The following is a 230,686-nucleotide window of genomic DNA, read 5'->3' as shown; positions in this document are numbered from 1 at the left end:
AGATACACACCGATTTCGGGAAGCCGTGATAACCAAGGCTGGCAGAAATGGCCTGCTGCTTATTGGTGATATGGTCGTGGCAGATGCGATCCAGCTCGCCAGTGCTGACACCGGGAACCACAAACGGTTCGATGATTTCCAGCACTTCCGCCGCCAGGCGGCCAGCGACGCGCATTTTTTCGATGTCTTCAGGGGTTTTTATTGATATAGCCATGCAAAATTGTCCGCAGGTGTCGAAGCAGTCGACGAATTTAAGGTTACTCACTAACCACTTATGTTATCAGCCCTGACCGATGGTGCCAAATCCCCATTTGGATTCAATGGCGGTGTGTCAGGAGAAAATCGGGTAAAGGGTGCAACAAAAGTTGGTGTCTGTAGCGACTTTATGGTATAAAGCGCGCCGGTGATCTGACTGGGTCTGGCTAACAGGTTCAGCGGAATTCACTAAACTCATATGTGTAAATAACACACACATGTCGACACGTTCACCGGGGTGCTCGAAGGTTACTGTCTTATGACGTGGCTGGAGGGTCGGTGTAATGGGACATGTGGAGGCTTAACCCCATACTCAATTTATAGAGGTAATCATGGCAACTGTTTCCATGCGCGATATGCTCAAGGCTGGCGTACACTTCGGTCACCAGACCCGTTACTGGAACCCGAAAATGAAACCCTTCATTTTTGGTGCACGTAACAAAGTTCACATCATCAACCTTGAAAAAACCGTTCCGATGTTCAACGATGCACTGGCTGAGCTGAGCAAAATCTCTTCTCGCAAAGGCAAAATCCTGTTCGTTGGTACGAAACGCGCTGCAAGCGAAGCGGTAAAAGATGCTGCAAACAACTGCGACCAGTTCTTCGTGAACCATCGCTGGTTGGGTGGTATGCTGACCAACTGGAAAACCGTTCGTCAGTCCATTAAGCGTTTGAAAGATCTGGAAATCCAATCTCAAGACGGCACCTTCGACAAGCTGACCAAAAAAGAAGCTCTGATGCGTACCCGTGAACTGGACAAGCTGGAAAACAGCCTGGGTGGTATCAAGGATATGGGCGGCCTGCCAGATGCGCTGTTCGTGGTCGATGCAGATCATGAACACATCGCCATCAAAGAAGCAAACAATCTGGGTATCCCGGTATTTTCCATCGTTGATACCAACTCCGATCCGGATGGCGTTGACTTCATCATCCCTGGCAACGACGACGCCATCCGTGCAGTAACCCTGTACCTGAGCGCTGTTGCTACCGCTGTCCGTGAAGGCCGTTCTCAAGATCTGGCCGTTCAAGCGGAAGAAGGCTTGGTAGAAGCTGAATAATAAGACTGGCTCCGTCGAGCCCTTATTAACCAGGTATTGAATATGTTGGTTAGGGGGCCTTAATAGGCCCCCTTTTACTTATCTCCCACGAGATAACCGAGGAAAAGATAATGGCTGAAATTACCGCTGCCCTGGTAAAAGAACTGCGCGAGCGTACTGGCGCTGGCATGATGGAATGCAAAAAAGCGCTGGTTGAAGCTAACGGTGATATCGAACTTGCTATCGATAACATGCGTAAGTCTGGCCAGGCTAAAGCTGCGAAAAAAGCAGGCCGTGTTGCTGCTGAAGGTGTGATTCTGACCAAGATCGCGGCTGACGGCAAATATGGCGTTATCGTTGAGCTGAACTGCGAAACTGACTTCGTTGCTAAAGATGCTGGCTTCAAAGCTTTCGGTGAAGAAGTTGCAACGGCTGCGCTGAACGAACGCATCACTGACGTTGACGTTCTGAAAGCGAAATTCGAAGAACAGCGTACTACGCTGGTTGCGAAAATTGGTGAAAACATCAATATTCGCCGTATCGCTATTCAGGAAGGTGACGTGCTGGGTGCTTACCTGCACGGCGCGCGTATTGGCGTACTGGTTGCCGCTACCGGCGCTGACGACGAGCTGGTTAAGCACGTTGCCATGCACATTGCTGCCAGCAAACCTGAATATGTGAAAGCAGAAGACGTTCCGGCGGATGTGGTTGCGCGTGAGCACCAGATCCAGTTGGACATTGCCATGCAATCTGGCAAACCGCGTGAAATCGCAGAAAAAATGGTCGAAGGCCGTATGCGTAAATTCACCGGCGAAATCTCTCTGACCGGTCAACACTTCGTGATGGATCCCAACAAAACCGTTGGCGATCTGCTGAAAGAGCACAAAGCTGACGTCATCAGCTTCATCCGTTTCGAAGTGGGTGAAGGCATTGAGAAAGCGGAAGTTGACTTCGCTGCTGAAGTCGCCGCGATGAGCAAGCAGTCTTAAGATGCAAAAAAAGGAGCCGCCAGTTGGCGGTTCCTTTTTATACCCGTCATACTTCACAAAATTTTCAACACGTTTTACTGCCACTGCGCATTTCTGCGTCGGTTTAATGACGCGCGCGGTATGAAGCACTAAGGCGTGACAGTAATCACATTCCCATTATGATGATAGCCCGTTAGGACAACAACACCATGGCAACCAACGCAAAACCCGTATATCAACGTATCCTGCTTAAGCTCAGTGGCGAAGCATTACAAGGAGCCGAAGGTTTTGGTATTGATGCGAGCATTCTGGATCGCATGGCTCAGGAAATTAAAGAACTGGTTGAGCTGGGCATTCAGGTCGGCGTCGTTATCGGTGGTGGCAACCTGTTCCGCGGTGCCGGTCTGGCACAGGCCGGTATGAATCGCGTGGTGGGCGATCACATGGGGATGTTGGCCACCGTCATGAACGGCCTGGCAATGCGCGATGCGCTGCACCGTGCCTATGTCAACGCGCGCTTGATGTCCGCCATTCCGCTCAACGGCGTGTGCGACAATTACAGCTGGGCCGAGGCTATCAGCCTGCTGCGTAATAACCGCGTGGTGATTTTCTCCGCCGGTACCGGCAACCCCTTCTTCACCACCGATTCTGCCGCTTGTCTGCGCGGTATCGAGATTGAAGCTGACGTGGTGCTGAAAGCCACCAAAGTGGATGGCGTTTTCTCAGCCGATCCGGTGAAAGATCCCACTGCGACGCTGCATGAGTCGCTAACCTATCAGGACGTTCTCGAACGGGAACTGAAAGTGATGGATTTGGCCGCCTTTACGCTGGCTCGCGATCATAATCTGCCGATCCGCGTGTTCAACATGAACAAACCCGGTGCATTGCGCCGTGTGGTCATGGGTGAAAAAGAAGGCACCTTGATCACGAAGTAATAACGGGTGTACTGAAAAATAAGGTACTATCCTGATCGTGGTAGTACTGCCTTATTTTCGTAATACCGATAGATAACGCGCTGCGTCGGCACCCCGGCGCAAGCATCAATGATTTACCGGGTTTGCTGTATGCATCCCTGTCTGCTTTTATCATGCGCGTTGGTTTCATGATAAAGCGCAGGGCAATAACCTGTCTGGCAACCAGTATTCAAGGGTCCGCAACGTGATTAATGACATCAGAAAAGATGCTGATACACGCATGGAAAAATGTGTAGAAGCGTTTAAGCACCAAATTAGCAGAGTTCGTACTGGCCGCGCTTCACCGAGCCTGCTGGACGGCATCCAGGTAGAATATTACGGTTCTGCCACGCCGCTGCGTCAGTTGGCGAACGTTGTGGTTGAAGACACGCGTACTCTGGCGATTACCGTGTTTGACCGCTCGTTGGGCCCGGCCGTTGAGAAAGCGATCATGGCCTCCGATCTGGGGTTAAACCCGTCCTCTGCGGGCGCGGTAATCCGTGTGCCGTTGCCTCCGCTGACGGAAGAGCGCCGCAAAGATTTGACCAAAGTGGTGCGCGGTGAAGCGGAACAAGGGCGTATCTCCGTGCGTAACGTGCGCCGCGATGCGAACGACAAGCTGAAAGCGCTGTTGAAAGATAAAGCGATCAGTGAAGATGAAGAGCGTCGTGCGCAAGATGACGTGCAAAAACTGACTGACGCCTATATCAAGAAAGTTGATGTCGCGCTGACAGAAAAAGAAAATGAGCTGATGGAGTTTTAATCGGCTTCCAATGTATACCCTAAATAATTCGCGTTGCAGGACAAAACGTTAACGTTTTGAACAGCGCTTGCGCTGGCCCTTTAGGGCGAGACTCATTGATGAGTCTCGTCATGCGGCAAGTGAGCGAATTCCGATGAGCTTACTCAGGTAAGTGATTCGGGTGAGTGAGCGCAGCCAACGCATCTGCAACGTGAAGTATGACGGGTATAAAAGCGCCAGCCAGCATCATTACTGGCGGCGCTTTATTTTTTAGAGCAATTTCATGAAGCAACTGACGATCCTCGGTTCAACCGGTTCGATTGGCGTTAGTACGCTGGCTGTAGTGAAAGCCAATCCGGATAAATTCGCCGTCACTGCCCTGGCAGCGGGGCGTAACGTTGATGTGATGCTGGCGCAATGCCTGCAATTCCAACCTGCCTATGCCTCCCTGTCCGATCCTCAGGCTGCAACACAGTTACGTGCACGGCTGATGGCCGCAGGCTGCCGTACCGAAGTGCTGGCGGGTGAGCAGGCTGCGTGTGAGTTGGCTGCGCTGGATGGCGTCGATCAGGTGATGGCGGCCATCGTCGGTGCAGCAGGATTACTGCCAACGCTCGCGGCCATCAAGGCCGGTAAGCAAGTGCTGTTGGCGAACAAAGAGTCTTTGGTCACCTGTGGCCGATTGTTTATGAACGCTGTTGCACAATATGGTGCGCAACTGCTGCCGATAGACAGTGAACACAACGCCATTTTTCAGAGTTTACCTGAGCACATTCAACGCCAATTGGGTTACGCTTCATTAACGGAACATGGGGTGGAACGTATTGTCCTGACCGGTTCGGGTGGCCCCTTTCGTGAAACACCGCTTGGTGCATTGGCGGCGATGACGCCCGATCAGGCCTGTGCTCATCCAAACTGGTCCATGGGTCGCAAGATTTCCGTTGATTCTGCCACCATGATGAACAAAGGGCTGGAGTATATCGAGGCGCGCTGGTTGTTTAACGCGTCAGCGGCACAGATGGAGATCATCATCCATCCGCAGTCGGTTATTCACTCCATGGTGCGCTATCGGGATGGCAGCGTCTTGGCTCAACTTGGTACACCGGATATGCGTACGCCGATTGCTCATGCAATGGCCTATCCGCAGCGGGTTGTATCTGACGTGGCACCGCTGGATTTTATGCGTCTTGGTCCACTCACGTTCAGCGAGCCGGACATGACGCGTTATCCCTGCTTGCAGTTGGCGATCGATGCCTGTAATCAGGGCCAGGCGGCAACAACCGCGCTTAATGGGGCCAATGAAATTGCCGTTGACGCCTTTTTGCACGGTGAGATTCGCTTTACCGATATCGCGTCGTTGAATCAGCGCGTGCTGGCACAGCTTTCCTGCGCCGAGCCAGAGTCCGTTGACGATGTCCTGGCCATTGACCGTTGGGCTCGCGAGAAAGGCCGGCAGGCGTTACGCGCTTTCCACTGACAATGTGCGCTTGCTGACGCGATCGTCACGGCACAATTTGTTCATGTGGGATCAAGGTGATATAGTCTGCGCCATTCGCGTCGAGGTCAGTGCGAAAACACTGGCGAAAGACGGACAGCCGTGCTCGTTCACGGCTTTTTTGTGCTAACGGGTCTGATGTTAGGGATGGATTGTTTTCTTACTTGAGGATATTAAGTTCGCGTTATGCCGTCGGATAATCAACAAACACCCACTACGCCACCCGAAAGCGGGCCAAGGCATGTCGCCATCATCATGGATGGTAATGGCCGTTGGGCGAAAAACCGTGGCAAGCTGCGCGTTTTTGGCCATCAGGCTGGTGTGAAAGCGGTGCGGCGTGCTGTGAGCTTTGCGGTAAGCCATCGGCTGGATGCCTTGACCTTATATGCCTTTAGTAGCGAAAACTGGAACCGTCCGGCGCAAGAAGTGAAAGCGCTGATGGAACTGTTTGTTCGGGCGCTGGACAGTGAGGTCAAAAGCCTGCATAAACACGGCGTTCAGTTGCGTATCATCGGTGATATCAGCCGTTTCAGTCCGCGTTTACAAGAGCGCATTCGCCGCTCCGAAGCACTGACAAAAAATAATCCAGGGTTAATACTGAATATTGCCGCGAATTATGGCGGACGTTGGGATATCATTCAGGGCGTCAGACAATTGGCTGAGCAGGTGCAGGAAGGCACGCTCCGCCCGGATACGATCGATGAAGATACCTTATCCCACACCCTGTGTTTGAGCGATCACACGCCGGTCGATTTGGTCATCAGGACGGGGGGAGAACACCGCATCAGTAATTTTTTGCTGTGGCAGATTGCTTACGCTGAGCTTTACTTTACCGATGTCCTTTGGCCTGATTTCGATGAACACGATTTTGAAGGTGCGATGAATGCATTTGCGCAACGTGAACGGCGCTTCGGTGGAACTGCACCTTCCGATGCTGACGCATCATAGGGGGAAGGTGTGCTGAAGTATCGATTGATAACTGCCTTGATTTTAATCCCATTGGTGATTGCGGCACTGTTTATGCTGCCACCGAAGGGATTTGCTCTGGTAACGCTTGGCGTTTGCATGTTGGCCGCCTGGGAGTGGGGTCAATTCGCCGGGTTAGGCTCCTCTGCCCAGCGCTTGTCTCTTGCCTTTATGTGCGGCGCACTGCTGGCATTGATGACGCTATCACTGCCCAATTATCACTATTCAGTCCATCTGCTGCCTATCCGCGTTTCGCTCTGGGTATCACTGGTGTGGTGGTGTGCCGCACTGCTGCTGGTGCTCTCCTACCCCGGTTCTGCGGGATTTTGGCGCAACTCGAAAACGCTGCGTCTGCTGTTTGGCGTATTGACCATCGTGCCTTTCTTCTGGGGCATGGTGGCGTTGCGCCAGCACCATTATGATAGCGATCCCTTCTTCGGTGCCTGGTGGTTGCTCTACGTGATGTTGCTGGTGTGGGGCGCAGACAGCGGTGCGTACATGTTTGGTAAACTGTTTGGCAAGCATAAACTGGCACCCAAAGTGTCTCCGGGTAAAACCTGGGAGGGCTTTATCGGTGGCTTAGCCACGTCCGCGATTATCTCCCTGCTGTTTAGCGTTTATGCGCCTTTGGGCGTTGCGCCTTTTACGCTGCTCATCTGTTCGGTGATTGCGGCGCTGGCATCCGTGCTGGGCGATTTGACAGAAAGCATGTTCAAACGGGAAGCCGGTATTAAAGACAGCAGCCACCTGATTCCCGGACATGGTGGCGTGCTTGACCGCATCGATAGCCTGACGGCGGCGATCCCGGTATTTGCCTGCCTGATGTTTTTAGTGTTTAAAACGGTTTAGGATGACCTGACAGATGATGAATGTCCTTTGGAGTTTGGCTGCATTTGTTGTTGCACTGGGTGTATTGATCACGGTGCATGAATTTGGCCACTTCTGGGTTGCTCGTCGCTGTGGGGTTAAGGTTGAGCGTTTTTCTGTCGGATTTGGCAAGGCGCTATGGCGTTGGCGCGATCGGCGGGGGACAGAGTTTGTCATTGCCTTAATCCCGCTGGGTGGCTATGTCAAAATGCTCGACGAGCGCGTAGATACCGTCTCGCCGGAACAGCATCATCTCTCTTTTAACCGTAAAACCGTGTGGCAGCGCGCTGCCATCGTCAGTGCGGGTCCGATTGCCAATTTCTTGTTTGCGATTGCCGCCTACTGGCTGGTGTTTATTATTGGCGTGCCGGGTGTACGGCCCGTGGTTGGCGAAATAGTGCCCAACTCGATTGCCGCTGTGGCGCAAATGTCGCCGGGTATGGAACTAAAAGCGGTAGATGGTATCGAAACGCCTGACTGGGACACGGCGCGTTTAACGCTGATCGGCAAGATTGGCGATAACGAGGTCACGCTTGATGTGGCTCCGCTTGGCTCTTCTTCCGTAGTGCGTAAGACGCTGGATTTGCGTGACTGGCAGTTCAATCCTGAAAAGCAGGATCCCGCTTCCTCATTGGGTATGGTGCCGCGCATGCCGCAAATCGATGCGGTGCTGACACAGGTGCAGGATGGGTCGGCGGCGCAAAAAGCCGGTTTGCAAGTCGGGGACAGGATCGTTAAAGTCGATGGGCAACCGCTGACGCGCTGGTCGCTGTTTGCCAGTACGGTGCGTGACAAGCCGGATGCAGATATTGCGCTGGACATTGAACGAAATGGTGAGACTCGCTCTCTAATCTTGACGCCGGACAGCAAAACGACCGGTGGCAGGGTGGAAGGGTTTGCCGGGGTGGTGCCAAAAGTCATCCCGCTGCCCGAGGAGTACCGGACGGTGCGGCAATACGGACCGTTTAGTGCGATTTATCAAGCTGCGGATAAAACCTGGCAACTGATGCGGTTAACCGTCAGTATGCTGGGAAAACTGATAACAGGCGATGTTAAGCTCAACAACCTGAGCGGGCCAATCTCTATCGCTCAGGGGGCCGGGATGTCGGCCGACTATGGGCTGATTTACTACCTGATGTTTTTGGCATTGATCAGTGTAAATCTGGGCATTATCAATTTGTTCCCGCTACCGGTTTTGGATGGTGGACACCTGCTCTTTCTGCTGGTTGAAAAACTGAAAGGCAGGCCGGTTTCTGAGCGTGTGCAGGACTTTTGTTATCGTATCGGCACGGTGGTGTTGATGCTGTTAATGGGGCTCGCACTTTTTAATGATTTCTCTCGCCTGTAGGCGGGGGAGTAGGTTAGGAAAAACGCATAACAACGATGGCGATGAAAAAGTTGCTCATAGCGTCGCTGCTGTTCAGCAGCGCCACCGTATACGGTGCAGACGGATTCGTGGTGAAGGATATTCATTTCGAGGGCTTGCAGCGTGTTGCTGTCGGTGCGGCACTACTCAGCATGCCTGTCCGTGTGGGTGATACCGTCAGTGATGACGATATCGGGAATACCATCCGTGCTCTGTTCACGACCGGAAACTTCGAGGATGTCCGGGTACTGCGTGACGGTGAAACCTTGATTGTGCAGGTGAAAGAACGGCCCACCATCGCCAGCATCACATTCTCCGGCAATAAAGCGGTCAAGGATGAGATGCTGAAAGAAAACATGGAAGCGTCCAGCGTGCGTGTCGGCGAAGCGTTAGACCGCACCACACTCTCTTCTATCGAGAAGGGGCTGGAGGATTTCTACTACAGCGTCGGTAAATACAGCGCCTCTGTAAAGGCGGTGGTGACACCGCTACCGCGCAATCGTGTTGACCTCAAACTGGTGTTTACCGAAGGGGTTTCCGCGCAGATCCAGCAGATCAACATTGTTGGTAACAAAGCCTTCACCTCTGATGAATTGATTGCCCAATTCCAACTGCGCGATGACGTGCCGTGGTGGAACGTCATGGGCGATCGTAAATATCAGAAACAGAAACTCTCCGGCGATCTGGAGACGTTGCGCAGCTTCTATCTCGATCGCGGCTACGCGCGTTTCACGATTGATTCCACTCAGGTGAGCCTGACGCCCGACAAAAAGGGCATCTACATTACCATCAACATCACGGAAGGCGATCAGTACAAGCTGTCCGGTGTGGCGGTGCGCGGTAATCTGGCGGGCCACTCAGCCGAGATTGAAGGGCTGACGAAAGTGAATCCGGGCGAGCTGTATAACGGCGCCAAAGTGACCCGCATGGAAGAGGATATCAAAAAGCTGCTGGGCCGTTATGGCTACGCTTATCCACGTGTGGTGACACAGCCTGAAATCAGCGACGGGGATAAAACCGTCAAGCTCAATATCAACGTCGATGCCGGTAACCGCTTCTCGGTGCGCCGTGTGCGCTTCGAGGGTAACGATACCTCCAAAGATTCCGTACTGCGCCGCGAAATGCGCCAGATGGAAGGGGCGTGGTTGGGCAACGACTTGGTTGAGCAGGGCAAAGAACGTCTCAACCGTCTCGGCTACTTTGAAAGCGTTGACGTAGAAACCCAGCGCGTGCCGGGCACCGCCGATCAGGTGGATGTCACCTACAAGGTGAAAGAGCGTAATACCGGTACCTTGAACTTCGGTGTCGGCTTCGGTACGGAAAGTGGTGTCAGCTTCCAGGCAGGGGTTCAGCAAGACAACTGGCTGGGCACCGGTAACTCGGTGGGCATCAGCGGGACCAAAAACAGCTACCAGACCTATGTCGAGCTGTCGATGACCAACCCCTACTTTACCGTGGATGGTGTCAGCCTCGGTGGTCGTATCTTCTATAACGACTTTAAAGCCTACGATGCTGAACTTTCTGACTATACCAACCGCAGCTATGGCGTAGGCACGACGTTAGGTTTCCCGATCAATGAGAACAACTCATTGCGTCTGGGTCTGGACTACGTGCATAACGATGTGTCAGATATGGCACCGCAGGTGGCGATGTGGCGTTATCTGAACTCGGTCGGAGTAAACCCTGGAACGGTAACGGGCAATGACCACTCCAGCGCTGATTTCAAAGCCAATGATTTCTTCCTTAACGCCGGATGGGTCTACAATAGTCTGGACCGTGGCTTCTTCCCGACGGAAGGGAGCCGTGCCAGCTTCAACGCCAAGGTGACGGTGCCGGGTTCCGACAACGAATACTACAAGCTGACCTTCGATTCAGCGACCTACTTGCCGTTGAGTGAAAACCACCACTGGGTGTTGATGGGCCGTGCGCGTGCCGGTTATGCGGACGGTATTGGCAGCAAAGATGTGCCGTTCTACGACAACTTCTATGCCGGCGGCTCCAGCACGGTACGCGGCTTCCAGTCGAATACCATTGGTCCTAAGGCTGCATACTATAATTGTAGCGGGCAAACGTCTTATTCAGATTGTGCCCTGAGGAAGTCTGATGATGCGGTGGGCGGTAACGCTATGGCGGTCGCCAGTGCGGAACTGATTCTGCCGACGCCGTTTGCCAGCGATAAGTATGCCAGTTCGCTGCGTACCTCGTTGTTTGTGGATGCCGGTACGGTATGGGATACCAACTGGAAAAACACCGCTCAAACAAGACAGTATAATATTCCAGACTACAGCGAGCCGGGCAATATCCGCGTATCGACCGGTCTTGCCGTGCAGTGGATGTCCCCGCTTGGGCCATTGGTGTTCTCCTACGCCCAGCCGGTCAAGAAAATTGACGGAGACAAGTCGGAGCAGTTCCAGTTTAACATTGGTAAGACATGGTAGTGTAACGACAAACACGTCGTCTCTATGTGAGGTATAGGGCTCTGGTAACGCGCCGCGTGCGTCGACCCAGAGCTTTATGCACGTTAATGTGTGATAAAAAAGATCAGGTTGAGGAGTAATAACGTGAAAAAGTGGTTGTGTGCCGCAGGTCTCGGTTTAGCTCTGGCTGCGTCTGCCAGCGTTCAAGCGGCCGACAAGATTGCCGTTGTCAACGTTGCCAGCATTTTCCAGCAGTTGCCACAGCGTGAAACCGTTGCCAAGCAGTTGGAAAACGAGTTCAAAGGCCGTGCTTCTGAATTGCAGAAAATGGAAAACGATCTGCAAACCAAAATGCAAAAATTGCAGCGTGATGGTTCTACCATGAAAGCCAGCGATCGCAGCAAGTCTGAAAACGATCTGATGGCGCAGCGTGAGCAGTTCTCCAACAAGGCTCAGGCGTTTGAACAAGACAATCGCCGTCGTCAGATGGAAGAACGTAACAAGATCCTGAGCCGTATTCAGGATGCCATCAAAAGCGTTGCCAGCAAAGATGGCTACGATATCGTGATTGATGCCAACGCGGTTGCCTATGTCGGCAACGCGAAAGACATCACGGCTGATGTGCTGAAACAGGTTAAATAACTCATGGTTTCAATTCGACTGGACGCCTTGGCAGCACAGTTGGATGCGCAATTACACGGTGATGGCGATATCGTCATCACCGGTGTTGCTTCTATGCATTCGGCACGCTCTGGACAAATCACCTTTCTTTCAGACAGCCGCTATCGTGAGCAACTGGACTCGACACAGGCGTCAGCCGTGGTGGTGACAGAGGCTGACCTGCCGTACTGCAAAGCAGCCGCATTGGTGGTGAAAAACCCGTATCTGACTTATGCGCGTATGGCGCAATTGATGGATACCACGCCGCAACCTGCGCAGGATATCGCACCCAGTGCGGTGATTGCCGATGATGCCGTGCTGGGGCGCAATGTCGCCATTGGTGCGAATGCGGTTATCGAGTCGGGCGTTGAGTTAGGCGATGGTGTGGTGATTGGTGCCGGTTGTTTTGTCGGGAAACACGCAAAGATTGGCGCGGGTTCTCGTCTGTGGGCCAATGTGACGATCTATCATCGGGTTGAGTTGGGGGCGCAATGCCTGATTCAATCTGGCGCGGTGATTGGTTCCGATGGTTTTGGCTATGCCAACGAGCGCGGTAACTGGATAAAGATCCCGCAGCTAGGGACAGTGCGCATTGGCGATCGCGTCGAAATTGGCGCTAGCACCACCATCGATCGTGGCGCGTTGGATGACACCATTATTGGTGACGGCGTTATCATTGATAACCAATGCCAGATTGCACACAACGTCGTGATTGGCGACAATACAGCAGTCGCGGGTGGCGTCATCATGGCAGGCAGCCTGAAAATTGGCCGTTACTGCATGATTGGCGGTGCCAGTGTGATTAATGGTCATATGGAAATTTGCGATAAGGTCACGGTTACCGGCATGGGGATGGTCATGAGACCTATCACCGAACCCGGCGTATACTCATCGGGAATTCCGTTACAGCCAAATAAAATGTGGCGTAAAACCGCAGCGCTGGTGATGAGTATTGATGATATGAGCAAACGGCTGAAAGCCGTTGAGCGTAAAGTCAACCAGGATTGATCCCCGTGCCAGCCTTGCCAAAACAGCGGCAGGCGGCGTGATGGATACGGGTTTATACGCGTTGGTTGTTGTGGATTGCCTGCTTAGGCCGGCGTAAAAATCCTTATTTGCGGCCTGCCAGATGATCCTCCTTTTGGGATCTCGCAGGCCGTGTTGTTGATGGCATCAGTTTTTACGGACAGGAAGAGTATTTTGACAACTAACACTCATACTCTGAATATTGAAGAGATATTAGAACTATTACCGCACCGCTTCCCCTTTTTGCTGGTGGACCGCGTATTGGATTTCGAAGAAGGGAAATTCCTGCGTGCGGTGAAAAACGTCTCGTTCAATGAACCCTTCTTTCAGGGACACTTCCCCGGTAAGCCGATTTTCCCCGGCGTGCTGATTCTGGAAGCCATGGCTCAGGCCACCGGCATTCTGGCGTTTAAAAGCGTGGGTAAACTGGAACCGGGTGAGCTTTACTACTTCGCGGCTGTGGACGAAGCACGTTTCAAACGTCCGGTGCAGCCAGGGGATCAGATGATTCTTGAAGTTGAATTCATTAAAGAGCGCCGTGGTGTTGCGCGCTTCAAAGGCGTCGCCAAAGTAGATGGCGAAGTGGCTTGTGAAGCGTCAATGATGTGTGCTCGTCGTCGGGAGGCCTGATAACGTGATTGATCAAACCGCCTTTATTCATCCCAGCGCCATTGTTGAAGACGGTGCCATTATTGGTGCGCGTGTACACATTGGCCCGTTCTGCTATGTCGGTTCTCACGTTGAGATCGGCGAAGGCACGGTATTAAAATCCCATGTTGTGGTAAACGGGATCACTAAAATCGGCCGTGATAATGAGATCTACCAATTTTCCTCCATTGGTGAGGTAAATCAGGATCTGAAATACGCCGGTGAACCTACCCGCGTAGAGATCGGCGATCGTAACCGTATTCGTGAAAGCGTCACGATTCATCGTGGTACGGAACAAGGTGGTGGATTGACTAAAGTCGGCAGCGATAATTTGCTGATGATCAACACGCATATCGCCCATGACTGCGTCATTGGCAACCGCTGCATTCTGGCGAACAATGCCACGCTGGGCGGACACGTTGAAGTCGATGATTTTGCGATTATCGGCGGCATGACGGCGGTGCACCAGTTCTGTGTCATCGGTGCACACGTCATGGTCGGCGGCTGTTCCGGTGTGGCACAAGATGTGCCGCCGTACGTTATTGCTCAAGGTAACCATGCGACGCCGTTCGGCCTCAATATTGAAGGGCTGAAACGCCGCGGGTTTGAAAAAGAGACCCAGCAGGCGATTCGTAACGCCTACAAGCTGCTGTATCGCAGTGGGAGAACGCTGGAAGAGGTGAAACCGGAAATCGAAGCGCTGGCGAAAGATCATGCTGCGGTTCAAGCTTTTATCGATTTCTTTGCCCGTTCTACCCGCGGCATTATCCGGTAATTCATGTCAACGCGTCCCCTTGTGATTGGTATCGTCGCCGGAGAAACCTCCGGCGACATTCTTGGTGCGGGCCTGATTCGGGCGCTGAAAAGTCAGATGCCTGACGCTCGCTTTGTCGGCGTTGCCGGGCCGCGCATGCAGGAAGCCGGGTGTGAAACCTGGTATGAGATGGAAGAGCTCGCGGTGATGGGCATCGTTGAGGTGCTGGGCCGTTTGCCGCGCCTGCTGTCGATCCGCCGTGACCTTACGCAGCGTTTTACCGAACTTGCGCCTGACGTTTTTGTTGGCATTGATGCGCCCGATTTTAATATCACGCTCGAAGGCCGTCTCAAGGCGCGCGGTATCCGTACTATTCATTACGTCAGCCCCTCTGTGTGGGCCTGGCGTCAGAAACGCGTTTTTAAAATTGGGCGCGCCACCGATTTGGTGTTGGCGTTTCTTCCCTTTGAAAAAGCGTTTTACGACAAATTCAACGTGCCTTGCCGCTTTATCGGTCACACCATGGCCGATGCCATGCCGTTACAGCCGGATAAACTGGCGGCGCGCGCGCATTTAGGCATCGCGCCTGAGCGCCATTGCCTGGCGCTGCTACCGGGCAGCCGCGGGGCCGAAGTGGAGATGCTGAGCGCTGATTTTCTACGCAGCGCACAGCTATTACGCCAGCGCTACCCTGATTTAGCCGTGTTAGTGCCGCTGGTGAATGCCAAACGGCGTGAACAGTTTGAACGCATCAAGCAAGAAACCGCTCCTGAGCTGGACGTGCATTTGCTGGATGGTCAGGCGCGTGAAGCGATGATCGCCAGCGATGCGGCGCTGCTGGCATCTGGCACCGCCGCGTTGGAATGTATGCTGGCGAAATGCCCGATGGTGGTGGGTTACCGCATGAAGCCCTTTACCTTCTGGCTGGCAAAGCGACTGGTCAAAACCCCCTGGGTGTCGTTGCCCAATTTGTTGGCCGGGCGCGAACTGGTAAAAGAGTTGCTGCAAGAGGATTGCACGCCGGACAAGCTGGCGGCGGCGTTGCTTCCCTGGCTGGACGGTGGGGAAGACGTGAAACAACTGCACGAGACCTTTTTGGCGCTGCACCAACAGATTCGTTGTGATGCGGATGCGCAGGCGGCACAGGCTGTGCTGGAATTGGCCCGAGGTGAAGTGAACCATGTATGATGTTTTTGTCTATCCGGATGCTGCGCGCATAGCCGGTGTAGATGAAGTGGGGCGCGGCCCGCTGGTTGGCGCGGTCGTCACCGCAGCGGTGATTCTCGACCCGCAGCGCCCGATTGTTGGATTGGCTGATTCAAAACAGCTCAGTGAAAAACGCCGCCTGGCGCTTTATGATGAGATCAAGGACAACGCGCTGTCATGGAGTCTAGGGCGCGCCGAGCCCGAAGAGATTGACCAATTGAATATCCTGCATGCCACGATGCTGGCAATGCAGCGCGCTGTGGCTGGGTTACACCTGGCACCCGATTACGTGCTGATAGACGGCAATCGCTGCCCGCTGTTGCCTATGCCCGCGCTGGCGGTGGTGAAAGGCGATAGCCGTGTTGCCGAGATCAGTGCCGCATCCATTCTCGCCAAAGTGACGCGAGACCGGGAAATGGTCGAACTGGATGCCCGTTTTCCTGAATATGGCTTTGCGCAGCATAAAGGTTACCCGACGGCTTATCACCTTGAGAAACTCGCGCTGTTAGGCGCTACCGAGTACCATCGGCGCAGTTTCGCCCCCGTAAAACGCGTATTGGGATTGGCATAGCCCGTCAACCGCGCGCAATCAGGTAATATCGGTACCCCGCGGGTAACGCGGGGCTGTTTTCGACAACGTCTAGGATCTGGATATGGCCGAACCACGTTTTGTCCATCTGCGTGTGCACAGTGACTATTCCATGATCGATGGGTTGGCAAAAGTCGGGCCGCTGGTAAAAAAGGCGGCCGCGCTGGGCATGCCAGCCCTGGCGATCACGGATTTCACCAACCTGTGCGGGCTGGTGAAATTTTATGGCGGTGCACACGGTGCGGGCCTTAAACCCATTGTCGGCGCGGATGTTCTGGTGAGTAGCGATGTGTTGGGCGATGAACTTGCGCAACTCACCCTGCTCGCCATGGACAACGAGGGCTATCAAAACCTCACCCTGCTGATCTCCCATGCTTATCAGCGCGGCTACGGTGCCGAAGGTCCCACCATCGAACGCGACTGGCTGATCGAATACGGTAAAGGCTTACTGCTGATTTCGGGCGCCCGGCACGGCGACGTGGGCAAGTTTATCCTGCGCGGTAATCAGGCATTGGTCGAGCAAAGCCTGGCCTTTTATCAAGAGCACTTTCCAGGCCGCTATTATCTGGAACTGATTCGCACCGGTCGCCCGGATGAAGAGAGCTATCTTCACGCGGCGATTGAATTAGCCATGAAACACCATTTGCCGGTGGTGGCGACTAACGATGTCCGATTCATCAACGCCGAGGAGTTCGATGCCCATGAGATTCGCGTCGCGATCCACGATGGGTATACGCTCGATGACGCAAAGCGCCCGCGTAACTACAGCGCGCAGCAGTATATGCGCAGTGAAGACGAGATGTGCGCGCTGTTCGCCGACATCCCGGAAGCGCTGGTTAACAGCGTCGAGATAGCCAAACGTTGTAACGTCACCATCCGTCTGGGGGAGTATTTCCTACCCCAATTCCCTACCGGTGAGATGTCCACTGCGGATTTTCTGGTTAAACGCGCCAGGGAAGGGCTGGAAGAGCGCCTCGCTTTCCTGTTTCCCGACGAAGAGGTGCGTAAGCAGCGTCGCCCGGAATATGACGAGCGTCTGGAGATCGAACTCAACGTTATCAACCAGATGGGGTTCCCTGGCTACTTCCTGATCGTAATGGAGTTTATCCAGTGGTCTAAAGACAACGATGTGCCAGTAGGACCGGGGCGCGGCTCGGGGGCGGGTTCACTGGTGGCCTACTCACTGAAAATCACCGATCTCGACCCGCTTGAATTTGACCTGCTGTTCGAACGCTTTCTTAACCCGGAACGCGTGTCAATGCCTGACTTTGACGTCGACTTCTGTATGGAGAAGCGCGATCTGGTCATCGATCACGTCGCGGAGATGTACGGGCGTGATGCGGTATCGCAGATCATCACCTTTGGTACCATGGCGGCCAAAGCGGTTATTCGCGACGTAGGACGTGTGCTCGGGCACCCTTACGGCTTTGTCGACCGAATTTCCAAGCTGGTGCCGCCCGATCCGGGCATGACGCTGGAAAAAGCGTTTGTGGCCGAGCCGCAACTACAAGAAATTTACGACGCCGACGAAGAAGTCAAAGCGCTTATCGACATGGCGCGCAAACTGGAAGGGGTGACGCGCAACGCGGGTAAACACGCCGGTGGGGTGGTGATATCACCGACCAAAATCACCGACTTTGCGCCGCTCTATTGCGATTCGGAAGGGAATCATCCAGTTACCCAGTTTGACAAAAACGACGTGGAATATGCCGGGCTGGTGAAGTTTGACTTCCTGGGTCTGCGCACGCTGACCATCATCGACTGGGCGCTGGAGATGATCAACGCCCGTCGTGCCAGACAAGGGCTGGAGCCGATTGATATCGCGGCCATCCCGCTTGACGATAAAAAAAGTTTCGACATGCTGCAACGTTCGGAAACCACGGCGGTGTTCCAGCTTGAATCGCGCGGCATGAAAGACCTGATCAAACGTTTGAAGCCGGACTGCTTTGAAGACATGATCGCACTGGTGGCGCTGTTCCGTCCGGGGCCTTTGCAGTCAGGGATGGTGGATAACTTTATCGACCGTAAACACGGACGTGAAGAAATCTCCTATCCTGATATTCAGTGGCAGCATGAATCGCTCAAGCCGGTGCTGGAGCCGACCTATGGTATCATCCTGTATCAGGAACAGGTGATGCAGATAGCCCAGGTGCTTTCCGGCTATACGCTGGGCGGCGCAGACATGCTGCGTCGCGCCATGGGTAAGAAAAAACCCGAAGAGATGGCCAAGCAGCGCTCCGTGTTTGAGGACGGGGCGAAGAGTATGGGCGTCGACGGCGAATTGTCGATGAAGATCTTCGACCTGGTGGAAAAATTTGCCGGGTATGGGTTTAACAAATCACACTCAGCCGCTTACGCACTGGTGTCGTATCAAACACTGTGGCTTAAGGCGCATTATCCTGCCGAATTCATGGCCGCCGTAATGACGGCGGACATGGATAACACCGATAAAGTGGTGGGGCTGGTGGATGAGTGCTGGCGTATGGGGTTAAAAATCCTGCCGCCGGATATCAACAGCGGGCTGTACCATTTTCACGTTAATAATGACGGCGAAATTGTCTATGGCATCGGCGCGATCAAGGGCGTCGGTGAAGGGCCGATAGAAGCGATCATCGACGCGCGAAATCAGGGCGGGTATTTCCGCGAGCTGTTCGATCTCTGTGCCCGCACTGATATCAAGAAACTGAATCGCCGCGTGCTGGAAAAGCTGATCATGTCCGGTGCGTTTGACCGGCTGGGGCCGCATCGCGCGGCGTTGATGAATTCGCTCAACGATGCGCTGAAGGCCGCCGATCAGCATGCCAAGGCCGAAGCAATCGGTCAGGCAGATATGTTTGGTGTTTTGGCGGAAGCGCCGGAGCAGGTAGAACAGTCCTACAGCACGGTGGCTCCCTGGCCGGAGCAGGTGGTGTTGGACGGTGAGCGGGAAACGTTAGGGCTTTATCTGACGGGCCACCCGATCACGCAGTATCTCAAGGAGATTGAACGCTATGCTGCTGGCTTGCGTTTGAAGGACATGCACCCGACGGATCGGGGCAAAGTGACAACGGCCGTCGGCCTGGTGCTGGCTGCCCGCGTAATGGTCACCAAGCGAGGCAATCGCATTGGCGTGTGTACATTGGACGATCGTTCCGGTCGATTGGAAGTGATGCTGTTTACGGAAGCGTTGGATAAGTATCAGCATCTGCTCGAAAAAGACCGAATTCTGATCGTCAGTGGACAGGTCAGCTTTGATGACTTTAGCGGGGGCCTTAAAATGATGGCCCGAGAGGTCATGGATATCAGTGAAGCGCGTGAAAAATATGCGCGCGGGCTTGCTATCTCGCTGACTGACAGGCAAATTGATGACCAGCTATTAAACCGTCTCCGCCAATCGTTGGAACCTCACCGATCGGGGACGATCCCGGTACACCTTTACTACCAGCGGGAGGATGCCTGCGCCCGGTTACGTTTTGGCGCGGCATGGCGTGTGACGCCAACCGATGTGCTGCTTAATGACCTGCGCACGCTGCTGGGGAACACCCAGGTGGAACTGGAATTTGACTAAAATAGGAATACTATGAGTCTGAATTTTCTTGATTTTGAGCAGCCGATTGCAGAGTTGGAAGCGAAAATTGACTCGCTGACCTCAGTCAGCCGTCAAGATGAAAAATTGGATATTAATCTGGACGAAGAGATCCAGCGACTGCGGGAAAAAAGCGTTGAGCTGACGCGCAAGATTTTTGCCGATCTGGGTGCCTGGCAGATTGCGCAATTGGCACGTCATCCGCAGCGTCCCTACACGCTGGACTATGTCAGCCATATTTTTACCGACTTTGATGAGTTGGCGGGCGATCGCGCCTATGCCGATGACAAAGCGATTGTGGGCGGCATCGCGCGTTTGGATGGGCGTCCGGTGATGATCATTGGTCATCAGAAAGGGCGCGAAACCAAAGAGAAAATTCGCCGCAACTTCGGTATGCCTGCGCCTGAAGGATACCGTAAAGCGCTGCGCCTGATGGAAATGGCAGAGCGTTTTAACCTGCCGATCATCACCTTTATCGACACGCCGGGCGCATACCCTGGCGTTGGCGCTGAAGAGCGCGGCCAGTCAGAAGCCATTGCGCGCAACTTGCGTGAGATGTCCGGTCTGAGCGTGCCGATTATCTGTACGGTGATCGGTGAGGGCGGTTCCGGTGGTGCATTGGCGATCGGCGTGGGTGACAAGGTCAACATGCTGCAATACAGCACCTATTCCGTGATTTCACCGGAAGGCTGTGCCTCTATCCTGTGGAAGAGCGCCGATAAAGCGCCGCTGGCGGCGGAAGCGATGGGCATAATCGCCCCGCGTCTGAAAGAGCTGAATCTGATTGATGCTATCATTCCTGAACCGCTGGGATCTGCGCACCGTGATGTAGAAACCATGGCGGCGTCGCTGAAGGCGCAACTGCTGTCAGACTTGCGTGAGCTGGATGAATTTGATAAAGACGCGCTGCTGGATCGCCGTTATCATCGTCTGATGAACTACGGTTACTGTTGATCCCAGACGTATCAGGCTGAACAAAGTCCGCTTTCCGCAAGGAGGCGGACTTTTTGCTATTATGCGGCTATTCCCATTACCCCCTTGCCACCACAAGGAGTACGCATGCTGGCGTTGACCGCTATTCACCACATTGCCATTATCGCTTCTGACTACCAGCGCAGTAAGGCATTTTATTGCGATGTCCTTGGGTTTGAGCTGTTGGCGGAAACCTATCGGGCAGAGCGTGACTCATGGAAGGGCGATCTGGCGTTAAAGGGGCGCTACGTTATCGAGCTGTTCTCGTTTCCCTCTCCACCGCCACGACCTACTCAGCCTGAATCCTGTGGCCTGCGCCATCTTGCTTTTGCGGTGGCCGATATTGACGAGGCGTGCGATGCACTGCAACGCGCAGGCGTCGCCTGTGAGCCTGTGCGCGTGGATGAATTTACCCAGCGTCGTTTCACCTTCTTACGCGATCCGGATGGATTACCGTTGGAGCTTTATGAGCAGTGAGCGAACAGATGTGGCAACGCTACTCAAAAACGTAGCGGTGCAGCTTGCTGGCTGTCAGCGTGTGCTGGTGGCTTATAGCGGTGGGCTGGATTCCAGCGTGCTGTTGCATATGCTGTATCAATTGATGCAGCAGCGCTCGGATCTTGTTGTACGTGCTGCCTATGTGCACCATGGGCTAAGTGCTCAGGCGGATCGTTGGGCGCAGCACTGCATGCATACCTGCCAGCAATGGGACATTCCCTGCGCGGTGCTGCCGGTCACGGTCGATGCGCGTGAGCGTGGCGTTGAAGCGGCAGCGCGCGAGGTGCGCTACCAGGCACTGCGCCAGCATCTGCTGCCTGACGAGGTGCTGCTCACCGCACAGCATCTCGACGATCAGAGTGAAACGTTCCTGTTGGCGCTCAAGCGCGGCAGCGGCCCCGCCGGGCTTTCCGCGATGGGGGCTACGGGGAAGTTGGGGGCGAATTCCTTACTGCGCCCATTGCTGGGTGTAGCGCGGGCGCGACTTGACGATTATGCCCATCATTACCGGCTCGCGTGGGTGGAAGACGAGAGCAATGGCGACGCGCGTTACGATCGCAACTTTCTCCGTTTGCAGGTACTACCGCAACTAAAACAGCGCTGGCCGTCATTTCCAGAGGCCGTAGCACGCAGCGCGCGGCTGTGCGCCGAGCAGGAACAACTGTTGGATGAGCTTTTGGCGGCATCGCTTCAGTTGGCCTGTGATACAGAAGGCGCGCTGGCGATTGATGCTTTGATCCCTCTGAGTGAACCGCACCGTTTTGCGCTGTTGCGGCGTTGGCTGAGAGCGCATGAGGTGACGATGCCTTCACGCGAACAACTGCTGCACCTGTGGCAGGATGTGGCACTCAGCCGTCAGGATGCAGAACCGCTGTTACAGTTGGGTAGCGTGCAGATTCGACGCTTTCGTCAGCGTTTGTACTGCGTTGCCCCATGCGCCAACGTCGCCAGCCTGGTGTTACCCTGGTACCCCGAGCAGGGCGCACTAACGCTTCCGCACCGGTTAGGTTTTCTGTCCTTGGCCGAACAAGGGATGCGTATCCGACGCCCGCATCCCGACGAGCAAGTGAGCGTGCGTTTTGGCCTGAAAGGGACACTGCATATTGTTGGGCGCAGCGGCGGACGATCTGCGAAAAAACTGTGGCAGGAATATGCGATCCCTCCGTGGAAGCGCGAACAAATTCCTATTGTGTATTATAACCAGCAGCCGATCGCCGCTGTTGGTGTCTTTGTGATGCGGGAAGGGGATACGTCAGCAAATGATACCGTATGGCAGATAGTGTGGCGGATGACGTAGCGCTGATTCAGAATCTATCAGCGCTACTCAGGCTACTGACTACCCATGCAGGGGCAAAGCGATAAAGGGTAAGTCTGTTTCGGTGTGAGCGGGTACTATTTGGGGCTGTATGTTGAGCTGCTGCCTCAATCTCTCTATTTCTGCTCGTAACGGCTGTATTGTCACTTCTAACTGTCGCGTGATTTCCTGCTGGATACTTTCTTGTTGTTCTGATGTATCACGCAGTAACGCGTTGCCCCCGTTGAGTAATTCCGCTTTTCTTGTGGCCAAACTGGTTATACCGATGAGTTTAATCTCATTCAAATAATCGTGTAATTTTGAAAATGCATCAGCGAATTCAATGGATTCCGTTTTCTTCGACTTTTGATAGCACTTATTTATTGCATCACGAATATTCAGTGACCCATCGGTGCAGGAAACCAACAACCCCAACCCGCGTAGCGCACCCAGTAATAGCGGGGCTGAAATAGCCAGTGCCGGAATAGCGATAGGCAGAACAAATGCGGTAGCTGCCAACGCCATACCGACGATTGTAAGGGCGATTCCCAACACCACCCGCCTGGAGAAAAAGCATTTTTGAGACGCTTCACTGTGGATGATTCTGTCGCTCTTCCTGATGTCTGACAAGGTATTGAAGAACAAATCCGCAGTGGCTTCAATTTCTTTTATTTTTTCTTTCAATTCAGGGGTGATGCGATGTGAAGCCGATTCGTCATGGTGCAGCGCTAAGATTTTTTCCACAACCTCAAGATCAATTTCGCGTAACTTTTTCTGGCACTGTAAGATCTTTTCATAGGTGGCAGAGTCACTGGCAAAATGTCGGGAATAATTCGTTTCCATCAGCGCAGCCTGTAATGCCGGGAATTTCTCCCATTTCTTTTTGGTGAATGTATTACTGATATTACTGACATGCAGTAATTTTTGTGGCCACACGGCTTTATCGGGGTTTGTCTGCGAAGATTTCCCCATGACGGTAGCATTTTGACCCTGGTTTAATGGCTGGTAGTCGTTCGTTGAATAGAGTTGGCGATCCAGACTTATTCCAGCGATACACATAAAACCCCCTTGAACAGATTGTCTGATTTATTTCATAGATAGATTTATCTGAGAGCGGTTTTTTGTCACTCGGGTTTTTACTGGGGGACATTTTTTTTCGCGTGATCTACAGCAAATATTAGCGATTTAGTCGTGGATGCAAAACGGACAACCAGGGTTGTCCGTTAGCGAAATGTTGTATTGAGCATTGGCGCTCTTAGGCGTCAGGATTCACTGACCACCACTTTGCCGATGCCTGGATTACTGAAGCTCACGATATGATCCAGACGCAGCTCTCGCAGTGCGCCATTTTCTTCCACTACCAGATATTCCACTTGCTTGCGCGAGACAATATCCTTGGCCTTGCCTGTGAGGGTTTCTCCGCTGCGCAACTCGAGCGTCAGCGTGAGATGTTGCTGGCACGTAGCCTCAAGGCTATCGTAATCATCACAATTGATGGGTTGATATTCGTTACTCATTGACATAATCGCTCACCAATAAGTTAGCTGCGGCGAAGGCCGCCTGTTCCCTGACGGTGGACGGCAAGTCGCCATTGGCTGCGATCCCATCCAGGGTTTGCAAAACACAACCTAATGCATCGGGTATGTAGCCCAGATTGCCGCTGGCGATCTCCGCGTATAAACGACGAACCAATTCAGAATGTTGCTGCACAATATCCTCCCTTGGAAGCCCACCGCCGTAGGCTTTTGTGCCTGTTGTCGCCGCGATGGCCTCGTTTTTTGCTGATAAGGGGAGATAATCCCACGAAAATAAGTATTCGTTATCAAAAGGACTATAGCATAGGCATCAGCAGGATATCAGCATTCCGCTGTTAAGCAATGCTTCAGTTAGCGCACAATTTTAACCTTTTGAGGTGTTATACGTGAGGCTGTGACCGGTCTGTTTTCCGAATTGCTGTCGGTATGCTGTGCGTCTCACCGGTTCTCAAGGTACACTTGTGGCAGACGGAGACGAGGTAGCGAATGGCATTAAAAGCAACGATTTATAAAGCAGCAGTGAATATTGCGGATTTGGACCGCTCTTTTTTTTACGATGCCAATTTGACCTTGGCGCAGCACCCCTCCGAAACCGAACAGCGCATGATGCTGCGGCTGCTGGCGTGGATCTGCCATGCGGATGAAAATTTGCGCTTCACCAAGGGGTTATGTGCCGATGATGAACCGGAAATCTGGTTGCGTGATGACACACTGGCGCTGAAACTGTGGATTGAATTAGGGCTGCCCGATGAGCGTCGGCTCAAAAAAGCCTGCAACCAGTCTCCCAACGTCGTGCTATATGTCTACGGTGAGCGAGCCGCCCATGTCTGGTGGCAATCGATGGAACAAAAGCTGCGGCCGTATCGCAATCTTGCCGTCCGTTTTTTAGACGATCGCCAATTGCAGGCGCTGGCCTCCATGGTACAGCGCACCATGACGCTACAGGCAACCCTTCAGGATCGTGCGGTATGGTTGTCTGATGATAAGAATAATCTGGAAATTACCTTTGCCGAGTGGCAACCGGCCCAATAGTCGTCATGATCCTGGGTGACAGGAGAGGATGGGGGAGGAGTATAGCGTGAAAAAAATGGCGCTTGGCTTACTACTGGTTTTAGTGGCAGCAGGGTTGATGGGGTGCCATACGCCCAAACCGGTGCGTGAGGAAGCATTGCAGCCCATGGCACAGAGTTATCGCGGCGTATTGCCTTGTGCAGATTGTGCCGGTATCGATACTTCATTATTCCTGGCTGAAAATGGTACGTTCATACTACAACATCATTATCAAACCGATCGCCCTGGCAATCGCGTGTTTGCGACCTATGGTAAATGGGCGCGCACGGCGGATAAGCTGGTGCTCACCGATGTGCAAGGCGAAAAAAGCTATTTCAGACCGCTGGAAAATGGTCTGGAAATGCTCGATCGAGACGGTGCGCCAATCGTATCGTCCAACACCTATCGCCTGACGGCGACCCAAGCGCCGTTGCCGACCACACCGATGGCGATGCGTGGTTTGTACCGCTATATGGCCGATGCGGCGGTATTTGCTGATTGTTTTACCGGTGTCACCTACCCGGTGGTAAACAATATCGTGATGGAAAAACGTTACTTACAGGTGCGTAAATCCTCGGAGGACGCGGTGCTGCTTACCTTCAGCGCGCATTTTGCCGTTGTGCCTTCGATGGAAGAGGCGATGACGGTAAAAAGCCTGGTGCCCAGCAGCGCGCCATTTCAGATGAAAGCGCAAAACCACTGTAACGAATAACAACACCAAAGCGACGGGATAAAAAGCGGCCCTCCAGAGAAAGGCCGCTGTGGTCGTGACGCTATACCATCGCTTTCAGTTTATACAGCCATTCCAGAGCCTGACGCGGCGTTAACGTATCGGGATCCAACGCTTCCAGTGCTTCGACCGCCGGAGCAGGCTCTTCACTGGTTAACAGTGCCAGTTGCGCACCATCCACGTGGCTGGCAGAAGCGTGATTGGAAAGTGACTCCAACTCTTTAAGCTTTTGCCGCGCACGTTTAATCACTTCCTTGGGCACGCCCGCCAGTGCCGCAACGGCGAGGCCGTAGCTCTTGCTGGCGGCCCCCTCCTGAACGCTGTGCATAAACGCTATGGTGTCGCCGTGCTCCAGTGCATCCAGATGCACATTCGCTACGCCTTCCATTTTTTCTGGCAAATGGGTTAATTCAAAGTAATGGGTTGCAAACAGTGTCATGGCTTTGATGCGTTGCGCCAGATTTTCCGCACAGGCCCAGGCCAGGGATAAACCATCGTAGGTTGATGTGCCACGCCCAATTTCATCCATCAATATCAGGCTGTTGGCGGTGGCATTGTGCAGAATGTTGGCCGTCTCCGTCATCTCTACCATGAAGGTGGAACGTCCAGAGGCAAGATCGTCTGCGGCACCAATACGGGTGAAGATGCGATCAACCGGCCCAATGGTGGCCTTATCGGCAGGCACAAAGCTGCCGATATGGGCCATCAGCACGATCAGCGCCGCCTGACGCATATAGGTACTCTTACCGCCCATGTTCGGGCCGGTAACGATCAGCATACGGCGCTGCGGTGTGAGCGACAGCGGGTTGGCAATAAACGGCTCGCTCAACACCTGCTCCACTACCGGATGGCGGCCACCTTCAATTTTTAACCCCGGCTGCTCGCTCAGCGTCGGGCAAACGTAATTCAGCGTATCAGCGCGTTCTGCCAGATTGCTTAGAACATCAAGTTCCGCTAACGCGGCGGCGCTTTGTTGCAGTGCTTCAAGGTGCGGCAGCAGTTGGTCAAACAGGTCGTCGTACAGGGCTTTTTCCAGCGCCAGCGCCTTGCCCTTAGAAGTGAGCACTTTATCTTCGTACTCTTTCAATTCAGGAATAATGTAGCGCTCGGCATTCTTTAGCGTTTGGCGGCGCACATAGTGAATGGGCACCAAATGGCTCTGCCCACGGCTCACCTGAATGTAATAACCGTGCACGCCGTTAAACCCGACTTTGAGGGTATCCAGCCCCAGTTTTTCGCGTTCGCGTATTTCCAAACGATCGAGATAATCGCTGGCACCGTCGGCCAGCGCACGCCATTCATCCAGCTCGGCGTTATAGCCGCTGGCGATCACTCCGCCATCGCGTACCAGTACGGGGGGGGCTTCCACCACGGCACGCTCCAGCAGTGCGCACAGTTCGTCAAACTGATGAACATGCTGAGAAAGCTGTTGGATATATGCTGCGCTGCTTTCTGCCAGCAGCGCATGGATGGCTGGATATTGATGAAATGCATGGCGCATGCGCGCCAGATCGCGCGGTCGGGCGGTACGCAGCGCCAGACGAGCCAAAATACGTTCCAGATCGCCAATCTGCCGCAAGGGGGGCTGAAGGGCTTCCGCCAGCGGCTGCAAAGCGAGAATGGTGCTCTGGCGTTGCGTCAGCGCGTGTCTGTCGCGAGTGGGCATGTGCAACCAGCGCTTAAGCATACGGCTACCCATTGGGGTGACGGTACAATCCAGAATGGCAGCCAGGGTATTTTCGACGCCGCCTGCCAGATTCTGTGTCAGTTCCAGATTGCGACGCGTAGCGGCATCCATAATGATGCCGTCTTGCAGGCGTTCCATGGTGATGCTGCGGATATGTGGCAGTGAGGTACGCTGCGTATCTTTGGCATACTGAAGCAGGCAGCCTGCGGCGCGCAGTGCCAGTTTCGCCTGTTCTACGCCGAAACCGATCAGATCGTGTGTGCCAAACTGCATATTGAGCTGCTGACGCGCCGTTTCCAACTCAAATTCCCACAGCGGACGGCGGCGCAGCCCATGGCGATGCTCAATCAAATGAGAGGCACCAAACGATTCCGGGTAAAGCAACTCCGCCGGGTTGGTTCGTTGCAGCTCTGCCGCCATGGTCTCTTCATCAGCCGGTTCCATAACGCGAAAACGCCCGGAGCTGATATCCAATGTGGCATAGCCAAAGCCACGCCCGTCCTGCCAAATGGCGGCTAAAAGATTGTCCTGTTTTTCCTGCAACAGCGCTTCATCGCTGATCGTTCCCGGGGTGACGATACGCACCACTTTGCGCTCTACCGGGCCTTTGCTGGTAGCAGGATCGCCAATTTGTTCGCAGATGGCGACGGATTCGCCTTGCTGCACCAGTTTTGCCAGGTAGTTTTCAACCGCATGGTGCGGGACGCCTGCCATGGGGATGGGCTCACCGGCCGAAGCACCGCGTTTGGTGAGCGAAATATCCAATAGCTGTGATGCACGTTTGGCATCATCGTAAAACAACTCATAAAAGTCGCCCATGCGGTAAAATAGCAGGATGTCAGGATGCTGCGCCTTTAGCCTGAAATACTGCTGCATCATGGGCGTATGGTCGGTGAAATCCTTCTCGATAGGTTCATTCATCTCTGTCTTACTCATTTTTAGCTATTGGGGATTCAATGGACAAGCCACTTATGCTGCAAGCACTTGCTTAAACCAAAAGACCCTGCCAGCAACATTTCCAATCCAGGGTACGGTATATCTTACCACTTCCCCCCGCACGGATTCACCCAAAGAGGTTTACCCTCCAGAACGTTATCAAAGCGCTAACGGAAAATGTATCTGATTCTGATGCTAGCTTCTTCATGCGCGAAGCGTATCGTATATTTATGCGGATAATTTGCAAACGGCGGGCATGGGTACCGAGTACCATGATAACAATGCGACGGATAGTTGCGTTGAACGAACGGCATTGTCTATTTTTTTCTTGGTATGGTTAATTTCCTGTGTCCTGAGCAAAAAGGGATTGTTATATTCCCCCCATCTTTATGACTTATCCACGCGTTATTATAGTGGGAAAATTTATTATCTATAACGATAAATGTATTAATCTCTCCGGAAATTGTCTTTGCTGTCTTGGTGGTGAACAAGGGATGCCGTAAATAGCGGCATCCCCCTTGTTATGCATTATTTATTTTCCCGGGTATTCTCGTCAGGCAAAACAATAACCGGTTCGATATCACTTTCTTTTTTTATCACCAGGGTATCATCGCCACGCAAACAAGCGCCGCCATAACTGCCGCCGATGGTAAAAGTACAAACCTGAAGGTATTTTCCGTCCACCTTCGGCAGGCACCAGAGTTGTTGATAGATGTTTTTCCGGTCAACAAACTGGCCGTGGGTCTGGTCCAGCACTTCCTCGTGCCGGTTGATCAAATCAATGTTGTTGCCACAGCGTCCCGATATCGGTTTTACCGCATATCCCGTTTGCGCCAATTCCTCATTCACCACGAAGTCGGTATCGAGTAAGTAGCGATGGTGGGGAAACAGTGACCACAATACCGGCAGTATTGCCTTGTTTCCGGGGATCATGGTCCACAGCGGCTCAAAGACTCGCACTTCAGGGCGCAGCAGCACGTCAATGAGGCGCACCTCATTTTGCGGATGGCCGGTACGGATAGGCAGCGCGGCATATTCGGTATCGCTTACTTCACGAAGCTGCTCAACCACGGTTTCCCATGCCCAGGTTTTCCACACGCAGTTAACCGGGCGACTTTCGCTATCAATCAGTTGCCCGGCACTATCCCAGCCCAATTCATCCAGTCCGTAGAGGATTTTGCTGTCAAAGCCCGCCTGTGTCAGTGCGCGTTGCATAAACTGCGCGTGATAACTTTCTTCCACATCTTTGTCCTGCATGATGTGAACGAAGGGGGCGGCGTGGCTGTGCTGCCAGGCACCCGCCAATTCGTCAAGCAACGCTTCCGAGGGGTTGTAGCCGTCGGTGATATTGCCCTGCTTCATCCACTGCTCAAGAATCAGTCCACCTTCTGTGTGGCATGATGCGGAATCTGCATTGTATTCATAGACTTTCAGGCCACGCTCATCCATACAAAAATCCAGCCGCCCGGTGATCATATGGTGACGCCGGCGTTGCCAGGAAAGCCGCAGACGTGGCCACAAGATCCTGGGGATATCAAACAGTGCCAACAGATCGTCATCTTTCAGGACCTTATCCGTTGCATGTAGATACATCAAATGCAGTTCATTAGTGGCCTTGATCAGTTCCTGCTCGGCGCGTTCCGTCATGGTGAAGTAACGGCAGGGATCGGCATTAATGCGGTGGCCGTTGGCCTGCGCATAGGCATTCTGCAACGGATCGGCTTCATTGAGCCATTTGCCGTCGAACTGCCCTTTATTTTCGAGCCGCGCGCTACCAAGCACCAATGCTGCCGGGGGAATGGTCGGCTGCGGCAGGCTGTGCTCCGTGTTGCTGGTCTGGATCATCCAACCCAGGATGGTGGTGTCGCTGAAGGTATCTTTGAGGGTGTAGTGGCCTTCACTGACTTCCAGCGTTAATTCTCGTGTCCACTGCTGACCGGGGGGCAGCGGTGTGTGGTGAACGTTCTGTTCGGCAATCCTGACCTTATTACCCAGCAGTTGGGTAATCACGGCGACGTGGCCCGTGTGTTTGAACTCACCGCCTTTCTGCCAGATCAACAAGGCCCCGGCGACAGGAGGACGCGGGGAGCCGTTGGCGAAGGCTTGAAGTGGCAGCAGATTGTCGTTAACGACTTGGCGCAGGAAGCGTAAGGAGAAGATTTCATAGGCCATCCCGACATCAGTAAAGACGGAGCCATAGTTCAGGAACAAAAAACGGCGGGCAAACTCAACGCACTGCCATTTATGCCCCATATATTCATTGCCAATATAGCTGCGGAAACTGGCATCACGGTGATCGTGTTCTGGGGGTAACGTGCTGTAATTCGAAGAATAAATGGCTACGCCGCCGGGCGCATATCCCAATAGCGTGCCAAAGGGGGCATCGCTACCTGTTGACGCTGTACTCATTAGTCAGACCTCAGATGTATGCCTCTCTGGCCGTAGCAATTGAAATCCCTCTTTGCCCTTCAGCCAAAGGAGCGTCTCAGACAGATGTGGCTCCATGATAGCACCAATCGTTCCCGTCAAAAGCACATGCTGTTTGCCCAGTGTGTAACCTGATAATGCTGCGATAGTCAGGAGGGAGAAGATAAATGCGCGAAATAAGATTGAAATGATATTCATTTTCTTTTTTCTTTTTTTTATTTGAGTCGATTTTTGGTTTGTGGGTTTGTTTTTTAAATTTTTTTAAAATGAGTGTATCGAAATTAGGAAGAGCGTTCATGAGGTTATATGTTCCAATATATTGTGTTGATGTGGCGTTAATTTCTTCGCCCTGATTTTGGGCGTATCCTGCCTTTTCGTATTCTGGTCGATGTTAATTGTTTTTTGAAATTTCCAGTGATGAATAAATAGGCTTTCATAGTAGATGGCCATGTTTTTATTTCTTGATTTTTGTAATTCGTTTTTCTTCTTTTTTTACGGTGAATAAATATGAACATGACTCCCCAGCGGGGAACGACATTCTGTCAAAAACTTTTTGTCTGGATAAATATAGGCATTCAGGTCTGCTTTCCGCTTCTCGGTACGTTTTCCGTGTCACGGGTTTTCGCCGAGCCAGCACCCACTGTCGACGCTGTCGGCGCTGAGGAACAGACCCTGGCGGAATGGGCTTCCCGGGCCGGAGGATGGTTAAGTGACCGCCATCGAGCCGATTCTTCTGACATGGCGCGTGGCGTTGCGGCAGAACGCGCCAGCCAGGCGATTACGCAATGGTTAAGCCCCTATGCTTCTGTTCGCGCACAGTTTGGCATAGATCGGGAGTTTTCGTTAAAACGGTCTCAATTCGATGTGCTGTATCCGTTGCAGGAACAGAAAGATCGGCTGATTTTTATGCAGGCAAGCTTACATAATAATGATGACCATCCTCAGACCAATCTGGGATTTGGCGTGCGTTATAGCTCAAACGATTATCTCATTGGGGGGAACGCTTTTCTTGATTATGACCTGTCTCAGTCCCATGCTCGCATCGGTTTTGGCCTGGAGTATTGGCGTGATTTTTTAAAGTTTGGTTTCAATAGTTATTTACGCATGAGCGGCTGGAAACCATCACCAGACATTGTTGATTATCAGGCGCGTCCCGCGCATGGCTGGGATATTCGCACCGAGGGATATTTGCCAGACTGGCCACAGCTTGGCGGCAAGTTGGTCTATGAACAATATTACGGTGATGAGGTGGCGCTGTTTGGCAAAGATGACCGCCAACGCAACCCTTATGCTCTCACGATAGGGTCCAGCTATACGCCGTTCCCGCTCTTGACCTTAAACGCCGAACAGCGTCAGGGGAAATCAGGGGCGAGTGAGACGCGATGGGGAATGGAACTCAATTACCGCTTGAATCAACCGTGGCATCAGCAGATCGACCCTGGGCAGGTGACCGCTCTGCGTCGCGTTGCTGGCAGCCGGTTTGATTTCGTCGATCGTAATAATCAGATTGTCCTGGAGTATCGTAAATCCCGCCTGCTTCATCTGTTTACCCCATCTTTACTGATGGGATATGGCGGTGAGCAGAAGGCGTTCCCCCTTTCCGTCAATAGCAAATATGCTCTGGCGCGCATTGACTGGTCTGCCTCTGCGTTACTGGCGCAAGGGGGAAAGATTATTAAAGAGAGCCACGATCGTTTCAGTGTTCAATTGCCGCAGTATCGCCCGCAAGGAGAGAATACCTACAGCATGAGTGCGGTTGCGGTGGATACGCAAGGCAATATGTCGCGCAGTGCGACAACGCAGGTGACGGTATTACCCGCAGAGGTCAGCGCACTCAACAGCAGCCTTGAGCCAGAAAATGTCTCGCTCCCCGCCAATGGTAAAGCGCAGCAGCGCTTAACGCTTAAGGTGAGAGATCTGCACGGAAATCCTGTCGATCTGGATCCCAATGAGATTCAGATTTCGGCAAAAAGGACGAAGCGCAGTGCGGATGCCTCGGTGATTTCTGCATTTCAGCGCCAGTCTGCGGGAGAATATGCCGCAACCTTAACGGCTGGCACGCAGCCCACCGTGTTCACCATCGCGCCTTCTGCGCGTGACATCACGCTGGCGACAACGCGTGTCACGTTGACTGCGGATGCGGCAAGCGCTGCCATTAGCGATTTGGCGGTGGAAACAAATAATGCCGTAGCCAACGGTAAAGCGGCCAATGCGGTTAGCGTTACCGTCACGGATGCCAGTGGACATCGGGTTCCCGATGTGCAGATACACTTGCAGGCTGACAATGGCGCCGTGATAAGTGCGACCGCGCTCACTGATGCTCAAGGCGAAGCTCGGGTATCACTGACCAGTACCCGGGCGGGCAACACCACGGTGACTGCGCATACTCAGGGTTCATCCGCGCATCAGGTTACGCTGGCATTCCAGCCTGAGCACCACACTGCACAGGTGGTCGAGCTATTGCCCTCCGCAGCACCTTACATCGCGGACGGCCAATCACCAGTGCACTATCGTGCGTTGATCAAGGATGCTCAGGGTAACCCCGTGCCGGGTGTCAGAGTGAACTGGTCTTCCGATCGTGATGCTCGTGTGGTCAGGTTTAGCAACGTGCAAAGCCTTTCCAACCAGGAGGGTGTTGCCGTAACCGCTATAACCAGTAGCCAGGCGTTTGGTGTTACTGTCACAGCGTCGAGCCCACTTTCAACGCGCGCGGCGGAGACGATAATCTTCACAACCGGTACGTTATCGGAAGCTCACTCCTCGTTACGGGTTCACCCCACCACGCTGGTGGCAGGCAAAGAAAAGGCGGTCTTGCTGCTGGTATTGCGCGACAACAAAGGCAATCCACTGACAGGGCAGCGCGTCGTTGCTGTCAGCGACAAATCCAACGTACTGTTTGGTGAAACCAAAGCGTTCGCGGAAGGACGCTATCGCATCGAGGTCAGCTCGACACATGCACAAGAGGTGTTGCTTTCCGTGCGCGTCAATGATGTTCCGCTCAGTCTTACGCAACCCTTGGTGGTGACCGGCGATGGCAGCCAAGGGGTTATTGACGCAGTAAGTGTCAACAGGATGCGATTGACCGCCGGAGATCCTGTTGGCATCACTTACAGCGCAACCATTGTCGATCCCAATGGCAATCCGCTACCGGGCATGATGGTATTTTGGCAGCCGGAGGGTGATGTCAGCACGGGAGAGCGGATTACGAGTACCGATGCCAATGGGATCGCTCATATCACTTTAAACACTCAAACGGCAGGCATTCTGCGCATGACGGCGTATCTGAACGATCGGAACCAAAAAAAGGCACCCGATGTCACGATTGATCCCGCTGCCGTTGACCAAGATGTTTCTCGATTCCACGCGGATAAAACGGAGATTGGTTCCGACGGTAAAGATGCCGCATTGTTGAACGTAATGTTGCGGGATGTCTACGGTAATGCGATTTCGGGTAAAACGGTGGTGTTTCATGGCGCAGCGTCGCTTCCCGGATTTTCTATTACGCCAACGCGCGATAACCAGGATGGCTCCTATCAGGCCAGGGCAACATCAGTAGAGAAGGGGCGCGTGTCTCTGAATGCAAGCGTTGAAGGAAAATCCATAGGCAGCACTGTGGTTATCTCGGTGGGCGCAGTGATGCCGGATTTGCAGTTCGACAATGCCCTACAAAAGGTGACGTATACGCATCAATTTCGCCACTCTCAGACGGTAAAAGGGGCGCCTGCGACGCTGCAACAAATGTGGTCAAGTTCCGATCCTGACATTGCATCGGTTGCCAGGGGAACGGGGCAAATAACGCTGCGTAAAGCGGGAACCGTAGCCATCACGGTGCAGACCGCGGGGAACGCGCAATATCATCCCGCCAGTGCGAGCTACCAGCTTCAGATTGCGAAAGCGTCGCCTGGGCTCAATGTCAAAACTCAACAGATTGCGGCTGTCTGGGGGGAGGGGAAGACGTATTCTGTGGAAGGCCATTTCACTAACCCAGATGTTGGCGCATCGTTACCGTTAACCTATCAGAGCGATCGGGAACGCGTGGTTCAGGTAACGGACAGCGGTGAGCTCCGTCCGATCGCGCCGGGCAATGCCCTGATCTCCCTTCATACGCAGGAAACCGCACAGTTTCTCTCTGAGACGGTGAACGTTTCATACCTGTTAAGTAAGGGAAGTGTACCGGTGCGTTTTGCATCAGAGGTCGTGACGACGACCGATCTCAGCGTATTCACGTTACAGAAACCGACGAACCTGCCTGCCGATGCCATCGTTGAGTGGAGTTCAAGCGATCAGGAAGTCATTGCCATCACGCCTCAAGGGCAGATCTCAGGGCCATTAAAAAAAGGCAAAACCCGACTTCGGCTGACGATTCAGGAAAATGCGTTTTATACCAGCAGCACGGGCGCTTACGATGTGCAGGTGTTCACTACGCCTATGCCCAGCGTATCGGGGGTAAAATATGGCAACAACGGCTTCCTGGTGGAGTCAGGGCAGATATGGGCCCCGGTTTTCACCGAGGATAAACTGCGCGTAATCTGGTCGGTTAACAGCAGCACCCCTTATGATGCTCCGCATTATGTCGAGGTGACGTTACTCGATGAATGGGGCCGCAAACTCGATTATCAACGTATTGATTCACCGACTGGCAGCGTCGAAACCGCTTTTAGCCCGCAGGAACGCTATATCGGTAAGCGTGTACACGTGGAGGTGGTTGCTTATGGCCATGGCATATTGCAAGGGAAAACATCCACTTCTGAGGCAAGTGTCAACCCGACCAAACCGACGCAAATATACGGCAGCCATTTGGCGACCTCGTATTATTCGCGCAGAATTGTCACCAGCACGGGAGAGTATGATGATGCGTGCCAAGGAAGCCATTTTGGCAAAATGCATCATGCACTGGTACAACCCAACACGCGTTTTGATTTAGCAGGGCAAAGGAGGCTGATGGCACCGTTGACCATTGTACACAAGGTTATCGATGGGCAAGGTGATACGCGTAACGTTAATTATCCCATTAATCCAGGCGTCTTTACGAGCGCTGATGTGGGCTATCAAGAGAAGTCACATGTTTATGCGATTAAGGAACAGTGTTGGGCCAGCCATTCCGGCTCGGGCATTTTGCAAACGCGTATAACCTTTACCGGTTTGTCGGAGGTCACCACACATCCTTTCCGGTGGCACGGATAAGCTCTGCTTGCGCCCTGAGGGATATAACCTGGGTGCATCCTTATTATTTACCGTGACGAGGGCAGGGAAGTTTTGCAAGAATCGTTTTTTGCAAGAGTAACCCTGCCCGGAAGATTATAGTGCCATATCATAAATGAATCATATCTTGAAAAAAGGGGGTTATATCAATGTCTAACCAATACCACAAAACCGCTTTCATAGTAAAATTATGTTTTATTATTTTTAATGGCTTGGTGAGACATTTTCAATGTGGCAACTGTTATGCACCGAGCCAAATAACCTATGCTAGCAGCCTGGCGTGATAGCCTGTCTTAAAAATTATTATTGTATATATATTTACTTTTTTTCTCTGATCACTTATCGCTAAAAGACCTGGCGTGGCCATCGCGAATCTGAAAATAGATTAGCTGGCATTGATCGTGGAGCCATTTTATTTGATGATTTCGAATGGAATGTGTGAAAGTGTTGTGGTGAGATTGTCTTTTAATTGGCTATCGGTTTTTTCTGTTTCAATGCATTGAAAATCATGCACTTATATGTTTTTCTTTTGATGGGAAACCACCAGTGAAATGACATTTTTATATCTGATTGTGGCGTATTTTTCTTTTTGTAGCTTAATTGAAAATAATAGTTACACTTGGTTATTAAATGCCATTTTTATCTTGGTATGATTTGTCTTATCGATTGGATGCAATGTTATTAATAGTTTTAAACAGTTTTTAATTCCGCGCATTTACAATGATCATGTATGCATTGCATTAAGAAAAAAACAATGTATTAGAAATCAAAACATCGTTTTTATTATTTCACTTCATGTTTTTATAAAATATTTTCGCTGCTGCATGAACCAATCAAGGTGCGTTTTTATGGTGGGTTATCATAAGGATGGATGATGAGTATCTTGGTGGCAGACATTTAAGGAGGAGAGGTAATCACTGCCACCATGGTTTGTAGTGAGAATTCCCTGATGGTGGATTCCTTTGTTAGATAAAATATCAGGCGGATATGCAAATGAACATTAGCTTAATGAATGATGGCAATATTTACTTTCTTGGCTTCATTTTTAGCCCCAAGCTCAGGACATTAAGCTGTGGTGACACCTTATATCAATTAAGGAAAAAGGAGTCCGATGTGTTGGCTCTGCTTTGCGAAAGATACCCTCATCCCGTGTCACAGGATGATTTCCTGTCCTGTGTGTGGGAAGGGGGATATGTAACATCGCAAAGCATTGCGCAGGTGATCCGCGCACTGCGGCGTAATTTGCAGGATAAAGATAAGCAAATCATCGTGACTATCCCTAAGTTGGGATACCGTTTTGGTGTGACCCCTTCTTTTGATGAGCCTCAGGCAGGTGTGGTGGAGGATGCTTTTAGCACTCACCCTGAAGTAGAAACCCTCTATACGGCGCAGTATGACACGTCGTGTGGGCAGTTTGTTTATGACAGAACCTCATTGATCAATCTGACATCCATTCCTGTCAATTCATTGGCGATTTCTCCTTGTGTCAGGCCAAAGAAAAAAAATATGCGTCTCAGGAATGCAGTGCTGGTTGTGGTGTTTATCATTACGGCTTACCTGTTATGGTATTTAACGAAAAATTCGATGACCTCGGGACATTCGGTTGTCATTGAGCAAGATGGTGAAGTTCACTCGTCGGAATGGACAAATCAACGCTAAACAGGCGCTCCTTGCCACCTTTTAAAGGTGGCGTTGGTCACTCTCTGCTAATGTCTAAAGCAATGCCATGATGGTGTTAAAATTTGTCCAGAACCGTATTCTCCTCATCCGTAGGGAAAAATATATCATTCATCATCGTCGTGTATAGGATATTAGTACCTGTAAGTTGCATGGCCCTTTTGTAGAGAATCGTATTCGCGTATTGCGCATGTGCGGGGTCCTTGCGCATCTTTGCGTTAGCGACATTTACTGCTCTACTCAGAGCCATTAACGTTAATGGTGAGTTGGGCGCAAGCGCTTTCAGTTTTTCCAGTATGCTTTGCAGATTGCCCTGCGGATGATTAACGCTAAGGTAGTGCAAAACCAGGGCGTCGAAGCCATCATTGTCTGGGCCAGGGACATGATTCGATACGGGATTAATTCCTTCGGGTTGGGTGCGTGATATCATCAATCTTCATCCTTGGCAGTGTATGTGAAAGTGGGTATAGCCTGTTGCAGCATGTCAATAATCTCTTGTAGCGTTGCTGGCGTTAATGCATCCAGTTGCTGTGTGAATTCCTGTGTTTCGCTATCAGCCTGTGTCATCCATTGCTGGCAAAGTGCTTGCGCAGGAAAGCGTAGTGCGTGCGAGCCACATTGCAGCGTAATGTGATTTTCATGAGTGGTTAAACACGTCAAATGTGGCGATAGGTCAGGTACCGCGACACCCTCGGGCAAGATAAGCGTCATCGCATCGCTATGGCTGCAATGCGCGTTTAACTGTGTAACCACGTATTCAACGATGATCGGATCGTGCAAGGTTTGGGTCAGCGCCTTCTGCAAATGTTGGCGCTGCTCTGTCCAGCGTTGATGCTGTAGCGTTTCATAGTCGTTCAGCATGGAAAGCATTGTGGTGAAGAACAGTTTGAAACCTGCGGAAAATCCTTCCTTTTCTTTCTGCTTTTTTATCTCCTCGGATGTCTGCTTTTGTTCATCATAAATCTCATGGCAGCGGCGTAAGGTATGCTCAATGGCATTTTGGGAACGGCATTGTTGTTTACGATTTTTAGACCTAATCAGTACTGAGTCGCGGCACTCTTCAGGCAGTTCTGCCAGGGAAATTGTTCGCATAATGCGTGGCCATATTGAATAAGTTGAGATGATCGGGTGTAGGTGGCGCGTCTATTTTTGGGAGTTCAATGCCGGTGGGGAACAACAACATAAATCGTTGTTGCAGGGCCTGTGGAATCGGATGGCATTGATTTAATATGAACCTTGCCCCACAAGCCAGCATCGTATACCGTCCTTGCTTAAGCGGGCCGGGATCGACATGGTGCATCAGTGGCAATGCAATAAAATTAAGCAATTGTGGATCTGAAAATAGCGCCAGGTTGAGATCTGACATTGATGATTTAAGAAGATACCCCCCTAATAAATGAGCAATGTCCGGCATGTTATGCCATTGCTTTATCATGACTGCCGCCAGCGTGCATGATGCATCCCAGTTTTTTGGGGGGGAGGCAAGTTGGTAGCGTCTATAAAGCCAGTAATTCAGTAAGGGTTCGCTGGCGCGCTCCTTTGCGCGCCAGGTATCCGGTAGATGAGAAGGGTGTGCGTAAGCGACTGGGTGGTACAGAATACGAAAGAGCTGCTCATGACAAATATTCATGCCGGTGGCTCCTTCTCATGCGTCATCGGTGTTACCGCATCATTGGGCGTTGAACGGCGCATCATCTTGGCGATGAAATAAATTCCTGTCATTAACACCATGAGTAGCGCAAGTATCAGCGCGCCTTGCCAAACCGTAAAGTCGACAGAACGCACTTTTGTAGGGGGAACGTATTGAATAGCGGGAACAGCAAAAAGCACTACAGAAATGTTTTCATAGCGAATATTACTAAGACTGTTTTTAATCAGTGACTTTACCTGCGAAATAAATACGCTTTCATCAATATTTCCCTTATGAGTAATGATCACACCGACATGATCGGAGGTGAAACGATTGGCGGCATCATTGCTAAATAATGGGTAACTGATGTGGACTTTCGCATTTACCACCTGGCTAATAATGCGTAATGACTGTTCAAGGCGTTGCTCTTGCAGTGATATGACCCTGGCCTGCTCTGCGTTGGGAGACGCTACCAATGCGCTCTCCGGGAATGCCTGCCCGATTTGTACATCACCTGACCAGGGCAACTGGTAGAGATTGATAATCGATAATGCAGCAGTGGCCTCAGCCCGGTTAATGGTGATCGTGTAGCCGCCTTTCCCACCGCCTTGCTTTTGGGCCGCAATATCGTATTGCTGTAAAACAGCCAACACCTGATTTGCTTGTTGCTGCGTCAAATTTTCAAGCAGGTGGCTCTCATTACACGCCATGAGTAACATGGCGAGTAGCGTGGCCAGCAGCTTTTTGGCGCATTTGCGAAACATCATTGTGCTTTTTCCAGCGTTTCTATCGTGCTAACGCCTTTACGAGCCAGCGTGCTGATTAATGAAACGTAATTACTGTATTCTCCAAGATAGTTTTGCAGTTGTAATAATGCTTCTGGGTTACTGGTAAACTGTGGTGAGTTGCTAAGGGCATTAATGGCTTGTTTAAATTGCTCATCTGTTTCACTCATTTGCTTAAAGGTAGTGGATACCAGCATGGAAAATGCTTGGTCGTGGACTCGCGTCGAGTCTGTCTCTTCCCAATCATTTTTTTCCGGCGTCAGTTGCGTTAACTCAACCAACGTTTTATTTGTCAGTTCCATAAACATTCCTCGAGTAAGAATAAGATGAAAGCAGTCAACACAGCATTAGCGGAAGTTCTGAATAATGGCTGCACCGATATCTTTATAGGCTTTTATCGTGCTTGTTTGTGCGTTTCTAAATAGCGTGTAAGCCTGCAACTTGGACTGATAGTCAGCCAGAACAGAGGGATTCGAGGGATCAGCAGTCAGTGCCGTTTTGGCTGTGTTCAAATGTTCCATTAAGGTTTTTGCACCCGCTTCAAATTCGCCCGACATCTTGTCGAGAAAAATAGTGTCAACGTGTTGCGGGGTGTATTTTGTATCAGCCATAATTTATATCCTTTTTGTTTAGTGGAAAATACCAATGCGTAGGGGATATGAAAAGATATCCCTCTTTTGCGTTAAGGTAAGACTTATCTTTGAGAATGTTTTCATTCATGTTGATCGAGAAACTAACGATCTGATCCCCCCATTGATTGTAAAAATCAGTAATAAAAATATTGAGTGCATTTATTGCACTGTCACTAAGGTCATCTCTGATGATCAGTGCAAAGCCATTATCTGTAGTGACACAGCGGTAGAGAATCTGAATACGCTCAAGTCCATGCTGGGCTTGCTTTACAAGGGATTCTTTATCTCTAAAAAAAACATCAATACGTTTTGCATAAGGGAGTGATTGATGTGCCTGTGTTTTTAATGAAGTTTCCTGTTCATTATCGAGTTTCCTGTAGGTATACAGTTGAGGAAATTCGGGCAGCGTCAAATCCAACTGTAAAATAGGAAACCCCTTGTTATGCAGTTTTTTTATCACTTCCTTTCGTGTTCTTGATGTCCATATCGGGGTAACTTTGGTGGTTTCATTGAGTTTGTAGAGAACGTCATGTAACCAGGCAATTTCTTGATATCCCTCTCCAAAAACATAAATCTGATTGTCAGATTTAATGATCTTCAGTGGTGCCGGCGATCCAGCAAGGACGGCATTGAGTGAGACTATTTGACTGGATTGCTGCGAATAGTTATACCAGGCAATGTAAGTGCAAATACAAAAAATTGTTAATATAAGCAAAGAATAGGAATACGTTTTTAGGTTATCCTTTTTGGCTCTTCTTAGAGAGGCATCCGAGAGTGAGAGCGTTTGGTTTGCTTTTACCCAATTAGACGTGGATATTTCATCTGACCATTTATCATGATTTTTTTTAAGTGCAAGTCGTATATTTCCTTGTTGAAAAAAAACATTCTCTTCGATGAGTACTGTTTGTGAGTTATCGGGTCCCAGTATGTCAACCTGATATCCGGATTTTCCATCAATTTCCAATTTTTCAGTCAAATAGAGCCGAAGATTGTCTGAATCGACTTCGCAAGGAATATATAAAGTTTTGCAAGCAAATGAGGCCATGTTCGCAACCCCTTCTTGCATATCACCACCTGTGCTACTCTGCTTTATTTCGGGATGAATGTTAAAGAAGTAGTTATCCACAGGCAGGTTTAGTTCGCAACCATACATGGGGCCAAAAAGGATTTTTAGGGTGAAAATTTCTCTGTTTGTCGTATTGTCATCAATGTGTTTTTCATCCATATGGCTACCCTAAATAGTTTGTTCCTTGAAATGAGTGGCAATTCTTGATGTCGCCCTACTCTTAATAATTAATAATGAAGCTATGTATGATCACAATGACGGTTTTCGACGAGTGAATACACTCGTGTATCAAACTTTACTGATACGGTTGGAGATATCCTTTAGCTAAATATGATTATGACGCTCTGTACAGGGCCGGATGAAAAAATGTAGGGACATGATAGCGACATAATTTGATATGGCAATGGCGTGGTGTTGAGTTTTTTTTGATTTTTTTATTTATTGTTATGTTTTGTGTTGTTGATTTGGTTATTTTATGCTTTTGATATTATCACGTTTGATGTGGTTTTTTTTGATTTCACATCAATAGGTTACGATGCAGCTCAGGGTGCTTGATAAAAAGATAATATTGCCACCTTCTAAAGGAAGCGTGTGTTCGTTGGTGATGCGTGCAAATATAATTATGATATTTCTGTGATATATATATTATCTTGATTAATTTATTTTTACATTTTTTGATGTGTATTGACCTCTTGTTTTTAAGTGAATATTCTGGCCCTACACACCGCACCGATAGCTATCGTGGGCTCGCTATTATTCTAGAGCGTATGAGCTGCGCAGTTCAGTATGGCTGACGCAATTTTCTTTAAATGTCATGCGAATTATACAGAGGTCACTATGTCTAGAGAGCTTCAGAATAACCAGAGTAAGAGTATTGCTATTAATACAAACCTCCAGAATTGTAAATACACCCCTGGTTATAATGCAATGGTTGAAGATTCAGTCATCACTGATGAAACATTTAGGGTTAATGACTCATTATTCTTTATCAGGCCATTGACCCCTGAGTCGACATTTACCTTTTCTATAATGAATAGCCGGGAACGCGTCACCTTTACGGGAGATCAATCTGCGGTATTGGTATCAAATAGTGCTATTGAGTTATCGCTTCATGGCAAATGGTTGGTGGGACGATCGTTGATTACCCAGTTGGCGACCTTTTTAGCCTTCACTGAATACCGCTTTAAAGAGTCCTCTCGACTATGGGGGGCGAATGCTGCTCCTTTACAACATAAAGTCCTGTTCGAGACCGAGAAAATTTTTTGTGCGGTCATTGACAACGCACAAATGAGTTTTATGGATTTGGTTTTTTGTCGTGACTTTATCAGCGATACGGATGTTATCAATAAATTATGTCATTTCATTCGCGGTATCGAGAGCTATTGGGTTGCACAGTTCTTGCTGGATCAAGTTCTTGATAACAGTAAAAGCATGAAGTCACACAAACTTTATAATTCTTGTAAAGAATATGGTGTTTCAGAATCCTATTTTAGGAAGCTTTGCTATAACGCTTTTACCTGTGGACCGAAAAAACAGCTCAGAATGTGGCGAGCTGCCTACAGTGCGCTGCAACTGATTGAGAATGATGAGTCGATTGCTACCGTGGCCTGGAATAACGGTTATGCATCATCATCTCATTTCTCCACGGAAATCAAAACACTTTTTGGTATAACCCCAAGGGAATTCAAAAATTTGGAAGGCTTTCTGAATGAATAGAATAGGTAAAATGGATTTTTATCTACTAGGGGTTGTTATAGGAATCAGCATGGTTTTTCCTGTATCGGGTGCGTTGCCGATAGAGAGCATGACACAGAATGATGAAATAAACAGCAGGGACGCTTTTTCAGCTGATAACACAACGACGTATGTTGCTAATAATAATAGCGTCCAGCAACTTTTTTATGTGCTCGGTGGGGTATTGAAAAAACCTGTTATTGTCAGCGTGGAAGCTGCTAAAAAACGTATTTCAGGTAATTTTGATTTGACGAACCCGCGCCAGTTATTAAATATGTTATCGGCCCGTATAGCCTTGATCTGGTATGACGATGGCAGTTCGATTTATGTCTACGATGTCAATGAGATGCAGAGCCGCGTAATCAAGCTGGCCTATGCTTCGTTTAATCGCCTGGAGGCCTACTTACAATCGACGGGATTATATGACGATCGTTTCCCACCGCGGTCTCACAGTGGTTCCGGTTCGTTTTATCTATCGGGACCGCCCGTTTATGTTGAACTCGTGGCAGCAGCGGCAAAGTATATTGATAGTACCTACTCTCAGCCAGGTGCTGGAGAGAACGTTATCAGGGTAATCAAGTTGAAAAATACCTTTGTTAACGATCGGGCATATTCACTGCGAGATACGCCAATCACTATTCCGGGGGTGGCGACGGTACTCAATCAATTGCTCAACAGCAGGAAGAGTCATAATAGTGCCAATATAACGCTATCTGGTGAGCCAGATGCCATTGAAAATGACATGCGCTACACCCAGGATGGTGGATATATTCGCCAAATGAGAAACCTACTTCCGTCAACAGGAGACAATTATAGCCAGCGACCCCGTCAAGATGAGGCATTCAACGGCGTGGAGGGTAATGCAATAAATATTGTTGCGTATACCGATACCAATAGTTTACTGATCCAGGGTAGTGAAAAACAGGTTGCCTTTGTGGACGATATTATTCGTGCGATAGATATTGCCAAACAGCAAATCCAACTTTCACTCTGGATTATCGACATCTCGAAAAATGATGTAGAAACCTTAGGGGTAGCGTGGCAAGGTCAGGCAAGTATAGGAAATGTTGGTATTAATTTTAATGGCGCTACAAGCGCATTGAATCCAACCAATAGTATGAATTTTCTAACAAAAGTCAGTGCGCTGGTTGAGAAGGGAAATGCACAAGTGGTTTCTCGGCCAGAGCTTCTTACCCAGGAAAATGTCCCAGCGTTGTTTGATAATAATAGCAGTTTCTATACCCGATTATTGGGAGAACGTTACTCATCATTAGAGAAAGTGACATTTGGCACGATGATCAGTGTTATTCCTCGTTTAGGGAAACAAAGCCAGGAAATTGAGATGATACTCAATATCCAGGATGGAAAAATACCGCAAGTTAATGGCGTCACGGAGAGTATTGATACGTTGCCCGTTGTGAACAATACGCAAATCAGTACCACAGCCCGTGTTCCGATGGGCTACAGCCTGTTGATTGGCGGTTACAGTCGCGAACAGGATGAGCTGCGTGGTGCTGGTATTCCATTGCTCAAAGATATCCCACTAGTGGGAAAGCTGTTTGATTACACCTATACCAGCCATAGAAACATGGTACGGCTTTTTCTTATTCAGCCACGCTTGTTGGCATATGGTGAAACCTGGCAAGGGCGTTGGGACAATAACCCGGTACTGGGTCGAAACCTTGTCGGCGCAGATACGGCAACACTGCAGTCAACGGTCACCATGTTGCGGCAATTTATGAACAAACGGCAAGGCATGTAGATGGCAATACCTCCTCTTGGGCGAGCAAGCCTCCTGCGCACGGATTTTAGGGAGGAGAACAACAGGTTAACGGTGTCAGCCACCAGTGAGGAGGGTGAGCACCAGCCAGTGGCGAACCTGCAAGAGCAGATCAGCAATGCTGCCGAAGAATTTGCCGATGTGCTGAGTACATTTGGTCGTTTTAGCCGAATGGGCCGCAGGAACGACAGTATTGAGCATGACTTTCTTTCTTCCATGTTGGAAGAGAAGGCTGACGAAAAGCACGATGCTTTGATTAAGCAAGTGTCCAGGCTGTCCTTGAACAGAGATGGACTGCTGAAATACGGCAGAAGTCTCTTCCCCAATGACAGCGACTTGATGCTGGCATTGCGTGAACTGATGCTTAATCGTCAACTTTCTGCGTTACAAAAGAAAAGAATAAAAGAGGCGATGGCCGATCTCGAAAAATTCTCGGATTGCCCGAAAATGCGTTCCGGCATCAATATCGGCCGTCTTGCAAAACGTTTTAGCAGCATGGAGGGCCAGCAAAGCCTCTCCGCTGGAGACTTGCGCGACTGTTACTTGCGCTTTTTAGAATTGGATCTGCCCGGCAGCTTTATCTACCAGGACTGGATAGAACAATACGGATGCCATAACCGGCAGCGTTTATTAGCTTTTACCATGAATGCGCTTATTGCCGATATGAAATCGAGTGAGCCGGGTATCCATTTTGATGAATTTGGTCCGTTAAGCGATCGGTTGTCTGATGCCAGAACTATTCACACCTTGGATTTACTATTGAATGAACAATTTTCTACGCTGCCGTTTCGTGAGAGTTTAAAAAATGAAATAAAAATAATGGATGAAAGTGATATAGTCATACTTTACCTCAATGGCATTGTCGCAAGCCATCAATTTGAAGGTTCGCTTTATCATTTTAACCATGATTTTATGCAGCGTTTACTGTTAACACAACGTGCAACGGTGATTCAGATATTAAGAGGTGTGTATAATAAAACGCCAGAAAGAATGTACATTGAACCCGAGTGTCGGAAATATCTATTAAATTTTATTTCTTCGCTGCTTGCTTCTTTTCATGATAAAGAGCGTCGACAAGGTCCGTGGTCTGATTACTACACCTAATCTAAAGCATAACCACTTTGATATAGACATGACGTTGAAATATGATGCTACAGAATTTTATTCTACAAATTAGAAACCGTCCTGAACTCATTATTTTATTGATAATGATTCTTGTCGTCGTGATGCTGATTATCCCTTTGCCTACATATGTGGTCGATTTTCTTATTGCTTTTAATTTGACAATGGCATTGATGATATTTTTAGGGTCATTTTACATTAACCGGATTCTCGATTTTTCATCGTTTCCTGCCATTTTATTGATCAGTACCATTTTTCGATTGGCGATATCCATCAGTACGAGTCGTTTAGTGTTGATGGATGCTGATGCTGGGGACATTATTGCCAGTTTCGGGGAGTTCGTGATTGCCGATAATCTGATTGTCGGTTTCGTTATTTTCTTTATCGTCACTATCGTCCAATTTATTGTTATTACGAAAGGTTCTGAGCGTATCGCTGAGGTGGCGGCGCGTTTTTCTCTCGATGCCATGCCTGGAAAACAAATGAGCATCGATGCCGATCTTAAAGCGGGAGTGATTGATGAAAATGAAGTAAGGCAGCGGCGAACGGTATTGGAGGCCGAAAGTCAACTTTATGGCGCACTGGATGGTGCGATGAAATTTATCAAAGGTGATGCAATTGCCGGGATCGTCATCATATTCGTTAATCTGCTAGGCGGCATTTCTGTTGGGATGATGCAACATGGGATGAGTATGTCGACAGCGCTTTCAGTCTATACGCTGTTGACGATAGGTGATGCGTTAGTTGCACAGATACCTGCACTCCTCATTTCTATCAGTGGTGGTTTGATTGTTACTCGGGTAAACAACAATGAAGATAATAATCTGGGATCCAAAATCATCCACGACATGTTTTCCAATAAATTTATATTGGTGGTTACCGGCATTCTTGCCATTGCGCTCGGTCTGCTGCCAGGTTTTCCATTGGCGGTATTTCTGTTATTGGCCGCACTGCTGTTTGGACTCTATTTCAAACACCGGCGGGAAGAAAAACAGCGGGGAGCAATGGCATCACGTTCAGATCAGAAAGAGAACGAGGGTGAAGATAAGGGAAAACCTGTGGTAATCGATGGTGAGTTTATCCCTGAAACCATTCCTTTAATCGTTACTGCATTTTCTGGGCATGAAAAAATAGTAAACCAATATGGTTTTTCATCGTATTTAAAACGCCACTTTTTTATCGAGTACGGTGTTCGTTTACCTGATGTGGTGATGAACTATAAATCGGATACACCACAAAATACCGTCGTCATTTTAATTAATGAGATTGAGGCGGCCAGCTTCCCGCTCTTTCCCGGTATGCATAAGATCTTGCTACGCGGTGATGAGTACCAGGTTCTGGACAGCAATGTACAGGTTAATGAAATTGATCAAGTAAAAACCTATTGGCTCCCGGAGGAACAGTGCAAAAAAGCACACAGTCTTGGATTTTATACGCGTAGTGCACAGGATGAATTTTACGTTTGCGCATCGACACTGCTGGCGAGAAACATTACCGAGTTTTTCGGTATCCAGGAGGCGAAAATGCTGCTTGACGATCTTGATAAAAAATATCCGGAATTACTTAAAGAGTGTTACAGAAATAATACCGTTCAGCGTATTACTGAGGTTTTTCAACGTTTGCTGCAAGAACGTATTTCTATCAGGAACATGAGGTTAATTCTTGAGGCATTAGTACAGTGGGCTCCGAAAGAAAAAGATCCCATTATGTTAGTGGAGCATGTGCGCGGTGTGTTATCGCGCTATATATCAAACCGATTTTCTACGGAAGGAAAAATTCGTGCGTTTGTTATGTCGCATGAGTTGGAAGCGGTAGTGCGTAATGGTATCAGACAAACGTCGGGGGGAACCTTTATCAACTTGCCTCCACCAGAAACTGAGCGAATTATGCAGTGTTTAGAAAAAAGTATTCATGGCAACGGAGTCAATGCCAGGGATATTATTTTAATGGTATCTCTTGATATTCGACGCTTTGTGAAAAAACTGGTCGAAGAGCATTATCCTGAAATGGATGTGCTCTCATTTGGTGAAATTTCACAAAGCGTGGACATTGATGTTATAGGTTTACTACAAAACTAACGGGTGAATTATGCAATATGATGTTGTTGCGTTGCTAACCGAGATTTTAGCTGAAGTGGGGATGTCAGAGGTTCTTGATAAAGACCTGAATAATCACTCTACGATATCGTTACATATGAAGGATGATATTCCCACTATCCATATCAAGAGTAATGATGAGGAAATTTGGGTTTGGGCGCAGTTGGGCGAATTCAATCTTTCTACCCTGAGTTATTGCAGTGCCAATCTGTTTCCATTGTTATTGGCGCATAACGAAGAGGTGTTTCATGCAGGGCAACCTTGTCTATATCAGATTGATAACAGTTTAGATCTTCGCGCTCAGGTAAAAGAAAAACATTGTGAGTCAGCCTCCGCATTCATGGAGATGCTGGATACCTTTTTAACGGTGTTGCAGCAGTATCGCACTGCATTAAATTAAAGACGGGAGTGCAACCATGGTCGCGCAAAACTTTGTCCATCTTGCTCACCCTGTAAGAATTCAGGGAAATGTAATAGAGGCCTATTTACCCGGTACCTATATTGGCGAGGTGTGCGAGGTGCAGCGTTCCCTTCAGGATTCAACACGAGTAGGGCTTGCGCAAGTCATTGGTTTTAATCACGAGTACACGCTATTAAGCCTGCTAAATGATAACCAGGGGTTTTCTCGTCGCAATGTGCTCTATCCGACGGGTAACCCGTTCAAGATTGCGCTGAATGACGATGTTGCTGGCACTGTTCTTGATGCGATGGGCAATGTCCGCGCTCGGCTCGATAGCAACGCGTCGCGCGATTCCGGCGTGAAGCATGTGCTGACGGTGCAAGGAGAAGCCAAAGATTTTACTCAGCGCAGGCCGATTGATACGCCACTGGTGACGGGAGTACGAGCGATCGACGGGCTGCTCACGTGCGGCTTGGGTCAGCGCATGGGTATTTTTGCCTCTGCTGGCTGTGGCAAAACATCGTTAATGAGCATGCTGATTGAGCATTCCGAAGCGGACATTTATGTTATTGGTCTGATTGGAGAACGCGGGCGTGAAGTTACCGAGTTTATCGAAACGCTAAAACAATCCCCGCGCAGTGCGCAAGTGGTGCTGGTTTACGCCACATCAGACCGGTCGTGTATTGAACGTTATAATGCCGCGCAGATAGCGACACGTGTGGCGGAATATTTTAGCGCTAAAGGGAAGCATGTCCTGCTGTTTATTGATTCAATAACCCGTTATGCGCGTGCGCTGCGTGATACCGCACTTAGCATGGGGGAAATGCCGGCCAGACGCGGTTATCCCGCCTCGGTGTTTGAAGCATTACCCAAGCTGTTGGAGCGGCCTGGACGTTTTCATCAGGGTTCAATAACGGCCTTCTATACGGTATTGATTGAGAATGAAGAAGAACCGGATGTTATTGGCGATGAAGTTCGTTCTATTCTCGATGGACATATTTATCTGAGTAAAAGGTTGGCTGCTCAAGCACATTATCCGGCGATTGATATTTTACAAAGTATTAGTCGTGTGTTTCTTCATATCACGCCATCAGAGCAACAGCGTGCCGCAGCACGTTTTCGAGAATTGCTGTTTCGGCAACGAGATATGCAACTGTATCTGGACCTGGGAGAATACCAGCCAGGAGAGAATGCAGAAAACGATACGGCGCTGAATAAAAAGGAGCAGATGGAGGATTTTCTCAAACAGGACATGACGCAGAAAATCGAGATAACCACGTGTTTGGATAAACTTTATGCATGCCTGGCGTAAAGGACATGCTTTTTTGGCTTTGCTGGAGCATAAACAACATCGTGCCGGGCATGATAAAAAAAAGAGTGAAGCGCTATTGGATGAGATGTTTTACGCCATTGCGCAATGCCGTAGGGAGTATGACGCAATAAGCACGAAGATTGCTCAGTTGATGTCGCCTGGGGTGCTTAGTCGCAGTGAAATGTACCAGCGTATTCGGCAGCAGGGTGTATTGATGAGTAACCAGCAAGATATTACTCAGCGCATTATTGATTTGCAGAATGATGCTGATATTGAAAAACAAAAAATAGAACAATGTCAGAGCGTGATAGTCGGGTGTGAAAAAAGACACCGCAATATTGCACGCAATCTTCAACGTATGCGACGTAACCAACTTCAACGTGCAGATACCACTACTGAAAATGATATTGAGGAGAGAGTAAGTTATGGAGATAAAACCGGGTGAGGCATCAATAAAATCCCAGATGTCATCGGAAACCGACTCTGAAAGTGAAATATCCCTCGAAAAAATAGCGGAGAAAAAGAAAAAGAAGGAAACACACAGTTCCGAAAAAATTACGTATTTGCATTATTACACTGCAATTCTGCATGACAAACCGTTGAGCCTGAAAAAGAACGGAGCGCCAGTGACAGAAAAGGGAAAAAAACATGAGTTACACGATCAGGAAATGCGTCGGCGTGATGTACCTGTTTCACCCACAATCGCGTATTGCGCTACAGCACAGGATGGGATGCCCGTCGTGGTAAATAGCACGACAGTACAAGCCAACGGTCAAGCGGGTTTCGTTCCCCTTCTTGAACAAGGAAACAGCAAGGTGCCTGATATGACTGACCCTGTCACAGTATCTGACGTGTCCAGCGCTGTCGATGTGCGGCCCGTGGCGGAATATGTGCCTGCTGTGGGTCCTGTGCATGACATCAGAGGGCAATACGGCACGTTCCGCTCGCCAGCGGATGTAACCCAGCCCCAGCGTAATGAGCCAATGACCACACCCTTTACCACGATTACACAGCGAGAGAGGTTGAATGCGTTGCGCCTTGGTGACTCTCGTGACGATCAAACGGTGCGGATCAGCTACCCGTTCCAACGTTGGTTTGGCGAACACTCCGTCAAGGTGTCGCTACGGCGTGACAGCCTGTTTGAAAGCGCAATGGTTCTGCAACCGTCCGATGTGCGCGCCTCCGATGCGTTAACCCGGCAACTTGATCACTGGCCAAAGCAGACTCCGCACATTTTGCTTCCCGATAGCGTGGGCGATGAACAGCAGCAAGGCCAGCAGCAACGAGAACAGGAAGAGGAACAATAATGAATGTGCGGGAGCGGTTGCGTCGCAGGCCTCAGCAGGTCAATGTCGCCTGGGAAGCAGCACTGCCTGTTCCGGGCAGTGAGATTGCGCAACCCAGTCCCTCGCGTCGTTACCTCAGCCTTGATTTAACGGATGAGGAGCAGAATTGTGCCCAGGCATGGGTTGATGCCGATGAGTGGGCTGCGGCGAGTGGGTGTGAACTGCCTGGTATTGCGTGGGAACAGGTGCCGCTTGGCTATCTTTCTCGTTGGCTGTGTCATCAACAGCCTGATTGGTGGGTGGCAAATAAACGGTGGGAAATTCAACAGGCCTCTATTCCTGCAAGATCGTTGCCGGTTTCACTTACGCTTATACCTGCCAGGCCCTGTTCGTTACTGTGTTGTGACTGGCCGGAGAACCAAGAACAGGCGCTACTGATTTCCCGTCCCTGGCTTGAACATCTTCCTTTTACCCTGCGCTATATGTTGGGCACTACCCGCTTGCTATTGGCGCAACTGGTGACGATAGCCAAAGGCGATTTGATTCGTATTGAACATTACGATCCCATGCTGCTTATTGAACGTTGTCCAATCGCACATTTTTGTTTAACTCAGGACCTGGAGGTTTTTGTGGAGGAGTTTTATATCGCTGACTCAGATGATGCGCTACGAGAAGAGGATGAAATAACATTTGAATGGATGAATTTGCCTGTCAATATCGAATTTGTATTAGATAAGGTGACGCTTACGGTCGGCGAATTGGATAGTTTGCAACCCGGCGCGCAGTTGCCGTTAAATAGCAATGCGGAAAAACAGATCAGAATTTATTTGAATCGCAAGCTATTTGCGCGTGGTGAGTTAGTTGTACTGGATGACGGCTCACTGGCGGTAGAGGTAAACAATATGAACGGCGCTGCAACGGGGCAAGTGGGCTCAATGTATGCTGAGTAATGACGTCTCATTAATTATACTGCTGTCGTTCTTTACGTTGTTACCTTTTATTATTGCCGGTGGCACCTGTTTTATAAAATTTTCTATCGTGCTTATCATGGTTCGTAACGCGTTGGGGATTCAGCAAGTGCCTTCAACGTTGACATTGAATGGCATAGCATTGATCATGACCGCCTTTGTTATGATGCCCGTCACCCAGAATATACTGAAATTTGTTGAGCGAAATAATATCAATTTTAATGATACGCAGTCGGTCAGCCTGTTTATGGATAAAGGGTTAGGAAGTTACAGAAACTATCTGGTGCACTATTCCGATCGCGATCTGATTTATTTTTTCTACAATGTCCAGCAGGGCAACAAAGACAGCGTGCTTCAACTGGAAGAGCATGAAATGCAATCTTTACCGTTGATGACGTTGATGCCAGCATATGCGTTGAGCGAAATACAAAGTGCCTTCAAGATTGCATTTTATCTCTACGTGCCATTTGTTGTTATTGATATGGTGGTTTCCAGCATTCTGTTAGCGCTTGGGATGATGATGATGAGTCCCGTCACGATCTCTATCCCGATAAAATTAATTCTATTTGTTGCGATGAATGGCTGGAGCCTGTTAACCAAGGGGTTAATCACCCAATATACAGAACTCATGACATCATGAATAATATCCTCTTTATTGGTAATAATGCATTGTTGTTAGTGCTTAAGTTAACGGCTGTTCCTATTGCTTTTGCAACTATAGTAGGGATTGTTGTTGGTCTATTTCAAACGGTAATGCAAATACAGGAGCAGACGTTGCCTTTCGGGGTGAAATTATTGGCGGTGTTTGCCAGTTTGTTCATGCTGACTGATTGGTTTTCGGCGGAGATGCTCTATTTCTCATATCAGGTGTTTTCAATGGCGTTTCAGTGAGTAATAACATCATGTTATTCGTTAGTCTCTATTTACATTTTCAACATAATGTCATGATTTTAATGCTTGCCTATGCTCGTCTGGCTATTGTTTTTTATATGTTGCCCATTTTAGGGGAGCGGGTATTGGCGAATCTTATCGTAAAGAACACCGCGATATTTCTTGTGATTATCGGCTTATGGCCCTGCGTTGAGGCGAGTCCCGCCACGGATTTAGGGGGCGGGATGGTACTGGTAACAGAACTGGTCGTGGGCCTGATTTTAGCCGTAACGCTTTGCTTGCCTTTTTGGATGGTGATAGCGCTGGGTGAACTTATCGATAACCAACGCGGCGCGACGATAAGCGATAGCATCGATCCGGTGCACGGTGTTCAAGGTTCCATTCTCTCTGGTTTTTTCAATTTTGCCTTTGGCGCGATCTTTTTTGCTCAAGGCGGTATGCGTTTGCTGGTTGAAGTATTGGCAGCAAGTTACCGGGTATTGCCCAAAGGGAGTGAGCTGAGTGAAATGAACATTAACGAGACCGGGCATTTACTCTTGATGTTAATGCAAGGCAGCATCATGTTGGCAGCACCGGTGCTCATTGTCATGATGTTGTCAGAAGTATTGTTAGGTGTCTTTTCGCGTTATTGCCCGCAGCTTAATCCATTTTCTCTCTCGTTGACCATCAAAAGCGTCATCGCTTTTGCTGTATTTTTGCTCTATGGATTCCAATCATTGACTGAAAAACCCTTACCTCTTTTTTCTTTACAGGCGTTTCAACGCTTTTTTATTTGACGTCATGGAGAAAGAGATATGGCTGAGAAAACAGAAAAACCGACAGAAAAGAAAAGACGTGATTCAGCAAAGAAGGGACAAACTTTTCGCAGTCGGGATCTTGTTGCAACGGTGGTATTAATTTCAGGTGTTTTTTTCCTGGGGAGCGGCATGGATTTTGGCCCGCTTATCGAACTATACAGTATTGCATTACTATATAACAACAAGATGACAGCTATCTCATACAGTATTCAATTGGTGGTGATTTTATTGCAGATGTGTCTGCCTTTTATCGCTCTGTGTATCGTTGTCGGGTTTGCCACAACATTGTTGCAAACTAAATTTTCAATAGCTACTGAAGCTTTACGTTTTAACATCAAAGCACTCAATCCAATCGAAGGATTTAAAAGGATATTTAGTCTTAGGACTGCTAAAGATTTTGTGAAATCATTTTTGTATCTGGGCGTATTGTTTGGTACGTGTTATACCATTATCGTCTACGAATTAAAAAACATACTTTTGGTTTATCATGGCACCCTTATACAGTTAATTGCCTATTGGGTGTCTGTCACTATAAAAAGTATATTGCTCTTTATTCTTTGGTCTGTGCTTATTTTGTTGGCGGAATTCATTGTTGAATACTTTCTCTACATCAGAGAGATGAAAATGGATAAGCATGAGGTAAAACAAGAGCGCAAAGAGTTGGATGGTAATCCTGAAATCAAGCGAGCCCGACGCCGGGCGCATCATGAAATTCTCTCAAGTGAAGAGCGAACCGCAATCCGAAACTCAGAAGTGATCATGGCCAATCCTACACATATTGCGGTTGCAATTTATTTTAATATGGAAGTGGCTTATTTACCGTTTATCTCTTTGCGATGTTCAAACATGAAAGCGCAGGCAGCAATTGCCTATGCGGAAAAAGAAGGAATACCGGTTGTTCGTGACGTAAAGTTGGCAAGAAAACTTTATAGCAGTTACACCGCATACAGTTTTATTTCAATAAACGATGACGCGCTTATGGCTGTTATGGATATATTGATATGGTTGCGCCGAGTCGAACTCGAAGAATTGGATGCGTTTAACGATAATAATGAAGTCAATGAGTATGAAGGCGAGGTTTCTCAAGAATCGCCATTGGCAGATTCTGGAACAAAATTATGTGATAAGAAACAATAGTACGTTTTTTTTGTACCCGGGTTTCATGGGTGAACAGTATGATAGTGCTTGTATTCATTACTATCTACACTCTCGATGAATTTATCGTTATATTAACATTTTTCCATTTTATCCATAATATGGAAGGTCTAAGATGAGCTTTAAAAAGGTAATGGATGCTAAAAATGAATTGCGTGATGAAGTTGAGGAAACATTGCTCAAAGATTATTCTGAGCAACTCATGGATGCCATTCATAATGGTGCAACGTTAAAAGATGTTCATGGCGTATCGAACGAAACAATGAGTGATGTTTATAAGCTTGCCTATGACTTTTATCATATGGGCAAGTTAGATGACGCTGAATCACTTTTTCGCTTTTTATGCATCTACGATTTTTATAATCCAGAATATGCAATGGGGTTGGCTGCTGTTTATCAATTGAAGAAGAATTACTCAAAAGCCATTGATTTTTATGCATTATCATATTCACTGTCAGAAAATGACTATCGGCCTATGCTCTATGCCGGACAGTGTAACCTGATGCTCTGTCGTTCGGTTCAGGCGAGTAAGTGTTTTGATATTGTAACCGAAAAATGCACTGACGTCAGCTTGACGGAGAAGGCACAGGCTTATTTGGCTGCCTTAAAAGATATGGATGCTAACGAAGAAAATGGATCGCAAAAAGAGGATGCTAATAGGGAGGCATAATGAACATAGCTATTGATGATTTTTCTTCGGCATTCGCATTCTCTGGTGGTGGAGACGTTGAAACACATCGAACTGAATTAATAAAGCAGAGCACCGCTATTAAACGTTTTGGTGAGGCAGGGCTGAGGGAGCATCCGCAACGAGATTCTGTTGCAGTGGCGATGACACTATTACGGCCAGAGCAACTGGCTGCCATTTTGCAAAATACTACTAACGCATTGCAGGGAAACGCTGCTCAGCCCCGGACACCACAAGATGCCAATATACCGCAATTGGCATCGGAGCCTTTCGCTTTATCTCCGTTGTCCCAAATCGCATCGGGTGCAGACAACCCTGCGACTTCGCTGACTGCCTCTGCTCGCATGACTAGCCTGCTAGGCAAAATAAATCAGCTGACTGGCGATGTGACACTACAGAAAATGGTCGATCAACTGAAGATATACAATGCGCAACTGGCGGGTCATTCTCAGACATATGGTGTACTCGCCGATCAATTAGAGCAGCATGCTCAGCAGTGGGCCAATGACAGTGATGCGTTGACGCAGGCACAGACGCTGGTCAATGGATTAAAACAGCAGGCTACCGCGGCAACGGACACCTATACCGATGCGCAAAAGCAGTTGCAGTTTTTGCAGAATCAAGCAGAGCGGGAATTACAAGAGAACGGCGTGCTATCCCCTGACCTGAGTAAGAAAATAGAGGAAGCGAAATGTGCTGTTACCGAGGCATATAACCACAAACAGCGCGCTGTGGCCCACTATGAGGATGCACTCAAAAACAGACTGGAGCCTGCACGCCTGGCAGAAATTGCCAGTAGAGCCATTCTGGAAAATACCAGGCAGCAAGCACAAGCCCTGCTGGGCTCGATGCCTAACCAGCAAATATCCGTTATTGAATCTAAACGGAAACAGCAAAATGAAAATGCAAAAAGTCTCAGTTATTTGCTGGCCATTGTCGCTGAACTCATCAATAAAAGTGCCAGTGAGGATTTACAGGCTGGCGCTGCATTGAAGCAGAAACTGGCAGAAGCAGCGGTTAAAGATGCTGAAAAAAAAGCGCGTGAATACGACATTGAGCAGCGTAAAGCGGAAGAGATGCAAAAAACCATGGGCTGTATTGGTAAAATTCTCGGTTGGGCTATCGCCATTGTCGGTTTCGCAGCGGCTATTTTTACTGGTGGGACATCATTAGCGCTGGCTGCCGTCGGGTTGGCATTGACGGCTGGCGATGCCATCTACCAGGCGGTCACGGGCGAGTCTTTTATACAACAGGCTATGCAACCGATTATGGAACACATTATTAAGCCATTAATAGATCTTCTGGCTAAATATTATTCGTTTATTTTGGAACAACTTGGGGTTGATAAAGAAACGGCTGCAATAATAAGTGAAACTTTGGGGGCAATTGCTGCCGTTGTACTATTAATTGCAGTAGCAATGGTGGCAGGAAGCCTGATGGGTAAGCTGGTCGATAAACTCTCTTCCACTGCGATAATACAATCCACCCGGGAGGCAATGAAAAAGATGTTGCAAACCATGATGGACAACACGATTGGACGAACCATTATGGCGTGGGGGTCAACGGCTACGCGTTCGTTCATCGTTCAAAGTATAAAAAGTGCCAGATGGGTTAATAGGGTTCAACAATCCCAAAATGTCGCGATGACCGTTAACGTTGCAATGCAAACCGGCATGGAAATCGTTGTGGCTGGAAATAAAGTGGAAGCAGAAAAAGTACGCGCCAAAATGCTAGAGGATCTTGCACTGCAAAATATATTGAATGCACTGATGGACCGAATGGTGGATAGCTTTACTCAACGCATTGCAGCTGCCAATGCCATTATCGAAAATATGGCTACTGTGGCCGAAAACCAGATGCAAGCGGGTAAATTCATTACCCGAAAAATGCAACACGTTGCGGGGTAACCCTATTTAGCGTAAGTGGATTTCAAAAATGATATATTTATTAACACGGAGTTGAAAAATATGATGACCACATTATCACCTGTTGCAACTCAAAACGAGCTGATTTTAAAAACGGATAATACCGCACACTCTACGCAGCCTTTCACCGAGCGTTTGCCGGATGTCCTTTCTTTGGCGCACCTGGTCTCTGTTTCCAGAAGTATCGGTGACGCGAATAACGCCTATGCCAATTCGCTTCCCGTTGAATTGATGGCTCCTGCATCAACCAATAAAGTCATACCTTCCGATACCAAAGCTGAACTGATGCAGAGGCTGTCTGATTCCCAGCAAGGAAGAGACATCGACAAGATAGAACAGGTCGTTGCGGGGGCTGCTACCCTGTGCAGCGCGCAACTTCTATCTGCAACAGATAATCCGTCAAGACGCAGTGAAAATGAAAAGGCAGGCAGGGCAGCGACGTCCCATACCGTGGAACACACCGCTGTGCGTTCGCACGCCGCCGTTGAAGGGGGAACAGACATTACACCGGTACATTCTGGCGGCTATCGTTATAGTAACGTGATGGGCAATATGGGTATTTTAGATGCGTTTACCGATATTTTGCAGTCGTTAAATCGGCAGGAAGCGCATTTTAATGCATCGGCGGCACAGTGGTCTCATTTTGCCATGACGTCAGCCAATGCGACTGGCCAGCATCTGGTTCGCGCTGCACGGGAAAATCAGACTGGCGCGATTGTTGCCGGGTCGTTAAGCATGGGGATGCAGGGCATCTCGGCATTCTCGACGGGCAAATCTTTGAAATCGGAATCAGCCTCAATAGAAAACAATTTGAAAAGGTCTCATCAACTTAACGAACAAGCGGATATGGCCAGAAACGGCCTACAGCACCATAAGGATAAATTGGTTAATGACGGTATCACGGTCGATAGTGATGTTTCCGCACGTCTGGTACAAGCACACGCAAAGTTGAATACGGAAAGTCAAATACTGCGCGATAGCCATCAACAAATATCGAATACATCGATGAAAAACCGCATTCAAGCCGATGCTTTGATGCAAGCTAGCCGATCGGTTCACGATATCACACAGGGGACATACGGTGTCACGGCGGCGGAGCAAAGCAAAGAAGCCGAAATAATGCGAGCGAATCAAACGGTGAGTGGTGAAGTGGACAGTGTTCATCAGCAAACGGCAAAAAAATCCAGTGAGGGCGAATCTGCCTTACGGCAAGCGTTACTGGCTATTCTTAATAACAACAATGATGCGGTCTCCGCAGTTGCCAGCAAGATGGCATAACGCATTCGCGGCTTCTGTTGCGACATCTTCTTGATAGTTGAGCCGCTATCTCTTTTATTTTGGGCGAAAAAATGACTATTTCTACTGTGCTATTACCGGCCTGCACGGCAAGGTTTCCCGGCGTGGACGCCGCTCCCTTTACCACAGCAGCGTCTTGGCAGGGGGCACCGGAGGTCTCCGAGGCTTATTCGCTGCATGATGTGAAAACCGTTTTGCTGTTTCTTATCACTGACAACCAAGAGGAAAATACGCTAACCCGATGGCCGATAGCATTCTGCGAAATGCATGACAAAATGCTCAGTCTTGAGCAGTTGCTTACCCGTTTTAACATGAATCCCAGTTTGCCATCCGGTGAGAAATTATTGCAGTACGTTGACGATATCCGTCTTGCGCAACAACAGAGTGCTTTGCCGGGAGAAAACGGCGATGACATAACAGCGCAGTTGACGGCATTGCAGCAGGCCATTCAGGCGCAACTTAACAAGATTCAGCATCAGATTCGTGACGACAAGTTGAATAATAAAGCATCGTTAGCCAGGTCGGAAAGCATGGCGCACCATGCGCAGGATGTTATTCCTGATGAGGAATCTCAGCCCACGTTGCATCGTGCCCGAAGAAGTGTGGATGCGCGAAGTGAGCCGTTTACTACGAGTACCAGTTACGCGGATCTGTGGGCGGAAATCGTTAACGTTATCGCAGGTGTTAAAACCAACTACGTGGATTTCTATGGCAATTTATTGCAGAAATACACTGAAATGTACGATGAATACAATAAAACGGTGCAAAAGGTTGCCGCCGACTCTACGCATTCAGGAAAAGAAGCAAATTCAGTCAACTTTGATGAGCCCAACCTGAGAAAATACGGGTATCAGGTTTTTAATAACTGGATTGGAAAAACTCCGCTTGGCAGTGTACCTGACTGGGATAAGATGAGCCCCAGTCAGCAAAAAGAAATGGTAGCGACGTTGGAGCCGGCTTTCAAAGTCAGTACTGATGGGAAAGTCAGTTTTAACAAGGATACCTTTGATAGCGTTTCTTTGGCGAAAGTAACGGATGATGGTTCGTATACTGATGTTTCGACCACCCGCTATCAGGCCTGGCTGGCGAGCTTCAATTCTGTAAGCAGCGCTTTCCAGAGTAACATGCAATCTTTCGCCCAGCGATATAGTCAGGCGAACAGCACATTCGATAATTTAAACAAAGTACTGAGTAGTGTCATCAGTACGCTGGGGGAGAGTGCCAGAGAGGTACTAAAAGCACTGTCATAATATTCAATCCACCTGTTTTTTAAAATATCTATGAATTTCAAACCCAGAAATAATAGTGACATTCTTTTGCCGTATTATAATTTGATGAGAAATTCGGCAATGACAACGTCAGAATTATGTAATCTAAAAGATTATGTTTATCGATATAATTATAGTATACCGGAGAAGGTTGAGGTGATAAAAAATCAGCCGATGACGGACAGGGAGCGAGAGCTTTATCAGAAAGAACGGCGTGTCCGCTATTTTAGAAAAGTACCAGTATATAACGCTCCGCCCGTTTATGGGGATAACCCATCAGTCAATGCACACATGGATGCGATGCGTCCCAGAATACCTGAACCCAGAGCCGAAATTACCTGCTCACGGTGTTGGCGTGTGGTGGTTAAACATATAGAACGAGTAAGAAATAGTATCGTAGTGAGTTTGAGAAAATTAGTTAATTACTGATTATCGTGGAGGCTTTATGACAATTGGAGCATCTGGAAATGTAAGTCCAGGGTTTGGCAGGTATATTCAGGCCGATGTTTATCATCGAATGAATCGAGAGCTCCCCCAGATTGAGACAGTGACTGATAATGTGGTTGGGTGCGCTAACGACGGTGTTTCGCTAGCCGTAAAAAACTTTATCCATGCACCCGACAAAGTAGGCTGTGTATACGGATTGATTCACACCCAGTCGCAAGCCGCGCTGCCTGAAGCGTTACGCAATGCCAATACAACGGTTGAATGCCGTGAGTTATTCAAAAGCGTTCTGGGTCTGCTTTCCACTAAGGAAGCTAATTTCACTTCAACCGAGAAAGCCTGTTATCAAAAATTATGCGACCGTTTTTGTTCCGAAATCATAAAAGAGCCTGAGGAGTTCAACGCGAATATTAGTCTGAATAAACATGTAAAAAATGTCACTAAAGACGATAAACAATTTTGGGTAGCAGCGGCACCGCTGCTTGAAACCTACAGTAAGGATATATTGGAGGATCTCACCGCGCATATGCTCAATCAGTCGATCAATGCGTGGTGTGAATATCATAATGTCACCGATCGTGAGTGGGCGCGCTCGAATATTGAACAGATTTTCTCTGGCAATATTCGTATGTGCTTCAACGTGATCGATGATGAGGTCATGGGGATTACCAAGGAGGCAAAAGCCGCAAACCAGGATCACGCGGATATCCACGGGGCGATTATCCGCTTTGGGTATATGAAAATTTTTGATGCTGTTGCGTCAATCCCATTAGCGCTTCAGCGTCAAACGCCCACTGGCGCTGCGAAGCCAAGCACCTCAGAAAAGGCGGTGGGAACGTCAGATGCAACGGACAACGTGAATGGGCATCACTTACCGACAGCACCGACAGCATCATCTTCCCCAGGTAATATCACCGTTTATGGCAGCAATGCGACGGCCACATCGTACGGTGGAAATACGCCAACGACGCCACCTGATCCCTGGAGTTCAATAACAGAAAAGCTATTGGCTTCAGATAAAATAGATAAAGATCAGCGCTTTGTGTTATTGAAAGATCTGATTGCCTCGATGGGTGAGCGGCGCGAGACACCGTCGGATTTTATCAACCGCTACCCGCTGCTCAGCCGATTGAATGGCATCAGTACGCAAGATTTACCTGTCTATTCGACGCTGCCGAATGGGAAGATCACCACGATGGCCGAGTCTTTCTCTATGGGGACTGACAGCGTGAAGCCCACCGCACCGGAGGTTGAACACGGACGGGAACCTCGCGTTCAGGTACAACGGCTTCCTTCCTCCAGTAGCTCCGTGGGTTCCGCTATATCGACGATGTCACCGCCACGATCGCCTCTGGATAATTTCCAAATTGGTACACTATCGCCCAAGCACAACATCAACCCCTTGGCATCACTGGCGGCACACCCTACCGCCGAAGCCTATCCCTCCGCCGTTGTCGCTGAAAAGGGGCCTGCGGCAAATGACGATTTTTCTGTGACAGAAGCGACTGGCCATTCGGAGGTAGCCTCTTCAGCAGGGGGGGGCTCATCCGGCATCAACAAGGATGATCTGGCCTTGCTGAAGCGCTGGCTTGGTGAGGAAGTCCCAGAGAATGAAAACGAAATGGCGAGCATCGATAAACTGATCCTGCGCGAGGACGGCGTGTATACCCAAACGCTGGAACACTTCCTGGAAAGAGCATTTCTCGCCGATGTAGGCACTGAAGAGCGCAGTGATATGCAGCAGGTCTATATCAACGAGGCATTTCGTAAAATGCAATTGCACGAAGATTTTTTCCAACTGAGCCGCAACGCTCAGAAGTTGGTAGAGAAATACAGCGAAAAACGCAATTCTCGGGTCTTGACCACCATGCCTGGCGTGAGGCGCACCCTCTCTTCACAGACATCACGAGGATGATGGTGTGATAATGGGGAGTGATAATGAGCGTCAGGTGAAAGCATTGATTCATCAGGTAAGCGGCATCCCTGTTGACAGCATTGGGTTGAACGATAGCGTGATCGTCACGTTAGGTCTGGATTCGGTCGAGATGATAGATTTACTGATGCAGCTTGAGGCATTCGGGGTGACGATCCCGTCAGCGCAGATAGACGCTGCGCTGACGGTACGCAATATTGTTGAACTTTTCGCCGGTGCATCTTATCCCGAAAGGGGTCAACCCACTTTGTAATCGGCAAGATGGATATTAAGCAGCTTGAGTTTACGCCACAAGGACGTGCGGCCAATGTTTAACGATAAAGCCATTTGTGAGGCTTTTCCCCGGCAGTGAATGGCTGCCTGGATGAGCGCATCCCGCTCCATCTCTTGTAACGACTGAGGATGGAGGCTCGCTTCTCGCGATGATGTCTCAAGAATGTTTTCACTCAATGGTGCCGGAATATCTTTGACTTTTATTCGGTTGCCGTTGCTATAGCTGTAAGCGCGCTCCAGCACATTGCGCAGTTCTCGGTTATTTCCCGGCCAGGCATAGCGCATGAGCAATTGTTGTGCATCTTCAGAGAGCGTCACGTTAGCGCCGATCTCGCGGCTCATGATCTTAAGGTAGCGCTTGATCAATGCAGGGATATCTTCGCTGCGTTCCCGCAGGGCAGGTACGTGGATGTCGAACGATTGTAATTCGTAAAGCAGGTGGCGGCGAAAGCGGTTTTCCTCAACAAACTGATTGATGTCTATATCTGTGGTGGTGATCAACCTGACATCCAGCGGCACCAACGTCTGGTTGGCCTTGTTGAGCAACCCGGTTTTCAGCAGTTGTAACAGCGCGGTTTGCACTTCTTGTGTCAGGTATTCGACATTCTCTAACAGCAATGTGCCACCTTTCGCCAACTCGAATTTGGAAATGACCGGTTTATCGGTATGCGCGTTGTTGCCCAAAAATTCGCTCGCCATCGCCTCGCGCGGTATTGCCTGGCAATTGATGGTAATAAAGGGCTTATCCCTGCGCTCGCTGGCGTTATGAATAGCCTGTGCCAGATAGGCCTTGCCAAGTCCCTCTTCACCGTGCAGCAGGACGGAGCCGCGCCCCTTTGCCGCCTGCTGTGCAAGGCGAACCACACGCCGAATAGCGCTGGAGGTGCCAACGTAATCAAGATCGTCAAATGTCAGCCGTGCATACGCTCCGCCGTGGCGATGCACCAATTCACGAATGTGATCGATAGGGTGCAACAGCGCGATGTAACGATCGGGCGTATTGGCGACGCCTTTGACAATTTTGAGCGACATCGCCAGTGCGATAAACGCACCTTGAAATTCGACGGCGGTTTCGAACAGGTAGACATCCCGGTTTTCCGCAATGGCATGCGCGATCCGCTGCGGTAAGGTCAACGTATCCTGAATATTTTTTCCTAACAGCTTCTCGCCCTTAACATTGAGCAGGTCGCTGCCGTTTTTGTTCAGATAGAGGATGGTGCCTTTATGATCCCAGGCGAGAACGCCTTCTTCCACGCCATCCAGCAGGGCGTGTACTTCACTTAAATGTTGGTTGGATTCAGCCAAAATCATATCCGTGTGCAATTTTGCGCTGATTTGCTGCGCAGTGGAATGCACTAGCGCCAGGGCGGAAACCGTGTCGCTGTCGTTTAGCAGAATCAGCCCGACCGCACCCATCACCGCGCTGTAACTGTCGAAAACCGGCGTGGCAAAGCAGGCAAATTGATGCAAGTGCTGATTGAAATGCTCATAGCCTTGCAGGCTGACCGGCTCGTGTAACAGCAGCGCCGTTGTGACGGCATTATTCCCCATCATGCTTTCGCGCCAGTAAATTCCCTCGCCAATGCCTAACGTCATTAGCCGTTGGCTCATGGCCGGGGAGGCGTGAAAACTCAGCGTACACCCGGTTTCATCGGTCAGTAGCAGGGCGCATTCCGTGGTGGTGAGATAGGCAAAGATATCCTCCAGTATGGGCGAAGAGATATTGATCATATCGGCACGGTTGCGACACAGAGACTTGAACGTAATGCCTTTGGCGTAGAGTGGCGTTGACCAATGATCGTGACGCTGTTGTCGACGGCAACGCAGCCACGATTCGGTGACATAGGGCTTTAGCGCGAGGTGTTCCATGCTGGCGGCATCGGGATACCTTATTGGGTCCGGCGTGATGAAATCGTGCCACAGGGTTTTCAATGCAGTCTGTTTCACCGGTTGCTCCTTTATCGTACCCCTTTGGGAAATAGGTAGCGCATTTATGTTCCATTTTGGAAATATTATGTCGAATTTGTGATGCATATCGCCAACCACGAATGGCGATGAGATAGAACCAATGATTATATTTAATTTATTGAATTTGAATGTCTTTATTCTTTCATTCAACAAAGTGTGAGTTGCTACACAACTTTTGTCACAGTTTGACGGGTATCAAATAACAGGGCGTGCTGGGTTATTTATGTTTCATATTGGGACTTTTTGGTGCGCCACGATGTTCCTGAATTGAACAAAAAAATATTTTTTACAGCATAGATTCGGCTTCCTACTCTCATCGTGTTCGTTACGTCATGTGGGTAACCCCTCAAGCTAAAACGAAGGAGATAGCGATGAACGTTTTTCTTGCAGAATTGATTGGCACCATGGTGCTGATACTGCTTGGCAACGGTGTAGTAGCCAACGTGGTGTTAGCGCGAACCAAAGGAGGCAATAGCGGCTGGATCGTTATTACCGCCGGGTGGGGATTTGCAGTAGCAATCGCGGTATATATCACGGGCTGGGTGAGCGGGGCGCATCTGAATCCGGCGGTTACTTTTGGCATGTGGCTGTATGGCAGCATCTCTGGCGCAATGGCATTGGTCTATGTCGTCGCTCAATGTATCGGCGCTTTCCTTGGCTCGATTCTGGTCTATCTTACCTACAAACGTCACTACGACGAGACTGAAGATGCAGGGCTGATACTGGCGACCTTTTCCACCGGGCCTGCGGTACGCGATTTTAAGTGGAACCTGGTCACAGAAATTATCGGTACGGCTGTTTTAGTCTTTGGCGTACTGGGTATTTTTAATTCGCATAACGGGATTGCGTCCGGCTTTGGCCCGTTCGCGGTGGGGATTCTGGTGTATAGCATCGGGTTGTCGTTGGGTGGGCCTACCGGCTATGCCATCAACCCGGCGCGTGATTTAGGGCCGAGAATTGCTCATGCCTTGCTGCCCATTAAAAATAAAGGCCATTCCGATTGGGAATACGCCTGGGTGCCGATTGTCGGCCCGCTGATCGGGGGTGGCATCGGTGCGCTGTGCTACAAATTTTTACCGGTTTTTGCCTAACGGGCGGTTCGCCGCTCAGCCATGGAAATCGTCCTTTCCCCAGAGAAAGGGCGGTCATCAAGAGGAAGGGTCATGAAAAAGCTCATCAACAAAGTCGATGATGTTGTCAGAGAACAGCTTGAAGGTTTCGCACTTGCCCACCCCGAATTGACGGTGAATACCGAGCCTTTCTATGTTTACCGTCGCTCGGATAAACCCAAAGTGGCGCTGATCTCCGGCGGAGGCTCCGGGCATGAGCCGATGCATGCCGGTTTTGTCGGTTTCGGCATGCTGGATGGCGCGTGCCCCGGCCATATCTTTACCTCGCCTACGCCCGATCAAATGTATGAATGTGCGCAGAACGTCAGTAACGAAAATGGCGTGTTGCTGCTGATCAAAAACTATACCGGGGATATCCTTAATTTTGAGACCGCCGCAGAGCTGCTGCACGGTGAAGGTATTGCCGTGCAGGTGGCCGTGATTGACGATGATGTCGCGGTAAAAGACAGCTTGTACACGGCGGGTCGTCGTGGGGTTGCCACCACGGTGCTGGCGGAGAAACTGTTGGGGGCGGCGGCAGAAGAGGGGTATAGCCTGGAGCAATGTTCAGCGCTGGCGACGCGTATTGCCGATCAGGGCCGTTCTATTGGCGTCGCACTCTCCTCGTGCACCGTACCCGCAGCCGGTAAGCCCAGTTTTTCATTGCCGGAAGATGAAATCGAATTCGGTATCGGTATCCACGGCGAGCCGGGCATCCGCCGGGAAAAGTATACTGATGGTGACACCATTGTCAGCGCCATGCTGGATGAAATTCTTGATAACACCCCATACGTACGAACGCTGCGTCAATGGGATCGGGAAAAAGGCGAATGGTTTGACGATACCCGTACCACCACGCCGCTCAACGCGGGCGACAATGTGATCGTGCTGGTTAACGGACTGGGGGCTACACCAGCCTCGGAGCTGTACGGTGTTTATCGCAAAGTGGCGGAGATTCTGGCGGCGAAGCACATCAACATTGCACGTAATCTGGTCGGCACCTATTGCAGTGCAATTGATATGCAGGGCGTCTCCATCACGGTGCTGAAAGCGGATGACGAAATGCTCTCGCTGTGGGATTTCCCGGTCAGTACACCGGCGCTGAGATGGAAAATGTAGTGTAGTCAGGCAAGCTGCCGCCGTTGGCGGCAGATCGCGCGCAGATGCAGGGGGAGCCTGCATCCGGCGCTGATGCGGTGAAAACTGAGGTGCGATGATGGTGGTAACCAAAAGCAAAGTGATCGCCTGGCTGGATGCGGCGGCCGATGTGTTTGAGCAACAACAAGAGTTTCTTACCGATTTGGATCGTGAAATCGGCGACGCGGATCACGGGCTGAACATGAACCGTGGCTTTCGCAAGGTAAAAGAAAAACTGCCGACGCTGGCGGATAAAGATATCGGCACCATCATGAAGAATACCGGCATGGTGCTGCTTTCCACCATTGGTGGAGCCAGCGGACCGCTGTACGGCACTTTCTTTATCAAAGCGGCAGAAACCGTGATGGCAAAAGAAGAGCTGACGGTCACGGATCTCTACCATATGTATCAGGAAGGGACGGAGCGCATTATCGCTCGCGGCATGGCGCATCCCGGTGATAAAACCATGGTGGATACGCTGAGCGCGATTGTGGCATCGCTGAAAGCCCGGCAAGAAGATCCGCTCTCCTCGGCGCTGGCGGAAACGCTGAAAGCGGCGGAGCAGGGAATGAAAAGCACTATCCCACTGCGTGCGGCAAAAGGTCGTGCCAGCTATCTTGGCGAGCGCGCTATCGGACATCAGGACCCTGGTGCCACATCCAGCTACCTGCTGTTCAAAACGCTCTGTGATGTCGTGGACATGTGATGCCCTGATGACCCGATTGGGTAAGGCTGTAGAAAATGGTCAATATCGTGGTGGTTTCTCACAGTAAGCGCCTGGCAGACGGGGTGGTGGAACTGGCAGCGCAGATGACGCACGGCAGCGTAAAATTTGCGGTGGCGGCTGGCATTGATGATCCCGATAACCCGATTGGCACCGATCCCATTGCCGTGATGACGGCAATACAGGAGGTGCAAGACGAGGGTGACGTGTTGGTGATGGTCGATATGGGAAGTGCGATTTTGAGCACCGATCTGGCGTTGGAACTGCTGGGTGAGGCCTATGCGACCCGCGTGCACGTTTGCGCCGCGCCGCTGGTGGAAGGAACCATCGCCGCCGCAGTCGTGGCAGCGTCCGGTGGTGATATCCGCCAGGTGATGGCCGAAGCGCATCAGGCCCTGGCGGCGAAATATCACCAACTGAATCAGGATGATAAGCTCATGGCCGCCATCCCGCCCGTTGCCTTGACGGCGGAGACGCCAGCGTCAGCGCTCACCTTTTCCTGGCGTGTGGCTAACCCGGCGGGCATTCACGCGCGTCCGGCCTCGGCGATTGCCACCTGCCTCAATCGCTACAATGCCGATGTGCAACTGGTGAAAGGTGCACAGACGGTAAACGGCAAAAGTGTGAATAATATTGCGCTATTGGCGATCAAGCGCGGCGATGAAGTCACACTGCACGCGAGCGGTGAGCAGGCGCAGCAGGCGATAGATGCCTTTACCTTGCTGGCGCACGAGCATTTTGGCGATCGTTTGGAAGCGAAGGACGCTGCGTTGGCGCGCCCTGAGCGGCATCCGGTGGGGGAATTGGTAACGGCCACCGTGTGTCGGGTAGACCGGACGTTGCCCGCCGTGACGCCGCGCGTCAGTCAATCCGCGCAGGCCGAGCTGGCTCAACTGGCGCAGGCGATTGATGCTGCCGTGCAAGACCTGGATGAGCTGTGTGCGTTTACCGCGCAGCGCCTGTCTGATAAGGAAGCCGGGATTTTCCTGGCGCATCGGATGATGCTGGAGGATGGCGAACTGTACGCTGCGGTCGCCGAGCGAATGGGGCAAGCGACGGTGCAGGTTGATGCGCTGTGGCTAACGGTGATTTCCTCGCTGGCACAGGAGTATCAGGGGATTGAAGATACCTACCTGCGTGAACGCTACATCGATATCTATGACGTCGGTCTGCGCGTGTTGCGGCATTTGAACCATCAGCCCGACAGCGTGGTTACGCCCTGTCACACACCGATGGCGATTGTCGCCAACCTATTGCTGCCTTCTGAAACGGTGCAGTTAGATCCCGCCTGGATCAAAGGCGTCTACTTTACCGACAGCGGCAGAAACTCTCACGCGGCCATTCTGGCGACGGCGTTGGGCATTCCGGTGTTTATCGATAAGCCGGGCCATACGCGGGCGTTACGTCACGGAGAAACGATCACGTTCAATGATGACAACGGTGAGATTACCGCTGAAGCATGAGGGTCTGGCGTTGCTATCCCAGTGAACACGGGATAGCAACGGCGAAAACAGTCTGTCTTCTTAGCGGCTGGAGACAGCCAACGCCGATCCAGCCAACACAAACACGCCGCCAGTGGCGCGATTAAGCAACGCCATGCGGCGTGGATTGCTGAATACACCAGACAGGCGTCGCCCGGTGCTGGCGTAGAAAAACATGATGCTGAAATCAAACAGCACCCAGGTCAGCGCCAGAACGGCAAACTGGAGCGCATGGGGTTCCGTGGTGCTGATAAAATTGGGAAACAGCGCGGCAAAAAACAGCAGATCCTTCGGATTGCTGATACCGACTAAAAAGCCTTTACGAAACAGCGCAACTCGCGTGGGTGACGCATCCATCTGCACCTGTTCGGGCGCGTGAGCGGCGGCGGCCGAACGCCATGAGGCAATGCCAAGCCAAATCAGATAGAGCGCACCGACGATTTTCAGGATCATAAACGCGGTGGTTGAAGCCGCTAATACGGCTCCCAATCCCAGCGCCGAGAGTGACATCAGCACCAGCGCGGCGCTCACGCCGCCCAGTACGGTGGCGGCAGCGCGGCCACGGCCATAGCGCAAACCGTGCGTCATGCTGATCAGCGCTGACGGACCGGGAATGGCAATTAAAACGGTAATCACGCCGACAAAGGCGAGCCAAAGGTGTAGCTCCATGTTTTCTCCAACCGAATGCGTGTAACGGGCACAAATGCAGCACCGCGCGCTATGTTCTCACATATAGCGCGCGGTGCCAAAACGGAATTTAGGTAGGCAGCGGTTAACGCACGAGAGTGACCAGTCGTTTGACCAGTGGACCTTTAATCGCCATATCCAGCGTCATCAACGCCAGCCCTTTAGCCAGTGAGCGGGTGTAGCGATGAAGCGACCTGTCGATGTAGGTCTGGTTTCTGGCAACGGAAAGCCATCCTGCTGGCTCAATCTGTGCCAACAGCGCATCGCCAGACAGCATTTTGCTGTCGAAACAAATCGCGACAGAACCGGCATAATGCCGATGGGTAATCTCCTGCACGCCCACGATTTGACGCAGTTGCGCAATGGTCTCGGTCACGCGTTCCGGGTTGCGCTGAATATATTCGGAGCGAATTCGAATGCGATTCTGAGTTTGATGCAAATAGGGAGACATGTCGCCGCGACTCATAGAGATTAGAATGATAACAATTTACATTATCGTAGTGAGAGTGTCTATCACCTCTGTTTATCGCACGAATTGATAAAAAACAAACAACCAGCAATTAACCACATAAATCTTAAGTGGTTCTCCTAACGTTACGTTATTGTGACGTTGTCTTCGCGCAAAATATTTACATTCCTGACGTGGTGACAGGGGCAACCTTGTCGCTTCGTGTTGTGCGCGCGGCATGGGTTGATGTCGCACGAGGTTGACGCGGCATTGATGTTGGTAGGCAAAGGGAGGCTGTAGTCACCGTTATGGCGGCAGATGATTTGCAGAGTTTGATGGCGCTACGCCGTTTTGTCACGGTAGCGCACCATATACCGGGGCGAATTCGCCTCAGTTTTACCAATCGTTTGGTCTCCGCACTCAGCCAAAGCCGGTTGGCTGCGCTGCAATCGCTGTGTCACCCCGAAGGGTGTTTGAAATCGTGCAGCATTAATGCCGCAACCGGCAGCGTGGTACTGGAATATTGTGCCAGCACACTGTCCCCCACGCTGCTGACGCATCTGTTTGGTCACGATGATCAGGCGGCGCAACAGGCGCTGACGCAAATTCAGGCCGTGCTCTCCCAGTAAACCTAGTCAAGCGAGGGTCGTTATGAGTAATGATAATAATCCTGTGAATCAGGCTCCCTATTTCCCACCTTATGGCTATCCCTATTACGTGCCGCAAGGTGATCCCGCCGCGCAGGGGGCTTTTCCTCCCCCACCCGGATGGCCGCCGCAGCCAGCATGGTATCCGCAGATGGCGCCGGGCGCGGTGCCTCCCGGTTATTTACCGCCTGGCTATTCGATGCCTGGGTATCCGCTGCCAGGGTATCCATTCCCCGGAAATGCGGTGCCGCAAGGTGCACACCATCACGGTCATCATGCAGCGCCGGGCATGGATTGGAGCGCGCATGCGCAAGGTGTGGTTGAGAATGTGATGGGAGAACAGGCCGGACTGTTGAAAAGCCTGATCGGCACCATCGGTGCGGATGATAAAGAGTTTTGGAAAGGCGCCATGATTGGGGCGGCTGTCACGCTGCTGCTGACCAATGACAGTGTGCGCCAGACGCTGACACAAACATTGGCGAGTGCGGGCGATCTGTTGAAAACCGGCGGCGACAAAGTCAAATCCTCGGTAGCCAGCGGAGCCGAAAGTGTGAAAGAGAGCGTGGCGGCGGGCAGCACCATTTTTCGCGACACGGTGAAGGCGGGTAAGGCGGAATTTCAGGCCTCGGTAGAGCGCCAGCGCACAGCGCCTCCTGCGCCTGAGGAGACACCGAATGAGCAACAACCGTGACGCGCTAAGCCCCATCAGCCGTGCGGTGGTGGCGGGTGCGTTGGTCGGCACCACTACCTCTTGCATCGAACAGTGGCGGCGTTACCAACGCGGTGAAACCACGCTGAATGAAAGCGCCGTCAAGGTGGCTAGCGATGCGGCCAAAGCGGGCGTGGTGAGCGGTGCCGTGATGGCGGTAGCCAGCGCCAGTGCGGGACGGCCTTTGCTTACCTGGTTAACGCTGGCGAGCGCTGGTGTTGCCAGTCTTTATGTGCTGGATGCCATGCAGCGGCGTGAATCGTCACAGGACCAACCCCAAGAAGGAGTGCCGGAATGAACCCTCCCAACATGCCTTATGTGTACGCCTATCGGTTGCCGAACGGGCAGGTTGCCTATGCCAGCTACCCGCCAGCCACGCCTGCCGCCCCTTATCGTCAGGCAAACAGCAAAACCCATTTTGTCACTGGCGTAGTGGCGGGCGCTGCCATTGCGTATTTGTTGACCAATCCGCAGGTGCAGCAAGGAGTCGCCACCACGGCGAAAAAAGCGTGGGGTACCGTGCGCGGCGAGGTAGAAGAGTTAAAAGAGCGGCTGGCGGATCTCCAGGCGGAGCTGGATTACTACCGGCAGCAGGAGAATGACGCGTCGTGATGTTCGATCGGGAGGTCACTCTCGCGCCGGGTATTCGGGTCAAGCACCGCTTGCCCGGACGTTTGCGGCTGAGCATGACGCTGCTGGCGCGTTTCCCTGACGGAGCGAACTGGCTGCGCCACCAACTATTGGCGCTGTTGGGCGTCACAAGGGTGCGCCTGCGTCCGGCGATTGGCTCGGTGGTGATTGAGTACCATCCGGATCAGACCGACGAATCCACGCTGTTGACGCACGTGGCTGGCATTGACTGGCAGCAGCGTACCGAGAGCGAGCATGAGCCGGAGTATTGCGGTGGCGATAATCTGCTCAACGCGGGCGGTTTGCTGCTGGCGCAGTGTCTGCCTCGACGCTGGGCGGCGCTGCCAACGCTGCTACTGACCGGGGAAACCTTGGCTGAAGGTGTGTCCTCGCTGACCCGGCGCGAGCTGAACGTTGAGGTGCTGGATGCACTGGCCGTTGGGCTTTCCGTGCTGCGCGGTGATAACCGCACCGCGATGTTGACGCAAACGCTGCTGACGCTGGGCGAGTACATGGAGCAGGAGACCAGCCGTCATTCCGATGCGCTGTTGGCTAGCCTGTTACGACCGCAGGAACACAGCGTGTGGGTCGAGCGCGCAGGAGAACGTCATCAAATACGCTCCTCTGCGCTGACGATTGGCGATGTGATGCTGCTTGGACCGGGAGACACCATTCCGGCGGACGGCAAGGTGCTGCGTGGTGTTGGCCTGATTAATCAGGCCTCGATGACCGGGGAAAGCGTGCCAGTGCGGCGTGAGAAGGGCGCCTGGCTGTATGCGGGCACGCAGGTGCAGGAAGGCAATATTGCGGTACAGGCCGATCGGGTGGGGGAAGCGTCCTCGATTGCCAATATTCGCCGCTTTATCAGTGAATCGTTAAGCCAGCAAAGCGAAACACAAAAAGTGACACAGGCGATGGCAGACCGGCGTGTGGCGATCACGCTCGGTGTAGGGGGGGCGGTGTTTGCCCTGACCCGCGACTGGCGGCGTCTGGCATCAGTGTTTTTGGTGGATTATGCCTGTGCGCTGAAGCTAAGCACGCCGATCGCGTTTAAATCCATTATGTACCGCGCGGCGCAAAGTGGCTTGCTGCTGAAAGGCGGGCGGGCGATTGAACAACTCGCCGCGGTCGATACGGTGGTGTTCGACAAAACCGGCACCCTGACGCACGGTGATATGCAGGTGACGGAAGTGGTCAGTTTCGATCCGGAGCGGGCCTGGGCGGAGCGCCTGCTGGCGATCGCGGCCTCAGTTGAGGAACACAGCAACCATCCGTTGGCGAAAGCGGTGGTGGCGTCGGCGCACCACCATGCGTTGCCCCATATCAACCACGGCGAAGTAGAGTATGTGATTGCACACGGTCTGCTGTGTGAACTGGATGGTCATCGCATGGCGATCGGCAGCCGCCATTTTCTCGAAGCGCACTATCAGGTTGTGTTCTCACCGTACGAGGCCGAGATTAGCGCGTTGGCTCAGCAGGGGTGCCATTTGCTGTTCATCAGCCTTGATGAACGGTTGGTTGGTATGATTGGCTTACAGGATAACGTGCGGGCGGAAGCACTCGAGGTGATCGCACAACTGCGTCAGTCGGGGATCGATCGCATCGTGTTACTGACTGGCGATCGCGTTGAAAAGGCGCAGCAACTGGCTAACGCGTTAGCGATGGATGAATGCGTGGCTGAATGCACACCAGAGAGTAAGGTGGATGTGGTTCAGGCACTGCAACAGCAGGGCCGCAACGTGCTGTTTATCGGCGATGGTGTCAATGATGCCCCGGTGCTGGCGCAGGCGGATGTCGGACTGGCGATGAACCAGAGCACCGAGCTGGCGCAGCAGGCGGCGGATGCGGTACTGATGCAGGACAGCCTGCACGGCGTGGTGCTGGCGCGTGAACTGGCGCTGGAAGCGATGAAGCTGGTACACAGCAATATTGCCCTGACAGAATGGGTCAACAGCGGCATTATGCTGACGGCGGCGCTGGGCGGGTTGTCGCCGGGCGGCAGCGCCCTGCTGCACAATGGCACCACCCTTGCAGTATTGCTGCGTGCGCTGGCGGCTCGGCGGACGAGTGTGACGCGTTAAAGCGAGAACGGCGGCAGTTGACGGAACGTGTTCTGTAACCCTTCCGACCAGGCTTTGCGAATGGTGGCAAAGTAGGGATCATCTTCGGTAACACGGCGCTGTCCGCTGTCATCAAAGCTGTCAGCCCGGTAGATCATCACATCCAGCGGCAGCCCGACGGACAGGTTACTGCGCAGCGTGGAATCAATCGAGATCAGCGCACAGCACATCGCCTGCTCAAGCGTGGTTTCACGGGTTAATACCCGGTCAATGATCGGTTTGCCGTATTTGCTTTCGCCAATCTGGAAGTAGGGCGTGTCGCGCGTTGCCTCGATAAAATTGCCTTCGGGATAGATATGAAACAGTCGGGGGGCTTCTCCGGCGATTTGCCCGCCTAACAGCAGGTTACAGCCAAAGTTGGTGGTGCTGGCATGTTGTTGCATACGACTGTCACGATCGATAACTTCGCGTAAGGTGGCACCGATCAGCGTTGCGGCGTCGTACAGGGTTGAAACCTGCAACAGGTTGGGCTCGCTGTCACTGCGCATGCGCGTTTCCAGCAGGCTGACAATGCTTTGTGTGGTGGCCAGGTTTCCGGCGGACTGCAACACCAGCACCCGATCGTCGGCGCGGTGAATCACATGCAGTTTTTTAAACGTTGCAATATGATCCACCCCGGCATTGGTGCGGGAATCCGAGGCGAACACCAGCCCGTCCGACAGGCACATGGCCACACAGTAAGTCATAATCCGATCATCTCATGGTTATTGCTGCTGCGCCTGTTGTGAAAAGCGCCGCACTTCAGCTTCAGAAAACAGCATTTCGCTTCCGCCACCCAGCCGACTGCCGCGTATCGGGCAGGCATCCAGATAGTCCAACCCGGTCGCCAGACGCAAATGCTGCGTCAGGCTACGCGAGTTGTTGGTGATATCAAAACTCAGCCAGCGTCCATTCAGCCACACTTCCGCCCAGGCGTGCATCGCCACATGGCGCGAATCCGGGCTATGAACGTAGCCGCTGACATAGCGCGCCGGGAGGTGCAGGCTACGACAGCAGGCCAGAAACACATGGGTGTGATCCTGACAGACTCCCTGCCCGCGTGTAAAGGCCTGCGCCGCGCTATCTTGCACCTGCGTGGCACCGGGGGTGTAAGGCATACTGACCAACAGCGCCGCCATCAGCGCGTTCAGGCTCTCTTCCGCCGCTTCCGGCCGGTAGTAGCGCAGCGCGAAGGCGCGAATCGGCGCATCCGCCTGCGTCAGCGGCGTGCTGCGCAGGAACACCAGTGGTGACAACAGCTCATTCTCTGGCGCGATATCATCGTTATCGGCAATGTCTACCACACCCTGAGCGTGAATGACGATTTCCTGATGCGGATGATCCAGCGTCAGCACATGCAACACGTTGCCCCAGGTGTCGGTGGTGGTGACAGCGGACCCCTCAGACAGTGTTAACGACCATGAGTCCACGCGCTGGCGGGCGGAATCACGCGGCGTCAAACGCAGATACTGGGTGCTGAATTTCACTTGTTCATCATAGCGATAGCGCGTGAGATGATTAATGGTCAGTTTCATACCGTCTCCAGATAGGTTTGTCGCACGCTGTCAGCCAGCGCGTTGATCCGGGCCAACAGCCCGGTGAGATAGACCTGCATATCCGATTGCGCCAAATCTTCCCGTGTGCTGAAGCGCAGATCGACGTTCAACTGGTGCGCCAGCCGTAACGGCAGGTGAGAGCGGGTGTTAGCGATCTGCTCCAACTGGCTGACGACGTCTTCGATGCAGGCGCGCAGCGAGCGCGGCACGTCGTTGCGTAGGATCAGCAACTCGGCCACCGTATCGCGTGTCACCGGCTGACGATAGATACTGTTGTAGGCCTCGCGCGCGCTGACCGCGCGCAGCAGCGTATCCAGCCGATAATATTCACGCACCGGATCGGTGTCGTTATTCAACTGCTGATCTTTGAGCAGCAGCAGTTGCGTGGTGGCGAATGCCCGCTCGATCAGCGTGCCGATACGGATAAAACACAGCGCATCGTTACGCAGCAAGGTGCCGAACACCGCGCCGCGAAACAGATGGGCGCGATCTTTAACCCAGTCAAAGAAGGCATCGATACCGACCTCTTCCACCCCTTTTTGCCGCAGCGTGCGCAACTGAATGCGCGTGGTGTTGATGCACTCCCACACCTCGGCGGAGAGGCTGCCGCGCACCGCATGGGCGTTGTTCCAGGCCATTTCGACGCAACTGTAGATACTGCTGGGGTTATCACTGTCGAGGGCAAAAAAGTTGATCAGGTTCGCCATGGAAAACTGCGGATAACGCACCTGAAACAGCTCATGGGTCAACGAGAGATTGAGCGGCAGCGCCAGATCGCGCTGCTGCTGACTGTGGCGTGGCACCATCGACAGCTTGTAGGTGACATCGAGCACGCGGGCGAAACTCTCCGCCCGCTCCAGATAACGCGCCATCCAAAACAGTTCACTGGCTGTGCGGCTTAGCATGATTCGTCATCCTCCATTACCCAGGTGTCCTTGGTGCCGCCCCCTTGCGAAGAGTTCACCACCAGCGAGCCTTCGGTGAGCGCCACCCGCGTCAACCCGCCAGGCACCAGACGAATTTCCTGCCCGTAGAGCACAAAGGGGCGCAGGTCGATATGGCGCGGGGCCAGCCCTTGTTCCACAAAGGTCGGGCAGGTGGAGAGCGCCAGCGTCTCCTGCCCGATGTAGTTCGTCGGGTTGGACAACAAGCGCTGGCGAAATTCCTCTATTTCGGTACGGCTGGCGCGCGGTCCTACCAGCATGCCGTAGCCGCCTGCACCGTGGACTTCTTTCACCACCATCTGATCCAGATTATCCAGCACGAAGCGCAAATCCTCCGGTTTGCGGCACTGCCAGGTGGGGATGTTGTTCAATAGCGGCTCTTCGCTCAGATAGAAACGGATCATCTCCGGTACGTAAGGGTAGATGGATTTATCATCGGCCACGCCGGTGCCGATGGCGTTGGCGAGCACCACGCCGCCTGCGCGATACACCGACAACAGACCCGGCACGCCGAGCATGGAATCAGCGCGGAACGCCAGCGGATCGAGAAAGGCATCATCAAGGCGGCGATAAATAACATCCACCTTGCGCGGCCCTTCGGTGGTGCGCATGTAAACCGCCCCTTCCTTGATAAACAGGTCGGCACTTTCAACCAGCTCCACCCCCATTTGCTGGGCTAAAAAGCTGTGTTCGAAGTAAGCGCTGTTGAAGCGTCCCGGCGTCATCACCACCACGCAGGGGTCGTCCACCGGTGAGCTTTCGCGCAGGGTTTGCAGCAGGTAACTGGGGTAGCGCTCCACCGGGGCGATATGTTGCTGGGCAAACATATCCGGATAGAGGCGCATCATCATCTTGCGGTTTTCCAGCATGTAAGAGACGCCGGACGGCGTGCGCAGATTATCCTCCAGAACGTAATACTCACCGTCACTGTTGCGCACCATATCGATGCCGGTGATATGGGCATAAATCTGATTGGGCAGGGAGATGCCCTGCATGCAGGGTTGGAATTGCTCGTTTGCCAACACCTGTTCGGCGGGGATAATGCCCGCTTTGAGGATGTGTTGATCGTGATAGATATCATGCAGAAAGGCATTCAGCGCCTTGACGCGTTGACGAATGCCGCTGTCCAGTTTGCGCCACTCCGCCGCCGGAATAATGCGCGGCACACTGTCAAACGGGATTAACCGTTCGGTGCCCTCATCGTCACCGTAAACGTTGAAGGTGATCCCCACCCGATGAAACAGCAGTTCAGCCTGCTCCTTCTTCTGCCGTACCGATTGCTGATCGGTGCGTTGCAGCCAGCGCCACCATGGATCGTAATGCTGCCGCTGCCGTCCCTCTGCCGTGAGCATTTCATCGTAATAAGGTCCACTAGGAAGCGTTATTTTTATCATTGGCATCTCCGGGCATTACGCAATAAGAAGATAATGGTTGCCATGCATAAAAAATGCCAAATAACGCAATCTTGTTTTTCGCTAGTGCAATCGTGGCGCTTTGCACGCTATTGAGTCAGGAATGCACTGCCAGCGCGCGTTTGCGCCAGACGGTAGTGCGTTCAACGGCGGTGGTTTTGTGTCAATGTGGTGCGCATTGCTTTATCGCTGTGCAGGGCTGCGCCATGGGGTTGCAGGGCGTTTGGCTGTACGCTGTGAGAGAAATAGCGTAAAATAGTGACAATTCATCATGTTTGCTTATGATTTTATTATTTATTTTACCTTTTTATTGAATTTTCAGGAGTCATGACGTGTCAACCTTACCAAATTGTCCAAAATGCGACTCTGCCTTTACCTGGCAGGCCGATGAACAGCTCAATTGTCCTGAGTGCGGCCACGAGTGGTCCATGAATGCCGAGACCGCTGATGACGACGGGCTGGTAGTGCGTGATGCCAATGGCAACCTGTTGGCCGATGGCGACAGCGTGACGGTTATTAAAGACCTGAAAGTGAAGGGCAGTTCTTCCACGCTGAAGATTGGTACCAAAGTGAAAGGTATCCGTCTGGTCGAAGGTGACCACAACATTGATTGCAAGATTGATGGTTTTGGCCCGATGAAGCTGAAATCCGAGTTTGTGAAGAAAAGCTGAGTTTTTTCGCTACGCGCCGCGTTTGCTGCGGCGCGAGCGCATCCCCTGCAAGTTTTCCCTGAGTCTCCCTCAATAAATTCCCGATCGCGCTTTTGCCGCGCTGTGGGTATTTTCGTGTTACCCCTCAGAATCAGTGGCAAATAAGGATAAGGGATGGTGACGATACTCTGCGTGTTTTTGCTAGCGGGCATGATTAAAGGCATTGTCGGCCTCGGTTTGCCGACGGTCGCCATGGGACTTCTGGCGTTAACCATGCCGCCGACCAGCGCTGCCGCGCTGCTGTTGATCCCCTCTTTCGTCACCAACCTGTGGCAACTGCTTGCTGGCCCGGCATTTTTATTGCTGGCGCGGCGTCTTGGCAGCTTTCTGGTCGCGATACTGATAGGAACGCTGTGGAGCGGCATTCCCAGTCTGGCGGACGCGTCGCCATGGGCCCCGGTTTTCCTTGGGGGGATGCTGGTGGTTTATGGCGTGTGGGGGCTGATTGCGCGCCGCCTGCCAGCGCCCGGTCGCCATGAAATCTGGCTTTCTCCGGTCATGGGCTACCTCACTGGAATGATTACGGCGGCGACCGGTGTGTTTGTGATTCCGGCGGTGCCTTATTTGCAGTGTCTGGCATTGAAGAAAGATGACCTGGTGCAGGCGCTCGGGCTGGCGTTTACGGTTTCAACGCTCGGGCTGGCACTGTCGTTGGCGCAGGGCGGTGGTCTGCCTGCGTTGAATCTGTCGTTGTCGCTGCTGGCACTGATCCCGGCGCTGCTCGGTATGGTGCTGGGTCAACGGGTGCGAAAATATATTGGTGAAACGCTATTTCGCCGCTGCTTCTTTCTCGGATTGATCGCTCTGGGGCTCACCATGGTGCTCGGCGTCGGGGGTTGATGCCTGTCTGCCGCTTATCTGTTCGACAAATTCCTGAAGGTAGCCAGGCAGTGCGCTGAACTGGCGCGCGCACAGCAACAAGTGGCGCTGTGCCCACGCGTCGCTAAGCGAAATGGCGCGCACCTGCTGCGCATCCGTTTGCGCCAGGGCTTTTTCGGGCACAATCCCGATGCCGAGACCTTGCTGGATTAACCCAATCAACGCCGGGAAATCATTCAAACGCACGCGGTAGTTAAGACGCTTGCCATGCTGGCGCGCATGGTGGTCGATATGCTCCTGCAACGCGCTGCCCAGGTTCAAACCGACAAACTCCGCGTCCAGCAGGGCTTCAAAAGCCAGCACCGGCGAGGCCGCCCACGGTGACGTGACCGCAGCCGCCACCACCAGCGGATCCGGGCAAAACTCACGGGTTTCCAGACCCTGCAACAGGACTGAATCGGCAACGATACCCAGTTCCGCACGCTGGTTTTTAATCGCATCCACGATCTCGTGGCTGGGCTTTTCGCTGACGCTCAGGGAGATACGCGGGTGGGCGAGCAGATAGTCACTCAAGCGCGACGGAAGATGCAGGCTTAGTGCAGACGCATTGCAGAGCAGGGCGATATGCCCTCGCAACCCGTTGCCAAACTGCTGCAACTCGCTTTGCATATGATTGCGCTGCTGCAATAGCGTATTGGCATGGCGAGCCAGCGCAAAGCCCGCTTCGGTGAGCGTCACGCCGTTGCTGACACGGGTTAGCAGCGCCACGCCAAGTGCCTCCTCCATACCGCGAATACGCTCGCTGGCGGCCTGAAGCGTCAGGTGTGAGCGAGCGGCGCCGGCGGTGATGCTGCCCGCTTGCTGCACATGAAGAAACAGACGCAAATCAGTGAAATCAAAGCGCATGGTTTATCCTGAACATACGCTAGACCAGATAGCGCCGGAACCAGGCCAGGGTGCGTTCCCACGCCAGATCGGCGGCAGCCTTGTCATAGCGCGGGGTGGAGTCATTGTGAAAGCCGTGGTTGGTGTTGGGATAAATGTGCGCCTGATACACCTTTTTTCCGGCAATCAGCGCGTTTTCGTAGGTGGGCCAGCCTTCGTTAATACGTTCATCACGTTCGGCGTAGTGGATCAGCAGCGGTGCCTTGATGCGCTCAACGTCTTCCGGTTTTGGCTGGCGACCATAGAAAGGCACCGCGGCGGCCAGTTCCGGGTAGGCAACCGCTGCCGCATTGGCGACGCCGCCGCCGTAGCAGAAACCGGTGATGCCCACTTTACCGGTGCTGTCCGGATGCTTGAGCATAAATTCGACGGCGGCGAAAAAGTCGTTCATCAGTTTAGTAGGATCGACTTTTTGTTGCAGTTCCCGCCCTTTTTCATCATTGCCGGGGTAACCGCCGACGCTGCTCAGCCCGTCAGGGGCCAGCGCGATAAAACCGGCTTTCGCCAGCCGTCGTGCAACATCTTCAATATAGGGATTGAGGCCGCGGTTTTCGTGCACCACCACCACCGCAGGCACCGGGCCGGTCAGGTTGGCGGGTTTCACCAGATAACCGCGCACGCTGCCGTGCCCATTGGGTGACGGATAGGTGATGTATTCAGGGAGGATATCCGGGTCCGTGAACTCGACCTGCTGTGCCAGCGCGTAGTTAGGGCTCAGCAGCGACAGCAGCGTCATGGCGGTCAGGCCGCCCACCGCATATTTACCTGCACGTTCCAGAAACTCTCGCTTGGTGAGTTTCCCATGCGCATAGTAGTCGTACAGTTCGAGCAGTTCAGGCTGGAAATCTTGTGCGGTAAGACGTGGCATGGTGATACGCTCTCCTTTGGCAACCCATCCAACACGGGCTCTCATCACTGTAGCAAAAGTGACTCAACGCCGCGCTAATGCGCTCTGGCGTTCCTCGTCATCTTTACCTTTTTTTACGTTGGAGAACGTGGGTACCGGCTTAGCGAAACATCACACGATTACGTCCTTGCTGCTTGGCTTCATACAGCGCGGCATCGGCGGCGTTGTACAGCGTATCAAACCCGGTCGTTGCGGGGGCCCAACTGACGCCAAAGCTGGCGGTCACCGGATAAGCGGGCAGCGCTGCCAGGTTTGAGCGGTTCAGATCGGCATGGATGCGCTGCGCGTACAGGACCGCCTGTTGCAGGGCAACATTATCCAGCAAAATCGTGAACTCTTCTCCGCCTACGCGCCCAATGCTGCCGACGCCGCCCAGCGCATGACGCACGCGGGTGATCAGATCGCAGATCACCGCATCGCCCGTTGGGTGACCAAAGTTGTCGTTTACCCGCTTGAAATGGTCGATATCCAATACAATCAGCGAGGCCTGGCGCTGCGTGAGCACCGTGCTGATGATGTCGATAATGGCACCACGGTTGTAGACATCCGTGAGCGGATCGTGTGTCGCTTTGTAAGCCAACTCATCGGCCAGTTGATGGAGCTGGTGGTTTAAGCGCGTCAATTCGCGCTCTGCCCGATCGCTGCGCGAGATGAGACGGTGGGATTCACGCACCAGACGCTGATAGTGTTCGGTCAGTGCCAGCAGACTATCCCGGTAGACTTCCGCGGGCCTGTCAGGCTGCGAAGCCACGTTGCGCGCGGCGAGCAGGATGTCATATTCCGGGGTGAACAGCTCAAAGGTGCTCATGATTACTCCATGATATGGCCGTGAAAATCCAATGCGGGGAAGTCGATATGCAACTCTTCGCCAAACTCCTGCGCGATATCATCCTCACAATCGTGATACCAGTGCAGGGCGATGGCGAGCGTGTCCTGCGCCGCCAGGTGCAGCACGTTGAGCAAGCTGAACAGCATCTTGGTGCTGGAACTGTTGAAATAGCTCAGCGAAATATGCACCTCGATTTCGGTTGCGGGCGCATCATCGCGGTGCGATAGCTCAGTCAGGTAGGCTTCCACCTTCTCGATCAGCGGCCGGTAAAACGCGGCAGCGTTCTCTGGGTAAGATTCGCCGGAAAGGGATAACCGATGTGTGTCAAAACAAAAATCAACGCTGGGGGTGGATGCTGTCCCGGCGAGATGAACATTATCGATGCGAGTTATGTTTATCATTTCAGATGATCGCCTTCAGATAAAACGTGGATAACCCCGTTGATTCATCTGATTGAAAGGTGAATTGCAACGGTTCGCTGGCGTCTCGCGCCACGGTTAACAGCCCGATATCCGCACCTTTGCTCCATGCGGGGGCTTCCTGACGCAGTGAGGCCTTGTAGGCCACTTTGATTTCGTCTGCCGTCATGGCCCGCAGCGGTTCCAGCCGAACCCGCAGTTTCTCCATATCCTCGGGATGCACCGGGTTGGCGCACCACAGGAAATACTTTCCATCTTCCCACCCAAGGCAGACGGAGCCCTGTCGCGCTTCCTGCTGCTGGTCGGGCGTGGTTAACGGTAATGCGGAGTAACGGGTGATGTTTTGGCCCATTTCAATAAAGCTGGAGAACAATTTGCGGCGCACCGGGGAGGGCACCTCGGTTTTCTCAAGCTGGAGGCGTAGCGTTTCTGCCAGCGAGCTGATGATGCTCTGCGAGAAGTAGCCGATATAGTAGAGCGAGATATCGCGCGCCACGCCGGTGTGAAACAGCGCGCCGTTTGGGGATGCATACTCTCCTGGCGTATTGCCGGGAAAGGTGGAAGGTGAGGTGCCGTGGTGTTGAATAGCCATGGTCAAGGTCGCCTGGTTGTAATCACTGTCTAAAGCCCCAAAAGGTCAGGTCGTCCCGTCGGGGCTGCTGACCCTGGTAGCGTTGATGCTCTTGTTGTAATTGTTGGGCCAGTGCGGGCATCGGCAACGCGCGGTGGTGCAGCAGTGCGGCCTGAAGCCGACGTTTGCCAAACATGATGCGCCGCTCACCGCCAACCTGATCGGTTAATCCATCCGTGGTGGTGAAAAACATGTCTCGATCTGCCAGGGTTAAGCGATGGTTAGTCCAGACATAGTCGTAGGGGGTATCGGTGTAGCCGACACCCATGCGATCGGCAGCCAGTGGGCGCACCTCGTTATCATCCTGTGCCAGCATAAATGCCGCCATGCGCGCGCTGGCCCAGGTCAGGCCACGTGTGGCCGTGTTCATGTGCACCGCGATGATGTCGCAACCATCGTTTGAGCTGCTGTCACCGTTCTGCTGTTGTCCCAGCGTGTTTTTGATATAGCGGTTGATAATTTGCAGCAGCTGCGCCGGATCGTCGGGGGGGCAGGTAACCAGCGCGTGTTCCAGCGCCGAGGCAAAGATTAAGGTCATAAACGCGCCGGGCACACCGTGACCAGTGCAATCGATCACCACCGCCAGCCAGCCATCCGCCGTGGTTTTAAACGCGTAGCAATCGCCCCCCACGCAGTCGCGCGGTTGCCATGCCAGACACCAGTCGCTCAGCGTGACAGACATGGTTTGCGACGAGGTGGACATCATCGCCTGTTGGATAATGCTGGCGTACTCGATACTTTGCATCACCTGCTGATGTTGTTGCAGATGCATGTCCGATACCGCTTTAATCAGATCGATACCCAACCCAATGCCCAGATAGGTGCCTTCGCGGGTGATGATAAAACCATCGGTAAGCGATTTATCTCCGGAAATAACCGTTTGATCGGCAACGGTATTCAGCGATGCGTTGGCATCGACAATCAGCGGATTTTTGTCCATAAATGCGATGCAGCTTTTTTTGTCATACAGCTCGCGATAAAACGGACGCGACATTTGCGACAAAAAAATATGGCGGTTGATAAGCCCGAATGGTCTGCCTTTTTCTACCACTGGCAAGCTGACCAATTCTTTGTATTTATTGAAAAGCTGCAAGACCGTGGCGTTATCCGTTTCGGGGCTGGCCTCCGGCGTAGCAATGCACAAGTCGGCGGCCGTGGGTGCGCCTCGGTAGGGGCTGTTCAGCGATAACTCGGGTGTGGCGTCCATTGGGTCACTATCAGTCCAGTGTAGGGGGAACCGTATTCCCCCCACACTTTACCCGGTATTAATGACGCTATTGTGACGCCGATTTTTCTTGTCACGATCACGGTGCTGCGCTAACGGTCCCTTCGCTGCTCAATACGCTCGCCATGACCTGGTTTTGCCAGTCGAAATAGGGGTTAAAGGTTAAACGGATATGCGTTTTTCCTGGTTCCTGGTAGCCCCAGTCGGAATACCACACGTCCTCGCGTTGCTTGCAGTCATTGGCGGCGGGCGTGGTGGGGCCGTTAGAACACAGACGCAATGTCCCTGTCCGCCCATAGAGCGGATTATCGGGAGAAAACAGCACCGACATGTGGGAAAACTGGCTGATGCGCCATTCCGGCAGGCGATCGGAACGCACCAGCACGCGCTCGGATACCGGCTGAGCCGGGGGATTACCGTACCAGATGACGCGACTGGCTGGGTGAGGGAACGCCTTGTCAAACTGCGCCAACATGGCGGCGGTGTCGAGCACCGAATCGTGCTGCGCCAGCACCATCAGCACCGGCTTGTCATAAGGGCTTTTTGCCAGCAAATGGCGCACATTGGCGCTGGAGTAATAAAATTGCGCGAAACCGTTGGTAGGCACGCGCAGATAGCGCGTGGCAATCTGCTGTGGCTGCCCCGGTCGCGGCGGGCGCAGCCAATCGGTCACGGAGGCCAGTAACGGAGCCAGAAAATCGAGCGGTTCATCGGAGCGGATGGCGGGCGAAAACAGCACCAGCCCCTGAATGTCCGGATGCTGTAAGGCGTATTCCAACACCAGATTACCGCCCGTCGAGAAGCCGCCCAGATAGACTTCGCCCACTTCTTGGTGCAGCAAGGCAGCCTGCTCAGCTACCACGCGCCGCCAGTCTTCCACCGACACCGGCATCAAGTCAGCGGGTTGTGTGCCATGGCCGGGCAAAAGCACAGTGCGCACCAGAAACCCGCGTTGCGTCAGCGCCGGAATGATATCGGTAAACGAACCGGGGGAATCCCCCAGACCGTGCACCAGCAATATGCCTTTGCGCGCGGTACCTGCCGGTCGGTTTTCCGACGGGGTATTCCAGGTTAATTCCAGCGCTTTATCCAGCGTTTGAAAACGCCGATGCTCCTCAACCCAGCGTGTGGTTTCCTGCTGATAGCGGGCGAACGTTGGCTGCCCTAACGGGGTGATCGGCGGCGGCGTGCGACTACAGGCGCTCAAAAACGCCAGCAGTATCAACACACACAGGCCGCGCCAGTAGCGTGAGCCAGATAAAGGCGCAGAGCGTATCAATGCCATCGGTGAATCCATGTTTTTATCCGGTGAAAAGTGTTATCCGGTGAAATAAGCGCAGGAAGGCTATCGAACCGATAATAGAGAATGGCGGATTTTTCGGCAACGAATTTGCATGTGCTGGCAACAGTGGTCAACCGCCGTGGTAAGCGGTCAGCTAACTCAGGCGTGCTCTGCGCTGCGGAGGATGCGGTTTGCTAAAATGCGCACCCGGTGGCAATTTATGTGACAGCTTCATGTTATACTTGCGTCAGATTTGCGTATTTTTTATTCTTTGGTCAGGCCAATTTTGCGCCATCGTTGTTTGTGAAGGAAAAACAATAAGATGCGATTATATCAAGACATTGGTAACAAGATTCGGACAGATATTCTGGCCGGCAAATATCAGGTGGGTGATCGTCTTCCTCCCGAACGTGATATCGCAGAGGTTTTTTCCGTCAGCCGCAGTGTGGTGCGTGAAGCCTTGATCATGCTGGAACTTGAGAAGCTGATTGAAGTGCGTAAAGGCTCCGGCGTGTATGTGATTCAGATTCCGACCGAAGATAAGAACCGTAATGCGGATAGCGGTTACGGTCCGTTTGAGCTGATGCAGGCGCGTCAATTGCTCGAGAGCGAAGTGGCGGCGTTTGCAGCGATGCAGGCGACCAAGACCGATATTCTCAAGATGAAGCAGGCTATCGATCAGGAGCGGCAGGCGCTGGATAACGGCAGCGTAGACGAGAGTGCGGACGAGCTGTTTCACTGCCTGCTGGCACAATCGACGCAAAACAGCGTGCTGGCCAATATGGTTTATGAAGTGTGGCAGGCGCGTAAACGCAGTTCCATGTGGCGCGGCCTGCATTCGCACACGGTAGATTTCAGCTACCAGCGCCAATGGCTGGACGATCACCAGCGCATTCTGCGTGCGGTGACCCGTCGCGATGCCAAACAAGCGCGTCAGGAGATGTGGCAGCATCTGGAGAATGTGAAGCATAAACTGCTGGAAATTTCGGATGTCGACGATCCGGCGTTTGACGGTTATCTGTTTGAATCGGTGCCTGCGCCGCAGGAATCCTGATAACTAGGGTTCCAGCGCTTCCTGCAAGAGATTCCCTTACCGGCGGGGATCTCTTGCCAGGCTACACGTGTTTCTTCTGTACCAGGTCCCCGGCCTACGCCGAGGACGACGACGGGATATTACAGCGTTGAGACCGCCGCTTTTGCGCCTTTCTCACTCAGCAGCAGGTACGCTTTGGTGACGCGGCGTACAAACTCTTCGTTGTTCGCCAGATCATCACCAAAGATAGCCGTCAATCCTAACAGGCCCTGCACGCGTGCTGCACCGTCTTGCGTGGCATCGACGATAGCACGCAGTTGTGCTGCCATTGGGTCACGCACGTCGATGGTTTGACCCGCGTCATCCACGCCGCCCACATAGCGCATCCAACCGGCGATACCCAGCGTCAGGCAACTGTAATCGCTGCCGTTTTGCAGGTGCCAGCGCACGGATTCCACCATACGCTGCGGCAGCTTCTGTGTGCCGTCCATGGCGATTTGCCAGGTGCGGTGTTTCAGCGCCGGGTTGGTGAAACGGGCAATCAACTGTGCGGCATAGCCCGGTAAATCCTCGTTAACGTGCAGCGTCGGTGCCTGTTCTTCCAACATCAAGCGCTGAGTGGCACGACGATAATGGGCATCCGCCATACAGTCGTTAATGTGTTCGTAACCGGCCAGATAGCCCAGATAGGCCAGGAAGGAGTGGCTGCCGTTCAGCATGCGCAGTTTCATCTCTTCGAACGGCAGAACGTCATTCACCAGCTGTGCACCGGCCACTTCCCACTGTGGGCGCCCCGCCACAAAGTTGTCTTCCACTACCCATTGAATAAAGGGTTCGCAGGCGATGCCTACCGGATCGGCGACGCCGATAGCCTGTTCCACTTCAGCCAGCGTTTCCGGCGTAGCGGCAGGCACGATGCGGTCCACCATAGTGTTGGGGAAGGTGACATTGGCTGCGATCCACTCCGCAAGCTCAGCGCTGCGCAGACGAGCCAGCTCCAGTACCGCACGTTTCACCACGTTGCCGTTTTCCGGCATGTTATCGCAAGACAGCACGGTAAACGGTTTCAGGCCACGTTCACGACGCACGCGCAGTGCTTCCACCAGCAGACCCGGTGCAGATGCGGGCGCGGTCGGCAGTTCCAAATCTTGCTTGATCAGCGGGTTGTTGATGTCTACGCCACCGCTGGTGCGATCGATGCAGTAGCCTTTCTCGGTGACGGTCAGAGAAACGATGTTAACCTGCGGCTCTGCCAGTTTTTCCACCACGGCGTAGATGCCTTCCAGACGTGCATGCAACGATTCGTGGACCGAACCGATAACAATGGCCTGGCTGCCTTCAGCCCCTTTTTCCAGCACGGTGTAGCGGTGGTCTTGCTCACGCAATTGGCTAATCAGGCTTTCACCGCCAAACAGGATCACTTCACAGTAGCCCCAGTCACCGCCTTGTTGACTCAGAACACGGTCGGTAAGCAGTGCCTGATGCGCGCGGTGAAACGCGCCAAAACCGATGTGCACCATACGGCTTGTCAGTACATTACGATCGTACTGCGGCTGGCGCACGGCTTCTGGCAGCGGGGTGTTGGCAAGGGTGGCGTGATGCGTTGCGGTGGTCGACGTTGTCATAACAATATCCCTGAGTACGGTAGGCCATCATGCGTTAGCGCGTTCACTCGCCCTTGACGGTGGAGAGTGTAGGAGCGCAAGGTGAAAAGTGGCCTGACCAAATAATGTAAAAAGACGCTTTGGTATAAAGTTTCACGGCAAAACTGTACTTGTTTCCGAATAAAAAGCCAATTTGTTTGTCCAAAAAGCATTATTTTGGTGATATTGGTCAACCTATTTTGTTTTCTTGTTGGTGCTTTTCATCGGCTGGTGTAGGCTGTCATTGGAATGATAAACAAAATTGGTCGGCCTGTTCACCACTTTGGTTGATGAGATTGATGACCAGTCGCCCCGCAGCGATTGCCGTGGACCGGGAACAGCGCAAGAGATGATTTTACAAGTTATTGATTAAGGGTAATAAAGATGGAACAAACCTGGCGTTGGTATGGCCCGAACGATCCTGTCTCTCTGGACGATGTCCGTCAGGCGGGGGCGACGGGTGTGGTAACCGCATTACACCACATCGCGAATGGCGAAGTCTGGACAGTCGAAGAGATCGAAAAACGCAAAGCCGAATTGAAAGCCAAAGGTCTGGTGTGGTCGGTGGTTGAGAGTGTGCCGATCCACGAAGATATCAAAACGCAAACCGGTCGCTATCAGCACTATATTGCTAACTACCAGCAATCACTGCGCAATCTGGCGCAGTGCGGCATCGACACCGTGTGCTACAACTTTATGCCGATTCTGGACTGGACGCGTACCGATCTGGAATACCCACTGCCGGACGGCTCCAAAGCGCTGCGCTTTGATCAAATCGCGTTTGCGGCGTTTGAACTGCACATTCTTAAACGTGACGGTGCAAAGAACGATTACACCGAGCAAGAGCAGGCGCAGGCTGCCGCTTACTTTGAAGCGATGACCGAAGCGGATATCGCGCGTTTGACCGGCAATATCATTGCCGGTCTGCCGGGTGCGGAAGAGGGTTATACCCTGGATCAGTTCCGCGCGCGTCTGGCGGAATATGACGGTATTGACCATGCCAAGCTGCGTGAACATCTGGGCTACTTCCTCAAGCAGATCGTACCGGTTGCCGAAGAAGCGGGTATCCGCATGGCGATCCATCCGGACGATCCGCCGCGTCCGATTCTGGGGCTGCCGCGCGTGGTATCCACCATTGAAGACATGCAATGGATGAAAGAGACCGTGGATAATATCCACAACGGTTTCACCATGTGTACCGGTTCTTACGGCGTGCGTGCGGATAACGATCTGGTCAAGATGATCGAAACCTTTGGCGATCGTATCCACTTCACCCACCTGCGTGCGACCTGTCGCGAACAGAACCCGAAAACCTTCCACGAAGCAGCGCATCTGGGCGGCGACGTGAACATGGTGGCAGTGGTGAAAGCGATCCTGACGGAAGAATCACGCCGTAAAGCGGCGGGCGATCTGCGTCCGATTCCGATGCGTCCTGACCATGGTCATCAGATGCTCGACGATCTGAAGAAGAAAACCAACCCCGGCTATTCGGCTATCGGCCGTCTGAAAGGGCTGGCGGAAGTGCGCGGCGTTGAGTTGGCGCTCAAGCAAGTGTTCTTCCCTGAACTGCTCTAGTACGGCGGTTTTACCGTAAGAATACGCTTATGAGGCGCTAGCGTTCACGCAGCGCCTCATTCACTTTATTGAGCGGCTTAATCAAGTAATCGAGCACGCTTTTTTGTCCGGTTTTAATCTCCACATTGGCCATCATGCCGGGAACGATGGCAAACCGGTCGCCGTTTTTATTGGTCAACCCACTCTCCAGCGTGCGCACATAAACCCGGTAATAATACTGATCGCGCCGCACCTCATCTTGCAACGTATCCGGCGAAACGCTTTCCACCTCACCGTTAAGATCGCCATAAATGGATGAATCATAGGCGGTAATTTTTACAATGGCAGGCAATCCAGGGCGGATATAGGCGATATCGCGCGGGTTGACGCGGGTTTCAATCAGCAGCTTGTCTTCCAGCGGTACGATTTCCATTAACTTGCCGCCGGGTTGCAGTACGCCACCGACGGTGGTGACCTGAATGTCTTTGACGATACCGCGCACCGGTGAAGTGAGAGTAGCACGCCGTAGCTGATCGGCCTTGCCGTTGACCACTTCCAGCTGTGCTTCCAGGTCGGCGTTATTTTTGACCTGCTCTTCGCGCGCTCTCACGGCATACAGGTTGCGTGCTTCGTCGATCTTGCCGCGAATTTCACTGATTTGCCGTCGCAGCCGGATCACTTCGACCGCACTGGCCGCGCCGCGTGCCACCAGCGGTTCAGTCATTTTCAATTCCTGCTCCACCAGTCGCATCGATTGTTGCAGGTTAAGCACCGTTTCATCACGGTTACGCAGGCGGGATTCATACAACTGACGTTCGCGCGCCGCCAGGTTGGGATCTTTCAATGTCCCTTCGCTAAAGCGCAGCGGCTCTCCGCTCAGTTCCGCGCGCAACCGTTCCGCCGAGGCGCGCAGGGTGGTGACGCGTGAAAAGGCCTCTCCATAAACGGACTGGGCGCGATTGATGTCCAATTGTGCCAGCGTCTGGCCTTTTTCTACGATATTACCTTGCTGGACGTACAGGTTATCGATGACACCACCATCAAGGCTTTCAATCACTTGGGCTCGCGTGGAGGGGGTGACTTTGCCACTGCCGATGGTGACTTCATCAAGGATGGCAATTTTCGCCCAGACGAAAAATACCACCAACCCGAGCAGCGTCAGCCAAATCACTCTGGAGGAGGCTTTCCCTTTTGCGCTGAACAGCGTCTTGTTCATATTTCTCTCCCTCAGGCGACCTGCTGCGCGTTATCCAGCGGCTTGCTGACCGCCTTGAGTATCTGTTCTTTGGGGCCATCGGCAATAATGCGCCCGTTGTCGATGACGATCAGCCTGTCAACCAGCTTGAGCAGGGCCGGGCGGTGCGTCACCAGCACCAGCGTTCGTCCTTCCAGCCAGCTTTTCATCTGGCGTATGACCTGTTCTTCCAGTTGCTCATCCATCGAGGCCGTAGGTTCATCCATTAGCACGATCTGCGGGTTGCGCAGGATAAGACGGCTTAACAGCACCATCTGACGCTGCCCGCCGGACAGGCCGCGTCCGCCTTCCTGAATGATGCGCTCAAGGCTGGAGGCATCCTGCTGCACCATGCTGAGCGCCCCGCTGATACGCAGCGCTGCCAGTAATTCCTGCTCGCTGGCGTGGGGGTTACCCAGCATCAGGTTTTGCCTGAGACTGCCAAAAAACAGCCGGGAATCCTGAGAAAGAAAGCCTACCTGGCGGCGCATGTCTGCCGGGTCGATGTGCGCCATGTCGACGCCGTCCAACGTCACTTTGCCACGCGTTGCGGTCGCCTGCCCGGCGAGCAGTTTGAGCAGCGTGGATTTTCCGCTGCCGACCTTGCCCAGTATCGCCACGCGTTCGGCGGGTTTGATATCCAGCGTGTTGATAAACACCGCGTTATTTCCCTTTTCCGGGTCGTAGCTGTACTGCGCTTGCGTCACCTGATAGTGCCCTTGCAGCACCGGGCAGTGGGCGATTTCTTGCGCCTCAGGCCGATCGAGCGGTTTTTGCAGCAGTTCATCCAGGCCGGTCAGGGCGTTTTTGGCGTGCTGCCAGCGCGAGAACACCATGGTCAGTTGCATCAGCGGGGCGATGGTGCGTGATGACAATAGGCTACACGCCACCAGCGTACCGGTGGTGATGTCGCCGGCCAACACCTGATAGCTGCCGAACACCAACATACCGGCATAGGTAAGCTGCTGTACCGTTGACGCCCATCCGGTCAGACGCGCGCCCCACAGACGCTGCTTCATGCCGACGGCGGCGCTTACCTCGTGAGTTTGCTCCCACTGCCGTTGGAAATAGGGTTCCGCCTGAAGTGCCTTGATGTCTTCGACGCCTTCAATGGATTCCACCAGCACCGCGTTGCGCAGCGCGCTCTCGCGCATGCCGTCTTTAGCCAGTTTCGCCATCGGCCATTGCAGCAAGATGCCGGGGATGACAATCAGCGGGATTGCCAGCATGGGAATAAACACCAGCGGGCCGCCAATAAACGACATCAGCGCCAGAAACAGCAGCACAAAAGGCATGTCTGCCGCCGCGCCGACGGTGGTTGAAGTCAGTAATTCACGTACCTGATCGATTTCTCGTAGCTGGGAAATAAACGAGCCAGTGGATTTGGGGCGCGCTTCATTCTTGATCGCCAACGCGCGGGCGAACAGCATACCGGAAACACGCAGGTCGATCTGCTTGCCCATCAAATCGGAGATCACGGTGCGGGATAAACGAATCGCGTATTCAATGGCGGCTGCCAGCAGCACGCCGCCAAACAGCACCCACAGCGTGGGCATCGACTGCGAAGGGATAACGCGATCGTAGACCTGCATCGAAAAGAGAATGCCCGCCAGTGCCAGCACATTGCCGATGATAGAGGCCAGCGCCACTTCGCCAATCTGCCGTTTGGCATGGGCAAAGTGTTGCCAGAACCAGTGCTTACGGTAGGGTTTGACGAAATCATCGATGCGGGCATCGCGGCCGCGCTCGGCAATGCCCGTGAGCACCAGCGTGTCCTGAATCTGCGATTGCAACGTCTCCTTGTCGATTTTGCGCTGCAAATCGCCGCCGTCGCTGCGCCAGTACAGCAGATTCTGGTCTTCGTCGATGGCTTCGATCACCAGCACGCTGCCGTCATGGGCGGCGGCCAGCACCGGAAGAATTCCGGGGCTCCAGCGCAAGCGATCCCAGCGGCACAGACTGGTGTGCAGACCCATCAGGCGTGCTATCTGTTCCAGCTTGCGCGCCAGCGGCAGTTGTTCATGCCAGCGCATCTGTTGTGCAACAGTGCGCACATCAATCACGTGCCCATAATGAGCGGCTGTTCTTGCCAGTGCGGCGATCCATATTTCTGTGGTGGCAGACGCAGTCATGCAATCTCCTGTGAATAAACACGTGGTTAACAGCCACTTATTACGTCATTACCCTTGATGCCATGACAACGACATCCTTACAGCGATGGCAGCCGATCGCCATTGGCTTTTTCTCGTTCGATGCCAAGCATATCCAGCAGATTATCGACGGCCGCCGCGTAGTTGACCGTGGCATCCCAGCCGTCAAACTGCGCCGTGGCGCGGGCGTTTTCAGCCTGAAGCACGTCCTGCTCCACGCTCAGCAGGTCGTTAAGGCTGCGTTTGCTCAGGCGATATTCGTCGCGATAGACATCGCGGGTATAGTTGGCGCTGGTGAGCTGGCGTTCGCTGGCGGCCTGGCGTTGCTGCGCGCCGATCATATCGGCATAGGAGGTGGCCGCGCGCTGGTTGATATCCAGCTTGGCGGCTTCCACCTCTGCCTGTGCGGCTTCGCGGGCATGTTGGGCGGCATCAATCTGTGCGCTGATGGCACCGCCCTGATAGATAGGCGCTTCCACCAGCAGTCGCACCTGATCGTCCCAGTAGGCGCGGTTGCGGGTATCGTTGCGGGCGCGTGCCGCCTGCACCGAGAAACTGGGCCAATGTTTGGCTTCTGCCTGCCTGATACGCTGGCGGGCCGCTTCCTGACGCGACTGTGCGCTGCGCACCAGCGCGCTTTGCTCGTAGGGTAACGCCTGTAAGGTGACCTGTTGCTGTAGCAGCGTCTGCGGCAAATCCGGTAGGCGCGCGGGCACCACGCCGGTTAACACGGTCAATTGCGCCAGTGCGGAGCGCTGCTGTGCACGATATTGCTCAAGTGTGGCGACGGTGCCCGCAATACGCGTCTCGGCCTGCAACACATCGGATTGAGAATTGAGTCCGGCTTGCGCACGCATTTGTGCGATGGCTTTCACGGCTTCCAGCGAGGTGATATGTCGCTCCGCCGAGGCCGATAGCGTTTGATAGCGCTTGACCTGTAAATAGGCCAGCAGCGTTTGTTGACCGACGCCGGTCATGATGCTGTAGAGCTGGTAGCGATAAGCCTCCGAGAGGTGATGCTGTTCGTCGATGCTACTGCCGGTTTTACCAAAATCGTAGATAAGCTGGGTTAACGAGACGCCCGCCGAGGTGGTACGGCCGCTCGTGCCGAGGCTATCACTTTGATTTTGTCGACCAACGCCGCCGTTCAGCCCAATCTGTGGCATCCAGGCACTTTCGGCCAGTTTCAGTTCGCTGGCACCGATACGGATTTGTGCTGCCGCCTGGGCGATTTGTGGATTTCGGGCAAAGGCACGCAGAATAGCCTGCTCCAGGCTGAGACTGTCGATCTGTTGTTCACTGGGGGCTGCCTGCCAGGTCACTCCCAGTTGTTGTGCCAACGCAGGCGTGCCCCCTAGCGTGGCGGTGAAAAGAAAAAGCAGGCTCAGACGGCGTAAGGCTGTCCCTGAGTATGGCTGTAAAATGTCATTCCTGACAAAAAAAGAGCGCTTAATTTTCAACATTATCAACACCCTGACCGTCATGTGCACCACAGGCACTGGCGTGCCTGTGGTGGCTGCTTCCATTTTGTTATTAGACGATGTTGACGTGCAGACCTTGCTGCACCAGCACATCTCCCAGTGTGTTGCCGCTCTCTAACGCCGAGTTGTGATACACATCGAACATCATGCCATCCAGCGCCCGTTGCCCGGTGAAGGCCCAGGTGCCGCTGGCATCCGGGATCAAATTGACCTCGTTGCCCGCTGCGCCAAGGATGCGCAAATCGTCTTCAGGTTTATCGGTGACCGACAGCGCACGCGCCAAATCGAGCGTGATGCTGTTGGTGCCGGAAGTCCCGAGATCGAAGATTTCGATGTTGTCGATGCTTAATCCCAGCGCAGTGAGATCGAGCGCCAGATGTTCGCCATTCAGTGCCAGCGTATCGGTGCCTGCGCCGCCGTCGATATGCAGCGCGTCCAGTGCGGAAATCTGAAGCAGGTCATCGCCCTCACTGCCGGTCAACGTGTTGCTGTCAGTCGGTGCGATAGCCACGCCGCCGATGCTGTAACTGATCTCGCTCGGCGTGGTGACCGTGGCGCTGGCGCCGGTACTTTGCACCTCGTGCAGGCTGGCAAGCGTCAAGGTGCTGTCGTCATGCGCCGTGCTCGTGTCGTGACTGGTCGCCGCAGTGTGGCTGGTTTCCAGCGAGGCGCCGCTCTCCTCAAGGGCCAGGCTGTGGCTCTCAAGGCTTGCGAGCGTAAGCGGGAGTGAAATACCGGTAGTCAGTCCGGCAGAAACGCCGACGCTGTTACCTGCAATATCCTTGACGGATGCTTCTACCAGCGTGCCGGTCAATACGCCAAGGATGTTAAACACCGTCAGCCCCAGCGTCGCGAGTAGCGAGCTTTCCAACCGTGCGGTCCAACTGCCATCGGCTTGCACCGTGCCGGTCAGGCTAATGCCGTTAAGCACCGAGTTGGTTTTGAGCAGAGAAACGGACACCTGCGCACCCGCTTGCACATTGCGACTTTCGCCGTGAATTGCCAGGCCGTTGGTGATAATACTCAGCGCACTCAGCAGCGTGGTCGGGTCGATACCCAATTGCGGCAGCGCATGCGTTTTCACAATCGCCGTGCCGCTGGCACTTGTGGTGTTGCCATAGCGATCGGTCACTGTGACACCCACGTTCAGGTTGCCATCGAGAATATTGAGCAGGTTCTCCTTCGGTACGCTTACGCTCCAGTTGCCATTGGCGGCAACCGGGACGGTCAGCACCAATCCGCCGACGTTGACGCGGATGCTGCCGCCTACGGCGTTACTGACGGTCCCACTGATGGTTTGATTGACCTGCGCTTCCGTCAGATTGAGATAGCCATCACCGAACAGGGAACCCAACGACAGCGTCGGCAGGTGATGGATACCGATGCCCACGCCAGTACTGATGCTGACATTCTTGCCCGCCGGGTTGGTGAGCGCTACGCCCAGCGTCAGATTACCATCGGTCAGTGCGGTGAGATCGGTGGCGGACAAACCGACCGACCAGGTGCCATCGCTTTGTACCACGGTCGTCAGGGTTCTGCTGCCTAACGTGACGCGCAGCGTTGAACCCGCGGCGTTGGTGGTGGTACCGCTGATGATCGGATTGGTCACCGCCTCCACCGCGTTTAGCAAACCATCGCCGCCAAACAGCGGATTGAGCGTGATGGTCGGTGCGGCATTGATGGCAACCGTTACCAGGCTGTTTTGGCTGATGCTGTTACCTGCGGTATTGGTCAGTTGGGCATTCACGGTGAGAGAGCCGTCTGCCAAGGCTTGCAGATCCGTTGTCGGCAGGTTCAATGACCAACTGCCACCCGCGTTGATGGTGGTGGTGTAGGTTTTTCCTCCGAGCGTTAATGTCAGGGTGGTGCCCGCTGCCGCCTGTGTGGAGGTACCGCTCAGGATTTGTGTGCTGAGCAGATCGTTCAAATCCAGAATGCCATTGCCAAACAGCGGGTTGAAGGTGATGGTTGGCGGCGTGAGTGCCACCGTCAGGCCTGCGCTGGTGCTGTTGCTGTTGCCTGCGCTATCGGTCACCGTTGCGTTGACGGTCAGGTTGCCGTTGACCAAAGATTGCAATTGCGTTGATGACAACGGGATGCTCCACACGCCCCCGGCACCCACGGTGGTGTCCAGTGAGAGTCCACCTATTGTGACCGTTACCTTCGATCCCTCCGCCGCCTTGGTTGTGATACCGCTCAGCGTTTGGCCCAGCGCCGCTTCCGCCACGTTGAGATAGCCATCGCCGCCAAACAGCAAATTAAGGCTGATGGTCGGCAAGTTTTTGGTGATGGCCGTAATGGTTTGGCTGATTGAACCGGTGTTACCGCTGGCGTTAGTCACCTCCACCTTGACCGAGACGCTGCCATCGACCAATGCCGCGAGATCGGAAGGTTGCAAGGTCAGACTGTAGGCCCCGGCGGCACCCACCGTGGTTTGGAAGGTTTTGCTGCCCAGCGTCACGGTAACCTGCGAGCCGACCGCGGCGTTGGTGACCACCCCACTCAAGGTTTGAGCGACCAAGGCTTCTGCGGCATTGAGGAAGCCATCGCCACCAAAAATGGGGCTCAGCGTAACCACGGGCTGGGAGAAGCCCAGCGTTAAGCCACCGCCAAGTGACACGCTGTTGCCCACGCTGTCGCTGGCATTCACCGTGACGGTAACATTGCCGTTGCCCAGATTTTGTAGCAGTGCTAATGCATCGGTGCCGACGCTGGCACTCCACTTGCCGTCGGCTCCGACCGTTGCGGTCAGCGATCGTACGCCGGCCAAATCAATCGTCAGTTGCGTGCCAGCCACCAGATTCAGCGCGGTGCCGCTTATCGTCTGGTTGTTGAGCAGATCGCCGAGATTGAGCAGTCCATCACCGAATATCGGATCGAGCGTCAGGCTGGGCAGGTTATTGATGATCGCCGGAACGTTCACGGTTTTGCTGACCACGTTGCCGCCGTAATCGGTAACGCTGACGCCGAGCGCCAGCGTGCCGTCCTGCAAGGCTTTCAAATCCAGCGTGGGGACAGAGAGGCTCCACGCGCCGCCAGCCCCTACGGTAGTGGTGTAGGTTTTGGTGCCCAGCGTGACGGCGATGTTAAAGGCCCCTTTGGTCAGATCGATGTTACCGACCACACCGCTGATGGTTTGATTGACAGCGGCTTCAAGCGCATTCAGGCCATTATTGCCGAAGGCAAGGACCGAATCGATCGTTGGCACAGAGCGTAACACATCGATATCGACCAACTCATTCTTGCTGTTGCCATTGACGTCAACGATGTCGACTTCCACTTGCAGCAGTCCGTCGGAAAGCCCGGAAAGCAGCGAGGGCGGGAATGAGACGCTCCAGGCTCCGCCCGCACCGACGGTAGCTTCCAGCGTGGTGCCTGCGAGGGTGACACTGACTTTGGCACCGAGAGAACTGCCGGTGGCGTGACCGCTGATCACCTGTGTTATCAGTGATTCGGCATAGTTGAGGATACCGTTGTTACCGAAAATATCGTCAACGCCTGCGCCCAGCGTCTGGTTGAGCGCCACGTTTAAGGTCACGGTGGTACTGCTGCTGTTACCGGCGGCGTCAGTAATGGTCAGCCCGATCACCTGCGGGCCATCGGTGAGTGTGGTCAGGTCGACGGTGGTAAAGGGAATCTGCCAGTTTCCATCGTTATCTACATTTACCGGGACGCTGGTGAGCGGGCCCGCCGTCAGCGTTACCGTGGCCCCTTTCTCACCTTTACCACTCAGGATTTGCCCCAGCAGCGCTTCGGCCATCGTGAGGATATTGTTGCCCGCAAAGGCATCGATGGTCAGCAGCGGGATTTCCGTATCGACGATGATATCGAGCGGTGTTGCGTTGGTGGAGTTGCCTGCGGCATCTTTCAAGGTGGCGGTGATGACCTGCGGCCCTTGAGGAAGGTTGCTCAGATCGGCGGTGGGAACGCTAACCGACCAGATACCGCCCGTGCCGCTGCCATTATCGAGCACTTGCGCCTGATAGATTTTCCCGTTCAGCGTCACGGAAACAAAGCGCCCGACCTCCGCAAAGGAGGCGGTACCCGTGATGGCTTGCGCCGTTGCCAGTTCGCTGTTGTCCAGCGTGTTATCCCCGGCAAAGGTGAGGATGGTGACCGTCGGCGCAGTGACGTCGACCTGAACGTTGGTGCTGGCACTGATGAGGTTACCGCCTACGTCGGTGCTTGCGGTTATTTCCACGGTGCCATCGACGATAAAGGCGGCATAAGGTGCAGGAATATCCACGCTCCAGACGCCATTGGCATCGGTTGTGATACTTGCCGCTAACGGGACGTTATCAATTAGCACAGCAATGGTTTGCGGATTCGTACCGTGATGCACTACCCCGGAAACGGTGATGGTAGCTTGTGATTCACCGACGTTGATAACGTTGTCATCGGCAATGGCATTAATCACCATTGTTGGATCCGGTGGCAGGACAATATTCACCGGGACATCCAGCGTTTCATTAACGATGTTTCCGGCTTTATCTTGCGCCTGAATGGCGATCTCTGTTGGATTGGTGAACTGCTGCAACTCCGAGGCCGGAATTAACACCGACCAACTTCCCCCGACGCCAATATTGGTCTCATAGTCGTGGCCGTTTACCGTGACGGTCACTTTTTGCCCGACTTCCAGTCCGGTGGAGGTGCCGCTCAAGGTTTGTGCTGTGCGACTTTCTACATAGTTCAGCCCATCGCCGCCGACAAAAGCATCGAAAGCAATCGTTGGCAGCGTATTGACCACAATATGCACCTGACCGCCGACGCTGGCACTGTTGCCTGCGGCATCGGTCGCGGTGACCGTCAGGGTTTGCGTGCCATCGGTCAACCCGCCCAACTGGGCCGCGTTAAGCGACCATTGGCCGTTAGTCACCGTGGCCTCAATCGGTGGATTATTACCAATGGTGACCATGACCCGCGTGGCATCACCGGCATTACCGCTCAGTGCGGCAATTTCTGTCGCGTTCAGATAGCCATCGCCAAACGGGGTATCGAGCGTAACGGCGGGTGCATGAAAGTCGTTTTCGAAGGTAACCGTGTCTTTGGCTGTGTTGCCCGCCTGATCTCTGGCGGTCACCTCTAGGGTGTGGTTGTTACCTTCGATGAGTGAACTCAGTGCGTTGGCCGGCAGGGTGACGCTCCAGGTGTTACCCGTGACCACGGCCTGGTAAATCACGCCGTTAAGGTCAATCTCGACACTGATGTTTTGTGCAACGCCGGTGCTATTGGTGGTGCCTGTAATGGTCAGCGGGCCGTTGGCTTCCGCGATGTTGAGGATGTTATCGCTGCCAAATAAGGGTTCGGTGATGTCAGGTGTGGGCAGCGTCAATGCCGCAGTAACGTTAACGCTGGCGCTGCTGGGGTTGCCTGCTTTGTCGGTGACGGTCACCAGTAACGTATGCCCACCTTCGGTAAATGCCGCCAGTTGCGTGGAGGTCAGGGGCAGTGACCAGCCGCCCAAACCGTCTACTTGCACGCCAGTGAACACTTGCTGGTTTGCGGTTCCGGCATCCAGCGTCACCGTCACCGTTTGCCCGCTGCCGCTGATCCCGGTTTTACCGCTCAGCGTCTGCGGTTTATTTGACTCTTCCAGATTGAGGTAGCCATCGCCGAAAGGCAGCACTAACGTGGCGCTTGGCAAGCTATGGAATAGCACCTCTGCGCTGCCTAGGGTGGTGCTGCTGTTACCCACGCTATCCGTTACCGTGACACTCACGTTAATCGTGCCATCCGGCAACGCTGACAAGTCGGCGCTGGCGAGCGGCAATGTCCAACTGCCGTTGGCATTCACGGTGGCGTTGTAGACCGTGCCGTTGATGCTGACGCTGACGGTTTGTCCGCTGTTGCTGGCAAGCCCGGTTTGCCCGTTGAGGGTCACGCCGGTCTGGACTTCGCTGGCGCTGAGATATCCATCCGTGAATAACAGCCCGGTAATGCTCGCTGCTGGCACGCCCTCCACGATACTGCTAAATCCGCCGTTGATGGGTGCGCTGGGGTTACCGGCTTTGTCTTGTGCGGTGACGATCAGCGTGTGAGCGCCATCGTTCAGGCCTTGAAGATCGGCGGCGGGTAACGTAACGCTCCACAAACCGGTCTCCGTCACGGTCGCGACATAGGGTTTACCATCGATGGTCACCGTGACCTTTTGTCCCGCACCGTTAACGCCGGTGCTGCCGCTCAGCACCTGATCCACCCCCGCCTCAGAGGCATTGAGCTTGCCGTCAATAAACGGGGTATTCAATGTCACGTTGAACGTGGTGTGCGTGACGATATCCAGGGTGCCGCTGGCGCTGGCGGGGTTTCCGGCGCTGTCCGCAGCGCTGATGCTGACCTGTACGCTGCCATCATTCAAACTTGCCAGCGCATTGGCAGGAATAGTTGCACTCCACAGCCCGCCCGCTAAGGTGGTGCCGGTGGTGGTGTAGCTGCCAATGGTGATGGTGAGCGTGGTGTTGGCGGGCAGGTTGGTGTAGCTGCCGCCTATGGTACCGCCAGCTTGCAGTTCGGCCAGATTGAGCTGGTTGTCGGTAAACAGGGTGTTCACGGTAAGCGTGGGCAGCGCCTGGGTTTTCAACGCAATATTCAGCGTATCGCTGCTGCTGTTACCCGCACTGTCGGTGGTTTTGGCGGTCAGAGTGGCGGTGCCATCCCCCAGCGCCAGCAGATCGCTGGCGGAGAGCGTGGTTTGCCAGACGCCGTTGCTGTTGGTGACGACGGTGTAGACGCTGTTGCCCACGGTGAGGGTAACGTGCAACCCCGCTTCCCCTTTACCGCTGATCGGTACACCCGCCAATGCGGTTGCCAGACCGATATCGCCGGGCGTGACCAGCGCATCAATTTCCAGCAGCGGCGGAGTGGTGTCCACGGTGATGCTGTGGCTGTTGCTGGCCGGGTTTTGTGCAATATCACTCACGTTGGCGCTAATGGATTGCTGACCCTGTGGCAGCGCCTGCACATCGTTGGCGGGCACCGTGGTGCTCCAGGTACCGTCGCTGCCGACCGTGGCCAGATAGGTTTTGCCATTCAGCGATACGCTAACGCTACGTCCCGGTGTGACATGGGCGGTTGAGCCGCTGATGGTCATTGGGCTGCCGGCGTCCTGTGCGTTGATCACATCGTCTCCAGAAACGGTGGAGATAGCGATGGTGGGCAGATCCGCCGGTTGTGCGATCACATTCAGCGTATGGCTGTTGCTGGCCGGGTTACCGCCCTTGTCGCTGACGCTGGCGCTGACCGTGAGCTTGCCATCCGGCAGTTCGCTAACGTCCAACGCAGGGACTTGAACACTCCAACTGCCGTTTGCCTGTACCGTAGCGCTGTAGGGTTTTCCATTCAGCGTCAACGCAACAGTTTGTCCTGGTTCAATGTGGGTGGTGGTGCCGCTTAAGGTCAGCGCTTGCGTGGCTTCTTGTGCATTGAGGTAATCATCGTTTGACAAGGTACCGATAGTCACGGTGGGGGCTTGTGTGAAATCGGTATCCAGCGTGACATCGCGCGTGGCGCTGCCGCTATTGCCTGCTGCATCAACCATGCTCGCAACGACGGTGGTAATCCCGTTGGCACTGCCGGCCAGATCGCCTGCGGGAACGGTGATTTGCCAGGAGCCATCGCTCAGCGCCGTGCCCTGATAGATTTGCCCGTTGAAGGTGATACGCACCACCACGGTTTGACCACTGTCATTAACGGGAGAGGTACCGCTGATCACCAGCGGTTGCAGACTGTCGGCGATGTTGATGATGTCATCACTGCTGATCGCATTGATGGTCAGTACCGGGGGCGTCAAATCAATGTTGGCGCTGCCGCTAACCGTCGAGGTATTCCCCGCCGCATCACTGACGGTGACGGAAATCGCTGTCACGCCGTCGCTGAGTAGGGTCAGGATGTTGGCCGGTAACGGTAATTGCCAGTGACCGTTGCTGTTCACTGTGCCGGTAAAGATCTCGCTGCCGATCGTCACTTTCACGGTTTGACCGGCACCGCTGATGCCGGTGCTGCCTGTCAGCGTTTGTCCGGCCTGTGCTTCGTTCTGGTTGAGATAGCCGTTGCCAAACGGTGCGTCCAAGGTGGCGCTCGGCAGTTGATTAATACTGACCTGCACGGTTTGGCTATTGGTAACGGTTTTCCCGACCTGGTCGGTAGCAATGGCACTGACGTTGAGCGGACCATCGCTCAGTGCGGTCAGGTCGGTACCGGAGATCGTTGCCGTTTGCCAACTGCCGTTTGCCTGCACGGTGGCGGAATAGGCTTTGCCGTTGAGCAGTACGGTGATGCTGGTTCCGGCGGCGATATTACTGCTGCTGCCGCTGATAATAATACCGTCCGCCGCTTCCTGGGCATTGAGCCGGTTATCCCCGGTGATGGCGGCTATCGCAAGCCCGCTGGTGTTGGTGTTGATGGTAATCGGCTGGCTGGCGCTGGCCGTGTTGCCGGAGGTGTCGGAAACGCTGGCGCTCAAGGTCTGGGTTCCGTTAACCAGTTGGCTCATGTCCTGCAACGGAATAGTGGTGCTCCAGGTGCCGTTGGACTGCACGATAGCGCTGTAGGGTTTACCGTTAAACGTCAGCGTCACCGTTTGCCCGGCTTCCACATTGAGCGTGGTGCCGCTGAGCGTCTGGCTGCTTTGAATCTCGGCGCCATCAATGATGTTATCAAACGCCACATTGCCCAGGGTAATGCGCGGGGCGTGTTGTGCGCTGGCATCCACCGTGATGGATCGCGTTGCCGTGCTGCTGTTACCTGCGGCATCGCTCAACGTGGCGCTCAGCGTGTAAGTGCCGTCGCTCAACGCGCCCAGATCGGCAGCGCTCAAGGCGACAGACCAACTGCCATTACTGCCGACGATCCCAGTATAGGATTTGCCGTTAAACGTGACGGTGACGGTACGGCCTGCTTCCGAGGTGGACGCACTGCCTGTGAGAGTTTGTGCCGTCAGTACCTCGCTTTGGTTGAGGATATTATCCGTGGCGAGATTGCCCAGTGTTAACGTCGGCGGGGTACGATCGACGGTCACGGTCTGCGTCAGGGTACTTTGATTACCTGCGGCATCTTTGACGACAATGGATACGGGGCTGCTGCCGTCGGGCAGCGCCTGCAACGCTGAAGGCGGTAGCGACACGCTCCAGCTTCCGGTCGGCGTTACGGTTGCGGCATGTTCTGTTCCGCCAAGCGTTACCGTCACCGTTTGTCCGGGCGTGGTAAGTCCGGTCGTGCCGCTCAGGGTTTGCGCACTGCCTGCCTCTGCCGCATTCAGCACACCGTCACCAAACACTGGGTTAAGCGTGGCGCTGGGCAGCGTGTGGATAAACACGCCGATCGCGTGGCTGCCGCTGAGCGTATTGCCAGCGCTGTCCACCGTGCTGAAGGTAATAGTGGCCGTGCCGTCAACCAACTGTTGCAGGTCGGCGGCGGGAAGCAGGACGCTCCATTTCCCGTCAGCGGTGGTGCTGCCGGTGTAGGTTTTTCCGTGCAGGCTAAGGATAACAGGCGTGCCTGCCGCGACATTTTGGCTGGAGCCGGTAACGGTGATGTTTTGCGCCACCTCGCTCAGGTTAAGCTTGTCATCACCGGTGACCGGATCGATGGCGATGCCACTCAACGCGGTATTCACAGTGAATGCGTGGGTCGCCGCTGAGGGGTTGCCGCTTTTGTCCTGTGCGCTGACTTCCAGTGTGTGCTGCCCTTGCGCCAACTGTGCCAGGTCTATCGCAGACACGCTGACCTGCCAGTGCCCCTGGCTGTCTACCGTGGTGAGGTAGGTTTTGCTATTCAGGGTGACGGTAACCGTTTGTCCTGCCTCCAGATTGAGGCTGGACCCACTCAGAATTTGCGCTGCCTTGATTTCAGCGCCGTCGATGATGTTATTCCCGGTAACCGCATTAACGGTCAGCACAGGCAGGTTGGCGGCGTTGGCGTCCAGGGTGACCTGTCCGCTGGCAGTGGTGCTGTTGCCTGCGGTGTCGGAGACGGTGGCGCTGTAGGTGTAGGTGCCATCGGCCATCGCTTGCAGATCGGCGCTCTGCACCGTCACGCGCCAACTTCCATCGGCCTGCACGATTGCAGAGTATTGCTTGCCGTTGAATGTCACCAGCACGCTACGCCCGGCTTCTGTCAGTGAGGCGTTACCGGATATCACCTGGTCGCTCAGGCTTTCGGCGTGGTTGATGATCCCGTCGAGGGTGAGCGGTTTTAGCGTCAGAGTGGGCGGCACCCGATCCACGGTGACGGTACTGGAGATTTCGCTGCTGTTGCCTGCAACATCGGTGGCAGTAACCCGCAGCGGTTGTGCCCCGGCAGAGAGCACTTGAAGATCGGCGGCGGGAAGGTCGGCGCGCCAGTTTCCTTGTGCATCCACCGTCGCCTGATAGGTTTTGCCGTTGAGGGTGATCACCACGCTCTGTCCGCTACCGCTCACGCCGGTTTTGCCGATCACCGTCTGGCCGCTGGCGGCTTCGGTGGCGTTGAGCACATTATCCCCGAAGGGCGCTTCCATTGAGGGTTGCGGCAGGTTGTGGATGTGTACATCCAGATTGCGCTGGGCGGTGACAGGCTCGTCATTCGGGTTGGCAACGCTGGCATGGATCACGGCCGTGCCATCTTGCAGCGCGAACAGTGCCTCACTGGGAATGGATAGGCTCCAACTGCCGTCCGCCGCCGTGGTGGTGGTGTAGGTTTTTCCGTTCAAGGTCACGGTAACGGTTTGACCGATGGTCACGTTTACCGTGATGCCACTGATGGTGAGCGGCTGTGATGCCTCTACCCGGTTCAGTTGGTTATCCATGGCGATAATGCTGATGGAGATGCTGTCATTGCTGATATCGACATCGCTCCAGGCGGTGCCACTGCCTTCGTTGCCCGCCTTATCGCTCACCGTCGTGCTGATCGCGATCGGCCCGTCCGGCAGTTCTGCCATATGCTCCGCCGGAACGCTTACCCACCACTTGCCTTCACCGTTGACGGTCGTGAAGTAGGTCTTGGTGTGTAACTGCACGGTGATGCTTTGTCCCGCTTCCACGTTGGTGGTGGAGCCGCTCAAAATCTGGCTGACCTTGGTGTCCGCTGCGCTGATGGTGTTGTCTTCCGACACAAAGGCATTCACGGTGACCGTGGGACGCATCGCGCTGTCGGCGTCCAACCCAATGGCTTTCGTCACTTGCGTCACGTTGCCCGTGGCGTCGGTCAGGCTGGCTACCAGTGAATAAACACCGTTAGGCAGCGAGGCGAGGGCATGGGAAGGTAAATCGATGCTCCAGTTGCCGTCGTTACCCACCTTGCCGGTGTAGAACTGCCCGCCCAAAGACACGGTGACGGTTCTTCCCGCTTCGCTGACCGAGGCAGTGCCGTTGAGCGTTTGCGTGCTTTGCGCTTCCTGAATATTGATGATGTCGTCGGTGGCAATGGTGCCTAACGTCAGGGTCGGGGGCGTGACATCGACCAGGCTGCTAAAGCTGCTCGCGCCGTGGTTGCCCGCGATATCCGTTGCGGTAACCTGAAGGGTTGCATTGCCTTCCGGTAGCTGTTGCAGATCGGCGGCGGGAAGGGTGGCATGCCAGTTACCGTTGGTATCCACCGTGGCGTTGTAGGTTTTTCCCCCCAGCGTCACCACCACGGTTTGCCCGTTACCGCTGATACCGGTTTTACCGCTCACGGTTTGATCGCTGTGCGTTTCATTGAGATTCAACGAACCGTTGCCAAACGGTGTGTCGATGGTTGGCGCGGGCACTGCATGAATATGCACGCCCACATTGTGCTGATCGCTGGCGGTTTGGCCTTGAGCATCGCTGACCGTGGCGGTTACCGTGGCATTGCCATCGCTGAGTGCCTGAAGGTCTGCACTGGGGATTTGAAGCGTCCAGGCGCCATCGGCCTGAACCTGCGTGGTGTAGCTCTTACCATTCAGCGTGATGGTAACGGTTTGCCCCGTAGGCACGTTGGCCGTATTGCCGCTGATAGCCAGTGGCTGAGTGGCTTCTGCCTTGTTGATCAGATCGTCGCTGGCAATAATATTAATGGCGATGGCATTACCCGCGGTATCCACCTCAATCGCTTTGTTGGCGCTGGTGCTGTAACCGGATTGGTTGCTGACGTTCGCCGTGATGCTCGACGGGCCACTTGGCAGTAGCGCCATGTCGGCGCTCGGAACGGTGACGTGCCAGGTGCCGCCGCTTTCCACCACCGCGAAATAGGTTTTGCCGTGCAGCGTCAGTGTGACGGTGCGGCCCGCTTCAACGTGGGTTGTGGTGCCGCTGAGCGAGTGGCTGACCTTGCTTTCTGCACCATTGACAACGTCATCACCGGCGAAGGGATTAATGGTTATCGTCGGCAAAGAAGCTACGCCGTTATCGACGGTAAAGGTATGGGTCAGGGTGCTGGTGTTTCCGGCCTTGTCACTCAGGGTGGCCGTGAGGGTGTGGGAGCCATTGGTCAGGTTGCTCAAGTCGCCAGTGGGCAGGGTGATTTGCCAGTTACCGCTGGAATCGACAAGGGCGGTGTAGTTTTTGCCGTTCAGCGTTACGGTGACGGTACGATTGGCTTCGCTGACAGAGGCCGTGCCGTTGAGGGTTTGATTTACGCCCAGTTCGCTGTTGTTAAGGATGTCATCCTGCCCGACCGGGGAAAGGGTCAACGTGGGCGGGGTGGTATCTACCGGCACGGGTTTGCTCAGCACATTTTTATTGCCTGCGGCGTCGCTCACTTCCACCGTTACGGTGCTGTCGCTGCCGGAAGGTAAATTTTGCAAGCCGCTGCTGGGGATCTTCACCTGCCAGTTGCCGCTGTTATCCACGGTGCCGGTATAGGACTGGCCGCCGATGCTGACGGTCACGCTCTGGCCCGGCCCGGTTACGCCAGTAGTGCCTTTCAGCGTTTGCTCCTGACCCGCTTCCGTGCCGTTAAGCACGCCGTCGTTAAACGGGGGTTCCAGCGTCGCGACGGGCAGCGTGTTGACCACCACCGTGATGGGATGTGTTGTCGTCAGCGTGGCGCCGCTCAGGCCTGTCACGCTGGCACTGACGTTATAGCTGCTATCGGTGTTAAAGACCAAATCGCTACTGGGGACGCTGAAACTCCAACTGCCGTTGCTGGTGGTGGTAGTGGTGTAAACATGCCCATTGAAGGTAATGGTGACGGTTTGGTTCGCCGCCACGTTGGCTGTAGTTCCGGAGAGTAACAACGACTGCGTCGCTTCAACGGCGTTCAAGCGATCGTCCCCGGAAACGGTGTTGATGTTAATGGCTTCCGCCGCGCTGTCCACGGTGATGGTCTGTGCTGGCAGCGTGGTGGTATTGCCTGCTTTATCGGTAATGGATGCTACCAAGGGGTAGCTGCCGTTGGTGAGTGCCTGCAAATCTGCGCTGGGCAGTGAAATTTGCCAGGAACCGTCACTATTGACGGTGCCACTGTACGTTTTGCCGTTCAAGGTGACGGTAACGGTCTGTCCCGCCTCACTGGGTGAGGTGGTGCCAGACAACGTTTGTGCACTTTTTACCTCATCGGCCGTGAGTAAATCATCGCCGGTGAGCTTCTGTACTGTAAGGGTTGGCGGCGTAGTATCAACAATCAGTTCGCGGGTGATGCTGGTGCTGTTACCCGCTTTATCCACCGTCACGATAGTCATGGTGTTTGCGCCTTCGCTCAGCGCTTGCAGGTCTGCGCTGGAGAGTGGCAACTGCCATTTACCGTCATTATCGACAGTGGTGGTGTAGGTCTTGCCGTTGAGTGTCACGGTGACGGTGAGCCCCGCTTCACCGCGGCCACTTAGCGTTTGAGGTTGCGCTTGTTCTGCCGCCGTCAGGATGTTGTCTCCCGTGAGCATATTTTCTGTCAGGAACGGCGGTAATGTGTCTATTCCCAGCGCTACGTTTTGTTGATGTGTGCTGCCCTGAGCATCCGTCACGCTGACCTGAAGCGGGTAAGTGCCATCTTCCAGTCCGGCAAATACGCTGGCTGGCAAGGTGATTTTCCAGGTGCCATCCTGTTCGACCCGCGTGGTATAGGTCAGGCCGTTAAACGTGATTGTTACCACCGATCCAGGTGTCACATCTCGGGTGCTACCACTGAGCACCTGTGATTGACCGAACTCCTCACGATTCAGGACATTGTCATTTGCCAGTGGGTTTACAGTAAGCGACGCGGGTGTTGCGGGGGGCGTCGACGGCCTGTTGTCGTCGTTGCTGTTGGAGGCGGCTGCGGCAATTACGCCGCCACCGAGCGCCACGGCACCGAGAATGCCACCGAGGGCTGCGGCTGAGAGCCCACTGGTGCTAGTGCTGTGTAACAGCAGTGAGGTAATGTCGGTGATAACATCATATTCGGGAATAAGGGTGACCGTTTCCCCAGCGCTGAGCGCCGCTGCTTCGCCAGGAGCGCTGGAAAAATGGATATGCGTCAGGCGGGTACCATCATCAAACACCAGTTCGCTGTGGTAGCCCTCGGCATCGACCAAAAAGAAGCGCTGGTAGCGCACAACAGTACCATCCTGCATATGCAAGATGAGATCGTCGCCCTGGCGTTCGTAGCGAGCAACGCGGTCTGGTGAACCGGGAATTCGAACCGTGCTGCTGTGCTGCAATACGATATCCGTTGCGTCGGGCGAAACGTGCTGAATGACATTTCCACTGCCGCGGCGATCAGTGATACCGATATACCCTTGGACAACGTTGCTCTCTGCCATGATTCACCTTCTTCTCGCTCGTCACTGAGGTTTGAACGGGTATATACGCAGATATGACCCGTTCAATGCGGGGCTCCGGGAAAAGGGGAGCGCTAAAGCATTACCTGGTGGAGAAAGGGTGAAACAAAACCACGCCAACAGCGTGCGCGCGTCAGGTGATGACGTGCGAGAAAATGTGCTTATCGCTTATTTTTGATTGCTTTTTGTTATGTGTTGCTGGTGTTTTTATGTATCTGAGTAATAGGTATAGGAGTGCTTTTTGTAAAGATCCACATGCTTGGACATGTTTTGACATGGAAATGTAAGTTATTTCTTAAGATAACGCTGAGCGGCTTTGTGGGTGCATTTCTATCTTTGATGTGTTTTTTTCAATTAATTCATTTTGTTATCTATGTGTTAGCGCTCACGGCATCCGTGTTATGAAAATGTTTCTATAATTAACGCTAATATTTATTTATTGTTAATTTTTTATTTCTATTTTGTCATCTTCAAGAAACCTGCCTGACAGGGCGATTATCTGCATTGGGCTTGCTGTTTCGTCTTGGATTCTACGTTGATACCGCTACTTGCTGAAATTTGATGCAATATGCATTTTTTTTGCATGAAAAGTGAAGTTTGCATTTGCTGCTCTGAGGGGAGCATGGTAGGAATGATGCCGTTTGTGTGCAGCCACCTTTGCACACGCCAAGGTCGTAGCAACAGACGTTTGGAAGAAGCGTTATTCGAATAACAGGATCCGTTATCATGCGTCGTACAATACAAAAATACCCGCCGTTTCATGCCGATCATGTTGGGAGCCTGCTGCGCCCTGCCTGCTTGCAGCGCGCACGCTCGGCGTTTGTGGCAGGCAAGCTGACGCGTCCCCAACTGACACAAGTGGAAGACGATGAAGTGAGACGCGTCGTGGAGCAGCAAAAGGCCTGCGGTATTCATGTGATTACCGATGGCGTGCTGCGCCGTACCGGGGGGCATTACGACTTTTTTTCCCACCTGCACGGTATTGCCGGTCCGCTGGAGGAACAGAATTATTGTATTACGCGGCAACAGATGGCGGCCTGTCACCTTCAGGTGGTGGGGCCGGTTTCTTTTAATCCCGAACATCCCTTTTTGGCGCATTACCGCTTTCTGCATCAGGCCGTGGGTGACGATCCCCAGGCTGTCGCCAAGCAGACGCTGCCAAGCCCCTGCATGTTGATGTACCGCTCGTTGCGCCGAAATGGTGTTTATCAGGCGTTAGATGACTACTGCGACGATTTGGCACAGGTATACGTTCAGGCGCTGCACGCGTTTTATGCCCAAGGGTGCCGCTATCTGCAACTGGATGATACGTTCTGGAGCCTGTTTGGCGATGTCGCCGCGATCCGTGCCGAGCTGGATGATGACACCGATCCCTATCAGCTCATTGAGCACTGCGTTTCTTTGCTTAACCGCATCATGCAGGATAAGCCGAAGGATATGTATATCAGCCTGCACGTGTGCAGTGGCGATCTGGATACCAAAGTCCTGCACCGCAATCCCTTTGCCGATGTTATTGCCAAAGCACTCGGTCGCCTGAATGTGAATAGCCTCTTTCTGGAGTATGCGGATGCGCATTTCAGCGGATTGGAAACACTGCGCGCTATCGGAACGCAAACGGTGGTACTCGGTGTTATCACCTCCGAAACCGGAGAACTGGAGGATGCGCGCAGCATCAAACGTCGCATTAATGACGCCTCACTCTATTTACCGCTAAACCAATTGGCATTGAGCCCGATGTGCGGATTTGCTTCAGCAGAGAGTGCCGAATGGCTGACTGAGGAGCAGCAATGGAACAAACTGCGCCACGTGGTCGATCTTGCCCATGAAATCTGGGTGATGTCAGAGTAACGCGTTTCACTCCCTCCGCTATCTGCTTGTGCTCTGTAGCAGATGCCTTTCTCTTTCCCTCAGGCGCAACCCTTGACGTGCGCCTTGCATATTTACTTTCTTTTGCATTTTTTTCATTGGGTTATTGTCGTTTTGCGATCCCGCAAACGATACCTTTTCCTTCGCTCGGGCAAGATGATTTACCGCAGAATAACGGAGAGGTAAATACCAGCCCAGGCAACGTTTATACGCGATAACTACATAAAACCTATAGGGAAATGCTGCTGTGGCAGGCAGTAGTGGCATTTTATTGTTGATGCACTGAAGAGTGGATAATCGTGATGAAAAGGATAGTGAAATCGCTGTTAGTGGTAGTAGTGGTGTGGTTTTCCGCGTTAGCGGGTGCGGCGGAAAAATTACCCCATATCGTGATCCTGGCAACTGGCGGCACCATTGCCGGTTCTGCTGCGGCAAACACGCAAACGACCGGATACAAGGCCGGTGCATTGGGGGTTGATACCCTGATTAACGCTGTACCTGAGTTAAAAACCTTGGCAACCATCAGCGGTGAGCAGGTGGCGAACATTGGCAGTGAGAACATGACCAGCGAGGTGTTGCTGACGCTGAGCCAGCGTGTCAATGCGCTGTTGGCGCGCGACGATGTGGATGGCGTAGTTGTTACGCACGGCACGGATACCTTGGATGAATCCCCCTATTTTCTGCAACTGACGGTGAAAAGTGACAAACCGGTGGTGTTCGTGGCAGCGATGCGTCCTGCTACTGCCATCAGCGCGGATGGTCCGATGAACCTGTACGGTGCCGTTAAAGTGGCGGCGGATAAAAATGCGCGCGGTCGCGGGGTGATGGTGGTGTTGAACGATCGCATCGGCTCTGCGCGTTTTATCAGTAAAACCAATGCGTCGACGCTGGATACCTTCAAAGCGCCAGAAGAGGGGTATTTAGGTACGATCGTCGGCGATCGCGTTTACTTCAACAACCGTTTGGACAAAATCCACACAACGCGCTCGGTGTTCGATCTCACCGGCGTTAAAACACTGCCTCGTGTTGATATTATCTACGGTTATCAAGACGATCCCGAGTATATGTACGATGCAGCCATGGCACACGGCGTGCAAGGTATCGTCTACGCCGGAATGGGTGCAGGCAGCGTTTCCAAACGCAGCGATGCGGGCATTCGTAAAGCGCTTAGTAAGGGGATTGTGGTGGTACGATCCACGCGTACCGGCAGTGGTGTTGTCCCGCCCGATGCCAGCCAGCCTGGCTTGGTTTCTGATTCGCTCAACCCGGCAAAATCGCGCATTCTGCTGATGTTGGCCTTAAGCAAAACACACAATGCCGATGTGATTCAGGAATATTTCCATACCTACTGATGCCTGAGTCGCACGCAAAAAAAATACCGCGTCGTCGCTCCTGATAGGCGCACAGTAGGCTGCCACCCCTGTGGATGGCAGCCTTTCCTGCTCTTCCCTTTGCTGTCTATTTCATTAAATCGTGCATTTAACCCGAAATAACACACAACGTGGCAGTGATGTAAGGGAAATCCGGATAGATATGCGGATTAGCCTCCAGAGGCTTTCTTGTTGTCATGCTTTATCGGTATGATGCCTGCTGATATCGATTAATGCGTCCCGGAAGCTGCCGGGAAAGTGAGAAGGGTAGGTCATTACATGTCACAGCCCATTTTTATGGTTGGGGCCAGAGGATGCGGTAAAACCACGGTCGGCAACGCGCTGGCTCGTGCGTTAGGTTATCAGTTTGCCGATACCGATCTGTTTATGCAGCAAACCAGCAAAATGAGCGTGGCGGACGTGGTCGCTAATGAAGGGTGGCACGGTTTTCGCCAGCGCGAAAGCGTCGCCCTGCAACAGGTGACACAGTCGCGCTGTGTGATCGCCACGGGCGGAGGTATGGTGCTTTCGCCGCAAAACCGTCAATTTATGCGTTCGCAGGGGATCGTCATCTACCTGTTTGCTTCAGCGACGCTGTTGGGCGATCGTCTGGAAGCCTGTCCTGAAGCGCACCAACGTCCCACCTTAACGGGACGTCCGATTGTTGACGAGATGGCCGACGTGCTGGCAGCGCGCGAGACGTTGTACCGCGATGTGGCGCACCACGTGGTCGCTGCCTCTGCAACACCGGATGTTATCGTGACAGAGATCCTGCAAATGTTACGTGTTTCAGCCGCCTCATAAGCGGTTTTCGTCTGTTATTTCTTTCTTCTCGTTTCTGATCACAGGTGCTGTACTTATGTTGAATGTTAATGAATATTTTTCTGGAAAAGTGAAATCTATCGGTTTTGACAGTGACTCCATCGGCCGTGCCAGCGTGGGCGTGATGGAAGCGGGAGAGTACACCTTTGGTACTGGACAGCCGGAAGAGATGACCGTGGTGAGCGGCGTGCTGACGGTAAAACTGCCGGGCAGCGATGAATGGCAAGTTTTCGGACCCGGAGCCGTATTCTCTGTGCCGGGCAACAGTGAGTTCTACTTGCAAGTGGCTGAGCCGACCTCTTATCTGTGCAAGTACCTCTGAGTTATCGCCCCTGCATGCAGGGGCAACCCCGCCTCGTTAACCGTAGCAAAGCACCTTCATCTTGAAAAAATGCCCATCGTCAGGTTTTTATTCGGCCGCATTTCCGTTGATCTTGTCGTCGAAGAAACGCGTGTGGTGCCGTATGGAAATTATCACCCTGTGCGCCAAACCATTAATTGACTGGGTAAATAGCGAATAACTCGCGCAAGACTCATATCTTTTTCTTATATCTGTTAATAAGCACACTATCCCGGTGATATCATTTTATTTGATGAAATAAACTGTTTTTTTATGCCAATCTGGTAATGAACGGCGAAGTGCATGCCTGAATGAGTGAAAAATATCATACTAAGTTCTATTTTCCTGTTATACATCTTCTTTAGCGCCACAATCCGCGCTCAAGTTTGATTTTATTCTGTCGTTATAGAATATATAGCTATCTTCTACTAAGAGTGATTTATGCTGAAAACAACGCGAGCGCGCATATTGGCGGTGTGTGCGTCTATTGTGGTTTTTTCCCTCGCCGTAAATACCTACCTGAATTACACCATTGCCAATAATGCGAATGAGTCTTCCATCGAAGATACGCTGGATTCGGTAACCAGTAGCCACAGTCTGGCCATCAGTGACTGGGTGTCGTCAAAAATTCAGATGATCTCCTCCATGAACGACTGGGTATTGACTCATGAGGATCCGATTCCGCTGTTTAAACAGATGGTGTCGGCGGGGAAATTCCTGAACGTGTACATGGGATACGCTGATGGTACGGCAAAATTTGCCGATCCGGGCGGTATTCCGGCGGATTATAACCCGACAGTACGCCCCTGGTACAAGCAGGCCGTGCAGGTGGGTAAACCGGTTGCCACCACCCCGTATATTGATATGGTGACCAACAAACTGGTGGTGTCTTTTGTGTCTCCGGTGGTTTCTGGTTCCAGCGTTAAAGGCGTGTTGGGCAGTGACGTGACGATGGAAAATGTGATCGCCAACGTGCGCTCCATCAACCCGACGCCGGCCAGTTTTGGCGTGTTGATAGACAAAACCGGCGTGATCATTGCCCATCCGGATGAAAAACTGACGCTGAAAAATATCACGGATATTGCACCGGGCATCGTGCTCAGCGAATTGCTGACCGCTCAGCATCCGGTGACCGTGGAGATGGGCGGCGCGGAACGTATGGTGCGCGCCTCCCCAATTGCGGGCACCGACTGGTACATTCTGGTGGCGCTCGACCGGGCAGAAGCCAAGGCGGGCATGCGTTCACTGCTGATCACCTCGGTGATAACGCTGGTGATTATTTCACTGCTCGGCTCGCTGATCGTTGGCGTCATCATCACAAAAACCCTTAAACGCCTGCTGCAAGTGCGGGATGCGATGGATGACATCAGCAATGGCAACAACGATTTGAGTCGGCGTTTGCCCGATGAAGGCCATGATGAAGTGGCGCAGATTGCCCGTTCATTTAACGTCTTTATCGACAAACTCAGCATGGTGATGATTCAGATTCGTGATATCAGCGCCTCGGTGAAAGTCGCCGTGGATGAAATTTCGTTAGGCAACAACGATCTTTCTGCGCGCACAGAATCAGCGGCGGCGAGCATTCAACAAACTGCCGCCTCGCTGGAACAAATCTCGGCGGCGGTCACCGAATCAGCCAGTTCGGCACAGCATGTGAACAGTCAGGCGCGCATCCTGTCTGAAGATGCCAGCATCGGCGGTAAAGTGGTTTCGGATGTGATTGTGACCATGGAAGACATTGTCGCTGCGTCTGGCAAGATTGGCGATATTATCGGTGTGATTGACGGCATTGCCTTCCAGACCAATATTCTGGCGCTGAATGCGGCGGTGGAAGCAGCCAGAGCGGGTGAGCAGGGGCGTGGTTTTGCCGTGGTCGCTTCTGAAGTACGCGCGCTGGCACAACGTAGTGCGCAGGCAGCCAAAGAGATCAAAACCCTGATTGAAGCGACCGTGGTCGGCGTGACCTCCGGCTCTACGCAAGTGCGTCAGGCCAGCAATACCATGCAGGAGATTGTTGGCGGCGTTTCTACCGTGACCACCGTGATGTCCGAAATTACTCACGCGGCGAATGAGCAGATGCGCGGCATTCAGGAGATCAACAAGGCGATGGCGCAGTTGGATTCCATGGTGCAGCAAAACGCGGCGCTGGTGCAGGAATCCACGGCGGCCACCGAAGCGTTGCTGGCGCAAACGGAAGAGCTGCACTCTACGGTCGGGCACTTCAAGGTGTAACGCCTGAAGAGAAGAACATGAAGAGCGCCGTAAGGCGCTCTTTTTTTATGCCAATTTAATCAGCACCATGCCCAGCAATAACAGCCCCAATCCAACCCAGCCGCTTTTGTTGAGACGCTGGCCGAACAATATCCACCCGGCTGCCACGGTGGCTGCAATGCCAAACCCGCCCCACAGCGCGTAAGCGACCGTGAGATCGATGCCCTTTACCGCTTGCGCCAGTGCGCTAAACGCTGCCAATACGCTTATCAGCGATAACATCCCAAGCCACACCTTGCGAAAGCCGTCCGACAATTTAAGGAAAATGTTGGCGGCAATCTCCAACACAATCGCTAAAGCCAGGAACGCCGCATGCTGCCACTCAAACGGTAACATGATGGTTTCCTCGCGTTGCGCTGGCCGCAGGGGTTTTACGCACGCCCGATTTCACCAGCAGGATACCCACTAACAATATTGCCAGCCCGATGACTTTTAACACCGAAAGGGATTCATCAAACAGCATGACACTAAACAATGTGATAAAGATAATGCCGATACCTTCCCACAGGGCGTAAGCCACGCCCATCGCCACGCGCTTTATGGCAATTGATAGCAACAGGTAGGAGAGTGCAATCATGCCATACATCACCAGATGGCCCAGCGGGCTACCGCTGAGGCTGGCGTATTTCATGCTTAACGTGCCAATAATTTCTGCCGCAATTGCGCAGGCTAAAAAGATCCAGTAAATCATTATTTTTCTCCCTGAAAGGGTTATTCGTAGCATAGGGGTAATGCCCGGCGATGCCCGTGAAAAGCAGGCACAGCGAGACCGGCCCATGTGCGATAAATAGGGGGATCAGCAGACAAACGCGCAGAAATGCGCTGCCATCGCTGAATTCAGAGAGAGACCTAAAGTTCGCTACACCAGTGATGTTCACTGGCAAGAATGGCTGAAAGGAATAGCATGTAGATGGAAGTAATGATGGTTTTGTTTTGTATTTTCTTCATGATGATTCTGTATTACCCGCCGCAAATAATGCGATTTGTCCACATTCCTCGGAATTAAAAGAATATTACGCTGGAGTATTTGTAGCATGCCTCATGGGGGAAAGCAAACCAGTACTCGGCTTGCGTGTGCGCCATTGGGTGTTGGTTTAGCAAGCGGTGCAGACAGATTCTGCACCGCTGTTGTGAACAAACGGGCTGTGCCACTGGGGCTCACTGGGATAGGCGCTAAGCGCCCAACGGCATCCGCAGCAGGGGATGTGGCTGTTGTTCGGCAAAGTAGCGGTGAATGTGATGCAGGATGTCGCGCTGGCCGGGGAAGGGTAACATCCTGGCCGCTTCTTCAAACGTTGCCCAATGGAATTCGCTGTGCTCAGCGTTAAGCACAATGTCAGCGTCCGCAGCCACATAAGCCACGAACACTGGCACCAGCGTGAGGCCATTGTTATCAGCCTCGTAAAACTGCTCGCAGCGATCCGCGGAGTAGAGATCGGTTAACTGCAATCCCGTCTCTTCTTCCGCTTCACGTCGCGCCGTTTGCCAGGCGGTTTCGCCAGCCTCAATGCCACCGGCTATCTGGCACCACTGGCCCGGCTGGGTATGGCCGTTGCGGCGCAGCAGCAGGACTTGGTAGCCTGTCTGCACCGGGCGCAGTACATAAAGCGCGATGGAAAAGCAGCGGACCGGAATCTCATGTCGCATAACGCACTCTCTTCCCTGTTTGGTTTAGCGCTGCGCTTCGCCACCCAGTGCTTCCACCAGATTGGTGGTTAACGCGGAAAGCTCGCTGGTCATCAGAATAAAATCGGCATCAAAGCGCTGAGCCACATCGTCCCTGTCGATATCGTCGTTCTGCTCGCGCAGCGTGTCGGCGAACTTCAGGCGTTTCAGCGTACCATCCTCAGCCAGTATCAGTTGGATGCGTTCCTGCCAGTCGAGGGCCAGTTTGGTGACCACTTTGCCTTTTTCGATATGCACGGCGATTTCATCACTCACCAGATCTTGCTTCTTACAGCGGATCACCCCGCCGTCTTCCAGAATCGCTTTCAATTCGGCTTCGTCTTGCAAGGTGAAACCCGCAGGCACATCGCCAGAACGCACCCATTCGGTCAGCGTCAGCTCGATAGGATTTTCCAGCGCCAGGGGCACGACCGGCAGCGAACCCAGGGTTTTGCGCAACAGCGCCAGCGTATCTTCAGCTTTTTTGGCGCTGGCGGCATCGACCATAATCAACTGATTAACGGTATCAATCCATAGCCACACCTGACTGAAACGGCTGAAAGCGCGCGGCAGCAGCGTATGCAGCACTTCATCCTTCAGGGTGTCTTTTTCGGTTTTTTTCAGTTTGCGGTGCTGTTCGGCTTCCAGCTTGTCGATCTTGGCCTGGAGCGCCTGCTTGATCACCGGAGACGGCAGCATCTTTTCTTCTTTGCGCGCGCAGAGAATCAGTTGGCCGTTGACGCTGTGGGTCAGTGCATCGCTGTGGGTGCCCATCGGAGATACCCAACCGGTGCGAGAAAGATCCTGGCTTCCGCAGGGGGTAAAGGCGAACTCACTCAACTGCTTTTCTAACGCATCAGTGGAAAGTGAAATATCGCGGTTCAGGCGATAAATAATAACATTTTTAAACCACAGCATGGTGTTATCCCTGGCGGTGCGTGCCTGGCACGCGGATGGAAAAGGGGAGGGACGCATGATAGCGGATTTGGCGCGCGAGTGCAGCGCGTTATGGTGGTTCCCTATACACTAAAGTAAAGTTACTCTGTGCCAGGTGTGTGAGAAATGTGATATTTATTCATACATTATGGGAATTTTTTGAGGAGGCGCTGTGCGTATTGGAATTGATTTGGGTGGCACCAAAACGGAGGTCATCGCGCTGGGCGATAACGGTGAAACGCTGTTCCGCCATCGTCTGCCGACCCCCCGTGATGACTATCAGGCAACGTTGCAAACCATTGTTACGCTGGTCAATGAAGCCGAAAAGGCAACCGGCATGAATGGGAGCGTCGGCGTGGGGATTCCCGGTACCCTGTCGCCACTGTCCCACCATGTAAAAAACGCCAATTCGGTATGGTTGAACGACCAACCGTTGGATAACGATCTCTCCGTGCTGTTACAGCGCCCGGTGCGCCTCGCCAATGACGCCAACTGTCTGGCGGTGTCTGAAGCGGTGGACGGTGCCGGTGCCGGACTTGATGTGGTGTTTGCCATTATTATCGGCACCGGGTGTGGTGCGGGTATCGCGCTCAACGGACGTGCTCATGCCGGGCGCAACGGCATCGCTGGCGAATGGGGCCATAACCCCTTGCCCTGGCAGAATGAGCAGGAGCGCCAGTTCGCGCAAGCCGTGCCCTGCTATTGTGGTCAACGCGGGTGCATTGAAACCTTTATTTCCGGCACCGGTTTCGCCGCCGACTATCGTCATGTCACGGGCCACGCCTGCAACGGGGAAACCATTGTCTCACTGGCGCGTCAGGGGGATAGCGCCGCAGAACAGGCGCTGAAACGCTATGAGCAACGCCTGGCAAAATCCATCGCACACGTGATCAATTTAGTGGATCCGGACGTGGTGGTGCTGGGCGGCGGGATGAGCAATGTCCCGCGTTTTTATCAGACGCTGCCCGCGCTGATCGCACCGTGGATCTTCGGTAGGGAGTGCACCACGCCGATTCGTCAGGCCACGCACGGTGACTCCAGCGGTGTGCGCGGTGCCGCCTGGCTGTGGCCGGCGGCGTAACGCGCCGACGCATAGCCTGTCAGCAGAGCGCTACAGAGCGTAGCGCTCGTCAAGTTGGCTGACGCCCAACCCATTCACCTTTTTAACCTTGATTTGCGTAGAGATACGCGCTTTTATCGCTTCCACGTGACTGATGACACCAATGGTTTTGCCGGTCGCATTGAGGTTATCCAGCGCATCCAACGCGCTGTCCAGGGTATCCGCGTCCAGCGTGCCGAACCCTTCATCCAGAAACAGCGAGTCGATGCGGGTTTTGTTGCTCACCAGATCGGAGAGCGCCAAGGCTAGCGCCAGACTGACCAAAAAGCTTTCACCGCCCGACAGGGTGCGGGTGTCGCGCACCGCGTCGGCTTGCCAGGTGTCGAGCACATGCAGGCCGAGTTCATCATCGGTTTTACGCTGTAGCTGATAACGACCGTGCAGGCGGGCGAGGCGCAGGTTGGCGAGATACACCAGATGATCGAGCGTTAGCCCCTGAGCGAACTTGCGGAATTTATCACCGCTTTGCGAACCAATCAGATCGTTGAGACAGCTCCAGTCGGCATACTGCTGGCTCTGCTGCTCGATCTCCTGGAGCAGCGCCTGCTGTTTATCCCGTTGCATCTCATCGTTGCGCAGCCGTTGCTGGTATTCACCTTGTTGATAAAGATTGGTTTTCAGTGCGCTATCAAGCTGCTCCAGCCGTTGTTCAGGCGTTGTGGCCTCGTCGTCGTCCGGCCCGGTTGCCGGGCGCTGTGCCAGATGCGTGCTCAACGCGGCGGTGGCCTGCTGTAGCAGTGCTTTGGTTTCCGTGATGGCCTGGCGCACGGCGTCGAGTTTGCTGCGTAGCGCCTGACGCGTATCGTCATCCAACAGCGCCTGCTGGAAGGCGGCTTCATCGATGAAGGGACTGCGCGCCAAGGCTGTGGCAAACTGGGCTGCGGATTGCTGTTCCGCGTCGACACACTGTTCGCGGTGTGCGCGCTGTCCGGCCAATTCCCCCGCCACTGTGGCAAGCTGTGCCGCTGCTTGTTGCTGCGTGACGGCTAACTTGTCAACGGTCTGCTGATGCTGTTCGCTGTGCTGCCGCCATTCCTGTCGCACCTGCTGTGTGTCGCGATCGCCAAACAGGGCGTGGCGTTGCACACGCAAGTCTGCCAGCTGTTTTTCCCCGTCCTGCCATTGTGTCTGCTGTAGTGTGGCGCTGGCGTCGAGTGCCTGTACTGTTTTTTCCCGCTCCTGCACGGTGGCATGCAGTGAAGCCAGCGCGTTGTCATCGTGCTGCAACTGCTGTTCGGTGGTTTTCCAACGTTCTGCTTCGGTGGCACGTTCTGCCAGCCACTGCTGTTGTTCGGCAAGGGCAGGCGGAACCAGCGCGTAGGGGGCGAGCGCAGCGGTGAGTGTCTCTTGCTGTGTTGTCAGCGCAGCGGTGAGCTGTTGCTGTTTGTGCGTTGCCTCTGCAAGTCCTTCCCGGTGCGCTTGAATACGTTGTTGCAGCAGGGCAAGCTGCTGGTCCGTTTCCTGACGCTGCTGCTGCGCCGTAATCAGTGAATCCTTACTTTCTTGCCAACTGCGTTGCCGTTTTTCTTGCGCTTCTATCTGGCTAAACAGGGTATCGGCTTCGCGATCGCAGGCGGTCAACCACTCGGCAATCTCTTGTTCCTGCTCGGGCGTGAAGGTTACGTGTAAATGCTCACTCACCTGCTGCCAGTCGCTATAGCGCGTTTGGTACCGCTTTTCCTGTTCGGCACGCTCGGCCTGAAGTTCGTCACGCTGTTTTGCCAATGCGGCGAGCGCACCCTCGCGCTGTGCCAATGCACTGCGCGCCTGCTGGCACTGCGTGCGCAGTTGTACCATACGCACTTGTGTCTCGGACGCGGTTTGCGCCAGCGTTTGATACTCTGCAATCGCCGGATGGTGCGTGGATCCACACAGCGGACAGGCCTCTCCCGGTTGTAACTGTGCGCGTTCATCTTCCAGTTTGATGATACGTTTTTCCAACTCGACGCGCTGTTCGACATCGTTCAACTGCTGCTCCAGACGCTGACAGTCGGCGCGCTGTGCGTTGTTGCTCTGCGTGTCTGCCTGGAAACGTTGGTCCAGTGTGAGCCATTTGCTGGCGCTATTTTGCTGCAGTTGACGCAGGTTGCTGAGTGCTTGTGTTAATTCCCCGAGCTGGCGTCGCGCTTGTCGTGCACGCTGGTGCGCCGCGTAACGCTCACGCAAACCGGCAATCGGATTCGCGGTTTCTGCCTGTTGCCACACCTGTTGCTGCTGCTCGCACTGGCGCTGCAAGGCGTCGTAGCGCTGCTGTTGTGCGCCACGTTGTTCATTCAACGCCACCTGCTGACGCGCCATCTGTTGTTCATCGCGGATCAGGCGCTGTTGCTGCGTATCCACCGCAGCCAGCTCCCCAGATAGGCGCTGCTGTTCCTGGAATGCTGCACGCCACGCGCCGAGCTGTTCGCTCCAGTGACGGTGATGGGGATGCTGCTGCTGGTAGTGGAGTCGGGTTTCACGCTGGGTTTGCAAGGTATCGCGCTGGCGAAGCAGCTCGGCCAGTTGCTGCTGCTCGTTCTCGCGCTGCGTTTGCGTTTGGGTCAACGCCGAGAGATGCTGGGCGCAGCGCTCCCCTTGACGGGCGATGTGCTGATCGAGCGGTATGACGTGTTGCTCGATCAGCGTTTCTTCCTGCTGGCGCGCGGCACTGTGTTGCTGCTGTGCCTGTTGCGCTTGCAGGAACAACTGCTGTTGCTGCTGATGTGCGGTCTGGCTGGCGGTGTGCTGCTGGGCTAACTCGGTTTCCCGCGTTTGTGCAGCAACCCGTGCCAATTGAGTACGCTCGCACTCGCGCAGCAAGGGACGCAATTTTTCGGCGGGCTCGTCACGTTCCAGACGTAATCGATCGGGCTCGGCGTCACGTTGCGCCTGCTCGGCCGCCTCGGCTTGCTGCTGCTTGTGGCGCAAGTCCTGTTGTAGATGCCGTTCTTGCGACAGCCATTGCTGGTGTGTCAGCGCTTGCTCACGTTTTTCCCGTAACCCTTGTTCTTCCTGCTGTAGCTGTGCCAATGCTGCCAGTACGCTTTGTCGCTCGCCGTCATCCAACAGTGCGATAGCCGACGCGCGTGCTTGTAACGCGTCCAATGCCAGCTTTACGGCTTTATGCCGCTCATAGATGCGGCTGGAGATCTCGCCATAGATCACCGTACCGGTCAGCTCTTCCAGCAGTTCTGCGCGTTTGTTCTGTTCGGCGTTGAGGAAGGCGGCAAATTGCCCCTGTGAGAGCATCATCGAGCGGGTAAAACGCTCAAAGTCCAGCCCGGTAATACGGACGGTGTAAGCCAGCTTTTCGGACAGTTTTTGCGTGAGGATCTTGCCGTCTTCGATCAGCGCCAGTTCGGCTTTCGGGGTTTGCAGGTTGCCATCCGCCGCATCTTTGGCGCGGCGTTGGCTCCAAAATGCGCGATAGCCGACGCCTTTGACCTCAAATTCCACCTCGGCCAGACAGTCGGCGGTGTTACGCGTCATCAGCTCGTTCTGCGTGGCGGAGAGCGTATTCAGTCGCGGCGTCTGGTGATACAGCGCAAGACAGATGGCATCCAGCAGCGTGGTTTTACCCGCGCCGGTTGGGCCGGTGATGGCAAACAGCCCGTTGCTGGCAAACGGCTCCTGCGTGAAATCAATCTTCCATTCACCTTTGAGCGAGTTGAGGTTTTTTAACCGTAAGCTCAGGATTTTCATGCTTGCGGCGCTCCTTCGGTGACGTCTCGGACCATTTCATCAAACAGCGGGCGTAGCCGCGCTTGTTGTTCTTGCGCCATATCGGTCAGCGCCAGTTTGCGTTCGAAAACGTCCTGTGGGGATAATTCGTCCAGCGTCTCTTTCTTTTCGCGCGCAATGGCCTGCAAGCGCTGCTCACGGTTGCGCCGTAACAGCAACACGTCGACGGGTAATGTGTGCGTTAACTGCTGAATGCGCTGCTGCATGTCGCTGAGGTAGGTGTCGGTGGCGATCTCGATGTCCAGCCAGATACGCTGCCCCGTTTCGGGGGCGGGTAGGCTGTGCAACTGCTGCTCTATTTCCGTCAGATTGCCTTTGATGAGGCGCATCGGTTGCGTCACGGGAACGGGCAGCAGCGTTATCTCCGGGGGCGCACTTGGCGGGAAGTCGATCAACACGACCGATTTTTCACTGCCAAGCTCATCAAAACTCAGAGCAATCGGTGAGCCGCTGTAACGGATATGCTCGCTGTGTCCCACGCGCTGCGGGCGGTGGATATGCCCAAGGGCGATATAGTCGGCAGGTGGAAAAGCCTGCACCGGGTAGGCATCGAGCGAGCCGATGTAGATCTCGCGCACCGCTTCCGAGGCGGTAACCCCGACGGTGGTCAGGTGTCCGGTGGCGATAATCGGCAGGGGCAATGCCAGCGTGTCGCGTAAATCGCAGGCGTACTGGTAGCATTGCGCATAGTGTCCGCTGATGGCGTCTTGCAAGGCGAGCTGTTTTTCCTCGCCGGATTGACCCGCCAGACTGCGCAGGATGTCGCGCGGACGCAGAAAAGGAATGGCGCACAGCATCGCGCCGGGCGCGCCTTGGCGGGTATTGAGTGCCAATACCTGCTGCGTCACATCTTCGGCGGCGTTGGCGATAACACGGGTATTAAGGCACGCCAGCAAGTCCCGTGATTCATTCAGGGTCGCCACCGCATCGTGGTTGCCGGCCAGCAACACCAACTGGCATCCGGTGGGGCGCAATGCCACCACAAACCGGTTGAGCATTTCGCGCGCATAGCTGGGCGGCGAACCGTTATCAAAAATATCACCCGCCACAATCAGCGCATCGACCTGATGTTCGGTTATCTGCTCGATGAGCCAGTCGAGAAACGCTTGATGCTCCGGTGCGCGACTTTTAGTATAAAAATATTGGCCCAGATGCCAGTCTGCGGTGTGAATGATACGCATGGCGTTTCCTGTTAGACGTGCTATCTACTGTAGGGCGATTATAAGCAGTGTGGGCGGTGGCTGTCGTTATCGCCGCGAAAATTTTGGAAACAACCGCTAAACAGGGTGTTACCTTCAGCGTTGATTTTCATAAATCTGTCATAAAACTGACGCATACTGCTTTCGCCCGCAGAAGATGAGCCACTCAGGCACCTGTTGTTTAGGTAAAGTGGGCAATCGTGATATTTCGTTATTGTTGACGCGTTTCATACGCTGACTAACGGCAGGATGAACAATGGCAAGACGCATACTGGTCGTAGAGGATGAAGCGCCGATTCGTGAAATGGTGTGCTTCGTGTTAGAGCAAAACGGCTATCAGTCCGTTGAAGCGGAAGATTATGACAGCGCAGTGACGCGTTTGTCCGAACCCTATCCGGATCTGGTGCTGCTGGACTGGATGCTGCCAGGTGGCTCGGGGTTGCAGTTTATCAAGCACATGAAGCGCGAAGCGCTGACGCGGGATATTCCGGTCATGATGCTGACGGCGCGCGGCGAAGAGGAAGATCGCGTGCGCGGGCTTGAGGTTGGCGCGGATGATTACATCACCAAGCCGTTTTCGCCCAAAGAGCTGGTAGCACGTATCAAGGCGGTAATGCGCCGTATTTCACCGATGGCGGTGGAAGAAGTGATTGAAATGCGGGGGTTGAGTCTGGACCCCACCTCTCATCGCGTCACCACAGAACAGCACGCGCTGGAGATGGGACCGACCGAATTCAAGCTGCTGCATTTCTTTATGACGCACGCTGAGCGTGTTTACAGTCGCGAGCAGTTGCTCAATAACGTTTGGGGAACTAACGTTTATGTTGAGGATCGTACTGTGGACGTGCATATTCGTCGCTTGCGCAAGGCGCTGGAAACCAGCGGACACGATAAAATGGTGCAAACGGTCCGGGGAACGGGGTACCGTTTTTCTACGCGTTATTGATGTGTGCGTTAGCCATAGCGTGCGCGACATCGTGGCTGAATACCGCCAAAGCGGAGAATTTTTAACGTGTTAGAACGTCTTTCGTGGAAAAAGCTGGCATTGGAGCTGGCTTTTTTTTGCTTGCCCGCCCTGTTGTTGGGCCTGATTTTCGGCTACCTGCCCTGGTTTATGCTGGTGGCTGTGTTGGTGGTGCTTGGCTGGAACTATTACAACCAGCTTAAACTCTCCTATTGGCTGTGGGTCGATCGCAGCATGACGCCGCCGCCCGGGCGCTGGAGTTGGGAGCCGCTGTTTTACGGGCTGTATCAAATGCAACTGCGTAATCGGCGGCGGCGGCGCGAGCTGGCCTTGCTGATCAAACGATTTCGCAGCGGTGCCGAGTCGCTGCCCGACGGTGTGGTGATCACCACCGAGGAGGGCACCATCATCTGGTGCAACGGCCTGTCGCAGCATTTGCTCAGCCTGCGTTGGCCGGAAGATAACGGCCAGAATATCCTCAATTTGCTGCGCTATCCCGAGTTCACGCAATACATGCGCCAGCAGGATTTCACCCGCGCCTTGACCCTGCAACTGATCAATTCACACCATGTCGAATTCCGCGTTATGCCTTACTCGGAAGGGCAATTGTTGATGGTGGTGCGCGACATCACCCAAATGCACCAATTGGAAGGCGCGCGGCGCAATTTCTTTGCCAACGTCAGCCATGAATTACGCACTCCGCTCACCGTGCTGCAAGGCTATCTGGAGATGATGCAGGACGACTCGCTGGATAGCCCGCTGCGTAACAAAGCGCTCTCCACCATGCAGGAACAGACGCGGCGCATGGACGGGCTGGTGAAACAGTTGCTCACGTTATCGAAAATCGAAGCGGCAGCGCCGATCAATCTGGCGGAAAAAGTCGATGTGCCACGCATGCTGCGCATCCTGCAACGTGAAGCACAGACGCTGAGCCAGGAGCGTCACGAAATTGTGTTCCGCATCAACGATGGGCTGAGCGTTTATGGCAATGAAGAGCAGTTGCACAGCGCCTTCTCCAATCTGGTGTACAACGCGGTTAATCACACGCCGGAAGGCACGCGCATTGAAGTGTGCTGGCAAAAAATCACGCAGGGCGCGCAGTTTCAGGTCAGCGATAATGGCCCCGGTATTGCCGCAGAGCACATTCCTCGCCTGACCGAGCGTTTTTACCGCGTGGATAAAGCCCGTTCGCGCCAAACGGGCGGCAGCGGGTTGGGGCTCGCCATCGTCAAGCATGCGCTCAGCCATCATGATTCGCGATTGGAGATCCTCAGTGAACCGGGTGCCGGAGCGCGTTTTATGTTTACGCTTCCTAACCGGTTGATTGTCCCTGCCTCTCTGTCGGAGAATAGCACTACCCCTTCGGCCTGATGGACAGTTGACCTATGATGCCAGCCCCGCGTTTTTCGGGTTTCTTGCTCTGTACTGCGCTGCTACTCAGTGGCTGGAGCCACACTGCGCGCAGCGAGCAAATGCTGGCGGGGAATCTCTCCAGCGCAGGCTCTGATACCCTGGCGACGCTGATGGCGTTTTGGGCTGCCGATTTCAACCAGCATTATCCCAGCGTTAACGTGCAGATGCAGGCGGCGGGATCGTCATCGGCACCCACGGCACTCGCTTCCGGTGCGGCACAGCTTGGCCCGATGAGCCGTGCCATGAAGGCCAGTGAGATTGAGGCGTTTGTGCAGCGCTACGGCTATCCTCCCTTGGCCGTTCCGGTGGCGATGGATGCGCTGGTGGTGTTAGTGAATCAGGATAACCCGCTGCCGGGGTTGAACGTGCAACAGCTCGATGCGCTGTTCTCCATTACCCATCGCTGCGGGGCAACGCAAACCGTTACCCATTGGCGCGATCTCGGGCTGACCGGTGAATGGGCACCGCGCCGCGTGCTGCGCTACGGGCGCAACTCCGCGTCAGGCACCTATGGCTTTTTTAAGCAGCAAGCGCTGTGCGGCGGGGATTTCTTGCCGCTGGTGAATGAGCTACCGGGCTCGGCGTCGGTAGTGCAGGCTGTCGCCACCTCCACACAGGCAATTGGCTATGCCAGCATCGGTTTTCGCGCCAGCGGGGTGAAAATGTTGCCGCTGGCGGCGCAGGGAAGCGACTACGTTGCGCCAACGGTGGACAATATTCGCAGTGGCCGTTATCCCTACGCGCGCTATCTCTATATTTATGTCAATAAAGCGCCAGAGCATGCGCTGGATAGCCTGACCGCCGCCTTTATGGATCGGGTGTTGTCTACCGCCGGGCAAAATCTGGTGAGTCAGGATGGCTATCTTCCCTTGCCTGAGCCTGTGCGGGTTAACGCACGCCAGCAGCTCGGTCTGTAGCACGCTGTCATTCTCATCCATCACCGTCATTCCCGCGAAGGCGGGAACCTCGTGCAGGTGAAACGCGTTCATTCTGGCGGAGATCCCCGGCTTTCGCCGAGGATGACGAGAGGGAAGGCCGAGGACGACGAGAGGGGAAAGTGACTTTGTCATCAGTCTGACGTGAATTTTATTCATGTTTGTCGCGGAAAGTGAAAATTATTCTATTGCCCTCAACCTGCTGCCATGACAGGATTTACCTACCTTCTAGCCGTCCAGATGTCTAAATAAGTATAAGGCGTGATTACTGTACGGCGTGACTATTCATTTTGAAACTATTTCGCAATGCCGCTTGTCTCGTGCCGTGTCGGGAGGGGGTTGTTGCGAAAGATCAGGAGTTTACCATGGCTAAAGTACTTCCCCCTTTCCGCGCTGACGTGGTCGGCAGCCTGTTACGTCCCGCTGCAATCAAAGAAGCGCGCGTGCAATTCCAGTCCGGTGCCATTAATGCGGAGCAACTGCGCACCGTTGAAGATGCAGAAATTCTGCGTGCGGTTGAGCTGCAACGTGAAGCCGGGCTTCAGGTTGTTACCGACGGTGAATTCCGTCGCGCCTGGTGGCACTTCGACTTTTTCGAAGGCTTGAACGGGGTGGAAGCTTTCGAAGCGGACCACGGTATTCAGTTTAACGGTATCCAAACCAAATCTCGTGCCATCAAAGTGACGAGCAAGGTCAGCTTTAACCCGCAGCACCCGATGCTGGCGCATTTTCGCTACCTGAACAGCATCGCGGGTGATGTGACCGCCAAGATGACGATTCCCAGCCCGAGCGTGTTCCATTTCCGTGGCGGACGCAAGGCCATCGACAGTCAGGTTTATCCCACGCTGGATGCTTATTTCGACGATCTGGCGCAGACCTGGCACGATGCGATTCACGCTTTCTACGCCGCAGGCTGCCGCTATCTGCAACTGGATGATACCGTATGGGCTTACCTGTGCTCTGACGATCAAAAACGCCAAATTCGCGAACGCGGTGAAGATCCGGAGCAACTGGCGCGTACCTACGCCGACGTGCTGAATAAAGCCCTGGTGGGTAAACCTGCCGATCTGACCATCGGTTTGCACGTATGTCGCGGTAACTTCCGCTCTACCTGGATTTCTGAAGGCGGGTATGAGCCGGTGGCATCGATCCTGTTTGGCGAAGTCAATGTGGACGAGTTTTTCCTCGAATACGATAACGATCGCTCAGGTGGCTTCGAGCCGCTGCGTTTCATCAAACCGGGACATCAGCAAGTGGTGCTGGGTCTGGTGACCACCAAAAACGGCGAGTTGGAAGATCCGGCCTTGCTGAAAGCGCGCATCGCGGAAGCGGCGAAATATGTCGATATCAACCAGCTTTGCCTCAGCCCGCAGTGTGGTTTTGCCTCCACGGAAGAGGGCAACAGCCTGACGGAAGCGCAGCAGTGGGCCAAGCTGCGTCTGGTTGTGGATACCGCTGCCGCCGTGTGGGGCAAGTAACACACGAGCGCATAACGCCGGGGCAGCGCTGATGCGCTATCCCCGGTGTATTCTCGACGCCCCGCCGTGGGGCGTCAAAATCTGCAAACCCTTTCATACCGCTTACCGCGTAATCCCCTGCCACTTGCCCCTTCTTGCAGCAAAAAGCGCTTCTTATGCTGAAGCACTGCCTCTTTTATGTCCATTTTGCGCGTATTACGCGTTTTTATACTGGTTTTATTGCAAGGCAAAGGCACTAAATGCACAAATCATGTGCGGAAGGTTGTGTGAGTGGTGATATTATCTGCTAACTATTGTTGTTAGGTTGGCGTAATACTTCGCATTTTGGATCGCTACTTGTCTTTTATTGCTATAAACGTTTTACTTAGCGCCCTATAACGTCTGCGCGATAAGAATAATTTATACCACGCCGCGGTTCGTCTTCTCATTTTGTCGCATTTATATACAGGCAACACAACATAACTATGAGTCATCGTTTAGCATCCAAAGATATCGTGGCGCTGGGGTTTATGACCTTTGCGCTGTTTGTCGGGGCGGGGAACATCATTTTCCCGCCAATCGTGGGTTTGCAGGCGGGTGAACACGTCTGGACCGCAGCGCTTGGTTTTCTGCTTACCGCTGTTGGCCTACCGGTGTTGACCGTGGTCGCGCTGGCGCGTGTGGGCGGTGGTGTCGATGCGCTGAGCTCCCCCATCGGCCAGAAAGCCGGCGTCCTGCTGGCGACCGTGTGTTATCTGGCCGTCGGACCGCTGTTCGCGACGCCGCGTACCGCCACGGTATCGTTCGAAGTGGGATTGGCTCCGCTGTTTGGCGATTCCGCCACGCCGTTGCTGATCTATAGCGTGGTCTATTTCGTGCTGGTGATCGGCATTTCGCTCTACCCGGGGCGTCTGCTGGATACGGTCGGCCACGTGCTGGCTCCGTTAAAAATTCTGGCGCTGGCGGTGCTGGGATTGGCGGCGGTGATGTGGCCTGCGGGCTCGCCGATCCCGGCGACCGACGTCTATCAAAGCGTGCCGTTTTCTAACGGTTTTGTGAACGGTTACCTGACCATGGATACCTTGGGTGCCATGGTGTTCGGGATCGTTATCGTCAATGCGGCCCGTTCACGCGGCGTGACCGATGCCACGCTGCTGACCCGTTATACCATTTGGGCCGGTTTGATTGCCGGCGTCGGGTTGACGTTGGTCTATCTGAGCCTGTTCAAATTGGGCTCTGTGAGCGGCGAACTGATTCCTCACGCGCAAAATGGGGCCGAAATCCTGCATGCCTACGTACAGCACACCTTCGGCAGCATGGGCAGCGGCTTCCTGGCGCTGTTGATTTTTATCGCCTGCATGGTCACTGCGGTTGGCCTGACCTGCGCCTGCGCCGAATTTTTCTCCCAGTATTTGCCGTTTTCCTACCGCACGCTGGTGTTTGTGCTGGGCGGCTTCTCTGCGTTAGTCGCCAATCTGGGGTTGAGCCATCTGATTCAGCTTTCCATTCCGGTGCTGACAGCCATCTATCCGCCCTGTATCATTCTGGTTTTGCTGAGTTTTACTCTGCGCTGGTGGAATCAGGCTTCGCGTATTGTGGCCCCGGTCATGTTAATCAGCCTGTTATTCGGCCTGATTGATGGGGTAAAATCATCGACCTTTGCGTCATTGCTGCCAGCCTGGAGCCTGAACTTGCCGTTGGGTGAACAGGGATTGGCCTGGCTGCCACCGTCGCTGGTGGTGCTGCTGGCTGCGGTTATTTATGACCGGCTGAGCGGGCGTCAGGAAGTGACGGCGCACCAATAACGCAGTAACGCGGTATTTTTCACCACAGGCGGTCGCCTGTGGTTTTTCATTTGTAAGACAGGGCTGCTTAATTTATGGAACAACAATCCGCTAAGCTAAAGCGTGGGTTAAGCACGCGGCACATCCGCTTCATTGCACTCGGATCGGCGATTGGTACTGGGCTGTTCTATGGCTCGGCCAGTGCCATTCAGATGGCAGGGCCCAGCGTGCTGTTGGCTTATATCATCGGTGGCGTTATCGCTTATATCATTATGCGGGCGCTGGGAGAGATGTCCGTTAATAACCCGCAGGCCAGCTCCTTTTCCCGCTACGCGCAGGATTATCTGGGGCCGATGGCAGGTTATATCACCGGATGGACCTACTGCTTTGAGATCCTCATCGTTGCCATCGCCGATGTGACCGCGTTTGGTATCTACATGAGCGTCTGGTTCCCTGACGTGCCGCATTGGATTTGGGTGCTGAGCGTGGTGCTGATTATTGGTGCCATCAACCTGATGAGCGTGAAGGTGTTCGGTGAGCTGGAGTTTTGGCTCTCGTTCTTCAAGGTTGCCACCATCATCATCATGATCGTGGCGGGTATCGGGATTATCGTGTGGGGTATCGGTAACGGCGGCCAACCAACCGGAATCAGTAACCTGTGGAGTCACGGCGGTTTCTTCAGTAACGGCGTGATGGGCATGGTGCTGTCGCTGCAACTGGTGATGTTTGCCTACGGCGGTATCGAAATCATTGGTATCACTGCTGGCGAAGCCAAAGATCCGCATAAATCCATTCCGCGTGCGATTAACTCGGTGCCGTGGCGCATTCTGGTGTTCTACGTGGGCACGCTGTTTGTCATTATGTCGATCTACCCGTGGAATCAAGTGGGCACCGAAGGCAGCCCGTTTGTGCTGACCTTCCAGCACCTTGGCATCACGGCAGCCGCAGGCATTCTCAATTTTGTGGTGATTACCGCTTCCCTGTCTGCGATTAACAGCGACGTGTTTGGCGTGGGCCGCATGATGCACGGTATGGCCGAGCAGGGCAACGCGCCCAAGGTCTTTGCCAAAGTGTCACAGCGCGGTATTCCGTGGGTCACGGTGGTGGTGATGATGGCGGCACTGTTGGTGGCGGTTTATCTGAACTACATCATGCCGGGCAAAGTGTTTTTGGTGATTGCGTCGCTGGCAACCTTCGCCACCGTGTGGGTGTGGATCATGATCCTCTGTTCACAAATTGCGTTCCGTCGTCGTTTGAGTGAGAACGAGGTGAAAGCATTGGCGTTCCCGCTGCCGGGTGGCGTGGCGTCTTCGGTAGTCGGTATCGTGTTCCTGGTGTTTATTATCGGGCTGATTGGCTACTTCGAAGAAACACGCATTTCCCTCTACGTGGGCGTGCTGTGGATTGCGCTGCTGCTGTTGGGCTATGCCTTTAAACAGAAATGTCAGAAGCTGGCGAATAACCACGCGTAAGCGTGGTTGAGCGCGAACAGCGTGCTGATGCGGTCAACGCATCAGCCTGATGGGACGTATTCAGGCGAACACACGCTGTGCGCCTGAAGAAACAACCGGTTAATCCGGGCTCATCAACGCTCGACCAACCTGCGGGTATAGCTGGATTGAGGGTGGTGGAACAGGTTGTGCGTATTGCCTTGTTCCACAACCTGTCCCGCTTTTAACACCAGCACCCGGTGTGCCAGCGCTTTGACCACGGACAGATCGTGGCTAATGAACAAATAGCTCAGGCCATATTCCACCTGTAAGTCGCGTAATAGCGCGATCAGTTTTTTTTGCACCAATCTGTCGAGTGCTGCGGTAGGTTCATCCAGGATCAGCAGTGCAGGATTGAGGATCAACACGCGCGCCAAGGCAATACGCGCGCGCTGCCCGCCAGATAACTCATTCGGGTAGCGTGCGGCAAAGGTTTCGTTTAATTCTACGTCCTGTAGTACCTTGCTCACACGCTGATGCACCTGTTCAAGGGAAAGGTGCGGTTGTTGATAGCGTAGCCCTTCGCTGACAATATCAAACACACTCATGCGCGGTGACAGTGCGCCGTAAGGGTCTTGAAACACATACTGTAGCTTATTGCGCAAAGCCCCCCAGCCATACAACGACCAGCGATCGACGCGTTGGCCGAGAAAGACGATTTTTCCCTCTCCCGGTTGCAACCCCAGTATGGTTTTTGCCAATGTCGATTTACCGGAGCCGGATTCCCCAACAACCCCCAGGGTTTCCCCTTGCTTCACGGTTAGGCTGATATTTGTCAGCGTAGGGGAGGTGGGGGGGGCTTTTCTGAACCAGCGGCGTTGGGCAGGGTAGGTGACGCTCAGATTTTCAATGGACAGTACCTCTCTTGCTTGAGGTTCGACGGGGTGGGGGCATCCTTCGGGTTCGGCGGCAATCAACTCGCGGGTATAGTGGGTTGCTGGTGCAGCAAGCACCTGTTGTACTGTCCCTTGTTCGATGCATTTTCCTGCCCGCATCACGCTGACATTATCGGCATAACGCCTGACCAGATTAAGATCGTGCGTGATCAGCAATAACCCCATACCTTCACTGTTTTTTATCTCATCAAGCAAGTCGAGAATGTCCCGCGCCACCGTGACATCCAGTGCCGTGGTGGGTTCATCGGCAATCAACAGCGAGGGACGGTTAGCCATTGCCATCGCGATCATCACCCGCTGGCGTTGCCCGCCGGAAAGCGTATGTGGAAAAGCCTCGAACCAGCGCGGTGAGGCGCCCAGTTTTACGCGGTCCAACAGTGCCATCGCCTCATGACGCAATTGCGGCGTTGTCCGCTTGCGGTGCAACGCAATGGCTTCCATCACTTGCTTGCCGATGGTGTGTAACGGATTGAGTGAGGTCATCGGCTCCTGAAAAATAAAACTGGCGGTTTGGCCTCGATGGCGGATGAGAGTGCGCTCATCCAGCAGTGACAGATCCATCCCGTCGAGTGTGATGCTGCCGCTGACCTGCAAGCTACGAGGGAGCAGGCCGAGTAGTGACAGGGCGCTGATGGATTTGCCTGAGCCTGATTCTCCTACCAAAGCATGGGTTTCACCGCGTTGCACGTGAAGGTCAAGCCCGTCTACCAGGCAGCGATCCGCGTGGGTGATGCGCAGTTGTGTGACGTCAAGTAAGTGTTGCACGGAGTGCCTCCTTGGGCTGTGGCGAGCGTGATTTACTGACGACGCTCATAACGGGGATCGAAGGCATCACGTAATCCTTCCCCGATAAATACCATCAGGGAGAGGAGCAACGTCAGTGAGAAAAACGCGGTGACCGCCAGCCAGGTGGCCTGCGGGTTGTTGCGTGCCTGATTGATCAACTCCCCCAGAGAGGCGGAGCCCGGTGGCAGCCCAAAACCGAGAAAATCCAGTGATGTCAGCGTGGTGATAGCCCCGGTAAAGGTGAAGGGTAGAAATGTCAGGGTCGAGATCATGGCGTTGGGCAATATATGACGCCACATCACCGTTCTGGCTGGCAGGCCCATCAGCGTAGCGGCCACCACGTAATCCTGATTGCGCGTGCGTAAGAATTCAGCGCGCACGATATCCACCAGGCTCAGCCAGGAAAACATCACCATCGTCAGAGTCAACCAGCCCAAACTGGGGGTGACCATGCTTGAAAGGATCATCAGCATAAACAGGGTGGGAAGCCCGGCCCATATCTCAATAAAACGCTGCCCATAGAGATCGACCCGTCCGCCCCAGTACCCTTGTATGCCACCGATCAGGGTGCCGAGCACAACGGCTCCGGTACTGACAATCATGGCGAACAGTAGCGAGATGCGAATACCGTAAATGACTCTGGCCAGCACATCGCGACCGGCGTCATCAGTGCCCAACCAGTGGCGACTCGAGGGCGGGGAAGGCACCGTCTGTGTATTGGCAATGTCGATCGTTTCCCATGTCCAGGGAACCGGGGCCCGAACCCAATACCCTTTACTCAATATCCAGTGTTGTACCTGGGGATCGCTGTAATTAGCCAGCGTAGGTAATGTGCCGCCAAAGGTGGTTTCCGGATAATCAAACAATAAGGGAAAGTAAAAGTTTCCATCGTATTTAAGCAACCAGGGTTTATCCGTGGCGATCGCATCGGCAAATAATCCGATGACAATTAATAGCAGCCATAAAACACAGGCAATAACCACTTTACGGTTAGAGAAAAAAAGTCGTGCGCGACGCTGTGTTAATGGAGAAAAACGTGTGGGTTGATAAATAGCCACGGTTTCATTTGTCATGATCTGCCCTCAAAATGAATACGGGGATCGATCCATGAATAAAGCAGGTCACTCATGATTTTTACCAGTAAATGGATCAGGGTGAATAAATACAGCGTGCCAAAAATAACCGGATAATCTCGCGTCAGAATCGCTTCATAACCCAGAAAGCCCATTCCCTCCAAAGAGAACATATATTCAATCAACAACGAGCCACTGATAAAAATAGCGGCAATGGACCCCGGTAAACCGGCCACTACAATCAGCATGGCATTGCGAAAAACATGGCCATACAACACTTGCCGGTTGTTGGCACCTTTAGCGCGTGCGGTCAGCACATATTGACGATGAATTTCATCCAGAAAGCTGTTTTTGGTCAGCAGCGTCAGTGCAGCAAAACTGCCCACCGTATTCGCCAGCACCGGCAGTGCAATATGATGAAAATAGTCGGCAATTCTACCCCAGGTGGACAGCGATTCGGCATTTCCCGACGTCAACCCGCGTAATGGGAACCAGTGGAAGTATTGTCCACCGGCAAAAAAAGTGATCAACAGTGAGGCGAACAGAAAACCGGGTACCGCATAACCGATAATAATGATGCTGGATGTCAGGCTATCGAAGCGCGAACCGTGCTTGACTGCCTTGGCAATGCCGAGTGGAATGGACACCAGATACATCAATAGCATGGTCCATAACCCGAGAGAGACCGTGACCGGAAGCCGCTCCTGAATCAAGGTTGCCACGCTGACACCACGAAAAAAACTGTCGCCGAAATCGAATTGAAGGTAATCGCCAACCATTTTGGCAAAGCGTTGCCACCAGGGTTTGTCAAAGCCAAACTGGTGGTTGAGCTGATTGATAAAAACCTGATCCAGCCCCTCACTGTGTGCGGTGTCGGATTGGGAGACCCCATCATTATTGCCACCGAAGAGACTGCGTTCGGCACCCAATGTGTTCATGCGCGCCAGCATTTGCTCCACCGGCCCGCCCGGTGCAGATTGAATGATGGCAAAATTGAGCAACAAGATGCCGAGCAGGGTGGGCACCATCAGCAACAAGCGGCGAACCAGATAGTGCATCATCAGCGTGTCTCTCCAGCACCCGGCGTGAGCCACCAGGATTCTATGTCAACACCGTAGCGGGGTTGGCGCTCCGGTCGGTTAAGCCGCCGTGACAGCGCCATGTTATAGCCCGCCGCGTGGTATAACGGCACCACATAGGCATTGAAACGCAACAGCCGATCCAACGCGCGGGTAGCCGCCAACAGTTCCTCCCGCGTCTCGGCTCTGATCAAGGCGTCAACCAGCGCATCAATCGCGGGGTTTTTGATGCCTGGCGTATTGTTACTTTCCGGCACATCGGCATAGTCACTGGTCCAGTAATAGCGTTGCTCATTGCCCGGACTGTTGGATTGACCAAAAACGTCATGGATCATATCGAAACGGTGTTGCTGAAGCCGGATTTGGTACTGGGCGGGATCGATAACGCTGATCCGGGCCTGAATACCGAGTCGGGCCAGATTCTGCACGTAGGGCAATGCAAGGCGCTGTAACCCACTGTCGGAGAGCAACAGTTCAAACGTGAAGGCGTTGCCACTGGCATCCACTAACCGTTGCTGTTTGATGTGGTAGCCCGCCTGTTGCAGCAGGCGGAATGCTTTATCCAAACGCTGGTAACGATGTAATGCCGCGTCATCGGGCAGCGCGGTATCAATTACCGCTGACGGAATTTTTGTGCCCAAGGTGCGTAGCAGCGCCAGTTCATTGCCCCGAGGGCTGCCCGTGGCTCCCATGTCCGAGTCCTCAAAAAAACTCTGTGTCCGCCGGTAAAGTTGGTAGAAAAACAGGCGGTTGACGGTATCGAAATCGAAAGCCAGCGCCAACGCTTCTCGAACCCGTTTATCCTGAAACATCGGATTGCGCAGGTTCATTACCCACGCTTGCATCGGGGCGGGAGATCCCCGCTTCACGGTGATTTTCTGAATATCGCCCCGTGCCACTGCCGGGCCGCGATAGTCGTTCATCCAGCGTGATGATGAGGTTTCCAGCCGGTAATCCACCTGACCCGCAAGAAATGCCTCCAGTGCGACGCTATCGTCACGGTAGTAGTCGTAGATGATGCGGTCAGGGTTGTAACGCCCCCGATTGACGGGCCGATCGCGGCCCCAATATTCCGGGTTACGCTGGTATTCAATCTGTGACCCCGGAGAGACTTTGGTGACACGATATGGGCCGGAGCCAATGGGAATATCCAGCGTTGGCCGGGTGAAGTCACGGCCACGCCAGATATGGGCAGGCAATATGGGGAATTGCCCCAGAATAAGCGGCAACTCGCGTGAGTTGTTCTCCGCCAGTGCGAAGCGCACCGTGTTGGGATGGGGGAGCGTGACGTCCAGTACATCAGCGTAGTAACCACGATACAAGGGTAACCCCTGCTGGCGTAACAGCTCGAAGCTGAATTTTACATCGGCTGCGGTCACCGGGACGCCATCGCTGAAGCGGGCGTCAGGATGAATATCAAACTCAATCCATCGGCGCGCCGGATCCAGCCGAATGCCGGAGGCGATCAGGCCATACTCGGTAAAGGGCTCATCCGCGCTATGCACCATCAGTGACTCATACACCAACCCGCTGCCCAATGCCTTCAACCCCGCGGCGGCGGTGCCGGTGATAATCATGGGGTTGGTGGAATCGAAACTGCCCTGTACGGAACGTACCAGCGTACCGCCTTTCGGCGCACGGGGATTGACGTAAGGAAAGTGATCAAAATCAGCGGGCAGCATTGGATTATCGTAAAGCGCCAGCCCGTGTACCGTTGGCACGGTTGCCTGTGCCAACGGTATCAGCGCCAACATCAAGGCGCCGCCGAGCGCACATCTCCCCACCGCCACCTTACGCTGGACATCGCCTGGGGTGGCCGTCAGGGTGCACTTCAGGCGCTGATAGAGTGACTTAACCATTCGCATCGGTAATGACCGCCAAACGAGTAATACCGGTTTTTTGAATCGCCGCCATCGCTTTGGCTACGTGCTCATACACCACCTGGCTGTCTGCCCGCAGTTGCACGGCGCGCTGTTCATCCTGTTGATGGGCGGCGCTAACCGCGAGGCTGATTTGCTCCAGGGGCATCTGCTGGCGATCGATATAGTAGTTGCCTTCCTTGTCAACGCTGACCACCAGTGGTTTTGGCTGATTCGGTGGCGCAACGCTGGCAGTGCTGGGCAGCTTGAGCGGGATGGCATTGGTTAGTAACGGGGCGGTGACGATAAACACCACCAACAGCACCAGCATGACATCCACCAGGGGCGTCACGTTCATTTCACTCAGTATTTCGTCGTCTTGATGATGAGATATCGCCATTAGATCCCGCTCCCATCATGCTGTAGCTCCGTGGAGAAGCCGGTTTCCTGCGCCAGACTGTAAAACTCTTCGGCGAAGGCTTCCATATCGCCGCTGGCGAGTTTGAAACGGCGGACAAAGTAGTTGTAAACCAGCACGGCGGGCACGGCGGCGGCGATACCGATACCGGTGGCGATGAGCGCGTGCCCAATCGGGCCAGCAACGCTGTCCAGCCCGGCTTCACCGGTAATGCCGATGCGCACCAGCGCTTCCATAATGCCCCACACGGTTCCGAACAACCCGATAAAAGGCGCGGTGCTGCCAATGCTGGCGACAATGGCTAATCCACTCTCCAATACCCGCCGTTCACGCAAAATTTGTTGACGCAGGCTGCGCTCCAATCGTTCGCCCCGGTTAATTTTGCGTGCGAGCTCGCGGCGATGCGTGGAGATATCGTTTCCGCTGATGACATCCAGACCCACCCGTGCGATGCGTGCGAGAGAACCCTGGCTCTGCCGCGCAACCTGACCGCCTTCCAACAGGTCAGGCGATTTCCAGAATTGATAGGAAAAATGCTTGTTTTGCCTGCGAAAACGAGAGAACTGTACCCCCTTGATCAACAGCGCGGCCCAGGTTACCACCGAGAAGAATATCAACACGCTAAGCACCGTGGGGACAACCAGCGAACTGAGCGGGCTGGAAAGCAATTCATTGCCAAACAGCGCCGTCTCGGGCTGAGAAGGCACGGCTGTCTCGGCCGTGGTCGGTGACGTCGACGGGGTGGGCGCCGCTAAAGAGGGGGACTGCGCTGTTGATTGGCTACTGTCGGAGGACACCAGTGCCGGGAGCGTTTTTTCGGTCATGATAACAATACCTTATGCTGACGCTGTTAATGGCTTCATTTGGGAAGCCTGAACGTAATGGTTTGAATCGCGTAACCCTTGATCGCGACATTGCCGCGTTTGGCCGGAATAAAGCGCCATTGCTGCACCGTCTGGACCGCGGCATTATCCAGCAGCGTTGACTGGCTGGACGCCGTGACCTGGACTTCCCCCGCTTTGCCATTTTCCAGGACCAGAATCCGCAGCGTCACGCTGCCCTCCTGGCGGCGGCGAAGTGCCAGCGTAGGATAATCCGGTGCCGGGTTTCCCAGGCTCTGCATGCCAGAAACGGCTGGCGTAACGCTTTCTCCCCCGCTGCTGCCTTGTGGGTTGCCTTTGGCCTGAGTGCTGCCCGTTGCGGTTTCTCCCGGTGTGGTGCTGGGGGCGCTGCTGTTATTGGTGCTGGCAGGCGCTGCCGTCTTGGTCACCGCACGGGGTATTGGCTTGGCTTTGACCACCGGCGTGGGTTTGGCAACGGGCGGTTTACTCACCACTTTCTGCTCGGGTTCCGGCGGAGTAACGGCGTCTTCATCGACATGAACACGCTCGGACTCCTCGGGCTCCATCGGGAGCGGTTCTGGCGCGGGTTGAGGGGTACTCTCCTGCGCCTGCGATGCGCTGGCGGTGTCAGTCAGATCCACCATGACGGATTGCTCGCCCCTGGCGGCAATCATGGGCGGGATTTCTGCCGAACGAATACCGGGCGGGTGCAGTAGCAGCCAGAGCAGCGTGCCGTGCAACAGCAGGGCGACTACCGATAGCGCCATCACCTCAGTGCGAGAGATAAATCTGTGTTGATTTTTTGCTTCCAGAAACATCACTGGCCTTCACCATTACCACAGGGCAAAAGAAGACATCAGCACAGCACCGCAGGGTTGCCGGGACGCTGCGCCAATGTCGTTTAGGAACTCAACTCATTGGAAGTGATAGCTGAAGTCCAGCCACCATTGACGTCCGTAAGGGTCGTAATTTCCTGTTGGATAATTAGGCCAACCGGCAGACTCATCTTTCTTCACTTTGTCGAGCACATTGTTGACGGTGAGGCCGACGCTGGATTGCGGTGTGGTTTTATAGCGAACGCTGGCGTTGACGACGGCCCACGGAGTGAGGCGGCCGGTCCCCGCGGCGTTGGCAACGCTACCGTACCGATTAACGAACACGGTTGAGGTAAAATCATTGATATTCCAGGTTAAACTGGCGTTGATTTTACTTCTCCAGTTCGCTGACTGGGTGTAATCGTTGCGCAGATCGAGAGTCGGTGCATCATCGGACTCTTTGTAGAAGTGAGAGAGCACCAGCGAATAGCCTATGCTTGAGCTGAAATCACCCCATTGGTTGGCATCCCAACGTGCATTCGCCTTGAAATCCAAACCGCTGGTGCGTTCGCTTGCCGCGTTGATAGCGTTGATGCGTACCCGCTGCAACTTGTTAGGATCCACCGCGCTGGTGGCGGGATTACGTATAATGCGCGACAGGACTTCCTGGCAATGACTGCCGGTATTGCCGGAGATGCGGCACTGATACTCTTCCTGCAACAGACGGTTGGCATCCACGGTAGTCAGCAGATCCTTGATCTGTACGCGCCAGAAATCCGCTGAGAAATCCAGGTTGCTGCTGGGGGACCACACCACACCATAGCTCCACGATCTACCGTGTTCTGATTCAAGATCGCTGGTGCCGCTTTGGGTGTAGTTCACCGCATTCGGATCGCACGCCCCTTCGATGCCTTGCGCACAGCCGTAGTAGTCTTTCTGTCCAGAGAAGTAACCGTTGCTGTCAGCCTGGTAGATATAGTTGAGGTCTGGGGCGCGGAAACTGGTGCTGTAGTTGCCGCGGAACAGCAAGCTTTTCACCGGACGCCACTCCAGCCCGGTATTGTAGGTAAAATCTTGCTCTGAGCGTCCGCTGAATTTGTATTGATCCCAGCGGCCTGCGGTTGATGCCAGCAGTGTATCGGTCAACGGAATGCTCAGTTCAGCACCGAGCGCGTAGCGGTCTCGATCGCCACCGGAAACCGACCCTGGGGTGGTGTTATAAAAGGTGCCGTCATTAAGACGTCGATCGGGGCGCACGGAATACGATTGCTTGCCGTATTCTGCAACGCTGGCGAACCCTACCGGACCGGCAGGTAAGTTAAACAGCTCACCGTTGGTGGTAAAGCTGTAGGTTTGCGACTCGGATTTACTTTTTTGCTTCAGCACGCCGCTGTATCGGGCCCACTCTTCGCGGGTGAGCGGCCTATCGAGGCGCGATGCATCCGGCGCATAGACGGGGTAGCCATCCTGTTCACCCAACTGTGGCCCCAGGTAGAAATCCTTAATTCCACTTAACGGGGTATAGCGCGTGCTGCGATCGCTGGTGTATTGCGAACGGGTGTAAGCGACTTCATAATTCCAGTCGCTGCTACCTATTTTATCCGCGAAACCCAGCGTGCCAGTCCAAGTGGTTTCGCGCCATTCGCTGTTATTACGCTCCCGTCCACCGATCTCCTCGGGAGAAAAAATACGCGCCCAACGTTCGATATTGCCGGTATTGGCATTGTAAAAATCGGGCGAGGTAAAGCTGGGGCCACGGGTATTGGTTTGTGTTTTGTCGAAACCAAATAACAGATTGGCAAACACTTTAGCGGTGTCGTTGAGGTGATAGGCTCCGCTCAGGTAGCCATCGTAGTTTTCTTTCTTCGACTGCACTGTCCAATAATTATTGTAGTATTGGTCAGTGGTGCAGCGCCCGTTTCTGTTCGTTACGTTGCCGCCAAACAGGCCGCCATATCCTTGACACCCAGGGCTGATATACGCGCCGGTTTCCAGATTACGTCGATATCCCACCGTAGAACCGTCGGGATAGCTGTTCATGAAATCACGCTGGCTTCCCCAGATAGGGTCGCGTTTAGTGGCTTCTAAACCGAAGAAACCATCAAAGCGATCCCAGGTTCCACCGCCGCTCAATTGTAATTGATAGTTATCGCCGCCGCCGCGTTCAGTGGTCCCTCCGCGTACATTAACATCGACACCCTGGGCTTTCTCTTTCAGGATAATATTGACCACGCCAGCGATGGCATCCGAGCCGTATATTGCCGAGGCTCCGCTGCTTAATATCTCAATGCGATCGATAATCACGCTGGGAATATTGGCGATGTTGGTAAAGTTCACCGAACCGCCATACGCATTGGGATAATCTGCCAGACGCCGCCCGTTGACCAGCACCAGCGTGTGGTTGGGGCCCAACCCACGTAAATTAAGCGCATTGGCAGCGGGCTGCCAGGTGTTGCCGTAGTCTTCCCCCTGCGTCATCCCGGTATTCTGGGTCTGTGTGGCGATAGCATCATAAACGTTGCGATAGCCGCGTGCCTTCATCTCTTCCCCGGTTATCACCGTAACCGGAGAGGGGCCTTCCGCTTGCGCTCTGGGTATGCGAGAGCCGGTAACCGTAATCTTGTTGAGGTTCTGATCCGGAATGGCGGTATCACGGGTCGCTGTATCGCTGACTGACGCCGCCGCAGGGGCGATAGGTTCTTCTTCTGCCGCCGCCGCCACCGGTTCTTCTGCGGCGTGCAGATAAAACGGTATTGGCGTCAGCAACGATATTGCCAGCGATAAATAGAGTTTATTGCGGATAATCCTTGTTGTTTTTTTTAATAACATTGCATTTAAGCCCGACATCCTCCCTCCTGATAAATTTGTCAGATATACCTAATGTGTGAGTGTTATTAGAGCGTCAGTATTCAAGGCAAAACACTGCCGAGCCGATTTTAAAAAATCAGCTGTCAGCGTTGAAAAGGCCCCATTAATTAAATAGGACAGTGTTAAGTTTTTATATTAAATACAACAACGTTTTGTTAACATAATTTCAATTTGTAAATATCCACTGAAAGTGTCGGGCATTGTGTCTTTGCTTCGTTAGCTAAGGAAGTAATTAAACTGAGTTAGTATTTCTGAATTCTGTATTTAGCGTTATTGAATTAAATAACGTGAATAATATTCATAGGCAATCAGTGAGAATGTTCTGGTCGCGTGAGCCAGGCGTGGATTTAATAAAATACGCTAAGGAAGGACATGGTTTTAAGTGAATTAGAGGAGTGATAATTTCTTGTTGGGATTATTACCTGATGTGACAGGTGATTTGCCAGCAATAAAAAAAGAACCCGATGCCACAGCACCGGGTTCTTCGGCAGAATCAAACCGCCAGTGCACAGGCGGTTAAGGAAAAATGGCCATTACAGCTTATCGGCGTTTTCCGTCAGGTATTTGGCAACGCCATCTGGCGATGCACCCATACCGGATTTGCCTTTTTCCCACTGCGCCGGGCACACTTCGCCGTGCTCTTCGTGGAATTGCAGGGCATCAACCATGCGCAGCATTTCGTCAACGTTACGGCCCAACGGCAGATCGTTAACGACCTGATGGCGAACGACGCCTTGTTTGTCGACCAGGAAAGAGCCGCGCAGTGCCACGCCCGCATCCGGGTGCTCAATGCCGTAGGCTTTCTGGATTTCACGCTTCACGTCGGCGACCATGGCGTATTGCACCGGGCCGATACCGCCGCTTTTCACCGGCGTGTTGCGCCAGGCGTTGTGAACGAATTCGGAGTCAAAAGAGACGCCAACCACTTCCACGCCACGATCTTGAAACTCTTTGTAGCGGTGGTCAAAGGCGATCAGTTCTGACGGGCAGACGAAGGTAAAGTCCATCGGCCAGAAGAAAATCACTGCCGCTTTACCGCTGATGTGTGTTTTCAGGTTGAAGTTTTCAACGATTTCGCCGTTGCCCAATACGGCAGCAGCGGTGAAGTCAGGGGCTTGACGCGTTACCAGGACCATAATAACTCCTGTAAAAGTGATTAAGGGGAAGAGAAACCAAAAACAACAAGCAGTATAGGGTTTCTTCTTCTGTGAATACAGACTAACAGACCGATTGATGAGATAGGTTTTGTCTATTGAATTGATTGGTGATGCCCAGCATAAATCGACAGATTTACAGTTGTTGCAAGCGAGCCTGTTCCATCATGCGTGGATAGAAGCACCAAAAATAGTCTTCAAAGGCGGTGTAGTGACGCTCGATATCCTCAAACGAGCCTGCCAATGCCGCCAACCGAGGACGCCGTATTGCCATGCGTTGCAGCACATCGGCAATAAAGGGTAACTCGGCGTAGCGCTCCAGCCAGCGTTCGCGCCACAAATAGTGATTCAGGTTTTGAAAGCGTTCCGGCGTCTCTGCCAGATGTGGCTCTATCTGGGCGCGAGCCGTATCAACAAACGCTTCCAGCGATTGCTGCGGACACACGCGCGTCCAGTGACGGGCAAGAAAATGGTCCCACAGCACATCCAGCGTGATGGGGGCCACGCGGCGGTAATCGGCGCTGAAATGGGCGGCCGCGGCTTTTACTTCAGTCTGACTATCGGTCAGCACATCGATGCGGCGGTGCAGGCGGATACCCGACACCACGTCATCGCTAAAGCCCTGCTGCGGGTTACCGCGCACAAAGTCTGCCATCAGGTTGCCGAGAAGCGAACTGTCGGCTAGCGTGGCTAAGTGAAGATGAGCAAGAAAATTCATTCTGCCAGTTTACATCAATTTCGTGCGCCGTTTGCTTATTTGTTGCAGCCGCGCGCTTACGGCTCTAGACTAGACCGCCGTTTTTTTACCTGTTCCTGTCGAACACTCTTTATATAAAAAGCACAACCAAGTGAATAGCCATGCGAGTCTCTGATTTTTCGTTTGAACTTCCCGAAACGCTTATTGCGCACTATCCGCAGGCGCAGCGCAGCGGTTGCCGATTGCTGTCGCTGGACGGTCCGACGGGAGCCCTGACCCATGGTGTTTTCACCGATCTGCTGGATAAGCTGGCACCGGGCGATCTGCTGGTGTTTAACAATACGCGGGTCATTCCGGCACGTCTGTTTGGCCAAAAGGCCAGCGGTGGCAAGATTGAGGTGCTGGTCGAGCGCGTACTGGATACGCGGCGCGTGCTGGCCCATGTCAAAGCGTCCAAGGCGCCCAAGCCGGGAACGGAACTGTTGCTGGGGGAAGATGGCAGCGTCAAGGCTGTGATGGCCCAGCGCCACGATGCGCTGTTTGAGCTGCACTTTGACGATACGCGCGATGTGCTGACGATATTAAACGACATCGGCCACATGCCGCTGCCGCCTTATATTGACCGACCGGATGAAGACGCCGATCGCGAACTGTACCAAACGGTGTACAGCCAGCGTCCCGGCGCGGTTGCCGCACCGACGGCGGGCCTGCATTTTGATGATCCGCTGCTGGCTGCGCTGCGTGAGAAAGGCGTTGAAATGGCGTTTGTCACCCTGCACGTCGGCGCAGGCACTTTTCAGCCGGTGCGGGTTGATACCCTCGAAGATCACATCATGCACGCGGAATATGCTGAAGTGCCGCAGGACGTGGTCGATGCCGTGCTGGCGTGTAAGGCGCGCGGTAATCGCGTGATCGCCGTTGGTACCACCTCGGTGCGTTCATTGGAAAGTGCAGCGCAGGCGGCGCAAGACGCGCTGATTGCCCCTTTCTTCGGTGATACCCGCATTTTTATCTATCCCGGCTATCATTATCGCGTGATCGACGCGCTGGTGACCAACTTCCATCTGCCGGAATCAACGCTGATCATGCTGGTGTCTGCGTTTGCAGGCTATCAGCACACCATGGCGGCTTACCGTGCGGCGGTGAGCGAGCAGTATCGCTTTTTCAGCTACGGGGACGCCATGTTTATCACGCGCAATCCTGCTGCCGAGGCGGAGCAGGTCGTCAGTGCAGTGGACGACGGCGCTTGAGTTTTTAAAAGCAAAAGTATAACCGCGTCGCAGAGTACGATCTGTTGGCGTGTTGACTGACTTACCAATGACAACATCGGACTGTTTTTCTGGTGCTGGAGGCAAAGTGAAATACGAATTGTTGCAAACCGATGGCCGTGCGCGCCGTGGTCGTCTTGTTTTTGACCGTGGCGTTGTGGAAACCCCGGCGTTTATGCCGGTTGGCACTTACGGTACGGTAAAGGGCATGACGCCCGAAGAAGTGAAAGAGACTGGCGCACAAATCCTGTTGGGTAACACCTTCCACCTGTGGCTGCGCCCAGGACAGGAGATCATGAAATTGCACGGCGATCTGCATGATTTCATGCAGTGGCACGGCCCGATCCTGACGGATTCCGGCGGTTTTCAGGTGTTTAGCCTGGGTGACATCCGCAAGATCACCGAAGCGGGCGTGCACTTCCGTAACCCGATCAATGGCGATGCGATTTTCCTCAGTCCGGAAAAATCGATGGAAATCCAGTACGATCTCGGCTCTGATATCGTGATGATTTTCGATGAATGTACGCCTTATCCTGCTGATTGGGATTATGCCAAACGTTCGATGGAAATGTCATTGCGTTGGGCGAAACGCAGCCGCGATCGTTTTGATGAACTCAATAACAACAACGCGTTATTTGGTATCATTCAGGGAAGTGTTTACGAAGATTTACGTGATGTCTCCGTAAAAGGGCTGGTAGAGATTGGCTTTGATGGGTACGCTGTGGGCGGCCTGGCAGTCGGTGAGCCAAAGGCGGATATGCACCGCATTCTGGAGCATGTTTGCCCGCAGATCCCGGCGGATAAACCCCGTTATCTGATGGGGGTCGGCAAGCCTGAGGACCTGGTGGAAGGCGTACGGCGCGGCATCGACATGTTTGACTGTGTGATGCCAACGCGCAATGCGCGCAACGGCCACCTGTTCGTCACCGACGGTGTGGTAAAAATCCGCAATGCGGTACACAAGGATGACACTCGTCCGTTGGATGAGCACTGTGATTGCTACACGTGTCGCAATTATAGCCGCGCTTACTTGCATCATCTCGACCGTTGCAACGAAATACTCGGCGCGCGCCTCAATACCATCCACAATTTGCGGTATTATCAACGGTTGATGGCGGGTTTACGTCAGGCCATCGAAGAGGGTAAATTAGCGCATTTTGTGGCAGATTTTTACCAACGGATTGGCAAGCCAGCGCCGTCCCTTGCTGAAACGGCGGAAGGTCAACACGACTGACAACGCGGTTTCGTACCTGCTGCGCGTGATGTGTACGGTTGAAGCGTTTTAGGCACATTTGGATTTCATATACTTTTGCACACGTTTGGTTTGATAACAAAGAGGATAGTTAAATGAGTTTTTTCATTTCTGATGCTGTGGCTGCAACTGGCGCTCCGGCTCAAAGTCCGTACTCTCTGGTGATTATGCTGGCTGTTTTTGGCCTGATTTTTTACTTCATGATTCTGCGTCCTCAGCAAAAGCGCGCTAAAGATCACAAGAAACTGATGGACTCCATTTCCAAAGGGGATGAAGTGCTGACGACGGGCGGTCTGGTGGGTCGTGTGACGAAAGTCTCTGATACCGGGTATATCGCCATTGCATTGAACGACACCAATGAAGTGGTTATCAAACGTGATTTTGTGGCTGCCGTATTGCCAAAGGGCACCATCAAAGCCCTGTAATTTTTGATTTTCCCGAAGGGAACTGCCGTGTTAAACCGTTATCCTTTGTGGAAGTACCTGATGCTGACCGTGGCCTTGCTCATCGGTCTGCTTTATGCACTTCCTAACCTGTATGGTGAGGATCCGGCGGTACAAATCACTGGCGCGCGAGGCATCGCCGCCAGTGAGTCAACGCTGATCCAAGTCCAGAATGTCTTACAAGAACAACAGATCGCCAGCAAATCGCTCGCGTTAGAAAGCGGCGCGATCCTTGCCCGTTTCTCCACCCCGGATATTCAGCTGCGCGCTCGTGAAGCGCTGGTGAACGCATTGGGTGAGAAGTATGTCGTGGCCTTGAACCTGGCCCCTGCTACGCCAAACTGGCTGCGCGTGCTGCGTGCAGAACCCATGAAACTGGGTCTGGACCTGCGTGGCGGCGTACACTTCCTGATGGAAGTGGATATGGAAACGGCGTTAGGTAAACTGCAAGAGCAGACCATGGATTCCCTGCGTAGCGATTTGCGTGAAAAGGGCATCCCTTACGCCACGGTGCGTAAAGCCGACGAAAATACCGTTGAGATCCGTTTCCGCGATGCGGCAACGCGTAACGAGGCTATTTCGTATCTCACCACCCGTCATCGCGATCTGGTGTTTAACGCCAGCGGCGATAACCTGATGCGTGCGATGATGAGTGCCGAGCGCCTGCGTGAAGCGCGCGAATACGCCGTCCAGCAAAACATCAATATCCTGCGTAACCGTGTTAACCAACTGGGTGTGGCCGAACCGCTGGTACAGCGCCAGGGTGCGGATCGTATCGTGGTTGAGCTGCCCGGTATTCAAGACACCGCGCGTGCCAAGGAAATTCTGGGTGCGACAGCAACGCTGGAATTCCGTCTGGTAAACAGTTCTGCGGACGTGACAGCAGCGGCCAATGGCCGTGTTCCGGTTGATTCTGAAGTGAAAAACATGCGTGATGGCACCCCGGTGGTGCTGTACAAGCGTGTGATCCTCACCGGTGACCACATTACCGATTCCACCTCGGGTGCCGATGAATACGGTCGTCCGCAGGTGAATATCTCGCTGGACAGCGCGGGCGGCAACGCCATGTCCAATTTCACCAAGGACAGCATCGGTAAACCGATGGCAACCCTGTTTGTGGAATACAAGGACAGCGGGAAGAAAGATGCCACGTCGGGTCGTTCGATTCTGGAAAAACACGAAGAAGTGATCAACGTCGCGACCATTCAGTCGCGTCTGGGTAACAGCTTCCGTATTACCGGTATCGATAACCCGAACGAAGCGCGTCAGCTCTCCCTGTTGCTGCGTGCCGGTGCGTTGATTGCGCCGATCCAGATTGTTGAAGAGCGTACCATCGGGCCAACGCTGGGGATGCAAAACATCACCCAGGGGCTTGAAGCCTGCTTGTGGGGTCTGGTGGCATCCATCCTGTTTATGGTGGTGTTCTACAAAGGGTTTGGTGTCATTGCAACCACCGCGCTGGTGGCTAACCTGGTGCTGATCGTCGGGGTGATGTCACTGTTGCCGGGGGCGACGCTCACCATGCCGGGGATTGCCGGTATCGTGTTGACGCTGGCGGTAGCGGTGGATGCCAACGTACTGATTAACGAACGTATCAAAGAAGAATTCAGGAACGGGCGCACGGTTCAGCAAGCCATTCATGAAGGGTACAAAGGTGCGTTCTCCAGTATCGTCGATGCCAACCTGACAACGATGATCACGGCAGTGATTCTGTACGCTGTGGGGACCGGTTCAATCAAGGGCTTTGCCATTACAACGGCGATTGGGGTTGCGACCTCGATGTTTACCGCTATTGTCGGCACCCGTGCGATTGTGAACCTGGTTTACGGCGGCAAACGCGTTAACAAGCTGTCTATTTGAGGAGTGCGTCGTGGCACAGGAATATACTGTTGAACAGCTCAACTATGGTCGTAAAGTCTATGACTTTATGCGTTGGGATAACGTCGCGTTCGTCATTTCGGGCACTTTGTTAATCCTGTCACTGATTGTTATGGGTGTGCGCGGGTTTAACTGGGGGTTAGATTTCACCGGTGGTACGGTGATTGAAATTAACCTGGAAAAACCGGCCGATCTGGACTTGATTCGTGACTCGCTGGAAAAAGCCGGTTTTGCCGATCCGTTGATTCAAAACTTCGGCAGCAGCCGCGATGTGATGGTGCGCATGCCGCCGAGCGTGGGCACGTCAGGTCAGGAACTGGGCAACAAAGTGGTTAGCGTGATTAACCAGGGCACGGAACAGAGTGCAACGGTGAAACGCATCGAGTTTGTTGGGCCGAGCGTAGGTAACGATTTGGCGCAAGACGGTGCCATGGCATTGCTGTCCGCGCTGATCTGTATCTTGATCTACGTAGGATTCCGCTTTGAATGGCGTCTGGCGTTGGGGGCGGTGCTGGCATTGGCGCACGACGTGATCATCACCATGGGGGTGTTCTCGCTGTTTCAAATCGAAATCGATTTGACCATCGTGGCATCGCTGATGTCGGTTATCGGTTACTCGTTGAACGACAGCATCGTGGTATCGGACCGTATTCGTGAAAACTTCCGCAAGATTCGCCGTGGTACGCCTTACGAAATCATGAACGTGTCGCTGACGCAGACGTTGAGTCGTACCTTGATGACCTCCGGCACCACGCTGGGTGTGGTATTGATGCTCTACATTTTCGGCGGCGCGATGCTGGAAGGCTTCTCGCTGGCGATGCTGATCGGGGTGTCTATCGGTACCATCTCCTCCATCTACGTGGCCTCGGCGCTGGCGCTGAAGCTCGGGATGAAGCGCGAACACTTGCTGGTGCAGAAAGTCGAGAAGGAAGGGGCGGATCAACCCTCCATCCTGCCTTAAGCCTGTACGATAACGTTGAGAAAATCCCTGCCGCGGCAGGGATTTTTTTTTGCATCAAGGACGGTTGGTTTCAACCTGATGCAGACGTATAAACCCGAGTTGCTCCGGCGTTACACCGCTCAGACGCACACCAAATACCGCTTCGGCTTTGGGCAAGAGGGGGGCGTCGAGCGCCAGCGCCTGTGTTTGGGTTTCGCTGGGCAACGGCTTGTTACTGACCGGATCGAGCTGACCCCAGTCGAGTTGCGCGTGAAACGCAGGCAGTGCTGCACCTTCCAGCAGCCGAATGTGCAGCAGCGCTTGAGTGCCATTCGCCTCTGATTCAATATTGCTCAGGGAAACGCTCAGTTTGCCAATGTTGCTTTGCAAAATTGCGCTACTTTTCGCACTGGGTAGCAGATACACGCCGTGGGTCGAGTGACTGTTTAAGCTATTTTGCTGCTCCAGGGCTATCGCCTGGGCCGTCAGCGTTTGTAATTGCCGGTTAAGCTGCCCGACTTCCCGTTGCAGCGTAGGGGTTTGCGGCGGCGCTGAACAGCCCGCCAGCACCAGTATCAAGAGGCCAGATGCACGATAACAGTTATTCATTCAGGTTTTTCCCTCATTGCATTATGCCTTTTTTCGTGTCGTCTTTACGTGGCAAGTATATAAGCGTAGTGGCGAATGAGAGTTAAATCATGCTGCGTTTATACGGGCACCTATGCAAATATTGGTCTGTAAGCGCTGGATATTTGGGTTAGTCAGTCAAATCAGGGTAAACTAGGCGCAAGAGAAGCTAATCATCGGGATATGTTATGCACTGCCCATTCTGCTCCGCTGTTGATACCAAAGTTATTGATTCTCGTCTGGTCGGCGAAGGCACGCAGGTGCGGCGCCGCCGTCAGTGTCTGGTGTGCAATGAGCGCTTTACCACGTTTGAAGTGGCGGAGCTAGTGATGCCCCGGGTGATCAAAAGCAATGACGTTCGCGAGCCCTTCAACGAAGAAAAATTGCGTAAAGGGATGCTGAAAGCGCTGGAAAAGCGGCCGGTCAGTGCGGATGACGTTGAAAACGCCCTCAATCATATCAAATCTCAACTGCGCGCCACCGGTGAGCGTGAAGTCACCGCCAAGATGATCGGCAACCTGGTGATGGATGCCCTGAAGCGCCTGGATAAAGTCGCTTATATTCGTTTTGCCTCCGTATACCGCAGCTTCGAGGATATCCGGGAGTTTGGCGAAGAGATTGCTCGGTTACAGGATTAGTCATATGGAACGGCAAGATGAATTCTGGATGGCGCGCGCGCTTGAATTAGCGCGGCGCGGGCGCTTCACGACCTCGCCAAACCCTAACGTTGGCTGTGTGATTGTGCGCGACGGTGAAATGGTCGGCGAAGGTTATCACCTGCGCGCCGGTGAACCGCATGCGGAAGTGCATGCGCTGCGCATGGCGGGTGAACGGGCTCGGGGAGCCACCGCCTATGTGACGCTGGAGCCGTGCAGTCACCATGGGCGCACGCCGCCCTGTGCGGATGCGCTGATTGCGGCGGGCGTGGTGCGCGTCGTTGCGGCGATGCAAGATCCCAACCCTCAGGTGGCCGGGCGCGGTTTACACCGCCTACAGCAGGCGGGTATTGCCGTCAGCCACGGTCTGATGATGCAAGATGCCGAGCAGGTCAATCTGGGCTTTCTGAAACGGATGCGCACCGGCGTTCCGTATGTCCGTCTTAAAGTGGCCGCTTCGCTGGACGGCCGCACGGCGATGGCGTCCGGAGAGAGCAAGTGGATTACCTCTGCCGAGGCGCGTCAGGATGTGCAACGCTTTCGCGCACAGAGCGCCGCTATCCTTAGCAGCAGCGCTACCGTGCTGGCGGACGATCCGCTGTTGACGGTGCGCTGGGAGACGTTGGATGCCGATATGCAGCAACAGCTTCCCGATGTGCCGCTGCCGCAGCCCGTGCGCGTGATAGTAGACAGCCACGGCCGCGTAACCCCTCAGCACCAACTGATCCATCAGCCGGGCCAAACCTGGTTGGCAAGTACCCAGCCGAACCATGATACGACGTGGCCTGAGAGCGTGACGCACCTGACACTGCCAGAGCACGGGGGCGGTGTCGATGTGGTTGCGCTAATGATGACGCTCGGCAAGCGCCAGATTAATTCGGTTTGGGTTGAAGCCGGTGCCACGTTGGCCGGTGCGCTGTTAAATGCGGGCGTGGTCGATGAACTGATCGTGTATATGGCCCCGAAACTGTTGGGGCAAGATGCCCGGGCCCTGTGTGTACTGCCGGGGTTGACGCAGTTGGCGCAAGCGCCTGCATTTACGCTGACGGAGGTCTGCCAGGTTGGCCCCGATCTCCGCCTGCGCTTGATACCACAATCCTGACGCCGATATCCTGCGGTTTTGGTTTGCTCTGGCCTCAATGGGGTGTGGCAGACAAAACCGGATACGCCGTCGCAAGAATGTGATAGAATCCGCCCCCCTGCGGGGTATTAGCATGCGATTATGATTATAAGGAACGCTATGAACGTCATTGAAGGTGTTGTTGCCACCCCTGATGCCCGCGTCGCGATTGCGATTGCCCGTTTCAACCATTTTATCAACGATAGCCTGCTGGAAGGCGCTATCGATGCGCTGAAGCGTATTGGTCAGGTTAAAGATGAAAACATTACCGTTGTCTGGGTGCCGGGTGCCTATGAGCTGCCGTTGACGGCGCGCAAACTGGCGAAAAGTGGCTACGACGCCGTTGTGGCGCTGGGGACGGTGATCCGTGGTGGCACTGCGCATTTTGAATATGTTGCGGGTGAATGCAGCTCCGGGCTGGCCGACGTTGCTATGAACAGCGATATCCCGGTGACGTTTGGCGTTTTGACGACAGAAAGCATTGAGCAGGCGATTGAACGCGCTGGCACCAAAGCGGGCAATAAGGGTGCAGAAGCTGCGCTGACCGCACTGGAAATGATTAACGTATTGAAAGCTATCAAATAAGTTTGATTAAGAAAGGGGTATTCCGTGAAACCTGCTGCTCGTCGCCGCGCTCGTGAATGTGCGGTTCAAGCGCTGTATTCCTGGCAATTGTCAAAGAATGACATTGCTGATATTGAACTGCAATTCCTGAGTGAGCAGGATGTCAAAGACGTCGACATCAGCTACTTTCGCGAGTTGCTGGCGGGCGTCGCCATGCAGGCAGAAAAACTGGATGCATTGATGGCACCCTACCTGTCACGTCAGCTCGAAGAGCTGGGCCAGGTGGAGCGCGCCGTGCTGCGTATTGCCCTGTTTGAACTGAGCAAGCGCGACGACGTCCCTTACAAAGTTGCCATCAACGAAGCCATTGAACTGGCGAAAGTGTTCGGTGCGGAAGATAGCCACAAGTTTGTTAACGGCGTATTGGATAAAGTCGCTCCTACGGTGCGCCAAACCAAGAAGTAACGCTCAGGGCCGGAATACCGGCCCTGTTCGCGATTGTCTTTGACGGAAACGGTTATGGTTTACGGTGAGTTTGATCTGATTGCCCGCTATTTCAATCGCGCGAACGCCTACAAGGCGGGAAATCCGCGTCGCGACGTGGAATTGGGGATTGGCGACGATTGTGCGTTGCTCACAGTGGCAGAAAAGCAGCTTTTAGCCGTCAGTACGGACACGCTGGTGTCTGGCGTGCATTTCCTACCGACTATCGATCCTGCTGATTTGGGTTACAAATCGCTGGCCGTTAACTTAAGCGATCTGGCGGCCATGGGGGCCGATCCTGCCTGGCTCTCCCTGGCCATTACCTTGCCCGACATTAACAGTGCGTGGCTGGCGGCCTACAGCGATAGCCTGTTCACGCTGCTGGATTACTATGGCATGCAACTGATTGGCGGCGATACTACACGTGGCCCGCTGAGCCTTACCTTGACCATCCATGGATTGGTGCCCGCTGGTCGTGCGCTCACCCGTGCCGGTGCCCGCATTGGCGATTGGATCTACGTGACGGGAACGCTGGGTGACAGCGCCGCCGGGCTGGCGATTTTGCAACAGCGCTTACAGGTCAGTGATAGCGCGGCGCGCCAGTCGTTGGTGCAACGCCATTTGCGTCCTCAGCCGCGCATTCTGCAAGGTCAGGCGTTGCGCACGCTCGCCAGCGCGGCTATCGATCTGTCGGATGGATTGATCTCGGATTTGCGCCATATTTTGGCGGCCAGTGATTGCGGCGCGCGCGTGCAGCTTGATGCCGTCCCTTATTCATCGGCAATGATGCAACACGTTGAACCCGAGCAGGCGATGCGCTGGGCGCTGTCTGGCGGGGAAGATTATGAACTGTGTTTTACCGTGCCGGAAATTAATCGCGGGGCGATCGACATGGCGCTGGGCCAACTCGGCGTGGGCTATACCTGCATTGGTCAGATAGCTCCCTCGTCGGAGGGACTACGCTTTTTCCGTGGTGACAACGCAGTGGAACTGAACTGGAAAGGCTATGACCACTTCAGCCAATGAACGAGAAGCAAAGCGCGCTGCTAAGCAGCGCTTGCGCCTGAGCAATCCCTGGCATCTGCTGGCAACCGGATTTGGCAGTGGACTCTCTCCCTGGATGCCGGGCACGGTAGGATCGCTGGCAGCGATCCCGGTGTGGTACCTGCTCTCTTTCCTGCCTTGGCAACTGTATTCGCTGACTATCATGCTCAGCATTTGTATCGGCGTTTACCTGTGCCATCAAACGGCCAAAGACATGGGTGTGCACGATCACGGCAGCATCGTCTGGGATGAGTTTGTCGGGATGTGGATCACACTGATGGCCATTCCGGATGAACAGTGGCAGTGGGTGCTGGCAGGGTTTGTGGTGTTTCGTATTCTGGATATTTTCAAACCCTGGCCGATACGCTGGTTCGATCGTAACGTGCACGGCGGCATGGGTATCATGATTGACGATATTGTGGCGGGGGTTATCTCCGCCGGCATTATCTACTGGATCGGGCACCACTGGCCGCTATTTTCCTAAACGGAAGATATGATAGCTGACCGGGGCTGCTGCCTCGGTCGATACAACTATTTCAGCCATTCCTCAATGCGACGCTCGATGCCCGCCGCATCCAGCCCCAGATCGTGGCGTACTTCTTCCTGTGTCCCTTGTGGGATAAAGCGGTCCGGCAGCCCCAGATTTAACACTGGAATGGTCAGACGCTGCGCCATCACTACCTCATTTACGCCGCTGCCCGCACCGCCCATCAATGCGTTCTCTTCCAGCGTGACCAGCAGATCGTGGCTTTTTGCCAGTTCAGCGATCAGCGCTTCATCCAGCGGTTTGACGAAACGCATATCGACCAATGTCGCATTGCGCTTTTCGGCAACCAACTGCGCTTCCGGCAACAGTGTGCCGAAGTTGAGGATGGCAACCTTCTCGCCCGTGCGCCGTACCACTCCTTTACCGATGGGCAGTTCCTGCAACGGTTCAAGCGTGGCACCCGTTCCGGTACCACGTGGGTAGCGCACGGCACAAGGGCCGTCTTGATAACGGTAGCCGGTAAACAACATCTGACGACATTCGTTCTCATCGCTTGGCGTCATGATAACCAGATCGGGAATGCAACGCAGGAAGGACAAATCGAACGCCCCCTGGTGCGTTTGGCCGTCGGCCCCGACAATGCCACCGCGATCGATAGCAAACAGTACCGGCAGGTTCTGGATGGCGACGTCATGAATCACCTGATCGTAGGCGCGTTGCAAAAAGGTGGAGTAGATTGCCACCACCGGTTTGTACCCGCCCAGCGCCAAACCGGCGGCAAAGGTGACGGCGTGCTGCTCGGCAATGGCAACATCGAAATATTGCTGTGGGTAATCGCGCGAGAAGCGCACCATGCCGGAGCCTTCGCGCATCGCGGGTGTCACCGCCATCAGCTTGCTGTCTTTGGCGGCAATTTCACACAGCCAATCACCGAAAATGGTGGAGTAGGTGGGAAGGCTCGCCTTACTTTTAGGCAAGGTGCCGCTGGCCGGATCAAACTTGGGCACGGCATGCCAACTGATAGGATCTTGCTCTGCGGGGGCATAGCCACGGCCTTTTTTGGTCATGATATGCAGCAACTGCGGGCCTTTCAGGCTACGCATGTTTTTCAGGGTTTGTGCCAGCCCAACCACATCATGACCATCGACCGGCCCGATGTAGTTAAAGCCGAGCTCTTCAAACAGCGTTCCAGGCACCACCATGCCTTTCAGGTGTTCTTCCGTGCGTTTGACCAGCTCTTTGATCGGCGGAATACCGGACAGCACTTTTTTCCCGCCTTCGCGCAGGGTGGAGTACAGTTTTCCCGACAACAGCTGTGCCAGATGGTTATTGAGCGCGCCAACGTTCTCGGAAATGGACATCTCGTTATCGTTCAGCACCACCAGCAGATCGGAACGGATATCGCCCGCGTGGTTCATGGCTTCAAAGGCCATACCTGCCGTCAGTGCGCCGTCGCCGATAACGCACACGGTGCGGCGTCCTTGGCCTTCGCGTTCGGCGGCAACCGCCATGCCCAGCCCGGCACTGATCGAGGTGGAGGAGTGCCCGACGCTTAACACATCATACTCACTCTCGCCGCGCCAGGGGAACGGGTGCAGGCCGCCTTTCTGGCGGATGGTGGCAATGCGATCGCGGCGACCGGTGATAATTTTGTGAGGATAGGCCTGATGACCGACGTCCCACACCAGATGGTCAAATGGCGTGTTGTAGACATAGTGCAGCGCCACGGTGAGTTCAACGGTGCCGAGCCCAGACGCAAAGTGGCCGCTGGAGCGGCTAACGCTGTCCAGCAGATATTGACGAAGTTCATCGCACAGTTTGGGCAGGCTGTCACGCGGCAGCATGCGCAATTCGTCAGGTGTTTCCACTAAAGCCAGTGTAGGGTACTTTGCAATATCAAAACTCATTTGCGACTCATTCTGAGGTGTAATCCCCGTTCTCTTTCAAGCGGCGAATGGAGTGTCCATCCGGGCGTTGTCACCGTGCGACACGCTTGAAATCCACTGGGTGATGTTGAAATTATTTATCTCGTTCGACGATATAATTCGCCAATGCCCGTAGTACCGTGGTATCGAGCGGCGTTGCGTTGGCCGCTTGCAGTTCATCCAAAGCAGCCAGTGATTCCTGGTAGAGATCCCACGCCTTTGCCCGCGCACTGTCAAGCCCGAGCAAACCGGGATAGGTGCTTTTGCCCAGTTGCTGGTCGGCCCCTTGTCGCTTGCCGGTGGTGGCGCTGTCGCCGACCACATCAAGAATGTCATCCTGCACCTGAAAGGCCAGACCGATGGCATTGGCATAGCGATCGAGGTGGGGCAGGGCCGCACGACCCGCAGTGCCAGCGCTGAGCGCGCCGAGCCTGACTGCCGTGCGAATCAATGCGCCGGTTTTGTGGCGATGAATTTGCTCCAGCTCGGCCAGATTAACCTGCTGACCTTCCGCCGCCAAATCCAGTGCTTGCCCGCCGCACATGCCCGCCACGCCGCTGGCTTGCGCCAACTCTGCAACCATTGAGAGCCGATCGCGGTCACTGACTTCCGGCATGGACGCGTCAGCCAGAATGGAAAAAGCCAACGTTTGCAGCGCATCTCCGGCCAGAACCGCAGTGGCTTCGCCAAATTTAATGTGGCAGGTGGGTTGACCACGACGCAGGTCATCATCGTCCATGGCAGGCAAATCGTCATGGATCAGCGAATAAGCGTGGATAGATTCCACTGCGGCAGCCGGTGCATCCAGGCTGCTCAACGGAATGCCGAAAAGTTGCCCGGTAGTATAAACCAAAAAAGGCCGAAGGCGTTTGCCCCCCAGCAGCGCACCGTACGCCATGGCGTCAACCAGTGGACTGCCCTGAAACGGCAAGTCGGAAATGAAACGGTTCAATGCCTGATTCACGCGATCGGCATGGGCGCTTAACTGCTCAGCGAATTCCGTCATAGTGGCTTACTGTTCGGGTTTGTGGTGCCCGGAGTGAAAGGGGACAGCGCGGCATCCGGCTCGTCGCTTAGCAGGATCTGCACGCGTTGCTCTGCTTGTTGCAACTGCAACTGTCCCTGACGTGCCAACTGAATGCCATTTTCAAAGGCGCTCAGCGCGGCTTCCAGGGGCAAATCGCCCGACTCAAGGCGGGTGACAATCTGTTCCAACTGTTGCAGCGCATTTTCAAAACTCAGCGCTGAGTCGGCGGTGTTCAGCGTTTCGCTGTTTGCCTCTGTGTGAGGCGACGTTTTTTTTGCAGGCATGACCTATTTTACATCCTGATCGCTAAGTGATGCTGTTCTTTTAGTGTCGTTAATCGTTACTGTTCGGTACCGGCCCATCGCACAGATAAGCACATCCTTCCTGCGCGCAGCGCGCGAGAAGATGATATACTCCGCGCCCTGGATGCTATTGGTAAAATCACCCCATGGAACGAGTTTACCGATAACGTGAATGTAGCACTCGGGTTAACACATACGCCCATTTGACCAAGTAACGACAGCCATCATGAAGTTTATCATTAAATTGTTCCCGGAAATCACCATCAAGAGTCAATCTGTGCGGTTGCGCTTTATTAAGATACTTACCGGTAACATTCGTAACGTGCTTAAGCAGTATGACGACCAACTGGCCGTCGTCCGTCATTGGGATCATATCGAAGTCCGCGCCAAAGAGGAAAGCCAACGCGAAGAGATTCGCGATGCGTTAACCCGAATTCCCGGCATTCATCATATTCTGGATGTTGAAGACCACGCTTACACCGACGTACACGACATTTTTGAACAAACGCTGGCGCTTTATCGTCCGCAGCTGGAAGGGAAAAGTTTCTGTGTACGCGTGAAGCGGCGCGGTAAGCACGACTTCTCTTCGCAGGATGTTGAACGTTACGTGGGCGGTGGACTGAATCAGCACATCGACAGCGCGCGTGTTAACCTCACTACGCCGCAGGTCACGGTTCATCTGGAGATAGAACAGGATCGTTTGCTGCTGATCAAAGGGCGTTATGAAGGCATTGGTGGTTTCCCCATTGGTACGCAAGAAGATGTGCTGTCACTGATTTCCGGCGGGTTCGACTCTGGTGTGTCCAGCTATATGCTGATCCGCCGTGGCTGTCGCGTGCACTACTGCTTTTTCAATCTGGGCGGTGCCGCGCATGAAATTGGCGTTAAGCAGGTCGCACATTATTTGTGGAAGCGCTTTGGCAGCTCGCATCGCGTGCGCTTTGTCGCCATTGATTTTGAACCCGTGGTGGGCGAGATCCTGGAGAAAGTGGATGACGGCCAGATGGGGGTGGTGCTTAAACGCATGATGGTGCGTGCCGCCTCGCGTATTGCAGAGCGTTATGGCGTCCAGGCGTTGGTAACCGGGGAAGCGTTAGGGCAGGTTTCCAGCCAAACCTTGACCAACCTGCGTCTCATCGATAATGCGTCGGATACGCTGATTCTGCGCCCGCTGATTTCACACGATAAAGAGCACATCATCAAGCTGGCGCGTCATTTAGGCACGGAAGATTTTGCCAAGACCATGCCTGAGTATTGCGGGGTGATTTCCAAAAGCCCGACGGTAAAAGCGGTCAAATCCAAAATCGAAGAGGAAGAAGGCAAGTTCGACTTTGAGATCCTGGACCGAGTGGTCTTTGAAGCGCGTAATATTGATATTCGTGATATCGCCACCCAGTCTTTACAAGAGGTCGCGGAAGTCGAAACCGTGGCATCGCTTTCTGCTGACGACATTCTGCTGGATATTCGCTCTGTGGATGAGCAAGACGATCGTCCGCTTGCGCTGCCCGGCGTTGAAATCAAATCGCTGCCGTTCTACAAGCTCAGCACTCAGTTCGGCGACCTTGATCAGGGCAAGACCTATCTGTTGTACTGTGAACGCGGTGTGATGAGCCGTTTGCAGGCGTTGTATCTGCGTGAGCAGGGGTTCAGTAACGTGAAGGTCTATCGGCCTTAGCCGCTTCGCATCATCCTCCGCATAGGCGGAGGAGGATGCGAATCACAGAAGATTGAGAGCATCACTCCCGGTAATCATAAATTCCCGGTGGCAGCACCAGCTGTGCAGCCACTTCTGCCGCCTTAGCGCGTCCTGACAGTAAATCAATCAGCTTTAAGGCGAAATCCATGCTGGTGCCGGGGCCCTGGCTGGTCAGCAGATTGACGCGTGGATCGAATACCACGCGCTTATCCATCCATTTTTCAGGCGCGATTTTCTCTTTTAACGTGGGGTATCCGGTCATGTTGCCGACCGGAAACAGCTGGTGGTGTTCCAGCACCAGTGCAGGAACGGCACAGATGGCGGCCACGATTTTCCCTTCCTGATGCTTTTGGCGAATACATTCCACCAGTAACGGGCTGTCGCGAAAGCATTCCGCCCCTTTGACCCCGCCCGGTAACACGATGGCGTCAAACGGGTTATCCGCAACGGAAACCAGCGGCGCATCCGCCACCAACCTTGCGCCGCGCGAGCAGGTCACCGTGGTAGCGCCATCGCTGGCGACACTGGCTACAGTGACAGCAATACCGGCGCGTACCAGCAGGTCGAAGGTAGTGACGGCCTCGGTTTCTTCGCTACCAGGAGCCAGACAGAGGAGTACCGATGCGGTCATATTCGCTTTCCTTTAGCTTGATCATTTCAAATAAACGGCTGTTTTCAGGCAACGTTAACCCGTGGGCACGGGCGCGTTGCAGCAGATAGCCGGTAATATAGTCAATCTCGGTATGGCGCTGGGCACGGATATCTTGCAGCATGGAGGAGGTATTCTCAGCGGTATTCTGAATCAATTGTTCCACGTACAGTTTCACCTGCTCCAGCGAATCGGGATGGCCTTCGCGCTCCATGACGCGCACGATCTCCCGACACAGCAGGTCTATCTGCTCTGGATAAGCGCTTAGCGCCCCATTTTTGCAGTTATAGAGTACGGTTAACGGATTGATCACGCAGTTCGCTGCCAGTTTACGCCAGCACGTCACGGCAATGTTATTGTACCAGGCGACATCCGGCAGCGCCTGATGCAGCAATGCTGCCAGCGCAGAATGCGTATCGCTGTGAGGAACCGCCCCACGACTGTTACCGCTGGTAATGGCACCAATGTGCGTGGTTCCTCCGGCAACGTGCACTACCAGCGTCGCATCGCGTCGGGCGGCGTGGGTGGTGACCCCTTGTAACAGCGCTTGGGTCAATACCGGCAACTCCTCCCGGGTGCCCATGCCATTGTGTAGCAACAGAATGGTACAGCCGGGGGCGATGGTCGGTAATAAGGCGCTGACGGCATCGGAAACCTGCCAGGCTTTAAGGGTTACCAGCAGCAGTTCGCTCTGCATCAGGTGTTCGGGATCGTTTGTTGGTAGCATCAGATTGCACAGTTTTCCGTCCAGCATTTGTACATTGACAGCACAAAACGGGGCGGGGAAACGCATCCATCCCTGAACGTCGTGGCCTTGCTGATGTAATGCGGCAAGCCAAAGCTGACCCAGTGCGCCGCAACCCAGCACGGTAATTTTCATCTGAGGTTTCCTTTATCGATGCGCGTAGCGCGCAGTGTGACGGCGGCGGTTATCTTTTGGTTGATTCATTCTGCCCGACAATTACGTATTATGGCGCGTGAGAAAGGGACTGCAAGCGTCAGGTCGGGTGGATGTTGTTTCTCCGCGGAGAACAGGTATCATGCATGCCACATAACCCTATTCCTACGCATAAATCAGGGAGAATTGATTATGCCATCTTTCGATATTGTATCGGAAATCGATATGCAGGAAATCCGCAACGCGGTTGAGAATGCGTCACGTGAACTGACTAATCGCTGGGATTTCCGTAACGTACCGGCGAGCTTTGAGCTGAATGAGAAAAACGAACAGATCAAAGTGGCCAGCGAGTCCGATTTTCAGGTGCAGCAACTGGTTGATATCCTGCGCGAAAAACTGGTGAAACGGGGTATTGATGCGGGTGCGTTGGAGGTTCCTGAAGAGATGGAACACAGCGGCAAGACCTACAGCGTTAACGCCAAACTGAAGCAGGGCATTGAGCCTGAACAGGCGAAAAAAATCGTCAAGCTGATCAAAGACAGCAAGCTGAAAGTGCAAACCCAGATTCAGGGTGACCAACTGCGGGTTACAGGCAAAGCACGCGACGACTTGCAAAGCGTCATGGCGTTGATTCGCGGTGCCAATCTGGGGCAACCTTTCCAGTTCAACAATTTCCGCGATTAATCGCCAAGGGCCAGCGATGCTGGCCCGCTGTGACTCACGCTTGCCCGATCAGCGCTTCGAGCTGTTGGCGGTTGGTTTTCTGACGATCGATTTTAACATAGGCGCTGCGCTCCTCCGGCACCACGATGGCTTCCGCCACGCCGGGGTGTATGCGTATCTTCTGTGCCAGCGCTGAATCGTCCAGTGCTTCGTCGGGCAGTGCAATACGCAAACTGCTCAGATAGGGCGGCTCTTTCATGCTGATGCCGACAATCAGCCATAACGCACAGAGCAGCGCCCCTGCGGCAAACACCCAGGCCGCACCGTGGAATTGAAACAGTGCGCCGCCCATGCTGCCGCCGATAGCAACGCCGATAAATTGGGTGGTGGAATAGACCCCCATGGCGGTGCCTTTATAACCCGCCGGGGCCTCTTTGCTGATCAGAGAAGGCAGCAGCGCTTCCATAATATTAAACGCCAGAAAAAATAGCTGAACGCCCGCCACAATCGGCCAGAATTGGCTGCCCGCCATCCATAAAACCACCTCTGCGGCCAACAGCACGATGATACAGCCGACAAAGACACGCTTCATCTGCCGCTTCACTTCGGCATAAATAATAAAGGGTAGTACGCAGACAAAAGAAATCAGCATGGTGTACAGGTACACCTTCCAGTGTGACTCCGCGGGCAGGCCCGCCTGTTCCAGCACGCGCGGCAAGGCGACAAAACTCGCCATCAGCAGGATATGCAGGCACATGATGCCGATATTGAGTTTCACCAGCCGACTGTTACCGAGCACCTGGCGAATGCTGCCGCGCACGATGGCGGATTCGCGATTGAGCGCATGGCTAGCGGCGTTGGGGATCAGCGTCAGGGTGATGATAATACCAAGCGATGCGAGCAGGGCCATGCACCAGAACAGCGATTGCAATCCCCAGGCGTGCGCGACGATTGGGCCAAGCACCATGGCGATGGCAAAGGTTACGCCAAAACTGATGCCGATAAAAGCCATTGCTTTGGTGCGATTTTGTTCGCGAGTGAGATCGGACAGCAATGCCATGACAGCGGCAGATATTGCCCCCGCGCCCTGCAATGCTCGACCAAGAATAATGCCCCAAATCGTGGTGCTGAGGGCGGCAACCACGCTGCCGAGCACAAACATCAGCAGACCGATAACGATGAGCGGTTTCCGACCGACGCGATCGGAAAGTAACCCAAAGGGCACCTGAAACAGTGCCTGCATCAGGCCATAGATACCAATCGCAAGGCCAATCAGCGATTCGCTGGCCCCTTGCAGCGCCATGCCGTAGGTCGTGAGCACCGGCAAAACCATAAACATGCCGAGCATCCGCAGGGAAAAAACCGCACCTAAACCCCAGGTTGCGCGCCGTTCTTTCGGCGTCATTATATTGTCAGTGAGGGACGTATCGTTCATGAAAACCTCAAAATTGCGTTGGCGCTATTGTAGTGCCTTACTCATCGGGCCGTAAATGGTGGCATTGTTACTTGATTTGGCGCGCCGTCATAAAATGACATATTAAATGCAGCAAAACGTGGGGAAGGGCGAAAAAAAACAGACGATGGGCATCGTCTGTTTTTTCAAGGTGCGAACGGTAAACGTTAGCGCAGTGCGGTGATCAGCACATCCTGCATCGGCGTCATCGAGTCGACAGACATCATCACGCTCAGTGATGTGATGGCTACAATCGAGAACACAAACAGTTTGCGCGCCCACACCTTGTCATCATTGGGTTTTTTGTAGCCCGACAGCGCCATGCCTAACCACCAGATGCTCACGGAGGCGGCCACCACCAGGTATTTATACCCGGCATAGCCTCCCAGCGACAGCATCAGCGTTGCTACCATAAACGCCACGATATACAGCGTAATATGGTTTTTAGCCACGGAAATGCCTTTCACCACCGGCAATACCGGAATGTTGGCAGCCTGATAATCCTTGAAACGGAAAATGGCGATAGCGTAGGAGTGCGGCATTTGCCACAGGCTGAAGATCAACAGCAGGATCAACGCGCCCGCATCAAACTGGTTGCTCACGGCACAATAGCCGATAACCGGCGGCGCGGCACCGGACAGGCTGCCGATCAGCGTGCCGTATACCGAGTGGCGTTTCATATACAGACTGTAGACGCCTACGTATACCGCAAAGCCCATTACCGAAAGCCACATGGCCAGCGGGTTTGCCGCCACGTAGAGCAACGCAAAACCGGCAATACCTAACGCCGCCGCATAACCCAGCGACACCTTGACGGAAATCAGCCCCTTCACCATCACTCTGTTTTTGGTTCTCTCCATCTTTTTGTCAATGTCACGGTCGATCACGTTATTGAAAACGCAACCGGACGCAACCACCAACGACACCCCAAACAGGGTAGCGATAAAGAGGGGGTAATCGATGCTGCCTTTGGACGCCAGCAGAAATCCCCCGATAACAGAAATCAGGTTGCCAAAAATGATCCCTGGTTTTGTGACTTGTAGGTATTGCTTAATCATCATGTCTGGCTCGATTACGGAATCATCATATTGTGGTGCGCGCTCAGCATAATCCAGATGGATCCTACTACCACGATGGCGATAATCAGAATGGCGAACACCAACGCTACCACGTTCCAGCGCTGCTCAGAAGAACTGTTCAGGTGCAGGAAGTAGACCAGGTGAACCAGTATCTGTACCACGGCACAGCCAACCACACCGGCCATGATCACGCTGGGGGAGGCGGCACCCGCCATCACCAGACCAAACGGGATCACGGTCAGAATGACCGACATGACAAAGCCGATGACATAAGACTGTACGCTACCGTGGCTGGCGCCGTGATCGGTCGTTGAATGACTCATTACATCGCCCCCATCAGATAAACTACGGTAAAGACACAAATCCATACCACGTCAAGGAAGTGCCAGAACAGGCTCAGGCACATCAAACGGGTTTTCACGGTAGGGGTGATGCCCCAGCGTGAAACCTGAATCATCATCACCACCAGCCAGATAAGGCCTGAGGTTACGTGGATTCCGTGGGTGCCGACCAGCGCAAAAAAGGCTGACAGGAACGCACTGCGATCCGGGCCGTACCCTTCTGCGATCAGGTGATGGAATTCATAGACTTCCATCCCGATAAACACCAGACCAAACAGGAAGGTGATAGCCAGCCAGGTGTTGATGCGCGCTACGTTGCCTTTGTACATGGCGATCATCGCCATGCCGAAGGTGATACTGCTCAATAGCAAAGCGAAGGTTTCGACCAGCACAAACTTGAGATCAAACAGATCTTTTCCGGACGGACCGCCCGCCGTGCCGGTTACCAGCACGGCATAGGTGGCGAACAGCGAGCCGAAAATGATCAAATCGCTCATGAGGTAAACCCAGAACCCCAGCACCTTGGTGCCGCTGGCGTCGTGGTGCCCATGCTCGGCATGGGCGTCATGAGCAGCGTGATGATGCGTCAGAGTTTCAGTTGTCATGTTTCACACCTGCTTTGCTGATATTGTCGAAGTGCTGGTTTTCAATCTCTTCGATCTGCTTGACCGGAACGTAGTAATCCACATCACGGTTAAAACTGTGCACAATCCAGGTCACGATCATGCCGACGAAACCGGCAATCGCCATCCACCAGATATGCCAGATCATCGCGAAGCCGAATACCAGACTGAACGCCGAGATAATCACGCCAGCGCCGGTGTTTTTCGGCATATGAATTTCTTCATAGCTGACCGGTTTCTTGTAGGCTTCACCGCGCTGTTTCTGTTCCCAGAAGGCATCGCGTTCCTGAACGTTCGGCACGATGGCGAAGTTGTAGAACGGCGGTGGGGAAGAGGTTGCCCACTCCAGCGTGCGGCCACCCCACGGGTCACCGGTCAAATCGCGGTTTTGGTCGCGATCGCGGATACTGACATAGAACTGCATCAGTTGGCACAGCACGCCAAGGCCAATCAGGGCGGCACCGACAGAGGCGACGACCAGCAGTGAGTGGAATTGCGGATCGATCTGTTGGCTAAGGCGACGGGTCATACCCATAAAGCCCAGCACATACAGCGGCATAAAGGCAGTGAAGAAGCCGATAATCCAGAACCAGAACGCGCGTTTGCCCCAGGTTTCGTTCAGCGTGAAGCCAAACGCTTTCGGGAACCAGTAAGTAATACCGGCAAAAATACCAAACACCACGCCGCCGATGATGACGTTATGGAAGTGCGCAATCAGGAACAGACTGTTGTGCAGCACAAAGTTGGCACCCGGCACTGCCAGCAGCACCCCGGTCATCCCACCGATGGTAAAGGTGATGATAAACCCGGTGGTCCACAACATGGCGGAGTTCGGTTGGATGCGGCCCTGATACATGGTGAACAGCCAGTTGAAGATTTTCACCCCGGTCGGGATGGAAATGATCATGGTGGCGATACCAAAGAAGGCGTTAACGTTCGCGCCGGACCCCATGGTGAAGAAGTGGTGCAGCCAGACGATAAACGACAGCACGGTAATGGCGATGGTCGCCCACACCAGCGAGGTATAGCCAAACAGGCGCTTCTTACAGAAGGTGGCAACCACTTCGGAGTAAACGCCGAAGATAGGCAGCACCAGAATGTACACCTCAGGATGGCCCCAGGCCCAGATGAGGTTGATGTACATCATCATGTTGCCGCCCATATCGTTGGTAAAGAAATGGGTGCCCAGATAGCGATCCAGGGTCAGCAACGCGATGGTGACGGTCAAAATCGGGAATGCGGCGATGATCAGCACGTTGGTGCACAGTGCCGTCCAGGTAAAGACCGGCATTTTCATCAGCGTCATGCCCGGTGCGCGCATACGGATAATGGTCGCGAAGAAGTTGACGCCGGTCAGCGTGGTGCCCAGACCGGAGATTTGTAGACTCCATATCCAGTAATCGACCCCTACGCCGGGACTGTACTCCTTGCCGGAAAGCGGCGGATAGGCCACCCAACCGGTTTGCGCAAATTCACCAATACCCAGCGACAGGTTGATCAGGACAACCCCCACCACGAACAGCCAGAAGCTGAGCGAGTTAAGGAAAGGGAAGGCCACGTCGCGCGCGCCGATTTGCAACGGCACCGCCAGGTTCATCAGACCGACCACAAACGGCGTTGCCACGAAGAAAATCATGATCACGCCGTGCGCGGTAAATATCTGATCGTAGTGGTGTGCATTCAGGAAGCCTGCCTCACCGGCAGATGCCAACACCTGCTGACCGCGCATCATGATGGCATCGGCAAAGCCGCGAATCATCATGATAAACGCGACGATCATATACATGATGCCGATGCGCTTGTGGTCTACCGAGGTGAACCATTCCGCCCACAGCCACTTCCATTTACCGAAATAAGTGATGGCCGCCAACAGGGCGAGGCCGCCGACGATGATGCCGGCCACCGTGACCATGATAATGGGTTCATGATACGGAACCGCATCAAGAGTTAGTTTTCCGAACATCGTCTTATCCCTCGGCGCCTTGGTGCGAGGCGTGCTCGCTCATGTTCATATTGTCACCGTGTTGCATGCCGCCTTGCTGCGTTTCGCTTTCAGCGTGGTGATGCGCAGGTGCGCCGCCACTTTGCGTGAATTTGCGAATCAGGTTTTCAAACAGCTCAGGTTGCACGCTGGAGAAGTACTCGACCGGGTGGAATTCGCTGGGTTTGGCCAGAGTATTAAACTCTTCCATGCTGTTCAGCGTTTTGCTGGACGCGCGCACGGTGGCAACCCACTGGTCGAACTCCTGCTGGCTTGGCGTGGCAATGGCGGTAAATTTCATGCCAGAGAAGCCTTTACCGCTGTAACCACCGGAAATACCGTCATATTTACCCGGTTCGTTGGCGATAAGATGCAGCTTGGTTTGCATGCCAGCCATGGCGTAGATCTGCCCACCCAGACGCGGGATGAAGAAAGAGTTCATCACGGTATCGGAGGTGATCTTGAAGTTCACCGGTACGTTGGTCGGGAACGCTAACTCGTTGACCGTGGCGATACCCAGTTCTGGGTAAACAAACAGCCATTTCCAGTCGAGGGAAATCACTTCGACGGTAATCGGCTTGGCATCGGAGACCAGCGGTTTATACGGATCCAGTGAATGGGTGGTTTTCCAGGTAATGGTACCCAGAATAAGAATGATGATGATGGGAACTGTCCATACCACCGCTTCAATCTTGTTGGAATGCGACCAGTTCGGGGTGTATTTCGCCTTGGTGTTGGAAGCACGGAACTTCCAGGCAAAAGCGATGGTCATCACGATTACCGGAATAACCACGATCAACATCAACCCGATTGCCGTCAGAATCAACGACCGTTGCTCCAACCCGACCTGTCCTTTGGGGTTCATCAATGCCATATCACAACCGCTCAGCAGTGCTGCGGCAGCGAATAAAGACAACATCCCAAAAATTTTATTGTATTTCCTGAGTCTCATCTAGCGACCTCAATAACAAGGGCTCTATTGTCATTTCATGCGAGCGGGCATTTTACGGTAAGGTTACTGCACTGTAAACATGATTAAGGTTATGTCAGCGCTTTGTTGCTGATTTTTGCCCTGAATGTCACAATTACCTTGTCGTTAGGAAAAATTTATTAAAAACAGTCAATTAAAATTTATCCCGTAGAGAAGTATGGATGGATAAAAAAAAATTACAACCCACCTAATGGGTAATTTTCCCTCGAAAGAACATCGCTTGCTCTAACACGTTTTCTCAACAATTAAATAGCCGAGAAAAAGCAAGCCAACGCTAAAATAACATTGGCCGATGTCAGACTATTGGAAAAAAAATAATACGATTGGGTGATAACCACGCGTGTTTATCGCTATTTGTGCGTATCGGCAGCGTGTGAATTTCTCAAGGATAAATAGTCGAGAAAACTCCCCAAAAGCGTGCCAGCGATTACCAAAATACACCCTAGCATCAGAAGGTTATCATTGATTGCTTCAACCGCATTGGCTCCCAGTGCGTGGGCGATGGTCAAGGTCAACCAGATGAATAACAAGGCACATCCGGCAGCCAGCATACGCAGCGCGAAGCGGTAGTGGCGGGGATAGGTCATGCGTACCATGAAGGTGCCGGTGCGTTGGGTGTATTCCAGGGTTTGTCGGCATACCAGCAGCAGGACTAATCCCGGCACTGAGACAGCAATGGTAAATAAATAGAACCAGGCCCAACCGTGGGTTTCTACAAACCAGCCTGCAATCGGGCCAACGTAGACGCGCCCGACGGCCGAGAGTGCGGAAAGCAGCGCAAACTGAGTGGCGGAAAATGACGTGTTGCATAAGGTCATCAGTAACGCAACGAATGCTGCCGTGCCCATCCCGCCGCACAGGTTTTCCAGAAAGATAACCCCTGCCATGCTAACCAGATGTTTGGTCGTGATCGCCAGCAGCCAGTAACCTGCGTTAGAGACGGCCTGCAAGATGCCGAATAGCAGCAGCGCACGGAACAAGGTCATGCGTTGCATTAACAACCCGCCGTACAAGGCACCAATAATGGTGGCGAGTAACCCCAACGTTTTGTTGACCAGTCCGACGTCGCCGGCATTGAAGCCTACGCCGCGAATCAGGAACGGGGTGCTCAGGCTCATTGCAAAGGCGTCGCCCAACTTATACAGCACGATCAGTAATAAAATCAGCCAGGCGTTATTGCGCGAAAAGAAGTCGCGCAACGGAGCAAACATTGCCTGTTCAAGGGTGCGCGGTGCCGGGGCATCCAATACCGGCTCTGGAGCACGTAAGGTGGCGATGATACCCGGCAGCAGCAGCAGTGCCATCAGCACATAGGTGGCGTGCCAGCCGAGGTAGCGATCGGCCAGCCACAGCGCTAGCCCACCGGAAACCAGCATGGCCAGACGGTAGCCCAATACTGAAATGGCCGCGCCCGAGCCGCGCTGATCGGCGGGCAACAGGTCGGTTTTGTAGGCGTCAAACACGATATCCTGCGAGGCCGAGCAAAATGCCACCAGAACGGCAATTGCGGCTAACCACCACAGATGCTTACCGGGCTCGAGCAGCGCCATTGAGGCTATCAATCCGATCAATAGTACCTGAGTGACCAGCAGCCAGCCACGGCGACGGCCGAGGAAGGGTGGGGTGTAGCGGTCCATCATCGGTGCCCACATAAACTTGAAAACATAGGCTTGTCCCACCAGGGAGAAGAAACCAATGGTTTTCAAATCGACGTTAGCGACAGTCATCCATGCCTGCAACGTACCGGAGGTCAGCGCCAGCGGTAGCCCGGACGCAAAACCCAACAGCAGCAGTGACAGAGAATACGGCTGACGAACAAGAGTAAAAAAGCGATGTAGCATGGCAGATCCTTTCCTCTATCCCACCGAGCAGGATAGAGGAAAACAGCGTGGGAATTATCGGGCGTTAGCCTTAATGAAGCCACTGACAGTGGTGTCTTGCGCCATATCATTGATGACATCGCCCAATACCGTATTGACAGCGTTGGTGATTTTTTCGTTGGTCGCGGTCAACGCGCCTTGAACGTTATAGGTTGAGCGGTAGTTTTTGACCTGTTTGTTGCCGTTAGCCGCCTGAGAGATGATCGAAATATCCGCGCGTGCGGTGATATTATGACGCAGGTTGCCTTCTGAAACGTCAGCATACAGCTGGTTTACTACGATTTGCAGCGCAACCGGGCCACCGGTACCGATCATGTAACCGCGTGCAGACATTTGTTTTTCCAGGGCTTCTTGCAACAGGAAACGCAGGTCGCGCGAAGGGGTCAAAACGATCAGTTGCCCGTCGCGGTTGATTTTAGCCAATGCCTGATCGGCGCGCTGATCGGCCCCGTTGATGCTGACGGTCACGCCCATCAGGGTTGGGTCTTGCGCTGGCACGTTAATTTTAGGAGAGACATCAAGCGTGTTGCTTTGATTGGCGCATCCGGCGAGCATCAGCACGGCCAATACGGGAAAAAACAGTTTTTTTAACATTGTGCATTTTCTCAGTAATGATTAGGGTGGTTCGCTGGTAAAAAATTCCCGTTATCATACCATTGCCCGCAGCGGGTGAAAGGACGAATTCAGGGGAAATACTCTGGAAATGGCCATTTTTTCGGCGCGATGCGGTGAGATATTGCGATCGCCGGATTGACAGATAGTGTGTTCACCGCATTTTGCTGCCAGTGGAATATACTGTCTGGCGAGATCAACAAGCAACAAAGGACGACGTCATGCATGCCACCATTGAGGCGAAATTGCGCGCAGCTTTTGCCCCCACGCATCTGGATGTGATCAATGAAAGCCATCAACACCGCGTGCCTGCGGGTTCGCAAAGCCATTTTAAGGTGGTGCTGGTGAGTGAAACCTTTACCGGACAGCGCACCATTGGCCGCCATCGTGCAGTGTATGCCACGCTGGCGACGGAACTGGAAAATGGCCTACACGCGCTGGCGCTGCATACTTATACGCCGCAAGAGTGGGCCGATGCGCAGGGTCAAGCCCCTAAATCGCCTGCCTGTGGCGGCGCAGGTATTGACGCCTGAAGGGTGTCAAAGAGGGATAAAAAGTGGCGCATAAGAGGTGACCGACATCAAAGCGCGCTTATCTTGTCACAATAGTCTGCGCGCTGTTCTCGACTCACTCCCTCTATGCCGCTATAATGCCGCGTCTTATTTTCCGGAAATGTCATCGGGACGCTTCTGACGACAAGGAACGGGGTTCAGATACCAGCTGTTGCTGTCCCGGTTCTGTGGGGTTATGTCCAAACCGACACCCATGCGTATATGGTTTTGGAGCTGACCGAGCACTGTGATTTTTTGAGGTAACAAGATGCAAGTTTCAGTTGAAACCACCCAAGGCCTTGGTCGCCGCGTAACAATTACCGTCACTGCGGATAGCATTGAAGAAGCGGTAAAAAAAGAGCTGGTTAACGTTGCTAAAAAAGCGCGCGTTGACGGTTTTCGTAAAGGCAAAGTGCCGATGAACGTTATCGCTCAGCGTTATGGTGCCTCCGTGCGTCAAGACGTGTTGGGCGATCTGATGCAGCGTCATTTCGTTGACGCCATCATCAAAGAAAAAATCAATCCCGTTGGTGCACCGAACTATGTGCCGGGCGAATACAAGCTGGATGCCGATTTCACCTACGCGGTAGAGTTTGAAGTCTATCCGGAAGTAGAGCTGAAAGGCCTGGACACCATCGAAGTAGAAAAACCGCTGGTTGACGTGGTTGATGCTGACGTTGATGCCATGCTGGAAACGCTGCGCAAGCAACAAGCCACCTGGAAAGATACCGATGCTGCCGCTGGCGCAGAAGATCGCGTAACCGTTGACTTTACCGGCACTATCGACGGTGAAGTGTTTGACGGTGGTAAAGCGTCTGATTTCGTTCTGGCCATGGGCCAGGGCCGCATGATCCCAGGCTTTGAAGAAGGTCTGGTGGGTCACAAAGCCGGTGATGAGTTCACTATCGACGTGACCTTCCCAGAAGACTACCACGCTGAAAACCTGAAAGGGAAAGCGGCTCAGTTTGCTATCGTTCTGAAGAAAGTGGAAGAGCGTGAACTGCCAGAACTGACCGCAGATTTCATCGCACGTTTCGGCGTGGCGGATGGCTCTGTTGACGGTCTGCGCGCTGAAGTGCGTAAAAACATGGAGCGCGAGCTGAAAGGCGCAGTGCGTAACCGTATCAAGTCTCAGGTGATCGACGGTCTGGTGAAAGCCAATGACATCGACGTTCCTGCTGCACTGATCGACGGCGAAATCGACGTTCTGCGTCAGCAAGCGGCACAACGCTTTGGTGGCAACGCCAAGCAAGCTGCTGAACTGCCGCGTGAACTGTTCGAAGAGCAAGCCAAACGCCGCGTTGTCGTGGGTCTGTTGCTGGGCGAAGTGATCAGCACCAACGAACTGAAAGCGGATGACGCTCGCGTTAACGCGCTGATCGAAGAGATGGCTTCTGCCTACGAAGATCCGCAAGAAGTGGTTGCTTACTACAGCAAAAACAAAGAGCTGATGAACAACATGCGCAACGTTGCTCTGGAAGAGCAAGCGGTTGAAGTGGTGTTGTCTAACGCGAAAGTGGTTGAGAAAGCCGTCAGCTTCAACGATCTGATGAACCAGCCTGCTACGGCGTAATTCGCTGTCTGGCTTCGGTCGGTTATCTTTGCCAAAAAAGCCCGCGCCTCTGGCGTGGGCTTTTTGTTATCACTGATTTATGTTTGAAAGCCTTATCCGTCACGGATAGGCCAGATTGCACTATGATAAGGCTAGGCGTGCGTGGCATTGAAACGTTTCGCGAGTGATAAAATCTGCATTGTCGCTTGGGCATGCAACATCTTATTTTCTATGCAAAACGTGGTTTGATATGCAAAGCATTGTAAACGCGGTGGGCACGATACCCCTTTAATCTAAAATAAAGGATAGTGTAAGCTTGAAATAGCGCGCAATGCCCCAACTAGAAGAAACAGAGGCGCGTGGTCATGGATTTTGGCGAGTCGGTGTCGTTCTTGAGGGATACGTGGGGCCGTGATGGTCAACCGCCGTTATCTCAAGTAGAATCTGATACATGGCACCAAAAGCATTTTATCGAGGAGAGGTGAATGTTATACAGTGGCGAACAAGAAAAATTAGCACCCCAGATGGCTTTGGTGCCGATGGTGGTAGAACAGACTTCGCGCGGGGAACGTTCTTACGATATTTTTTCCCGACTGCTTAAAGAACGCATCATCTTCCTGACCGGTCAGGTGGAAGATCACATGGCCAACCTGATCGTTGCTCAGATGCTTTTCCTGGAAGCCGAAAATCCGGAAAAAGATATTTATCTGTACATCAACTCTCCGGGTGGCGTGATTACCGCAGGGATGTCGATTTACGACACCATGAAATTTATTAAACCGGATGTCAGCACCATCTGTATGGGACAGGCCTGCTCGATGGGGGCTTTCCTGCTCACTGCCGGTGCCAAGGGCAAGCGTTTCTGCCTGCCGAATTCGCGCGTGATGATTCACCAACCGCTGGGCGGATTCCAGGGTCAGGCAACGGATATCGAAATTCATGCGCGTGAAATACTGAAAGTGAAGCAACGTATGAATGAGCTGATGGCTGAACATACGGGCAAACCTCTCGAAGTGATAGAGAGTGACACTGAGCGTGACCGTTTCCTCTCTGCCCATGAAGCGGTAGAGTATGGATTGGTTGACGCCGTGATGACACACCGCGAATAACGCCGCCAGCCATAGCGTACCTGTGGTTCACGAATGCGCGCTTGCGCGTGATTCAGGTTGTAGTGATATCGCTGTTGGGCCTGCGGGCAAGAGATAAAAGAAGAGGTTTACTGATGACAGACAAGCGCAAAGACGGTTCAGGGAAGTTGCTGTACTGTTCTTTCTGCGGCAAAAGCCAGCATGAGGTCCGTAAGCTGATTGCCGGGCCGTCAGTGTATATCTGCGATGAATGTGTCGATCTGTGCAATGACATCATTCGCGAAGAGATCAAGGAAGTGGCTCCGCATCGTGAACGCAGTGCGTTACCCACGCCCCATGAAATTCGCCGTCACCTGGATGATTATGTGATTGGTCAGGAGCAGGCGAAAAAGGTGCTGGCGGTTGCGGTTTACAATCACTACAAGCGCTTGCGCAATGGCGACAGCAGCAATGGCATCGAACTGGGCAAGAGTAACATTCTGCTGATTGGCCCGACCGGGAGTGGTAAAACCCTGTTAGCCGAAACGCTGGCCCGTTTCCTGGATGTGCCTTTCACCATGGCGGATGCCACCACGCTGACCGAAGCGGGCTACGTGGGTGAAGATGTGGAAAACATCATCCAGAAGCTGTTGCAAAAATGCGATTACGACGTACAGAAGGCGCAGCGCGGTATCGTGTACATCGATGAAATCGACAAGATTTCGCGTAAGTCCGATAACCCCTCCATCACCCGCGACGTGTCGGGCGAAGGGGTGCAGCAGGCCCTGCTGAAACTGATTGAAGGCACCATCGCTGCGGTACCGCCGCAAGGTGGGCGCAAGCATCCTCAGCAAGAGTTTTTGCAGGTTGATACCTCCAAGATCCTGTTCATCTGCGGTGGCGCATTTGCTGGCCTGGATAAAGTGATCGAGCAGCGCGTTGATACCGGTCGCGGTATCGGCTTTGCCGCAACGGTGAAAGGCTCGGCGCAAAAGGCTACCGAAGGCGAATTGCTGGGTCAGGTAGAACCGGGCGATTTGATCAAGTTTGGTCTGATTCCCGAATTTATCGGCCGTTTACCGGTGGTCGCGACGCTGAGAGAGCTGAGCGAAGATGCGCTGATCCAGATCCTGCGCGAACCGAAAAACGCGCTGACCAAACAGTATCAGGCGCTGTTCAATCTTGAAGGGGTTGAGCTGGAGTTCCGTGAAGAGGCGTTGACGGCGATTGCCAAGAAAGCCATGGCGCGTAAAACCGGCGCACGCGGTTTGCGCTCCATCGTGGAAGCGGCGTTGCTGGACACCATGTACGACCTGCCCTCCATGGAGAGCGTCGATAAAGTGGTGATCGATGAATCGGTGATTGCCGGTCAATCAGAGCCGATGCTGATCTACGGCAAACCTGAAGCACAGCAGGCTTCTGGCGAATAAATCGTCAATTGAACGTCTGACATAAGTTAAAAATGGGGGATTTTATCTCCCATTTTTTTTTTCGCATGTTCTGGTCGTTGAATGTCGGATATCTATCCCCATATACTCCAATACTTGTTGGCGAAACCCGTGACATCCGCGTTTCACGAGATTCCTTTAACCTGGCGGAAACGAAACTAAGAGAGAGCTCTATGAACCCTGAGCGTTCCGAACGCATTGAAATCCCCGTATTGCCGTTGCGCGATGTGGTGGTTTATCCGCACATGGTCATTCCGTTGTTTGTTGGCCGGGAGAAATCGATTCGTTGCCTTGAAGCCGCGATGGATCACGATAAAAAGATCATGTTGGTGGCACAAAAAGAGGCTTCAACGGATGAACCCAGTATTAACGATCTTTTCTCGGTAGGCACGGTCGCCTCCATTCTGCAAATGCTGAAACTGCCGGACGGCACGGTCAAAGTGCTGGTCGAAGGGTTGCAGCGCGCGCGTATCACCACGTTGTCTGACGGTGGCGAACACTTTGCCGCCCAGGCGGAATATCTCTCGTCGCCAGCGATTGAAGAGCGCGAGCAAGAAGTCCTGATGCGCACGGCGGTCAATCAGTTCGAGGGATACATCAAACTGAACAAGAAAATCCCGCCTGAAGTGTTGACCTCGCTGAACAGCATTGAAGATGCAGCGCGACTGGCGGACACCATTGCCGCCCACATGCCGCTGAAACTGGCTGATAAACAGTCCGTGCTGGAAATGTCTGATATTACGGAACGCCTCGAATATCTGATGGCGATGATGGAATCGGAAATCGACCTGTTGCAGGTGGAAAAACGTATTCGCAGTCGCGTGAAAAAGCAGATGGAGAAAAGCCAGCGCGAGTACTACCTCAACGAGCAGATGAAAGCGATTCAAAAAGAGCTCGGTGAGATGGACGATGCGCCGGACGAACACGAAGCGCTGAAACGCAAGATTGAAGCGGCCAAGATGCCGAAGGAAGCGCGGGAAAAAGCCGAAGCCGAGCTGCAAAAACTGAAGATGATGTCACCGATGTCCGCTGAGGCGACGGTGGTGCGCAGCTACATCGACTGGATGGTTCAGGTGCCGTGGAATGCGCGCAGCAAGGTGAAAAAAGACCTGGTCAAAGCGCAGGAAACCCTGGATACCGACCACTACGGTCTGGATCGCGTCAAAGAGCGTATTCTTGAATATCTCGCGGTACAAAGCCGTGTCAGCAAAATCAAGGGGCCGATTCTGTGCCTGGTCGGGCCGCCGGGGGTGGGGAAAACCTCTCTGGGGCAGTCCATCGCCAAGGCAACGGGGCGTGAATACGTGCGTATGGCGCTCGGTGGCGTGCGTGATGAAGCGGAAATTCGCGGTCACCGTCGTACTTATATTGGCTCACTGCCGGGCAAACTGATCCAGAAGATGGCCAAAATTGGGGTGAAAAACCCGCTGTTCCTGTTGGATGAGATCGACAAGATGTCGTCCGATATGCGTGGCGATCCGGCCTCTGCGCTGCTTGAAGTCCTGGATCCTGAGCAGAACGTCGCGTTCAACGACCACTATCTCGAAGTGGACTACGATCTGTCCGATGTGATGTTTGTTGCGACCTCTAACTCGATGAACATTCCTGCGCCGTTACTGGATCGTATGGAAGTCATTCGCCTGTCTGGCTACACCGAGGATGAGAAACTCAACATTGCCAAGCGCCATTTGCTGCCGAAGCAGATTGAACGCAACGCATTGAAGAAAGGTGAATTGACCGTCGATGACAGTGCTATCTCCGGGATTATCCGGTACTACACGCGTGAAGCTGGCGTGCGCAGTCTGGAGCGTGAAATCTCCAAACTGTGCCGTAAAGCGGTAAAAACGCTGTTGATGGATAAAACCGTTAAGCATATTGAGATTACGGGCGATAACCTTAAAGATTTCCTTGGCGTTCAGCGCTTTGACTATGGCCGCGCGGATGAAGAAAACCGTGTTGGGCAGGTCACTGGGTTGGCCTGGACGGAAGTCGGCGGTGATTTGCTGACCATTGAAACCGCGTGCGTGCCGGGCAAGGGGAAATTGACCTATACCGGTTCACTCGGGGAAGTGATGCAGGAATCTATCCAGGCGGCGCTCACCGTAGTGCGTGCGCGTGCTGAACGACTGGGTATCAATGCCGATTTCCATGAAAAACGTGATATCCACGTGCATGTGCCGGAAGGGGCAACGCCCAAAGATGGTCCAAGCGCCGGGATCGCCATGTGTACCGCGCTGGTTTCCTGCCTGACGGGTAACCCGGTGCGTGCCGATGTCGCGATGACCGGGGAAATCACGCTACGGGGTTTGGTATTACCGATCGGGGGCTTGAAAGAGAAGCTGTTAGCAGCCCATCGCGGTGGCATTAAGACGGTATTGATCCCTGACGAAAACAAACGCGACTTGGAAGAGATCCCGCCGAATGTGATCGCCGATCTGGACATTCACCCGGTTAAACGTATCGAGGAAGTGCTTGCGTTAGCGTTACAAAATCCGCCAGACGGTATGCAGCCGGAGCCTGTCAAGGCCAAGCGAGCGCCTGCCAAGGCGAAAGCGGTGCCCGCCAAGACCGTGAAAGAGTGACCTATCGCAAAAACCCTTGAGAAAAATCACGCTGGCAGCAGAAATGGCGCTTGCCAGCGTTTTTTTGTACCGCTAAGTTATGGCACTGTTAGTCTTAGCCAGTACGCTGTGCTAAGGTTTGACAGGATTGAAAAAAGCTACGTGTCGCGTTTTGGGGATATCCAGCGCGACAACAGGATTTCAGAGGGGATGAGAGAGTGAACAAGTCACAATTGATCGACAAAATTGCCGCAGATGCTGATATTTCCAAAGCGGCAGCAGGGCGTGTGTTAGATGCAATTATTGGTTCTGTTACCGATTCTCTGAAAGCAGGGGATGACGTTGCACTGGTAGGATTTGGAACGTTCTCCGTGCGTGAGCGTGCTGCTCGCACTGGGCGCAATCCGCAAACGGGCAAGGAAATCAGCATTCCAGCAGCAAAAGTACCGGGCTTCCGTGCCGGTAAATCGCTGAAAGACGCCGTTAACTGATTATCTCGTCACAGGTTTGTGCTGTAATCCGAGTACGTTACCAAACATTACCTGACGCCACGGTGTCGGTAAGGTAAGATAAGGGGCGCATCATTTTATGATGTGCCTTTTTTATGACGGGCGAACACTGCCCATCACCCTGCGGGGCGTCGCGTTGCGGCGTAACGTCTTTCCCGCTCCTCTCTCTGGCAGTTCATGCTCTGGCATTACGGTTCGCCAGCAGCGCAGGGAAGCGTGGTTTTAGCCAGCGCAGGGCGTGTTATCCATACTACAGCGGAGTGTTGTCACATTATGATGGACAATTTACGCGCGGCCGCTAATAACGTCGTGCTGAAAATTATTCTGGGCTTGATCGTCGCCTCCTTCGTATTGACGGGCGTGGGTGATTACCTTATCGGCGGTTCTAACGATTACGCCGCCAAAGTTAACGGGCAGGAAATCGGTCGTGCGCAGTTTGAACAAGCGGTGCAAAACGAGCGTAGCCGCATGCAGGAACAGTTGGGAGATAACTTTTCCGTGCTGGCAGGCAATGACGGTTATATGCAGCAGATGCGCCAGCAGGTGCTCTCACAGCTGATCGATGAGGCGCTGATTGACCAATACGCCCGCAAGCTTGGGCTCAACATCAGCGATGCACAGATCAAACAGGCAATATTCGCGGTTCCCGCTTTCCAGACCAATAACCAGTTCGATAACGAAAAGTACCTGGATCAGGTACGTCGTTTGGGCCTGACACCGGATCGCTATGCGGAATTGCTGCGTAAGCAACTGGTTACGCAGCAACTGATTCAGGGGCTGGGGGCAACGCAATTCTCGCTGCCAAAAGAGATCGACAGTCTGGTGGCGCAGGCCGCACAGGATCGTGTGGTGAGAACGGCAACGATTGACGTGGCCGCCATCGCCAAAACGCTCAACGTGACGGATGAAGAGATTAAGGGCTATTACGACAGTAACAAGAGCCGTTTTATCGACCCGGAAGCCTTCAAAGTCAGCTATCTGCTGCTGGATGCCGCACGCGTTATGGACAGTGTGAAACTCACTGATGCTGATATCGCGGCGTTCTACGAGAAGAACAAGCAAGAATTTACCCAACCTGAGCGTAAGCGCTTTAGCGTTATTCAGCTTAAAACCGAGGCGGATGCCCGTGCCGTGTTGGATGAGCTGAAAAACGGTGCCGATTTTGCCGCACTGGCAAAAGAAAAATCGCAGGATGTGGTCTCGCGCCGTAACGGTGGCGATCTGGGCTGGATGGATGCCAATGCCACGGTCGATGAATTGCAGCAGGCAAAACTGACCGAAAAAGGCCAAATATCCGAGCCAGTAAAATCCTCTGTGGGCTACCTGATTGTACGTCTGGATGACATCCAGGCCGCGCAGGTAAAACCGTTGAGTGCGGTGCGCGATGACATTGCCGTCAGAGCAAAACGTGAAAAAGCGCTGGATGAATTCTTTGCCGTGCAACGTAAAGTCAGCGAAGCGGCAAGCAATGACAATGAATCGTTGGCATCAGCGGAAGAAGCAGCCGGTCAAAAAGCCACTGCAACGGCCTGGTTTAGTCACGATCAAGTGCCTACTGAGCTGAATTTCCCGCAGGTGACGCAGGCTATTTTTGGCGGCACCCTGTTAGGGGATAACGGTGCTCCGGGCAGCAACTCCGATGTTATCGGCGTAGAGGGCGATCGCGCGATCGTGCTGCGTATCACCGATCACCGTGCAGAAACGCCGCGTCCTCTGGATCAGGTGCGTGACGAGATTGTACAAGTGCTGAAAGTGCAGAAAGCGCAGCAGCAGGCTAACCTACAGGCTGAAAAAATCCTGGTTGACCTGAAACAAGGTAAAGATGACTCGCTGAAAGCGGCCAACCTCAGCTTTAGTGCGCCAGAGACCTTGTCCTCCGTTTCTCAAGGCAACGTGTTGGCAGAAAGCGTGTTTGCCTTGCCCGTACCGCAAAAGGACAAGGTAAGCTATGGTGTTGCACGCGATCAGGCAGGCAATGTGGTACTGGTTGCGCTGGATAGCGTGAAACCCCACACCATTACTGATGAGCAGAAAGCACAGTTTACCAGCCAGGTTGAGCAGAGCGCGGTGACAACGCTGTTTGATACCTTGGTTTCCAGCTTGCGCACTGAAGCGACCATCAAATTAGGTGCCGCCGCTCAGGAGCAGCAACCGCAATAAGCGCAGCCAACGCATCTGCAACGTGAAGTATGAAGGGTATATGCATTAATTTGTAATCCGCTGTAATAACAAAAGGCCGCTTTCGCGGCCTTTTCCACATTTGCACGCTGTGGTTTGTGTCATCTCCCTTATTTCGGCACCCTGTACCTGCCAATTAATCAATAGGGAGATACCGTATGAAAAGGAAAGGAATGTCAGCACTGTGTTTGTGTCTGGCCCTGGGATTATCCGCTTTCACAGGTGGGATACTGGCGAATACGGGAGATGCGGCAGCAAACAGCGGTGCCTCATCGGCCCCGGCAACCGCATCGACGCAGGACACCGTAAATATCAATACGGCGACCGCGCAGCAATTGACTCAGCTACAAGGGATTGGCGCGCGCAGAGCGGAGGCGATTGTTCAATATCGCGATGAGAATGGCCCTTTTACCGATATTGAACAGTTGCAGGAGGTGCCCGGCATCGGGCCGACGCTGATTGAGAACAACCGAGCCCGCCTCGTGTTGTAAGCATCAGATTGGTGGCAATCCTGCTCTCGACTGCCATGCCTGCACGGCAGTGCGGTTATTCACTGCCGTTATTTTCTGCTAACCTTAGCAGCAGGTCCAACCAGTTTGTGGCGTTAATCTGTTTAGGAGTCATTACGTGGTGCATACCTTTATTACCGTTCGCGGCTTTCACATCGATGTCTATCAGCATGTTAATAACGCGCGCTATCTGGAGTTCATGGAAGAGGCTCGCTGGCAATGGCTGGAGAATTTGCCCGCTTTCCAGTGGATGCAACAGCACGACATTGCGTTTATCGTGGTCAATATCAACATCAATTATCGCACCCCGGCGGTATTAGGGGACGTGTTGCGTATAGAAAGCGCGCTGTTGCACCTGAATGCCAAAAGTGGGGTGATTAGCCAAAAGATGGTGCGTACTGTGGATGAGGCTTCGGTGGTCGATGCTACCTTAACCTTCGTATGTATCGATCTGACAACGCAAAAGGCATTGCCGCTGGAAGGCGAGCTGCTGGCGCATTTGCAGGCGTTTATGCAGCCGCCATCACCCGAAGATTCAGCGGTAGCCTAGTGAGGGCGCGGTGCCAGGTGAGCGCCTGCTTGCCCCGCTATCCGGTGATATTATTGCAAACCTGTTTTGCGTTTCATTGATGCCATCACCCCGACCCGATCCTGTTGGTACTGCGCTAAGCCGTTTGCACGCAAATGGCACGCCGCACAGTGGCCGCAGCCGTCGCCCTGAATGCCGTTGTAGCAGGTCAGCGTCTGGTTGCGTACCGTATCCAAATGGTGGTAGTGGTCAGCCAACGCCCAGGTTTCCGCCTTGTTGAGCCACATGAGCGGCGTAATAAACTGAATATCACGGGCGATACCGAGCACGATAGCCTGATTCAAGGCTTTGACAAACTCATCGCGACAGTCAGGATAGCCCGAAAAGTCGGTCTCACAGACGCCAGTGATCACCGCTTGCGCACCGACCTGGTAGGCGTAAATGGCAGCCAGCGTAAGAAACAGAATATTGCGCCCGGGCACGAACGTGCTGGGAATGCCGGACGCAGAGGCGTCGTAATCCGGCACGGCGATGTTGTCGCGCGTCAGGCTACTGACAGCCAACTCATTGAGTAAACCGACGTCCAGCACTTTGTGCGCTTTGGCACCCAATTGGTTTGCAAGCGCGCGCGCAATATCGATTTCCGCCCGGTGGCGCTGACCGTAATCGAATGTGACACAGTGCACTTCATCATACAGGCTGAGTGCCTGAATCAGGCAGGTGGTGGAGTCCTGCCCGCCGCTGAAAACGACAACCGCGCGTTTTGTCATTGCTGTACCTTTGATGCTCAAGGGCAATGTGCCCTGTGTGACGTAAAAGGTACATGCTATAGCAAAACCGCGTCGTTTTCAGCGTTAACGCGGTATCAGGCCAAAATCAGCTCGGGCTGACGTTGCGCTTGCCCCGCGTTGAGCTGTGCCAGATACGGGCTGATATCGCCGATGTGTTGCGCTACCCATTCGGCGTTGTAATAGGTATCCAGATAACGCTCCCCGCTGTCGCACAGCAAGGTGACAATCGCCCCTTGTTTGCCCTGCGCACGCATCTGGTTAGCCAGTTGCAACATGCCCCAGACGTTAGTACCGGTAGATGCGCCTACCTTGCGCCCCAGAATGCCCTCCAGCCAATACAGGGTGGCAATGCTGGCCGCATCCGGCACCTGCATCATGCTGTCGATCACGTCAGGAATAAAAGACGGTTCTGCGCGTGGGCGACCAATCCCCTCAATTTTACTGCTGCAATGCCCCGTCAGAGCGCGGTCACGCTGGTGGTAGTAGTCAAAAAACACCGAGTTCTGCGGATCAACCACCATCAACTGTGAGTCGATACCCTGATAGCGGATGTAGCGCCCTAAGGTGGCTGAGGTGCCGCCAGTGCCTGCACTCATCACGATGTAATCGGGAACCGGATAGGGTTCACGCGCCATCTGACGGAAAATGCTGTCAGCGATATTGTTATTGCCGCGCCAATCGGTAGCGCGCTCGGCATAGGTAAACTGATCCATATAGTGACCGTTCAGTTCACGGGCCAGTTGCTCCGATGCGGCGTAAATCTGACTGGATTGCTCAACGAAGTGGCAGTGTCCACCGTAGAAGGTAATCTGTTCCACTTTACGTTTGGCGGTACAGCTGGGCATCACGGCAATAAAAGGCAGGCCCAACAGGCGGGCAAAATAGGCTTCCGAGATAGCGGTGCTGCCGGAGGACGCTTCAATAATGGGCGTGCCTTCCTTTATCCAGCCGTTACACAAGCCATACAGAAACAGGGAGCGCGCCAGACGATGTTTCAGGCTGCCGCTCGGGTGCGTGCTTTCATCTTTGAGATAGAAGTAAATCCCTGGATAGTGCGGTAACGTCAGGCGAATCAGATGGGTATCGGCTGAACGCTGAAAATCCGCTTCGATAGCGCTAATGGCCTGTTTCACCCATGCCGTTGTCATGATATTGCTCTCTTTACCTGTTTTGCATTTATAGGGATAGCCTATCCGTTTTTGCAGAAAAAAGGATTGTTTTTTTAAACTTCAATTAGTGTTTTAAGGGTGTGAATTTCTTTTATATTTCTTTATTGGAGATTATTTTTCTCTTATTTTGAATTTATATGGAAATTAACGTGTTTTTATCGTCCTGGCGAGCGATGATAGAATGAAAAAGAGCGGGTTTTCCCGCACTTTGGTTGCCTTTTCATTCTGTTGCGCGTGAAATAGGGTAAAAATGATTCTGGAATGCCGCTATGCTGGATAAAATCGATCGTGCACTGCTCAACCTGTTGCAACATGACTGCACCTTGTCGTTGCAAACGCTGGCCGATGCGGTGCATTTGACATCGACCCCCTGCTGGAAACGTCTAAAACGTCTGGAAGAAGAGGGCTATATCCGTGCTCGCGTTGCGTTGCTGGATAATGAACGTCTCGGGCTGGGGTTGACGGCTTTTGTGCTATTAAAAACGCAGCAGCACAATAGTGCCTGGTATGAAAAATTTTCCCAAGTGGTGTCCGATATGCCCGAAGTGTTGTCCTTTTATCGCATGGCGGGAGAATATGATTACCTGATGCAGGTTCAGGTCGCCGACATGAAAAGCTATGATAATTTTTACAAACGTTTGGTCAGTGGCATTCCCGGCCTGATTGATGTGACCTCCAGTTTTGCCATGGAGCGGATAAAGCACACCACCGCACTCCCGATCGTGCCATGATGAATCTCCTCTCTGAGATTCTGCCTTTGGAACAGCGCTTGCCGCCTTGCTGCAACCCGAATTATTTCGGGTATAAATGATGACGCGCATAAGCTTTCTGTATAATGGGCCTGTGATGTTTCGCAGCCCTTTCTGGAAAATGGAATAACAACAGCGTGCGACTTTTTGCTCAATTGGCCTGGTATTTTCGTCGAGAATGGCGGCGATACCTCGGGGCCGTGGTTCTTCTTATCATTATCGCCATCCTGCAACTGCTGCCACCCAAGCTGGTTGGTGTGATTGTGGATGGCGTTACGCGCGATGTGATGCCAGCGGCGACGGTGATGAAATGGATCGGCGTGATGCTGCTGATCGCCGTCATGGTGTACCTGTTGCGTTACGTGTGGCGCATCTTTCTGTTTGGCGCTTCATACCAGTTGGCCGTGGAACTGCGTGACGATTTCTACCGCCAGTTGAGCCGCCAGCATCCGGCCTTTTATCTGCGCCATCGCACCGGCGATCTGATTGCCCGTGCCACCAACGATGTCGATCGCGTGGTGTTTGCCGCCGGGGAAGGGGTGTTGACGCTGGTGGATTCCATGGTAATGGGATGCGCGGTGTTGGTGGTGATGAGTACCCAAATCAGCTGGCAGCTTACGCTGTTGGCGCTGTTGCCGATGCCCATCATGGCGTTGGTGATCAAACACTATGGTACGCAACTGCACCAGCGCTTTAAGGGCGCGCAGGCGGCGTTCTCTTCGCTTAACGATCAGGCGCAGGAAAGCCTGACCAGTATTCGCATGATCAAAGCCTTTGGGCTGGAGGATTACCAGTCGAACCGTTTCGCAGCGGTGGCGGAGGATGCGGGGCAAAAAAACATGCACGTAGCTCGGGTCGATGCGCGTTTCGATCCGACGATTTATATCGCCGTCGGTTGCTCGCACCTGCTTGCCGTTGGCGGCGGCAGTTGGATGATTATTCAGGGGACGTTGACGTTAGGACAACTGACCAGTTTCGTGATGTACCTGGGCCTGATGATTTGGCCGATGCTGGCGCTGGCGTGGATGTTCAACATCGTGGAGCGCGGTAGTGCGGCTTACGGGCGCATTCGTCAACTGTTGAATGAAGCCCCTGTGGTGGCAGACGGCGATGCAGTACTGCCACCGGGCCGCGGTAGCCTGGAGGTTGATATTCACGCCTTTGCTTATCCGCAACAGTCGCGTCCGGTGCTCGACCGGGTGGCGTTCACGCTCGCGCCGGGCAACATGCTGGGACTGTGTGGCCCCACCGGTTCTGGTAAAAGTACGCTGTTGGCCTTGATCCTGCGCCATTACGATCTTGATGACGGCGAGATTCGTTTTCATGGTTTCCCACTCGCGACGCTGAATCTGGATAGCCAGCGCCAACGTTTTGCGGTGGTCGGGCAAACGCCATTTTTATTCTCTGACACGGTGGCGAACAATATTGCACTCGGCAACCCCGGTGCCACGCTGGCGCAGATTCAACATGCTGCACGTCTGGCCAGCGTCCATGACGACATTACGCGCTTACCGCAAGGCTATGAAACGCAAGTGGGTGAGCGCGGCGTGATGCTTTCCGGTGGACAAAAACAGCGTATTGCCATTGCGCGCGCGCTGCTGCTGGACGCGGAGATCTTGGTCCTTGATGATGCGCTGTCGGCGGTTGATGGGCGCACCGAGCACAACATTTTGCAAAACCTGAAACGTTGGGCGGAGAAACGCACCCTGATTATCAGCGCGCACCGTCTTTCTGCCCTCACCGAAGCCGACGAAATTCTGGTTTTGCAGCAGGGTTGCGTGGCGCAACGCGGTAACCATGGCGCGTTAGCGTCGCAAGCCGGGTGGTATCGCGACATGTTTCGCTATCAGCAGTTAGAGGCGGCGCTGGATGAAGAGCCGGTCAAGGGAGAGATGACAATTGGCTAACGCAAAGCAGTTATGGCCGACGTTAAAGCGGCTGTTGGCGTATGGTTCCCCGTGGCGGAAATCCCTGCTGTTGGGCGTGGTGATGCTCTGGGTGGCGGCGGCGGCCGAGGTGGCTGGACCCGCGCTGGTGAGCTATTTCATCGATCATCTGGTAGCAAAAGGCAATATTCCTCTGGCAATGGCAGGGGGCTTGGCGGCGGTTTACATCCTGCTGCAATTGTCCGCCGCGCTATTGCATTATGTGCAATCGCTGCTGTTCAACCGCGTTGCGGTCGGGGTGGTGCAACAGTTGCGTATTGATGTGATGGATGCCGCGCTGCGCCAACCGTTAAGTACCTTTGATACGCAACCGGTGGGGCAACTGATTTCCCGGGTAACCAACGATACCGAAGTGGTGCGCGACCTGTATGTCACCGTGGTTTCTACTGTGCTGCGCAGCATGGCGCTGATCGGTGCGATGTTGGTCGCCATGTTCACCCTTGATTGGCGCATGGCGCTGATTGCCGTGATGATATTCCCCGCAGTGGCTATCGTGATGGCGGTCTACCAGCATTTCAGTACGCCGATTGTGCGGCGACTGCGCCGCTATCTGGCGGACATTAATGATGGTTTTAATGAAGCGATCTCGGGTATGTCGGTGATCCAGCAGTTCCGCCAACAGTCGCGCTTTGGTGACAAACTGGGGGCCTCAAGCCGTGCGCATTTCCAGGCGCGGATGCAGACGCTGCGTCTGGATGGCGTGCTGCTGCGCCCGCTATTGAGCCTGTTTTCCGCCATGGTGCTGTGCGGGCTGTTGATTCAGTTTGGTTTCAGCTCGGTGGGCACGGTAGGCGTTGGCGTGCTCTATGCCTTTATCAGTTATCTGGGGCGTCTTAACGAGCCGCTGATTGCGCTGACCACCCAGCAGTCCATGTTACAGCAGGCGGTGGTGGCCGGTGAGCGAATCTTTGAACTGATGGATGCGGTACAGCAGTCCTACGGCGAAGATACACGCCCATTAGCGGCGGGCAGCATCGAGATGGACAACGTTTCTTTTGCCTACCGGGATAATCAACGTGTCCTGAACCATATCAGCATGCAGGTGCCAGCGCGCGGCTTTGTGGCGTTGGTGGGGCACACCGGCAGCGGCAAGAGCACGTTAGCGAGTTTGCTGATGGGGTATTATCAGCCGGATGAAGGGGAAATTCGTCTCGATGGCCGTCCGCTGACGTCGTTATCCCATCAGGTATTACGACAAAATGTCGCAATGGTGCAACAAGACCCCATGGTTCTGGCGGATTCACTCTATACCAACGTTACGCTGGGGCGTGATATTCCTGAAGCGGATGTGTGGCGCGTGCTGGAAATTGTGCAACTCACTGCGCTGGCAACGGCACTGCCTGAGGGCATACACACCACCATCGGCGAGCAAGGTAATACGCTTTCTGTCGGGCAGAAGCAGCTCCTTTCTCTGGCCCGCGTGCTGGTGAAACCGCCCAAAATACTGATTCTCGACGAAGCGACGGCCAACATTGATTCCGGCACCGAGCAAGCGGTTCAGCGCGCATTGCGTCTTATCCGTCACCACACCACGCTGGTGGTGATTGCGCATCGTCTTTCCACCGTGGTTGAGGCTGACAACATACTGGTGCTACATCATGGTGAAACGGTAGAGCAGGGCGCACACGAGCAATTACTGCAACGTCGCGGGCGTTACTACCAGATGTATCAACTGCAACTGGCGGGGCAGGAGTTGGCTGCCAGCGAGGATGAACCGGTTTCCGTCGTCTGACGAAAGACACGCTGCCTGTCGCAGTCGTTTTTGATCCGCGCACCATCAACAGGCAGATGATTTTCATTTTTCCATGTCATGCACCGCAATTACGCGTCATGCACCAAATGGGTGCGTGACCTGTGCGCAACATCACATCTTTATCCTTTCCTTTTACTTCGCCAGCCGTGTTCCACGTTATTTCCCCGCGCAATTATCGGTTCCTTTCATTTGTGGCACAGCCTTTGCTTTATCCCTGTCGTGAAGGTTATTCGAAATGGTGGCGGGCGTAAGTCTGAACTCAATTGGTAAGGGGAAGATAATGAAACTGGTTACTGTGGTGATAAAACCATTCAAGCTGGAAGATGTGCGTGAAGCCTTATCTTCTGTCGGCATCCAGGGGCTCACCGTCACTGAGGTGAAGGGATTTGGACGCCAGAAAGGCCATGCCGAGCTGTATCGCGGCGCTGAATATAGCGTCAACTTTTTGCCGAAAGTGAAAATTGATATTGCCATCGCTGACGATCAGGTTGATGAAGTCGTTGATGTGATTAGTAAGGCGGCTTACACCGGTAAAATTGGCGACGGTAAGATTTTTGTTGCTGAACTGCAACGCGTTATCCGTATTCGTACGGGCGAAACTGACGACGCCGCACTGTAATGCCTGGCTGACGAAAAATTGGGATGGATGAAAATGAAAATACGTGTCTCTTCATTATTAGGCCTTGCCGCCGCAGCGTTACTTCCGTCGCTGGCAATGGCCGCTGATACACCGGCAATCGATAAAGCGGATAACGCTTTTATGATGATTTGTACCGCGTTGGTCCTGTTCATGACGCTGCCCGGCATTGCGCTGTTTTACGGCGGCCTGATTCGCTCCAAGAACGTGCTCTCCATGCTGACGCAGGTGACCGTAACGTTTGCCATGGTGTGCGTGCTGTGGGTTATCTACGGGTACAGCATGGCCTTTGCGACCGGTAATGCCTTCTTTGGCGGCCTGGATATGTTCATGCTCAAAGGCATCGAGCTGAAATCGCAATCTGGCACTATTTATCAACTGATTCACGTCGCGTTCCAGGCTTCCTTTGCCTGTATCACTGTCGCGCTGGTGGTCGGTGCGATTGCTGAACGTATCCGTTTCTCTGCGGTGCTGATTTTCGCGGCTATCTGGCTGACGTTCTCCTACCTGCCGTTGACGCACATGGTATGGGGCGGCGGTTTCCTGGCGGCCGATGGCGCGCTGGACTTTGCAGGCGGTACTGTGGTGCACATCAATGCCGCGGTTGCGGGGTTGACCGGTGCTTATCTGCTGGGCAAACGTGCTGGTTTCGGTAAAGAAGCCTTCAAGCCGCACAACCTGCCGATGGTGTTTACCGGTACGGCGATCCTCTATATCGGTTGGTTCGGCTTTAACGCAGGCTCTGCTGCTGCCGCGAACGAAATTGCCGGTCTGGCTTTCCTGAACACCGTCGTTGCGACTGCGGGTGCGATTCTGGCATGGGTTATCGGTGAGTGGATGGCACGTGGTAAGCCTTCTCTGCTGGGTGCCTGTTCCGGCTGTATCGCGGGTCTGGTTGCTATCACACCCGCCGCGGGAACCGTGGGCGTCGGTGGTGCGCTGATTATTGGTCTGGTCGGTGGTTTCGCTGGCCTGTGGGGCGTGACGGTACTGAAAAAATGGCTGCGCGTGGATGACCCGTGTGACGTGTTCGGTGTGCACGGCGTGTGCGGCATCGTCGGTTGTATCCTGACCGGGGTATTCACCTCCGCGTCTCTGGGCGGCACCGGCTACGCAGAAGGCGTTACCATGGCGCACCAGGTTTGGGTGCAGCTGTTCAGCGTGATCGTTGCGTTCATCTGGTCCGGCGTTGCTGCCTTCATCGCGTTCAAAGTGGCAGACCTGGCCGTTGGCCTGCGTATACCGGAAGAACAAGAGCGTGAAGGCCTGGATGTTAACAGCCACGGCGAAAACGCTTACAACCAGTAATTTCTACAGGATATGAAAAACGCGGGCCTTGGCCCGCGTTTTTTTTTGTTCAGGATTGTGGATAGTGCGCAACGCCTCTCTTTTTAAGGCGCATCATGCCGCCGCATGACCCCCTCCTGCACCGTTGAAGCCACCAGAATCCCCTCCCGGGTGTAGAATTGCCCACGCACAAAGCCACGGGCACCGGAGGCCGACGTGCTTTCTACGGTGTAGAGCAGCCAGTCATCAAGGCGGAAAGGGCGGTGGAACCACATGGAATGGTCGATGGTCGCGACTTGCATACCCGGCTCAAGAAATCCGACGCCGTGCGGTTGCAAGGCGGTGAGCAGGAAATTGCAGTCTGATGTGTAGCCCAGCAGGTATTTATGAATGCGCTCGTCATCGGGCATGGTGCCATTGGCTCTGCACCATACGTGGCGAACGGGTTCATCCACCTGACCTTTGAGTGGGTTATGAAATTTTACCGGACGCATTTCGATGGCGCGCTGTTGCAGAAATTTGTCACGAAACTGCTCAGGCAGTAGATGTACCATGCTCTGTGCAATCTCTTGTTCCGACGGCAAGGATTCTGGCGCAGGGACTTCAGGCATGGTGTTTTGATGTTCAAAGCCGCTCTCCTGACGCTGAAAAGAGGCGGTCATAAAAAAGATGGGCTTGCCGTTTTGGATCGCGCTGACGCGCCGTGCGCTAAAACTGTTGCCATCACGCAGGTTCTGCACATCGTAGACAATCGGTTTTCGGCTGTCTCCCGGCAATAAAAAGTAGCTGTGGAAGGAGTGCAGCCCTCGGCCCGCCTCGACGGTCTGTTTGGCCGCATACAGCGCCTGGCCGACCACCTGTCCGCCGAACACCTGGCGTAACCCTAAATCTTCGCTTTGTCCCCGGAAGAGTCCTTCCTCAATCTTTTCCAACTTCAGCAATTCGAGAAGATGCTGTAGTGCATGGCTCATGGATACTCTCCCTTGGTGGAAATAGTATGTTGGTAATGCGTAACGGTAAGTCATCAAACCGATAACGGCGGTCAGTAGGGTTCAGCATAGGTATTTTCGAAAAATGATAAATTCAGAATGTTGAACACTGCCAAATGGCTAATGTAGGTCATACTTTCATTATCGCGTCGGTGTAAGCATGCAGCGCAAAACCGTTACATTGTACGTTGCTGCTAATCCCTGACGTCGTTACAGACAATAACGAAAGGAGACTCGCCAATGAAATTATGGCATATCTTAGGTAGTATCACGTTATCTGTCGTGCTGACTGGCGCGGCGCTAGCCGCGACAACGGTCACCGATTCTCCGACCGCTTCACAAACCCAGCTCGCCATGCCGGCGGTCAGCGGCACCATTAATCTGCATCAGCGCATCGCGCTGCCGCCCAATGCAGCCTTAACGGTTACCGTTTCTGATGCCACCGTGCCGGATACGCCGTCGCGCGTGCTGGCGCAAAAAGTGGCGTGGACGGACGGCAAACAGGCACCGTTTATCTTCTCCTTGCCGTATAACCCTGCCGACGTGCAGCCGAATGCGCGTATTCTGCTCAGCGCCGCGGTGACCATTGATAACCGCGTTGTGATGGCGACGCAGGATTTCCCCGCAGTGATCACCAACGGTGTGACGCGCGCGGATTTGCTGTTGATTCCGGTGGAGTCGGTTGCACTGCCAACCCATTCGCAGGGAGGCCTATTGACCCCCAGTGCGCCAACACCGCTAAACACTGAGGGATAACACCTCATGGCTCTCAGGGCGTTTCGCCCTGCCAGCCATAGCGCGCGAGATCGATGTTGCCCTGACGTGTAAAGGTTACCCCCTCGGCCCTGAGCGCTTCGCGTTGGCGAAGGTAATCCGGGCCAGTTAGCGAAATTTCACCATGGCGATTTATCACCCGATGCCAGGGAAGTGAGCTGCCTTCGGGCAGCTTTTTTAATACGCCGCCGACCTGACGGGCAGCGCGTGCGGAACCCGCCAGGCGCGCCACCTCGCCGTAGGTGGTAACCTTGCCCCAGGGAATGGCGGCTACGACATGAAAAACGCGCTGGCGAAAGTTATCCTGCTCCATCGCTGCTCCTGTAAATACTACGATGAATCAACATAGTGGCACAGCTGCGCGGGCTTGCAAATGTGCGTTTCACTGGCCGAAAGGCTGAAATCGAATAAGAAAACACCGGTCGGCTGCGGTCAACTTGCAATTGAGGTGCGCATACCCGATAATGCCCACGCTCTGTACCACGCAGAGCCAACGAATCAATGGAGGCCCTGTCGGTTCTCCCGCAACATTACCCTGTGGACTCGGTCAGGTCCGGAAGGAAGCAGCCGCAGCAGGAGACGTGTGTGCCGGGATGTAGCTGGCAGGGCCTCCACCCTTTATGTTCACTTCTTTTTTTATTTTCCGCGCTTTTTTATTCTCATTGGTTTCATTCTGTTCTGCGTATTGAATACGTTTATTGATGACATCCGTTGCTGATGATTTGTTCTGTTCGTATTAACGCGCATGTGGATAAGCATGACAAGATATTGTTCCCTTGGGATAAGTAGAGGAATTTCACGGTAATAAAATTGCACCAAAAAAAGGCAATGGAGGCGACCAATATTGAGATCAATGCAGGTGATTTACAATTGTGATATTTACGTAAGCAAAGGGCTTGGAGAAAGTAAAACGCCAGCGATAACGCTGGCGTAAGATATTCACCCTAAATCATTTAGGTATATACCTGTCATACTTCAATTTGCATCTGCGTTGGCTGCCTTCACTCATCCGAATCACTGACGTGAGTATGCTCATCGGTGTTGCTTCTCTTGCTGCCTGGCTGAAAATCAAATTATTAGGGTATATAAACACAATGATTTAGCGTACGTATTTCCAAACGGCGGTAGGGACCTTGTCGTAAAGCTTGTTCATCGTCAGCTCCGCTAAACGATGATCGGCGGCGGAATAAAACATTTCCAGCTCATCGCTAGACAACTCATACTTGTTCTTCTCGATAACGCGTTCAAGCGTGTCGATCGTGGTACACTTGCGTAAGCGCATCAAATAATCAATTTTTTTCATGGCGACCTTTATCAAAACAATACCAGCACCTGGTGGTTAATTAATATAAAAGCATCTATTGCTTAAGATTTAGCAGATGAACAGACGTTCTCCTGTGAGAACATTCCTAATAACGTGGCTTTGGAGCGTTGCCAGCGTTGCAGTTCGGCACCATTAATCCCATAGTTACTGAACAACGCATAGGTGTCATCTAAATACTGCTCGACCCGTTTTGAAAGCTCGTCTTCATCGGGGTATTTTATTTTAAATGTCAGAATAAATGTAGCTATATGCTCAATCAATTCATTTAATTGGAGATTGATCGCAGATGTTGGGTCATTGACCCAGCCATGACTGCTATCCCCCAATGTGGCGATGCTTTCGTCACAGAGATTTTCACACAAGAATCGGAGTTGGGCAATATCATAATGTTTCGGTGAGTACTCATCCATATCGTTCACTCCGTCATGCTGTTATTCCACATTACCCCAGCTTGCCTTTGAAACCCGCAACGCTGATGGAACGTAATAGAAAACCCTGACAACAGTTGGTGACTCCTTGGGTTAAGTGATGAAATAAGCTCACATTTATCCTGATGGAGAGTGCGGATTACACGACATATCGCACCACCCATACGCTAACTATAGCAAAAGAATCACAGATTATCGCAAAAAATAAGTAAGGTTTTTGACCCTATTTAATCAGATAGACCCTCGGTATAGCCGATATATATAATAGGTGATACCGTGTTTCATAATATTACTTTATTAAATTATCTTACAAATTAGAGCGAGAATTATCTTATAAAGGTTACTTGGGTAGCTATATCATCACGAGGAGAAAGGAAATTACGGGTGTGGGTAACTGGCAATGGACTTTTATTAACGCGTTGATATGTAAAAAAAAGCCCTGAACAGGTCTAGGGCTTGAACGGTGTGTTGCTGTCATTATCAGCGTTTTTTCTTTCTGCCTTGCACGGCCTTAAAACGTGGATTTGTCTTACAAATAACATAAACCCGTCCGTGCCGACGTACAACTTTACAATCTTTGTGGCGCGTTTTCGCCGAACGTAGTGAACTGAGAACCTGCATACTTTCTCCCGCTGGAAATTACATATTTCGCTATTTTAAGAAATGGCCAAAACGCTTGTTAAAGCGTGCCGTACTTCCTTCTTTGGCATACTCTTTTTGTTTCCCGGTGTAATAGGGATGCGATGCTGACGATACATCAATGGTGACATAGGGATAGGTTACGCCGTCCCGCTCGATGGTACGATCTGTCTGGATGGTTGAGCCGACCATAAAATACACATCAGCACTGGTATCGTGAAAAGCCACGGTACGGTAGTGCGGGTGGATATTCGCTTTCATGAAAAACCTCATTGTTATGTTATAACATAACTTATTGTGCGCTTCTTCGGGCACAAGATCAACCCTGTTATGTCTGAGGGTTTAATGCGGCAAGGGCAGGGGGCGGTCAACACCGGCAGGCAAAAAAAAGGCCGCTTGCGCGGCCTTTGGAGGAATAACTCAGTTACGGTTTTTCAACGATATGGCTGTGTTCGATATCTTCATTTTTCTTGCTAAAGCGGCGGCGTACCACCACAAAGAAGACAGGAACAAAGAAGATCGCCAACACCGTTGCGGTAATCATCCCGCCCATTACACCAGTACCTACGGCGTTCTGTGCGCCGGAACCGGCACCGGAGCTGATGACCAACGGCACTACGCCGAGAATAAAGGCCAACGAGGTCATCAGGATGGGGCGCAGACGCATACGTACGGCATCAAGCGTCGCTTCCACCAGGCCTTTGCCCTCTTTCTCCATAAGATCTTTGGCGAATTCAACGATAAGAATAGCGTTCTTCGCCGATAGACCAATGGTGGTCAGTAGCCCTACCTTAAAGTAAACGTCGTTCTCCAGCCCGCGCATGGTAGCGGCCAGCAGCGCACCGATGATACCCAACGGCACCACCAGCATAACGGAGAAGGGAATAGACCAACTCTCGTACAGCGCGGCCAGACACAGGAACACCACAATCAGAGAAATGGCATACAGGGCCGGTGCCTGGTTACCCGACAGACGTTCCTGATAAGACATCCCAGTCCAGTCGTAGCCAATACCTTCCGGCAACTGTTTGGCGAACTCTTCCATCAGGGCCATTGCTTCACCGGTACTCTTACCCGGTGTGGCTTCACCCTGAATCTGCATGGACGGCTGTCCGTTATAGCGTTCCAGACGCGGTGAGCCGTGCGTCCAGTGGCTTTGCGAGAAGGAAGAGAACGGCACCATTTGGTTATTGCTGCCGCGAACATACCAACGCTCAATATCGCTTGGTAGCATACGGAACGGCGCATCAGCCTGCACATACACTTTCTTCACGCGGCCACGGTCAATAAAGTCATTGACGTAGCTGCCGCCCAGCGCGGTTGCCAGCGTGGCGTTGATATCCGACAGGGACACACCCAGCGCCTGGGCTTTTTCCTGATCGATATCGATACGGAACTGCGGAGTATCTTCCATGCCGTTTGGACGAACACCGACCACGGTATCAGGACGCTGTGCGGCCATTCCCAGCAGTTGGTTACGCGCCGCGGTCAGCTTCTCGTGCCCCAGGTTAGCCTGATCCAGCAACTGGAAGTCAAAACCGGTTGCGGTACCCAGCTCAACGATCGCCGGGACGTTAAAGGCGATAACGATCGCTTCCTTGATTTGCGAGAATGCGCCGTTAGCCCGACCGGCAATGGCACCGACCTTGTTTTCAGCACCAGGACGTTCGCCCCAATCTTTCAAGCTGGCAAACACCAGACCGGCGTTCTGTCCACGACCGGAGAAGCCGAAACCGTTAACGGTAAACACCGAGTTAACGTTGTCTTTCTCATTCTCCAGATAGTGTTTGGTCACACGTTCCAGCACGCGCTCGGTGCTCTCTTGGGTTGCACCTGCGGGCAGTTGCACCATGGTCAAGAGCACGCCCTGATCTTCTTCCGGCAGGAAGGAGCTTGGCAGGCGCATGAAAAGCACCGCGAGACCCACCACGATCAGCAGGTAGACCACCAGATAACGACCGGTACTGCGCAAAATGTTGGCAACGCTATCGGTGTAGTGGCTGGTGCTCTTTTCAAACAGCTTGTTGAACCAGCCGAAGAAGCCGGTCTTCTCGTGATGGTCGCCCTTGGCGATCGGTTTGAGCAGCGTGGCACACAGCGCTGGCGTCAGAATCAACGCCACCAGTACCGACAGCACCATCGCGGACACAATGGTGATGGAGAACTGGCGGTAAATGGCACCGGTAGAACCGCCCGTGAACGCCATCGGAATAAATACCGCAGACAGCACCAGCGCAATACCGACCAGCGCGCCCTGAATCTGCGTCATCGATTTCTTGGTGGCTTCCTTGGGCGGTAGCCCTTCTTCCATCATGACACGCTCGACGTTCTCCACCACTACGATGGCGTCATCCACCAACAGGCCGATGGCTAGCACCATGGCGAACATGGTCAAGGTGTTAATCGAGTAACCGAAGGCAGAAAGGATCGCGAACGTGCCTAACAGCACCACCGGCACCGCGATCGTCGGGATCAGCGTGGCGCGGAAGTTTTGCAGGAACAGGTACATCACTAGGAACACCAGCACGATGGCTTCCGCCAGCGTTTTTACCACTTCGTTAATCGAGATCTTAACGAACGGCGTGGTGTCGTAGGGATAAACCACTTTCAACCCAGCCGGGAAGAACTGCTGTAACTTACCCAACTCGGCTTTAACGGCGGATGCGGTATCCAGCGCATTGGCGCCGGTTGCCAGTTTAATCCCCACACCTGCGGCTGCCTGGCCGTTGTAGCGAGCAATCACGCTGTAATCTTCACCACCCAACTCGACGCGGGCGACATCACGCAAGCGCACCTGCGAACCGTCGGCGTTGACGCGCAACAGAATGTTGGAGAACTCATCGGCGGATTTCAGTCGCGTCTGGGCAATGATGGAGGCGTTCAGCTTTTGCCCCGGCAACGGCGGGGTACCACCCAATTGACCGGAGGCAATCTGGTTGTTCTGCACTTTAATGGCAGCCACCACATCGCCGGTGGTCATCTGGAAGCTGTTGAGCTTATTCGGGTCCAGCCAGATACGCATTGCGTATTGGGCACCAAACAACTGCACGTCACCGACACCGTTGGTACGGCTGAGCGGATCTTTGATATTGGCCGCCACATAGTCAGCGATGTCCTGCTGCGTCAGTGAACCTTCTTCAGAAATAAAGCCTGCTACCATCAGGAAGCTGCTGCTCGATTTCTGAACGCTGACGCCCTGTTGCTGCACTTCCTGCGGCAACAGCGGCATCGCCAGTTGCAGTTTGTTCTGTACCTGAACCTGAGCAATGTCCGGATCCGCTTTCGAGTCAAACGTCAGCGTAATCTGAACTGTGCCCGATGAATCACTGCTGGATGCCATGTACAACAGGTTATCGATACCGTTCATGTTCTGTTCGATAACCTGCGTCACGGAGTCTTGCAGTGTAGAAGCATCCGCGCCCGGGTAGTTCGCCGTTATTTCAATGGCCGGTGGTGCAATGGTCGGATATTGGGCGATAGGCAACTTGATAATTGCCAACGCCCCCGCCAGCATCACCATAATGGCGAGCACCCATGCAAAGATGGGACGATCAATAAAAAACTTAGCCATGAATTACAGGCTCCTGTTAAGACTTCGCGGGTTCAGACTGCGCAGGTTTTTCTTCACCATTCCCAGGTGCCGTCTCTTTTGCTTTGACGGGCGCGCCGGGTCTGATTTTCTGCAACCCAGTCACGATAAGACGATCGCCTGCTTTAAGGCCGGAGGTCACCAGCCAGTTGCTGCCGATAGCCTGGGCAGTCGTGAGCGTACGTGCTTCAACCTTGTCGCCTTCGCCAACCACCATGGCGGTGGCTTCACCACGCGGGTTGCGCGTCACGCCTTGTTGCGGCACCAGCAGCGCGTCATTGTTCACACCTGAATCGAGGCGCGCGCGCACAAACATGCCCGGCAGCAAATCGTGTTGCGGGTTGGGGAAGATGGCGCGCAGGGTGATAGAGCCCGTGGTTTCATCTACCGTGACATCGGAAAACTCCAGCGTGCCGTTTTGGGCATACTCAGTGCCGTTATCCAGCAGCAAACGCACGGTGGCTTTACCACCGGCTTGCTTCAGCGTGCCTTGCTCCAGCTCACGCTTGAGTCGCAGATAGTCATTGCTGGATTGCGTCACATCCACATAGATCGGATCGAGTTGCTGCACGCTGGTCAACGCTGTCGCCTGACCGGAAGCCACCAATGCCCCTTCGGTGACTGTCGATTTACCGACGCGGCCTGAAATCGGGGAAAGCACCTTGGTGTAGTTCAGGTTGATCATGGCTGAATCCACAGAGGCTTGCGCCGCTTGTACGCTGGCTTCAGCCTGACGCTGTGTGGCCAATGCCTGATCGTAATCCTGCTTGCTGACATAATTGGTGCCAACCAGCGGTTTGTAACGGTTTACGGTCAAACGGGCGATTTCTGCCTGAGCCTGTGCTTGCGCCAGCGAGCCTTTCGCGCTGTTTAAAGCCGCCTGATAGGTTGCCGGATCAATCTGGTACAGCGAAGTGCCCGCTTTCACGTCGCTCCCTTCGACGAAGTGACGTTTCTGAATAATGCCGCTCACCTGAGGCCGAACCTCGGCAATGCGGAATGCGTTAGTGCGCCCTGGAAGTTCGGTAATCACGTTCAGCGGTTGCGTTTTGAGGGTCACAATGCCAACTTCAGGTGCTTGCTGCCCGCCACCTTGATGCTGACCTTCATTTTTATTATCACACCCGGTGAGCGCTAAGCCGCCAGAAAGCATCAGGACTGCCGCCAGAGGCATAAGCCTTCTGTTTTTGTTCATAAATAAACCTCAAGTGTCCGATTTGAATTTGACCAATGGATCACAAGCCCTAAAACCCATTGCTGCGATAATCCTGCAAGCGTGTTATGTTACATACATTCGCGAATGTATGTAAATCACGCTTCCTTTAAAAAACAGCGCCATGGCACGAAAAACCAAACAGCAGGCCCAGGAAACACGAAAACACATTATTGATACGGCCTTACGCCTCTTCTCCGAGTTCGGCGTCTCCGCCACGTCGCTGGCGGGTATCGCAACCGCCGCAGGCGTCACGCGCGGCGCGATTTATTGGCACTTCAAAAACAAGGCTGAGTTGTTTGACGAAATATGGACGCTTTCAGATGCAAAAATCTGCGATTTCGAATCTGAGTATCAGGCAAAATTCCCCGATAATCCACTGCATGTGATGCGTGAGTTACTGATCTATATGCTGCGTTTGACGACGACCGACACCCAGTGGCGCTCGATAATGGAGATCATCTTCCATAAGTGTGAGTTTGTCGGTGAAATGTTACCGTCGTATAACGCCCGCAAGGCGCTCTATTTCTCCTGCTATGAACAAATTGAGGCCAGCCTCAATCACAGTGTTCAACTGGGTTTCCTGCCGTCCGATCTGCATTTGCGTCGTGCCGCCGTGACCTTGCGCGCCTATTTCTCCGGTATCCTGGAGAACTGGCTGTTTCTGCCTGAAAGCTTTGATATCCATCAGGAGGCGCCAACCCTGGTAGACAGCTTTATTGATATGCTGCGTTTCAGCCCAGCGCTCAGGCTGCCGCTTGCCACGACGGTACAAGAAAACGCCGACTAAAATTCAATCCGTTATAACACACTGTCCGTTATAATGAATCGTTACTTTTTCGTCGGGTTTGCTCCGTGCGTTTGCGTGCAGAACCGTGATATTCTTCGCCATTCTTTTTATGCCTGACGACGTATCATGTACTGCAAGTCCCTTTCTCGCGGCCTTGATTTCCCGCGTATTCTATCGATTGTTTCCCGCTGCGTTGCCCTTTTAGTGCTATTTTCCATTGGATTTTCCACTGTTGCACAAGCTGCGACCAGCAATGACATTCCCACGCGCAGTGAGATTCAAGGGCGACTGGACGCCATTGGCAAACAGAAAAACCTGACGGAAGCCGATAAGCTGACGCAGCAGGATCTCACGCACACGCTTGAGTATCTGGATACCATTGACCGGGTACGTCAGGAGACCGCGCAGCTAAAGCAGCAGGCGACGCAAGCGCCCGCTAAACTGCGTCAGGCGGCAGACGACCTGGCGGCGTTAAGCAATAACGATGTTGCTACGGCGTCGCTCGAGGCGCTCTCGCTGCGCCAATTGGAAACCCGTCTCAATGAGTCGCTGGATAACTTACAGTCGGCGCAGGAAAACCTCTCCACCTACAACAGCCAGTTGATCTCCCTGCAAACCCAGCCGGAACGCGTTCAAAGCGCATTAACCGCGCTGTCGCAGCGCAGCCAGAAGATTCGCAACCAGCTTAACGGCGTGGAGGCCAGCCAGAATGCGCTGCGCTCCAGCCAGCAAGCGCTGCTGCAAACCGAGCAGGCCTTGGTGGGTTTGCAAATGGAGCAACAGCGTAAAAGTCTGGAAGTGAACACCACGCTGCAAGATTTGCTACAGAAGCAGCGCGACTATGCCTCTGCCCAGATCAACCAGTTGGAGAAAATGGTGCAGGCGTTGCAAAGCGTGCTCAACGGCAAGCGACTCACGCTGTCGGAGAAAACCGCCAAAGAGGCGCAAACCTCGGAAGACGCGCAGCGCATCCAGGACAACCCGCTGGTGAAGGGGGAGCTGGAAACCAACCACCAACTCAGCCAGCGCCTGGTGGCGGCAACGCAGTCGAGCAATACGCTGGTGCAGGAAAGCATTCAGGTGAAGAACTGGCTCGATCGCACCCTGCAATCCGAACGTAACCTCAAAGAGCAGGTTACCGTGCTCAAGGGCAGTCTGTTGCTGTCGCGCATCCTGTATCAGCAGCAGCTCAGCCTGCCTTCTGCTTCTTCCATGAACGACATGAGCACGCAAATTGCCGATCTGCGTCTTGAGCAGTTTGAGATCAATCAGCAGCGCGATGTGCTGTTTCGTGGCGACGAATACATCAGCAAACTGATGGCGGCCAACAAGGGCGTTGCGCTGGATGACGAAGTGCACGATGCGCTGGGCCAGATCCTTGATACGCGACGTGAGCTGCTCGACCAGCTTAATAAGCAACTGGGCAACCAACTGATGCTGGCCATCAATCTGCAAATCAACCGCCAGCAGTTGGTCAGCGTCACGGCGTCATTGCAGCATACGCTGACGCAGCAGATTTTCTGGGTCAGCAGTAATAAACCGATGGACTGGACCTGGCTGAAAGAGCTGCCTGGCGGATTGAAACAGCAAGTGCGCCACTCCAGTCTGGCTTTCCAGTGGGACGACTGGCGTCAGGGGGCGTTACGGACGCTACTCTTTATTGTACCGATGCTGCTGGTGAGCGGACTTATCTATTGGCGGCGGCGTCTTATTGCCGGGTATATCGAGCGCCTGTCGAATGATGTCGGGCAACTAAAACGGGATTCGCAGCGCCATACGCCACAGGCATTGCTATTGGAAACCGTGATGGTGCTGCCGGGGATTATGCTGATCCTCGCGTTCGGTCTGTGCTTTCACTATGCCGAAAATGCCGTTGGCGATGCGGTGTGGGGCATGAGTCAGCAGTTTGCGCTGCTGTGGCTGGTGTTCGGTGTGCTCTATCGGGCGATGAAACCGGGTGGCATCGGTGAGCGGCACTTCAATTTTAGCGTTTCACTGGCGGCTCACTACCGTCGTCAGGCGCTGCGACTGGGCGGTGCGCTGCTGCCGCTGATCTTCTGGTCGGTTATCGGTGAGAAAGCGCCACTCTATCTGGTGGATGACGTGATCGGGCAGATTGTGATTTTCTGCAACCTGATCCTGCTGGGCATTCTGGTGTTTCCGCTTTGTCGTGACAGTTGGCGGGAAAAAGAGACGCACACTATCCGGTTGATTGTGATTACTGTGATGGCGATCCTGCCGTTGGTACTGCTGGGGTTGATGGTGTGTGGTTACTTCTACACCACGCTGCGACTGCTGGGGCGCTGGGTGGAAAGCCTGTATTTGTTACTGGTGTGGAACCTGGTCTACCTCACCACCATTCGCGGTTTGAGCGTTGCGGCGCGCCGATTGGCCTACCGGCGTGCGGTCGCGCGGCGTCAGAGCCTGAATAAAGAAGGGGCGGAGGGCAGCGAACCGGCACCGGAGCCGCCGTTGGCGCTGGATCAGATTGGTCAGCAATCGTTGCGTTTGACCACCATGGTGCTGTTGCTGATCTTCTCCGGCGTGCTCTATTGGATTTGGTCCGATTTGGTGACGGTGATGTCCTATCTGGACAGCATTACGCTGTGGCATTACAACGCGACCGTGGCGGGCAATGCCGTGTTGCAGGCGGTGACGCTGGGCAATCTGATGCTGTCGGTGGTGGTCGCGGTGGTGGCCTATGTGTTAATGCGCAACTTGCCGGGCTTGCTGGAAGTGCTGGTGTTGTCGCGTTTGCAATTGCGTCAAGGCACCTCTTACGCCATCACCACCATGTTGAGCTACCTGATCATGGCGGTGGGCACCACCACCTCGCTCAGTTCTATCGGGGTGTCATGGGACAAGTTACAGTGGCTGGTCACCGCGTTGTTGGTGGGGTTAGGGTTCGGCTTGCAGGAGATTTTCGCCAACTTTATTTCCGGCCTGATCATCCTGTTCGAACGACCGGTGCGCATTGGCGATACCATTACTATTGGCACCTATTCCGGCTCGGTCAGCAAGATTCGTATTCGCGCCACCACCATTACGGATTTCGATCGTAAAGAGGTGATTATCCCTAACAAGGCCTTTGTGACCGAGCGGCTGATCAACTGGTCGCTGTCGGACACCATCACGCGCGTGCTGATTAAGATTGGCGTGGCCTACGGCTCCGATCTGGACAAGGTGAAGGCGGTGTTGTTGCAGGCGGCGCATGAGAACAGCCGCGTGATGATCGATCCTGAGCCGCAGGTGTTTTTCCTGGCGTTTGGTGCCAGCTCGCTGGATCACGAACTGCGGCTTTACGTGCGGGAACTGCGCGATCGCAGCTATACGGTGGATGAGTTAAACCGCAGTATCGACAGGCTGTGTCGGGAAAATAATATTGATATCGCGTTTAACCAGCTCGAAGTCTACCTGCATAACAAACAGGGCAGTGAAGTGCAGGAGATAAACCGCGCGTTGGGCGGTAACGCGGCCGGTGAACCCGCCTAAGCGGGTTCATTGGTTGTCAGGCGCATGCTGGGTTACCGCATGCGCCTTGGATTGATAGTCGCGTTGCACAATCTCTAACGCCGCCAGCACCACATCGGGCGCGATATCGCTCTCTTCCAGCAGCATAATCAGGTCTACCGCCAGTTTGACCTCTGGCGGGGCATTTTCCAGCGACATGCGTTAGTTCCTTTGGTTGCGGTTACAGCCCTTGTTCACGCCTTTCCACCTGACGCTCCAAACGCGCCAGCGCCTGACGACAGCGCGCCAGTCGGCCCTCGAGCGCGGCTACCTCACGTTGCAACTGCTGCTGTGCGCTCAGCGTTGTCGCTCTGTCGAGTTGGCTTTCCCGGTCCTGAATCATCAGATTCAGGCGTCGTTCATAGTCCTGATGCTCTGCCAGCTTTTGGTACAAATCGCTGGCGATGGCGACCGGCGTCTTTTCCTGACGGCGTAACGCCTGTGTGGAGAGTTCCCGCTGTAAAGCACCGATCTGCGCGACCAATTTTTCCGTCATGAACGCGACGCGTTCGGTACGGTTTTCGGTTACCAGATGGCGCAAGGACTGAAAATTTTGCTCAACCTCACTCAGATAATCACGCAAACGCGTGCCATGCGATTGAAACAGCTGCCTGTCAAAACGGGAATAGGCCAACGGCCTGTCTGCCAGCGGAGCGACCGCCTGAGCCAACAGGACAAGTTGATGTTCCAACGCCTGAAGAAAGTGGTGGCGGTTCACGGGTTGACCCACATAATTAAATGATAAAGCCAAGCTTGCACGGGATTGTTAGCAGGTACAAGCCTTTTGCGCGTGCGGGAGAAAGATGAGTGCATCTTAACTAACGTCAGGAAAGGGCGGGATGCTAGAGTACCAGGGCGTAACGTGAAGAGGATGAGCAGTGATGTATCGTATCGGGTTGCTGGTGTTGGGATGGCTGGCCGTTGTGCTGGCGACGTTAGGCGTTGTGTTGCCGCTGTTGCCGACCACTCCTTTCCTGCTGCTGGCTGCATGGTGCTTTGCCCGTTCCTCCCCGCGCTTTCATGCCTGGTTGCTCTACCGTTCCTGGTTCGGTCCCTATTTGCGTCACTGGCAGGATCACCGGGCGTTGCCGCCGGGGGCGAAAGGCAAAGCGGTGGTGATGATCGTGCTGACCTTTGCTATTTCGCTGTGGCTGGTGGATATGATGTGGGTCCGCGTGCTGCTGCTCACCATCATGACGGTGTTGCTAACCTTTATGTTGCGCCTGCCGGTTGTTGATCCGCGACAATAAAACCCACCGCAGGCTGTTGCATTTGATCGTCAGTTTGACTAGATTTGAGCGTTTTCGTGTGCCGTTTGCCTCCGGTTATCTCTCAGTATCGATGAGAGGAAAGGAGCGACAGCGGTCATGGGTAAGATTTTTAAAGCGTACTATCAGGCAAAAGATGATGAGCGTAACCGCACAGCAGTCAGAATTAATTAAAAACAGCATTAAAAGCATTCCCGATTATCCCAAACCGGGGATCTTGTTCCGTGATGTCACGAGTCTGCTGGAAGCGCCCGTTGCGTATGCGACCAGTATCGAGATGCTGGTAAACCGTTTTCGTGACACTGGCGTAACGAAAGTGGTGGGCACGGAAGCGCGCGGTTTCCTGTTCGGTGCGCCAGTTGCACTGGCGCTGGGTGTGGGTTTTGTGCCGGTGCGTAAACCGGGCAAATTGCCGCGCCCGACGATTTCAGAAAGCTATGAGTTGGAGTACGGCACTGACAGCCTGGAAATTCACACTGACGCCATCAACGCAGGTGATAAAGTGCTGGTGATTGACGATCTGTTGGCAACCGGTGGCACCATTGAAGCCACGGTTAAGCTGATTCGCCGTTTGGGTGGAGACGTCACCGATGCGGCATTTATCATTAATCTGTTCGATCTGGGCGGCGAGCAGCGTTTGAATAACCTCGGTATCAACTGCTACAGTCTGGTGAATTTTCCAGGCCATTGATCCTGCCTTTTTTCCGCCGTAAATCTGTTGGCTATCCTGATAAACAGTCTCGCCGTGTCCGGCGAGGCTGTGTTAGCATGGCCTCCTCAATCACACAACCGTTGCGGTATTGATGAGCTATCAGGTACTGGCCCGTAAGTGGCGTCCTCAATCTTTCGCTGATGTTGTCGGTCAAGAACATGTGCTGACCGCATTGGCCAATGGTCTCTCTATGGGGCGGGTTCACCATGCCTATCTGTTTTCCGGCACGCGTGGCGTGGGGAAAACCAGTATCGCCCGCCTGTTGGCGAAAGGACTGAACTGCGAGAGCGGCATTACCGCCACGCCCTGTGGGCAGTGTGCAAATTGCCGGGAAATTGAGCAAGGGCGTTTTGTTGACCTGATCGAGATTGATGCGGCCTCGCGCACCAAGGTAGAAGATACCCGCGAACTGCTGGATAACGTGCAATATGCCCCTGCGCGCGGTCGGTTCAAAGTCTACCTGATCGATGAAGTGCACATGCTCTCCCGTCACAGCTTCAATGCGCTGTTGAAAACGCTGGAAGAGCCTCCCGAGCACGTTAAATTCCTGCTGGCAACCACCGATCCACAGAAGTTGCCGGTCACCATTCTTTCTCGCTGCCTGCAATTTCATCTCAAAGCGCTGGACGTGGAGCAAATCCGCGGCCACCTTGAGCAGGTGCTGCAAGCCGAGGCGATTGCGACAGAACCGCGCGCCCTGCAACTGCTGGCGCGTGCCGCTGATGGCAGCCTGCGTGATGCGCTGAGCCTGACCGATCAGGCGATTGCCATGGGGCAAGGCGCGGTGTTGACCGACGCCGTTGCGCGCATGCTGGGCACGTTGGATGATGAACAGCCGCTGGCGCTGATTGAAGCTATCGTCAATGCCAACGGCGAGCAGACCATGGCGTTGCTCCAGCAGGCGGCCTCGCGTGGCGTTGAGTGGGAAGCGCTGTTGGTAGAGATGCTTACGCTGTTGCACCGTATCGCGATGGTACAGTTGCTGCCCACGGCGCTCGGGCCGGAAGACTCCCCCATTGCGTCGCGCTTGCGCGACTTGGCGCGTACCGTACCGCCCGCCGACGTGCAGCTCTACTATCAGACGTTGCTGGTGGGCCGAAAAGAATTATCCTATGCGCCAGACCGGCGTATGGGCGTTGAAATGACGCTGCTCAGAGCCTTGGCATTTCATCCGCAGGCGGTGATTGCACCGGTGGCAACTGCGCCAGTGGCGGCGAGTGCACCTGCCGCACCGCAGGCGCACATTCCGCCTGCGCGTCAGGCGTCTGCGCCCAGTGCGCCGTCATCCCCTGCGGCTGCTCCGTCATCGCCTGTCGCTGCGCCTGAGGAACCTGTTGCACCTGCCGCGCCGTTGCCGGACGCCACCTCGCAACTGCTACAGGCGCGCAGCCAGTTATTGCAGCGACAGGGTACGCCGCCGCCAAAAAAGTCTGATCCGGCGGCGCAGGAACGCGCTCGGCCGGGCACGGCGGCATCGGCGCTGGAACGCCTGGCCTCGGTGACGGAACGCAGTCAGCAGCGTCAGGCGGCTGACAGCAACAGCGAGGCGCAGAAAAAGCCTGAAGCGTACCGCTGGCGCGCGCAGCAACAGAAGGCTGTCGTGACCGAAACCATCGCCACGCCGAAAGCGTTGCGCACGGTGCTGGAATACGAGAAAACGCCGGAATTAGCGGCTAAATTGACGGAAGAAGCGCAAGCGCGCGATGCCTGGGCCGCAGAGGTACAGCGGTTACCGCTGCCGAAACTGGTTCAGCAGTTGGCGCTTAACGCGTTCAAAGTCGATTCAGATGACGATACCGTGACGCTGCATTTACGCTCATCGCAGCGTCACCTGAATTCACCGTCGGCACAAAAAACGCTGATGGATGCATTGGCAGCGCATTATGAAAAGCCTATCACTCTGGTGGTGGTAGAGGATGACGACCCCAGCACGTTAACCCCGCTGGAGTGGCGTCAGACGATTTATGAAGAGAAACTGGCGCAGGCGCGCGAGTCTCTGACGACCGACAAAACGATTCAAACGCTGCGGCGTTTCTTTGATGCGGAACTGGACGAAGAGAGTATCCGCCCCGTTTAACCGCTGCAATTCTTGCAGCCATGCAATAGAGAGAAGCATATGTTTGGTAAAGGTGGTTTGGGCAATCTGATGAAGCAGGCCCAGCAGATGCAAGACAAAATGCAGAAAATGCAGGAAGAGATTGCCAACCTGGAAGTGACCGGTGAATCAGGCGCGGGCCTGGTCAAAGTGACCATCAACGGTGCGCACAATTGCCGTCGTGTCGAAATCGATCCCAGCCTGCTGGAAGATGATAAAGATATGCTGGAAGACCTGATTGCCGCCGCGTTCAACGATGCCGCGCGCCGTATTGACGAAACCCAGAAAGAGAAAATGGCGTCAGTCTCCAGCGGTATGCAGCTGCCGCCGGGCTTCAAGATGCCGTTCTGATGCAAACCAGTCCGCTCCTTGAGTCATTGATGGAGGCGTTGCGCTGCTTGCCGGGCGTAGGGCCGAAATCCGCGCAGCGCATGGCGTTTCAACTGCTGCAACGCGATCGCAGCGGCGGAATGCGTTTGGCGCAGGCGCTGACGCGCGCCATGTCTGAAATCGGCCACTGTGCGGATTGTCGCACCTTTACCGAGCAGGAACGCTGCGCGATCTGCACCAACCCGCGCCGTCAGCAAACGGGCCAAATCTGCGTGGTGGAAAGCCCGGCAGATATCCACGCCATTGAGCAGACCGGACAGTTTGCCGGGCGTTACTTTGTGCTGATGGGGCACCTGTCGCCGTTGGACGGCATCGGGCCGGATGATATCGGGCTCGATCTGCTGGAACAGCGCTTAGAGCAGGAAACCCTGACGGAAGTGATTCTTGCCACCAATCCCACGGTGGAAGGGGATGCGACGGCCAACTACATTGCTGAGCTGTGTGCCCAGCACGGCGTGGTCGCGAGCCGTATTGCACACGGCGTGCCGGTCGGTGGTGAACTGGAAATGGTGGATGGCACCACGCTCTCCCATTCGCTGGCGGGGCGTCATCCCATCCGCTTGTAGCGGTTGTGCTGCATTTACCTCGGTGCGGTTTCGTTATCAGAAGGCGCCGCGCTGGGGATAAATTGTTTTTTGCTCTTGAAAATCCTTCGCCTTATCCCCACTTCTTGCCTACTGGCCGGAAATACCGGCACCATTCCCACACCCGCTACAGGGATTGAACATCATCAGCCTGACTAACTATTAGGATTGAGGTAAGTGACAATGAGCATGAAGGGCCAAGAAACGCGCGGTTTTCAATCTGAAGTGAAGCAATTGCTGCACTTGATGATCCATTCACTTTATTCCAATAAAGAAATTTTCTTGCGTGAATTGATCTCCAACGCCTCCGATGCGGCAGACAAGTTACGTTTTCGCGCCTTATCTTCGCCAGCGCTCTATGAAGGGGATGGGGAACTGCGCGTGCGCGTCTCCACCAATAAAGAGCAACGTACCCTGACCATCGCGGACAACGGCATCGGGATGGGCCGCGATGACGTTATCGATAATCTGGGCACCATTGCCAAATCGGGCACCAAAGCGTTTTTGGAATCTATCGGTTCCGATCAGGCCAAAGACAGCCAGCTCATCGGTCAGTTCGGTGTAGGCTTCTACTCGGCGTTTATCGTTGCAGATAAAGTGACGGTACGCACCCGTGCAGCGGGTGCGGCGGCAGAAGAGGGCGTGTTCTGGGAATCGGCGGGTGAAGGTGAGTACACCGTGGCGGATGTGGTCAAGGCCGATCGCGGCACCGAGATCACCCTGCACCTGCGCGAAGGGGAAGACGAATTCCTCGATGAGTGGCGCGTGCGTTCCATTATTGGCAAATATTCCGATCACATCGCGCTGCCAGTAGAAATTGAAACCGAGACGCCGAGCGAAGAAGAGGGCGGCGAGCCGACGGTTACCTGGGAGAAGGTCAACAAGGCGCAGGCGCTGTGGACGCGTAATAAAGCCGATGTGACCGAAGACGAATACAAAGAATTCTACAAACACATTGCCCACGACTTCAGCGATCCGCTGAGCTGGAGCCATAACCGTGTGGAAGGGAAACAGGAATACACCAGCCTGCTCTACATCCCTTCCCAGGCACCGTGGGACATGTGGAACCGCGATCATAAACACGGCCTGAAACTCTATGTTCAGCGCGTGTTTATCATGGATGACGCCGAGCAGTTCATGCCGAACTACCTGCGCTTTGTGCGTGGCTTGATCGACTCCAACGATCTGCCGCTCAACGTCTCGCGTGAAATCCTGCAAGACAGCCGTGTTACCCAGAATCTGCGCAATGCGCTGACCAAACGCGTGTTGCAGATGCTGGAAAAACTGGCAAAAGACGACGCCGAAAAATACCAAACCTTCTGGCTACAGTTTGGCCTGGTGCTGAAAGAAGGGCCTGCGGAAGATGGCGGCAATCGTGAAGCCATTGCCAAGCTGCTGCGCTTTGCTTCCACCCACAGCGACAGCGCCGCCCCGACGGTATCGCTGGAAGAGTATGTCAGCCGTATGGTTGAAGGCCAGGAGAAGATCTACTACATCACTGCCGACAGCTATGCCGCGGCGAAGAGTAGCCCGCATCTGGAGTTGTTCCGCAAGAAAGGCATCGAAGTGCTGCTGCTTTCTGACCGCGTCGATGAGTGGATGATGAGCTACCTGACCGAGTTTGACGGCAAGTCCTTCCAGTCCGTCAGCAAAGCGGATGACGCGCTGGATAAGCTGGCGGATGATGCCAGTGATGACGAAGCGCGCAAAGAAGCGGAAAAATCCCTGGAGCCGTTTGTTGAGCGTGTGAAGACGCTGCTGGGTGAGCGTGTCAAAGAGGTGCGTCTGACGCATCGCCTGACCGATACCCCGGCCATTGTCACTACCGACGCCAATGACATGAGCACGCAGATGGCGAAGCTGTTTGCCGCAGCCGGACAGAATGCGCCGGAAGTGAAATATATCTTCGAGCTCAACCCGGAACATGCGTTGGTGAAACGCGCCGCAGACACTGGCGATGATGCACAGTTTGGCGAGTGGGTTGAACTGCTGTTGGAGCAGGCGCTGCTGGCTGAACGTGGCACGCTGGAAGATCCTAATCAGTTTATCCGTCGTATGAACCAACTGCTGAGTGCATAACCGCTCACACTTTCCCGAAAACCCGGTTTTTAACCGGGTTTTTTTTCGCTTTGCGACACGCTGAAGCGAGCCCGTTCCTTGAGGATAAGCCTGTGGAATGGTATGGTTGAGCGTTTTCAAATTTATTTTAAAAAATCTACATAGCAAGGGGATTTACGCAATGCGTATTATTCTGCTGGGCGCTCCGGGCGCAGGCAAAGGCACTCAAGCACAATTCATTATGGAAAAGTATGGCATTCCGCAAATTTCCACCGGTGATATGTTGCGTGCGGCGGTGAAAGCCGGGACCGAACTGGGCAAACAGGCCAAAGAAATCATGGACGCAGGTAAACTGGTCACGGATGAATTGGTTATTGCCCTGGTGAAAGAGCGTATAGCCCAGGATGATTGCCGTAACGGTTTCCTGCTGGATGGTTTTCCTCGCACCATTCCGCAGGCGGATGCCATGAAAGACGCTGGCATTCAGGTTGATAACGTTATTGAGTTCGCCGTGCCTGACGAGCTGATTGTCGATCGCATTATTGGCCGTCGCGTGCATGCAGCATCAGGCCGTGTTTACCACGTGAAGTACAACCCGCCAAAGGTTGAAGGTAAAGACGATTCCACGGGTGAAGAATTGACCATCCGTAAAGACGATCATGAAGATACCGTGCGTAAACGTCTGGTGGAATACCATCAGCAAACCGCGCCGCTGGTGGACTACTACCAGAAAGAAGCCAAGGCTGGCAATACCCGCTACCACAAAGTAGACGGCACCCGCCAGGTAGCACAAGTGCGCGCTGAGCTGGAATCCATTCTGGGTTAATCTAGCGCCGCGTTGCCTGAAAATGCCGGTACCCTGTGTGCCGGTTTTTTTTCGCCTGCATCCAGCGTTATGGTCTGCCATTCGCGATTTCGATGGCAAGTATCGGTAATAACATCGCTTTTCCTATCCCGCCCAGGCAACATTTTCGCTACACTCAGCGCTGGTAACGATAACCGCTGCCCGGTGTCGAAATGTGTACCGTGGGCAGCCTTTTAGTGAGGGCAGACGATGAGTCAACAAAAACTGGGCGTACTGATGGTGAATCTGGGGACGCCCGAAGCCCCGACGCCGCAGGCGGTGAAACGCTATCTGGCACAGTTTCTCAGTGATAAACGCGTGGTAGATACGCCGCGCTGGCTCTGGTGGCCGCTGTTGAATGGCGTGATCCTGCCTTTTCGTTCTCCCCGTGTCGCCAAACTGTATCAGTCCATCTGGACGGTTGACGGTTCCCCACTGTTGGCCTTCAGCCGACGTCAAGAGTGCGCGCTCTCTGCCCGTTTAGGCGACGATATCCCTGTGGCGCTGGGCATGAGCTATGGCTCGCCGAGCTTGCCGTCGGCGTTGGATAGCCTGCTGTCCCAAGGTGTCACCCAACTGGTGGTGTTGCCGCTCTATCCGCAATATTCCTGTTCCACCACCGGTGCGGTGTGGGATGGACTGGCCGATGCGCTGCGCTCGCGCCGCCAGGTGCCCGGTATTCGTTTTATCCGTGACTATGCGACGCATCCGACCTATATCGATGCGCTAAAGCAGCGTGTGGAAGCATCATTCGCGCTGCACGGCGTGCCAGACCGCTTAGTGATATCGTTCCATGGCATTCCGGTGCGTTATGCGACGGAGGGAGATGACTATCCGCTGCGCTGTCAGGCGACGGCACAGGCACTGATCGCTGCGTTGGGATTGGCACCGGAACAGGTGCAAATGACCTTTCAATCGCGTTTTGGTCGTGAACCCTGGCTGACACCCTATACGGATGAAACACTGAAAGGATTGCCCGCGCAGGGAATCAAACACATTCAGGTTATTTGCCCGGGGTTTGCGGCGGATTGTCTGGAAACCTTGGAAGAGATTCAGGAACAGAACCGGGAGATTTTTCTGCATGCTGGCGGTGAACGGTTTGCTTATATTCCGGCGTTAAATGACGATGCCAGACATATCGATGTGTTCGAAACGTTGGTGCGTGATGAATAGCCAAACTCATTACAACTAAAATGGCGCAGCGGGGTTACCGCTGCGCACTGCGTCAAATCGGGCACTCTTTTAATTCTTCAGCCTTTACCTGCTCAAGTTGTAGCAGGGTAATCATGCTGTTAGCGATTTCGCGTTCACCCATTACCACCTGATTGGCACCGTGTTCAGTGATATAGCTGACTTCATCGTCATAATGTGCGCGGGCAATGATCTCCAGGTCCGGGCGTTTTTCACGCGCCGCCGCAACGATTTCTCCAGCCTCATAGCCGTTAGGAATGGTTAACAGCAGCCAGCGGGCGCAATCCAACCGGGCCAGCTCCATGATTTCCACTTTAGTGGCATTTCCCAGCACGGCCTTGATGCCTTGCTCGCGTAGCGCGTCCACCCGTGCACGCGAATTCTCGATAACCACAACGGGAATGCCTTCCTGATGCAGTTTGGCACCGATCAGGCTGCCGACGCGGCCATAACCGACCAATAGCGCGTGATTACACATATCAACCGGGATCTGCTTCTCTTCTTCGATGGCCTCTTCCACAATCTGATCATCAATGGTCTCTGTTTTCTCCAGATAGCGTTCCAGCAGCGTGAAGAGCAGCGGGTTAATCATGATAGACAGAATCGCCCCTGCCAGCACCAGATTGCGCCCCTGTTCAGACAAGAGACCAAGCACAACGCCCAGGCCTGCCAAAATAAAGGCGAATTCCCCAATTTGCGCCAGGCTGGTCGAAATGGTCAGCGCGGTACGCTTGGAGTGGCCGAACAGGCGTACCAGCATAAACGCGGCAGCCGATTTACCGAACACGATAATGGCCAGCGTAATAATGACGGCTACCGGCTCATTCACCAGAATCATCGGATCGAACAGCATGCCCACCGAAACAAAAAACAGTACGGCGAAAGCGTCACGCAGCGGCAGTGTATCGTGGGCGGCGCGTTGACTGAGTTCTGATTCGTTCAGCACCACGCCGGCAAAGAAGGCACCCAGCGCGAATGAAACATCAAACAGCTTCACAGCACCGAAAGCGATACCGAGTGCCATCGCCAACACGGCGAGGGTAAACAGTTCCCGTGAGCCGGTGGCGGCGCTTTTTGCCAGCACCCAGGGCACCAGACGACGGCCCACCACAATCATCAGCGTGATAAAGGCGACCACCTTGCCGATGGTCCAGGCCAGGTCACGAATCAGCTTGCCGGTATCGGCATGCTCTGCGCCAATCATGTCACGGAATGCGGGCAACAGGACCAGCGTCAACACCATCGCCAAATCTTCCACGATCAGCCAGCCAATGGCGATTTGTCCGCGCTGGCTGTCAATCAGTTGCCGTTCTTCCAATGCACGCAGCAGCACCACGGTGCTGGCGGTGGACAAGCAAAGCCCAAACACCAGCCCGCTTGCCAGGCTCCAGCCGAGCAGGGAGGAAAGGCCCATGCCCAGCAGCGTGGCAACGGCGATTTGCGCAATGGCACCGGGAATGGCGATGGATTTCACCGCCATCAGGTCTTTGAGCGAAAAATGCAGGCCGACACCAAACATCAGCAGAATAACCCCAAGTTCAGCCAATTCAGGCGCTAACGCGGTATCCGCGACAAAACCTGGGGTAAACGGCCCCACCAGAACCCCAGCGACCAGATAGCCGACTAAAGGGGAAATGCGTAGTCGATTGGCCAGAATCCCCAGCAGAAACGCGAGGACCAGCCCTACGGCAATGGTGGATATTAGTGGTGTGGTTGCATGCATCCCGACTCCTTTTGCCATTGTTGAAAAACGTTCATGAGCAGACTTCTTGAACAAATTCTATTTCATTTAAAGAAATCCTGCTTGGAAAAATGAGGGTATTCTAGTAAAAATCTTCGTTTACTCATCGAATCTAAGTCTAACATAGATTTCATGATGCTTTCGTAAGATAAGCATTGATAAACCAACGTTATTGCACGCATGAAGATACTTTCTCATGTCTGTTGTGCTGCATTTTCATCCTGTTGGATGAGAGGAACCGGTTTCTCTGCGTTAAAAACCCCAGAATAGCGGGGGTAAATGACATAAATACAACAGAATCAAATGAACTGACCATTTTCATCAGCTTTCTCTTGTGATTCATGCGCGTAACGCCGGTTTTTCTTGTGATATAAGTCACAGGCCGCAAATGAAATCGAGCGTTGAGTAAAAGTGCGCTATTCTGGAGGGAGATCTCAACCTGCGCGTACCTGACTAAGACCAGGACGTGCAGAGGGCTGCTATCGCATTCTTTTAACAGGGGTTGTTTACTAAACGGAGAGTTTCCATGCGTTTTGCAACGAAAGCGTTAGGACGTGCTATTGTGATGTCGCTGATCTTTACCTCGGCAGGGGCGCTGGCGTGGGAAAAAGATAAAACCTATGACATCACCATCCTCCATACCAACGATCACCACGGCCATTTCTGGCACAACGAATACGGTGAATATGGGTTGGCTGCGCAGAAAACGCTGGTGGATCAGATTCGCCAGGAGGTGGCTGCCAAAGGCGGCAGCGTGCTACTGCTGTCCGGCGGGGATATCAACACCGGGGTGCCGGAATCTGATTTGCAGGATGCAGAGCCCGATTTTCGCGGCATGAATATGGTGGGCTATGATGCCATGGCGCTCGGCAACCATGAGTTTGATAATCCGCTCTCGGTACTGCGTCAGCAGGAGAAGTGGGCAACTTTCCCGCTGCTGTCTGCCAATATCTATCAAAAGAGCACGCAACAGCGTCTGTTCAAACCCTATGCCCTGTTTGATAAGCAAGGCATCAAGATTGCGGTTATCGGCCTGACCACCGATGACACGGCAAAGTTGGGCAACCCGGAGTTTTTCACCGATATCGAGTTTCGCAAGCCGTCGACGGAAGTGAAATCGGTAGTCGATCAACTGCGTAGTAGCGAAAAACCCGATGTGATTATCGCTGCGACCCATATGGGGCACTACGACGATGGGCAGCACGGATCCAATGCGCCGGGGGATGTTGAAATGGCGCGCAGCCTGCCGGCGGGCTATCTGGACATGATTGTGGGTGGTCACTCACAGGACCCGGTCTGTATGGCGAGCGAAAACAAGAAACAGGTGGATTATGTGCCGGGCACGCCTTGCGCGCCGGATCGGCAAAATGGCACCTGGATCGTGCAGGCTCACGAATGGGGTAAATATGTTGGGCGCGCTGATTTCACGTTCAAAAATGGCACGTTAACGCTGGCGCATTACCAACTTATTCCGGTCAACCTGAAGAAAAAGGTGGAGAAGACCGGTGGCGGCACCGAGCGCGTCTATTATACCCAGGAAATCAAACAGGATGATGGCGTAGTGAAAATGCTGACGCCGTTCCAAGAGAAGGGGCAGGCGCAACTAGACGTGAAGGTGGGGAGCGTTAATGGCACGCTGGATGGCGATCGCAAACAGGTGCGCTTCTACCAAACCAACCTCGGGCATCTGCTGTTATCGGCGCAGCGTGAACGCGCCAATGCGGATTTTGCCGTGATGAGCGGCGGTGGCATACGTGACTCCATTCAGCCCGGTGATATCACCTATAAAACGGTGCTGAAAGTGCAGCCCTTTGCCAATACCTTGGTCTATGTCGATATGAAAGGCAGCGAGGTTGAGAAATACCTGGCTGCGGTGGCAAACAAGAAAGTGGATTCCGGCGCCTATGCCCAATTCCTGAACGTCAGCCTGGTGGCCGATGGACAAGGTGTTCAGGATGTGAAAATCAAGGGTGAACCGTTGCAGGCGGATAAAACCTACCGTATGGCTACGCTGAACTTCAATGCGATGGGCGGTGATGGTTATCCGCGCCTGGATGAATTACCGACCTACGTCAACACCGGTTTTGTCGATGCCGAGGTGTTGAAACAGTATATCGAGCAGCATTCACCGCTTGATGCTGCGGCTTACGCGCCTAAAGGCGAAATTCAATACCGCTGATAAAATGGTCGCGCTAACATTTAAGAGGGCTTGCGGATTGGCAAGCCCTCTTTTTTTATGCATCTCGCTCATCAATTGCTCGGTGTGCTTTTGTGATGGACATAACAGTTAAATGTTAGCGATAACATTTTTAGCGCGCTCAGGATCACAAACGTGATCTGTCGTTGTTTTTTATTGAAAAGCCTTTGATATTTTATTAAAACGTCTTTTCAATAGAGGGTGTTGGAATGAAGAAGGGGTTTGTTTTGTCATTGCTTGGCGCATGTATTGCGGTCAGTTCTCAGGCGGGTGCCGCAGCCTTACCTGCCGTTGTCACTTTTACCGATAATGGCAAAGTGTGCGATGTCACGCAATATGGCGCGGAAGGCCATCGCCTGCAAATTGCACTGAATACGGATTCATTCCAACGCGCTATCGATGATTGTGCGGCCGCAGGCGGCGGTACGGTGTTGGTGCCGGAAGGCAACTATCTGGTCAACCCGCTGTTTCTGAAAAGCAATGTGCGATTAAATCTGGCGAAGAACGCCACCATTGTGGCTTCTACAGAAGAAGCGGCCTACCGTGCCACGGAGCAGACCAAATACGCCGAGGCGGAAAATGGCTGGTTGCCGTTTATCAGCGTTGCTGATGCCAAGAACGTCGCCATCACCGGTGAAGGTACCATTGATGGTCAAGGCGCTGTGTGGTGGGAACGCTGGCGTGCCAACATTCGTGCTACGGGTAAGAAAGGCGGTACCGATCGTCCGCGTTTGATCTACATCACCCGTTCCAGCAACGTGCTGGTGGATGGCGTTACCTTGACGCATTCACCGAGTTTCCACGTGGTGATGCGTTACGCGCATGACGTCAACGTCAACAACACCAAGATCCTGTCGCCCTGGCATGCACCGAACACCGATGCCATCGATCCTATCGACAGCCAGAACATTCGTATCACCAATAACTTTATTGATTGTAACGACGACCACATTGCCATCAAAGCCGAGAAGCCAGATGAGCGTTTCCCTGACGGCGTCGTCGACAATATCTATATTGCGAACAACGTGTTGCGTCAAGGGCGCGGTATTTCTATCGGCAGCGAAACCTCCGGTGGCGTGAATAACGTGCTGGTGGAAAATAACCAGTTCGAAGGTTCGATGTACGGTATTCGTATCAAGACGCTGCGCGGTAAAGGTGGTGAAGTGAAAAATATCACTTACCGCAACACCAAAATGGTCGATGTTGATATTCCGTTGGTGTTTGCAGGCTACTACAAGGCGGCACCCATTGTGCAGGCCGAAGTGGACAAGCTGCTGGCAGAAGGCGGTTTCACCATGGGTGAACAAATTTACCCACCCGATACCGATGCCAAACAGCCGTTTGATAAATACAAGACACCGCATTTTAGCAATGTGACGATCGAGAACCTGGAATCAACCGGCAAAAGTAAAGCCGCTGCGTACATCATTGGCGTGCCCGAAGCACCCTTGAGCGGTTTCCATTTTGACAACGTGCGTATCGATGCCGATCAGGGGATCCGCGTGCGTAACGCTGAAGTGCAAACCAAAGGCTTAACCCTCAACGTGAAGCAAGGGCCGACGCTGTTGGTCGAAAAAGGGGCCAAGGTCGATTAATTACCCGTTCTGAAGCGGTGGCAGGGGACACACTGGCCGTGGAGTCCTCTGCCATCAGCTTCTTTTACGCTTCATACTTCACGCCGTGGCGGCGTTGGCTGCGCTCAGTCACCCGAATCGCTTACTTGAGTAAGCTCATCGGGATTCCTTCGCTTGCCGCCTTGCCACAACGCGAATTATTTCGCGTAAAACGGGGGGACTTCACGCCGTGGCGGCGTTGGCCGTGCTCAGTCACCCGAATCGCTTACTGATGTAAGCTCATCGGGATTCCTTCGCTTGCCGCCTTGCCACAACGCGAATTATTTCGCGTAAAACGGGGGGACTTCACGCACGCCGTGGCGGCGTTGGCCGCGCTCAGTCACCCGAATCACTTACTTGAGTAAGCTCATCGGGGTTCTCCCACTAATCCCGCTTGGCAATATCACTAAATGACGCTTTCAGCAGGTGCGCCAAATCGGCGGGTGCGAGCCCGATATCCAATCCGCGTTTGCCGCCGGAAACGTAGATCACCGGGAAGTGCTGCGCCGGTTCATCAATGGCCGTCGGCAGCAGTTTTTTCTGCCCTAAAGGGCTAATACCACCCACCAGATAGCCTGTAACCCGCTGAGCAAGTACAGGATCGGCCATATCCGCTTTTTTGGCACCAAAGGCACGTGCCACTTTCTTTAAATCCAACTGCCCAGAGACCGGGGTGATGGCAACGGCCAAATGCTTGGCATCGCCGTTCAGCGATACCAGCAGGGTTTTATACACCTGCTCTTTATTCAACCCCAGCTTACGCGCGGCTTCTTCGCCAAAATTGGTTTCGTTTGGGTCATGGTCATAGCTGTGAAGCTGGAAAGCGACCTTATTTTTTTCCAGAAGTTTTACTGCGGGTGTCATGGTGCTCGTTCCTTAGTCAATCCCGTCGTTATCGCGCTGCACTGTCAGGTTGTAGCAGGGAAGGCAGGCTATTATCGCCATACAGATGCAACGCACCGACAGCCACCACATAATCTCCGGTCGGCAGTGCCTGCAACTGATCGCGCCAGCGGGTATTGCGCTGACGCATCAATACCTCGGACAAGGCGTGGCTGAACGTCGCCGGAATAGCGGCAGCGGATTTTGCTGGCGGTCCTTCCAGCCACCAGCCAGTCATCACCTGAAGCAGGCGTGCATTAACGTGCCAGTGATCCAGCGTATCTTCCAGCAATACTACGCCCCCCTGCGGCAATTGTCGCAGCATGGCGAGCTGTTCCTGCTGGCCCTCAAGCTCAATCACTGGGATGTTTTCCGCTTTGGCGGCCTGAATCAATTGATAGTCGATGCCATATTGAGGCCGCAAGCCGAGCGATTGCGCCTGCATCGCCTGGAGCGTCAGCGCGGCGTGCCAGGCGGGAAGATGCTCGAAGCGGGCCACGCTAAGCGCCAGCGCTTCACAGTGCTGCTGGAACCGCTGATAGCGTTCTGAGTCCAGACGCTCTGCCAGCGGACGCGGCTCGTACTCTTCCTGCAACGGCGACCCCATATCGGAAATATCGGCTTCAACCACCAGTGCAGTTGATTGCCTCAATTGTTGCAGCAACACCTCCGGCAACGGAGACATGGCTTCGCTACCCATATGAATACTGCCCACCAAATGCAGGCGTCCGCCCTGTGGCAGAGAAACATCCAGTGCGGGGTAGGCATAGGCGACCGGGGAAATTAATCCTAACCAGGTGGCCAGTTGGCGCAGTAACGGCATGATTTATCTCCATCAACCACAAACGCCCATGCTAACCGCTTGCGCTGCGCGAGGATACTGCCATAAGGATGAAAAATCCCCAGCCCCTGTTGTGGGGTGGGGATAATGGGGAAGGGGCGTTAAACCTTGAGGGCGCGAACGTGTAACGTGATGCCTTCGATGGCAATCACCTCAACCGCCGTTCCAGCGGGTAAGGCATCATCGGCTTTTACTCGCCAGGTGCTGTCACCGATTCTGGCACGGCCTATGCCATCGACTACGGCTTCCGTGAGTGTGGTGCGTACCCCGATCAATTGTTGACTGCGCTGGTTGAGCACAGTGGTCTCAATCGTGCGACGCGCACAGTTGCGTAACCAGTACCACCACAATATGGCTATAGAGATGGTCAATAGGGCAAACAGCGTGCCTTGCCACGCCCAAGGTAAAGGCAGGCCCCAGGTCAGCAGACCGATGATAACCGCGGAAACACCGCTCCACAGCAGATAGCCGCTGGCACCCAACATCTCAGCCGCCAACAGCAAGCCGCCAAGAGAGAGCCATAGCCAATGCGCATTCTCCGCGAGTAACTCAACGTCCATCTTTACTCCGCGTATTGCCGCTTTCTTTGATCAGTTCTGCAATTCCGCCAATGGCACCCATCAGGTTACTGGCTTCCAATGGCATCATAATCACCTTGCTATTGTTGGCTGAACCAATCTGTTGTAGCGCATCGGTGTATTTCTGCGCCACGAAATAGTTGATCGCCTGGATATTGCCGGAAGCGATAGCATCGGACACCATTTGTGTGGCGCGGGCTTCTGCTTCTGCTGCACGTTCTCTGGCCTCGGCCTCAAGAAAAGCAGATTGCCGTAATCCTTCTGCTTTGAGAATTTGTGATTGTTTTTCCCCTTCGGCTTTGAGAATAGCGGCCTGCCGTACCCCCTCCGCTTCGAGAATGTCAGCACGTTTGGTTCGTTCCGCTTTCATCTGGGCGTTCATTGACGCGACCAGTTCGGCAGGGGGGCGCACATCGCGGATCTCGATACGTGTAATCTTCACGCCCCACGGGCCGGTGGCTTCGTCTACGATATGCAACAGCCGGGTATTGATGCTGTCTCGTTGAGACAACATTTCATCCAGCTCCATCGAACCGAGTACGGTACGAAAGTTGGTCATGGTAAGGTTTTTGATTGCCAGTTCCAGATTACTCACTTCATAGGCGGCGCGTGGCGCATCCACGACCTGAATAAAGCAGACGGCATCGATCGTAACGTTGGCATTGTCCTTGGAGATAATTTCTTGTGATGGAATCTCAAGCACTTGTTCCATTACATTGATTTTACGTCCTATTCTGTCCATGAATGGAATGAGGATATTTAAACCCGGCATCAATGTCTTGGTGTAACGGCCAAAGCGCTCCACCGTCCACTGGTAACCTTGCGGTACTATCTTGATCCCGGACCATACAATAACCAGCGCGACAAATATCAATACGGGAATCACACTTAGCATGGTTTTCACCTCCAAAGGTTGTTTTAAAAATAATGCACTGAAATAAAAGTGTATTTTTCTTCATCCTGAAAAAGTCATTCTAGCGCCGTCGGGGTGTAAAACCTATCTTTTCGCAGGCGTAATCGCGCGTTGTTATTGACGCATTATCTGAAAATAGCAAAAACGAGAGGTGAGGCAAGAAGGGGCGTCAATACGCCCCAGTAAGCGGCAGGATTAAAAAGTTGTCCAGTTATCGTTTGAGGATGTCGTGCTGGGACTCGTGCCCGCAGCGGCCAGCAGCGGTGTTTTTGTCGCTGCTGTCGGGGCCGTTACGGTCGTTGAGCCGGTAGGCGTAATGACAAACACCGCTACGGCATCCGTCAGACGCTGCGCTTGATGTTGCAACGACTGTGCGGCCGCAGAGACTTCCTCGACCAGCGAAGCGTTTTGCTGTGTTGACGCATCAAGCTGTCCGACGCCAATGTTGACCTGATCGATCCCGACGCTCTGTTCCCGGCTGGAGTGCGCAATTTCCGACATAATGCTGCCCATGTGAGAGGCGTTGGCGCTCAGGTTCTTCATGGATGTTTCGGCACCTTCTACCAGCTCCATCCCTTGTTGTGTCGTGTGCACGGCATCGTCGATCAACACTTTGATCTCTTTTGCCGCGGCGGCGCTACGCTGCGCGAGATTACGTACTTCGCTGGCAACCACGGCAAACCCGCGACCTTGTTCCCCTGCACGAGCCGCTTCAACCGCAGCGTTAAGAGCCAATATATTGGTTTGGAAAGCAATGCCGTCGATCAGGGCGATGATTTCCACCATGTGATTGGCAGAGTCACGGATTTCATGCATTTTGCTGGCGGCATCGGACATTTTGCTGCCGCTGTTTTTCATCTCTACGGCGGCATCGTTCACCAGCGTATTGGCCTGTTGGGTGCTTTCTGCGGTGTTTTTGACGGTAGCCGCCAACTGGTTCATTGATGCTGCCGTCTCTTCCAGAGAACTGGCCTGTTCTTCGGTGCGGCCAGACAGATCCAGGTTACCCGCCGCAATCTGTGCGGTAGCGGAGGCAATGCTGTGTGCACCATCGCGCAGTTGCCCGACAAGCTGCTGAAGATTGGTGGTCATCTTGTTCAGCGCATTCAATAAGATACCGGTCTCATCTTTACGCTGATGGGCGATCGATCGCGTCAGGTTGCCCTGCGCAACGGACTCCGCCAGTGACACCGCTTGCTGTAAGGGCAGCACCACGCTGCGTGCTGTCACGAATGACAGCGTCAGGCTGATAACGGCGCCTGCGAGAATAATGCACAGCAATATAATGCGAATGCTGCTGTAACTTTGATTAACCGTTTGATCCGCCTGCCACATCCGGTATTCGGCTTTGCTGATGAACTGTGAAATATCTTTTTTGAGCGCAGTACCCAGAGGCCAGGTCACCTCAAGTGCCTGATGGCGTAGGTCCTGACGGTTTTTCGCCAGATTCAGCAGTGCGTCGCTGGCTTCGGCAAACTTACTGTAATCCTGCTTGATGGTATTTAATGCCGCAGTGAGTTCAGCATCGCCCTGTACAGAGTTGCTGAGCGTCGTAATATGTTTAACGATAACGCTGCGATCTTTTTTGATTTGTTCAACCGTAGTGTTGATGTTATTTTCATCATTTTCTGCGGTCAGGGCAAAGAAAGCGGATTGGCTAATAAAGACGTTATTTAAACTGCTCATGACATTGTTGGAGAGCATCACGGTAGGATAATTTTTCTTTACTACGGCGTCGATGTGTTCGTGAAAACTTTTAAGCCCGCCAAAGGCCAATGCACCAAAAATAAGTAGAATAATCAAGCTGGATATAGAGCCGATGGTTAGCCGTGTAGCGATTTTCAAATCCGAGAATTTCATGCGCTTCCCTATTATAAGTATTTGGAAATTTATATTCAGGTGAATGTAATGCAGGTCAGACTAGCCTATGGTGTGATAAATAACCGAGGAGTATATAAGCAATTTTTTGATTTTTTTATATCGATTTCATCCTAAAAATTCTACAACGGTATGAATTACGATAAAAAATCTTGCGTTAATAATATTTCTGAAGCGATAAATTTATCGGGTGAATAATGCTGTGTGGGAAATATGTAGCGTGGTTGAATAGTTGCTTTTTTGAATAGTTACAGTTGTGAGCTAATTTAAAAAAAGGCCCTTTATACGGGATAAAGGGCAAACAACACCAGGGAAAGAAAATGATAAAATAAACGCTTTCATCGGGATGTCAGGGGTGACTGAGTGATAACCTCTGAACGGAATACCCCGTGAATAAAGAATCACTATACCCGTCATACTTCAAGCTGCAGGTGCGTTGGCTGCGCTCATTCACCCGAATCACTTACCTGAGTAAGCTCATCGGGATTCACTCCCTTGCCGCCTTCCTGCAACTCGAATTATTTAGGGTATACCTACAATACTTATTTCAAATCGCCCACAAATTGACCATCTCGCATTAACACTACTCTTCCTGTTTTATAGAAAATCACGGTGTTAAGCCCTTGAGAGTAAACTTGCGCATTTTCATTGTGCTCATCCAGCGCTGCTGGCTTGCCATCGACGGTGATGATGCCATCTTTCGCACGGTTCACCGTAATGCCAAACCCTTTCCACGAGGATTTTAGCGTTTGCTTTTGTGCCACCAGAACACTGTGCTGTGAGTTATCCGCTGCGTGCGTCTCACTGTTTACCGGAAAGCCGTAGCTGGTAGCGGTAACCAGTGAGCTTGTTAATGCCAGTGCGGAAATCACTAACCGATTGGTTTTCATTCTTTTTTACTCCTTAACGCACGGCGTGTGCGGCATTTTCCAGCGCCTGTTTTTCTGCGCTGGCCGCCATGGTTGACTGGCGATTCTTCTCCGCGATGTAACAGGCATCGCGGCTGACGCCCTGGGCTTGACACTCTGCCATGCGTGATGCCTGTGAGGAACAACCGGCCAGCATAACGACAGCGATCAGTGAAATCTTGTTAATCATAGAAATAACCTGTTGTGACTTTCATGTATTTCTCAGGTGACTAAAGTTACCGTTGAGATCGTCAATCTGTTGGCTGTTGTCAACGGTACGAGCGTGCGTGGCTTTGATTGCTGAATGCTCTTCTGTGAGCACTTGGGTCGTGTTATCTGCCAGCGTTTGAATCTGCTCACTGTAATAAATGCTTTCTATCTGCTGTTGTTTCGCCAATTTTCTCACGCTTTTGTTTGCGGCCTTGATGGCAATGCGGTTAGCTGTGATGACTTTGCTGTGGTCATCAGCAGGTTGAGCATTGGTTTGAGTCTGCGTCGCAGGCGTGGCCGCTGATAGGGTTGCGTTCCGTTGCTCTACGTAGCGTTCACTATGCGCTAACCTTTCTTGCTGCTGTGTTTCATGATTCCAAGGATGATTTCCTGAAAGCTGATGGTTTGCAGTGGCAAAATAAGCATCAGCGGCCTGTTTGTCAGCACCAGACAAGCCAGCAAAAGCAGGCACACAAACCGCGCTGATGATAACTGCCAGAATAGAGCGAGAACATGTTTGTTTCATTTGTTAATTTCTCATTAAAATTAACGCGCGAGTCTGTTTCTCTCGTGGCGTAATTGTCGTTTATATTAGAAAGGATTTTGGTTTACGTTGTGCGGAATTTACGCCACGTGTTTTGTGATGTAAAGCACGTTTGATTGCGGATTGTTGTTCTTTATCCCTCATTTATTTCCAATGGAAACTGATTTGGTTTCTTAATGGTGCGATAATTGTTCTCATTTGGCACTGAGGCGGAATGGATCGCAGATAACGAGTTGTTTTTGCTTGTGAAATAATTCTGGTTTCTGATGGGTAAATGAATTTGATGCTGAAATATGCTATCATCGGTTTCTTTGAGAAATATCAATTTTTGCCGGGGTTAGAAACAGACAGGTGAAAGTAAATGAATGATTTTGAAGAGATTTTTAATGAGATGGGAATTGATAGGGCGCTGTTACCTATCCTTTTTCGCTCGAATCGGTCAACGGTTCACAAATATTTAAGCGGCGAGAGTCTCGCGCCAGCATCAGCCATGTCACTGATTCTCTTGCTGCAACTACTTCAGAAGCGCAGCCCTGAGCTGTTTGCAGAATGGCTTACGCTGAGTGACTTCACCATTCCGCCTGAAATTTATTTAAACCAACCTGATTACTGGAAGGGTTGGAAGTTCACAGAGCATAAAGTGAATAAAGCGGTGTTGCAGTACCTGAAAGACAATGTTGAAAAAAAATAACACCGCGCTAAACGCGAGCTTAACGCGGTGGCAATGCATCCGCTAAATAATCCTGACAGGGAAAGCGAAAGGGCGTTCATCGTTGAAAGAGGGTGAGCGCCTTTTTCTTACCGGATAAATCTGTTTTCGCGCTGATTCATCCGCCTTTACCGCATCGGTCATTGATTGTTCACAACTCCAACTCAATATCATTCACCGGCATGCAGCAGCACGGCAAAATTTCATCTTGCTGTACACAGGCAAGCGGCGTTTGGCGATAGGCTACGCGACCTTTCACCAGCCGTAAGCGGCAGGCACCGCAATAGCCCGAGCGGCACTGATACTCCACCGGCACGCGATGTTGTTCCAGCACATCCAGTAATGAGGCGGCGCTGTCGTTGCTGGCAAGTTGCGCGCCTGAGACGCGCAGTGTGATGGTTGAGGTGCTCATCGGCTTAGAGCTGGAAGTCACTCAGATCGTCGGCGTTGATTTCAGAATCAATTTGGCCGACCAGATAAGAACTCACTTCCACTTCTTGCGGGGCAACCTGCACGTTGTCAGAGACCAGCCAGGCGTTAATCCACGGAATTGGGTTAGTGCGCGTTTGGAACGGCAAGGGCAATCCCACCGCCTGCATGCGGATATTGGTGATGTATTCAACGTACTGGCAGAGAATGTCTTTGTTCAGGCCAATCATCGAGCCGTCGCGGAACAGGTATTCCGCCCACTCTTTTTCCTGCTGCGCCGCCAGCACAAACAGGTCGTAGCATTCCTGTTGGCACTCTTCGGCGATTTGCGCCATTTCCGGATCGTCCTGGCCGGAACGCATCAGATTCAGCATATGTTGGGTGCCGGTCAGGTGCAGCGCTTCATCGCGGGCGATCAGTTTGATGATTTTGGCGTTGCCTTCCATCAGTTCGCGTTCGGCAAAGGCGAATGAGCAGGCGAAACTGACATAAAAACGAATGGCTTCCAGCGCATTGACGCTCATCAGGCACAGATAAAGCTGTTTCTTCAAGGCATGCAGATTGACGGTGACGGTTTTACCGTTCACCTGATGCGTGCCTTCGCCCAGCAGATGGTAATAGCTGGTCAGTTCGATCAGATCGTCATAGAAAGAAGAGATGTCTTTTGCGCGTTTCAGAATCTCTTCATTGGTGACGATATCATCGAACACCAGCGCCGGATCGTTGACGATATTGCGGATAATATGGGTATAGGAACGGGAGTGAATGGTTTCTGAAAACGCCCAGGTTTCTATCCAGGTTTCCAATTCAGGGATGGAGATCAGCGGTAACAGTGCGACGTTCGGGCTGCGTCCTTGAATGGAGTCCAGCAGCGTTTGGTATTTCAGGTTGCTGATGAAAATGTGCTTTTCATGTTCCGGTAGCGCCTGATAATCGATGCGATCGCGAGATACATCGACCTCTTCCGGACGCCAGAAAAAGGAAAGCTGTTTCTCGATCAGTTTCTCGAATATTTCATATTTTTGCTGATCGTAACGCGCGACGTTAACGGACTGACCAAAGAACATCGGTTCCAGAAGCTGATCGTTTTTATTCTGTGAGAAGGTAGTATAAGCCATAGGGCTGTATCTCCAAAAAGGGACAGGAGGCGTTTCACCGCCTCCTGAAAAAGACTTACGTAAACAATACCCTACGCGGGAAGCGGTTTAAATCTTGCAGGCACCGCCTTCGCAACCGTCATCCTGTGCGTCGGTTAGGATATCTTCCTGAATGTCTTCCGCGCCGTCACGGGTGTTTTGATAATACAGCGTTTTCAACCCGAATTTATAGGCGGTGAGCAAGTCAGTCAGCAACTGTTTCATCGGCACTTTTCCTGACGGGAAGCGTGCCGGATCGTAGTTAGTGTTGGCAGAAATAGCCTGATCGACAAACTTTTGCATCAGTCCAACCAGTTGCAGGTAGCCGTCATTGTTCGGCATTTCCCACAGTAACTCGTAGGCATCCTTCAGGGTTTCATAATCCGGCACCACCTGGCGCAGAATACCGTCTTTTGACGCCTTGATGCTGATGTGTCCGCGCGGCGGTTCAATCCCGTTGGTGGCGTTGGATATTTGTGACGAGGTTTCCGACGGCATCAACGCAGAGAGCGTGGAGTTACGCAGACCGTGTGTTTTGATACTGTCGCGCAGCGCTTCCCAATCGTAATGCAACGGTTCGCTGCAAATGCCATCCAGATCGCGCTTGTAGGTGTCAATAGGCAGCACGCCGCGCGCATAGGTGGTTTGGTCAAACCACGGGCAGGCACCCTGTTCGCGCGCCAGCTCGTTTGACGCTTGCAGCAGGTAGTACTGAATGGCTTCAAAAGTCTGGTGCGTCAAGTTGTTGGCGCTGCCGTCGGAGTAGCGCACACCGTTTTTCGCCAGATAGTAGGCGAAGTTGATGACGCCGATGCCGAGCGTGCGGCGGCCCATGGCACCGCGTTTAGCGGCCAGAATCGGATAGTCCTGATAGTCCAGCAGGGCATCTAGTGCACGTACTGCCAGGCGTGCCAAATCTTCCAAATCATCCAGGCTATTCAATGCGCCAAGGTTGAACGCGGAGAGGGTGCAGAGCGCGATCTCGCCTTTTTCGTCGTTGACGTCTTCCAGAGGATGGGTCGGCAGTGCAATTTCCAGACACAGGTTGGACTGACGCACCGGTGCGATGGTCGGCTCGAACGGGCTGTGGGTGTTGCAGTGATCGACATGTTGAATGTAGATACGGCCGGTGGAGGCGCGCTCTTGCATCATCAGCGAGAACAGATCGACCGCTTTCATGGATTTCTTGCGGATGCTGTCATCTTTTTCATACTGCTGATACAAGCGTTCGAACTCGTCCTGATCGGCAAAAAACGCGTCATACAGGCCGGGCACGTCAGAGGGGCTGAACAGGGTGATTTCTTGCCCTTTGACCAGACGCTGATACATCAGCTTGTTCAACTGTACGCCGTAATCGAGATGACGCACGCGGTTGCCTTCCACGCCACGGTTGTTCTTCAGCACCAGCAGGCTTTCGACTTCCAGATGCCACAGCGGATAAAACAGCGTCGCTGCACCGCCGCGCACGCCGCCCTGTGAACAGGATTTCACTGCGGTCTGGAAATGTTTATAGAACGGAATACAGCCGGTATGGAACGCTTCACCGCCGCGAATCGGGCTACCCAGCGCGCGGATACGACCCGCGTTGATGCCGATACCGGCACGCTGCGAAACGTATTTCACGATAGCGCTGGAGGTGGCGTTGAT

The 230,686-nt window shown here is 53.4% G+C and carries 195 protein-coding genes and 1 other RNA gene (2 of these 196 running past the window's edge); 109 read left to right on the top strand and 87 right to left on the bottom strand.

The annotated features are described in order from the left end of the window. On the bottom strand, positions 1–214 hold the 5' end (the start) of the coding sequence (gene map / locus J5067_RS09880; RefSeq protein ID WP_264651013.1) for a type I methionyl aminopeptidase. 581 nt of this gene lie to the left of the window's left edge; only the first 214 of its 795 coding nucleotides appear in the window; the start codon lies at positions 212–214; its stop codon lies beyond the left edge, outside the window. A 373-nt stretch (positions 215–587) separates the two neighbouring features. Between map and rpsB the strand changes: the two genes are divergently transcribed. From rpsB to tilS, 19 genes are all read left to right on the top strand, one after another. After that, the gene (gene rpsB, locus J5067_RS09875; RefSeq protein WP_264644813.1) at positions 588–1,313 is read left to right on the top strand and encodes a 30S ribosomal protein S2; all 726 of its coding nucleotides are present in this window, start codon (positions 588–590) and stop codon (positions 1,311–1,313) included. 110 nt (positions 1,314–1,423) lie between these two features. Beyond that, a complete protein-coding gene (gene tsf, locus J5067_RS09870) occupies positions 1,424–2,281 on the top strand; it encodes a translation elongation factor Ts (protein ID WP_264651012.1) in 858 nt (285 codons plus the stop codon). A gap of 188 nt (positions 2,282–2,469) precedes the next feature. Then, on the top strand, positions 2,470–3,195 hold the full coding sequence (gene pyrH / locus J5067_RS09865; protein ID WP_264644815.1) for a UMP kinase: 726 nt from the start codon (positions 2,470–2,472) through the stop codon (positions 3,193–3,195). A 223-nt stretch (positions 3,196–3,418) separates the two neighbouring features. Next, positions 3,419–3,976, top strand: a complete 558-nt coding sequence (frr, locus tag J5067_RS09860) for a ribosome recycling factor (protein ID WP_264644816.1) — start codon at positions 3,419–3,421, stop codon at positions 3,974–3,976. A 262-nt stretch (positions 3,977–4,238) separates the two neighbouring features. Continuing rightward, entirely contained in the window at positions 4,239–5,432 is a 1,194-nt protein-coding gene (gene ispC, locus J5067_RS09855) for a 1-deoxy-D-xylulose-5-phosphate reductoisomerase (protein WP_264644817.1), read from the top strand. Between the two features lie 204 nt (positions 5,433–5,636). Beyond that, positions 5,637–6,398 (top strand): (2E,6E)-farnesyl-diphosphate-specific ditrans,polycis-undecaprenyl-diphosphate synthase, encoded by a 762-nt coding sequence (gene ispU, locus J5067_RS09850; RefSeq protein ID WP_264644818.1) that lies wholly within the window; start codon positions 5,637–5,639, stop codon positions 6,396–6,398. Positions 6,399–6,407: 9 nt separating this feature from the next. Beyond that, complete coding sequence (gene cdsA, locus J5067_RS09845; protein ID WP_264644819.1) at positions 6,408–7,265, top strand: phosphatidate cytidylyltransferase; 858 nt, start codon at positions 6,408–6,410, stop codon at positions 7,263–7,265. Between the two features lie 13 nt (positions 7,266–7,278). After that, a complete protein-coding gene (rseP, locus tag J5067_RS09840; protein ID WP_264644820.1) occupies positions 7,279–8,631 on the top strand; it encodes a sigma E protease regulator RseP in 1,353 nt (450 codons plus the stop codon). A 35-nt stretch (positions 8,632–8,666) separates the two neighbouring features. After that, the gene (gene bamA, locus J5067_RS09835) at positions 8,667–11,087 is read left to right on the top strand and encodes an outer membrane protein assembly factor BamA (protein WP_264651011.1); all 2,421 of its coding nucleotides are present in this window, start codon (positions 8,667–8,669) and stop codon (positions 11,085–11,087) included. A gap of 123 nt (positions 11,088–11,210) precedes the next feature. Next, on the top strand, positions 11,211–11,708 hold the full coding sequence (skp, locus tag J5067_RS09830) for a molecular chaperone Skp (RefSeq protein WP_264644822.1): 498 nt from the start codon (positions 11,211–11,213) through the stop codon (positions 11,706–11,708). A 3-nt stretch (positions 11,709–11,711) separates the two neighbouring features. Further along, on the top strand, positions 11,712–12,734 hold the full coding sequence (gene lpxD / locus J5067_RS09825; protein ID WP_264651010.1) for a UDP-3-O-(3-hydroxymyristoyl)glucosamine N-acyltransferase: 1,023 nt from the start codon (positions 11,712–11,714) through the stop codon (positions 12,732–12,734). A gap of 192 nt (positions 12,735–12,926) precedes the next feature. Next, positions 12,927–13,382 carry a 3-hydroxyacyl-ACP dehydratase FabZ gene (gene fabZ, locus J5067_RS09820; RefSeq protein ID WP_264651009.1) on the top strand — a complete coding sequence of 152 codons (456 nt, stop codon included), beginning with the start codon at positions 12,927–12,929 and terminating at the stop codon, positions 13,380–13,382. Positions 13,383–13,386: 4 nt separating this feature from the next. Continuing rightward, positions 13,387–14,175 (top strand): acyl-ACP--UDP-N-acetylglucosamine O-acyltransferase, encoded by a 789-nt coding sequence (gene lpxA / locus J5067_RS09815; protein WP_264644825.1) that lies wholly within the window; start codon positions 13,387–13,389, stop codon positions 14,173–14,175. A 3-nt stretch (positions 14,176–14,178) separates the two neighbouring features. Continuing rightward, positions 14,179–15,342: a lipid-A-disaccharide synthase gene (gene lpxB, locus J5067_RS09810; RefSeq protein ID WP_264644826.1), complete on the top strand. Its 1,164-nt coding sequence runs from the start codon at positions 14,179–14,181 to the stop codon at positions 15,340–15,342. Continuing rightward, positions 15,335–15,931: a ribonuclease HII gene (gene rnhB / locus J5067_RS09805; RefSeq protein WP_264651008.1), complete on the top strand. Its 597-nt coding sequence runs from the start codon at positions 15,335–15,337 to the stop codon at positions 15,929–15,931. The genes lpxB and rnhB overlap by 8 nt, the downstream gene beginning before the upstream one ends. 82 nt (positions 15,932–16,013) lie before the next feature. Beyond that, entirely contained in the window at positions 16,014–19,496 is a 3,483-nt protein-coding gene (dnaE, locus tag J5067_RS09800) for a DNA polymerase III subunit alpha (protein WP_264651007.1), read from the top strand. Positions 19,497–19,508: 12 nt separating this feature from the next. Then, entirely contained in the window at positions 19,509–20,468 is a 960-nt protein-coding gene (gene accA, locus J5067_RS09795) for an acetyl-CoA carboxylase carboxyl transferase subunit alpha (protein ID WP_264644829.1), read from the top strand. Between the two features lie 105 nt (positions 20,469–20,573). Continuing rightward, positions 20,574–20,963 carry a VOC family protein gene (locus J5067_RS09790; RefSeq protein WP_264651006.1) on the top strand — a complete coding sequence of 130 codons (390 nt, stop codon included), beginning with the start codon at positions 20,574–20,576 and terminating at the stop codon, positions 20,961–20,963. Continuing rightward, a complete protein-coding gene (gene tilS, locus J5067_RS09785) occupies positions 20,953–22,281 on the top strand; it encodes a tRNA lysidine(34) synthetase TilS (RefSeq protein ID WP_264651005.1) in 1,329 nt (442 codons plus the stop codon). Before J5067_RS09790 ends, tilS begins: the two co-directional genes overlap by 11 nt. Before the next feature lie 39 nt (positions 22,282–22,320). Here the strand turns inward: tilS and J5067_RS09780 are convergent, their stop codons facing one another. From J5067_RS09780 to J5067_RS09770, 3 genes are all read right to left on the bottom strand, one after another. Beyond that, on the bottom strand, positions 22,321–23,337 hold the full coding sequence (locus J5067_RS09780; RefSeq protein WP_264628168.1) for a hypothetical protein: 1,017 nt from the start codon (positions 23,335–23,337) through the stop codon (positions 22,321–22,323). Positions 23,338–23,540: 203 nt separating this feature from the next. Then, positions 23,541–23,801 carry a Rho-binding antiterminator gene (gene rof, locus J5067_RS09775; RefSeq protein WP_222158377.1) on the bottom strand — a complete coding sequence of 87 codons (261 nt, stop codon included), beginning with the start codon at positions 23,799–23,801 and terminating at the stop codon, positions 23,541–23,543. Continuing rightward, a complete protein-coding gene (locus J5067_RS09770) occupies positions 23,788–23,988 on the bottom strand; it encodes a YaeP family protein (RefSeq protein ID WP_222158376.1) in 201 nt (66 codons plus the stop codon). The genes rof and J5067_RS09770 overlap by 14 nt, the downstream gene beginning before the upstream one ends. Positions 23,989–24,299: 311 nt before the next feature. On the opposite strand from J5067_RS09770, the gene J5067_RS09765 reads away from it, so the two are divergent. Then, positions 24,300–24,845, top strand: a complete 546-nt coding sequence (locus tag J5067_RS09765) for a YaeQ family protein (RefSeq protein ID WP_264644832.1) — start codon at positions 24,300–24,302, stop codon at positions 24,843–24,845. A 46-nt stretch (positions 24,846–24,891) separates the two neighbouring features. Beyond that, entirely contained in the window at positions 24,892–25,575 is a 684-nt protein-coding gene (gene nlpE / locus J5067_RS09760) for an envelope stress response activation lipoprotein NlpE (protein WP_264651004.1), read from the top strand. A gap of 61 nt (positions 25,576–25,636) precedes the next feature. On the opposite strand, the gene mutS is transcribed toward nlpE, so the two are convergent. The 3 genes from mutS to J5067_RS09745 form a co-directional block, all read right to left on the bottom strand. After that, positions 25,637–28,201 carry a DNA mismatch repair protein MutS gene (mutS, locus tag J5067_RS09755; protein ID WP_264651003.1) on the bottom strand — a complete coding sequence of 855 codons (2,565 nt, stop codon included), beginning with the start codon at positions 28,199–28,201 and terminating at the stop codon, positions 25,637–25,639. 543 nt (positions 28,202–28,744) lie between these two features. Then, positions 28,745–30,625: a bifunctional glutathionylspermidine amidase/synthase gene (gss, locus tag J5067_RS09750; protein WP_264651002.1), complete on the bottom strand. Its 1,881-nt coding sequence runs from the start codon at positions 30,623–30,625 to the stop codon at positions 28,745–28,747. A gap of 76 nt (positions 30,626–30,701) precedes the next feature. Then, positions 30,702–30,941: a hypothetical protein gene (locus J5067_RS09745; protein ID WP_264644836.1), complete on the bottom strand. Its 240-nt coding sequence runs from the start codon at positions 30,939–30,941 to the stop codon at positions 30,702–30,704. Positions 30,942–31,252: 311 nt separating this feature from the next. On the opposite strand from J5067_RS09745, the gene J5067_RS09740 reads away from it, so the two are divergent. Together J5067_RS09740 and J5067_RS09735 are read left to right on the top strand one after the other, a co-directional pair. Continuing rightward, entirely contained in the window at positions 31,253–35,827 is a 4,575-nt protein-coding gene (locus J5067_RS09740; RefSeq protein ID WP_264651001.1) for an inverse autotransporter beta domain-containing protein, read from the top strand. A 1,011-nt stretch (positions 35,828–36,838) separates the two neighbouring features. Further along, complete coding sequence (locus tag J5067_RS09735; protein WP_264644838.1) at positions 36,839–37,504, top strand: transcriptional regulator; 666 nt, start codon at positions 36,839–36,841, stop codon at positions 37,502–37,504. Between the two features lie 76 nt (positions 37,505–37,580). On the opposite strand, the gene J5067_RS09730 is transcribed toward J5067_RS09735, so the two are convergent. Genes J5067_RS09730 through J5067_RS09700 form a run of 7 tightly spaced genes read right to left on the bottom strand, consistent with a single transcriptional unit; the run spans position 37,581 to position 41,794 of the window. Continuing rightward, complete coding sequence (locus tag J5067_RS09730) at positions 37,581–37,952, bottom strand: hypothetical protein (protein ID WP_264628200.1); 372 nt, start codon at positions 37,950–37,952, stop codon at positions 37,581–37,583. Continuing rightward, positions 37,952–38,614: a hypothetical protein gene (locus tag J5067_RS09725; RefSeq protein WP_264651000.1), complete on the bottom strand. Its 663-nt coding sequence runs from the start codon at positions 38,612–38,614 to the stop codon at positions 37,952–37,954. Before J5067_RS09725 ends, J5067_RS09730 begins: the two co-directional genes overlap by 1 nt. Continuing rightward, positions 38,583–39,152, bottom strand: a complete 570-nt coding sequence (locus tag J5067_RS09720) for a type III secretion system protein (protein ID WP_264650999.1) — start codon at positions 39,150–39,152, stop codon at positions 38,583–38,585. Before J5067_RS09720 ends, J5067_RS09725 begins: the two co-directional genes overlap by 32 nt. Then, positions 39,149–39,916, bottom strand: a complete 768-nt coding sequence (gene sctJ, locus J5067_RS09715) for a type III secretion system inner membrane ring lipoprotein SctJ (protein WP_264645074.1) — start codon at positions 39,914–39,916, stop codon at positions 39,149–39,151. Before sctJ ends, J5067_RS09720 begins: the two co-directional genes overlap by 4 nt. Next, entirely contained in the window at positions 39,916–40,239 is a 324-nt protein-coding gene (sctI, locus tag J5067_RS09710) for a type III secretion system inner rod subunit SctI (RefSeq protein WP_264644842.1), read from the bottom strand. The genes sctJ and sctI overlap by 1 nt, the downstream gene beginning before the upstream one ends. Before the next feature lie 45 nt (positions 40,240–40,284). Further along, positions 40,285–40,548: a type III secretion system needle filament subunit SctF gene (sctF, locus tag J5067_RS09705; RefSeq protein WP_264627956.1), complete on the bottom strand. Its 264-nt coding sequence runs from the start codon at positions 40,546–40,548 to the stop codon at positions 40,285–40,287. Then, positions 40,541–41,794 (bottom strand): PrgH/EprH family type III secretion apparatus protein, encoded by a 1,254-nt coding sequence (locus J5067_RS09700; RefSeq protein ID WP_264650998.1) that lies wholly within the window; start codon positions 41,792–41,794, stop codon positions 40,541–40,543. The genes sctF and J5067_RS09700 overlap by 8 nt, the downstream gene beginning before the upstream one ends. A gap of 627 nt (positions 41,795–42,421) precedes the next feature. Between J5067_RS09700 and J5067_RS09695 the strand changes: the two genes are divergently transcribed. From J5067_RS09695 to J5067_RS09605, 19 genes are all read left to right on the top strand, one after another. Next, entirely contained in the window at positions 42,422–43,351 is a 930-nt protein-coding gene (locus J5067_RS09695) for a helix-turn-helix domain-containing protein (RefSeq protein ID WP_264650997.1), read from the top strand. Next, positions 43,344–45,131 carry a type III secretion system outer membrane ring subunit SctC gene (gene sctC / locus J5067_RS09690; protein WP_264650996.1) on the top strand — a complete coding sequence of 596 codons (1,788 nt, stop codon included), beginning with the start codon at positions 43,344–43,346 and terminating at the stop codon, positions 45,129–45,131. The genes J5067_RS09695 and sctC overlap by 8 nt, the downstream gene beginning before the upstream one ends. Continuing rightward, positions 45,132–46,253, top strand: coding sequence for an HrpJ domain-containing protein (locus J5067_RS09685; protein WP_264650995.1), 1,122 nt, complete (start codon positions 45,132–45,134; stop codon positions 46,251–46,253). Positions 46,254–46,297: 44 nt separating this feature from the next. Beyond that, positions 46,298–48,349, top strand: coding sequence for an EscV/YscV/HrcV family type III secretion system export apparatus protein (locus J5067_RS09680; RefSeq protein ID WP_264645075.1), 2,052 nt, complete (start codon positions 46,298–46,300; stop codon positions 48,347–48,349). Positions 48,350–48,359: 10 nt separating this feature from the next. Beyond that, positions 48,360–48,767, top strand: coding sequence for a hypothetical protein (locus J5067_RS09675; RefSeq protein ID WP_264627866.1), 408 nt, complete (start codon positions 48,360–48,362; stop codon positions 48,765–48,767). A gap of 16 nt (positions 48,768–48,783) precedes the next feature. Continuing rightward, positions 48,784–50,079 carry a type III secretion system ATPase SctN gene (gene sctN, locus J5067_RS09670; protein WP_264650994.1) on the top strand — a complete coding sequence of 432 codons (1,296 nt, stop codon included), beginning with the start codon at positions 48,784–48,786 and terminating at the stop codon, positions 50,077–50,079. Next, a complete protein-coding gene (locus tag J5067_RS09665) occupies positions 50,063–50,524 on the top strand; it encodes a hypothetical protein (protein ID WP_264628432.1) in 462 nt (153 codons plus the stop codon). Before sctN ends, J5067_RS09665 begins: the two co-directional genes overlap by 17 nt. A 379-nt stretch (positions 50,525–50,903) precedes the next feature. Beyond that, positions 50,904–51,386: a hypothetical protein gene (locus J5067_RS09660; RefSeq protein WP_264650993.1), complete on the top strand. Its 483-nt coding sequence runs from the start codon at positions 50,904–50,906 to the stop codon at positions 51,384–51,386. Further along, positions 51,386–52,315 (top strand): FliM/FliN family flagellar motor switch protein, encoded by a 930-nt coding sequence (locus tag J5067_RS09655; protein ID WP_264650992.1) that lies wholly within the window; start codon positions 51,386–51,388, stop codon positions 52,313–52,315. The genes J5067_RS09660 and J5067_RS09655 overlap by 1 nt, the downstream gene beginning before the upstream one ends. Further along, complete coding sequence (locus J5067_RS09650) at positions 52,305–52,973, top strand: EscR/YscR/HrcR family type III secretion system export apparatus protein (protein ID WP_264650991.1); 669 nt, start codon at positions 52,305–52,307, stop codon at positions 52,971–52,973. Before J5067_RS09655 ends, J5067_RS09650 begins: the two co-directional genes overlap by 11 nt. After that, entirely contained in the window at positions 52,970–53,224 is a 255-nt protein-coding gene (sctS, locus tag J5067_RS09645; protein ID WP_264644852.1) for a type III secretion system export apparatus subunit SctS, read from the top strand. The genes J5067_RS09650 and sctS overlap by 4 nt, the downstream gene beginning before the upstream one ends. Before the next feature lie 11 nt (positions 53,225–53,235). After that, positions 53,236–54,000 (top strand): type III secretion system export apparatus subunit SctT, encoded by a 765-nt coding sequence (gene sctT / locus J5067_RS09640; protein ID WP_264651105.1) that lies wholly within the window; start codon positions 53,236–53,238, stop codon positions 53,998–54,000. A gap of 18 nt (positions 54,001–54,018) precedes the next feature. Then, the gene (locus tag J5067_RS09635; RefSeq protein ID WP_264627990.1) at positions 54,019–55,158 is read left to right on the top strand and encodes an EscU/YscU/HrcU family type III secretion system export apparatus switch protein; all 1,140 of its coding nucleotides are present in this window, start codon (positions 54,019–54,021) and stop codon (positions 55,156–55,158) included. A gap of 151 nt (positions 55,159–55,309) precedes the next feature. Further along, positions 55,310–55,846, top strand: coding sequence for a type III secretion system translocator chaperone SicA (gene sicA, locus J5067_RS09630; protein WP_264645076.1), 537 nt, complete (start codon positions 55,310–55,312; stop codon positions 55,844–55,846). Then, on the top strand, positions 55,846–57,771 hold the full coding sequence (sctE, locus tag J5067_RS09625) for a type III secretion system translocon subunit SctE (RefSeq protein ID WP_264627894.1): 1,926 nt from the start codon (positions 55,846–55,848) through the stop codon (positions 57,769–57,771). Before sicA ends, sctE begins: the two co-directional genes overlap by 1 nt. 60 nt (positions 57,772–57,831) lie before the next feature. Continuing rightward, complete coding sequence (locus J5067_RS09620; protein WP_264650990.1) at positions 57,832–59,067, top strand: IpaC/SipC family type III secretion system effector; 1,236 nt, start codon at positions 57,832–57,834, stop codon at positions 59,065–59,067. 71 nt (positions 59,068–59,138) lie between these two features. Continuing rightward, positions 59,139–60,335, top strand: a complete 1,197-nt coding sequence (locus J5067_RS09615; RefSeq protein ID WP_264650989.1) for an IpaD/SipD/SspD family type III secretion system needle tip protein — start codon at positions 59,139–59,141, stop codon at positions 60,333–60,335. Between the two features lie 463 nt (positions 60,336–60,798). Beyond that, positions 60,799–62,712, top strand: a complete 1,914-nt coding sequence (locus J5067_RS09610) for a hypothetical protein (protein WP_264650988.1) — start codon at positions 60,799–60,801, stop codon at positions 62,710–62,712. Positions 62,713–62,722: 10 nt separating this feature from the next. Next, positions 62,723–62,983: an acyl carrier protein gene (locus tag J5067_RS09605; RefSeq protein ID WP_264627976.1), complete on the top strand. Its 261-nt coding sequence runs from the start codon at positions 62,723–62,725 to the stop codon at positions 62,981–62,983. On the opposite strand, the gene dhaR is transcribed toward J5067_RS09605, so the two are convergent. After that, a complete protein-coding gene (gene dhaR / locus J5067_RS09600) occupies positions 62,968–64,950 on the bottom strand; it encodes a dihydroxyacetone kinase operon transcriptional regulator DhaR (protein WP_264644859.1) in 1,983 nt (660 codons plus the stop codon). The two genes, J5067_RS09605 and dhaR, sit on opposite strands and share 16 nt — an antisense overlap. A 392-nt stretch (positions 64,951–65,342) precedes the next feature. Between dhaR and J5067_RS09595 the strand changes: the two genes are divergently transcribed. From J5067_RS09595 to dhaM, 4 genes are all read left to right on the top strand, one after another. Then, positions 65,343–66,062, top strand: a complete 720-nt coding sequence (locus J5067_RS09595; protein WP_264650987.1) for an MIP/aquaporin family protein — start codon at positions 65,343–65,345, stop codon at positions 66,060–66,062. 72 nt (positions 66,063–66,134) lie between these two features. Then, entirely contained in the window at positions 66,135–67,199 is a 1,065-nt protein-coding gene (gene dhaK / locus J5067_RS09590) for a dihydroxyacetone kinase subunit DhaK (protein WP_264644861.1), read from the top strand. 97 nt (positions 67,200–67,296) lie between these two features. Continuing rightward, complete coding sequence (gene dhaL, locus J5067_RS09585) at positions 67,297–67,923, top strand: dihydroxyacetone kinase subunit DhaL (RefSeq protein WP_264651104.1); 627 nt, start codon at positions 67,297–67,299, stop codon at positions 67,921–67,923. 35 nt (positions 67,924–67,958) lie between these two features. Next, complete coding sequence (gene dhaM / locus J5067_RS09580; RefSeq protein WP_264650986.1) at positions 67,959–69,404, top strand: dihydroxyacetone kinase phosphoryl donor subunit DhaM; 1,446 nt, start codon at positions 67,959–67,961, stop codon at positions 69,402–69,404. Between the two features lie 60 nt (positions 69,405–69,464). On the opposite strand, the gene J5067_RS09575 is transcribed toward dhaM, so the two are convergent. Further along, complete coding sequence (locus J5067_RS09575; protein ID WP_264644863.1) at positions 69,465–70,091, bottom strand: LysE family transporter; 627 nt, start codon at positions 70,089–70,091, stop codon at positions 69,465–69,467. A gap of 103 nt (positions 70,092–70,194) precedes the next feature. Beyond that, the gene (locus J5067_RS09570; protein WP_264650985.1) at positions 70,195–70,560 is read right to left on the bottom strand and encodes an HMA2 domain-containing protein; all 366 of its coding nucleotides are present in this window, start codon (positions 70,558–70,560) and stop codon (positions 70,195–70,197) included. 305 nt (positions 70,561–70,865) lie between these two features. On the opposite strand from J5067_RS09570, the gene J5067_RS09565 reads away from it, so the two are divergent. Genes J5067_RS09565 through J5067_RS09545 form a run of 5 tightly spaced genes read left to right on the top strand, consistent with a single transcriptional unit; the run spans position 70,866 to position 74,624 of the window. Continuing rightward, the gene (locus J5067_RS09565) at positions 70,866–71,186 is read left to right on the top strand and encodes a hypothetical protein (protein ID WP_264644865.1); all 321 of its coding nucleotides are present in this window, start codon (positions 70,866–70,868) and stop codon (positions 71,184–71,186) included. 22 nt (positions 71,187–71,208) lie between these two features. Continuing rightward, positions 71,209–71,895 carry a YtxH domain-containing protein gene (locus J5067_RS09560; protein ID WP_264644866.1) on the top strand — a complete coding sequence of 229 codons (687 nt, stop codon included), beginning with the start codon at positions 71,209–71,211 and terminating at the stop codon, positions 71,893–71,895. After that, the gene (locus J5067_RS09555; protein WP_264650984.1) at positions 71,879–72,211 is read left to right on the top strand and encodes a hypothetical protein; all 333 of its coding nucleotides are present in this window, start codon (positions 71,879–71,881) and stop codon (positions 72,209–72,211) included. The genes J5067_RS09560 and J5067_RS09555 overlap by 17 nt, the downstream gene beginning before the upstream one ends. Next, positions 72,208–72,525 carry a DivIVA domain-containing protein gene (locus J5067_RS09550; RefSeq protein ID WP_264644868.1) on the top strand — a complete coding sequence of 106 codons (318 nt, stop codon included), beginning with the start codon at positions 72,208–72,210 and terminating at the stop codon, positions 72,523–72,525. Before J5067_RS09555 ends, J5067_RS09550 begins: the two co-directional genes overlap by 4 nt. Then, positions 72,525–74,624 carry a heavy metal translocating P-type ATPase gene (locus J5067_RS09545; protein ID WP_264651103.1) on the top strand — a complete coding sequence of 700 codons (2,100 nt, stop codon included), beginning with the start codon at positions 72,525–72,527 and terminating at the stop codon, positions 74,622–74,624. The genes J5067_RS09550 and J5067_RS09545 overlap by 1 nt, the downstream gene beginning before the upstream one ends. Here J5067_RS09545 and J5067_RS09540 read toward each other — a convergent pair. From J5067_RS09540 to J5067_RS09525, 4 genes are read right to left on the bottom strand one after another with little or no spacing between them, the layout of a single operon-like run. Continuing rightward, positions 74,621–75,349: a proteasome-type protease gene (locus J5067_RS09540; RefSeq protein WP_264644869.1), complete on the bottom strand. Its 729-nt coding sequence runs from the start codon at positions 75,347–75,349 to the stop codon at positions 74,621–74,623. The two genes, J5067_RS09545 and J5067_RS09540, sit on opposite strands and share 4 nt — an antisense overlap. Before the next feature lie 18 nt (positions 75,350–75,367). Continuing rightward, complete coding sequence (locus tag J5067_RS09535) at positions 75,368–76,177, bottom strand: transglutaminase family protein (RefSeq protein ID WP_264650983.1); 810 nt, start codon at positions 76,175–76,177, stop codon at positions 75,368–75,370. Further along, positions 76,174–77,103, bottom strand: a complete 930-nt coding sequence (locus J5067_RS09530; protein WP_264644871.1) for an alpha-E domain-containing protein — start codon at positions 77,101–77,103, stop codon at positions 76,174–76,176. Before J5067_RS09530 ends, J5067_RS09535 begins: the two co-directional genes overlap by 4 nt. Then, positions 77,097–78,536, bottom strand: a complete 1,440-nt coding sequence (locus J5067_RS09525; protein ID WP_264650982.1) for a circularly permuted type 2 ATP-grasp protein — start codon at positions 78,534–78,536, stop codon at positions 77,097–77,099. Before J5067_RS09525 ends, J5067_RS09530 begins: the two co-directional genes overlap by 7 nt. Positions 78,537–78,886: 350 nt before the next feature. On the opposite strand from J5067_RS09525, the gene J5067_RS09520 reads away from it, so the two are divergent. Both J5067_RS09520 and J5067_RS09515 read left to right on the top strand, forming a co-directional pair. Next, the gene (locus J5067_RS09520) at positions 78,887–79,225 is read left to right on the top strand and encodes a zinc ribbon domain-containing protein YjdM (protein WP_264624261.1); all 339 of its coding nucleotides are present in this window, start codon (positions 78,887–78,889) and stop codon (positions 79,223–79,225) included. A gap of 153 nt (positions 79,226–79,378) precedes the next feature. Next, positions 79,379–80,104, top strand: a complete 726-nt coding sequence (locus J5067_RS09515) for a sulfite exporter TauE/SafE family protein (RefSeq protein WP_264650981.1) — start codon at positions 79,379–79,381, stop codon at positions 80,102–80,104. Here J5067_RS09515 and J5067_RS09510 read toward each other — a convergent pair. The 7 genes from J5067_RS09510 to J5067_RS09480 all read right to left on the bottom strand — a co-directional run bounded on the left by J5067_RS09510 (position 80,033) and on the right by J5067_RS09480 (position 86,324). Next, positions 80,033–80,989 carry a LysR substrate-binding domain-containing protein gene (locus J5067_RS09510; protein ID WP_264650980.1) on the bottom strand — a complete coding sequence of 319 codons (957 nt, stop codon included), beginning with the start codon at positions 80,987–80,989 and terminating at the stop codon, positions 80,033–80,035. The two genes, J5067_RS09515 and J5067_RS09510, sit on opposite strands and share 72 nt — an antisense overlap. 19 nt (positions 80,990–81,008) lie before the next feature. After that, on the bottom strand, positions 81,009–81,896 hold the full coding sequence (gene yghX / locus J5067_RS09505) for a YghX family hydrolase (RefSeq protein ID WP_264650979.1): 888 nt from the start codon (positions 81,894–81,896) through the stop codon (positions 81,009–81,011). Positions 81,897–82,035: 139 nt separating this feature from the next. Next, positions 82,036–82,743, bottom strand: a complete 708-nt coding sequence (locus J5067_RS09500) for a GGDEF domain-containing protein (RefSeq protein ID WP_264650978.1) — start codon at positions 82,741–82,743, stop codon at positions 82,036–82,038. Between the two features lie 2 nt (positions 82,744–82,745). Beyond that, entirely contained in the window at positions 82,746–83,165 is a 420-nt protein-coding gene (locus tag J5067_RS09495; protein ID WP_264644877.1) for a DUF1987 domain-containing protein, read from the bottom strand. Between the two features lies 1 nt (position 83,166). Then, positions 83,167–83,775, bottom strand: coding sequence for a SiaB family protein kinase (locus J5067_RS09490; protein ID WP_264644878.1), 609 nt, complete (start codon positions 83,773–83,775; stop codon positions 83,167–83,169). A gap of 22 nt (positions 83,776–83,797) precedes the next feature. Beyond that, a complete protein-coding gene (locus J5067_RS09485) occupies positions 83,798–85,021 on the bottom strand; it encodes a SpoIIE family protein phosphatase (protein ID WP_264650977.1) in 1,224 nt (407 codons plus the stop codon). Between the two features lie 97 nt (positions 85,022–85,118). Further along, positions 85,119–86,324: a carboxylesterase gene (locus tag J5067_RS09480; RefSeq protein WP_264650976.1), complete on the bottom strand. Its 1,206-nt coding sequence runs from the start codon at positions 86,322–86,324 to the stop codon at positions 85,119–85,121. Positions 86,325–86,643: 319 nt separating this feature from the next. Between J5067_RS09480 and J5067_RS09475 the strand changes: the two genes are divergently transcribed. Further along, complete coding sequence (locus J5067_RS09475) at positions 86,644–87,375, top strand: FCD domain-containing protein (protein ID WP_264644880.1); 732 nt, start codon at positions 86,644–86,646, stop codon at positions 87,373–87,375. Positions 87,376–87,494: 119 nt separating this feature from the next. On the opposite strand, the gene J5067_RS09470 is transcribed toward J5067_RS09475, so the two are convergent. Further along, complete coding sequence (locus tag J5067_RS09470; protein ID WP_264644881.1) at positions 87,495–88,979, bottom strand: mannitol dehydrogenase family protein; 1,485 nt, start codon at positions 88,977–88,979, stop codon at positions 87,495–87,497. 402 nt (positions 88,980–89,381) lie between these two features. Between J5067_RS09470 and uxuA the strand changes: the two genes are divergently transcribed. Next, positions 89,382–90,572 (top strand): mannonate dehydratase, encoded by a 1,191-nt coding sequence (gene uxuA, locus J5067_RS09465; protein ID WP_264644882.1) that lies wholly within the window; start codon positions 89,382–89,384, stop codon positions 90,570–90,572. Positions 90,573–90,609: 37 nt separating this feature from the next. On the opposite strand, the gene J5067_RS09460 is transcribed toward uxuA, so the two are convergent. The 4 genes from J5067_RS09460 to J5067_RS09445 all read right to left on the bottom strand — a co-directional run bounded on the left by J5067_RS09460 (position 90,610) and on the right by J5067_RS09445 (position 110,087). Further along, complete coding sequence (locus J5067_RS09460) at positions 90,610–91,767, bottom strand: HlyD family efflux transporter periplasmic adaptor subunit (RefSeq protein ID WP_264644883.1); 1,158 nt, start codon at positions 91,765–91,767, stop codon at positions 90,610–90,612. Between the two features lie 11 nt (positions 91,768–91,778). Beyond that, a complete protein-coding gene (locus tag J5067_RS09455; RefSeq protein ID WP_264650975.1) occupies positions 91,779–93,917 on the bottom strand; it encodes a type I secretion system permease/ATPase in 2,139 nt (712 codons plus the stop codon). 77 nt (positions 93,918–93,994) lie between these two features. Next, on the bottom strand, positions 93,995–95,398 hold the full coding sequence (locus tag J5067_RS09450; protein WP_264650974.1) for a TolC family outer membrane protein: 1,404 nt from the start codon (positions 95,396–95,398) through the stop codon (positions 93,995–93,997). A 70-nt stretch (positions 95,399–95,468) separates the two neighbouring features. Continuing rightward, the gene (locus J5067_RS09445; protein ID WP_264650973.1) at positions 95,469–110,087 is read right to left on the bottom strand and encodes an Ig-like domain-containing protein; all 14,619 of its coding nucleotides are present in this window, start codon (positions 110,085–110,087) and stop codon (positions 95,469–95,471) included. A 744-nt stretch (positions 110,088–110,831) separates the two neighbouring features. Here J5067_RS09445 and J5067_RS09440 point away from each other — a divergent pair. The 5 genes from J5067_RS09440 (at position 110,832) to J5067_RS09420 (ending at position 116,735) form a co-directional block, all read left to right on the top strand. Next, positions 110,832–111,953, top strand: a complete 1,122-nt coding sequence (locus J5067_RS09440; protein ID WP_264650972.1) for a 5-methyltetrahydropteroyltriglutamate--homocysteine S-methyltransferase — start codon at positions 110,832–110,834, stop codon at positions 111,951–111,953. Positions 111,954–112,273: 320 nt separating this feature from the next. Then, complete coding sequence (locus tag J5067_RS09435) at positions 112,274–113,323, top strand: type II asparaginase (protein WP_264650971.1); 1,050 nt, start codon at positions 112,274–112,276, stop codon at positions 113,321–113,323. Positions 113,324–113,620: 297 nt separating this feature from the next. Next, complete coding sequence (gene aroL / locus J5067_RS09430) at positions 113,621–114,145, top strand: shikimate kinase AroL (RefSeq protein ID WP_264650970.1); 525 nt, start codon at positions 113,621–113,623, stop codon at positions 114,143–114,145. A 55-nt stretch (positions 114,146–114,200) separates the two neighbouring features. Continuing rightward, on the top strand, positions 114,201–114,485 hold the full coding sequence (gene ppnP / locus J5067_RS09425) for a pyrimidine/purine nucleoside phosphorylase (protein ID WP_264650969.1): 285 nt from the start codon (positions 114,201–114,203) through the stop codon (positions 114,483–114,485). Positions 114,486–114,944: 459 nt separating this feature from the next. Further along, positions 114,945–116,735, top strand: a complete 1,791-nt coding sequence (locus tag J5067_RS09420; protein ID WP_264650968.1) for a methyl-accepting chemotaxis protein — start codon at positions 114,945–114,947, stop codon at positions 116,733–116,735. A gap of 45 nt (positions 116,736–116,780) precedes the next feature. Here J5067_RS09420 and mdtI read toward each other — a convergent pair whose 3' ends face one another. The 4 genes from mdtI to rdgC all read right to left on the bottom strand — a co-directional run bounded on the left by mdtI (position 116,781) and on the right by rdgC (position 119,357). Then, the gene (gene mdtI / locus J5067_RS09415) at positions 116,781–117,110 is read right to left on the bottom strand and encodes a multidrug/spermidine efflux SMR transporter subunit MdtI (RefSeq protein ID WP_264628299.1); all 330 of its coding nucleotides are present in this window, start codon (positions 117,108–117,110) and stop codon (positions 116,781–116,783) included. Continuing rightward, positions 117,097–117,465: a multidrug/spermidine efflux SMR transporter subunit MdtJ gene (mdtJ, locus tag J5067_RS09410; RefSeq protein WP_264628300.1), complete on the bottom strand. Its 369-nt coding sequence runs from the start codon at positions 117,463–117,465 to the stop codon at positions 117,097–117,099. Before mdtJ ends, mdtI begins: the two co-directional genes overlap by 14 nt. 482 nt (positions 117,466–117,947) lie before the next feature. Further along, positions 117,948–118,421: an NUDIX pyrophosphatase gene (locus tag J5067_RS09405; RefSeq protein ID WP_264644893.1), complete on the bottom strand. Its 474-nt coding sequence runs from the start codon at positions 118,419–118,421 to the stop codon at positions 117,948–117,950. Positions 118,422–118,445: 24 nt separating this feature from the next. Continuing rightward, complete coding sequence (rdgC, locus tag J5067_RS09400) at positions 118,446–119,357, bottom strand: recombination-associated protein RdgC (RefSeq protein WP_264650967.1); 912 nt, start codon at positions 119,355–119,357, stop codon at positions 118,446–118,448. A gap of 190 nt (positions 119,358–119,547) precedes the next feature. On the opposite strand from rdgC, the gene mak reads away from it, so the two are divergent. Continuing rightward, the gene (mak, locus tag J5067_RS09395; RefSeq protein WP_264644895.1) at positions 119,548–120,456 is read left to right on the top strand and encodes a fructokinase; all 909 of its coding nucleotides are present in this window, start codon (positions 119,548–119,550) and stop codon (positions 120,454–120,456) included. A 30-nt stretch (positions 120,457–120,486) separates the two neighbouring features. Here the strand turns inward: mak and J5067_RS09390 are convergent, their stop codons facing one another. Both J5067_RS09390 and sbcD read right to left on the bottom strand, forming a co-directional pair. Further along, entirely contained in the window at positions 120,487–124,176 is a 3,690-nt protein-coding gene (locus tag J5067_RS09390; protein ID WP_264650966.1) for an SbcC/MukB-like Walker B domain-containing protein, read from the bottom strand. Continuing rightward, complete coding sequence (gene sbcD, locus J5067_RS09385; protein ID WP_264650965.1) at positions 124,173–125,396, bottom strand: exonuclease subunit SbcD; 1,224 nt, start codon at positions 125,394–125,396, stop codon at positions 124,173–124,175. The genes J5067_RS09390 and sbcD overlap by 4 nt, the downstream gene beginning before the upstream one ends. Before the next feature lie 274 nt (positions 125,397–125,670). Between sbcD and phoB the strand changes: the two genes are divergently transcribed. The 6 genes from phoB (at position 125,671) to proY (ending at position 133,439) form a co-directional block, all read left to right on the top strand. Continuing rightward, positions 125,671–126,360, top strand: coding sequence for a phosphate response regulator transcription factor PhoB (phoB, locus tag J5067_RS09380; protein WP_195315276.1), 690 nt, complete (start codon positions 125,671–125,673; stop codon positions 126,358–126,360). A gap of 66 nt (positions 126,361–126,426) precedes the next feature. Continuing rightward, positions 126,427–127,749, top strand: a complete 1,323-nt coding sequence (phoR, locus tag J5067_RS09375; RefSeq protein WP_264644898.1) for a phosphate regulon sensor histidine kinase PhoR — start codon at positions 126,427–126,429, stop codon at positions 127,747–127,749. Positions 127,750–127,763: 14 nt separating this feature from the next. After that, a complete protein-coding gene (locus J5067_RS09370; protein WP_264650964.1) occupies positions 127,764–128,708 on the top strand; it encodes a PstS family phosphate ABC transporter substrate-binding protein in 945 nt (314 codons plus the stop codon). 383 nt (positions 128,709–129,091) lie between these two features. Continuing rightward, a complete protein-coding gene (locus J5067_RS09365; protein WP_264644900.1) occupies positions 129,092–130,204 on the top strand; it encodes a cobalamin-independent methionine synthase II family protein in 1,113 nt (370 codons plus the stop codon). Positions 130,205–130,668: 464 nt separating this feature from the next. Further along, positions 130,669–131,988 carry a branched-chain amino acid transport system II carrier protein gene (brnQ, locus tag J5067_RS09360; protein ID WP_264644901.1) on the top strand — a complete coding sequence of 440 codons (1,320 nt, stop codon included), beginning with the start codon at positions 130,669–130,671 and terminating at the stop codon, positions 131,986–131,988. Positions 131,989–132,062: 74 nt separating this feature from the next. After that, positions 132,063–133,439, top strand: a complete 1,377-nt coding sequence (gene proY, locus J5067_RS09355; protein ID WP_264644902.1) for a proline-specific permease ProY — start codon at positions 132,063–132,065, stop codon at positions 133,437–133,439. Between the two features lie 113 nt (positions 133,440–133,552). On the opposite strand, the gene J5067_RS09350 is transcribed toward proY, so the two are convergent. The 10 genes from J5067_RS09350 to J5067_RS09305 form a co-directional block, all read right to left on the bottom strand. After that, positions 133,553–135,118, bottom strand: a complete 1,566-nt coding sequence (locus J5067_RS09350) for an ABC transporter ATP-binding protein (protein WP_264644903.1) — start codon at positions 135,116–135,118, stop codon at positions 133,553–133,555. Between the two features lie 32 nt (positions 135,119–135,150). Beyond that, the gene (locus J5067_RS09345) at positions 135,151–136,212 is read right to left on the bottom strand and encodes an ABC transporter permease (RefSeq protein WP_264644904.1); all 1,062 of its coding nucleotides are present in this window, start codon (positions 136,210–136,212) and stop codon (positions 135,151–135,153) included. Beyond that, complete coding sequence (locus tag J5067_RS09340) at positions 136,209–137,273, bottom strand: microcin C ABC transporter permease YejB (RefSeq protein ID WP_264644905.1); 1,065 nt, start codon at positions 137,271–137,273, stop codon at positions 136,209–136,211. Before J5067_RS09340 ends, J5067_RS09345 begins: the two co-directional genes overlap by 4 nt. Then, on the bottom strand, positions 137,273–139,156 hold the full coding sequence (locus tag J5067_RS09335; protein WP_264644906.1) for an extracellular solute-binding protein: 1,884 nt from the start codon (positions 139,154–139,156) through the stop codon (positions 137,273–137,275). Before J5067_RS09335 ends, J5067_RS09340 begins: the two co-directional genes overlap by 1 nt. Then, positions 139,143–139,550, bottom strand: coding sequence for a biopolymer transporter ExbD (locus J5067_RS09330; protein WP_264628538.1), 408 nt, complete (start codon positions 139,548–139,550; stop codon positions 139,143–139,145). Before J5067_RS09330 ends, J5067_RS09335 begins: the two co-directional genes overlap by 14 nt. Beyond that, a complete protein-coding gene (locus J5067_RS09325; RefSeq protein WP_264644907.1) occupies positions 139,550–140,392 on the bottom strand; it encodes a MotA/TolQ/ExbB proton channel family protein in 843 nt (280 codons plus the stop codon). The genes J5067_RS09330 and J5067_RS09325 overlap by 1 nt, the downstream gene beginning before the upstream one ends. Positions 140,393–140,427: 35 nt before the next feature. After that, positions 140,428–141,177, bottom strand: coding sequence for an energy transducer TonB (locus J5067_RS09320; RefSeq protein WP_264650963.1), 750 nt, complete (start codon positions 141,175–141,177; stop codon positions 140,428–140,430). A gap of 147 nt (positions 141,178–141,324) precedes the next feature. Further along, positions 141,325–144,054: a TonB-dependent siderophore receptor gene (locus J5067_RS09315; protein ID WP_264650962.1), complete on the bottom strand. Its 2,730-nt coding sequence runs from the start codon at positions 144,052–144,054 to the stop codon at positions 141,325–141,327. A gap of 572 nt (positions 144,055–144,626) precedes the next feature. After that, positions 144,627–145,229 carry a peroxiredoxin C gene (locus J5067_RS09310; protein WP_264644910.1) on the bottom strand — a complete coding sequence of 201 codons (603 nt, stop codon included), beginning with the start codon at positions 145,227–145,229 and terminating at the stop codon, positions 144,627–144,629. Positions 145,230–145,383: 154 nt separating this feature from the next. Beyond that, on the bottom strand, positions 145,384–145,965 hold the full coding sequence (locus J5067_RS09305; RefSeq protein WP_264650961.1) for an ACP phosphodiesterase: 582 nt from the start codon (positions 145,963–145,965) through the stop codon (positions 145,384–145,386). 140 nt (positions 145,966–146,105) lie between these two features. Here J5067_RS09305 and queA point away from each other — a divergent pair, with 140 nt between their 5' ends. The 5 genes from queA to secF all read left to right on the top strand — a co-directional run bounded on the left by queA (position 146,106) and on the right by secF (position 151,746). After that, the gene (gene queA / locus J5067_RS09300; protein ID WP_264650960.1) at positions 146,106–147,194 is read left to right on the top strand and encodes a tRNA preQ1(34) S-adenosylmethionine ribosyltransferase-isomerase QueA; all 1,089 of its coding nucleotides are present in this window, start codon (positions 146,106–146,108) and stop codon (positions 147,192–147,194) included. A 106-nt stretch (positions 147,195–147,300) separates the two neighbouring features. Then, positions 147,301–148,446 carry a tRNA guanosine(34) transglycosylase Tgt gene (gene tgt / locus J5067_RS09295; RefSeq protein WP_264644913.1) on the top strand — a complete coding sequence of 382 codons (1,146 nt, stop codon included), beginning with the start codon at positions 147,301–147,303 and terminating at the stop codon, positions 148,444–148,446. A 113-nt stretch (positions 148,447–148,559) separates the two neighbouring features. Further along, complete coding sequence (gene yajC, locus J5067_RS09290) at positions 148,560–148,889, top strand: preprotein translocase subunit YajC (RefSeq protein WP_264644914.1); 330 nt, start codon at positions 148,560–148,562, stop codon at positions 148,887–148,889. 27 nt (positions 148,890–148,916) lie between these two features. Then, positions 148,917–150,767: a protein translocase subunit SecD gene (gene secD, locus J5067_RS09285; RefSeq protein WP_264650959.1), complete on the top strand. Its 1,851-nt coding sequence runs from the start codon at positions 148,917–148,919 to the stop codon at positions 150,765–150,767. Between the two features lie 10 nt (positions 150,768–150,777). Next, positions 150,778–151,746 carry a protein translocase subunit SecF gene (gene secF, locus J5067_RS09280; RefSeq protein WP_264644916.1) on the top strand — a complete coding sequence of 323 codons (969 nt, stop codon included), beginning with the start codon at positions 150,778–150,780 and terminating at the stop codon, positions 151,744–151,746. A 54-nt stretch (positions 151,747–151,800) separates the two neighbouring features. Here secF and J5067_RS09275 read toward each other — a convergent pair whose 3' ends face one another. After that, entirely contained in the window at positions 151,801–152,334 is a 534-nt protein-coding gene (locus tag J5067_RS09275) for a DUF3251 domain-containing protein (RefSeq protein WP_264650958.1), read from the bottom strand. A 206-nt stretch (positions 152,335–152,540) separates the two neighbouring features. On the opposite strand from J5067_RS09275, the gene nrdR reads away from it, so the two are divergent. The 6 genes from nrdR to pgpA all read left to right on the top strand — a co-directional run bounded on the left by nrdR (position 152,541) and on the right by pgpA (position 156,703). Next, entirely contained in the window at positions 152,541–152,990 is a 450-nt protein-coding gene (gene nrdR / locus J5067_RS09270) for a transcriptional regulator NrdR (RefSeq protein WP_222158287.1), read from the top strand. Between the two features lie 4 nt (positions 152,991–152,994). Further along, positions 152,995–154,110, top strand: a complete 1,116-nt coding sequence (ribD, locus tag J5067_RS09265) for a bifunctional diaminohydroxyphosphoribosylaminopyrimidine deaminase/5-amino-6-(5-phosphoribosylamino)uracil reductase RibD (protein WP_264650957.1) — start codon at positions 152,995–152,997, stop codon at positions 154,108–154,110. Between the two features lie 138 nt (positions 154,111–154,248). Continuing rightward, a complete protein-coding gene (gene ribE, locus J5067_RS09260; protein ID WP_264644919.1) occupies positions 154,249–154,713 on the top strand; it encodes a 6,7-dimethyl-8-ribityllumazine synthase in 465 nt (154 codons plus the stop codon). 24 nt (positions 154,714–154,737) lie between these two features. Further along, the gene (nusB, locus tag J5067_RS09255) at positions 154,738–155,157 is read left to right on the top strand and encodes a transcription antitermination factor NusB (RefSeq protein WP_222158284.1); all 420 of its coding nucleotides are present in this window, start codon (positions 154,738–154,740) and stop codon (positions 155,155–155,157) included. A gap of 54 nt (positions 155,158–155,211) precedes the next feature. Next, a complete protein-coding gene (gene thiL, locus J5067_RS09250) occupies positions 155,212–156,201 on the top strand; it encodes a thiamine-phosphate kinase (protein ID WP_264650956.1) in 990 nt (329 codons plus the stop codon). Continuing rightward, entirely contained in the window at positions 156,182–156,703 is a 522-nt protein-coding gene (pgpA, locus tag J5067_RS09245; RefSeq protein WP_264650955.1) for a phosphatidylglycerophosphatase A, read from the top strand. The genes thiL and pgpA overlap by 20 nt, the downstream gene beginning before the upstream one ends. A gap of 47 nt (positions 156,704–156,750) precedes the next feature. On the opposite strand, the gene dxs is transcribed toward pgpA, so the two are convergent. From dxs to xseB, 3 genes are all read right to left on the bottom strand, one after another. After that, the gene (gene dxs / locus J5067_RS09240) at positions 156,751–158,613 is read right to left on the bottom strand and encodes a 1-deoxy-D-xylulose-5-phosphate synthase (protein WP_264650954.1); all 1,863 of its coding nucleotides are present in this window, start codon (positions 158,611–158,613) and stop codon (positions 156,751–156,753) included. Between the two features lie 112 nt (positions 158,614–158,725). Then, complete coding sequence (ispA, locus tag J5067_RS09235) at positions 158,726–159,637, bottom strand: (2E,6E)-farnesyl diphosphate synthase (protein WP_264650953.1); 912 nt, start codon at positions 159,635–159,637, stop codon at positions 158,726–158,728. After that, positions 159,634–159,942: an exodeoxyribonuclease VII small subunit gene (xseB, locus tag J5067_RS09230; protein WP_264650952.1), complete on the bottom strand. Its 309-nt coding sequence runs from the start codon at positions 159,940–159,942 to the stop codon at positions 159,634–159,636. Before xseB ends, ispA begins: the two co-directional genes overlap by 4 nt. A 244-nt stretch (positions 159,943–160,186) precedes the next feature. On the opposite strand from xseB, the gene thiI reads away from it, so the two are divergent. Further along, positions 160,187–161,635: a tRNA uracil 4-sulfurtransferase ThiI gene (thiI, locus tag J5067_RS09225; protein WP_264644925.1), complete on the top strand. Its 1,449-nt coding sequence runs from the start codon at positions 160,187–160,189 to the stop codon at positions 161,633–161,635. 61 nt (positions 161,636–161,696) lie between these two features. On the opposite strand, the gene yajL is transcribed toward thiI, so the two are convergent. Together yajL and panE are read right to left on the bottom strand one after the other, a co-directional pair. Continuing rightward, on the bottom strand, positions 161,697–162,287 hold the full coding sequence (gene yajL, locus J5067_RS09220) for a protein deglycase YajL (protein ID WP_264650951.1): 591 nt from the start codon (positions 162,285–162,287) through the stop codon (positions 161,697–161,699). Beyond that, complete coding sequence (panE, locus tag J5067_RS09215; protein ID WP_264650950.1) at positions 162,250–163,185, bottom strand: 2-dehydropantoate 2-reductase; 936 nt, start codon at positions 163,183–163,185, stop codon at positions 162,250–162,252. The genes yajL and panE overlap by 38 nt, the downstream gene beginning before the upstream one ends. A 210-nt stretch (positions 163,186–163,395) precedes the next feature. On the opposite strand from panE, the gene J5067_RS09210 reads away from it, so the two are divergent. Then, the gene (locus J5067_RS09210; RefSeq protein ID WP_264644928.1) at positions 163,396–163,887 is read left to right on the top strand and encodes a YajQ family cyclic di-GMP-binding protein; all 492 of its coding nucleotides are present in this window, start codon (positions 163,396–163,398) and stop codon (positions 163,885–163,887) included. A gap of 34 nt (positions 163,888–163,921) precedes the next feature. Here J5067_RS09210 and J5067_RS09205 read toward each other — a convergent pair whose 3' ends face one another. The 8 genes from J5067_RS09205 to J5067_RS09170 form a co-directional block, all read right to left on the bottom strand. After that, the gene (locus tag J5067_RS09205; protein WP_264650949.1) at positions 163,922–165,301 is read right to left on the bottom strand and encodes an MFS transporter; all 1,380 of its coding nucleotides are present in this window, start codon (positions 165,299–165,301) and stop codon (positions 163,922–163,924) included. 185 nt (positions 165,302–165,486) lie between these two features. After that, positions 165,487–166,377, bottom strand: a complete 891-nt coding sequence (cyoE, locus tag J5067_RS09200) for a heme o synthase (RefSeq protein WP_264645080.1) — start codon at positions 166,375–166,377, stop codon at positions 165,487–165,489. Positions 166,378–166,391: 14 nt separating this feature from the next. After that, entirely contained in the window at positions 166,392–166,721 is a 330-nt protein-coding gene (locus tag J5067_RS09195) for a cytochrome o ubiquinol oxidase subunit IV (RefSeq protein ID WP_222158272.1), read from the bottom strand. Then, positions 166,721–167,344, bottom strand: coding sequence for a cytochrome o ubiquinol oxidase subunit III (locus J5067_RS09190; protein WP_264644930.1), 624 nt, complete (start codon positions 167,342–167,344; stop codon positions 166,721–166,723). The genes J5067_RS09195 and J5067_RS09190 overlap by 1 nt, the downstream gene beginning before the upstream one ends. Further along, entirely contained in the window at positions 167,334–169,325 is a 1,992-nt protein-coding gene (gene cyoB / locus J5067_RS09185) for a cytochrome o ubiquinol oxidase subunit I (protein ID WP_264650948.1), read from the bottom strand. The genes J5067_RS09190 and cyoB overlap by 11 nt, the downstream gene beginning before the upstream one ends. Positions 169,326–169,329: 4 nt before the next feature. Next, positions 169,330–170,295: a cytochrome o ubiquinol oxidase subunit II gene (cyoA, locus tag J5067_RS09180; protein ID WP_264644932.1), complete on the bottom strand. Its 966-nt coding sequence runs from the start codon at positions 170,293–170,295 to the stop codon at positions 169,330–169,332. Between the two features lie 389 nt (positions 170,296–170,684). Further along, on the bottom strand, positions 170,685–172,175 hold the full coding sequence (ampG, locus tag J5067_RS09175; RefSeq protein ID WP_264650947.1) for a muropeptide MFS transporter AmpG: 1,491 nt from the start codon (positions 172,173–172,175) through the stop codon (positions 170,685–170,687). A gap of 54 nt (positions 172,176–172,229) precedes the next feature. Then, the gene (locus J5067_RS09170) at positions 172,230–172,808 is read right to left on the bottom strand and encodes a lipoprotein (protein WP_264650946.1); all 579 of its coding nucleotides are present in this window, start codon (positions 172,806–172,808) and stop codon (positions 172,230–172,232) included. Positions 172,809–173,047: 239 nt separating this feature from the next. On the opposite strand from J5067_RS09170, the gene bolA reads away from it, so the two are divergent. The 9 genes from bolA (at position 173,048) to J5067_RS09125 (ending at position 183,751) form a co-directional block, all read left to right on the top strand. After that, positions 173,048–173,359, top strand: coding sequence for a transcriptional regulator BolA (gene bolA / locus J5067_RS09165; RefSeq protein WP_264644935.1), 312 nt, complete (start codon positions 173,048–173,050; stop codon positions 173,357–173,359). Between the two features lie 286 nt (positions 173,360–173,645). Next, a complete protein-coding gene (gene tig / locus J5067_RS09160; protein WP_264644936.1) occupies positions 173,646–174,950 on the top strand; it encodes a trigger factor in 1,305 nt (434 codons plus the stop codon). 464 nt (positions 174,951–175,414) lie between these two features. Next, entirely contained in the window at positions 175,415–176,038 is a 624-nt protein-coding gene (gene clpP / locus J5067_RS09155) for an ATP-dependent Clp endopeptidase proteolytic subunit ClpP (RefSeq protein ID WP_195315240.1), read from the top strand. Positions 176,039–176,151: 113 nt separating this feature from the next. Beyond that, positions 176,152–177,426: an ATP-dependent protease ATP-binding subunit ClpX gene (clpX, locus tag J5067_RS09150; RefSeq protein WP_264624316.1), complete on the top strand. Its 1,275-nt coding sequence runs from the start codon at positions 176,152–176,154 to the stop codon at positions 177,424–177,426. Positions 177,427–177,617: 191 nt separating this feature from the next. Next, the gene (lon, locus tag J5067_RS09145) at positions 177,618–180,026 is read left to right on the top strand and encodes an endopeptidase La (RefSeq protein WP_264644937.1); all 2,409 of its coding nucleotides are present in this window, start codon (positions 177,618–177,620) and stop codon (positions 180,024–180,026) included. 197 nt (positions 180,027–180,223) lie between these two features. Further along, positions 180,224–180,496, top strand: a complete 273-nt coding sequence (gene hupB / locus J5067_RS09140) for a nucleoid-associated protein HU-beta (RefSeq protein WP_195315237.1) — start codon at positions 180,224–180,226, stop codon at positions 180,494–180,496. A gap of 291 nt (positions 180,497–180,787) precedes the next feature. Further along, positions 180,788–182,674, top strand: coding sequence for a peptidylprolyl isomerase (gene ppiD / locus J5067_RS09135; protein WP_264650945.1), 1,887 nt, complete (start codon positions 180,788–180,790; stop codon positions 182,672–182,674). Positions 182,675–182,850: 176 nt separating this feature from the next. Then, on the top strand, positions 182,851–183,183 hold the full coding sequence (locus J5067_RS09130) for a ComEA family DNA-binding protein (protein ID WP_264644939.1): 333 nt from the start codon (positions 182,851–182,853) through the stop codon (positions 183,181–183,183). Between the two features lie 139 nt (positions 183,184–183,322). Beyond that, entirely contained in the window at positions 183,323–183,751 is a 429-nt protein-coding gene (locus J5067_RS09125) for a thioesterase family protein (protein WP_264645081.1), read from the top strand. 50 nt (positions 183,752–183,801) lie between these two features. Here the strand turns inward: J5067_RS09125 and queC are convergent, their stop codons facing one another. After that, positions 183,802–184,500 carry a 7-cyano-7-deazaguanine synthase QueC gene (gene queC, locus J5067_RS09120; RefSeq protein WP_264650944.1) on the bottom strand — a complete coding sequence of 233 codons (699 nt, stop codon included), beginning with the start codon at positions 184,498–184,500 and terminating at the stop codon, positions 183,802–183,804. A 95-nt stretch (positions 184,501–184,595) separates the two neighbouring features. Next, complete coding sequence (locus J5067_RS09115) at positions 184,596–185,669, bottom strand: PLP-dependent cysteine synthase family protein (protein WP_319802386.1); 1,074 nt, start codon at positions 185,667–185,669, stop codon at positions 184,596–184,598. 290 nt (positions 185,670–185,959) lie between these two features. Between J5067_RS09115 and J5067_RS09110 the strand changes: the two genes are divergently transcribed. The 5 genes from J5067_RS09110 to amtB all read left to right on the top strand — a co-directional run bounded on the left by J5067_RS09110 (position 185,960) and on the right by amtB (position 192,083). Beyond that, entirely contained in the window at positions 185,960–186,421 is a 462-nt protein-coding gene (locus J5067_RS09110) for an Lrp/AsnC family transcriptional regulator (RefSeq protein WP_264644941.1), read from the top strand. A gap of 155 nt (positions 186,422–186,576) precedes the next feature. Further along, the gene (locus J5067_RS09105) at positions 186,577–188,346 is read left to right on the top strand and encodes a SmdA family multidrug ABC transporter permease/ATP-binding protein (RefSeq protein WP_264650943.1); all 1,770 of its coding nucleotides are present in this window, start codon (positions 186,577–186,579) and stop codon (positions 188,344–188,346) included. Continuing rightward, positions 188,339–190,117, top strand: coding sequence for a SmdB family multidrug efflux ABC transporter permease/ATP-binding protein (locus J5067_RS09100; protein WP_264644943.1), 1,779 nt, complete (start codon positions 188,339–188,341; stop codon positions 190,115–190,117). Before J5067_RS09105 ends, J5067_RS09100 begins: the two co-directional genes overlap by 8 nt. A gap of 301 nt (positions 190,118–190,418) precedes the next feature. After that, on the top strand, positions 190,419–190,757 hold the full coding sequence (gene glnK, locus J5067_RS09095) for a P-II family nitrogen regulator (RefSeq protein WP_195315229.1): 339 nt from the start codon (positions 190,419–190,421) through the stop codon (positions 190,755–190,757). 33 nt (positions 190,758–190,790) lie between these two features. Then, positions 190,791–192,083 (top strand): ammonium transporter AmtB, encoded by a 1,293-nt coding sequence (amtB, locus tag J5067_RS09090; protein WP_264644944.1) that lies wholly within the window; start codon positions 190,791–190,793, stop codon positions 192,081–192,083. Between the two features lie 83 nt (positions 192,084–192,166). On the opposite strand, the gene tesB is transcribed toward amtB, so the two are convergent. Beyond that, positions 192,167–193,033, bottom strand: a complete 867-nt coding sequence (gene tesB, locus J5067_RS09085) for an acyl-CoA thioesterase II (RefSeq protein WP_264644945.1) — start codon at positions 193,031–193,033, stop codon at positions 192,167–192,169. 258 nt (positions 193,034–193,291) lie between these two features. Here tesB and J5067_RS09080 point away from each other — a divergent pair, with 258 nt between their 5' ends. Then, positions 193,292–193,807 carry a YbaY family lipoprotein gene (locus J5067_RS09080; protein ID WP_264644946.1) on the top strand — a complete coding sequence of 172 codons (516 nt, stop codon included), beginning with the start codon at positions 193,292–193,294 and terminating at the stop codon, positions 193,805–193,807. A gap of 13 nt (positions 193,808–193,820) precedes the next feature. Here J5067_RS09080 and J5067_RS09075 read toward each other — a convergent pair whose 3' ends face one another. After that, on the bottom strand, positions 193,821–194,138 hold the full coding sequence (locus J5067_RS09075) for an MGMT family protein (protein WP_264644947.1): 318 nt from the start codon (positions 194,136–194,138) through the stop codon (positions 193,821–193,823). A gap of 198 nt (positions 194,139–194,336) precedes the next feature. Here J5067_RS09075 and ffs point away from each other — a divergent pair. After that, positions 194,337–194,433: signal recognition particle sRNA small type (gene ffs / locus J5067_RS09070), an RNA gene on the top strand. 491 nt (positions 194,434–194,924) lie between these two features. On the opposite strand, the gene J5067_RS09065 is transcribed toward ffs, so the two are convergent. The 6 genes from J5067_RS09065 to J5067_RS09040 form a co-directional block, all read right to left on the bottom strand. Further along, positions 194,925–195,128 carry an HHA domain-containing protein gene (locus tag J5067_RS09065; protein ID WP_195315224.1) on the bottom strand — a complete coding sequence of 68 codons (204 nt, stop codon included), beginning with the start codon at positions 195,126–195,128 and terminating at the stop codon, positions 194,925–194,927. A 62-nt stretch (positions 195,129–195,190) separates the two neighbouring features. Beyond that, the gene (gene tomB, locus J5067_RS09060) at positions 195,191–195,559 is read right to left on the bottom strand and encodes an Hha toxicity modulator TomB (RefSeq protein WP_252319656.1); all 369 of its coding nucleotides are present in this window, start codon (positions 195,557–195,559) and stop codon (positions 195,191–195,193) included. 498 nt (positions 195,560–196,057) lie between these two features. Next, a complete protein-coding gene (gene ykgO, locus J5067_RS09055; RefSeq protein WP_195315222.1) occupies positions 196,058–196,198 on the bottom strand; it encodes a type B 50S ribosomal protein L36 in 141 nt (46 codons plus the stop codon). A gap of 30 nt (positions 196,199–196,228) precedes the next feature. Continuing rightward, positions 196,229–196,477, bottom strand: a complete 249-nt coding sequence (locus tag J5067_RS09050; protein ID WP_264650942.1) for a type B 50S ribosomal protein L31 — start codon at positions 196,475–196,477, stop codon at positions 196,229–196,231. Positions 196,478–196,640: 163 nt separating this feature from the next. Beyond that, the gene (locus J5067_RS09045) at positions 196,641–199,787 is read right to left on the bottom strand and encodes an efflux RND transporter permease subunit (RefSeq protein WP_264644948.1); all 3,147 of its coding nucleotides are present in this window, start codon (positions 199,785–199,787) and stop codon (positions 196,641–196,643) included. 16 nt (positions 199,788–199,803) lie between these two features. Beyond that, positions 199,804–201,000, bottom strand: coding sequence for an efflux RND transporter periplasmic adaptor subunit (locus J5067_RS09040; RefSeq protein ID WP_264650941.1), 1,197 nt, complete (start codon positions 200,998–201,000; stop codon positions 199,804–199,806). A 142-nt stretch (positions 201,001–201,142) separates the two neighbouring features. On the opposite strand from J5067_RS09040, the gene acrR reads away from it, so the two are divergent. Continuing rightward, positions 201,143–201,808, top strand: coding sequence for a multidrug efflux transporter transcriptional repressor AcrR (acrR, locus tag J5067_RS09035; protein ID WP_264644950.1), 666 nt, complete (start codon positions 201,143–201,145; stop codon positions 201,806–201,808). 126 nt (positions 201,809–201,934) lie between these two features. Continuing rightward, positions 201,935–205,300, top strand: coding sequence for a mechanosensitive channel MscK (mscK, locus tag J5067_RS09030; protein WP_264644951.1), 3,366 nt, complete (start codon positions 201,935–201,937; stop codon positions 205,298–205,300). Between the two features lie 6 nt (positions 205,301–205,306). Here the strand turns inward: mscK and rsmS are convergent, their stop codons facing one another. Continuing rightward, on the bottom strand, positions 205,307–205,477 hold the full coding sequence (gene rsmS, locus J5067_RS09025; RefSeq protein ID WP_264650940.1) for a pleiotropic regulatory protein RsmS: 171 nt from the start codon (positions 205,475–205,477) through the stop codon (positions 205,307–205,309). Between the two features lie 22 nt (positions 205,478–205,499). Beyond that, positions 205,500–206,036 (bottom strand): primosomal replication protein, encoded by a 537-nt coding sequence (locus J5067_RS09020; RefSeq protein WP_264644953.1) that lies wholly within the window; start codon positions 206,034–206,036, stop codon positions 205,500–205,502. 163 nt (positions 206,037–206,199) lie between these two features. Between J5067_RS09020 and J5067_RS09015 the strand changes: the two genes are divergently transcribed. From J5067_RS09015 to hemH, 8 genes are all read left to right on the top strand, one after another. Beyond that, positions 206,200–206,568 carry a DUF454 family protein gene (locus J5067_RS09015; RefSeq protein ID WP_264645083.1) on the top strand — a complete coding sequence of 123 codons (369 nt, stop codon included), beginning with the start codon at positions 206,200–206,202 and terminating at the stop codon, positions 206,566–206,568. A 157-nt stretch (positions 206,569–206,725) separates the two neighbouring features. Beyond that, positions 206,726–207,277 (top strand): adenine phosphoribosyltransferase, encoded by a 552-nt coding sequence (gene apt, locus J5067_RS09010; RefSeq protein ID WP_264645084.1) that lies wholly within the window; start codon positions 206,726–206,728, stop codon positions 207,275–207,277. Between the two features lie 112 nt (positions 207,278–207,389). Then, entirely contained in the window at positions 207,390–209,375 is a 1,986-nt protein-coding gene (dnaX, locus tag J5067_RS09005) for a DNA polymerase III subunit gamma/tau (RefSeq protein ID WP_264644954.1), read from the top strand. A 39-nt stretch (positions 209,376–209,414) separates the two neighbouring features. Continuing rightward, a complete protein-coding gene (locus tag J5067_RS09000) occupies positions 209,415–209,744 on the top strand; it encodes a YbaB/EbfC family nucleoid-associated protein (protein WP_195315212.1) in 330 nt (109 codons plus the stop codon). After that, positions 209,744–210,349 (top strand): recombination mediator RecR, encoded by a 606-nt coding sequence (recR, locus tag J5067_RS08995; protein ID WP_264644955.1) that lies wholly within the window; start codon positions 209,744–209,746, stop codon positions 210,347–210,349. Before J5067_RS09000 ends, recR begins: the two co-directional genes overlap by 1 nt. Positions 210,350–210,556: 207 nt before the next feature. Then, positions 210,557–212,446 carry a molecular chaperone HtpG gene (gene htpG, locus J5067_RS08990; RefSeq protein WP_264645085.1) on the top strand — a complete coding sequence of 630 codons (1,890 nt, stop codon included), beginning with the start codon at positions 210,557–210,559 and terminating at the stop codon, positions 212,444–212,446. Positions 212,447–212,606: 160 nt separating this feature from the next. After that, complete coding sequence (gene adk, locus J5067_RS08985; RefSeq protein WP_264650939.1) at positions 212,607–213,251, top strand: adenylate kinase; 645 nt, start codon at positions 212,607–212,609, stop codon at positions 213,249–213,251. A 228-nt stretch (positions 213,252–213,479) separates the two neighbouring features. Further along, complete coding sequence (gene hemH, locus J5067_RS08980) at positions 213,480–214,442, top strand: ferrochelatase (protein ID WP_264650938.1); 963 nt, start codon at positions 213,480–213,482, stop codon at positions 214,440–214,442. 52 nt (positions 214,443–214,494) lie between these two features. Here hemH and ybaL read toward each other — a convergent pair whose 3' ends face one another. Next, on the bottom strand, positions 214,495–216,183 hold the full coding sequence (gene ybaL, locus J5067_RS08975) for a YbaL family putative K(+) efflux transporter (protein WP_264644958.1): 1,689 nt from the start codon (positions 216,181–216,183) through the stop codon (positions 214,495–214,497). Positions 216,184–216,727: 544 nt separating this feature from the next. Between ybaL and ushA the strand changes: the two genes are divergently transcribed. After that, positions 216,728–218,380: a bifunctional UDP-sugar hydrolase/5'-nucleotidase UshA gene (gene ushA, locus J5067_RS08970; RefSeq protein ID WP_319802385.1), complete on the top strand. Its 1,653-nt coding sequence runs from the start codon at positions 216,728–216,730 to the stop codon at positions 218,378–218,380. 227 nt (positions 218,381–218,607) lie between these two features. Then, complete coding sequence (locus J5067_RS08965; RefSeq protein ID WP_264650937.1) at positions 218,608–219,993, top strand: glycoside hydrolase family 28 protein; 1,386 nt, start codon at positions 218,608–218,610, stop codon at positions 219,991–219,993. Between the two features lie 402 nt (positions 219,994–220,395). Here the strand turns inward: J5067_RS08965 and ybaK are convergent, their stop codons facing one another. From ybaK to J5067_RS08925, 8 genes are all read right to left on the bottom strand, one after another. Continuing rightward, on the bottom strand, positions 220,396–220,875 hold the full coding sequence (ybaK, locus tag J5067_RS08960; protein WP_264644961.1) for a Cys-tRNA(Pro)/Cys-tRNA(Cys) deacylase YbaK: 480 nt from the start codon (positions 220,873–220,875) through the stop codon (positions 220,396–220,398). A 28-nt stretch (positions 220,876–220,903) separates the two neighbouring features. Further along, entirely contained in the window at positions 220,904–221,719 is an 816-nt protein-coding gene (locus J5067_RS08955; protein ID WP_264645086.1) for a TraB/GumN family protein, read from the bottom strand. A 116-nt stretch (positions 221,720–221,835) separates the two neighbouring features. Further along, the gene (locus J5067_RS08950) at positions 221,836–222,294 is read right to left on the bottom strand and encodes an NfeD family protein (RefSeq protein WP_264628135.1); all 459 of its coding nucleotides are present in this window, start codon (positions 222,292–222,294) and stop codon (positions 221,836–221,838) included. Beyond that, a complete protein-coding gene (locus tag J5067_RS08945; RefSeq protein WP_264628136.1) occupies positions 222,284–223,207 on the bottom strand; it encodes an SPFH domain-containing protein in 924 nt (307 codons plus the stop codon). Before J5067_RS08945 ends, J5067_RS08950 begins: the two co-directional genes overlap by 11 nt. 213 nt (positions 223,208–223,420) lie before the next feature. Then, positions 223,421–225,085, bottom strand: coding sequence for a methyl-accepting chemotaxis protein (locus J5067_RS08940; protein WP_264650936.1), 1,665 nt, complete (start codon positions 225,083–225,085; stop codon positions 223,421–223,423). A 560-nt stretch (positions 225,086–225,645) separates the two neighbouring features. Next, positions 225,646–225,993 (bottom strand): hypothetical protein, encoded by a 348-nt coding sequence (locus J5067_RS08935; protein WP_264650935.1) that lies wholly within the window; start codon positions 225,991–225,993, stop codon positions 225,646–225,648. Positions 225,994–226,006: 13 nt separating this feature from the next. Further along, complete coding sequence (locus J5067_RS08930; RefSeq protein ID WP_264645095.1) at positions 226,007–226,201, bottom strand: hypothetical protein; 195 nt, start codon at positions 226,199–226,201, stop codon at positions 226,007–226,009. Between the two features lie 21 nt (positions 226,202–226,222). Further along, the gene (locus J5067_RS08925) at positions 226,223–226,747 is read right to left on the bottom strand and encodes a hypothetical protein (protein ID WP_264628083.1); all 525 of its coding nucleotides are present in this window, start codon (positions 226,745–226,747) and stop codon (positions 226,223–226,225) included. Positions 226,748–227,126: 379 nt separating this feature from the next. Between J5067_RS08925 and J5067_RS08920 the strand changes: the two genes are divergently transcribed. Beyond that, positions 227,127–227,456, top strand: a complete 330-nt coding sequence (locus J5067_RS08920) for a hypothetical protein (RefSeq protein WP_264628084.1) — start codon at positions 227,127–227,129, stop codon at positions 227,454–227,456. Between the two features lie 169 nt (positions 227,457–227,625). Here J5067_RS08920 and yfaE read toward each other — a convergent pair whose 3' ends face one another. The 3 genes from yfaE to nrdA all read right to left on the bottom strand — a co-directional run. Continuing rightward, positions 227,626–227,886: a class I ribonucleotide reductase maintenance protein YfaE gene (gene yfaE / locus J5067_RS08915; RefSeq protein ID WP_264628085.1), complete on the bottom strand. Its 261-nt coding sequence runs from the start codon at positions 227,884–227,886 to the stop codon at positions 227,626–227,628. Between the two features lie 4 nt (positions 227,887–227,890). After that, positions 227,891–229,021 (bottom strand): class Ia ribonucleoside-diphosphate reductase subunit beta, encoded by a 1,131-nt coding sequence (gene nrdB / locus J5067_RS08910; RefSeq protein WP_195314691.1) that lies wholly within the window; start codon positions 229,019–229,021, stop codon positions 227,891–227,893. 87 nt (positions 229,022–229,108) lie between these two features. After that, positions 229,109–230,686, bottom strand: partial view of a class 1a ribonucleoside-diphosphate reductase subunit alpha gene (nrdA, locus tag J5067_RS08905; protein WP_264650934.1) — the 3' portion only. Its footprint extends 708 nt past the window's final position; the window shows 1,578 of its 2,286 coding nt (coding positions 709–2,286); its start codon lies off the right edge, out of view; the stop codon is at positions 229,109–229,111.

Origin of the sequence: Candidatus Symbiopectobacterium sp. NZEC151 (genome assembly GCF_025962655.1) — a bacterium.
Classification (GTDB): domain Bacteria; phylum Pseudomonadota; class Gammaproteobacteria; order Enterobacterales; family Enterobacteriaceae; genus Symbiopectobacterium.
The sequence above is the reverse complement of the archived record's forward strand: the minus strand, read 5'-3'. Positions and strand labels throughout refer to the sequence as shown.

Bases quoted from the DNA above. Each gene is read 5' to 3' on its own strand.
- rpsB (WP_264644813.1), top strand. From the start codon at position 588: ATGGCAACTGTTTCCATGCGCGATATGCTCAAGGCTGGCGTACACTTC.
- tsf (WP_264651012.1), top strand. From the start codon at position 1,424: ATGGCTGAAATTACCGCTGCCCTGGTAAAAGAACTGCGCGAGCGTACT.
- pyrH (WP_264644815.1), top strand. From the start codon at position 2,470: ATGGCAACCAACGCAAAACCCGTATATCAACGTATCCTGCTTAAGCTC.
- ispC (WP_264644817.1), top strand. From the start codon at position 4,239: ATGAAGCAACTGACGATCCTCGGTTCAACCGGTTCGATTGGCGTTAGT.
- ispU (WP_264644818.1), top strand. From the start codon at position 5,637: ATGCCGTCGGATAATCAACAAACACCCACTACGCCACCCGAAAGCGGG.
- rseP (WP_264644820.1), top strand. From the start codon at position 7,279: ATGATGAATGTCCTTTGGAGTTTGGCTGCATTTGTTGTTGCACTGGGT.
- bamA (WP_264651011.1), top strand. From the start codon at position 8,667: ATGGCGATGAAAAAGTTGCTCATAGCGTCGCTGCTGTTCAGCAGCGCC.
- lpxD (WP_264651010.1), top strand. From the start codon at position 11,712: ATGGTTTCAATTCGACTGGACGCCTTGGCAGCACAGTTGGATGCGCAA.
- lpxB (WP_264644826.1), top strand. From the start codon at position 14,179: ATGTCAACGCGTCCCCTTGTGATTGGTATCGTCGCCGGAGAAACCTCC.
- rnhB (WP_264651008.1), top strand. From the start codon at position 15,335: ATGTATGATGTTTTTGTCTATCCGGATGCTGCGCGCATAGCCGGTGTA.
- dnaE (WP_264651007.1), top strand. From the start codon at position 16,014: ATGGCCGAACCACGTTTTGTCCATCTGCGTGTGCACAGTGACTATTCC.
- accA (WP_264644829.1), top strand. From the start codon at position 19,509: ATGAGTCTGAATTTTCTTGATTTTGAGCAGCCGATTGCAGAGTTGGAA.
- J5067_RS09790 (WP_264651006.1), top strand. From the start codon at position 20,574: ATGCTGGCGTTGACCGCTATTCACCACATTGCCATTATCGCTTCTGAC.
- tilS (WP_264651005.1), top strand. From the start codon at position 20,953: ATGAGCAGTGAGCGAACAGATGTGGCAACGCTACTCAAAAACGTAGCG.
- J5067_RS09780 (WP_264628168.1), bottom strand. From the start codon at position 23,337: ATGTGTATCGCTGGAATAAGTCTGGATCGCCAACTCTATTCAACGAAC.
- rof (WP_222158377.1), bottom strand. From the start codon at position 23,801: ATGTCAATGAGTAACGAATATCAACCCATCAATTGTGATGATTACGAT.
- J5067_RS09765 (WP_264644832.1), top strand. From the start codon at position 24,300: ATGGCATTAAAAGCAACGATTTATAAAGCAGCAGTGAATATTGCGGAT.
- mutS (WP_264651003.1), bottom strand. From the start codon at position 28,201: ATGAATGAACCTATCGAGAAGGATTTCACCGACCATACGCCCATGATG.
- gss (WP_264651002.1), bottom strand. From the start codon at position 30,625: ATGAGTACAGCGTCAACAGGTAGCGATGCCCCCTTTGGCACGCTATTG.
- J5067_RS09745 (WP_264644836.1), bottom strand. From the start codon at position 30,941: ATGAACGCTCTTCCTAATTTCGATACACTCATTTTAAAAAAATTTAAA.
- J5067_RS09735 (WP_264644838.1), top strand. From the start codon at position 36,839: ATGAACATTAGCTTAATGAATGATGGCAATATTTACTTTCTTGGCTTC.
- J5067_RS09730 (WP_264628200.1), bottom strand. From the start codon at position 37,952: ATGATATCACGCACCCAACCCGAAGGAATTAATCCCGTATCGAATCAT.
- J5067_RS09725 (WP_264651000.1), bottom strand. From the start codon at position 38,614: ATGCGAACAATTTCCCTGGCAGAACTGCCTGAAGAGTGCCGCGACTCA.
- J5067_RS09720 (WP_264650999.1), bottom strand. From the start codon at position 39,152: ATGAATATTTGTCATGAGCAGCTCTTTCGTATTCTGTACCACCCAGTC.
- sctJ (WP_264645074.1), bottom strand. From the start codon at position 39,916: ATGTTTCGCAAATGCGCCAAAAAGCTGCTGGCCACGCTACTCGCCATG.
- sctI (WP_264644842.1), bottom strand. From the start codon at position 40,239: ATGGAACTGACAAATAAAACGTTGGTTGAGTTAACGCAACTGACGCCG.
- sctF (WP_264627956.1), bottom strand. From the start codon at position 40,548: ATGGCTGATACAAAATACACCCCGCAACACGTTGACACTATTTTTCTC.
- J5067_RS09700 (WP_264650998.1), bottom strand. From the start codon at position 41,794: ATGGATGAAAAACACATTGATGACAATACGACAAACAGAGAAATTTTC.
- J5067_RS09695 (WP_264650997.1), top strand. From the start codon at position 42,422: ATGGCTGACGCAATTTTCTTTAAATGTCATGCGAATTATACAGAGGTC.
- sctC (WP_264650996.1), top strand. From the start codon at position 43,344: ATGAATAGAATAGGTAAAATGGATTTTTATCTACTAGGGGTTGTTATA.
- J5067_RS09685 (WP_264650995.1), top strand. From the start codon at position 45,132: ATGGCAATACCTCCTCTTGGGCGAGCAAGCCTCCTGCGCACGGATTTT.
- J5067_RS09680 (WP_264645075.1), top strand. From the start codon at position 46,298: ATGCTACAGAATTTTATTCTACAAATTAGAAACCGTCCTGAACTCATT.
- J5067_RS09675 (WP_264627866.1), top strand. From the start codon at position 48,360: ATGCAATATGATGTTGTTGCGTTGCTAACCGAGATTTTAGCTGAAGTG.
- sctN (WP_264650994.1), top strand. From the start codon at position 48,784: ATGGTCGCGCAAAACTTTGTCCATCTTGCTCACCCTGTAAGAATTCAG.
- J5067_RS09665 (WP_264628432.1), top strand. From the start codon at position 50,063: ATGCATGCCTGGCGTAAAGGACATGCTTTTTTGGCTTTGCTGGAGCAT.
- J5067_RS09660 (WP_264650993.1), top strand. From the start codon at position 50,904: ATGACTGACCCTGTCACAGTATCTGACGTGTCCAGCGCTGTCGATGTG.
- J5067_RS09655 (WP_264650992.1), top strand. From the start codon at position 51,386: ATGAATGTGCGGGAGCGGTTGCGTCGCAGGCCTCAGCAGGTCAATGTC.
- J5067_RS09650 (WP_264650991.1), top strand. From the start codon at position 52,305: ATGCTGAGTAATGACGTCTCATTAATTATACTGCTGTCGTTCTTTACG.
- sctS (WP_264644852.1), top strand. From the start codon at position 52,970: ATGAATAATATCCTCTTTATTGGTAATAATGCATTGTTGTTAGTGCTT.
- sctT (WP_264651105.1), top strand. From the start codon at position 53,236: ATGTTATTCGTTAGTCTCTATTTACATTTTCAACATAATGTCATGATT.
- J5067_RS09635 (WP_264627990.1), top strand. From the start codon at position 54,019: ATGGCTGAGAAAACAGAAAAACCGACAGAAAAGAAAAGACGTGATTCA.
- sicA (WP_264645076.1), top strand. From the start codon at position 55,310: ATGGATGCTAAAAATGAATTGCGTGATGAAGTTGAGGAAACATTGCTC.
- sctE (WP_264627894.1), top strand. From the start codon at position 55,846: ATGAACATAGCTATTGATGATTTTTCTTCGGCATTCGCATTCTCTGGT.
- J5067_RS09620 (WP_264650990.1), top strand. From the start codon at position 57,832: ATGATGACCACATTATCACCTGTTGCAACTCAAAACGAGCTGATTTTA.
- J5067_RS09615 (WP_264650989.1), top strand. From the start codon at position 59,139: ATGACTATTTCTACTGTGCTATTACCGGCCTGCACGGCAAGGTTTCCC.
- J5067_RS09610 (WP_264650988.1), top strand. From the start codon at position 60,799: ATGACAATTGGAGCATCTGGAAATGTAAGTCCAGGGTTTGGCAGGTAT.
- J5067_RS09605 (WP_264627976.1), top strand. From the start codon at position 62,723: ATGGGGAGTGATAATGAGCGTCAGGTGAAAGCATTGATTCATCAGGTA.
- J5067_RS09595 (WP_264650987.1), top strand. From the start codon at position 65,343: ATGAACGTTTTTCTTGCAGAATTGATTGGCACCATGGTGCTGATACTG.
- dhaK (WP_264644861.1), top strand. From the start codon at position 66,135: ATGAAAAAGCTCATCAACAAAGTCGATGATGTTGTCAGAGAACAGCTT.
- dhaL (WP_264651104.1), top strand. From the start codon at position 67,297: ATGGTGGTAACCAAAAGCAAAGTGATCGCCTGGCTGGATGCGGCGGCC.
- dhaM (WP_264650986.1), top strand. From the start codon at position 67,959: ATGGTCAATATCGTGGTGGTTTCTCACAGTAAGCGCCTGGCAGACGGG.
- J5067_RS09575 (WP_264644863.1), bottom strand. From the start codon at position 70,091: ATGGAGCTACACCTTTGGCTCGCCTTTGTCGGCGTGATTACCGTTTTA.
- J5067_RS09570 (WP_264650985.1), bottom strand. From the start codon at position 70,560: ATGTCTCCCTATTTGCATCAAACTCAGAATCGCATTCGAATTCGCTCC.
- J5067_RS09565 (WP_264644865.1), top strand. From the start codon at position 70,866: ATGGCGGCAGATGATTTGCAGAGTTTGATGGCGCTACGCCGTTTTGTC.
- J5067_RS09560 (WP_264644866.1), top strand. From the start codon at position 71,209: ATGAGTAATGATAATAATCCTGTGAATCAGGCTCCCTATTTCCCACCT.
- J5067_RS09555 (WP_264650984.1), top strand. From the start codon at position 71,879: ATGAGCAACAACCGTGACGCGCTAAGCCCCATCAGCCGTGCGGTGGTG.
- J5067_RS09550 (WP_264644868.1), top strand. From the start codon at position 72,208: ATGAACCCTCCCAACATGCCTTATGTGTACGCCTATCGGTTGCCGAAC.
- J5067_RS09545 (WP_264651103.1), top strand. From the start codon at position 72,525: ATGTTCGATCGGGAGGTCACTCTCGCGCCGGGTATTCGGGTCAAGCAC.
- J5067_RS09540 (WP_264644869.1), bottom strand. From the start codon at position 75,349: ATGACTTACTGTGTGGCCATGTGCCTGTCGGACGGGCTGGTGTTCGCC.
- J5067_RS09535 (WP_264650983.1), bottom strand. From the start codon at position 76,177: ATGAAACTGACCATTAATCATCTCACGCGCTATCGCTATGATGAACAA.
- J5067_RS09530 (WP_264644871.1), bottom strand. From the start codon at position 77,103: ATGCTAAGCCGCACAGCCAGTGAACTGTTTTGGATGGCGCGTTATCTG.
- J5067_RS09525 (WP_264650982.1), bottom strand. From the start codon at position 78,536: ATGATAAAAATAACGCTTCCTAGTGGACCTTATTACGATGAAATGCTC.
- J5067_RS09515 (WP_264650981.1), top strand. From the start codon at position 79,379: ATGGTGACGATACTCTGCGTGTTTTTGCTAGCGGGCATGATTAAAGGC.
- J5067_RS09510 (WP_264650980.1), bottom strand. From the start codon at position 80,989: ATGCGCTTTGATTTCACTGATTTGCGTCTGTTTCTTCATGTGCAGCAA.
- yghX (WP_264650979.1), bottom strand. From the start codon at position 81,896: ATGCCACGTCTTACCGCACAAGATTTCCAGCCTGAACTGCTCGAACTG.
- J5067_RS09500 (WP_264650978.1), bottom strand. From the start codon at position 82,743: ATGAGCACCTTTGAGCTGTTCACCCCGGAATATGACATCCTGCTCGCC.
- J5067_RS09495 (WP_264644877.1), bottom strand. From the start codon at position 83,165: ATGATAAACATAACTCGCATCGATAATGTTCATCTCGCCGGGACAGCA.
- J5067_RS09490 (WP_264644878.1), bottom strand. From the start codon at position 83,775: ATGGCTATTCAACACCACGGCACCTCACCTTCCACCTTTCCCGGCAAT.
- J5067_RS09485 (WP_264650977.1), bottom strand. From the start codon at position 85,021: ATGGACGCCACACCCGAGTTATCGCTGAACAGCCCCTACCGAGGCGCA.
- J5067_RS09480 (WP_264650976.1), bottom strand. From the start codon at position 86,324: ATGGCATTGATACGCTCTGCGCCTTTATCTGGCTCACGCTACTGGCGC.
- J5067_RS09475 (WP_264644880.1), top strand. From the start codon at position 86,644: ATGCGATTATATCAAGACATTGGTAACAAGATTCGGACAGATATTCTG.
- J5067_RS09470 (WP_264644881.1), bottom strand. From the start codon at position 88,979: ATGACAACGTCGACCACCGCAACGCATCACGCCACCCTTGCCAACACC.
- uxuA (WP_264644882.1), top strand. From the start codon at position 89,382: ATGGAACAAACCTGGCGTTGGTATGGCCCGAACGATCCTGTCTCTCTG.
- J5067_RS09460 (WP_264644883.1), bottom strand. From the start codon at position 91,767: ATGAACAAGACGCTGTTCAGCGCAAAAGGGAAAGCCTCCTCCAGAGTG.
- J5067_RS09455 (WP_264650975.1), bottom strand. From the start codon at position 93,917: ATGACTGCGTCTGCCACCACAGAAATATGGATCGCCGCACTGGCAAGA.
- J5067_RS09450 (WP_264650974.1), bottom strand. From the start codon at position 95,398: ATGTTGAAAATTAAGCGCTCTTTTTTTGTCAGGAATGACATTTTACAG.
- J5067_RS09445 (WP_264650973.1), bottom strand. From the start codon at position 110,087: ATGGCAGAGAGCAACGTTGTCCAAGGGTATATCGGTATCACTGATCGC.
- J5067_RS09440 (WP_264650972.1), top strand. From the start codon at position 110,832: ATGCGTCGTACAATACAAAAATACCCGCCGTTTCATGCCGATCATGTT.
- J5067_RS09435 (WP_264650971.1), top strand. From the start codon at position 112,274: ATGAAAAGGATAGTGAAATCGCTGTTAGTGGTAGTAGTGGTGTGGTTT.
- aroL (WP_264650970.1), top strand. From the start codon at position 113,621: ATGTCACAGCCCATTTTTATGGTTGGGGCCAGAGGATGCGGTAAAACC.
- ppnP (WP_264650969.1), top strand. From the start codon at position 114,201: ATGTTGAATGTTAATGAATATTTTTCTGGAAAAGTGAAATCTATCGGT.
- J5067_RS09420 (WP_264650968.1), top strand. From the start codon at position 114,945: ATGCTGAAAACAACGCGAGCGCGCATATTGGCGGTGTGTGCGTCTATT.
- mdtI (WP_264628299.1), bottom strand. From the start codon at position 117,110: ATGTTACCGTTTGAGTGGCAGCATGCGGCGTTCCTGGCTTTAGCGATT.
- mdtJ (WP_264628300.1), bottom strand. From the start codon at position 117,465: ATGATTTACTGGATCTTTTTAGCCTGCGCAATTGCGGCAGAAATTATT.
- J5067_RS09405 (WP_264644893.1), bottom strand. From the start codon at position 118,421: ATGCGACATGAGATTCCGGTCCGCTGCTTTTCCATCGCGCTTTATGTA.
- rdgC (WP_264650967.1), bottom strand. From the start codon at position 119,357: ATGCTGTGGTTTAAAAATGTTATTATTTATCGCCTGAACCGCGATATT.
- J5067_RS09390 (WP_264650966.1), bottom strand. From the start codon at position 124,176: ATGAAAATCCTGAGCTTACGGTTAAAAAACCTCAACTCGCTCAAAGGT.
- sbcD (WP_264650965.1), bottom strand. From the start codon at position 125,396: ATGCGTATCATTCACACCGCAGACTGGCATCTGGGCCAATATTTTTAT.
- phoB (WP_195315276.1), top strand. From the start codon at position 125,671: ATGGCAAGACGCATACTGGTCGTAGAGGATGAAGCGCCGATTCGTGAA.
- J5067_RS09370 (WP_264650964.1), top strand. From the start codon at position 127,764: ATGATGCCAGCCCCGCGTTTTTCGGGTTTCTTGCTCTGTACTGCGCTG.
- J5067_RS09365 (WP_264644900.1), top strand. From the start codon at position 129,092: ATGGCTAAAGTACTTCCCCCTTTCCGCGCTGACGTGGTCGGCAGCCTG.
- brnQ (WP_264644901.1), top strand. From the start codon at position 130,669: ATGAGTCATCGTTTAGCATCCAAAGATATCGTGGCGCTGGGGTTTATG.
- proY (WP_264644902.1), top strand. From the start codon at position 132,063: ATGGAACAACAATCCGCTAAGCTAAAGCGTGGGTTAAGCACGCGGCAC.
- J5067_RS09345 (WP_264644904.1), bottom strand. From the start codon at position 136,212: ATGACAAATGAAACCGTGGCTATTTATCAACCCACACGTTTTTCTCCA.
- J5067_RS09340 (WP_264644905.1), bottom strand. From the start codon at position 137,273: ATGATGCACTATCTGGTTCGCCGCTTGTTGCTGATGGTGCCCACCCTG.
- J5067_RS09335 (WP_264644906.1), bottom strand. From the start codon at position 139,156: ATGCGAATGGTTAAGTCACTCTATCAGCGCCTGAAGTGCACCCTGACG.
- J5067_RS09330 (WP_264628538.1), bottom strand. From the start codon at position 139,550: ATGGCGATATCTCATCATCAAGACGACGAAATACTGAGTGAAATGAAC.
- J5067_RS09325 (WP_264644907.1), bottom strand. From the start codon at position 140,392: ATGACCGAAAAAACGCTCCCGGCACTGGTGTCCTCCGACAGTAGCCAA.
- J5067_RS09320 (WP_264650963.1), bottom strand. From the start codon at position 141,177: ATGGCGCTATCGGTAGTCGCCCTGCTGTTGCACGGCACGCTGCTCTGG.
- J5067_RS09315 (WP_264650962.1), bottom strand. From the start codon at position 144,054: ATGTTATTAAAAAAAACAACAAGGATTATCCGCAATAAACTCTATTTA.
- J5067_RS09310 (WP_264644910.1), bottom strand. From the start codon at position 145,229: ATGGTCCTGGTAACGCGTCAAGCCCCTGACTTCACCGCTGCTGCCGTA.
- J5067_RS09305 (WP_264650961.1), bottom strand. From the start codon at position 145,965: ATGAATTTTCTTGCTCATCTTCACTTAGCCACGCTAGCCGACAGTTCG.
- queA (WP_264650960.1), top strand. From the start codon at position 146,106: ATGCGAGTCTCTGATTTTTCGTTTGAACTTCCCGAAACGCTTATTGCG.
- yajC (WP_264644914.1), top strand. From the start codon at position 148,560: ATGAGTTTTTTCATTTCTGATGCTGTGGCTGCAACTGGCGCTCCGGCT.
- J5067_RS09275 (WP_264650958.1), bottom strand. From the start codon at position 152,334: ATGAATAACTGTTATCGTGCATCTGGCCTCTTGATACTGGTGCTGGCG.
- nrdR (WP_222158287.1), top strand. From the start codon at position 152,541: ATGCACTGCCCATTCTGCTCCGCTGTTGATACCAAAGTTATTGATTCT.
- ribD (WP_264650957.1), top strand. From the start codon at position 152,995: ATGGAACGGCAAGATGAATTCTGGATGGCGCGCGCGCTTGAATTAGCG.
- ribE (WP_264644919.1), top strand. From the start codon at position 154,249: ATGAACGTCATTGAAGGTGTTGTTGCCACCCCTGATGCCCGCGTCGCG.
- thiL (WP_264650956.1), top strand. From the start codon at position 155,212: ATGGTTTACGGTGAGTTTGATCTGATTGCCCGCTATTTCAATCGCGCG.
- pgpA (WP_264650955.1), top strand. From the start codon at position 156,182: ATGACCACTTCAGCCAATGAACGAGAAGCAAAGCGCGCTGCTAAGCAG.
- dxs (WP_264650954.1), bottom strand. From the start codon at position 158,613: ATGAGTTTTGATATTGCAAAGTACCCTACACTGGCTTTAGTGGAAACA.
- ispA (WP_264650953.1), bottom strand. From the start codon at position 159,637: ATGACGGAATTCGCTGAGCAGTTAAGCGCCCATGCCGATCGCGTGAAT.
- xseB (WP_264650952.1), bottom strand. From the start codon at position 159,942: ATGCCTGCAAAAAAAACGTCGCCTCACACAGAGGCAAACAGCGAAACG.
- thiI (WP_264644925.1), top strand. From the start codon at position 160,187: ATGAAGTTTATCATTAAATTGTTCCCGGAAATCACCATCAAGAGTCAA.
- yajL (WP_264650951.1), bottom strand. From the start codon at position 162,287: ATGACCGCATCGGTACTCCTCTGTCTGGCTCCTGGTAGCGAAGAAACC.
- panE (WP_264650950.1), bottom strand. From the start codon at position 163,185: ATGAAAATTACCGTGCTGGGTTGCGGCGCACTGGGTCAGCTTTGGCTT.
- J5067_RS09210 (WP_264644928.1), top strand. From the start codon at position 163,396: ATGCCATCTTTCGATATTGTATCGGAAATCGATATGCAGGAAATCCGC.
- J5067_RS09205 (WP_264650949.1), bottom strand. From the start codon at position 165,301: ATGAACGATACGTCCCTCACTGACAATATAATGACGCCGAAAGAACGG.
- cyoE (WP_264645080.1), bottom strand. From the start codon at position 166,377: ATGATTAAGCAATACCTACAAGTCACAAAACCAGGGATCATTTTTGGC.
- J5067_RS09195 (WP_222158272.1), bottom strand. From the start codon at position 166,721: ATGAGTCATTCAACGACCGATCACGGCGCCAGCCACGGTAGCGTACAG.
- J5067_RS09190 (WP_264644930.1), bottom strand. From the start codon at position 167,344: ATGACAACTGAAACTCTGACGCATCATCACGCTGCTCATGACGCCCAT.
- cyoB (WP_264650948.1), bottom strand. From the start codon at position 169,325: ATGTTCGGAAAACTAACTCTTGATGCGGTTCCGTATCATGAACCCATT.
- cyoA (WP_264644932.1), bottom strand. From the start codon at position 170,295: ATGAGACTCAGGAAATACAATAAAATTTTTGGGATGTTGTCTTTATTC.
- ampG (WP_264650947.1), bottom strand. From the start codon at position 172,175: ATGCTACATCGCTTTTTTACTCTTGTTCGTCAGCCGTATTCTCTGTCA.
- J5067_RS09170 (WP_264650946.1), bottom strand. From the start codon at position 172,808: ATGTTAAAAAAACTGTTTTTTCCCGTATTGGCCGTGCTGATGCTCGCC.
- bolA (WP_264644935.1), top strand. From the start codon at position 173,048: ATGCATGCCACCATTGAGGCGAAATTGCGCGCAGCTTTTGCCCCCACG.
- tig (WP_264644936.1), top strand. From the start codon at position 173,646: ATGCAAGTTTCAGTTGAAACCACCCAAGGCCTTGGTCGCCGCGTAACA.
- clpP (WP_195315240.1), top strand. From the start codon at position 175,415: ATGTTATACAGTGGCGAACAAGAAAAATTAGCACCCCAGATGGCTTTG.
- clpX (WP_264624316.1), top strand. From the start codon at position 176,152: ATGACAGACAAGCGCAAAGACGGTTCAGGGAAGTTGCTGTACTGTTCT.
- lon (WP_264644937.1), top strand. From the start codon at position 177,618: ATGAACCCTGAGCGTTCCGAACGCATTGAAATCCCCGTATTGCCGTTG.
- ppiD (WP_264650945.1), top strand. From the start codon at position 180,788: ATGATGGACAATTTACGCGCGGCCGCTAATAACGTCGTGCTGAAAATT.
- J5067_RS09130 (WP_264644939.1), top strand. From the start codon at position 182,851: ATGAAAAGGAAAGGAATGTCAGCACTGTGTTTGTGTCTGGCCCTGGGA.
- queC (WP_264650944.1), bottom strand. From the start codon at position 184,500: ATGACAAAACGCGCGGTTGTCGTTTTCAGCGGCGGGCAGGACTCCACC.
- J5067_RS09115 (WP_319802386.1), bottom strand. From the start codon at position 185,669: ATGACAACGGCATGGGTGAAACAGGCCATTAGCGCTATCGAAGCGGAT.
- J5067_RS09110 (WP_264644941.1), top strand. From the start codon at position 185,960: ATGCTGGATAAAATCGATCGTGCACTGCTCAACCTGTTGCAACATGAC.
- glnK (WP_195315229.1), top strand. From the start codon at position 190,419: ATGAAACTGGTTACTGTGGTGATAAAACCATTCAAGCTGGAAGATGTG.
- amtB (WP_264644944.1), top strand. From the start codon at position 190,791: ATGAAAATACGTGTCTCTTCATTATTAGGCCTTGCCGCCGCAGCGTTA.
- tesB (WP_264644945.1), bottom strand. From the start codon at position 193,033: ATGAGCCATGCACTACAGCATCTTCTCGAATTGCTGAAGTTGGAAAAG.
- J5067_RS09080 (WP_264644946.1), top strand. From the start codon at position 193,292: ATGAAATTATGGCATATCTTAGGTAGTATCACGTTATCTGTCGTGCTG.
- J5067_RS09075 (WP_264644947.1), bottom strand. From the start codon at position 194,138: ATGGAGCAGGATAACTTTCGCCAGCGCGTTTTTCATGTCGTAGCCGCC.
- J5067_RS09065 (WP_195315224.1), bottom strand. From the start codon at position 195,128: ATGAAAAAAATTGATTATTTGATGCGCTTACGCAAGTGTACCACGATC.
- tomB (WP_252319656.1), bottom strand. From the start codon at position 195,559: ATGGATGAGTACTCACCGAAACATTATGATATTGCCCAACTCCGATTC.
- ykgO (WP_195315222.1), bottom strand. From the start codon at position 196,198: ATGCAGGTTCTCAGTTCACTACGTTCGGCGAAAACGCGCCACAAAGAT.
- J5067_RS09050 (WP_264650942.1), bottom strand. From the start codon at position 196,477: ATGAAAGCGAATATCCACCCGCACTACCGTACCGTGGCTTTTCACGAT.
- J5067_RS09045 (WP_264644948.1), bottom strand. From the start codon at position 199,787: ATGGCTAAGTTTTTTATTGATCGTCCCATCTTTGCATGGGTGCTCGCC.
- J5067_RS09040 (WP_264650941.1), bottom strand. From the start codon at position 201,000: ATGAACAAAAACAGAAGGCTTATGCCTCTGGCGGCAGTCCTGATGCTT.
- acrR (WP_264644950.1), top strand. From the start codon at position 201,143: ATGGCACGAAAAACCAAACAGCAGGCCCAGGAAACACGAAAACACATT.
- mscK (WP_264644951.1), top strand. From the start codon at position 201,935: ATGTACTGCAAGTCCCTTTCTCGCGGCCTTGATTTCCCGCGTATTCTA.
- rsmS (WP_264650940.1), bottom strand. From the start codon at position 205,477: ATGTCGCTGGAAAATGCCCCGCCAGAGGTCAAACTGGCGGTAGACCTG.
- J5067_RS09015 (WP_264645083.1), top strand. From the start codon at position 206,200: ATGTATCGTATCGGGTTGCTGGTGTTGGGATGGCTGGCCGTTGTGCTG.
- apt (WP_264645084.1), top strand. From the start codon at position 206,726: ATGAGCGTAACCGCACAGCAGTCAGAATTAATTAAAAACAGCATTAAA.
- dnaX (WP_264644954.1), top strand. From the start codon at position 207,390: ATGAGCTATCAGGTACTGGCCCGTAAGTGGCGTCCTCAATCTTTCGCT.
- J5067_RS09000 (WP_195315212.1), top strand. From the start codon at position 209,415: ATGTTTGGTAAAGGTGGTTTGGGCAATCTGATGAAGCAGGCCCAGCAG.
- recR (WP_264644955.1), top strand. From the start codon at position 209,744: ATGCAAACCAGTCCGCTCCTTGAGTCATTGATGGAGGCGTTGCGCTGC.
- htpG (WP_264645085.1), top strand. From the start codon at position 210,557: ATGAAGGGCCAAGAAACGCGCGGTTTTCAATCTGAAGTGAAGCAATTG.
- adk (WP_264650939.1), top strand. From the start codon at position 212,607: ATGCGTATTATTCTGCTGGGCGCTCCGGGCGCAGGCAAAGGCACTCAA.
- hemH (WP_264650938.1), top strand. From the start codon at position 213,480: ATGAGTCAACAAAAACTGGGCGTACTGATGGTGAATCTGGGGACGCCC.
- ybaL (WP_264644958.1), bottom strand. From the start codon at position 216,183: ATGCATGCAACCACACCACTAATATCCACCATTGCCGTAGGGCTGGTC.
- ushA (WP_319802385.1), top strand. From the start codon at position 216,728: ATGCGTTTTGCAACGAAAGCGTTAGGACGTGCTATTGTGATGTCGCTG.
- J5067_RS08965 (WP_264650937.1), top strand. From the start codon at position 218,608: ATGAAGAAGGGGTTTGTTTTGTCATTGCTTGGCGCATGTATTGCGGTC.
- ybaK (WP_264644961.1), bottom strand. From the start codon at position 220,875: ATGACACCCGCAGTAAAACTTCTGGAAAAAAATAAGGTCGCTTTCCAG.
- J5067_RS08950 (WP_264628135.1), bottom strand. From the start codon at position 222,294: ATGGACGTTGAGTTACTCGCGGAGAATGCGCATTGGCTATGGCTCTCT.
- J5067_RS08945 (WP_264628136.1), bottom strand. From the start codon at position 223,207: ATGCTAAGTGTGATTCCCGTATTGATATTTGTCGCGCTGGTTATTGTA.
- J5067_RS08940 (WP_264650936.1), bottom strand. From the start codon at position 225,085: ATGAAATTCTCGGATTTGAAAATCGCTACACGGCTAACCATCGGCTCT.
- J5067_RS08935 (WP_264650935.1), bottom strand. From the start codon at position 225,993: ATGAAAACCAATCGGTTAGTGATTTCCGCACTGGCATTAACAAGCTCA.
- J5067_RS08930 (WP_264645095.1), bottom strand. From the start codon at position 226,201: ATGATTAACAAGATTTCACTGATCGCTGTCGTTATGCTGGCCGGTTGT.
- J5067_RS08925 (WP_264628083.1), bottom strand. From the start codon at position 226,747: ATGAAACAAACATGTTCTCGCTCTATTCTGGCAGTTATCATCAGCGCG.
- J5067_RS08920 (WP_264628084.1), top strand. From the start codon at position 227,127: ATGAATGATTTTGAAGAGATTTTTAATGAGATGGGAATTGATAGGGCG.
- yfaE (WP_264628085.1), bottom strand. From the start codon at position 227,886: ATGAGCACCTCAACCATCACACTGCGCGTCTCAGGCGCGCAACTTGCC.
- nrdB (WP_195314691.1), bottom strand. From the start codon at position 229,021: ATGGCTTATACTACCTTCTCACAGAATAAAAACGATCAGCTTCTGGAA.